General features: G+C 70.3%; 203 protein-coding genes, 2 tRNA genes, 2 pseudogenes and 1 riboswitch (2 of these 208 running past the window's edge). Of the genes and pseudogenes, 131 read left to right on the top strand and 76 right to left on the bottom strand.

Annotated features, from left to right (window positions below):
• The 8 genes from AB0G04_RS00285 to AB0G04_RS00320 all read left to right on the top strand — a co-directional run.
• Positions 1 to 2,593: the 3' portion of a DNA polymerase III subunit gamma and tau gene (locus AB0G04_RS00285; protein WP_360973881.1), read on the top strand. Its footprint begins 1,103 nt before the window's first position; the window shows 2,593 of its 3,696 coding nt (coding positions 1,104-3,696); the start codon falls outside the window, past its left edge; it ends in the stop codon at positions 2,591 to 2,593.
• Positions 2,594 to 2,765: 172 nt separating this feature from the next.
• The gene (locus AB0G04_RS00290) at positions 2,766 to 3,065 is read left to right on the top strand and encodes a YbaB/EbfC family nucleoid-associated protein (protein WP_360976153.1); all 300 of its coding nucleotides are present in this window, start codon (positions 2,766 to 2,768) and stop codon (positions 3,063 to 3,065) included.
• Between the two features lie 3 nt (positions 3,066 to 3,068).
• Complete coding sequence (recR, locus tag AB0G04_RS00295; RefSeq protein WP_360973884.1) at positions 3,069 to 3,662, top strand: recombination mediator RecR; 594 nt, start codon at positions 3,069 to 3,071, stop codon at positions 3,660 to 3,662.
• 155 nt (positions 3,663 to 3,817) lie between these two features.
• Positions 3,818 to 5,482 carry an ABC transporter substrate-binding protein gene (locus AB0G04_RS00300; protein WP_360973888.1) on the top strand — a complete coding sequence of 555 codons (1,665 nt, stop codon included), beginning with the start codon at positions 3,818 to 3,820 and terminating at the stop codon, positions 5,480 to 5,482.
• 94 nt (positions 5,483 to 5,576) lie between these two features.
• The gene (locus AB0G04_RS00305) at positions 5,577 to 6,581 is read left to right on the top strand and encodes an ABC transporter permease (RefSeq protein ID WP_360973891.1); all 1,005 of its coding nucleotides are present in this window, start codon (positions 5,577 to 5,579) and stop codon (positions 6,579 to 6,581) included.
• Positions 6,578 to 7,531, top strand: a complete 954-nt coding sequence (locus tag AB0G04_RS00310) for an ABC transporter permease (RefSeq protein ID WP_360973894.1) — start codon at positions 6,578 to 6,580, stop codon at positions 7,529 to 7,531. Before AB0G04_RS00305 ends, AB0G04_RS00310 begins: the two co-directional genes overlap by 4 nt.
• 8 nt (positions 7,532 to 7,539) lie before the next feature.
• Positions 7,540 to 8,535 (top strand): ABC transporter ATP-binding protein, encoded by a 996-nt coding sequence (locus AB0G04_RS00315; RefSeq protein ID WP_360973897.1) that lies wholly within the window; start codon positions 7,540 to 7,542, stop codon positions 8,533 to 8,535.
• Positions 8,493 to 9,644 (top strand): oligopeptide/dipeptide ABC transporter ATP-binding protein, encoded by a 1,152-nt coding sequence (locus AB0G04_RS00320; protein WP_360976156.1) that lies wholly within the window; start codon positions 8,493 to 8,495, stop codon positions 9,642 to 9,644. Before AB0G04_RS00315 ends, AB0G04_RS00320 begins: the two co-directional genes overlap by 43 nt.
• A gap of 70 nt (positions 9,645 to 9,714) precedes the next feature.
• Here the strand turns inward: AB0G04_RS00320 and AB0G04_RS00325 are convergent, their stop codons facing one another.
• From AB0G04_RS00325 to AB0G04_RS00350, 6 genes and pseudogenes are all read right to left on the bottom strand, one after another.
• Positions 9,715 to 11,265: a family 20 glycosylhydrolase gene (locus AB0G04_RS00325; RefSeq protein WP_360973900.1), complete on the bottom strand. Its 1,551-nt coding sequence runs from the start codon at positions 11,263 to 11,265 to the stop codon at positions 9,715 to 9,717.
• 24 nt (positions 11,266 to 11,289) lie between these two features.
• Positions 11,290 to 12,717, bottom strand: a complete 1,428-nt coding sequence (locus tag AB0G04_RS00330) for a calcium-binding protein (protein ID WP_360973903.1) — start codon at positions 12,715 to 12,717, stop codon at positions 11,290 to 11,292.
• Between the two features lie 86 nt (positions 12,718 to 12,803).
• Positions 12,804 to 13,043: pseudogene (locus AB0G04_RS00335) on the bottom strand (hypothetical protein); the annotation flags it as partial.
• Positions 13,044 to 13,048: 5 nt separating this feature from the next.
• Positions 13,049 to 13,642, bottom strand: coding sequence for an HNH endonuclease family protein (locus AB0G04_RS00340; RefSeq protein ID WP_360976159.1), 594 nt, complete (start codon positions 13,640 to 13,642; stop codon positions 13,049 to 13,051).
• Between the two features lie 79 nt (positions 13,643 to 13,721).
• Positions 13,722 to 15,443, bottom strand: coding sequence for a 2-isopropylmalate synthase (leuA, locus tag AB0G04_RS00345; RefSeq protein ID WP_360973906.1), 1,722 nt, complete (start codon positions 15,441 to 15,443; stop codon positions 13,722 to 13,724).
• Between the two features lie 189 nt (positions 15,444 to 15,632).
• A complete protein-coding gene (locus tag AB0G04_RS00350) occupies positions 15,633 to 16,409 on the bottom strand; it encodes a hypothetical protein (RefSeq protein WP_360973909.1) in 777 nt (258 codons plus the stop codon).
• 178 nt (positions 16,410 to 16,587) lie between these two features.
• Between AB0G04_RS00350 and AB0G04_RS00355 the strand changes: the two genes are divergently transcribed.
• Together AB0G04_RS00355 and AB0G04_RS00360 are read left to right on the top strand one after the other, a co-directional pair.
• Positions 16,588 to 17,853 carry an aspartate kinase gene (locus AB0G04_RS00355; RefSeq protein ID WP_360973912.1) on the top strand — a complete coding sequence of 422 codons (1,266 nt, stop codon included), beginning with the start codon at positions 16,588 to 16,590 and terminating at the stop codon, positions 17,851 to 17,853.
• Positions 17,854 to 17,861: 8 nt separating this feature from the next.
• Positions 17,862 to 18,926: an aspartate-semialdehyde dehydrogenase gene (locus AB0G04_RS00360; protein ID WP_360973915.1), complete on the top strand. Its 1,065-nt coding sequence runs from the start codon at positions 17,862 to 17,864 to the stop codon at positions 18,924 to 18,926.
• A gap of 124 nt (positions 18,927 to 19,050) precedes the next feature.
• Here the strand turns inward: AB0G04_RS00360 and pyrE are convergent, their stop codons facing one another.
• On the bottom strand, positions 19,051 to 19,578 hold the full coding sequence (pyrE, locus tag AB0G04_RS00365; RefSeq protein ID WP_360973918.1) for an orotate phosphoribosyltransferase: 528 nt from the start codon (positions 19,576 to 19,578) through the stop codon (positions 19,051 to 19,053).
• A 151-nt stretch (positions 19,579 to 19,729) separates the two neighbouring features.
• Between pyrE and AB0G04_RS00370 the strand changes: the two genes are divergently transcribed.
• Positions 19,730 to 19,999 (top strand): hypothetical protein, encoded by a 270-nt coding sequence (locus AB0G04_RS00370; RefSeq protein WP_360973921.1) that lies wholly within the window; start codon positions 19,730 to 19,732, stop codon positions 19,997 to 19,999.
• 79 nt (positions 20,000 to 20,078) lie between these two features.
• Here AB0G04_RS00370 and AB0G04_RS00375 read toward each other — a convergent pair whose 3' ends face one another.
• The 3 genes from AB0G04_RS00375 to AB0G04_RS00385 form a co-directional block, all read right to left on the bottom strand.
• Positions 20,079 to 20,606 carry a helix-turn-helix transcriptional regulator gene (locus AB0G04_RS00375; RefSeq protein ID WP_360973924.1) on the bottom strand — a complete coding sequence of 176 codons (528 nt, stop codon included), beginning with the start codon at positions 20,604 to 20,606 and terminating at the stop codon, positions 20,079 to 20,081.
• Between the two features lie 458 nt (positions 20,607 to 21,064).
• Positions 21,065 to 21,141: transfer RNA gene (locus AB0G04_RS00380), tRNA-Pro, on the bottom strand.
• Positions 21,142 to 21,215: 74 nt separating this feature from the next.
• The gene (locus tag AB0G04_RS00385; protein ID WP_360973927.1) at positions 21,216 to 22,109 is read right to left on the bottom strand and encodes a metallophosphoesterase; all 894 of its coding nucleotides are present in this window, start codon (positions 22,107 to 22,109) and stop codon (positions 21,216 to 21,218) included.
• A 25-nt stretch (positions 22,110 to 22,134) separates the two neighbouring features.
• On the opposite strand from AB0G04_RS00385, the gene AB0G04_RS00390 reads away from it, so the two are divergent.
• Positions 22,135 to 22,587, top strand: coding sequence for a GatB/YqeY domain-containing protein (locus tag AB0G04_RS00390; RefSeq protein WP_360973930.1), 453 nt, complete (start codon positions 22,135 to 22,137; stop codon positions 22,585 to 22,587).
• Between the two features lie 57 nt (positions 22,588 to 22,644).
• Here the strand turns inward: AB0G04_RS00390 and AB0G04_RS00395 are convergent, their stop codons facing one another.
• Positions 22,645 to 25,056, bottom strand: a complete 2,412-nt coding sequence (locus AB0G04_RS00395; protein ID WP_360973933.1) for a transglycosylase domain-containing protein — start codon at positions 25,054 to 25,056, stop codon at positions 22,645 to 22,647.
• A gap of 307 nt (positions 25,057 to 25,363) precedes the next feature.
• Between AB0G04_RS00395 and AB0G04_RS00400 the strand changes: the two genes are divergently transcribed.
• Complete coding sequence (locus AB0G04_RS00400) at positions 25,364 to 25,666, top strand: WhiB family transcriptional regulator (protein ID WP_041832981.1); 303 nt, start codon at positions 25,364 to 25,366, stop codon at positions 25,664 to 25,666.
• Between the two features lie 17 nt (positions 25,667 to 25,683).
• Here AB0G04_RS00400 and AB0G04_RS00405 read toward each other — a convergent pair whose 3' ends face one another.
• From AB0G04_RS00405 to AB0G04_RS00415, 3 genes are read right to left on the bottom strand one after another with little or no spacing between them, the layout of a single operon-like run.
• Entirely contained in the window at positions 25,684 to 26,811 is a 1,128-nt protein-coding gene (locus tag AB0G04_RS00405) for an ArsA family ATPase (RefSeq protein WP_360976162.1), read from the bottom strand.
• A gap of 49 nt (positions 26,812 to 26,860) precedes the next feature.
• Positions 26,861 to 27,814, bottom strand: coding sequence for an ArsA-related P-loop ATPase (locus AB0G04_RS00410; protein WP_360973936.1), 954 nt, complete (start codon positions 27,812 to 27,814; stop codon positions 26,861 to 26,863).
• Between the two features lie 23 nt (positions 27,815 to 27,837).
• Positions 27,838 to 28,620 carry a hypothetical protein gene (locus AB0G04_RS00415; RefSeq protein ID WP_360973939.1) on the bottom strand — a complete coding sequence of 261 codons (783 nt, stop codon included), beginning with the start codon at positions 28,618 to 28,620 and terminating at the stop codon, positions 27,838 to 27,840.
• Between the two features lie 184 nt (positions 28,621 to 28,804).
• Between AB0G04_RS00415 and AB0G04_RS00420 the strand changes: the two genes are divergently transcribed.
• From AB0G04_RS00420 to AB0G04_RS00440, 5 genes are all read left to right on the top strand, one after another.
• Positions 28,805 to 28,969: a DUF4177 domain-containing protein gene (locus tag AB0G04_RS00420; RefSeq protein WP_360973942.1), complete on the top strand. Its 165-nt coding sequence runs from the start codon at positions 28,805 to 28,807 to the stop codon at positions 28,967 to 28,969.
• Complete coding sequence (locus AB0G04_RS00425) at positions 28,966 to 29,457, top strand: RidA family protein (protein WP_360973945.1); 492 nt, start codon at positions 28,966 to 28,968, stop codon at positions 29,455 to 29,457. Before AB0G04_RS00420 ends, AB0G04_RS00425 begins: the two co-directional genes overlap by 4 nt.
• 95 nt (positions 29,458 to 29,552) lie before the next feature.
• Positions 29,553 to 30,350 (top strand): MBL fold metallo-hydrolase, encoded by a 798-nt coding sequence (locus AB0G04_RS00430; protein ID WP_360973948.1) that lies wholly within the window; start codon positions 29,553 to 29,555, stop codon positions 30,348 to 30,350.
• Positions 30,347 to 33,949, top strand: coding sequence for an adenylate/guanylate cyclase domain-containing protein (locus tag AB0G04_RS00435; RefSeq protein WP_360973951.1), 3,603 nt, complete (start codon positions 30,347 to 30,349; stop codon positions 33,947 to 33,949). Before AB0G04_RS00430 ends, AB0G04_RS00435 begins: the two co-directional genes overlap by 4 nt.
• 31 nt (positions 33,950 to 33,980) lie before the next feature.
• Positions 33,981 to 34,976: a serine/threonine-protein kinase gene (locus AB0G04_RS00440; RefSeq protein WP_360973954.1), complete on the top strand. Its 996-nt coding sequence runs from the start codon at positions 33,981 to 33,983 to the stop codon at positions 34,974 to 34,976.
• A 44-nt stretch (positions 34,977 to 35,020) separates the two neighbouring features.
• On the opposite strand, the gene AB0G04_RS00445 is transcribed toward AB0G04_RS00440, so the two are convergent.
• The 4 genes from AB0G04_RS00445 to AB0G04_RS00460 form a co-directional block, all read right to left on the bottom strand.
• Complete coding sequence (locus AB0G04_RS00445) at positions 35,021 to 38,101, bottom strand: M4 family metallopeptidase (RefSeq protein WP_360973957.1); 3,081 nt, start codon at positions 38,099 to 38,101, stop codon at positions 35,021 to 35,023.
• A gap of 74 nt (positions 38,102 to 38,175) precedes the next feature.
• Positions 38,176 to 40,182 carry a biotin carboxylase N-terminal domain-containing protein gene (locus tag AB0G04_RS00450; RefSeq protein WP_360973960.1) on the bottom strand — a complete coding sequence of 669 codons (2,007 nt, stop codon included), beginning with the start codon at positions 40,180 to 40,182 and terminating at the stop codon, positions 38,176 to 38,178.
• Between the two features lie 11 nt (positions 40,183 to 40,193).
• Positions 40,194 to 41,552 (bottom strand): carboxyl transferase domain-containing protein, encoded by a 1,359-nt coding sequence (locus AB0G04_RS00455; protein WP_360973963.1) that lies wholly within the window; start codon positions 41,550 to 41,552, stop codon positions 40,194 to 40,196.
• Between the two features lie 161 nt (positions 41,553 to 41,713).
• Complete coding sequence (locus tag AB0G04_RS00460) at positions 41,714 to 42,391, bottom strand: Crp/Fnr family transcriptional regulator (RefSeq protein WP_014447921.1); 678 nt, start codon at positions 42,389 to 42,391, stop codon at positions 41,714 to 41,716.
• Positions 42,392 to 42,597: 206 nt separating this feature from the next.
• On the opposite strand from AB0G04_RS00460, the gene AB0G04_RS00465 reads away from it, so the two are divergent.
• From AB0G04_RS00465 to AB0G04_RS00485, 5 genes are read left to right on the top strand one after another with little or no spacing between them, the layout of a single operon-like run.
• Complete coding sequence (locus tag AB0G04_RS00465) at positions 42,598 to 43,764, top strand: CapA family protein (protein ID WP_360973966.1); 1,167 nt, start codon at positions 42,598 to 42,600, stop codon at positions 43,762 to 43,764.
• 22 nt (positions 43,765 to 43,786) lie between these two features.
• A complete protein-coding gene (gene nth, locus AB0G04_RS00470; RefSeq protein WP_360973969.1) occupies positions 43,787 to 44,659 on the top strand; it encodes an endonuclease III in 873 nt (290 codons plus the stop codon).
• A complete protein-coding gene (locus AB0G04_RS00475) occupies positions 44,656 to 45,201 on the top strand; it encodes a TlpA disulfide reductase family protein (RefSeq protein ID WP_360973972.1) in 546 nt (181 codons plus the stop codon). The genes nth and AB0G04_RS00475 overlap by 4 nt, the downstream gene beginning before the upstream one ends.
• The gene (locus AB0G04_RS00480; RefSeq protein WP_360973975.1) at positions 45,198 to 45,911 is read left to right on the top strand and encodes a CoA pyrophosphatase; all 714 of its coding nucleotides are present in this window, start codon (positions 45,198 to 45,200) and stop codon (positions 45,909 to 45,911) included. Before AB0G04_RS00475 ends, AB0G04_RS00480 begins: the two co-directional genes overlap by 4 nt.
• 28 nt (positions 45,912 to 45,939) lie before the next feature.
• Entirely contained in the window at positions 45,940 to 47,118 is a 1,179-nt protein-coding gene (locus tag AB0G04_RS00485; protein ID WP_360973978.1) for a MarP family serine protease, read from the top strand.
• A gap of 457 nt (positions 47,119 to 47,575) precedes the next feature.
• Here AB0G04_RS00485 and mycP read toward each other — a convergent pair whose 3' ends face one another.
• Both mycP and eccCa read right to left on the bottom strand, forming a co-directional pair.
• Complete coding sequence (mycP, locus tag AB0G04_RS00490) at positions 47,576 to 48,889, bottom strand: type VII secretion-associated serine protease mycosin (RefSeq protein ID WP_360973981.1); 1,314 nt, start codon at positions 48,887 to 48,889, stop codon at positions 47,576 to 47,578.
• A gap of 106 nt (positions 48,890 to 48,995) precedes the next feature.
• Positions 48,996 to 52,997 (bottom strand): type VII secretion protein EccCa, encoded by a 4,002-nt coding sequence (gene eccCa, locus AB0G04_RS00495; RefSeq protein WP_360973984.1) that lies wholly within the window; start codon positions 52,995 to 52,997, stop codon positions 48,996 to 48,998.
• 155 nt (positions 52,998 to 53,152) lie between these two features.
• Here eccCa and eccD point away from each other — a divergent pair, with 155 nt between their 5' ends.
• Positions 53,153 to 54,568, top strand: coding sequence for a type VII secretion integral membrane protein EccD (eccD, locus tag AB0G04_RS00500; RefSeq protein ID WP_360973987.1), 1,416 nt, complete (start codon positions 53,153 to 53,155; stop codon positions 54,566 to 54,568).
• A gap of 217 nt (positions 54,569 to 54,785) precedes the next feature.
• On the opposite strand, the gene AB0G04_RS00505 is transcribed toward eccD, so the two are convergent.
• A complete protein-coding gene (locus AB0G04_RS00505; protein ID WP_360973990.1) occupies positions 54,786 to 55,292 on the bottom strand; it encodes an inorganic diphosphatase in 507 nt (168 codons plus the stop codon).
• Positions 55,293 to 58,565: 3,273 nt separating this feature from the next.
• On the opposite strand from AB0G04_RS00505, the gene dacB reads away from it, so the two are divergent.
• From dacB to folE, 6 genes are all read left to right on the top strand, one after another.
• Positions 58,566 to 59,993: a D-alanyl-D-alanine carboxypeptidase/D-alanyl-D-alanine-endopeptidase gene (gene dacB, locus AB0G04_RS00510; RefSeq protein ID WP_360973993.1), complete on the top strand. Its 1,428-nt coding sequence runs from the start codon at positions 58,566 to 58,568 to the stop codon at positions 59,991 to 59,993.
• Between the two features lie 62 nt (positions 59,994 to 60,055).
• Complete coding sequence (locus tag AB0G04_RS00515) at positions 60,056 to 61,096, top strand: zinc-dependent metalloprotease (protein ID WP_360973996.1); 1,041 nt, start codon at positions 60,056 to 60,058, stop codon at positions 61,094 to 61,096.
• A 2-nt stretch (positions 61,097 to 61,098) separates the two neighbouring features.
• The gene (gene tilS / locus AB0G04_RS00520; RefSeq protein ID WP_360973999.1) at positions 61,099 to 62,073 is read left to right on the top strand and encodes a tRNA lysidine(34) synthetase TilS; all 975 of its coding nucleotides are present in this window, start codon (positions 61,099 to 61,101) and stop codon (positions 62,071 to 62,073) included.
• Between the two features lie 65 nt (positions 62,074 to 62,138).
• On the top strand, positions 62,139 to 62,714 hold the full coding sequence (gene hpt / locus AB0G04_RS00525; protein ID WP_360974002.1) for a hypoxanthine phosphoribosyltransferase: 576 nt from the start codon (positions 62,139 to 62,141) through the stop codon (positions 62,712 to 62,714).
• A gap of 277 nt (positions 62,715 to 62,991) precedes the next feature.
• Positions 62,992 to 65,007: an ATP-dependent zinc metalloprotease FtsH gene (gene ftsH / locus AB0G04_RS00530; RefSeq protein WP_360974005.1), complete on the top strand. Its 2,016-nt coding sequence runs from the start codon at positions 62,992 to 62,994 to the stop codon at positions 65,005 to 65,007.
• Complete coding sequence (gene folE / locus AB0G04_RS00535) at positions 65,007 to 65,651, top strand: GTP cyclohydrolase I FolE (RefSeq protein WP_360976165.1); 645 nt, start codon at positions 65,007 to 65,009, stop codon at positions 65,649 to 65,651. The genes ftsH and folE overlap by 1 nt, the downstream gene beginning before the upstream one ends.
• Positions 65,652 to 65,725: 74 nt before the next feature.
• Here folE and AB0G04_RS00540 read toward each other — a convergent pair whose 3' ends face one another.
• Genes AB0G04_RS00540 through AB0G04_RS00550 form a run of 3 tightly spaced genes read right to left on the bottom strand, consistent with a single transcriptional unit; the run spans position 65,726 to position 69,271 of the window.
• Positions 65,726 to 65,986, bottom strand: coding sequence for a hypothetical protein (locus tag AB0G04_RS00540; RefSeq protein ID WP_360974008.1), 261 nt, complete (start codon positions 65,984 to 65,986; stop codon positions 65,726 to 65,728).
• A 13-nt stretch (positions 65,987 to 65,999) separates the two neighbouring features.
• Positions 66,000 to 66,677, bottom strand: coding sequence for a hypothetical protein (locus AB0G04_RS00545; protein WP_360974011.1), 678 nt, complete (start codon positions 66,675 to 66,677; stop codon positions 66,000 to 66,002).
• Entirely contained in the window at positions 66,674 to 69,271 is a 2,598-nt protein-coding gene (locus tag AB0G04_RS00550) for an FtsK/SpoIIIE domain-containing protein (protein ID WP_360974014.1), read from the bottom strand. Before AB0G04_RS00550 ends, AB0G04_RS00545 begins: the two co-directional genes overlap by 4 nt.
• 192 nt (positions 69,272 to 69,463) lie before the next feature.
• Here AB0G04_RS00550 and AB0G04_RS00555 point away from each other — a divergent pair, with 192 nt between their 5' ends.
• The 5 genes from AB0G04_RS00555 to AB0G04_RS00575 all read left to right on the top strand — a co-directional run bounded on the left by AB0G04_RS00555 (position 69,464) and on the right by AB0G04_RS00575 (position 72,134).
• Positions 69,464 to 69,811 carry a hypothetical protein gene (locus AB0G04_RS00555; RefSeq protein ID WP_360974017.1) on the top strand — a complete coding sequence of 116 codons (348 nt, stop codon included), beginning with the start codon at positions 69,464 to 69,466 and terminating at the stop codon, positions 69,809 to 69,811.
• On the top strand, positions 69,808 to 70,137 hold the full coding sequence (locus AB0G04_RS00560) for a hypothetical protein (RefSeq protein ID WP_360974020.1): 330 nt from the start codon (positions 69,808 to 69,810) through the stop codon (positions 70,135 to 70,137). Before AB0G04_RS00555 ends, AB0G04_RS00560 begins: the two co-directional genes overlap by 4 nt.
• A 61-nt stretch (positions 70,138 to 70,198) precedes the next feature.
• On the top strand, positions 70,199 to 71,194 hold the full coding sequence (locus tag AB0G04_RS00565; protein WP_360974023.1) for a hypothetical protein: 996 nt from the start codon (positions 70,199 to 70,201) through the stop codon (positions 71,192 to 71,194).
• A gap of 18 nt (positions 71,195 to 71,212) precedes the next feature.
• Positions 71,213 to 71,497 carry a hypothetical protein gene (locus AB0G04_RS00570; RefSeq protein WP_360974026.1) on the top strand — a complete coding sequence of 95 codons (285 nt, stop codon included), beginning with the start codon at positions 71,213 to 71,215 and terminating at the stop codon, positions 71,495 to 71,497.
• Between the two features lie 130 nt (positions 71,498 to 71,627).
• On the top strand, positions 71,628 to 72,134 hold the full coding sequence (locus tag AB0G04_RS00575; protein WP_360974029.1) for a hypothetical protein: 507 nt from the start codon (positions 71,628 to 71,630) through the stop codon (positions 72,132 to 72,134).
• 3 nt (positions 72,135 to 72,137) lie between these two features.
• On the opposite strand, the gene AB0G04_RS00580 is transcribed toward AB0G04_RS00575, so the two are convergent.
• From AB0G04_RS00580 to AB0G04_RS00610, 7 genes are read right to left on the bottom strand one after another with little or no spacing between them, the layout of a single operon-like run.
• Positions 72,138 to 72,740, bottom strand: coding sequence for a hypothetical protein (locus AB0G04_RS00580; RefSeq protein WP_360974032.1), 603 nt, complete (start codon positions 72,738 to 72,740; stop codon positions 72,138 to 72,140).
• Positions 72,737 to 73,855 (bottom strand): M23 family metallopeptidase, encoded by a 1,119-nt coding sequence (locus tag AB0G04_RS00585; protein WP_360974035.1) that lies wholly within the window; start codon positions 73,853 to 73,855, stop codon positions 72,737 to 72,739. Before AB0G04_RS00585 ends, AB0G04_RS00580 begins: the two co-directional genes overlap by 4 nt.
• Positions 73,852 to 74,394 carry a hypothetical protein gene (locus AB0G04_RS00590; RefSeq protein WP_360974038.1) on the bottom strand — a complete coding sequence of 181 codons (543 nt, stop codon included), beginning with the start codon at positions 74,392 to 74,394 and terminating at the stop codon, positions 73,852 to 73,854. The genes AB0G04_RS00585 and AB0G04_RS00590 overlap by 4 nt, the downstream gene beginning before the upstream one ends.
• A 5-nt stretch (positions 74,395 to 74,399) precedes the next feature.
• A complete protein-coding gene (locus AB0G04_RS00595) occupies positions 74,400 to 76,340 on the bottom strand; it encodes an MFS transporter (protein ID WP_360974041.1) in 1,941 nt (646 codons plus the stop codon).
• A gap of 1 nt (position 76,341) precedes the next feature.
• A complete protein-coding gene (locus AB0G04_RS00600; protein ID WP_360974044.1) occupies positions 76,342 to 79,815 on the bottom strand; it encodes an ATP-binding protein in 3,474 nt (1,157 codons plus the stop codon).
• 37 nt (positions 79,816 to 79,852) lie between these two features.
• A complete protein-coding gene (locus AB0G04_RS00605) occupies positions 79,853 to 80,215 on the bottom strand; it encodes a hypothetical protein (protein WP_360974047.1) in 363 nt (120 codons plus the stop codon).
• Position 80,216: 1 nt separating this feature from the next.
• Positions 80,217 to 80,480, bottom strand: coding sequence for a hypothetical protein (locus AB0G04_RS00610; protein ID WP_360974050.1), 264 nt, complete (start codon positions 80,478 to 80,480; stop codon positions 80,217 to 80,219).
• A gap of 362 nt (positions 80,481 to 80,842) precedes the next feature.
• On the opposite strand from AB0G04_RS00610, the gene folP reads away from it, so the two are divergent.
• The 8 genes from folP (at position 80,843) to AB0G04_RS00650 (ending at position 86,678) form a co-directional block, all read left to right on the top strand.
• Positions 80,843 to 81,658, top strand: a complete 816-nt coding sequence (folP, locus tag AB0G04_RS00615) for a dihydropteroate synthase (RefSeq protein ID WP_360976168.1) — start codon at positions 80,843 to 80,845, stop codon at positions 81,656 to 81,658.
• A complete protein-coding gene (gene folB / locus AB0G04_RS00620; protein WP_360974053.1) occupies positions 81,655 to 82,017 on the top strand; it encodes a dihydroneopterin aldolase in 363 nt (120 codons plus the stop codon). Before folP ends, folB begins: the two co-directional genes overlap by 4 nt.
• A complete protein-coding gene (gene folK, locus AB0G04_RS00625) occupies positions 82,014 to 82,538 on the top strand; it encodes a 2-amino-4-hydroxy-6-hydroxymethyldihydropteridine diphosphokinase (RefSeq protein ID WP_360974056.1) in 525 nt (174 codons plus the stop codon). Before folB ends, folK begins: the two co-directional genes overlap by 4 nt.
• Positions 82,535 to 83,065, top strand: coding sequence for a DUF3180 domain-containing protein (locus AB0G04_RS00630; RefSeq protein WP_360974059.1), 531 nt, complete (start codon positions 82,535 to 82,537; stop codon positions 83,063 to 83,065). Before folK ends, AB0G04_RS00630 begins: the two co-directional genes overlap by 4 nt.
• A gap of 160 nt (positions 83,066 to 83,225) precedes the next feature.
• Positions 83,226 to 84,461 (top strand): ABC transporter permease, encoded by a 1,236-nt coding sequence (locus AB0G04_RS00635; RefSeq protein ID WP_360974062.1) that lies wholly within the window; start codon positions 83,226 to 83,228, stop codon positions 84,459 to 84,461.
• A gap of 4 nt (positions 84,462 to 84,465) precedes the next feature.
• On the top strand, positions 84,466 to 84,759 hold the full coding sequence (locus AB0G04_RS00640) for a hypothetical protein (RefSeq protein ID WP_360974065.1): 294 nt from the start codon (positions 84,466 to 84,468) through the stop codon (positions 84,757 to 84,759).
• Between the two features lie 47 nt (positions 84,760 to 84,806).
• Positions 84,807 to 85,298 (top strand): hypothetical protein, encoded by a 492-nt coding sequence (locus tag AB0G04_RS00645; RefSeq protein ID WP_360974068.1) that lies wholly within the window; start codon positions 84,807 to 84,809, stop codon positions 85,296 to 85,298.
• 147 nt (positions 85,299 to 85,445) lie between these two features.
• Positions 85,446 to 86,678, top strand: a complete 1,233-nt coding sequence (locus tag AB0G04_RS00650; protein WP_360974071.1) for a hypothetical protein — start codon at positions 85,446 to 85,448, stop codon at positions 86,676 to 86,678.
• 4 nt (positions 86,679 to 86,682) lie between these two features.
• Here AB0G04_RS00650 and AB0G04_RS00655 read toward each other — a convergent pair whose 3' ends face one another.
• Complete coding sequence (locus tag AB0G04_RS00655) at positions 86,683 to 87,831, bottom strand: NADH-quinone oxidoreductase subunit D (protein ID WP_360976171.1); 1,149 nt, start codon at positions 87,829 to 87,831, stop codon at positions 86,683 to 86,685.
• The gene (locus tag AB0G04_RS00660; protein WP_360974074.1) at positions 87,825 to 88,805 is read right to left on the bottom strand and encodes an SAM-dependent methyltransferase; all 981 of its coding nucleotides are present in this window, start codon (positions 88,803 to 88,805) and stop codon (positions 87,825 to 87,827) included. The genes AB0G04_RS00655 and AB0G04_RS00660 overlap by 7 nt, the downstream gene beginning before the upstream one ends.
• 304 nt (positions 88,806 to 89,109) lie before the next feature.
• Here AB0G04_RS00660 and AB0G04_RS00665 point away from each other — a divergent pair, with 304 nt between their 5' ends.
• The 11 genes from AB0G04_RS00665 (at position 89,110) to AB0G04_RS00715 (ending at position 101,351) form a co-directional block, all read left to right on the top strand.
• Entirely contained in the window at positions 89,110 to 90,000 is an 891-nt protein-coding gene (locus tag AB0G04_RS00665; protein WP_360974077.1) for a Rossmann-like and DUF2520 domain-containing protein, read from the top strand.
• Positions 89,972 to 90,805 carry a pantoate--beta-alanine ligase gene (gene panC, locus AB0G04_RS00670; protein ID WP_360974080.1) on the top strand — a complete coding sequence of 278 codons (834 nt, stop codon included), beginning with the start codon at positions 89,972 to 89,974 and terminating at the stop codon, positions 90,803 to 90,805. Before AB0G04_RS00665 ends, panC begins: the two co-directional genes overlap by 29 nt.
• Positions 90,805 to 91,233, top strand: coding sequence for an aspartate 1-decarboxylase (gene panD / locus AB0G04_RS00675; RefSeq protein ID WP_360974083.1), 429 nt, complete (start codon positions 90,805 to 90,807; stop codon positions 91,231 to 91,233). Before panC ends, panD begins: the two co-directional genes overlap by 1 nt.
• Before the next feature lie 89 nt (positions 91,234 to 91,322).
• A complete protein-coding gene (locus AB0G04_RS00680) occupies positions 91,323 to 92,228 on the top strand; it encodes a septum formation family protein (protein ID WP_360974086.1) in 906 nt (301 codons plus the stop codon).
• Positions 92,229 to 92,290: 62 nt separating this feature from the next.
• Positions 92,291 to 93,937, top strand: a complete 1,647-nt coding sequence (locus AB0G04_RS00685) for an L-aspartate oxidase (RefSeq protein WP_360974089.1) — start codon at positions 92,291 to 92,293, stop codon at positions 93,935 to 93,937.
• A 175-nt stretch (positions 93,938 to 94,112) separates the two neighbouring features.
• Positions 94,113 to 94,970 carry a carboxylating nicotinate-nucleotide diphosphorylase gene (gene nadC, locus AB0G04_RS00690; RefSeq protein WP_360976174.1) on the top strand — a complete coding sequence of 286 codons (858 nt, stop codon included), beginning with the start codon at positions 94,113 to 94,115 and terminating at the stop codon, positions 94,968 to 94,970.
• 89 nt (positions 94,971 to 95,059) lie between these two features.
• Positions 95,060 to 95,818 (top strand): type III pantothenate kinase, encoded by a 759-nt coding sequence (locus tag AB0G04_RS00695; RefSeq protein ID WP_360974092.1) that lies wholly within the window; start codon positions 95,060 to 95,062, stop codon positions 95,816 to 95,818.
• Between the two features lie 51 nt (positions 95,819 to 95,869).
• Entirely contained in the window at positions 95,870 to 97,378 is a 1,509-nt protein-coding gene (gene lysS, locus AB0G04_RS00700; protein ID WP_360974095.1) for a lysine--tRNA ligase, read from the top strand.
• A 95-nt stretch (positions 97,379 to 97,473) separates the two neighbouring features.
• Positions 97,474 to 97,830: an Lsr2 family protein gene (locus AB0G04_RS00705; RefSeq protein ID WP_093619447.1), complete on the top strand. Its 357-nt coding sequence runs from the start codon at positions 97,474 to 97,476 to the stop codon at positions 97,828 to 97,830.
• A 347-nt stretch (positions 97,831 to 98,177) separates the two neighbouring features.
• On the top strand, positions 98,178 to 100,703 hold the full coding sequence (locus tag AB0G04_RS00710) for an ATP-dependent Clp protease ATP-binding subunit (RefSeq protein WP_360974098.1): 2,526 nt from the start codon (positions 98,178 to 98,180) through the stop codon (positions 100,701 to 100,703).
• A 60-nt stretch (positions 100,704 to 100,763) separates the two neighbouring features.
• Entirely contained in the window at positions 100,764 to 101,351 is a 588-nt protein-coding gene (locus tag AB0G04_RS00715) for a DUF4291 domain-containing protein (RefSeq protein ID WP_360974101.1), read from the top strand.
• Here AB0G04_RS00715 and AB0G04_RS00720 read toward each other — a convergent pair.
• Positions 101,348 to 102,247 (bottom strand): A/G-specific adenine glycosylase, encoded by a 900-nt coding sequence (locus AB0G04_RS00720; protein ID WP_360974104.1) that lies wholly within the window; start codon positions 102,245 to 102,247, stop codon positions 101,348 to 101,350. The two genes, AB0G04_RS00715 and AB0G04_RS00720, sit on opposite strands and share 4 nt — an antisense overlap.
• 115 nt (positions 102,248 to 102,362) lie before the next feature.
• On the opposite strand from AB0G04_RS00720, the gene AB0G04_RS00725 reads away from it, so the two are divergent.
• Both AB0G04_RS00725 and AB0G04_RS00730 read left to right on the top strand, forming a co-directional pair.
• Positions 102,363 to 103,097: an adhesin gene (locus tag AB0G04_RS00725; RefSeq protein WP_360974107.1), complete on the top strand. Its 735-nt coding sequence runs from the start codon at positions 102,363 to 102,365 to the stop codon at positions 103,095 to 103,097.
• Position 103,098: 1 nt separating this feature from the next.
• Complete coding sequence (locus AB0G04_RS00730; protein ID WP_360974110.1) at positions 103,099 to 103,608, top strand: 2'-5' RNA ligase family protein; 510 nt, start codon at positions 103,099 to 103,101, stop codon at positions 103,606 to 103,608.
• Between the two features lie 900 nt (positions 103,609 to 104,508).
• On the opposite strand, the gene disA is transcribed toward AB0G04_RS00730, so the two are convergent.
• The 4 genes from disA to AB0G04_RS00750 form a co-directional block, all read right to left on the bottom strand.
• The gene (gene disA / locus AB0G04_RS00735; protein WP_360974113.1) at positions 104,509 to 105,690 is read right to left on the bottom strand and encodes a DNA integrity scanning diadenylate cyclase DisA; all 1,182 of its coding nucleotides are present in this window, start codon (positions 105,688 to 105,690) and stop codon (positions 104,509 to 104,511) included.
• A gap of 102 nt (positions 105,691 to 105,792) precedes the next feature.
• Positions 105,793 to 107,214: a DNA repair protein RadA gene (gene radA, locus AB0G04_RS00740; RefSeq protein ID WP_360974116.1), complete on the bottom strand. Its 1,422-nt coding sequence runs from the start codon at positions 107,212 to 107,214 to the stop codon at positions 105,793 to 105,795.
• Positions 107,215 to 107,249: 35 nt separating this feature from the next.
• On the bottom strand, positions 107,250 to 107,930 hold the full coding sequence (locus tag AB0G04_RS00745; protein WP_360974119.1) for a hypothetical protein: 681 nt from the start codon (positions 107,928 to 107,930) through the stop codon (positions 107,250 to 107,252).
• A gap of 104 nt (positions 107,931 to 108,034) precedes the next feature.
• On the bottom strand, positions 108,035 to 108,862 hold the full coding sequence (locus tag AB0G04_RS00750) for a UbiA family prenyltransferase (RefSeq protein WP_360974122.1): 828 nt from the start codon (positions 108,860 to 108,862) through the stop codon (positions 108,035 to 108,037).
• Positions 108,863 to 108,910: 48 nt separating this feature from the next.
• Between AB0G04_RS00750 and AB0G04_RS00755 the strand changes: the two genes are divergently transcribed.
• The 4 genes from AB0G04_RS00755 to AB0G04_RS00770 are packed head-to-tail and all read left to right on the top strand — an operon-like array spanning position 108,911 to position 112,260.
• The gene (locus AB0G04_RS00755) at positions 108,911 to 109,618 is read left to right on the top strand and encodes a methyltransferase domain-containing protein (protein ID WP_360974125.1); all 708 of its coding nucleotides are present in this window, start codon (positions 108,911 to 108,913) and stop codon (positions 109,616 to 109,618) included.
• Positions 109,608 to 110,762, top strand: a complete 1,155-nt coding sequence (locus tag AB0G04_RS00760) for an acyl-CoA dehydrogenase family protein (protein ID WP_360974128.1) — start codon at positions 109,608 to 109,610, stop codon at positions 110,760 to 110,762. Before AB0G04_RS00755 ends, AB0G04_RS00760 begins: the two co-directional genes overlap by 11 nt.
• The gene (locus AB0G04_RS00765) at positions 110,756 to 111,814 is read left to right on the top strand and encodes a type III polyketide synthase (protein ID WP_360974131.1); all 1,059 of its coding nucleotides are present in this window, start codon (positions 110,756 to 110,758) and stop codon (positions 111,812 to 111,814) included. Before AB0G04_RS00760 ends, AB0G04_RS00765 begins: the two co-directional genes overlap by 7 nt.
• Positions 111,811 to 112,260 carry a DUF6023 family protein gene (locus AB0G04_RS00770; protein ID WP_360974134.1) on the top strand — a complete coding sequence of 150 codons (450 nt, stop codon included), beginning with the start codon at positions 111,811 to 111,813 and terminating at the stop codon, positions 112,258 to 112,260. Before AB0G04_RS00765 ends, AB0G04_RS00770 begins: the two co-directional genes overlap by 4 nt.
• Positions 112,261 to 112,461: 201 nt before the next feature.
• Here the strand turns inward: AB0G04_RS00770 and AB0G04_RS00775 are convergent, their stop codons facing one another.
• Positions 112,462 to 113,241, bottom strand: a complete 780-nt coding sequence (locus AB0G04_RS00775; protein ID WP_360974137.1) for a hypothetical protein — start codon at positions 113,239 to 113,241, stop codon at positions 112,462 to 112,464.
• Between the two features lie 349 nt (positions 113,242 to 113,590).
• Here AB0G04_RS00775 and AB0G04_RS00780 point away from each other — a divergent pair, with 349 nt between their 5' ends.
• From AB0G04_RS00780 to AB0G04_RS00805, 6 genes are all read left to right on the top strand, one after another.
• On the top strand, positions 113,591 to 114,076 hold the full coding sequence (locus tag AB0G04_RS00780; protein WP_014447856.1) for a CarD family transcriptional regulator: 486 nt from the start codon (positions 113,591 to 113,593) through the stop codon (positions 114,074 to 114,076).
• Positions 114,077 to 114,121: 45 nt separating this feature from the next.
• A complete protein-coding gene (gene ispD, locus AB0G04_RS00785; protein WP_360976177.1) occupies positions 114,122 to 114,817 on the top strand; it encodes a 2-C-methyl-D-erythritol 4-phosphate cytidylyltransferase in 696 nt (231 codons plus the stop codon).
• 10 nt (positions 114,818 to 114,827) lie between these two features.
• Positions 114,828 to 115,319 (top strand): 2-C-methyl-D-erythritol 2,4-cyclodiphosphate synthase, encoded by a 492-nt coding sequence (ispF, locus tag AB0G04_RS00790; RefSeq protein ID WP_360974140.1) that lies wholly within the window; start codon positions 114,828 to 114,830, stop codon positions 115,317 to 115,319.
• Between the two features lie 41 nt (positions 115,320 to 115,360).
• Complete coding sequence (locus AB0G04_RS00795; RefSeq protein ID WP_360976180.1) at positions 115,361 to 116,467, top strand: tetratricopeptide repeat protein; 1,107 nt, start codon at positions 115,361 to 115,363, stop codon at positions 116,465 to 116,467.
• A gap of 119 nt (positions 116,468 to 116,586) precedes the next feature.
• Positions 116,587 to 117,429: a hypothetical protein gene (locus tag AB0G04_RS00800; protein WP_360974143.1), complete on the top strand. Its 843-nt coding sequence runs from the start codon at positions 116,587 to 116,589 to the stop codon at positions 117,427 to 117,429.
• Between the two features lie 106 nt (positions 117,430 to 117,535).
• Positions 117,536 to 118,915 (top strand): PQQ-binding-like beta-propeller repeat protein, encoded by a 1,380-nt coding sequence (locus AB0G04_RS00805; RefSeq protein WP_360974146.1) that lies wholly within the window; start codon positions 117,536 to 117,538, stop codon positions 118,913 to 118,915.
• A gap of 108 nt (positions 118,916 to 119,023) precedes the next feature.
• Here AB0G04_RS00805 and AB0G04_RS00810 read toward each other — a convergent pair whose 3' ends face one another.
• Positions 119,024 to 120,352 carry an ROK family transcriptional regulator gene (locus tag AB0G04_RS00810; RefSeq protein WP_360974150.1) on the bottom strand — a complete coding sequence of 443 codons (1,329 nt, stop codon included), beginning with the start codon at positions 120,350 to 120,352 and terminating at the stop codon, positions 119,024 to 119,026.
• A gap of 47 nt (positions 120,353 to 120,399) precedes the next feature.
• Here AB0G04_RS00810 and AB0G04_RS00815 point away from each other — a divergent pair, with 47 nt between their 5' ends.
• Positions 120,400 to 121,629, top strand: coding sequence for an MFS transporter (locus tag AB0G04_RS00815; RefSeq protein ID WP_360974153.1), 1,230 nt, complete (start codon positions 120,400 to 120,402; stop codon positions 121,627 to 121,629).
• 361 nt (positions 121,630 to 121,990) lie between these two features.
• Here AB0G04_RS00815 and hisC read toward each other — a convergent pair whose 3' ends face one another.
• Both hisC and AB0G04_RS00825 read right to left on the bottom strand, forming a co-directional pair.
• Positions 121,991 to 123,070 carry a histidinol-phosphate transaminase gene (gene hisC, locus AB0G04_RS00820; protein ID WP_360974156.1) on the bottom strand — a complete coding sequence of 360 codons (1,080 nt, stop codon included), beginning with the start codon at positions 123,068 to 123,070 and terminating at the stop codon, positions 121,991 to 121,993.
• Positions 123,067 to 124,107: an RDD family protein gene (locus tag AB0G04_RS00825; protein WP_360974159.1), complete on the bottom strand. Its 1,041-nt coding sequence runs from the start codon at positions 124,105 to 124,107 to the stop codon at positions 123,067 to 123,069. The genes hisC and AB0G04_RS00825 overlap by 4 nt, the downstream gene beginning before the upstream one ends.
• Positions 124,108 to 124,276: 169 nt before the next feature.
• Between AB0G04_RS00825 and AB0G04_RS00830 the strand changes: the two genes are divergently transcribed.
• The 3 genes from AB0G04_RS00830 to AB0G04_RS00840 all read left to right on the top strand — a co-directional run bounded on the left by AB0G04_RS00830 (position 124,277) and on the right by AB0G04_RS00840 (position 127,856).
• Positions 124,277 to 124,762 (top strand): Lrp/AsnC family transcriptional regulator, encoded by a 486-nt coding sequence (locus AB0G04_RS00830; protein WP_360974162.1) that lies wholly within the window; start codon positions 124,277 to 124,279, stop codon positions 124,760 to 124,762.
• Positions 124,763 to 124,824: 62 nt separating this feature from the next.
• Positions 124,825 to 126,120, top strand: coding sequence for a hypothetical protein (locus tag AB0G04_RS00835; RefSeq protein WP_360974165.1), 1,296 nt, complete (start codon positions 124,825 to 124,827; stop codon positions 126,118 to 126,120).
• Positions 126,121 to 126,182: 62 nt separating this feature from the next.
• Positions 126,183 to 127,856 (top strand): fumarate hydratase, encoded by a 1,674-nt coding sequence (locus tag AB0G04_RS00840; protein ID WP_360974168.1) that lies wholly within the window; start codon positions 126,183 to 126,185, stop codon positions 127,854 to 127,856.
• Between the two features lie 21 nt (positions 127,857 to 127,877).
• On the opposite strand, the gene AB0G04_RS00845 is transcribed toward AB0G04_RS00840, so the two are convergent.
• Positions 127,878 to 128,483, bottom strand: coding sequence for a hypothetical protein (locus tag AB0G04_RS00845; protein ID WP_360974171.1), 606 nt, complete (start codon positions 128,481 to 128,483; stop codon positions 127,878 to 127,880).
• A 395-nt stretch (positions 128,484 to 128,878) separates the two neighbouring features.
• Between AB0G04_RS00845 and AB0G04_RS00850 the strand changes: the two genes are divergently transcribed.
• Genes AB0G04_RS00850 through rlmB form a run of 4 tightly spaced genes read left to right on the top strand, consistent with a single transcriptional unit; the run spans position 128,879 to position 135,762 of the window.
• A complete protein-coding gene (locus AB0G04_RS00850) occupies positions 128,879 to 131,812 on the top strand; it encodes a BTAD domain-containing putative transcriptional regulator (RefSeq protein WP_360974174.1) in 2,934 nt (977 codons plus the stop codon).
• Positions 131,802 to 133,199 (top strand): class II fumarate hydratase, encoded by a 1,398-nt coding sequence (locus AB0G04_RS00855; RefSeq protein WP_360974177.1) that lies wholly within the window; start codon positions 131,802 to 131,804, stop codon positions 133,197 to 133,199. The genes AB0G04_RS00850 and AB0G04_RS00855 overlap by 11 nt, the downstream gene beginning before the upstream one ends.
• A 23-nt stretch (positions 133,200 to 133,222) precedes the next feature.
• Positions 133,223 to 134,635 (top strand): cysteine--tRNA ligase, encoded by a 1,413-nt coding sequence (gene cysS / locus AB0G04_RS00860; RefSeq protein ID WP_360974180.1) that lies wholly within the window; start codon positions 133,223 to 133,225, stop codon positions 134,633 to 134,635.
• The gene (gene rlmB / locus AB0G04_RS00865; protein WP_360974183.1) at positions 134,635 to 135,762 is read left to right on the top strand and encodes a 23S rRNA (guanosine(2251)-2'-O)-methyltransferase RlmB; all 1,128 of its coding nucleotides are present in this window, start codon (positions 134,635 to 134,637) and stop codon (positions 135,760 to 135,762) included. The genes cysS and rlmB overlap by 1 nt, the downstream gene beginning before the upstream one ends.
• An 8-nt stretch (positions 135,763 to 135,770) precedes the next feature.
• Here rlmB and AB0G04_RS00870 read toward each other — a convergent pair whose 3' ends face one another.
• A complete protein-coding gene (locus AB0G04_RS00870; protein WP_360974186.1) occupies positions 135,771 to 136,889 on the bottom strand; it encodes a PQQ-binding-like beta-propeller repeat protein in 1,119 nt (372 codons plus the stop codon).
• A gap of 487 nt (positions 136,890 to 137,376) precedes the next feature.
• Between AB0G04_RS00870 and AB0G04_RS00875 the strand changes: the two genes are divergently transcribed.
• From AB0G04_RS00875 to AB0G04_RS00905, 7 genes are all read left to right on the top strand, one after another.
• Complete coding sequence (locus tag AB0G04_RS00875; protein WP_360974189.1) at positions 137,377 to 142,122, top strand: RHS repeat-associated core domain-containing protein; 4,746 nt, start codon at positions 137,377 to 137,379, stop codon at positions 142,120 to 142,122.
• 148 nt (positions 142,123 to 142,270) lie between these two features.
• Positions 142,271 to 142,489 (top strand): hypothetical protein, encoded by a 219-nt coding sequence (locus AB0G04_RS00880; RefSeq protein WP_360974192.1) that lies wholly within the window; start codon positions 142,271 to 142,273, stop codon positions 142,487 to 142,489.
• A 64-nt stretch (positions 142,490 to 142,553) separates the two neighbouring features.
• Positions 142,554 to 142,940, top strand: a complete 387-nt coding sequence (locus AB0G04_RS00885) for a hypothetical protein (RefSeq protein ID WP_360974195.1) — start codon at positions 142,554 to 142,556, stop codon at positions 142,938 to 142,940.
• A 133-nt stretch (positions 142,941 to 143,073) separates the two neighbouring features.
• Complete coding sequence (locus tag AB0G04_RS00890; RefSeq protein WP_360974198.1) at positions 143,074 to 143,337, top strand: hypothetical protein; 264 nt, start codon at positions 143,074 to 143,076, stop codon at positions 143,335 to 143,337.
• A gap of 256 nt (positions 143,338 to 143,593) precedes the next feature.
• The gene (locus tag AB0G04_RS00895; protein WP_360974201.1) at positions 143,594 to 143,797 is read left to right on the top strand and encodes a cold-shock protein; all 204 of its coding nucleotides are present in this window, start codon (positions 143,594 to 143,596) and stop codon (positions 143,795 to 143,797) included.
• A gap of 385 nt (positions 143,798 to 144,182) precedes the next feature.
• A complete protein-coding gene (locus AB0G04_RS00900; protein WP_360974204.1) occupies positions 144,183 to 144,464 on the top strand; it encodes a hypothetical protein in 282 nt (93 codons plus the stop codon).
• A gap of 867 nt (positions 144,465 to 145,331) precedes the next feature.
• Entirely contained in the window at positions 145,332 to 145,631 is a 300-nt protein-coding gene (locus tag AB0G04_RS00905; RefSeq protein ID WP_360974207.1) for a hypothetical protein, read from the top strand.
• 81 nt (positions 145,632 to 145,712) lie between these two features.
• Here the strand turns inward: AB0G04_RS00905 and AB0G04_RS00910 are convergent.
• Positions 145,713 to 145,789: transfer RNA gene (locus tag AB0G04_RS00910), tRNA-Thr, on the bottom strand.
• Positions 145,790 to 145,926: 137 nt separating this feature from the next.
• On the opposite strand from AB0G04_RS00910, the gene ugpC reads away from it, so the two are divergent.
• Complete coding sequence (ugpC, locus tag AB0G04_RS00915; protein ID WP_360974210.1) at positions 145,927 to 147,015, top strand: sn-glycerol-3-phosphate ABC transporter ATP-binding protein UgpC; 1,089 nt, start codon at positions 145,927 to 145,929, stop codon at positions 147,013 to 147,015.
• A gap of 68 nt (positions 147,016 to 147,083) precedes the next feature.
• Here ugpC and AB0G04_RS00920 read toward each other — a convergent pair whose 3' ends face one another.
• On the bottom strand, positions 147,084 to 148,820 hold the full coding sequence (locus tag AB0G04_RS00920; RefSeq protein WP_360974213.1) for a PQQ-binding-like beta-propeller repeat protein: 1,737 nt from the start codon (positions 148,818 to 148,820) through the stop codon (positions 147,084 to 147,086).
• Between the two features lie 133 nt (positions 148,821 to 148,953).
• Here AB0G04_RS00920 and AB0G04_RS00925 point away from each other — a divergent pair, with 133 nt between their 5' ends.
• Positions 148,954 to 149,370: a GNAT family N-acetyltransferase gene (locus AB0G04_RS00925; protein ID WP_360974216.1), complete on the top strand. Its 417-nt coding sequence runs from the start codon at positions 148,954 to 148,956 to the stop codon at positions 149,368 to 149,370.
• Here AB0G04_RS00925 and AB0G04_RS00930 read toward each other — a convergent pair.
• The 3 genes from AB0G04_RS00930 to AB0G04_RS00940 all read right to left on the bottom strand — a co-directional run bounded on the left by AB0G04_RS00930 (position 149,360) and on the right by AB0G04_RS00940 (position 151,471).
• Entirely contained in the window at positions 149,360 to 149,863 is a 504-nt protein-coding gene (locus AB0G04_RS00930; protein WP_360974219.1) for an MSMEG_6728 family protein, read from the bottom strand. The two genes, AB0G04_RS00925 and AB0G04_RS00930, sit on opposite strands and share 11 nt — an antisense overlap.
• Positions 149,864 to 149,899: 36 nt before the next feature.
• Entirely contained in the window at positions 149,900 to 150,391 is a 492-nt protein-coding gene (locus tag AB0G04_RS00935) for a hypothetical protein (RefSeq protein WP_360974222.1), read from the bottom strand.
• A gap of 81 nt (positions 150,392 to 150,472) precedes the next feature.
• The gene (locus AB0G04_RS00940; RefSeq protein WP_360974225.1) at positions 150,473 to 151,471 is read right to left on the bottom strand and encodes a hypothetical protein; all 999 of its coding nucleotides are present in this window, start codon (positions 151,469 to 151,471) and stop codon (positions 150,473 to 150,475) included.
• Positions 151,472 to 151,592: 121 nt separating this feature from the next.
• Here AB0G04_RS00940 and AB0G04_RS00945 point away from each other — a divergent pair, with 121 nt between their 5' ends.
• Complete coding sequence (locus AB0G04_RS00945) at positions 151,593 to 153,344, top strand: NAD-binding protein (protein ID WP_360974228.1); 1,752 nt, start codon at positions 151,593 to 151,595, stop codon at positions 153,342 to 153,344.
• Here the strand turns inward: AB0G04_RS00945 and AB0G04_RS00950 are convergent.
• On the bottom strand, positions 153,324 to 154,541 hold the full coding sequence (locus AB0G04_RS00950; RefSeq protein WP_360974231.1) for a DUF4032 domain-containing protein: 1,218 nt from the start codon (positions 154,539 to 154,541) through the stop codon (positions 153,324 to 153,326). The two genes, AB0G04_RS00945 and AB0G04_RS00950, sit on opposite strands and share 21 nt — an antisense overlap.
• An 89-nt stretch (positions 154,542 to 154,630) precedes the next feature.
• Here AB0G04_RS00950 and AB0G04_RS00955 point away from each other — a divergent pair, with 89 nt between their 5' ends.
• Together AB0G04_RS00955 and AB0G04_RS00960 are read left to right on the top strand one after the other, a co-directional pair.
• Positions 154,631 to 156,001, top strand: coding sequence for a serine protease (locus AB0G04_RS00955; protein ID WP_360974234.1), 1,371 nt, complete (start codon positions 154,631 to 154,633; stop codon positions 155,999 to 156,001).
• A gap of 9 nt (positions 156,002 to 156,010) precedes the next feature.
• The gene (locus AB0G04_RS00960; protein ID WP_360974237.1) at positions 156,011 to 156,721 is read left to right on the top strand and encodes a phosphatase PAP2 family protein; all 711 of its coding nucleotides are present in this window, start codon (positions 156,011 to 156,013) and stop codon (positions 156,719 to 156,721) included.
• Positions 156,722 to 156,753: 32 nt separating this feature from the next.
• Here AB0G04_RS00960 and nagA read toward each other — a convergent pair whose 3' ends face one another.
• Genes nagA through AB0G04_RS00975 form a run of 3 tightly spaced genes read right to left on the bottom strand, consistent with a single transcriptional unit; the run spans position 156,754 to position 159,700 of the window.
• Entirely contained in the window at positions 156,754 to 157,857 is a 1,104-nt protein-coding gene (nagA, locus tag AB0G04_RS00965; RefSeq protein WP_360974240.1) for an N-acetylglucosamine-6-phosphate deacetylase, read from the bottom strand.
• Positions 157,854 to 158,780 (bottom strand): ROK family protein, encoded by a 927-nt coding sequence (locus AB0G04_RS00970; protein WP_360974243.1) that lies wholly within the window; start codon positions 158,778 to 158,780, stop codon positions 157,854 to 157,856. Before AB0G04_RS00970 ends, nagA begins: the two co-directional genes overlap by 4 nt.
• A complete protein-coding gene (locus tag AB0G04_RS00975; RefSeq protein ID WP_360974246.1) occupies positions 158,777 to 159,700 on the bottom strand; it encodes a sugar isomerase in 924 nt (307 codons plus the stop codon). Before AB0G04_RS00975 ends, AB0G04_RS00970 begins: the two co-directional genes overlap by 4 nt.
• Positions 159,701 to 159,890: 190 nt before the next feature.
• Here AB0G04_RS00975 and AB0G04_RS00980 point away from each other — a divergent pair, with 190 nt between their 5' ends.
• Both AB0G04_RS00980 and AB0G04_RS00985 read left to right on the top strand, forming a co-directional pair.
• Positions 159,891 to 160,676, top strand: a complete 786-nt coding sequence (locus tag AB0G04_RS00980; protein ID WP_109595111.1) for a DeoR/GlpR family DNA-binding transcription regulator — start codon at positions 159,891 to 159,893, stop codon at positions 160,674 to 160,676.
• 129 nt (positions 160,677 to 160,805) lie between these two features.
• Positions 160,806 to 161,156, top strand: a complete 351-nt coding sequence (locus tag AB0G04_RS00985) for a DUF3263 domain-containing protein (protein ID WP_360974249.1) — start codon at positions 160,806 to 160,808, stop codon at positions 161,154 to 161,156.
• Positions 161,157 to 161,217: 61 nt separating this feature from the next.
• On the opposite strand, the gene AB0G04_RS00990 is transcribed toward AB0G04_RS00985, so the two are convergent.
• Positions 161,218 to 163,425 carry an AAA family ATPase gene (locus tag AB0G04_RS00990; protein ID WP_360976183.1) on the bottom strand — a complete coding sequence of 736 codons (2,208 nt, stop codon included), beginning with the start codon at positions 163,423 to 163,425 and terminating at the stop codon, positions 161,218 to 161,220.
• A 116-nt stretch (positions 163,426 to 163,541) separates the two neighbouring features.
• On the opposite strand from AB0G04_RS00990, the gene AB0G04_RS00995 reads away from it, so the two are divergent.
• The 4 genes from AB0G04_RS00995 (at position 163,542) to thrC (ending at position 169,818) form a co-directional block, all read left to right on the top strand.
• Positions 163,542 to 166,280, top strand: a complete 2,739-nt coding sequence (locus AB0G04_RS00995) for an alpha/beta fold hydrolase (protein ID WP_360974252.1) — start codon at positions 163,542 to 163,544, stop codon at positions 166,278 to 166,280.
• Positions 166,277 to 167,146 carry an ABC transporter permease subunit gene (locus AB0G04_RS01000; RefSeq protein ID WP_360974255.1) on the top strand — a complete coding sequence of 290 codons (870 nt, stop codon included), beginning with the start codon at positions 166,277 to 166,279 and terminating at the stop codon, positions 167,144 to 167,146. Before AB0G04_RS00995 ends, AB0G04_RS01000 begins: the two co-directional genes overlap by 4 nt.
• Before the next feature lie 153 nt (positions 167,147 to 167,299).
• Positions 167,300 to 168,208 (top strand): GNAT family N-acetyltransferase, encoded by a 909-nt coding sequence (locus tag AB0G04_RS01005; protein ID WP_360974258.1) that lies wholly within the window; start codon positions 167,300 to 167,302, stop codon positions 168,206 to 168,208.
• Positions 168,209 to 168,386: 178 nt separating this feature from the next.
• A riboswitch (SAM riboswitch) is annotated at positions 168,387 to 168,525 on the top strand.
• A gap of 9 nt (positions 168,526 to 168,534) precedes the next feature.
• A complete protein-coding gene (gene thrC, locus AB0G04_RS01010) occupies positions 168,535 to 169,818 on the top strand; it encodes a threonine synthase (protein ID WP_360974261.1) in 1,284 nt (427 codons plus the stop codon).
• Positions 169,819 to 170,021: 203 nt separating this feature from the next.
• On the opposite strand, the gene AB0G04_RS01015 is transcribed toward thrC, so the two are convergent.
• Both AB0G04_RS01015 and AB0G04_RS01020 read right to left on the bottom strand, forming a co-directional pair.
• Entirely contained in the window at positions 170,022 to 170,507 is a 486-nt protein-coding gene (locus tag AB0G04_RS01015; protein WP_360974264.1) for a hypothetical protein, read from the bottom strand.
• A 22-nt stretch (positions 170,508 to 170,529) separates the two neighbouring features.
• Entirely contained in the window at positions 170,530 to 171,033 is a 504-nt protein-coding gene (locus AB0G04_RS01020; protein ID WP_360974267.1) for a GNAT family N-acetyltransferase, read from the bottom strand.
• A gap of 81 nt (positions 171,034 to 171,114) precedes the next feature.
• On the opposite strand from AB0G04_RS01020, the gene AB0G04_RS01025 reads away from it, so the two are divergent.
• Positions 171,115 to 171,843, top strand: a complete 729-nt coding sequence (locus AB0G04_RS01025) for a hypothetical protein (RefSeq protein ID WP_360974270.1) — start codon at positions 171,115 to 171,117, stop codon at positions 171,841 to 171,843.
• A 300-nt stretch (positions 171,844 to 172,143) separates the two neighbouring features.
• On the top strand, positions 172,144 to 173,766 hold the full coding sequence (groL, locus tag AB0G04_RS01030) for a chaperonin GroEL (RefSeq protein ID WP_109595129.1): 1,623 nt from the start codon (positions 172,144 to 172,146) through the stop codon (positions 173,764 to 173,766).
• Between the two features lie 56 nt (positions 173,767 to 173,822).
• Here groL and AB0G04_RS01035 read toward each other — a convergent pair whose 3' ends face one another.
• Positions 173,823 to 179,033 carry an Ig-like domain-containing protein gene (locus tag AB0G04_RS01035; RefSeq protein ID WP_360974274.1) on the bottom strand — a complete coding sequence of 1,737 codons (5,211 nt, stop codon included), beginning with the start codon at positions 179,031 to 179,033 and terminating at the stop codon, positions 173,823 to 173,825.
• A 157-nt stretch (positions 179,034 to 179,190) separates the two neighbouring features.
• Between AB0G04_RS01035 and AB0G04_RS01040 the strand changes: the two genes are divergently transcribed.
• Together AB0G04_RS01040 and AB0G04_RS01045 are read left to right on the top strand one after the other, a co-directional pair.
• Complete coding sequence (locus AB0G04_RS01040) at positions 179,191 to 180,990, top strand: glycerol-3-phosphate dehydrogenase/oxidase (protein WP_360974277.1); 1,800 nt, start codon at positions 179,191 to 179,193, stop codon at positions 180,988 to 180,990.
• Between the two features lie 7 nt (positions 180,991 to 180,997).
• Complete coding sequence (locus tag AB0G04_RS01045) at positions 180,998 to 181,285, top strand: DUF4031 domain-containing protein (protein WP_360974280.1); 288 nt, start codon at positions 180,998 to 181,000, stop codon at positions 181,283 to 181,285.
• On the opposite strand, the gene AB0G04_RS01050 is transcribed toward AB0G04_RS01045, so the two are convergent.
• The gene (locus tag AB0G04_RS01050; protein WP_360974283.1) at positions 181,242 to 181,895 is read right to left on the bottom strand and encodes a metal-dependent phosphohydrolase; all 654 of its coding nucleotides are present in this window, start codon (positions 181,893 to 181,895) and stop codon (positions 181,242 to 181,244) included. The genes AB0G04_RS01045 and AB0G04_RS01050 overlap by 44 nt on opposite strands.
• Positions 181,896 to 181,924: 29 nt before the next feature.
• Between AB0G04_RS01050 and AB0G04_RS01055 the strand changes: the two genes are divergently transcribed.
• The gene (locus AB0G04_RS01055) at positions 181,925 to 183,052 is read left to right on the top strand and encodes an FUSC family protein (protein WP_360974286.1); all 1,128 of its coding nucleotides are present in this window, start codon (positions 181,925 to 181,927) and stop codon (positions 183,050 to 183,052) included.
• 324 nt (positions 183,053 to 183,376) lie between these two features.
• Positions 183,377 to 184,867 carry a PrsW family intramembrane metalloprotease gene (locus tag AB0G04_RS01060; protein WP_360974289.1) on the top strand — a complete coding sequence of 497 codons (1,491 nt, stop codon included), beginning with the start codon at positions 183,377 to 183,379 and terminating at the stop codon, positions 184,865 to 184,867.
• Here AB0G04_RS01060 and AB0G04_RS01065 read toward each other — a convergent pair.
• On the bottom strand, positions 184,858 to 185,154 hold the full coding sequence (locus AB0G04_RS01065) for a co-chaperone GroES (protein ID WP_360976186.1): 297 nt from the start codon (positions 185,152 to 185,154) through the stop codon (positions 184,858 to 184,860). The genes AB0G04_RS01060 and AB0G04_RS01065 overlap by 10 nt on opposite strands.
• Positions 185,155 to 185,301: 147 nt before the next feature.
• Here AB0G04_RS01065 and AB0G04_RS01070 point away from each other — a divergent pair, with 147 nt between their 5' ends.
• The gene (locus AB0G04_RS01070) at positions 185,302 to 186,564 is read left to right on the top strand and encodes an AI-2E family transporter (RefSeq protein WP_360974292.1); all 1,263 of its coding nucleotides are present in this window, start codon (positions 185,302 to 185,304) and stop codon (positions 186,562 to 186,564) included.
• A 92-nt stretch (positions 186,565 to 186,656) separates the two neighbouring features.
• On the opposite strand, the gene AB0G04_RS01075 is transcribed toward AB0G04_RS01070, so the two are convergent.
• The 5 genes from AB0G04_RS01075 to AB0G04_RS01095 all read right to left on the bottom strand — a co-directional run bounded on the left by AB0G04_RS01075 (position 186,657) and on the right by AB0G04_RS01095 (position 190,060).
• Positions 186,657 to 187,004, bottom strand: coding sequence for a DUF1416 domain-containing protein (locus AB0G04_RS01075; protein WP_360974295.1), 348 nt, complete (start codon positions 187,002 to 187,004; stop codon positions 186,657 to 186,659).
• A 5-nt stretch (positions 187,005 to 187,009) separates the two neighbouring features.
• A complete protein-coding gene (locus AB0G04_RS01080) occupies positions 187,010 to 187,858 on the bottom strand; it encodes a sulfurtransferase (protein WP_360974298.1) in 849 nt (282 codons plus the stop codon).
• A gap of 187 nt (positions 187,859 to 188,045) precedes the next feature.
• Positions 188,046 to 188,123, bottom strand: coding sequence for an Ms5788A family Cys-rich leader peptide (locus AB0G04_RS01085; protein WP_311772860.1), 78 nt, complete (start codon positions 188,121 to 188,123; stop codon positions 188,046 to 188,048).
• Positions 188,124 to 188,192: 69 nt separating this feature from the next.
• Positions 188,193 to 188,984 (bottom strand): DUF2993 domain-containing protein, encoded by a 792-nt coding sequence (locus AB0G04_RS01090; RefSeq protein WP_360974301.1) that lies wholly within the window; start codon positions 188,982 to 188,984, stop codon positions 188,193 to 188,195.
• Between the two features lie 71 nt (positions 188,985 to 189,055).
• Positions 189,056 to 190,060, bottom strand: a complete 1,005-nt coding sequence (locus AB0G04_RS01095) for a hypothetical protein (RefSeq protein WP_360974304.1) — start codon at positions 190,058 to 190,060, stop codon at positions 189,056 to 189,058.
• 281 nt (positions 190,061 to 190,341) lie between these two features.
• Here AB0G04_RS01095 and AB0G04_RS01100 point away from each other — a divergent pair, with 281 nt between their 5' ends.
• The 6 genes from AB0G04_RS01100 to pstB all read left to right on the top strand — a co-directional run bounded on the left by AB0G04_RS01100 (position 190,342) and on the right by pstB (position 196,272).
• Positions 190,342 to 191,058 (top strand): response regulator transcription factor, encoded by a 717-nt coding sequence (locus AB0G04_RS01100; RefSeq protein WP_106315799.1) that lies wholly within the window; start codon positions 190,342 to 190,344, stop codon positions 191,056 to 191,058.
• Positions 191,059 to 191,072: 14 nt separating this feature from the next.
• On the top strand, positions 191,073 to 191,954 hold the full coding sequence (mshD, locus tag AB0G04_RS01105; protein ID WP_360974309.1) for a mycothiol synthase: 882 nt from the start codon (positions 191,073 to 191,075) through the stop codon (positions 191,952 to 191,954).
• A 236-nt stretch (positions 191,955 to 192,190) separates the two neighbouring features.
• Positions 192,191 to 193,288, top strand: a complete 1,098-nt coding sequence (gene pstS, locus AB0G04_RS01110) for a phosphate ABC transporter substrate-binding protein PstS (RefSeq protein WP_360974312.1) — start codon at positions 192,191 to 192,193, stop codon at positions 193,286 to 193,288.
• Between the two features lie 40 nt (positions 193,289 to 193,328).
• A complete protein-coding gene (gene pstC, locus AB0G04_RS01115; protein WP_360974315.1) occupies positions 193,329 to 194,399 on the top strand; it encodes a phosphate ABC transporter permease subunit PstC in 1,071 nt (356 codons plus the stop codon).
• Positions 194,396 to 195,481 (top strand): phosphate ABC transporter permease PstA, encoded by a 1,086-nt coding sequence (gene pstA / locus AB0G04_RS01120; protein ID WP_360974318.1) that lies wholly within the window; start codon positions 194,396 to 194,398, stop codon positions 195,479 to 195,481. Before pstC ends, pstA begins: the two co-directional genes overlap by 4 nt.
• 14 nt (positions 195,482 to 195,495) lie before the next feature.
• Complete coding sequence (gene pstB / locus AB0G04_RS01125; protein WP_360974321.1) at positions 195,496 to 196,272, top strand: phosphate ABC transporter ATP-binding protein PstB; 777 nt, start codon at positions 195,496 to 195,498, stop codon at positions 196,270 to 196,272.
• A 281-nt stretch (positions 196,273 to 196,553) separates the two neighbouring features.
• On the opposite strand, the gene tnpA is transcribed toward pstB, so the two are convergent.
• The gene (gene tnpA / locus AB0G04_RS01130) at positions 196,554 to 196,985 is read right to left on the bottom strand and encodes an IS200/IS605 family transposase (protein ID WP_360974324.1); all 432 of its coding nucleotides are present in this window, start codon (positions 196,983 to 196,985) and stop codon (positions 196,554 to 196,556) included.
• Between the two features lie 23 nt (positions 196,986 to 197,008).
• Here tnpA and AB0G04_RS01135 point away from each other — a divergent pair, with 23 nt between their 5' ends.
• Positions 197,009 to 198,163, top strand: coding sequence for a transposase (locus AB0G04_RS01135; RefSeq protein ID WP_360974327.1), 1,155 nt, complete (start codon positions 197,009 to 197,011; stop codon positions 198,161 to 198,163).
• A 41-nt stretch (positions 198,164 to 198,204) separates the two neighbouring features.
• Here AB0G04_RS01135 and AB0G04_RS01140 read toward each other — a convergent pair whose 3' ends face one another.
• The gene (locus tag AB0G04_RS01140; protein WP_360976189.1) at positions 198,205 to 198,993 is read right to left on the bottom strand and encodes an NUDIX domain-containing protein; all 789 of its coding nucleotides are present in this window, start codon (positions 198,991 to 198,993) and stop codon (positions 198,205 to 198,207) included.
• A 93-nt stretch (positions 198,994 to 199,086) separates the two neighbouring features.
• Here AB0G04_RS01140 and AB0G04_RS01145 point away from each other — a divergent pair, with 93 nt between their 5' ends.
• Positions 199,087 to 200,067 carry a Gfo/Idh/MocA family oxidoreductase gene (locus AB0G04_RS01145; protein ID WP_360974330.1) on the top strand — a complete coding sequence of 327 codons (981 nt, stop codon included), beginning with the start codon at positions 199,087 to 199,089 and terminating at the stop codon, positions 200,065 to 200,067.
• Here the strand turns inward: AB0G04_RS01145 and AB0G04_RS01150 are convergent, their stop codons facing one another.
• The 3 genes from AB0G04_RS01150 to AB0G04_RS01160 all read right to left on the bottom strand — a co-directional run bounded on the left by AB0G04_RS01150 (position 200,068) and on the right by AB0G04_RS01160 (position 202,734).
• Positions 200,068 to 201,075, bottom strand: a complete 1,008-nt coding sequence (locus AB0G04_RS01150; RefSeq protein ID WP_360974334.1) for an inorganic phosphate transporter — start codon at positions 201,073 to 201,075, stop codon at positions 200,068 to 200,070.
• 3 nt (positions 201,076 to 201,078) lie between these two features.
• The gene (locus AB0G04_RS01155) at positions 201,079 to 201,705 is read right to left on the bottom strand and encodes a DUF47 family protein (RefSeq protein ID WP_360974337.1); all 627 of its coding nucleotides are present in this window, start codon (positions 201,703 to 201,705) and stop codon (positions 201,079 to 201,081) included.
• 84 nt (positions 201,706 to 201,789) lie between these two features.
• A complete protein-coding gene (locus AB0G04_RS01160) occupies positions 201,790 to 202,734 on the bottom strand; it encodes a hypothetical protein (RefSeq protein WP_360974340.1) in 945 nt (314 codons plus the stop codon).
• Positions 202,735 to 202,835: 101 nt separating this feature from the next.
• Here AB0G04_RS01160 and sigJ point away from each other — a divergent pair, with 101 nt between their 5' ends.
• The gene (gene sigJ, locus AB0G04_RS01165; RefSeq protein ID WP_360974343.1) at positions 202,836 to 203,726 is read left to right on the top strand and encodes an RNA polymerase sigma factor SigJ; all 891 of its coding nucleotides are present in this window, start codon (positions 202,836 to 202,838) and stop codon (positions 203,724 to 203,726) included.
• An 11-nt stretch (positions 203,727 to 203,737) separates the two neighbouring features.
• Here sigJ and AB0G04_RS01170 read toward each other — a convergent pair whose 3' ends face one another.
• The gene (locus AB0G04_RS01170; protein WP_360974346.1) at positions 203,738 to 204,271 is read right to left on the bottom strand and encodes a DUF402 domain-containing protein; all 534 of its coding nucleotides are present in this window, start codon (positions 204,269 to 204,271) and stop codon (positions 203,738 to 203,740) included.
• 155 nt (positions 204,272 to 204,426) lie between these two features.
• Between AB0G04_RS01170 and AB0G04_RS01175 the strand changes: the two genes are divergently transcribed.
• From AB0G04_RS01175 to AB0G04_RS01185, 3 genes are all read left to right on the top strand, one after another.
• Complete coding sequence (locus AB0G04_RS01175) at positions 204,427 to 206,334, top strand: ATP-dependent DNA helicase (protein WP_360976192.1); 1,908 nt, start codon at positions 204,427 to 204,429, stop codon at positions 206,332 to 206,334.
• Positions 206,335 to 206,345: 11 nt separating this feature from the next.
• Positions 206,346 to 206,756: an NUDIX domain-containing protein gene (locus AB0G04_RS01180; protein ID WP_360974349.1), complete on the top strand. Its 411-nt coding sequence runs from the start codon at positions 206,346 to 206,348 to the stop codon at positions 206,754 to 206,756.
• A gap of 256 nt (positions 206,757 to 207,012) precedes the next feature.
• On the top strand, positions 207,013 to 207,795 hold the full coding sequence (locus AB0G04_RS01185) for a hypothetical protein (protein ID WP_360974352.1): 783 nt from the start codon (positions 207,013 to 207,015) through the stop codon (positions 207,793 to 207,795).
• Positions 207,796 to 208,200: 405 nt separating this feature from the next.
• Here AB0G04_RS01185 and AB0G04_RS01190 read toward each other — a convergent pair whose 3' ends face one another.
• On the bottom strand, positions 208,201 to 208,575 hold the full coding sequence (locus tag AB0G04_RS01190; protein WP_360974355.1) for a DsrE family protein: 375 nt from the start codon (positions 208,573 to 208,575) through the stop codon (positions 208,201 to 208,203).
• 14 nt (positions 208,576 to 208,589) lie between these two features.
• Here AB0G04_RS01190 and mtfM point away from each other — a divergent pair, with 14 nt between their 5' ends.
• Together mtfM and AB0G04_RS01200 are read left to right on the top strand one after the other, a co-directional pair.
• On the top strand, positions 208,590 to 208,694 hold the full coding sequence (gene mtfM / locus AB0G04_RS01195) for a small membrane protein MtfM (RefSeq protein WP_043533180.1): 105 nt from the start codon (positions 208,590 to 208,592) through the stop codon (positions 208,692 to 208,694).
• Positions 208,691 to 209,290, top strand: a complete 600-nt coding sequence (locus AB0G04_RS01200; protein ID WP_360974358.1) for an FABP family protein — start codon at positions 208,691 to 208,693, stop codon at positions 209,288 to 209,290. The genes mtfM and AB0G04_RS01200 overlap by 4 nt, the downstream gene beginning before the upstream one ends.
• A gap of 73 nt (positions 209,291 to 209,363) precedes the next feature.
• Here AB0G04_RS01200 and AB0G04_RS01205 read toward each other — a convergent pair whose 3' ends face one another.
• Complete coding sequence (locus AB0G04_RS01205; protein WP_360974361.1) at positions 209,364 to 210,095, bottom strand: aminotransferase class IV; 732 nt, start codon at positions 210,093 to 210,095, stop codon at positions 209,364 to 209,366.
• Between the two features lie 18 nt (positions 210,096 to 210,113).
• Here AB0G04_RS01205 and AB0G04_RS01210 point away from each other — a divergent pair, with 18 nt between their 5' ends.
• From AB0G04_RS01210 to AB0G04_RS01260, 11 genes and pseudogenes are all read left to right on the top strand, one after another.
• The gene (locus AB0G04_RS01210) at positions 210,114 to 210,536 is read left to right on the top strand and encodes a Fur family transcriptional regulator (protein ID WP_360974364.1); all 423 of its coding nucleotides are present in this window, start codon (positions 210,114 to 210,116) and stop codon (positions 210,534 to 210,536) included.
• A gap of 8 nt (positions 210,537 to 210,544) precedes the next feature.
• Entirely contained in the window at positions 210,545 to 211,573 is a 1,029-nt protein-coding gene (locus AB0G04_RS01215) for a folate-binding protein (RefSeq protein WP_360976195.1), read from the top strand.
• A 20-nt stretch (positions 211,574 to 211,593) separates the two neighbouring features.
• Positions 211,594 to 212,427 (top strand): 3-keto-5-aminohexanoate cleavage protein, encoded by an 834-nt coding sequence (locus tag AB0G04_RS01220; RefSeq protein WP_360974367.1) that lies wholly within the window; start codon positions 211,594 to 211,596, stop codon positions 212,425 to 212,427.
• On the top strand, positions 212,424 to 213,338 hold the full coding sequence (locus AB0G04_RS01225) for an asparaginase (RefSeq protein ID WP_360974370.1): 915 nt from the start codon (positions 212,424 to 212,426) through the stop codon (positions 213,336 to 213,338). The genes AB0G04_RS01220 and AB0G04_RS01225 overlap by 4 nt, the downstream gene beginning before the upstream one ends.
• A gap of 80 nt (positions 213,339 to 213,418) precedes the next feature.
• Positions 213,419 to 213,763 (top strand): annotated as a pseudogene (locus AB0G04_RS01230) (helix-turn-helix transcriptional regulator); the annotation flags it as partial.
• Positions 213,764 to 213,798: 35 nt separating this feature from the next.
• The gene (locus tag AB0G04_RS01235) at positions 213,799 to 214,269 is read left to right on the top strand and encodes a hypothetical protein (RefSeq protein ID WP_360974373.1); all 471 of its coding nucleotides are present in this window, start codon (positions 213,799 to 213,801) and stop codon (positions 214,267 to 214,269) included.
• A gap of 68 nt (positions 214,270 to 214,337) precedes the next feature.
• Positions 214,338 to 214,649, top strand: coding sequence for a DUF2516 family protein (locus tag AB0G04_RS01240; protein WP_360974376.1), 312 nt, complete (start codon positions 214,338 to 214,340; stop codon positions 214,647 to 214,649).
• Between the two features lie 13 nt (positions 214,650 to 214,662).
• Positions 214,663 to 215,550, top strand: a complete 888-nt coding sequence (locus AB0G04_RS01245) for an alpha/beta hydrolase (RefSeq protein WP_360974379.1) — start codon at positions 214,663 to 214,665, stop codon at positions 215,548 to 215,550.
• Between the two features lie 193 nt (positions 215,551 to 215,743).
• Entirely contained in the window at positions 215,744 to 216,220 is a 477-nt protein-coding gene (locus AB0G04_RS01250) for a hypothetical protein (protein WP_360974382.1), read from the top strand.
• A 77-nt stretch (positions 216,221 to 216,297) separates the two neighbouring features.
• On the top strand, positions 216,298 to 217,104 hold the full coding sequence (locus AB0G04_RS01255) for an EI24 domain-containing protein (protein ID WP_360974385.1): 807 nt from the start codon (positions 216,298 to 216,300) through the stop codon (positions 217,102 to 217,104).
• 19 nt (positions 217,105 to 217,123) lie between these two features.
• The gene (locus AB0G04_RS01260) at positions 217,124 to 217,639 is read left to right on the top strand and encodes an O-acetyl-ADP-ribose deacetylase (RefSeq protein ID WP_360974388.1); all 516 of its coding nucleotides are present in this window, start codon (positions 217,124 to 217,126) and stop codon (positions 217,637 to 217,639) included.
• 25 nt (positions 217,640 to 217,664) lie between these two features.
• Here AB0G04_RS01260 and AB0G04_RS01265 read toward each other — a convergent pair whose 3' ends face one another.
• From AB0G04_RS01265 to AB0G04_RS01275, 3 genes are all read right to left on the bottom strand, one after another.
• Positions 217,665 to 218,678, bottom strand: coding sequence for a LacI family DNA-binding transcriptional regulator (locus AB0G04_RS01265; protein ID WP_360974391.1), 1,014 nt, complete (start codon positions 218,676 to 218,678; stop codon positions 217,665 to 217,667).
• Between the two features lie 95 nt (positions 218,679 to 218,773).
• Positions 218,774 to 220,159 carry a GH1 family beta-glucosidase gene (locus AB0G04_RS01270; RefSeq protein WP_360974394.1) on the bottom strand — a complete coding sequence of 462 codons (1,386 nt, stop codon included), beginning with the start codon at positions 220,157 to 220,159 and terminating at the stop codon, positions 218,774 to 218,776.
• 85 nt (positions 220,160 to 220,244) lie between these two features.
• On the bottom strand, positions 220,245 to 221,003 hold the full coding sequence (locus AB0G04_RS01275; RefSeq protein WP_360974397.1) for a maleylpyruvate isomerase family mycothiol-dependent enzyme: 759 nt from the start codon (positions 221,001 to 221,003) through the stop codon (positions 220,245 to 220,247).
• A gap of 70 nt (positions 221,004 to 221,073) precedes the next feature.
• Between AB0G04_RS01275 and AB0G04_RS01280 the strand changes: the two genes are divergently transcribed.
• Complete coding sequence (locus AB0G04_RS01280; RefSeq protein WP_360974400.1) at positions 221,074 to 222,114, top strand: UDP-N-acetylmuramate dehydrogenase; 1,041 nt, start codon at positions 221,074 to 221,076, stop codon at positions 222,112 to 222,114.
• 1 nt (position 222,115) lies between these two features.
• Here AB0G04_RS01280 and AB0G04_RS01285 read toward each other — a convergent pair whose 3' ends face one another.
• Entirely contained in the window at positions 222,116 to 222,856 is a 741-nt protein-coding gene (locus AB0G04_RS01285; RefSeq protein ID WP_360974403.1) for a CAP domain-containing protein, read from the bottom strand.
• Between the two features lie 404 nt (positions 222,857 to 223,260).
• Between AB0G04_RS01285 and AB0G04_RS01290 the strand changes: the two genes are divergently transcribed.
• The 6 genes from AB0G04_RS01290 to AB0G04_RS01315 all read left to right on the top strand — a co-directional run.
• On the top strand, positions 223,261 to 223,959 hold the full coding sequence (locus AB0G04_RS01290) for a response regulator transcription factor (protein WP_360974406.1): 699 nt from the start codon (positions 223,261 to 223,263) through the stop codon (positions 223,957 to 223,959).
• 86 nt (positions 223,960 to 224,045) lie between these two features.
• Positions 224,046 to 226,403, top strand: coding sequence for a chemotaxis protein CheA (locus tag AB0G04_RS01295; RefSeq protein WP_360974409.1), 2,358 nt, complete (start codon positions 224,046 to 224,048; stop codon positions 226,401 to 226,403).
• Position 226,404: 1 nt separating this feature from the next.
• The gene (locus AB0G04_RS01300) at positions 226,405 to 226,842 is read left to right on the top strand and encodes a chemotaxis protein CheW (RefSeq protein WP_360974411.1); all 438 of its coding nucleotides are present in this window, start codon (positions 226,405 to 226,407) and stop codon (positions 226,840 to 226,842) included.
• Complete coding sequence (locus AB0G04_RS01305) at positions 226,842 to 227,714, top strand: hypothetical protein (protein WP_360974414.1); 873 nt, start codon at positions 226,842 to 226,844, stop codon at positions 227,712 to 227,714. Before AB0G04_RS01300 ends, AB0G04_RS01305 begins: the two co-directional genes overlap by 1 nt.
• 13 nt (positions 227,715 to 227,727) lie before the next feature.
• Entirely contained in the window at positions 227,728 to 228,888 is a 1,161-nt protein-coding gene (locus AB0G04_RS01310) for a chemotaxis response regulator protein-glutamate methylesterase (RefSeq protein WP_360974417.1), read from the top strand.
• On the top strand, positions 228,885 to 229,054 hold the beginning of the coding sequence (locus tag AB0G04_RS01315; RefSeq protein ID WP_360974420.1) for a CheR family methyltransferase. The gene runs 676 nt beyond the window's last position; 170 of the gene's 846 nt are visible here — the first part of the coding sequence; the start codon lies at positions 228,885 to 228,887; the stop codon falls past the right edge of the window. Before AB0G04_RS01310 ends, AB0G04_RS01315 begins: the two co-directional genes overlap by 4 nt.

Here is a 229,054-nt window from a genome sequence, read left to right on the forward strand (position 1 = left end):
CGCTTCGACGTCTGCCCTGCTCCAGCGCCTGGAGAGACTCGAACGGGGGGTCACCCTTGCGCCGGTCGACGCCGGCCAGACCCATTCCCCCGATGTACGAGGTGAGCACCCACCCACCGATGCCAGCCCTCTGACCTCCCGCGGCGACGAAGGCGGCCTTGGCGCCGGTCCCGTGGGCGGCGGTCCCGTCAGTGGTGGTCCGGGCGGAGGTGGCAAGGCAGCCGCCATGGCAGCGGCCGCCGCAGCCAGGGCCGCAGCCGGCTCCGGACGTCCCGGCCCGGGTTCGTCCCGTCCCGTCTCGCCCGCAGCTCCGGCCGCCGTAGCCCCGGCTCCTGGCTCGTCGGCCCCGGTGTCGCCTGCTGCTCCGGCTGCCGTGGTTGAGGCTTCTGGCTCGTCGGCTCCGGTGTCGTCCGCTGGTCCGCCGGTCCCGGGTTCGCCGGGTGCTGCGTTCGCTCCGGTTCCGGGTGGCGTGCCGTCGGACGTGGTGACGATGGCGCCGACCTCGTCGGCCGGTGGCACCGCGAATTCGTCCGGATCGGTCGCCTCGGGAGGTCCGGACGCCGCGGCGACCGCGCCGTCGGGCTCAAGGGCCGACGGGGTCGTAGGCCCGCCGGTGAAGGCTTCCGGCTCTCCGGTTCGGCAGGGCGGAAGCGAAGAGCCCGACTGGAACCGGGTCGCCGACGGCGGTGGGTCCATGCCGGTGGATCCCGGCTACTACGACGAGGCACCGCCGTGGGATGAGGAGCCGCCGGAGGACGAGCCGCCCGCGCCGTCCCGTCCGCAGGCCGAGACCCGTCCCGAGATCCGCCTGGTGGAGCGCCGTCCCGATCCCCGTCCGGTGGCGGAGAACCGTCCTGAGGTCCGCCCGGTGGCGGAGAACCGTCCTGAGGTCCGCCCGGCGGAGGGCCATCCCACGCCCCGCCCGGCGGTGGAGAGCCTGGCCGAGGCCCGTCCGGTGGAGGTGGAGAGCCGTTCTGAGGCTCGTCCGGATGACCGGCTGGAACGGGTCCGGACCGCCTGGCAGGTCCTGGGTCAGCAGCAGCCGAGAGTCCGGGCGATGCAGGACTACGGCATCGGCGTCCGGGATCTGGAGGACGACACCATCGTCTTCGCCGCGCCTACGCCGGCACTGATGGAACGCTTCCTGAACTGGCGGGAGGCGATCACCACGGAATTCCGGAAGTCGCCGGGCGGTGATTGGCGGATCCGCTGCGAGGTGGGCACCGCCGGTCCAGCCGGACCTGGTGACAGCCGTGAGCAGCCGGCCGGGCGGGACCAGTCCACCGGACGGAGGCCGGCCGGCGGCGGGGCCGGGCGTCCAGCACCGCAGGCGGGAACAGCGGGCGGCTCGGCACGGAACACCGGTCGCACCGAGTCGCATCCACCGCGACCGCAGCGTGCCCCGGCCGCCGACGCCGACGAGGACTGGCCGGAACCGGCAAGACCCGCTGTCCCCGGTCCGGCTCCGGCCGCAGGGGCGGTCGATGGCGGCTCCGGCTGGTCCGGCACGGCTCGTTCCGCCGGTCCGGCTCCGGCCGCGGGGCCGATCGATGATGCCTCCGGCTGGCCGGAGGCGGCTCACTCCGCCGGTCCGGCTCAGGCGAACGGCGATCCTCGCGGTGCTGCTGGGCAGCCTGCGAGTTCCGCCGTGCGAGACGCCCGGGAGCCGGATCGGCCGAGTCGGGCCGAGAACGATTGGCCTGAGCCTGTTCGGCCCGCGACTGGAACGGGGGGCCCTCCGCGGGGTCGTGACGGGTCCTCGGCGGCCGGTAGCGACGATGGCTGGCCGGAACCTGTCAGGCCTGGCGGCGGCGCTGCGAATGCTGACGATGGCTGGCCCGAGCCGGTCCGCCCCGGTTCCGGTCATGGTGGCCGGGGCGTGGCCGGGCAATCGGGAGTTGGCGGGGCCGGCACGGAGGCTCAGACGGCGGAGAATTCCGTCTGGCCCGAGCCTGCGCGGCCGGGCGCCGGGGCATCCGCGACGACTCCTACGGCCGGGACTTCTGCTTCCGTCGGGACCTTTGCTTCCGCCGGGACGTCGGCTTCGCCCGGAGCTGTTGCTTCCGCCGGGGCGGAGGCTTCCGCCGGGCCAACTCCGGCTGCCGGGACCCCTGCTCCAGCGGCGCCCGGTATGCCCGCCGCGCTTGGTGGCGGTTCCGCGCTCGGCGGGGCGGCGGCTACCGCTCCGCGAGGGGCCGCACCCGCCGCGCCCGCGCGGTCGGCTGCCGCTGAGGCGGCGCGCGCCGCTGCGCGTACCGGAGTCGAGGGGTCCAGTGGGGCGGCGGCCGCGCGGGCCGCACTCGCCAACGCCCGCAGTGGGGTGGCCGCACGGCCTGCCGGAGGCCCGGCTGCCGGCCGGGGAGCCGCGGCGCCGGGCGGATCGGCGCGGTCCTTCTCGGATGCGCCGCCGGTGGAGGAGGCGCCCTACGACCCGGAGTACGACGGTCCGCCCACGGCCTACGAGGGGTTCGACCCCGGAGATGAACCGCTCGACGACGTGATCGACGAGAAGACCGCCCGGCAGAGCGGCGAGGAGCAGGCAATGCAGCTGCTCCGGGCGGCTTTCGGGGCCGAGAAGATAGGCGAGCTCTGATCGGGATCGGTCAGCCGGAGCGGGTGGTGTGTCCGGTGGCGTCCCGGTGGGAATGGAAGGGCCGGCGGCTACGCTGGCGGCGGTAACTTCGAGCGCCGCCTCGAGTTCGACGGTGGACAACGAAACCGATTAGTTGAGGAGCGGTGCCATGCGCCCCGGTGCACAGCCGAACATGCAGCAGATCATGAAGCAGGCGCAGAAGATGCAGCAGCAGGTCGCGCAGGCTCAGGCCGAGCTGGCCGAGGCCGAACTGACCGGCTCTGCCGGCAACGGCCTGGTGACCGTGGTGATCACCGGTCTGGGTGAGTTCAAGTCGGTCAAGATCGACCCGAAGGTGGTCGACGCGGACGACGTGGAGACTCTGGAGGACCTGGTGCTCGCCGCGATCCACAATGCGGCGGAGGCGCAGCGTGAGCTGGCCGAGGAGAAGATGGGTCCGGCAACCGGCGGCTTCTCCCTGCCGGGGTTCTGATCCGTGTACGAGGGTGCCATCCAGGACCTGATCGATGAGCTGGGCCGGCTGCCGGGCGTCGGCCCGAAGTCGGCCCAGCGCATCGCGTTCCACATCCTGTCCGCGGATCCGGCCGATGTGAACCGGCTGGCCGGCGCGTTGCGCAAGGTCAAGGACCTGGTCCGGTTCTGTACCACCTGCTTCAACGTCGCCGAGTCGGAGCAGTGCCGTGTCTGCCGGGACACCCGCCGCACCAACGAGGTGCTGTGTGTGGTGGAGGAACCGAAGGACGTGGTGGCGATCGAGCGCACCGGCGAGTTCCGGGGGCGCTATCACGTGCTCGGTGGAGCCATCAACCCCCTCGAGGGCATCGGACCGGACAATCTACGCATCCGTGAGCTTCTGCACCGGGTCGGGACGGGGGAGGTCAAGGAGCTGATTCTGGCCACCGATCCCAATACCGAGGGGGAGGCCACCGCGACCTATCTGGCTCTTCTGATCAAACCGATGGGTCTCGCGGTGACCCGTCTGGCCAGTGGCCTGCCTGTCGGCGGCGATCTAGAGTACGCCGACGAGATCACCCTGGGGCGTGCTTTCGAAGGACGTCGCGCGGTCTGACGACCCGCGCCGGGGTGGGTACGAAGCGAAGCAGCTTCGTAACAACACGATTGGATACCAACGGCTGCCCGGAAACTTACCGGGCCGTTAATGTCCGTCGCATCGGTGGCACACTCCACCGCGTTGACCACCCCACAAGGCAGAGGTGAAGCACGATGCGTTCATCGAGGCGGAAAGCCGCGATCGCGGTTACCGCAGTCGCTGTTCTGGCAGCCGCTGGCTGCGCCGAGAGTGAGCGTGCCCCCTCCGGCGGTAACACTGCCGTAAAGGACACGCTGGTCTTCGGTGTCGCCGGTGACCCGAAGGTGCTCGACCCGAGCCTCGCCAGCGATGGTGAGTCGCTGCGTGTCGCCCGGCAGATCTTCGAGACGCTGGTCCGCCCCGAGGAGGGTGGCACCAAGGCGTCGCCCGGCCTGGCCGAGAGCTGGACCCCGGACGCCGCCGGTACGACCTGGACGTTCAAGCTCCGGTCCGGCGTGAAGTTCCACGACGGCACCGACTTCAACGCCGAGGCTGTCTGCGCCAACTTCGACCGCTGGTACAACTCGACCGGTCTGATGCAGAGCCCGGACGTCACGCCGTACTGGCAGGACGTCATGGGTGGCTTCGCGAAGAACGAGAACGCGGAGCTGCCGCCGAGCCTCTTCAAGTCCTGCACCGCGAAGGACGCCACCACGGTCGACATGGCGTTCACCCGGGTGACCAGCAAGATCCCGTCGGCGCTGATGCTGCCGTCGTTCTCGATCCACAGCCCGGCGGCTCTCAAGCAGTACGAGGCCTCGAACATCGCCGGCACCGCCGACGACATCAAGTACCCGCCGTACGCGATGGAGCACCCGACCGGCACCGGCCCGTTCAAGTTCAAGAGCTGGGACAAGCCGAACAAGTCGCTGACGATCGAGCGCAACGACGCCTACTGGGGTGACAAGGCGAAGCTGAAGACGGTCGTCTTCCGTACGATCTCCGACGAGAACGCCCGTAAGCAGGCGCTGCGCTCCGGCGACATCCAGGGTTACGACCTGGTCGGCCCGGCCGACGTCGAGCCGCTGAAGACGGAGGGCTTCAACGTCCTCACCCGCCCGGCGTTCAACATCCTGTACATGGCGATCAACCAGAAGGGCAACCCGGCGCTGGCCAAGCCCGAGGTGCGCCAGGCGATCTCGCACGCGATCAACCGTCAGGCCCTGGTCGACTCGAAGCTGCCCCCGGGCGCGAAGGCCGCCAGCCAGTTCATGCCGGACACGGTCGAGGGCTGGAACGCCGACGTCAAGAAGTACGACTACAACGTCGAGGAAGCCAAGAAGCTGCTGACCGCGGCCGGCGTCAGCAACCTGAAGCTGAAGTTCCACTACCCGACCGAGGTCACCCGGCCGTACATGCCGAACCCGAAGGACCTGTACGAGCTGCTCGCCGCCGACCTGAAGGCCATCGGCATCGAGGTCGAGGGCATCCCGCTGAAGTGGAGCCCGGACTACCTCAACGCCACCACCTCCGGCAGCGCGCACGACCTGCACCTGCTCGGCTGGACCGGCGACTACGGCGACGCGTACAACTTCATCGGCACCATGTTCGACCGCCAGAAGGACGAGTGGGGCTTCAACAACCCGCAGCTGTTCGCGCAGTTCAAGGACGCCGACAGCACGGCGGACCAGGCTCAGCGGGTCGAGAAGTACAAGGCTCTGAACGCCGCCGTCGCGGAGTTCGCCCCCGGTGTGCCGATCTCGCACTCGCCGCCGGCGATCGTGTTCGGCAAGGGCCTGACCGGCATCACGCCGAGCCCGCTGACCGACGAGCGGTTCGTGGGAGCCACGTTCCAGTAAGTCACCTTGCGGTACCGCGTTTCTGATCTATCGGCGGGCGGGCGTCATACCCTGACGCCCGCCCGCTGTCGACCTCCCACCTCACGAGGCGGCCTTGATTCGGTTCATCGTGCGACGCCTGCTACAGCTGATTCCTACGCTGTTCGGCCTGTCGATTCTTTTGTTCATCTGGTTGCGCCGGCTGCCCGGCGGCCCGGAGACCGCGATCCTCGGTGAGCGCGGCACTCCGGAGCTGCGCGCGCAGATCCGGGCGAACCTCGGCCTGGACGAGCCGATCCTCGTTCAATACGGCCGTTTCATGCAGCGCATGCTCAAGCTCGACCTGGGTACGTCGATCTCGACGAAGCGCGAGGTCACGACGGAGTTCCTGGAGCGCTTCCCGGGCACTGTCGAGCTCACCATCACCGCGATGATCATCGCGATCGGTCTGGGTATCCCGCTGGGCTATCTCGCGGCTCGTCGCCGCGGCAGCTTCCTGGACAGCGCCTCGGTCGGTGGGTCGCTGATCGGCATCTGTGTGCCGGTCTTCTTCCTGGCGTACGTGCTGAAGGCGATCTTCTCGGAGCAGCTGGGGCTGTTCCCGTCGAGCGGGCGCCAGGATCCGACCCTCGGCGCGACCCGCATCACCAACTTCTTCGTCCTGGACGGGTTGATGACCCGTGAGTGGGACGCCGCCCTGGACGCGCTCTGGCATCTCGTCCTGCCCGGCATTGCGCTGGCCAGCATCCCGTTGGCGATCATCGTCCGGATCACCCGGGCGAGCGTGCTCGAGGTACTGAGCGAGGACTATGTCCGGACGGCCCGGTCGAAGGGCCTGACCGAGCAGACCGTCCGCGGCCGGCACATCCTGCGCAACGCGATGCTGCCGATCGTCACGGTGATCGGCCTGCTCACCGGTGGCCTGCTCTCCGGTGCGGTGCTGACCGAGACGGTGTTCGCGTTCAGCGGTATCGGCGCGTTCCTCTATGAGGGCATCAGCAACCGGGACTACCCGGTCCTGATGGGCTTCATCATGATCATCGCTGTTTTCTACGTCCTGGTGAATCTGCTGGTCGATGTCTCGTACAGCCTGATCGACCCGAGGGTGAGGGTTCGATGAGCACGAAGACTGACAAGATCGACCGGCTGGGCGAACTGTCCGTGGTCAAGCAGGACGAACGTGGCGTGAGCCTGTGGGCCGAAGCGTTCCGGCAGCTGCGCCGTAACCCGGCCGCCATCGTCGGGGCCTCCATCCTGGCCCTCTTCGTGCTCATCTCGATCATCGGGCCGTGGCTGGCGCCGTACTCGCCGACCGACACGATGGGCATCCGCGAGGGTGTGATCAAACCGGGTCTCATCCCGGGTCCGTCGGCCGAGCACTGGCTCGGCTACGACCACCAGGGACGCGACGAGTTCAGCCGGATGCTGGTCGGGGCGCGGCAGACGCTGCTGGTGGGCGTCATCTCCACGCTGATCGGCCTGACCATCGGCGCGCTGATCGGCGGCATCGCCGGCGCGTCGGCCGGCCTCGGCGGCCGGTTCGGGCGTGCGGTCGACGGCGTGCTGATGCGCATCGTCGACATGCTGCTGGCGCTGCCCAGCCTGCTGCTGGCCGTGAGCATCGCGGCGCTGCTCGGCGCCAGCCTGACCACCGTGATGATCGCGGTCGGCATGGTGTCGGTGCCGGTCTTCGCCCGGCTGCTGCGCGGCGCGATGATCGCGCAGTCCGGGAGCGACTACGTGCTCGCCTCGACGTCGCTCGGTGTGAAGAAGTCGAAAATCGCGCTCACCCACATCCTGCCGAACTCGCTGGCCCCGGTCATCGTGCAGGCCACGCTGACGCTGGCCACCGCGATCATCGAGGCCGCCGCCCTGTCCTTCCTCGGCCTGGGCAACCCGGACTCGTCGATCCCGGAGTGGGGCGTCATGCTCGCCGACGCGCAGCAGTACCTCGGCGCCCGTCCCGGCCTGGCGATCTATCCGGCGGTGGGCATCATCATCACCGCGCTCGGGTTCACCCTGCTCGGTGAGGCGATGCGTGAGGCCCTCGACCCGAAACTGCGGAAGTGAGGCCCGCCATGCCTTTGCTTGACGTCAAGGATCTGTCCGTCACGTTCGCCCGGCGCGGTCAGCGCACCGTACGGGCCGTCGACGGGGTGTCGTTCTCGGTGGAGGCCGGGCAGGTCGTCGGCCTCGTCGGCGAGTCCGGTTGTGGCAAGAGCGTCACCTCGCTGGCGCTGATGGGCCTGCTGCCGAAGCAGCGCGGTGTGACGATCGGCGGGTCGGCGATGTTCGCCGACGACACCGATCTGCTCAAGACCGACGAGCGCACCATGCGGGACATCCGCGGCCGGGACATCGCGATGATCTTCCAGGACCCGCTGTCCTCGCTGAATCCGGTGGTGCCGATCGGCGTACAGGTGACGGAGGTTCTGACCCGGCACCGGGGAATGAAGGGTGAAGAGGCCCGCAAGGAGGCCACCGACCTGCTGAACAAGGTCGGAATCCCGGACCCGTCGCGGCGGCTCAAGGAGTACCCGCACCAGCTCTCCGGCGGTATGCGGCAGCGGGCACTGATCGCCATGGCGGTGGCCTGCAAGCCGCGCCTGCTGATCGCGGACGAGCCGACCACCGCGCTGGACGTGACGATCCAGGCGCAGATCCTGGAGCTGCTGCGCAGCCTGGTCCGCGAGTCGGGTACCGCGCTCGTCATGATCACGCACGACCTCGGTGTGGTGGCCGGGATGTGCGACACGGTCAACGTGCTCTACGCCGGCCGGGTCGTCGAGTCGGCCCGCCGCAAGCCGCTGTTCGCCGAGCCCCGGCACCCGTACACGCACGGGCTGCTCGGTTCGGTGCCGCGCCTCGACTCCGGTCGTGGCGAGCGGCTGCACGCGATTCGCGGCTCGGTGCGTGACGTCCTGCCCTGGCCGGACGGCTGCGCCTTCGCCCCGCGGTGCGACCGTCAGGTCGACGCGTGTGTCGGTGAGCCCCCGGCGCTGGTCGAGGGCATTCACCGGCACGCCTACCGCTGTGTCAATCCGGAGCCCGCGACCGCGGAGGTGTCCTCGTGACCGAGGTGCTGGTCGAGGTCGACGACCTCAAAGTGCATTTCCCCATCAAGCGCGGTGCCTTCTTCGACCGGGTGGTCGGACACGTCAAGGCCGTCGACGGGGTGGATCTGCGGATCGAGAAGGGCAAGACGTACGGTCTGGTCGGCGAATCCGGCTGCGGGAAGTCGACGCTGGGCCGGGCCCTGCTGCAGCTGACCAAGCCGACCGGTGGCCAGGTCAGATTCGACGGCACCGAGCTGACGACGCTGCCCGCCAAGCAGCTGCGCTCGATGCGCCGCCGCATGCAGATGATCTTCCAGGACCCGATGTCCAGCCTGGACCCGCGGCAGAACGTCGAGTCGATCCTGACCGAGGGCCTGCAGGCGCACGGCATCGGCGGTGACCGGGCCGAACGACGGAAGATCATCGCGAAGACCCTGGACGCGGTCGGTCTGCCGCAGTGGGCGCTGTCGCGGTACCCGCACGAGTTCTCCGGCGGCCAGCGGCAGCGCATCGGCATCGCCCGCGCCGTGGTGTTCAACCCGGACCTGATCGTCGCCGACGAGCCGGTCTCCGCGCTCGACGTGTCGATCCAGGCGCAGGTGATCAACCTGCTCGGGGACCTGCAGGAGGAACTGGGCCTCACCTACCTGGTGATCGCCCACGACCTGGCGGTCGTCCGGCACATCTCCGACACGGTCGGCGTGATGTACCTGGGCGCCCTGGTCGAGGAGGCGTCCGGTGACGACCTCTATCAGCGGCCCCTGCACCCGTACACCCGGGCCCTGATGTCGGCCGTGCCGGTGCCGGACCCCGAGGTGGAGGACCGGCGGGAACGGATCCTGCTCGCCGGTGACCTGCCGTCGCCGGCGAACCCGCCGTCCGGCTGCCGGTTCCACACCCGGTGCCCGTGGGCGCAGCCGACCCGCTGCGGTGACGAGCGGCCGGCTCTGCGGATCATCGGCACCTCCACCCACCGGGTGGCCTGCCACTGGGTGGAGCAGATCGAGTCCGGTGAGATCCGCCCGCACGCGGTGAAGGCCGAGATCACCGCGGACGGCGCCGGGGCGATGGAGGCCCACGGCGCCCTGGAGACCGCGCTCGAGACGCCGGGCGGCCCGGTCGTCTGAGTTCGGCGCAAGCGCATACGGGCCGTCCCCTTCCGGGGGCGGCCCGTATTTCTGTCCGGCCGCTGAGGCTTCACGACCAGCGGATCTGCGGCGACCGGTGGAACCCGACGCCCTGCCGGGCCCAGCGCGGGCCGTACGACCCGAGCCGCGCCCTGAACGACTCCCAGTCGTGGCTCGCCTGCGGGGACCAGCCCAGCTCGGCGAGGGCGACCAGGCGGGGGAAGGCCAGGAACTCGATGTCGGCGCGGTCGCGAAGCGTCTCGGACCAGAGCGGCGCCTCGACACCCAGGACCGCGGTCGCCGGCACACCTGCGAGCAGCCGGTCCGGGTTCCAGTCATAGGCCGTCCGCACCTCGATCGCCCCGGCCCAGTCCAGGCCGCCGGGCGTGAGGCTGTCGTACTTCATGTCGAGGTAGGCACGGTTCGCCGGGGACATCACCACCTTCGCGCCGGCGGCGACGGCCGTGGTCACCGACGGGTTCGCACGCTCACGGCCCCAGAACTGCAGCACCGCGTCCCCGGCCGCCGGGGACTGACCGATCTCGTGCCAGCCGTACGGAATCTTGCCGTACTTGCGGACCAGCGGAAGGACCCGCCGCTGGAATGCCAGGTAGCTACCGTGCGGGGTCGCGAACGTCTCGTCCCCGCCGACGTGGAGGTACGGTCCCGGCGTCATCTCGGCCAGCTCGCGGATCACGTCCTCGACGAACCGGTACGTGTTCTCCTCCCGGACGCAGAGCGAGCTGTAGCCGACCCGCATGTCGGTACGCGGGCGCGGAGCCACCCCGTCACACGTCAGCTCCGGATAGGCGACCTGGGCGGCGTTCACGTGACCGGGCATGTCGATCTCGGGGATGATCGTGACGTACCGCTCGGCGGCGTACCGGACCAGCTCACGGTAGTCGTCCTTGGTCAGGAACCCGCCGCCGTCGCCGCCCACGCCGGTCCCGGGCGCGCCACCCACCTCGGTCAGTCCCGGCCAGCTGTCGATCTGAACGCGCCAGCCCTGGTCGTCGCTCAGATGCAGGTGCAGGTAGTTGATCTTGAATCGGCTGATCTGGTCGATGTAGGCGCGCACCTCGGCCGGGGTGTGGAAGTGCCGGGCCAGGTCGAGCATGGCCCCGCGGAAGGCGTACCGGGGCCGGTCGGTTATCCGGCCGCCGGGCAGCGACCACCGCTGCCGTTGCGGGTTCTTCGCCTCGATCGCCGGCGGCAGCAGCTGGCGCAGCGTCTGCACCCCGAAGAACAGCCCGGCCGGCTCACTGGCCCGCAGGTCGACCCCGTCAGGACGGATGTCGAGCCGGTAGCCCTCGTCCGGGTGCCCGGGCTCCAGGGCCAGAGCGATCGCCCGGCCACCGGTCTCGGCCACCGGCATGTCGAACCCGGTCGCCGGACGGAGAACCGCGGCGAGCGACCCGGCGGCGGCGGTCGCGGCGCCGGACGCGGTGATCACGGTGTCCTCGGTGAGGTGGAAGTCCGCCCCCCGCACCGGCACGGCCTCGGCCACCGCGGGCAGCACATCGGTCAGGCGGATCCCCGAGCGGCCGGGCTGTGCACCGGCCGAGGCGGTGACCAGTGGCAGGACCAGGAGCAGGGCGATGGCCGAGCGGAGCAGACGCACCCGCTCGACCATAGCGACGGTGGGCTAGCGCTCGCAGTTGACGACGACGTCGAGCGGGAACGCCCGGCACAGGTCGCCGGAGGTGTACTGGCTGCCACCGTCCAGGTGGTCGCCCTGGTCACCGGCCGGGTCCTGACCGCTCAGGTCGTCGTCGCCCTCGTCGCCGAACAGACGGTCCGCCCCGCCCAGCCCGGCGATCACGTCGTTGCCGCCGCCGCCGCGCAGCTCGTTCGCGGAGCCGCTGCCGGTCAGCGTGTCGCCGTAGATCGTGCCGCGCACGTTCTCCACGTCCGCGCCGACCGAGTCCCCCTCGCCGGCCCGGCCGTCGTCACCGCTCCGGCCGTCGAGGTCGACGGTCACCGGGTTGCGCTGCCGGTCGGAGTAGTCGACGGTGTCGATGCCGCTGCCACCGCGCACCACGTCCGCGGCGATCGGGTCGAACACGTACGGCCCGTCGTCGCCGCTCTCGGTCTCGGCGAAGTCCGGCTTCAGGGAGTCGTCGCCCGTACCGCCGTCGAGCTGGTCCTTGCCACCCGCACCGAGCAGCTGGTCGTTCCCCCCGCCGCCGGTGAGCCGGTCGCCGCCGGAGCCACCGATGATCCGGTTGGCGCCGCCGTTGCCGGTCAGGATGTCGTTGCCGAGCCCGCCCTCGACACCCTCCACGTCCGCGGCGATGGTGTCCCGCTCGCCCTTCGCGCCGTCGTCACCCGTGCGGCCGTCCAGGTCCGCGAAGATCGCCTCGCGCCGGTTCCAGTAGCTGGCGTAGTCGATGCCGGAACCACCCCGGATGGTGTCGGCGCCGGTCCCGCCGTTGAGGTAGTCGTTGCCGGCGCCGCTGTGCAGGGTGTCGTTACCACTGTTGCCGTCGAGCCGGTCGTTGTCGTCGCCGCCGTACAGCACGTCACCCGAGGTACCGCCGGAGATCCCGTCGATGCCGGCTCCACCGGCGAGCTTGTCCGCCCCGCTGCCGCCCTCGATGTTGTCCCGCCCGCCGTGGCCCCAGATGCGGTCCTTGCCGCTGTCGCCGTGGAGCAGGTCGTTCCGGCCGCCGCCCTGGATCGAGTCGTCGCCGCTGCCGCCGTGCGCCTTCAGCACCAGGTTCGACCGGTTGACCACCGAGTCGCCCCGGTCGCCGAGCGCCACGCTGACCGAGCCGTTCCCGTCGTACGGGCTCGGGAAGACACAGCGGACCTTGGTGGTGTCGCCCTTGACCGGCTTGCAACCCTTCCCGGCCTTGATCCGGACCGCGTCGTCGAGCGTCACCGTCCGGCCGGAGAAAGTGATGACCAGGCGGTTCGCGGCCTTCGCGCCGGCGGTGAAGCGCACCTCGCCGGTGTACGGCAGAGTCGCCACACCCGTGGTCGCGGCCTGCGCGGGCGACGCGACCGCCGCGACGCCCATGGTGGTGAGTAGTACGGCACCGATCCGTGCGGATACGGCAAAGCGTCCCATGTGAAGTCCTCCCCCGTGAACGGTCGATGAACGATCCGTCGACGGGGATACTAGACCGTTTCGACGTCCGAGGTGGACCCGCTCGATCAACCCTCCGGTCGATGGAGCAGGCCGACCGCGATGGCGTGCACCGCGTCGAGGTCGGCGGGATCGGCCAGCTTGGCACGGCCGCCGGTCACGGCGTACCACTCGTCGGCGTCCTTGTACTGCACGGAGAGGACGGCGTCGCCGTCGGCCAGTTCGGTGCGCAGGGTCAGGTCGCCGGTGACGACGCCGACCTCGTCGGTCATCACCCCGCCCGGCCCGGGCACGATGTCGGTGGTCTTGCTCATCAGCAGGTCCCCAGCATCTCGGTGAGAGCTTCCTTCTCCTTCTTCGTGACCGTCAGTTTCCAGTAGCTCTTCACCTCAATCCAGTTCTGTGCATATACGCACCAGCTCTCCTTGACCGGCGGCTTCCAGGTGGACGGGTCCTGGTCGCCCTTCGACCGGTTCGAGGTCGCGGAGACGGCGAACAGCTGAGGCCGGTCCAGGTCGTTGGCGAAGTCGCCACGCTCCTCGTCGGTCCACTTGTCGGCGCCCGAGCGCCAGGCGTTCGCGAGCGGGATCATGTGGTCGACGTCGACCTGCGTCGGTGTGTTCAGCACCTTGCCGTCGTACCAGCTGTCCCAGGTGCCGGCGACGACGTTGCAGCCGGAGAACTTGACCTTGTCACCGTCGCGTTTGAGCACGGTGTCCCGGACGTCGCAGTTCGCTCCGGCGTCGCGCCAGTGCGGGAACTTCTCCCGGCTGTAGCCCTTCATCGAACGGGCCTCGGCGATGGTCAGGGTGTCGAGAGCGGTGGCGGCACCCGTGTCGGTACCCGACGGTGCGCCGGGACCTCCGGTGCCGGTGGGGGACACCTCACAACCGGAGGCGGCGATCATGGTGACGACGAGGGCGGCGAGGGCTGAGCTACGTGGGGCCACGTAGCTCAGTCTCGTACCGGATCTTGAAGTGCGCCAATCAGCGGGCGCGGTTGATAGCGCTCGTCACCGCTTTGATGGACGCGCTGACGATGTTGGCGTCGATGCCGACGCCCCAGACCGCCACGTCGCCCACCTCGACCTCCACATAGGCCGCCGCCTGCGCGTCACCACCGGAGGTCAGGGCGTGCTCGTTGTAGTCCAGCACCCGTGCCCTGATGCCCAGCGGCTCGATGGCCTGCACGAACGCGTCGATCGGGCCGTTGCCGACGCCGACCAGCGGCCGCCGCACACCCCGGTGGAACACCTGGACGTCGATCTCGACCTTGCCGTCGACGGTGGCGGTGCTGTAACCCTCCAGCTGGAAGGCCGTCGCGGCCTGATGCTCGATCAGGTACTCGGAGGCGAAGTAGTCCCACATCCGCTGCGGGGAGACCTCGCCGCCGTCGGAGTCGGTGTGCTGCTGCACCACGCCGGAGAACTCGATCTGCAGCCGTCGCGGCAGCTCCAGCTTGTGCTCTTCCTTCATGATGTACGCCACGCCGCCCTTGCCGGACTGCGAGTTGACCCGGATGACGGCCTCGTAGGTGCGGCCCACGTCCTTGGGGTCGATCGGCAGGTACGGGACGCCCCAGGTGAAGTCGTCGATCGGGGTGCCGGCCTCGGCGGCGTCGGCCTCCAGAGCGGTGAAGCCCTTCTTGATCGCGTCCTGGTGGGAGCCGGAGAACGCGGTGTAGACCAGATCTCCCGCGTACGGGTGACGCTCGTGCACCGGCAGCTGGTTGCAGTACTCGACGGTGCGCTTGATCTCGTCGATGTTCGAGAAGTCGATCTGCGGGTCGATGCCCTGGGAGAACAGGTTCAGTCCCAGCGTGACCAGGTCGACGTTGCCGGTCCGCTCGCCGTTGCCGAACAGGCAGCCCTCGATCCGGTCGGCGCCGGCCAGCAGGCCCAGCTCGGCGGCGGCCACCCCGGTGCCCCGGTCGTTGTGCGGGTGCAGGCTCAGGATGACGCTGTCCCGGCGCGGCAGGTGCCGGTGCATCCACTCGATCGAGTCGGCGTAGACGTTCGGTGTCGCCATCTCGACGGTCGCCGGCAGGTTGATGATCAGCGGGCGGGCCGGGGTCGGGTCGATCACGTCGAGCACCGCGGAGCAGATCTCCAGGGCGTACTCCAGCTCGGTGCCGGTGTACGACTCGGGCGAGTACTCGTAGAAGATCTCGGTGTCCGGGGTGTGGATCTCCGCGTACTTCTGGCAGAGCCGCGCGCCGGTCGTCGCGATGTCGGTGATGCCGTCCTTGTCCAGCCCGAACACCACGCGCCGCTGCAGCGTCGAGGTCGAGTTGTAGAAGTGCACGATCGCGCGCTTGGCGCCACGGATCGACTCGAAGGTGCGGTCGATCAGGTGCTCCCGGCACTGCACCAGCACCTGGATCGTGACGTCGTCCGGGATCAGGTCCTGCTCGATCAGCTGGCGTACGAAATCGAAGTCGGTCTGGCTCGCCGCCGGGAAGCCGACCTCGATCTCCTTGTAACCCATCTTCACCAGCAGCATGAACATCCGCCGCTTGCGCTCGGGTGACATCGGATCGATCAGGGCCTGATTGCCGTCACGCAGGTCGACCGCGCACCAGCGGGGAGCCTTTTCGGTCACCCGGGCGGGCCACTGCCGGTCGGGCAGGGCGATCGAGAACTGCTTCTGGTACGCCTCGTAACGCTGGAACGGCATGGGGCTGGGCTGCTGAGGGCCGTAAACGGACATGTGGGACTGCTCCAGTCAGGAAGAAGACGAGCAGGCGGCGTGCGTCACCTCCGCGACGAGGTGCCGCCCTGGAAAGGGGCCTCGTCGCGGCAGCGAAGGAGAAGGGTCACCTGCCACATGTCGCCAGCCACGTTACGTCATCGAAATCGGTTCGGCTAACCGTTCGCCCGGATGGTGGGAACCGCTGGATCAGGCCGATGGAGACGGTCCGGCCGGGGCGGAGACGGTCGGTCCGGCGGCGGGTGGCGGGGCCGACATGCCCATCGGTTCGCCGGCCACCTCCGGGCCGGGCAGCTGCAGCGTCTTCGGCCCCGCCACCTGACGGACCAGCTTGAGCTGGCCGAAGTCGACCCGTGCCGCGGTCAGCAGGCCGTCCGGGGCATAGCAGTAGATGCCGACGTCCACCGGCTGGTCCAGGGCGGCGGTGACCGAGTCGACCGCGTAACAGGACCCCTGCACGCCGGCGAGCGGCTTCACCGCGGAGACCGCCAGTGGTGCCTTGCGATCGGTGAAGACGGGCAGCCACTGCCGGAACAGGCGCTGCACGCGCGGGTCGTACTTGCGCGGCACCTTGTCACCGCGTTCCGCGACCCGCACGCAGGTGGGGCTGATCGGTGCGCTCGGCGTCGACAGCGTGCACTGATAAAGACCGGTCGCGACCCGGATGATCGTGACCCCGGCGGTGCCGCCCAGCGCACCGGCCGGGATGTCCACCCGCCAGGCGCCGTCCTCGGCGACCGCGGCCACCACCTCGCGGGTCGCCCCACCCGACTCGAGGCTGTACAGGGCGGCGTACCGGCGGTCCAGGGCGAGCGCGGCCAGTCCCGCGAACTCGCTGCGGGACTCCGGGGCGGGGGCGGAGGCGGACGTCGGTACGGGGGTCGGTTCCGGTGTGCCGCCGTCACCGCCGCAGCCGGCCAGTCCGGCTGCCAGCAGCACGGTGATCAACGCGGAGGGAAGGCGCATCGCGCCATTCTCGCCTCATACCGACCACGGGGACGTCCCGTGCGTCACCGGCGTGTCGCGCGTGACCTTGGCCGGAATCTGGGATCGCCTGTCGAGGCTGTGCGCATGCGCGGCTAGTGTGGTGGCGACTGCCCTGACCGGCGTCGTTGTTCCGTATCGCCGAAGGAATGGTTTCGCCGTGGCTCTAGTGGTGCAGAAGTACGGTGGTTCGTCGGTAGCGAACGCTGAGCGCATCAAGCGGGTGGCCGAGCGCATCGTGGCCGCGCGCAAAGCCGGCGACGACGTGGTCGTCGTGGTCTCCGCGATGGGCGACACCACCGATGAGCTGCTCGACCTCGCCAACCAGGTCAGCCCGCTGCCACCCGGCCGCGAACTCGACATGCTGCTCACCGCCGGCGAGCGGATCTCGATGGCCCTGCTGGCCATGGCGATCCACAACCTGGGGTACGAGGCCCGGTCGTACACCGGCTCCCAAGCCGGCGTGCTGACCACCTCGGTGCACGGCAAGGCGCGGATCATCGACGTGACCCCCGGACGCCTGCGGACCGCGCTGGACGAGGGTGCCATCGCCATCGTCGCCGGGTTCCAGGGCGTGTCGCAGGACACCAAGGACATCACCACCCTCGGCCGCGGCGGCTCGGACACCACGGCGGTCGCCCTGGCCGCGGCCCTGCACGCCGACGTCTGCGAGATCTACACCGACGTGGACGGCGTCTTCACCGCCGACCCGCGGATCGTGCCGGACGCCAAGCACATCAAGAAGATCACGTACGAGGAGATGCTCGACCTCGCGGCCGGCGGGGCGAAGGTGCTGATGTTGCGATGCGTGGAGTACGCGCGGCGTTTCAACGTGCCGATCCACGTACGCTCTTCGTACTCGAACAAAGAAGGCACGCTCGTCACAGGCTCGATGGAGGACCCTGACGTGGAGAACGCACTGATCACCGGGGTCGCGCACGAGCGCAGCGATGCCAAGATCACGATCGTCGGCGTGCCCGACGAGCCCGGCGCGGCCGGCCGCATCTTCGAGACGGTCGCCAAGGCCGAGATCAACATCGACATGATCGTGCAGAACGTGTCCACCGAGGGCACCGGCCGCACCGACATCTCGTTCACCCTGCCGAAGGCCGACGGCCAGACCGCGATGAACGCGCTCGACAAGATCAAGGACCAGGTCAAGTTCAAGGGCCTGCTCTTCGACGACCACATCGGCAAGGTCTCGCTGGTCGGCGCCGGCATGCGCTCGCACCCCGGTGTGGCCGCCGAGTTCTTCGCCACCATCGGCGCCGCCGGCGTCAACATCGAGATGATCTCCACCTCGGAGATCCGGGTCTCGGTCGTCTGCCGCGACACCGACCTCGACACCGCGGTCCGCGCCGTGCACGCTCAGTTCGAGCTCGGTGGCAACGAGGAAGCCGTCGTCTACGGCGGTACCGGCCGGTAACCCGCGCGATGGCGCAGCCCACGCTCGCCGTCGTCGGAGCCACCGGCTCCGTCGGGACCGTGATGCTCGACCTGCTCTCGTCCCGGCGCAACGTCTGGGGCGAGATCCGGCTGCTCGCGTCGGCGCGGTCCGCGGGTAAGTCCCTCACCTGCCGCGGCGAACGTCTGGAGGTGCGGGAACTCACCGCCGACGCCTTCGACGGCGTCGACGTGGCGATGTTCGACGTGCCCGACGCGGTCTCCGAGCACTGGGCGCCGATCGCGGTCTCCCGCGGCGCGGTCGTCGTGGACAACTCGTCGGCGTTCCGCATGCGACCGGACGTGCCCCTCGTGGTGCCGGAGGTCAATCGCGAGGACGCCGCGTACCGGCCGGTGGGCATCGTGTCCAGCGCCAACTGCACGGTGGCCGCCATGATCATTGCGATGGCGCCGCTGCACCACGAGTACGGCCTTCGCGAACTCGTCCTGGCCTCGTACCAGTCCGCCTCCGGCGCCGGTCAGTACGGCGTCGACACGCTGCACGACCAGCTCACCAAGGTGGCCGGCGACCGGTTGCTGGGCTCCCGGCCGGGCAACGTGCGCCAGGCCGTCGGTGACGACCTCGGCCCCTTCCCGGCCCCGCTGGCCCTCAACGTGGTGCCCTGGTCCGGCGACCGGGAGGACGACGGATGGTCCTCCGAGGAGCTCAAGCTCCGCAACGAGTCCCGCAAGATCCTGGGCGTTCCGGCCCTCAAAGTCTCGGCCACCTGCGTACGGGTACCGGTCGTCACCGGCCACTCGGTGGCCGTGCACGCGGTCTTCGCGTCGGAGGTGACCGCCGACGGCGCACGTCAGGTGCTGCGCAACGCCCCCGGCGTGATCCTGGTCGACGACCCGGAGGCCGGGGAGTTCCCGATGCCGATCGACGCGGTCGGCACCGACCCGTCGTGGGTCGGCCGCATCCGCCGGGCGATGGACGACCCGCGCGCTCTGTCGCTCTTCATCACCGGCGACAACCGTCGTAAGGGTGCGGCGCTGAACACCGTCCAGATCGCCGAGCTGCTGGCCGCCGAGATCGCCAAACGCACCGCCTGACCCCCGCCGCCCCTCCCGCGTGGTGACCCGCGGCTCGCTGGTGGGCGCGGGTCACCACACGGTTGTGTGGCTGGGCGTCACCGCTGGCTCGGGCGTTCTGAGGCAGCGGTGTGCAACTGCCGGGTCAGGCGGCGGCGTCGAGGTCGGCCCGGGTGAGCAGCGCTCGCAGCGTGATGCCCTCGGCGGCGAGCGCCTGGGAACCGCCCTCCTGACGGTCGATGACGCAGAGCGCGTGGTCCACGTGGGCGCCCAGCTTGCGCAGGTCGCTGGTGGACAGGACGACCTGTCCACCGGAGGTGACGACGTCCTCGACGATCAGGACGCGGCGACCGGCGACTTCGGCGCCCTCGGCGAGGCGGGCGGTGCCGTACTTCTTCGCCTGCTTGCGGACGAACGCGGTGGGCAGGTTCGCGTGCCGGGCCAGGGCGGTGACGACGGCGATGCCGCCCATCTCCAGGCCGGCGAGCACCTCGGTGCCTTCCGGAATGAGTACGGCCAGACGCTCGGCGAGCTGGTCGAGCAGGACCGGGTCGGCCTCGAACTGGTATTTGTCGAAGTATTCGGTGGCGGTCCGGCCCGAGCGGAGCGTGAACTCACCGGTGAGGCGGCTCACGCTGCGGACCCGGCGGGCGAGGTCGATGGAGTCAGTCACAAGGTCCCAGCTTGTCAGGTTGCCCACGAGGCACGGACGGCGCCCCTGTGGGTCACCCGTTGGCGTACTTGATCTCATCGTTACCGCAACGTATGCCTTTTTAGGGTAATTTTCGCCTACTTAGTGGCTTGCGCCCCGGAAGGATAGTTCTGTGACACCCTTCGCGATGCTCTTCCTGCTCGCCCTCGCCGGATCGTCGTGCTTCGCCCTCGGCCGGGCCCTGGGACGTGGCGAACGCTACGAACGTGGTTACCGGGAGGGCTTCCGCGACGGCGAGACCGGCTCCCTGGCTCGCGCGACACGGCTCATGCAGCTCTCCGAGCGGCCGTCGATCGCCCCGGTCGTCGAGTCGATGATCGGCCCGTATGCGGTGCCTCAGCAGATGGCCCCACGTACGGTCGGACCCCAGCTGGCCATTTGAAGCCCCGTTGCGCGCCGAGTGACCGCGCCGACGGTACGGCCGTAACCGTTTCATCGGGCGGTCACCTGCCGCCCTGTTGTCAGGAGCCGGGCTCGGTGCCCGGCTGGTAGAGGCCGAATCCCGCTTCGGCAGCGATCTCGGCAATCCGGGCGAGAGCCCCGTACGGGTCCTCGTGCCGGCGGCTGGCCAGTTCTCCCACCTGCCGAAGCAGGTCGGGTAGGTGCCCGCCGCCATCCAGCTCACGAACCCGTTCCACGATCCGCAGCAGCGCGGTGAGGTCGGCGATCGTCTCCCGGAGGCCGTCCGGATCAAGGGTTCCGATCATGACGGCCTGGCGATCCGGGCTCGGACCGGCCTCGCCGGCGGCTCGCAGTACTCCGATCCGGAAGCCGATGGCCACGGCATGCGCCTGGTCACGGGCTCCGAGTTGCTGGTACAGCGTCTTCAGGCGGGACTTGACGGTGTTGGGCGAGATGTAAAGGCGAGCAGCCATCTCGCGGGCCGTCTGCCCGGCCGCGAGTGACTCGATGATCTCCTGCAGATGAGGTGCCAGGACAGGCCCTTGCGCAGCGGCCTTGATGTGGCTTCGATGCGTTTGCAGCGACATGCCCGAGAATGTAGATCTTACCGGTCGCGATGTGATCTATGCCTCCCCCCGGCATGATCGTCCGTTAAGTGTCGGTCCGAGCCGGGACTGCGCCCATGGTCTCATCGCGGTAGCGTTCTTGGCATGAACGCCGGTTGGGTGATCGTGCAGACCGCTGACGGCAATGTCGGCTCCGGCAAGCTGCACCGGGCCTGGGACGCTTGACTGCGGAGCTGGGGCATCGACTGGGACCCGTTCGGTCCGGATGAGGTTCTCGTCCACATGCCGCGCGTCCGTAAGCCGGACGGCACCGCCGGATGTTCCTTCACCCGCATGGTGATCTCGACCGCGCTGCACCGTCTGGGGATCGAGCCGCCGGAGAACACAGAGGTCGTCTGAACGCGGTCGCCTGAACGAAAGGTCGTCAAACGAAGCAGGGCCGGATCTCCGTTTCCGGATACCGGCCCTGCTTGCACATCTGGTCGGGGTGGCGGGATTTGAACCCACGGCCTCTACGTCCCGAACGTAGCGCGCTACCAAACTGCGCCACACCCCGGTGGTGCGAGATAAATACTAGCGGAGGCCCCCGCAGCCTCCGCAACCGGTATCCCTCAGAGGCGAATCCGCAGGTCAGCGAGGGATCAGAGTAAGCAGCGAGGCCTCCGGACGACAGGCGAAGCGGATCGGCGCGGTCGGGTGCGTGCCGAGCCCGGCGGAGACATGCAGCCAGGCGTCCGAGCCCGGCCAGCGGTGCAGGCCCTTCGCCATCGAGGTGGGCAGGTCGCAGTTCGTGGTGAGCGCGCCCAGGCCGGGCACGCACACCTGACCGCCGTGGGTGTGGCCGGCGAGCATCAGCGCGAAACCGTCGGCGGCCATCGCGTCGAGAACCCGGGAAGCGGGCGTGTGGGTGACGCCGAGGTGCAGGTCGGCGCCGGAGCTGATCGGACCGGCCACCGCGGGGTAGTCGTCCCGCTCGACGTGCGGGTCGTCCACGCCGGCCAGCTCGATCGAGCGGCCGCCGGCCTTGAGAACGGTGCGTGCGTTGTTCAGGTCCGCCCACCCCGCGTCGGTCAGTGCCGCGCGCAGCTCGTCGGCGGGCAGGTCGGCGCCCTGCACGTACTCCCGGTCGGGCATCAGGTATTGCAGGGGGTTCTTCCAGACCGGGCCGCGGTAGTCGTTGGAGCCGAAGACGAACGCGCCGGGCACCGACAGCAGCGGGTCGAGGGCGCGCAGTACGCCGGGCACCGACCCCGGGTCGGCCATGTTGTCGCCGGTGACGACGACCAGATCCGGGTCGGCACCGCCGAGCGCGGCCACCCACTCCTGCTTGCGCCGCTGGTCAGGCATCATGTGCATGTCACTCAGGTGCAGGATGCGCAGCGGTTCCGCGTCCGGCTCCAGCACCGGGACGTCGAAGCGCCGGAGAGTGAACATGTTGCGCTCGATCAGGGCGGCATAGGCGAGCGTCGCGGCGCCGAGCGCGGAGAGAGTGGCGGCGGCCGAAATAAGGGAGCGCTTACGCATGCCCGCAAGGGTAGTTTCTCCGTCCATGGGAACGCTGAAAGACCGCCTGAACGATGACCTGCACACCGCCATGAAGGCCCGCGACGAGCTGACCACCTCGACGTTGCGGATGGCCCTGGCCGCGGTGCGCACCGCCGAGGTCGCCGGCAAACAGGCCCGCGAGCTCTCCGACGACGAGGTGCTGGCGGTGCTGACCAAGGAGACGAAGAAGCGCCGGGAGGCGGCCACCGCCTTCGCCGACGCCGGCCGGACGGACCAGGCGGCCAAGGAGACGGCCGAGGGCGAGGTTCTCGAGCACTACCTGCCGAAGCAGCTCAGCGACGCGGAGATCGCCGACGTGGTCGCGCAGGCGCTGGCGGCCGGCGGGTTCACCGGCAAGGGGCAGATGGGTCCGGCCATGAAGGCGGCTCAGGCCGCTGTGGCGGGACGCGCTGAGGGCGGCCGTGTCGCCGCCGAGGTGCGCCGCCAGCTCGGTTGAGCCGCGAACGGAAAACGGGCGGGAGATCGGCTCTCCCGCCCGTTTCCGGTTCTGTTGCTAGTTGCCCGGCCTGCCGCCCGGCGGACCGCCGCTCGCGCCGGGGTCCGGGGCTCCGGTCTTCCCGCTGCTGATCCGCAGGACGACCGCTCCGTTCTTGATCGTCCGGCCGGACGGGTCGGTGTCGGCGACGGTGCCCTTCGGGCACTCGGAGTCCACCTCGCCCCCGGTGGAGACGTGGAAGCCCGCGTCCTCGAGCCGGTTGGTGGCCGAGGAGACCGAGTCGCACTTCACGTTCGGGATCGAGCGCTGCTCGCCGAACACCATCTTGCTGCTGCCCGGCTTCTTGAACTGGACTTTGGGCTTGCCCTCCATGTACTCCTTGACGGTGTACTGGACCGCGGGGTTGATGATGTCGTGCTTCATCTGGTCGCGGTGGTCCGGCCAGTCCGGGTTGGCCATGTAACCCGCGACGACGATCTTCGAGGTGCCGACGATCAGTGAGGCGGTCTTCTCCGCGTCGGTGGTGCCGGACTTGCCGAAGACCGGGTGGCCCACGATGCCGCGGGTCGGACCGGCGGTCGAGCCGTTGCAGGCCCCGAGCTGGGCGTTGTCGCCGACCGGGCAGCGGGCGGTGTCCAGGGCGGCCCGTGCCACGTCCTTGGTGGTGGCCTGGTTGCAGAACGGCCTGCCGATGTCGATCTTCTCGCCGTCCAGCGTGGTGATCTGCTCGATCGGGGTCGGAGCGCAGTACTTGCCGTCGGCGGCGAGGGTCGCGTACGCGTTCGCCATGTCGAGCGGGGTGGAGGCCGTGACGCCCAGCGAGAACGCGCCGAACTGGTTGGCGCCGCCCTCCTTGGTGGTCATCCGGGCATCGTTCGGCTCGCGGAACTGGACACCGAACCGCTTGGCGACGGCGATGACCTTCTCCGAGCCGACCCGTTCCTGGAGCGGGATGAAGTAGGTGTTGATCGACTTCGCGAAGGCAGACCACATCGTGTAGACCCCGGCGCTGCCGCCACCCGAGTTCTTCGGGCAGTAGAAGTGACCGCCACAGGTGGCCGGGCCGGGACCCACGATGTAACCCGACTTGTACTGCTTCTCAGCCTTGATGGTGTAGCTGAGCGGGTAGTTGTTCTCCAGCGCCGCGATGATCGGGAAGATCTTGAACACCGAGCCCGCCTGGTAACCGGTGATGTCGCCACCGCCGCTCATCAGCGGGTTCGTCGTGTTCGGGTGGGTACCCCGGATCTTCGCCTTGGCCTTCTTGGGGTCCGACGAGAACTTGTTCTCGGGCTTCGCCGGGTCGTCGAGCTTGAACTTACGGTTCGCGGCGAGCAGCCGGACCTTGCCGTTGCCCGGTTCGATACCGGCCAGGAGCAGCGCGTTCTGGCTGCTGTCGGACTGGCGTTCGGCGATCTCCCGGCGGGCGCCGGCCTGGCCCTTCAGGTCGAGGGTGGTGACGACCTTGTAACCGCCGCTCTTGAGGCGGCGCTCCCGGTCGTAGGTGGTGGCGCCGAACGCCTCCTGCTCGAGCCACCAGCGGTAGAAGAAGTCGCAGAAGAAGCCCCAGTTGTTCTTCGCCACCCAGGCGCAGCCGCGGCCGACCTGCCGGACCTTGGTCGGGATCGCTTCCTTCTTGGCCTTCTCGGCGTCGGCCGGGGTCACCACGCCCATGTCGACCATGGCCGGGATGATGTAGTTGTTACGGCGATCGGTGATCAGCTCGTGACCGCCCGGCGTCGTCGGGTTGTAGTCGCTCGGCGCCTTCACCATGCCGGCGAGCATCGCCGACTCGCCGACGGTGAGGTCCTTCGGCTTCTTGTTGAAGTAGACGTGGCTGGCCGCGTAGATGCCGTAGGTCTGGCTGCCGAACGGCGCGATGTTGAGATAGCGCTCCAGGATCTGGTCCTTGGTGAGCTGCTTCGAGATCTGCATCGCGTACTTCATTTCGGTGATCTTGCGTTTCGGGCTGTCCTCCGTCGCGTCGATCACCTCCTGCGGGTTGGTGGCCGAGTAGGCCAGCGACATCCGCACGTACTGCATGGTGAGGGTGGAGGCACCCTGCTGCGATCCGCCGTTCTGGTTGCTCACGAACGCACGCGCGATGCCCTTGATGTCGACACCGTTGTGTTCGTAGAACTTGCGGTCCTCAGCGGCCAGGATCGCGGCCTGCATGTTCTTCGAGATGTCCTTCAGCGGGACGTCGCTGCGGAACTCGTCGTAGAACACGGCGATCTGCGTCTTGCCGTCGGAGGCGTAGACCCGGGTGATCTGTGGGGAGCTGAACTCCTTGAGCTCACTGGGCAGCCCCGCGAACGTCTGGCCACCCGCCTTGGCGGCCAGCCCGGTCATCGCCGCGGCCGGGAACGCGGCGGCAGCCACCACGACTCCGGCGAGCAGGCCACAGACCAGCAGCGAGGTCGCGTTCGTGAAGATGTTGTGATCGCGTCTGCGAAACCAGGAGGACACGCGAGCAGGGTACGCGAACAACGCACGCGACCGCCCGCCGAGAATCCCCCTCCCGCCCGAATCGAGTGTGACCTGTCACCCGTAACGGCGGATCGATTTCCCACATCTGCACCAAAGATGCCCCCGTTCGGTCCCCGGCGTTCGGTCGCTATGCCCGGAAGTACCGGCCTATACGTATTTGAGGGACAACGTTGCGTAATCACCCAACTACAGAGCATGATGGTGCGGCGAGACACGGACGCCGGTCGGGCATGGGGGAACAGGGACCGCCGGCGTCAGGGGGTGACAGCAAGGGGGGACGTTTACCGTGGGGATGATCAGCGACTGGCCCAGCATGGCGGCGTGTCAGAGTGGCGACCCTGACGCGTTGTTCGTGCAGGGCGCCGAGCAGAACGTGGCGAAGAGGATCTGCCGCAGCTGCCCGGTTCGCTACGAGTGCCTCGCCGACGCCCTGGACAACCGGATCGAATTCGGCGTCTGGGGAGGCATGACGGAGCGGGAGCGGCGAGCCCTGCTCCGCCGGCACCCACATGTGGCGAGCTGGCGGAAGATGTTCGAGGCCGCACTGCGGGAGAAGGGCGCCGACAAGGTGCTCGTCTCCACCCGCTGATCAGGCGCTGCCCGCCGTCAGGCGAGCAGCGCTCCGATCGTTCGCAGCCCGTCGACGTCATGGACGTCGGCGGGCTGCGCCGCGATCCGCGTGGCCGGCACCGACGGAAACGCCTCGGTGAACCCGGCCGCGACCGTGGCCTCCCGGTCGGCCTGGCGCAACAGTGCGGCGTGGATGCGCAGCACATCGGCGGCGACCGGCTGGTCGCCCGCCTCGTCCAGCCGATCGGCCGCCGCCTCGCTCTCGGTCGCGCTCAGCCCGGCCAGCTCGGTGTGATGCATCCGGTTGAGCACCAGCCCGGCCAGCGGCATCCGCTCCGACACCAGGCGCTCGGCGAAGTACGCCGCCTCCCGGATGGCGTCCCGCTCCGGGGCCGCGACGAGCAAGAACGCGGTCTGCGGGTCCTGCAGGATCCGGTACGTCTGATCGGCGCGCTGCCGGAAACCGCCGAACATCGAGTCGAGTGCTGCCACAAAACCGGACAGGTCGGTCAGCAACTGCGCGCCCAGAACTTTCTGCACGGTCTTGGAGAACAAGCCGAACGACGCGGTGACCAGGCTGAAGACACTGCGTCCCCCGGTCCGGGCCGGAGCCAGCAGCAGCCGCAGCATCCGCCCGTCGAGGAACCGGGACAGCCGGGCCGGCGCGTCCAGGAAATCGAGCGCCGAGCGCGACGGCGGAGTGTCCACCACGATCAGGTCCCACTGGTCGCCGGCGCGCAGCTGGCCCAGCTTCTCCATCGCCATGTACTCCTGGGTGCCGGCGAAGGTGGAGCTCATGGCCTGGTAGAACGGGTTCGCGAAGATCTCGGCGGCACGCTTCGGGTTGGTGTGCTGCTCCACCACCTCGTCGAAGGTGCGCTTCATGTCCAGCATCATGGCGTGCAGCTCGCCGCCGCCGGCCTCCGCGATGCCCTTGACCTGGCGGGGCGTGTTGTCCAGCTCGGTGAGGCCCATGGACTGGGCCAGCCGCCGTGCCGGGTCGATGGTGAGTACCACCGTGCGCCGGCCGTGCACCTCGGCGGCCCGCAGCCCGAGAGCGGCGGCCGTGGTGGTCTTGCCCACTCCGCCGGCTCCGCAGCACACCACGATGCGGATGGCCGGGTCGGCCAGCAGAGCGTCGACGTCGAGCCGTGGAGCCGTCAATTCAGCCACCGTTTCAGGGTAGTGCGTCTCGATCGGACGTTCCGCTCGATCAAGCTCGCATGAGGAGCCCGGCCAGCTCGGTCAGGGCGTCGCGGTCGACGCCGTCCGGGACCAGCGGCAGCTCGACCATCGGGCGCCCCAGCTCAGCCAGTTCGATGCGCAGCGATTCCTCGAGCTCCCGCCGGGTCAGGTGCGCCTGTGCCTCGGTGGCCAGCTGGTTGACCGTGGCCGGGGCCGAGGCCAGCCCGGCCGCGGCGAGTCCGCGCTTGATCTCGGCCTTGGTGACCCGGCCGCCGGCCAGCAACGGAGGCCGGGCGCCGTTCACCACGATCCGCCCGACCGGGATGTGCAGCGCGGAGAGCTCGGCGATCGCGTCCAGGGTCTCCTGGACCGGCATCTCCTCCAGCAGCGTCACCACATGCACCGCGGTCATCGGCGAGCGCAGCAGGGACGCCACACCCTCGCTCTGCGTCTTGATCGGACCAACCTTGACCAGGCGAGCGGTCTCCTCGGTCACATTCAGGAAGCGGCCCACCCGCCCGGTCGGAGGCGCGTCGAGGACCACGGCGTCGTAGACCCGGCGGCCGTCCTGCGACCGGGTGGTCGACTCCTTGACCTTTCCGGTGAGCAATACGTCACGCAGGCCGGGGGCGATCGTGGTGGCGAAGTCGATGGCACCGACCTTGCGCAGCGCCCGCCCGGCCGCGCCGAGCTTGTAGAACATGTCCAGATACTCGAGGAGGGCCTCCTCGGGGTCCACGGCCAGCGCGCGGACCTCACCACCGCCGGCCGTGGTCGCCACCCGGCGCTCCGCGTACGGAAGCGGCTCCAGGCCGAACAGCTGGGCGATGCCCTGACGACCCTCCACCTCGACGAGCAGGGTGCGCCGGCCGCCGGCCGCGAGGCCCAGCGCAAGGGCCGCAGCCACGGTGCTCTTTCCAGTGCCGCCCTTGCCGGTCACCACGTGCAGCCGCTCCGGCCAGTTGCGGTGTTCGTCGCCCATGGGATCCACGTTACGGCGAACTGTCAGCCGGCGACCTCGCACACCAGCCAGCCGGTCTTCCGGACGACGGTGAAACGGAGATCCTGCGAGGCGGCTCGCTCGTCCTCGGTCGACATCACGACCCGTACGTCCACCCGCGCCCGGTCGTCGTCGCGGTCGGCAACGGCAGGTTCGTCCCAGCGGAAGACCGGACCCGGGTAGTCGTCCGCGTACGTGCTGATCTGCTCCACCCGGGCGGCCAGTTTCGCCTCGTCCCGCGATTTGCTGCAGACCAGATCGCGGGCCGCGGCGGCATCCTGTTGCGTGTAGACCGCGGTCAGGAACCGGTTGACCGCGCTGGTCGGATCCGGTGAACCGGGGTTGTCGGCATCCCTGAGCAGGTAATACGCCGAGACGGCGCCGCCACCGCAGAGTGCCAGGGTGGCCACCAGTGCCATCGACAGGAACACCGCCGAGCGCTGCCGCGGGTCGATTCCCGGCGGCAGGCGGCCGGTTTGCGGACCCACCCAGATCGGCTCCGGCTGTGGCTGGATCTCGGCCGGCGGCGAGTGCTCGTAGGCAAGGTGTTCCGGTGGTGGATGCCGCCACTCGCCGGGCTTCTCGTGCCGGGCGTGCCAGGGGCCGGTGGGCGGCGGCTGATGCCAGACGGGCGTGGGCGATGTCACCTCGGCCGGTACCGCCGGTATCTCCGTGGTGGCGTCGGAGGCGGCCGGTGGGGCGGTGCCCGCAGCGGCCATGTGCGGCGGCTCGGGCACCGGGATCGGCTCGTCCGGCGGGATCGGTGTCGGCGGCTCCGGCTCGGGCATCGGTGGCGGATCGGGGTGTCCACCAGGCTCATTCCGTGCGTGCTGCGTCATGTCATCCTCCGCTCATCGCATTCAGTGATGGCATGTGCGCCGTGCGTGCACAACTCCCGGTCAGCCTAGCCAACAGCGGTCAGTCCCGCGCCCTAAGCTGATCGCGATATCCGACGTGAGGAGAGCGCTAGCCATGCAGAAGTGGGAGTACGTGACCGTGCCCCTGCTGGTCCACGCGACCAAGCAGATCCTCGACAACTGGGGCGAGGACGGCTGGGAGCTCGTCCAGGTGGTCCCGGGGCCGAACCCGGAGCAGCTGGTGGCCTACCTGAAGCGGCCCAAGGGGGCGCAGTCATGACGATGCCGGCGCCCGTCGCGGGCGACGGTGCGGTCGACGCCTACGCGAAACTGACCGAGCTGGGCCTGACCCTGCCCACGGTCGTGCCGCCGGTCGGGTCGTACGTACCCGCCGTGCAGTCCGGCAACTACGTCTACACCTCCGGCCAGCTGCCGTTCGTCGACGGCAAGCTGCCGCAGACCGGCAAGGTCGGTGCCGAGGTGAGCCCGGAGGACGCCGCCGGTCTGGCCCGGCTGTGCGCGGTCAACGCGCTCGCCGCGATCGACGCCCTGGTCGGTCTGGGCCGGATCGTCAAGATCGTCAAGGTGGTCGGCTTCGTCGCGTCGGCGCCCGGGTTCACCGGACAGCCCGCCGTGATCAACGGGGCATCGGACCTCTTCGCGGCGGTCCTGGGTGAGCAGGGACGGCACGCCCGGAGTGCGGTCGGCGTCTCCGAGCTGCCCCTGGGGTCCCCGGTCGAGGTCGAGGTCATCGCCGAGGTGGCGTGATCTTGCGGTGATTCGGCAGTATTTGCTCACCGATGGTGACCGGGTCGGACATCGTGTCTCGGTTCTGGTCGCCGGACCGACGTACGATTCGGGTCATGCGGGGTGCTGAGCCCGAGTCGGCCGAGGTCGACCGGCTACCGGGTTGGGTGACGTTGCTGCGGGCGCCCAACCCGGGGCCGATGACTCTGGATGGCACCAACACGTGGATCCTGCGGGCGCCCGGTGCCGCCGACGCGACCGTGATCGACCCCGGCCCCCTCGACGAGGGCCACCTGCGGCGGATCGCCGGACACGGGCCGATCGGGTGCATTCTGATCACACACGGTCATCACGACCACGTCGAAGGCGCCGGCCGGCTCTCCGAGCTGCTCGGCGGCACCCCGGTGCGTGCCGGGTCACCGGTCCACTGCCTGGGTGGTGAGCCGTTCGACCCGAGCGAGTCCCTGGATGGGAACGGGCTCAAAATACGGGTGGTCGACACTCCGGGACACACCAGCGACTCGGTGTCGTTTCTCGTCGAGTGTGGGGACGACCGTGCGATGTTCACCGGAGACACCATCCTGGGGCGCGGGACCACCGTGGTCGCCCAGCCCGACGGTGACCTCGGGGCCTACCTGGGCAGTCTGGAACTGCTCAGCACGTACCCGAAGGTCCTGATGCTCCCCGGCCACGGACCGGTCCGGGCCGACACGGCTGACCGGGCCCGGTTCTACCTGGAGCACCGCCGTGAGCGGCTGGCGCAGGTGACGGCGGCCATGGCGGCCGGGGCGGACACGCCGGCGGCCGTCGTCGACGTGGTCTATCCGGACCTCGACCCGGCGCTGCGGTTCGCCGCCGAATGGTCCGCGGCCGCCCAGCTGGACTACCTGCGCCGCCGGCAGGACGCGCCGTGACCTGCCCGGTCTGCGGGACGGTCACGGTTCCCGGCGCACGCTTCTGCCACCACTGCGGCGCGGGGCTCCCGGCCGCTGCCCTGGTCCCGGCCGCCGAGCGGCGCATCGTCACGGTGCTCTTCGGCGACCTCTCCGACTTCACCTCGTTCTCCGAGGACCTCGACCCGGAACGCGTCGGTGCGGTGACCGACCGGGTGCTGGCCGCGCTCGCCGGCGCCGTGAAGACCTTCGGCGGGCACGTCGACAAACTGACCGGCGACGGGATCATGGCGGTCTTCGGCGCACCGGTGGCCCACGAGGACGACGCCGAGCGGGCCGTCCGGGCGGCACTCAGCATGCAGCGTGCCGTCCGCCGGGTGCTCGACGACGAGCGCGGCGGCGGCGCCCCGCTCGGGCTGCGGATCGGGCTCAACACCGGCGAGGTGGTCGCCGGCGTCCAGGCCGGCATCGAATACACCGTCATCGGCGACACGGTGAACACCGCGGCCCGGCTGGCCGACGCGGCCACGATCGGCGGGGTCTACGCCGGTGAGCGGACCAGCGCGGGCACCCGGCACGTCGCCTCCTGGCGACAGCTGCGGCCACTCAAGCTCAAGGGCAAACGGGAACCCGTCCCGACGTACGAGCTGCTCGGTCTGCACGACGCCCCCGGCATGCGGTCCGGCCTCGGCGACGAGGCGCCGTTCGTCGGCCGCGAGGCCGAGCTGGGCAGGTTCTCCGGGCGGCTGGCCGAGGCGATCGACACCGGCACCCCCCGGATCCTGGTGATGACCGCCGAGGCGGGGATCGGCAAGTCCCGATTCGCCGGCGAGGTCAAACGTCTCGCCGCCGGGTACTCCGGCCACGGCGCCCGGGTGCTGCGGGTGCGCTGCCGGGCCTTCGGTGAACGACGCCGGTACGCGCCCCTGGCCGACATCGTCCGCAAGGCGGCCGGCCTGCCCAAGGACGTGGCCACCTCGGTCGCCCGGACGGTGGTGGAGGAGCGGCTCCGCAAACTGGCCGGCCGGCTCGGCGTCACCCTCGACAGCGACCGCCTGCTGGTCCTGCTCGGCTACGGCGAGGCACCGGACCGCGCGGTCGGCCCGACCGCGCCCGCCGACCGTCCGGCCAGTGCGCGGCGCACCGACGCCGAGGCCATCTCGATCGCGGTGGCCGGCCTGCTCAACGCGCTCGCCGCCGAGGAGCCGCTGGTGGTGATCGTGGACGACCTGCACGACGCCACCGACACCACGGTCGACGCGATCGGGCGCACCCTCAACCAGCTGGACGGTCCGGTGGTGGCGTTGCTGCTGGCCCGCCCGGAACTGGTGCGGTCCGCGGGCGCGATGGCCCGGCTCGCCGACGCCGAGGTGCACGCCCTGCCCCCGCTGCGCGGTGCCGACGCGTCCCGGCTGCTGACGTCCTATCTGCACGGCGGCAAGCTGCCACCGGCCGACGGCGACCGGCTGCTCGCCACCGCGCAGGGCAACCCGTTCTACCTGGCCGAGATGGTCACGCTGCTGATGGAGCGGGGCGCGCTCACCCCGGCGGTCGGCGCCAACGCGGCCGGCCGGTGGCAGCTGGCGGCCGGATCGCTCGGCAGCCGGCTGCTCTCCCGTGACCTGGCCGCGGTCCTCGCCGCTCGTATAGACACGCTCTCGCCGGAACCGCGGTCGGTGCTGCGGGACGCCTCGGTGGCCGGGACGACCGTGCCCAACGGCGTGCTCGAGGCGCTGCAGGAACGCCGGGCGCTCGCTGACACCCGGCCCGGCGTGGTCGTCGCCGTCGAGCTCGAACGGGCCGTCGACGAGCTGTTGCAGCGCCGCATGCTGCACCGGTCACGTTCGGGTGGCTATCAGTTCTCCACCCCGCTGATGCGGGAGGCGGCGTACGCCGGGATCGGCAAGGCGGACCTGGCCGAGCGGCACGCCTACCTGGCCGCATGGGCGGCGCCGGAAAGTGTGCCGCGGCCCGGCCACGACGGCGCGGTCCGGCTCAACCTGGCCGGCGGCGAACGCGACGCGTTCATCGCCATGCACGCCGAGCAGGCGATCGAGCTGGCCGACGCGGTGCGGCTGCGTCCGGACGCGCCGGCCCGCGAGGTGGCCCCGCTCGGTGTCGCCGCGCTCGGCCGGCTGGCCCGGCAGGCCCTGGCCGACATCGAACCGGCCGCCGCCATCGAGTACGCCGACCGCGCCGCGGCCCTGGCCAAGGGCAGCCTGCCGCTGCCGGACCAGCTCGTGCAGGCCCGCGCGCTGCTGCGCCTGGGCCGTGCCGAGGAGGCGCTGGCGCTCGGCGAGAAGATCTCGGTGGCCGCTTCCGACGAACCGGTGTGCCGCGCCGAGGCGATGATCGTGGTGGGCCGGGCCTACGAGGCGCTCGGTGACACCGGCCGGGCGGTGACCTCCTGGCAGGAGGCGCTCGACGTGGCGACCGAGGCGCAGCTGCTGCCCGAGCGGGCGAACGCGATGCGCCGGCTCGGCATGGCGGACTTCCTGAACGGGCGGCTCAGCCAGGCGAGCAGCCGGTTCGCCGCGGCCTACCAGGTCACACTGGCCGCCGGGGACCGGCACGGGCAGGCGTGGGCGTTGCAGAGCCTCGCCTGGGTGACCACCACCCGCGGTGACTTCGCCGGCACCGACGCGGTGCTGGGCCGGGCCGCGCGGCTCTTCGCCGAGCTGGGTGACCCGGTCGGCCGCGCCTGGCTGCGGGGCACCACGGCGTTCGCCCGGCTGCTGGCCGGCCGGTTGCAGGAGGCTCGCCGGCTGGCCCGGCTGTTCCTGCCGTTCGGGGACCGGGTCGGTGAGGGCTGGGCGGTCGGCACGCTGCGGGTCGTCGAGGCGTACGCGGCCGCCGAGCTCGGCGACCTGGGCGCGGCCGACGGGCAGGCGCGCCGGGCGTACCGGGAGTTCCTGGACGTCCATGACGACTGGGGCTGCGGGCTCGCCCTGGTGGTACGCGGCGCGATCGCGCGCGGGCTGAACGAGCCGGACCATGCGTACGACCTGCTCACCGACGCCCTCGGGTACGCCGACAGGACCGGCCACCCGCTGCTGCTCGGGATGGCCGGGACACTGCGCGGGTTCGTGGCCCTTCAGCGCGGCGACCTGGAGGCGGCCGAGGCGGACGCGCGGCGGGTGATGACCGCGGTCGAACCGCACAACCCGCTGGCGCCCGCGCAGGTGGGACCGCGGGTGCTGCTGGCCGAGGCGCGGAACCGGGGCGGGGACGCGGCGACCGCGATCGGGCTGCTGGCACCGATCGCCAGTGACACGTCCACACCTTCGCTGCTCTTCTCGCGGCGGCACGCGCTGGCGTCGTACGCCTCCGCCCTGCTTGCCGACGGCCGCGTCGACACGGCTCTCACGTGGATCGAGCGGGCGGCCGGTGCCCCGGCCGAGGATGTCCGTAGCGGAGTGATCGCCGCGATGGTCCGGGCCCGGGTGCTGGCCGCCGCCGACCGGTGCGAGGAGGCCCGTGCCGCAGCCGAGGAGGCGGTGCGACTGGCACATGCGACCGAACAGGCCAGTGAGCGGGCGGTCGCCGCTGAGCTGCGGGAAACCCTGGCGATGACGGTCGTCGAGGAAACTGTCGCCTACGCGTCTGACGTGCCTGGATGATCTTCCGGGTGACTGGCGTATTTTCTATTCCGTGACGGAGACTCCGCCTGGCGCCCTGCCCGTACCCTACGTGCCAGGCATGTCCGGATTGTCGGTCATGGCACGTGGTGGCTATGCCACCGTGTACCGGGCCACTCAGGATTCGGTCGGGCGTGACGTCGCCATCAAGATGGAGAATCGCACCCTCGACAACCCCCGAGACCAAGCCCGCTTCCTGCGTGAGGCGCGCGCGGCCGGCCGCATGTCGTCCCACCCGCACGTGGTCGACCTGTTCGATGTCGGGGTCACGGTCGACCAGCACCCCTACCTGATCATGGAGTTGTGCGACGGGTCCTACCTCGATCGCATGCGCGTCGCCCCGCTGGACGCTGTCGAGGCCCGCGACGTCGGCATCAAGATCGCCGACGCGCTGGTGCACTCGCACGCCAACGGGGTGCTGCACCGCGACGTGAAACCGGCGAACATCCTCTACTCGGAGTTCAACACGGCCGTCCTCGCCGACTTCGGCCTGGCCGTTCTCGGCGAGATGCGTGACTCCTCGGTGACCCTCGAGGTGCTCACGCCGGCCTACGCGCCGCCGGAGATGTTCCGGCACGACACCCCGTCCGGTGCGGCCGACGTCTACGCGCTCTGCGCCACCCTCTACGCGGTGATGAGCGGCCGGCCGCCGCGCTGGGCCACCAACCGCAGCCCCAGCCTGCTCACCCTGATGGACCTCTTCCACCAGCCGATCCCGGAGCTGCCGAACGCGCCACGGGCACTCACCGACGTGCTGCGGTACGGCATGAACAACGACCCGGGGGCCCGGCCGACCGCCGAAGAGCTGCGGGACCTGCTCAACAACCTGCACCTGGACCCGAGCACGCCGCAGCCACCGCCGGCCGTTTACCGATCCGCGTCGACCAACCACGTGCCACCGCCACGACCACGGCCGATCCCGCCGTCCACGCCGACCCTCGACGAGACCCCGACGGTCCACCAGAGCCAGAAGAACAAGGGCTTCTTCCAGAAGTGGTTCGGCGGCTGATCAGCGCCGGGTGCGGGCCGGTGAGATCCGGCCCGCACCCGTGATCAGCTGACCTTGAGCTTGACGGTCGCGCTGGTCGCCGTCGCGTTGTAGCCGTTGCCGGCCACGAGCACCCGCAAGTTCCAGGTGCCACGCTTGAAGGCCCGCGAGAAGGTGTACGCACCACTGGCGTTCGTCGTCGTGGTGGTGACGTTCACCCAGCGTGATCCGACCTTGCGCTGCAGTGTGATCTTGACGCCGGAGCGGCCGGGTTTGGCCGTACCAGAAATCTTGATCTTCTTGTTGACCTTGGGCTTGGTCGTGCTCGCCTTAGCCGTGACCGCGTGACGCACCGAGGTCCAGGCGGTGCCGGAGGTGGCCGGCCACAGGCCGTTCGAGCCCGTGTGCACGACCCGGTAGGCGGTCGTGGTCGAGGGCTTGACCGTGGCCCGCCACACGCCCTTCGCGTCGGTCTTCACCGACGTGACCCGGCTCCAGGTCGTCCTGCCGGCCGGTTTCTGCTCCACCGTCACGGTGACCCCGGCGATCGCGGAACCGCCGGTGCGCGTCACGCGGCCGCTCAGGGCGGACGCCTGACCATAGGTGAAAGCGTTCGGGGACGCCGCGAACGGCAGGCCGACCGGGCCCAGCGTGACAGTCTTCTCCGGACCGTCACCGGCCGCGCTCGTCGCGCGGATACCGACCGTGTACGTCCGGCGGGTGTCGAGCCCGGTCAGCGAGAACGACCGGATGTCCGCACCGACCTTCGTTTCCGCGCCCGGCGAGACCCGCACGATGTAGCCGTCGGGCAGCAGCTTCCCGGGCTGCCGGGTCGGCGGCAGCCACTGCAGCAGTGCCGTGCCGTTGCCGCCGGTGGCCGTTGCCTCGACCGGCGCGTTGGGCGGCCCGGCCGCTCGGATCTCCCACGGGAATGAGGCCGTCGCCCGGTCGCCGTCGGCGTCCGTCCCGGTCAGCACCGCCGTGCCCGACGCCGGGCCCTGGACGACGACCCCGGAAACCTCGACGACGTACGTGCCGGCGCTCGACTTGTTCCTGTGGATGAACGCTTTGAAGCCTTCGGGCAAGCCGGTGGCCGTCACCGTGAACGAGCTGGAGGAATCCACCCAGTCGTCCGGCGAGTCGACGAACGTGACGTAGTGGATCCCCACCGTCGTGACGGGGCCCAGCTGCATGATCAGCGGTGCGGGCGCCGACAGCACGACCGGCGGACCCTTGACGATCCACCACATCTCTCTCTCGGCGAAGTTACCGTCCGGGTCGGTCACTCTGACGATGGAGTCGTACCGGCCCTTGGTCGTCGGTGCGCCGGTGATCAGCCCGGATGCGGCGTCGATGGTCACGCCCGCCGGAAGGTTGGTGGCGCTGAACGTCAGCCGCTGGCCCTGCGGATCCTTGGCGGCCAGCTGGTAACTGACGGCGTCCCCGATGCGCGGGCTGGGCGTGGCGTCCGGAACCGGAAGGAGCGTCGGCGTCCCGAACGCGGGCTGAGAGCCGTCCACACCGGCCGCGCGCCAGGCGGCGTCGACCGTGACGCGTTCCACGCTTTCCGGGCCGTACAGGTCGGCGGCGGCCAGCAGGGTGGCCTGCCGCGCACCGGCGTAGTCGCTGTTCGACACCAGGTAGACGTTCATCGCGCGGTACCAGATCTGCGCGGCCCGATCGTTGCCGATACCGGTGACCGGCGCCGCGTCGCCGCACGGCTTGCTGTCGCCCCACTGCGAGGCGCCGCTGCCGACCGCCAGGTTGTAGAAGAACTTGTTGCCGATCCCCGACGAGTAGTGCACGTCGAGGTTCTTGGCGGCCGGCGTCCAGCAGGAGACCGAATCGCCGTCCAGGCTCGGCTCGTCCATCCGGCGCAGGGCCGGGTCCCGGACGTTGAGCTTCTCGCCGATCAGGTAGTCCGGCGGGTCGGCCGGGCCGTTCGCGTAGAACTCGACGAGAGTGCCGATGATGTCGCTGTTGGCCTCGTTCAGCCCGCCGGACTCGCCGGTGTTGACCAGGCCCGCGGTGGCCTGGTTGAGGCCGTGGCCCATCTCGTGCGCCACGATGTCGAGCGCCGTGAACGGCTCCTCGCCGATGTCGCCGTCGCCGAACAACATGCACTCGCAGGCACGGCGCCACGTCGCGTTGCCGTAGTTCGTCCGGTGATGGACGTATGCGGTGACGCCCTTGCCGTTGTCGCGGAGGCCGTTGCGACCGAACGTGTCCCGCAGGTAGTCCCAGGTCTTCGCCATGCCGTGCAGCACGTCGACGGCGGTGCTGGCGCGGTCGGCACGGGTGCCGTCGCCCCAGACGTTGTCCGCGTCGCTGAACTCGGCGAACGCCTCGATCGTGGTGGAGTGCGTGCCGTTCAGGGCGTCGCGGACCGTGTTGCCGCCCCGCTTCGGGTCGATCAGCGCGTAGGTGCCGTCGTCGCGGCGGGTGGTGTCGAGCTCCACGTCGCCGACGTGCAGGCCCTGGCCGCTGCCCTTCTCCGCGGTGTGCACGATCTCGTACGCCAGGCGGATCCTGCCGGTCGTCGCGTCGACGATCACGACCTTGTCGGCGCCGGTGACCTCCCAGGCGAGCGCGGGCTTGCCGTTGAAGGCGTCGACGATCTTGCGGGCCTCGGAACCCTTGCCCAGGCCGGCCACGGCGAGCGCCTGTTTCCGGCTCACCTTCGCGGTGTCCGGGACGTCGATCACGTGCTCCTGCGCCACGGTGGCGCCGGCGAACCGCCCGGTCGCATCCGAGTGGATCACGAAGTCGCCACCCAGGACCGGAAGGCCGTCGTGGGTGCGGTGGAACCGGACGTGCCGATCCCCCCTCTGGTCCACCACCGCGTCGACGGCCTGGTACTTCTCACCCGGCGCGGACTTGACGGCGGCCGCGTTGCGGCGGACCGCGGTGCGGGCGTCGCCGACCGCCGCGGTGCGGGTCACGCGCGGATTCGGTGCCGTTGCCTGTGCCGCTGCCGTGGCCGGATCTGCCGTCGTACCAGGGGCGGCCGTCGGCTCCCCGGTGGCGGCGGCCGGCGGGCCCGGATTCTCCACCGTGTCGTCTTCCCTGGCGATCGCGAAACCGCCGCCGGCAAGAGCCAGCGTGGCGGTGATCGCGATCAGGGCACGGCGATGTCGTACTGCCATTCGGTATGTTCCCCCGTCGATCATCGAAGACGGTGGAACGATACCGGAGCGACGTGATCGACGGGTACCGCTCTCTACTCCGGGTCGAGAACGGCCAGTAGCTCGCCGGTGTCCACTTCGGCCCCCGGCTGGACCGGCAGCGAGGAGACCACGCCGGCGGACGGAGCGTGCACCGGATGTTCGAGCTTCATCGCCTCCAGGGTGAGCAGGAGCTCACCGGCCCGGACCCGTTGCCCCGGAACGACAAGCACCCGGCGCACCGCACCGGGAAGCGGGGCGATCAGCGAGCTCTCCGTCGCCTCCGGGGCGGGCAGCGGGAAGCGGGAGATCTCCCGCAGCGCCACCGACCCCTCCGGGCTGTCGACATAGGAGACGTCACCGACCCGGTGGACGTGCACCGCCATCCGGATGCCCTGCACGTTGAGGACCACACGGTCACTGCCGGCCTGCACCACGACCACCGCGGGGTGCTCGTCGGCGACCGGCGCCTGACCGAGGCCGGCCAGATCCAGCTCCTCGGGATCGACGGCCCGGACCCACCAGCCGGCCAGGTTGCCCTGCCGGTTCATCCGGTAGCCGACCTCGACCGGGCCGGTCGGGCCGTCGTACACCGCGGTCTGGGAACCCGACGGGACATTGCGCCAGCCGGACGGCAGGGAGCTCAGCACAGGCGCGGCGGCCCGCCTTGCCGCGGCACCGGCGAGAGCGGCGGCCAGGCAGGAGAGCCGGACCGCGTCGACCGAGGAGAGCAGCGGGGCGAACACCTCGGGATGCCGGTCCAGGAAACCGGTGTCCACCTCGCCGGCCCGGAAAGCGTGATGCCGCAGGACCCGGACCAGCAGATCCCGGTTCGAGACAACCCCATGCAGATGGGTACGGGCCAGCGCCGACGCGAGCATCCGCGCGGCCTCCTGACGGCTCGGCGCCCACGCCACCAGCTTCGCCAGCATCGGATCGTGGTGCATACCGATCACCGAGCCGTCCGAGACACCGGCGTCCAGGCGCAGGCCGGGCTGGGGCAGCGGACGGAACTGCCCGGCGATGTCCGGGACCGCGAACCGGTGCAGCGTCCCGGCCGCCGGCAGCCAGGCGTAGGCCGGGTCCTCGGCACAGATGCGCACCTCGATGGCGTGCCCGCGGATCGGCGGGGGACCCGGCATCGGCACGCTGCCGCCCTCGGCCACCAGCAGCTGGAGGCGGACCAGGTCATACCCGGAGACGCACTCGGTGACCGCGTGATCGGCCTGCAGCGTCGGGGTCAGCTCGAGGAACCAGAAGTCGCCCTGCGCGTCGAGCAGGAACTCGACCGCCCCCGCACCGACGTAGCCGAGCGCCCGGACCGCCACGATCGCGGCCCGGCACAGGTCCTCGCGCAGTGCCACGTCGACCGCGGGGGACGGGGTCTCCTCGACGATCTTCTGGTAGCGGCGCTGGACCGAGCACTCCCGCTCGCCGAACGGCACCACCGCGCCCTGCGCGTCGGCCAGGATCGGCACTTCGATGTGGCGGACGTTGCTGACGTACGGCTCGCAGAAGACGTCCCCGCCGACCTCGCGACGGGTGGAGGCCACCGCCTCGGCCAGGGTGCCGGCGTCCCGTACCACCCGGATGCCGTGCCCGCCGGATCCGGCCGCCGGCTTGATCAGCACCGGGAAGCCGGGTACCTGATCCGGGTCGGTGAAGGTCGGCAGGACCGGCACCTGAGCCTCGGCGACCAGCTTCTTCGTCTCGATCTTGGCGGCCAGCGTGCGCAGTGTCGCGGGCGGCGGACCGACCCAGATCATCCCGGCGTCGACGACCGCCTGCGCGAATCCGGGATCCTCGGCCAGCATGCCGATACCCGGGTGCACGGCGTTGGCACCGGCCCGCTGAGCGGCCGCGAGCAGCGCCTCGGTCCGGAGGTACGTCGCCGACGGGGTGCTGCCCGGCAGATGAACCGCGTAGTCGGCCTCGATGACGTGCGGCGCGTCGGAGTCGACGTCGGAGTAGACGGCTACCGTCTCGATACCGACCAGCCGGCAGGTGGCGAACACCCGGCGGGCGACCTCTCCGCGGTCGGCCACCAGAAGTCGTCGGATCACTGGTCTACCTTTCAAGATCGGAACACGCCGACGTGGCCGGCGCCCTCCACGGCCGCACTGTGCACGGCGGAGAGGCAGAGGCCGAGGACCGTACGGGTGTCTCGGGGATCGATGACGCCGTCATCGGCTCGACTCGTTTCGGCCGACGGCCAGCTGAACCGGAATCGCGGCTCATCGGTGCGCTCGCCGCTGACCTCGCCGACGGCGAGGATCAGGTGCGGCACGGTGGAGCGGGCTATCGCGTGTGCCATCGGTGCGTCGTGCCGGGGGTCCGGCTCGTCGGCGGGCTTCTGGTCCGGAGCCGGCGCGCCGGTGTGCAGCAGGAAGAGGACCGGGGTCGCGGTCGTGTTCGCCAGGTGCAGGAAGTGCACCACCTTCTGCGCCTCCGTCGCGGTGTACGAGCGGCACGGCGCGGCGACCACCGCGATCGGATAGCCGTGCAGCTCACCCCAGCCCGCCACCAGGGCGGTGGCCATACCCGGCTTGAACTCGTCGAAGTCGCTGTCGTCGAGGATCCGGGCCAGCACCTCGCGCGGCTCGAACGCGGCCGGATCGGCGGCGGCAAGCGTCAGCAGGCCCTCCGCGTCGTGCCGCGGCGGCCGCGGGCACCGGGTGCTCGCTGGGCGGCCGAGCTTGTGCCAGTTGAGCCGGCGGACGCACTGCCGCGCCAGGCGCAGGCCGTCCCGCTCGTCCTCGGCCAGCTGGTCCGCGGGGCCGTCCGGGCCGGCGGGCACGACCGGCGTGGCCCGCACGTCCACGGTCGTGTGACCGTTTATCGGCTGCGGGTGGATGGTCAGCACCTTGGCGTGCCCGCGTACCCGGATCGTGTAGTCGCAGAGTGCCGGCAGGTAGGCGGCATCCCCGGTGGCGGCACCGAAGACCACGCAGATCGACGGCACCCGGTCTGGCGGGAACAGGCCGCCAGAGGACGTGTCACCCGCCGATTCGATCAAGTTGATCATCGGCAGCCGGTTCGCGGAGGCGATCGTGGTGGCCCGGCGGATCTTCTCGGCGGTGTACGGGTTGACCGAACCCTCGTCCACGGTTGGGTCGTTCGCCATCACAACGCACTCGACGCCCTCGACCACGCCGATCCCGGTCACCACACTGGCACCGACCGGGAACTCCGATCCACGCGCCGCGACCGGGCACAGCTCGAGAAACGGGCTGTCCTGGTCGAGCAGCATCTCGATGCGCTCGCGAGGCAGCAGCTTGCCCCGGGCGTGATGCCGGGTCACGTACTTCTCGCCGCCGCCCGCGCGGGCCTCGTCGAGGGCCGATTCCAGCTCGGCCAGGCGTTGCAGGGTGGTGCCGCGCCCCTCGAGATAGGCGGGGTCACGCGTGTCCAGCGTGGTGTCGAGCACGGTCATCTCGCCACACCCCTGCCTGCCTTCAATGCCGCGCCCTTCCCTGTCCGTACCGATGCCTCTCGGCCACCTCCGTAACGAGTGGCCGAGGTGATGCGACACGGACAGGTGTAACGCGTACGTATAAGGGGCCGTCCTTTCGGACAGCCCCTTATAACTGAAGGTCAGACGCGTGCGCGGCGGGCCAGGCGCTCCGGGTCGAGGATGATCACGCTCTTGCCGTCGAGTCGCAGCCAGGCGCGCGAGGCGAAGTCGGCGAGAGCCTTGTTGACCGTCTCGCGGGAGGCGCCGACCAACTGGGCCAGCTCCTCCTGGGTGAGGTCGTGCGTCACCCGCAGGACGCCACCGTCACGGGTGCCGAAGCGGCCCGCCATTTGAAGCAGATTCTTCGCGACGCGGCCGGGCACGTCTGTGAAGATCAGATCAGCGAGCGCGTCGTTGGTGCGACGCAGTCGCCGGGCCAGGACGCGGAGCAGCTGCTCCGCGATCTCCGGCCGGTTGTTGAGCCAGGGACGCAGTGACGACTTCTTCAGCCGGGCAAGCCGGCTGTCGGTCACCGCGGTCGCGGTTGCCGTCCGCGGCCCAGGGTCGAACAGGGAGAGCTCACCAAGCATGTCCGACGGGCCCATGATGGAAACGAGATTCTGCCGGCCGTCCGCGGCGCGGCGTCCGAGCTTGATCTTCCCCGACAGAACGATATACAGGCTGTCGCCGGCCTCGCCCTCGTTGAAGACGACGTCGCCCTTACGGACTTCGATCGTGTCCATCTCCTTGGCGAGCGCCTCGGCGGCTTCCGGGTCAACGCCCTGGAAGATTCCGCTGCGAGCCAGTACCTCATCCATCGCCGCACCTCCGAAAACGCGCAACGTCTGCGCTCGATCAGTCTAGGCGCACGCGGGCGGGAAACGGGCGGCCACCCCTTGATCCAGATACTGGACGGTAACCAGAAATGCCGAGACCGGTGCTGACAATTCAGCGGTCCGGGCATATCAGGACAGGCCTTTCGTCTGTCGATCCCGCTTGCGGAACGACGGTATCGTCCGCGTCGATGAATCCGCACCCCCCGACCCACCGTAAGAAGCGACCCGTTTCGGTCGTCGCTATTGCCGCCGTACTCCTGCTTGGTACCGGTTTGGGGGGATGTGGCCTGAGTGGCAGTGACCCCGAGCCCGTCTGGAACCCTCCGGCCGGATCGTCGTCGCCGGGCGGATCCACCGCGAAACCGGTCGAGGAGTCCGCGCAGGTCGAGTCGATCACCCTCTCCGCCACCGGCGACATCATGATGAGCAACGCCCCGGGCAGCCTCCCTCCCAACAATGGCGACGGCTTCTTCGACTCGGTCACCGAGGCCCTGAAGTCCGACCTCGTCATGGGCAACCTGGAACAGCCGCTCACCGGCGACACCGGTACCTCCAAGTGCGGCAGCCCCAAGCGGCCCAACTGCTTCGCGTTCCGGTCACCCCCGGCCTACGCCGAGCACCTCAAGGAGGGCGGGTTCCAGCTGCTCAACACGGCCAACAACCACTCCAAGGACTTCGGGGTCCAGGGTTACGAGAACACCGTGGAAGCGCTGGAGAAGGCCGGACTCGAGCACACCGGTGCCGAGGACCAGATCACCGTGGTCGACGTCAAGGGCGTCAAGGTCGCGGTCCTCGGATTCTCGTCGTACGCCGGTGCCAACCCGCTGAACGACCTGGACGCCGCCGCGGCCGTGGTCGAGAAGGCGACCGGGCAGGCCGACCTGGTCGTCGTGCAGGTGCACATGGGCGCCGAGGGCACCGACAAGAACCACGTGAAGCCGGGCACCGAGACCTACTTCGGGGAGAACCGGGGCGACCCGATGAAGTTCAGCCGGACCGTGATCGACGCCGGCGCCGACCTGGTCGTCGGGCACGGCCCGCACGTGCTGCGGGGCATGGAGTTCTACAAGGGCAAGCTCATCGCGTACAGCCTGGGCAACTTCGCCGGCGGCGGGCGCACGCTCTCCCGCAACGGCATCCTCAAGTACGCCGGGGTGCTGCACGTGTCGCTCACCAAGGAGGGCAAGTACGTGGGCGGGAAGTTCGTCTCCACGTACATGAACGACAATGGTGTGCCGACCCGTGACAAGGCGAACGAGCGCGGCCGCAAGATGGTCGCCGAGCTGTCCGAGGCCGATTTCGGCGAGACCGGCGCCGTCGTCGGAACCGATGGAAGCATCAAGCCGGCGGCATGAGGCCCCGACGTACTCTTTACCGGTGACTCGACCCCGCGCCGCGACTCTCGCAACCAAGCGCTTCGCGGGCGAGACGGCGCTCGGCCGCAAGCGCCGCGCCCGCCGGATGGCCCGGGTGCTGGCCGACACCCATCCCGACGCGCACTGCGAGCTCGACTTCACCAACCCGCTCGAACTGGCCGTCGCGACGATCCTGTCGGCGCAGACCACTGACGTGCGGGTCAACCAGGTCACCCCGGAGCTCTTCCGCAAGTATCGGTCGGCCGCCGACTACGCGGCCGCCGACCGTGCCGAGATGGAGACACTGCTCCGGCCGACCGGGTTCTTCCGGGCCAAGACCAACTCGCTGATCGGGCTCGGTCAGGCGCTGCTCGAACGGCATGACGGGCAGATCCCGCGCAAGCTTGAGCAGCTGGTGAAACTGCCCGGCATCGGCCGCAAGACCGCCAACGTGGTCCTCGGCAACGCGTTCGGCGTACCCGGCATCACCGTCGACACCCACTTCCGGCGGCTGACCAACCGGTTCGGCTGGGTCGACGAACAGGACGAGGTGAAGATCGAGTTCCTGGTCGCCGACCTGATCGAGAAACGCGACTGGACCATGCTGTCGCACCGGGTGATCTTCCACGGCCGGCGGGTCTGCCACGCCCGGACGCCCGCGTGTGGAGCCTGCACGCTGGCCGCGATGTGCCCGTCGTACGGCACCGGTCCGACCGAGGCGGCCCCGGCGGCGAAACTGCTCAAGGGGCCGCGGGCGCGTGATCTCGCCGTGGCCGCCGGTGTCGACCCTGATCTGGTTCCGGCCTCCGCGGTGCTGGCCCCTGAGGAGTCGGAGTCGGAGCCGGTCGCCGCCGCCCCGGCCACCCCGCTTTCCGGTGCCCCGGAGGGGATGTGAGGCGGCTTCTCCCGGCTCTTGGGGCTGTTCTGGTCCTCTCGTCCTGCGCTGCCGAGGTCGACGCCCCTGAGGTGCCCTCACCGTTCGCGGGCTGCGACAATCTGAGCGGCGCCCCGGCGGCGGGTGAGCGACTGCCCGACCTGTCCCTGCCCTGTTTCACCGGCGGCACCGAGGTACGGCTTCGTGACCTGCGCGGCCCCGCGGTGATCAACATCTGGGCCTCCTGGTGTGCGCCGTGCCGCGAGGAGTTGCCGGTCGTGCAGGGACTGGCCGACCGCGCCGACGGCCGGTTCACCGTCATCGGCGTGGACAGCGGCGACCGCCGGTCCGCCGCGGCCGACTTCGCGACCGACCGGAGTGTCACTTTTCCGACTCTCTTCGACGAGGAAAAGAAGTTCGCCGACTCGCTCGGGGTGGCCACCCTGCCCGCCACCGTGTTCATCGATGCCGACGGGGGGATGAACGTGCATCGCACTGCCATGGACGTCGATCAGTTGATCGAACAGATGAGGAAACACACCGGCATTACGGTGACCCGATGAGCAGAGGCGAGGTGCTGGCGCGGCCGGACGGGCTCCCCGACTGGTTCGAGCCGCTGCTCACCAACGTCGACCAGTGCCGCACCGAAGACTTCACCACGCTGCGCAAACCGTCCGGGACGGGCGGCCGGTCCAGCGCGGTCCTGGTCCTGCTGGGCGAGGACGAACCCGGCCGGCCCGACCTGCTGATCCTGCAGCGGGCCGCGACCATGCGGAACCACGCCGGTCAGCCCGCCTTCCCCGGCGGCGCGACCGACCCGGATGACGCGCACGCCCCCGCCACCGCGCTGCGCGAGGCCGAGGAGGAGGTCGGTCTCGACCCGTCCTCGGCCGAGGTTCTCGCGCTCCTGCCGGACCTGTGGATCCCGGTCAGCGGCTTCGTGGTGAGCCCGGTTCTCGCATGGTGGCGAAAACCACATCCGGTGCATCCGTTGCAACCGGCCGAGGTGGCTCACGTCGCTCGCCTGCCGATCAGTGAACTCGCCGACCCCGCGAACCGTATCCGGGTGCGACATCCGAGTGGCTGGATCGGACCTGCGTTCCAGGTCCAAGGGCTGCTCGTCTGGGGATTCACGGCGGGGGTGATCGCTGCGTTGCTGAACATGGCCGGTTGGTCGCGCCCGTGGGAGCCGGGCCGGCTCGTCGAACTTCCGGACGCCGCCGCCCCCGTTCCGGCCGCCCGCGGTGGTGCGCCGGATGAGGTGGTGCCGTGAGCTGGCCCGCGACTTCTACGCTGAGTGAGTGCCTGTGGTCGATATCTTCCTGATCGTGGTCATGGTGCTGTTCGCGATCAGCGGATACCGCCAAGGCTTCGTCATCGGCGCGCTGTCGCTCGGTGGCTTCTTCAGCGGTGTTCTCATCGGTCTGCAGCTCGGTCCGCTGCTGGCCCGGCAGTTCGAGAACGGGACGGTGCGGCTCGTCGTCGCGCTCGGCATCATTCTCGTGCTCGCTGTCCTCGGCCAGACGCTGGCCGGCTGGCTCGGCACCAACCTGCGGCAGGTGATCGAGAACCGCTCCGTGCAGTACCTGGACGACGCCGGCGGCGCACTCGTCTCCGTCGTCGCGGTACTCTTCGCCGCCTGGCTGGTCGCCGTCCCGTTCGGGTCCACGCCGTTCCCCGCGATCAACGCCGCGGTGCGGGACAGCGCCATCCTCGGCGGCGTCACCGAGCTGGTTCCCGAGGAGGTGCGGTCGCTCTCCTCCGGCCTGCGCGACACCCTCGACACCAACGGCTTCCCCGACGTCTTCGGCGGTCTGGCCCGTACCCAGGCCCGTGAAGTCGCCGCCCCGGACCAGGCGCTCGCCAAGTCCAAGGTGGTGACCGCCTCGAAGAGTTCGGTCCTGAAGATCCTCGGCTCCGCGCCGAGCTGCTCCCGCCGTATCGAGGGCACCGGCTTCGTCTACGCCAAGGAGCGCGTGATGACGAACGCGCACGTGGTGGCCGGCACCCGCGAGGTCGTCGTGGAGAGCGGCGGGCGCGAGGTCGAGGGCAAAGTGGTCGTCTACGACCCCAAGCGCGACCTTGCTGTCCTCTATGTGCCCGGCCTCAAGGCACCGGTGATGTCGTTCGTCGGCAAGGAGGCCGCGACCGGCGCCAGCGCCATCGTTCTCGGCTACCCGCAGGACGGGCCGTACAACGCGCAGTCCGCCCGGATCCGCGACGTCGGCGACATCACCGGCCCGGACATCTACGAATCCGGCGACGTGACCCGGGAGATCTACACGATCAAGTCGCTCGTCCGCAGCGGCAACTCGGGCGGTCCGCTGATCGATCCCAACGGCGGCGTCCTCGGAGTGATCTTCGCGGCGGCTGCCGACGACAAGAACGTTGGCTTCGCCCTCACCGCCGACGAGGTCGCCGGGGTGGCCCAGGCCGGGCGGGCCAACACCCAGGAGGTCCGCACCGGCGAGTGCGCCTAGCGTCCCGGCTGATCGGGGCAGCCTCTCGGCCGGCCGCGGCTGCTCGCGGTGCTTGGCCTGGTTAGCTCCCGGTTGGCCTTGGTCCGTTCGCGCGGCGCCTGGTTTGCTCGCGGTGCTTGGCCTTGGTCCGCTCGCGCAGCGCCTGGTCCGCTCGCGGTGCTTGGCCTTGGTCCGCTCGCGCAGCGCCTGGTCCGCTCGCGGTGCCTTTCCTTTGGCCGCTCGCGCTTCGCCTTTGGCCGCTCGTGCTGCTTTCCGGCCGGTCCTGGTGCTTTCTTCGGCTGGTCCGGCGGCGCCGGTAGTGGCGGTGAAGCGGCCGTAAGCCGGCACTGTTGGCGGGGTGGTCAGCTCGCGCGGCGTCGGCTGGTCAGCCGGTGGCGGTGAAACCGCCATCAGCCGGCGCTGATGGCGGGGTGGCCAGCCCGCGCGGTGGGGGGTTGGTCAGTAGGTGGTGGGCTGGTCAGCCGGTGGTGGCGGCGAAGCGGCGGATGGTGATGGCTGCGGCGATCGCTGACAGCAGGAACAGTGCGATCGCTATCCATCGGGCCGCCGGTGTACCGGTCGGCTCGAGTTTGGCCGGAGCCGCCCACCCGCCGACGTTGCCACCGGGCACCGCCGCCGGGACGCCGGCCGGCTGGGTGCTCTCCTGCGGGGCCGACTGTGCCTGTCCGGAGACCGGCGCGCTACCGAACTTGGCCACACCGGGTGGCGGCGTGTTGTCGAGCGGGTTGCCGGTCACGGACGGCACGTCCGCCGTGAGTGCTGCGACCGGGTTGATAAGGCCGTACCCGAACTCGGTGTCCCGGCCGGGTGCGCCGCGATCGTCGGCGGTCCGGATGATCCGGTTGACCACCTCACCGGCCGGCATGTCCGGCCAGCGGGACCGGATCAGCGCGGCGGTGGCCGACACCATCGGCGCGGCGAAGCTGGTGCCCTGCACTCGCCAGTAACCGTCCGGGCGGGCACCGACCAGGTTGGTGGCGGGCGCCGTCACCACGGTCTCGGCGCCGCGGATGGAGCCGCTCCAGAGGCCCTCGCCGTCGCGTTCGGTGCCGCCGACCGCGATCACACCGGGCTCCCGGGCCGGATACCAGACTCCGACGTTCGAGTTCTTCTGCGTGCTCGTGCCGGTGGCGTTGCCGGTGCAGGCGATCACCACGACGTCCTTGGCGAACGCGTAGTCGATGGCGGCGGCGAGAGTGGGACTGGAGCCACTGCCGCCGAGCGACAGGTTCACCACCTTGGCGCCGTTGTCGACCGCCCAGCGCACGCCCTTGGCGACGATCAGCGAGTCGTCGTACTTGTTGTCCTCGTCGAGCACCCGTACCGGCAGAATCTTGGCTTTCGGAGCGATGCCCACGACTCCGGCCTGGTCGTCGGAGCGGCCCGCGATGATCGCCGACACCGAGGTGCCGTGGCCGACCGGGTCGCTCTCGCCGTCGGTCTTGCGGTCCACCAGGTCGACGCCGGCCAGCACCTGGCCCTCCAGGTCGACGTGGTTCGCATCGACCCCGGAGTCGATCACCGCGACGGTGACGCCGGAGCCGTCCGAGTAGTTCCACGCCTCGGCCAGGTTCAGCGCGCTCAGCTGCCACTGCTCGGCGCGGACCGTGTCGCCGCTCAGGACCGGCTCGTTGAGCGGGCGAACCGGTGCGGCGGAGGCTGCGGCCGGGGCGCCGAACGCGAACAGACCGGCCAGGGCGGCCGCCCCGGCCCGCCGGAGGGCGCCGGCGAGGGCGGCCTGTCCGGCCCGGCGTTGATGCTCACTGGTCACTGGTCGGCGTCGCCATTCTGAGACGGTCGGCAGCTGCGGTCAGTCACTTCAGGTTCGATCAGTCGCCTCGATCGGCGTGTCGTCAGTCGATGGACGGAGATTACTCCTACACATCGGCGTGTCGCTGCGGTCTGCCGCGACCAATCGCACCCGGTGTCTGTTCATTTCCCGAATCGCGGAACGGTGGCACGTGCGCGACCTGGATCAGACGCGTTCCCTCACGCCTCGTGATCAGGCGACCACGCCCTGGTGGCAGCGGGACGGGCTTGACGTTACCGATGAGCGCACCCTCCTCCGGCGAACCGGACATCACCATGCCGGGTGCGGACAGCTCCCGGAGACGCTGGATCACCGGCTCGTAGAGCGCCCGGCCGGCACCGCCGCTACGCCGGGTCAGCACCAGGTGCAAGCCGATGTCGCGGGCCTGAGGGAGGTACTCCACCAGGGGGGTCAGCGGGTTCGTCGGCCCGGACACGACCAGGTCGTAGTCGTCGACCAGGACGAACAACTCCGGACCGGTCCACCAGGAGCGCTCCCGCAGCTCACGGGCGGTCACATCGGGGCCCGGCAGGCGGCGCTGCATGTAGCCGGCCGCGGACAGGATCAGGTCCTGAGTCTGCTGGGCCTGCATGCCGTACCCGATGCGGTGTTCTGATTCCGGCAGGTCCATCAGGCTGCGCCGGTAGTCGACCAGGATGATCCGGCACTCCTCCGGCCGGAACCGGTTGGTGAGCGTGGTCGCGACGGACCGCAGGAACGACGTCTTGCCGCTCTCGCCCTCGCCGAAGAGCAGGAAGTGCGGGTCGGTCGCGAAGTCGATCTCCACGGGCCGCAGGTCGGCCTCCGCGATACCGATCGGGATCCGCAGGCCGCTGCCGCGCTCCGCGTCCAGAGCGGTGTACGGCACCGAGGCCGGCAGCAACCGCACCCGCGGGGCCGGCTGGCCGTCCCAGGCCGCCGCGATCGACTTGACCAGGGCCGGAGTCTCACCGATCGAGCTGACCTCGGGCCGAACCGTGAGCAGGTGCAGGCCCTTGGTCCGATCGGTCGGGTGCGCGACCATGCCACGCCCGGGTGCCGCGTCCGGCACCGACTCGGCGGCCCGCCGCGCGATGATCGAGTCGGACGGGTCACCGAGCCGCAGTTCCAGGCGGGAACCGAAGAGGTCCCGGACCACCGGGCGGAAGTCCATCCAGCGGGAGGCAGCCGCCACCAGGTGGATGCCGTAGGACAGGCCCCGGGTGGCCAGGTCGGTGAGGACCGGCTCCAGTTCCTCGTAGTCCTTGCGGACGCTGCTCCAGCCGTCGACCACCAGGAACACGTCACCGAACGGATCGTTGCCGCCCGCCCGCCGGCTCCGGTAGGCCGCCATCGACTCCACGCCGAGCTCGGTGAACCGGGCCTCCCGCTCGGCGAGCAGGGTGACCATCTCGCCGACGGTACGGCGTACGCCCTCCGCCTCGAGCCGTCCGAACACCCCGCCCACGTGCGGCAGGTCCCGTAGCGTCGCAAGGCCGCCACCACCGAAGTCGAGGCAGTAGATCTGCACCTCGGCCGGCGTGTGGGTGAGCGCCAGCCCGCACACCAGGGTCCGCAGCGCGGTCGACTTGCCGCTGAGCGTGCCGCCGACCACGGCGACGTGCCCGGCCGCCCCGGCCAGTTGCAGCCACATGACGTCGCGCAGCTGATCACGAGGCTTGTCGATGACCGCGATCGGCACCTGGAGCCGGTTGTGCAGCGCCGGGTTGGTGAAGGTGAGCCCGCGCCCCGGCGTGACACCGACCGGGCCGAGCAGGTCGTCGAGCACCGCCGACTCGTCGAGCGGCGGCAGCCACACCTGATGCGCCGGCGGGCCCTGGCCGACCATCTTCTCGATCAGAACGTCGGCGAGTTTCGGCCCGTCCGGGTCGGCCACCGGCTTGGGTGCGGGCGCACTGGCCGGCGCCGCCACGTGCTGGGTGGTCCACGGCAGCACCTGGACACTGCCGTGCTCGGTGCGCCCGCTCGGGCTGCCGGACCGGCGCACCGGCCCGCCCACATAGGCGGCCTTGAACCGGATCAGTGGCTCGGTGCCGAACTTCATGTAGCCGTTGCCGGGGGAGCGTGGCAGCTCGTACGCGTCCGGCACACCGAGAACGGCTCGCGACTCCAGCGCCGAGAACGTCCGCAGACCGATCCGGTACGACAGATGCGTGTCCAGACCACGCAGCCGGCCGTCCTCGAGCCGCTGGCTGGCCAGCAGCAGATGCACGCCGAGCGACCGGCCGAGCCGCCCGATCTGCAGGAAGATGTCGATGAAGTGCGGCCGCTTCTCGAGCATCTCGGTGAACTCGTCACAGACCACGAACAGCGTCGGCAGCGGTGCCAGCGGCGCCCCACCGGCCCGTGCCTTCTCGTAGTCGAACTGCCCCGCGTAGTTGCCGGCCTTGCGCAGGAGCTCCTGTCGGCGGCTCAGCTCGCCCTCCAGCGCGTCGGCCATCCGGTCCACCAGCGGTAGCGCGTCCTCCAGGTTGGTGACCAGCGCGGCCGTGTGCGGCAGGCGGTCACAGGCGGCGAACGCGGCACCGCCCTTGAAGTCGATCAGGACGAAGTTCAGGATCTCCGACGAGTGAGTGGCGGCGAGCGCCAGCACCAGGGTGCGCAGCAGCTCCGACTTACCCGACCCGGTGGCGCCGACGAGCAGCCCGTGCGGGCCCATGCCGTCCTGCGCCGACTCCTTCAGGTCCAGCTCGACCGGCATGCCGTCGTCGCTCACCCCGATCGGGACCCGCAGCCGGTCCCGGTGCGGGCGGGCCGGCCAGCCCCGCGACACGTTGAAGGTCTCCGGGTCACCGATGCCGAGCAGCTCCGGCAGGCCCGTCTCGGTGGCGGCCGGGGCTCCGCCGCCCGGGTCGGGTGCGGTGGCCAGCCGCAACGGTGCCAGCCGCCGCGCCACCGCCTCGGCCTCGTCGACGGTCAGCCCGTCGGCCCGGCCCGCTTCGCTCTCGTGATCCATCGTCCAGGTGCCGAGGATGCCGTCGGTGCGGACCTCCAGCACCAGCGACGAACGGTCGAGCAGCCGGGGTGGCATGGTGTCCAGGTCGAGGACGGTCAGCCCGTCCAGTGCGTCGTCGAGCCTGGTGTTGGCCGGCTCGGCACCGTCGACCACGACCAGGACGTGCGGGGTGCTCCCGGCGCTGTGTCCCGGCTGGAAACGCGGTCGTGAACCGATGACCTGCTCCAGCAGCTCGGCCAGCCGTGGTTCGTCTCCCGCGACGAGCCGCACGGCGCCCAGCGCGTCGACCAGCGACGGATGCTGGGCGTGCGGCAGCCACTTGACCCACTCCCAGTACTGGCGGGTCTCCCGGCCGGCGCAGACCGCGATCACCAGATCCTCCGGGGCGTGGAAGACGGCCAGCTGGGCGAGCACCGCCCGGACCAGCGCGCGCGGCCCTTCCGCGCCCGGCGCATCGCCGCGCACGAACACCCGGGCGAACCCGCGCAGCGACATCGCCACCGGCAGGTCCGGCACCACCGAATAGGCGTCCAGGAACCGGCGCAGCGCTCCCGCGGTCATCGGCTCCAGCTCGTCCAGCGGCCGGGTCACCGGCGGGACCAGCGGCGTCGCAAGCGTCTGCGGGCCGAGACCGACGCGCACCACCCCGAAATCCGGGTCGCCGGTCCGACGCTCCCACACCCGGTGGCTGTCGGCCGTCGACCACAACCGCTCCGGATCGGGATGCCGGTAGATCAGCCCGAGCCGCTGCAGGCGGGCGGTCTCCCGGACCCGCTTGCGCAGCGAGGCCAGATGGCGAAGGTACTCCCGGCGGGCGGCCATCATCTCCGCCTTGCGCGGCGCACCCGCCGAGCCGAACGAGGTCATCAGCATGGCCAGCGAGGAAATACCGAACAGACCACCGATCACGTACGAGTACGCGCCGCCCCGCCCCTGGCCCATCATCATCGCCATGGCCAGCGTGCCGCCCAGCATCGGCAGCGCCATCAGCCACTGCTGCCAGCGCGAACCCACCGCCTCCGGGATCTCCGGCGGCGGCTCGACGGTCAGCTGCCCCTCCGGGATCTCCGGAGCCGGTCGGCGGGCCGCCCGTTTGATCATCACGGTGCCCATCCCCGCCCCCTTGAAATCCGGCTCCGGCAGCCCCGCAGATCTCGGGACTTCACGACCGGCCCACTCTAGGTAAAGTTCCGTCGATCCCGCAGCCTCGTCCCGGTCGATGTGGATAACCTCCGTCACTGGCTGTGGACGAACGGAAGGAATGCCTGGTGAGCGTCGGTCTGGCCCGCGTGACCATCAGTGCGCCGCAACGGCGGGTCGACGTGGCCCTCCCCGAGCAGGTGCCGCTGGCCGAATTGCTGCCCGAAGTGCTGCGGCACGCCGGGGAAGGCCTCGCCGACCAGGGCGAACGGCACGGCGGCTGGGTGCTGCGGCGCGGTGACGGCGTCGCTCTGGCGACCGCTCAGGGCCTCCACCCCCAGGGTGTACGGGACGGCGAAGTGCTCCACCTGGTCTCGGCCGGCGAGGAGTGGCCGGAACTCGAGTACGACGACGTGGTCGAGGCCATCGCCGAGGGCGCACGCCGCCGCGGTGGCATCTGGACGCCGGCCGCCAGTCGCACGGCCACCCTCGCGGCCGCCGCCGTGCCGCTCGGACTCGGCCTTCCCGCCCTGCTCGCGAGCGGTTCCGGAGGCGGCGTACCGGGGATGATCGGGCTCGGCGTCGCGGTTCTGCTGACCCTCGTCGGGACGGTCGCCTCCCGGGCGTACGGTGACCTGCGCGCCGGTGTGGCGCTCGGCGGGTACGCGCTTCCGTACGCCTTCGCCGGTGGTGCCCTTCTGGTCACCTCCTACGACCGCGCCGGCGTGCTCCCACCCGCACCCTGGCTGGGCGGTCCGGAACTGCTCGCCGGATCGGTCGCGGTGCTCCTGGCGTCGGCGCTGGCCGGAGCAGGCGTGGCCGCCGGGGCGAGGTTCTTCACCGCGGGAGTCGTGGTCGGGCTGCTCGGCGCGCTCACCGCCGCCACCGGCCTGTTCACCACGGCCGCCGGTGGTGCGGCGATCCTGATCTCGCTGCTCGTCTGCGGGATCGGCATGCTGCCGCTTCTCGCTGTCCGGTTCGGGCGCACCCCGCTGCCGCCGGTCGCGCTGCCGCCCGGCACCGAGTCGCTCACCGACGAGCCCCGGCCCGGGTCCGACCAGGTGCGCAGGCTGCCGGAACGCGGCGCGGTGTTCGCCTCGGTGGCCCGTACCGATGAGCTTCTCTCCGGAATGCTCCTCGGCCACGCCGTCCTCGCCGTCGGCGCCTTCGCCGTGCTCGCCACCGCCGGGACGCTCGCGTCCCGTGCGTTGATCGCGGTGAGCGCGCTGGCGCTGCTCCTGCGCTCGCGCCTGTTCGTCACCCAGCGGCACCGGGTGCCGGTGCTCGCCGCCGGTCTCGCCGGCGGAGCCGCCCTTGGCGTCGACATGCTGGCCGGCGCCGGAGACGCCCTTCCCGCGGTCATCGCGGGCGCGGTGGTTGTGGCATTGATCACGGTTGCCGTCGGCGCCCGGTACGCGGACCGGCCGCCGTCGCCCTACCTCGGCCGTGCCGCCGACATCGTCGACGCCCTGATCGTCATCTCGGTCATCCCGGTCGCCTGCGCGGTGACCGGCCTCTACGGCGCCGTCTCCGGCCTGACCTGACCCCCGTCGCTGCGCTTGCGGTGCGTCCCGCTCGCTCGGCAGCTGCCGAACTTGTGAGTTTGCGGCGTAGGTCGCCACCGGGCCGGGGGTGGCAGCGGCGGGGTTGTGCCGTCCGCACCGCACAAGGTCGCGGTGGGGCGGAGGGCAATAACGACCGCACCTGCGGGGCCTGTGCCCCGCAGGTGCGGTCGTCAGCGGTTTTCGCGGGAGCGAGAGATCAGTGCTCGTGCTCTCCCTCGGCCTGAGCGGCCTCCTCGCGCTTGAACGAGGCGCGGATCTCCTGCTCGGCCTCGATGCGCCCGACCCAGGTCGCGCCCTCGACCGACTTGCCCGGCTCCAGGTCCTTGTAGACCTGGAAGAAGTGCTGGATCTCCAGCCGGTCGAACTCGCCCAGGTGGTGGATGTCGCGCAGGTGCTCCTGACGCGGGTCCTCGAACGGGACGCAGATGACCTTGTCATCGCGGCCCTTCTCGTCGGTCATCCGGTACATGCCGATCGCGCGGGCGCGGACCAGGCACCCGGGGAACGTCGGCTCCGGGATCAGCACCAGAGCGTCCAGAGGGTCCCCGTCCTGGCCGAGGGTGCCCTCGATGAAGCCGTAGTCCGCGGGATACTGTGTCGCGGTGAAGAGGGTCCGGTCCAGCCGGATACGTCCGGTCTTGTGGTCAACCTCGTACTTGTTGCGCTGCCCCTTGGGGATCTCAACCAAGACGTCGAAATCCATTATCCGCTCCCCTTTTGCTTGCCCGCTTGAATAGACCGGTCCGCCGGGCGGGGAAGCGGGGCATGGAAGCAGGGCCCGCAGGATCCGCGCGCAACGGTGTGCCGGATGTCGCTAGTCTCCCCTAAGTCTGACGCCACGGGCGAGGAGGGGCGTGTGACGAGGCAAGATTCACATGACAGTTCGGACGAACACGGCGTGTCGGGTTCGCAACCCGGCTCTGAAGAGGCTATGCGAGGCGCCGACTCGTCAACTGCATCTCCGTCATACCCGAATAATTCGGGCGCCGCCGATGCTGTGCGATCCCCCGCGCTGTCGTCCGGCCGGGCGACCGTACCGCCGCCATCGGGTGAGCCTCGGCGGCCTTTCCCCTGGCAGGAGGACGACCCCGCCGGGAATCCGTCGTCCGGGTCCCCGCCGGCCGGGCCTTCTTCGTTCGGGTCTCGGGAGACCGGGTTCCTGCCGCCACCCTCACCGACGGTTGGCCAGGGGTCACCTGCCCGGCCGTCCGCTCCCGGTTTGTCTGTTCCGGCGGCAACCGGTTCGTCGGCGGCGGGCCGGGCCTCCGTGCCATCGCCCGGTTCGTCTTCGTCCCCGGCGCCGGTGAGTGCGGGGCGTGCAAGCGTCCCGCCGCCCCCGAGTTCTCTCTCGCCGGCACCGACCTCATCCGGTTCGGCCTCGACGTCATCCGCGTCGGCACCAGCCTCGCCTTCGCCGGCTCCCGCCTCGCCAGCACCAGCCTCTCCAGCACCAGCACCAGCCTCGTCCCCGTCGGCTCCGGCCTCGCCGGCGCTGGCCCCGGCCTCGCCGGTATCAGCTTCGCCGGCACCGGCCTCTCCCGCGCCGGGCCGGGCAAGCGTCCCCGCCGCGGATTCGCATACACCAGCGAGTTCAGGCCCCGGGAATGCGGGCACCACTGGCGCGGGACCCGAGAGTTCAGGCACCTTGGATGCAAGTTCGGTGGACTCGGATTCCGCTGGTTTCGGACAGGCGGGTCGTTTCGGTCAGGTGCCTGGTTTCGGCCAGGCGGGAATGCCTGGCGCCGGAGCGCAGCAGTCGGCTCCGGCCTCCGCAGGTCACGGCGACGGCGGTTCCTCCGCGTCCGAGCGGTCGGAGGGAACGCCACTCACCAGCCGCCCTGCGGCGGCCTCCGCACCCGTGCGGACCACTGCGTCTTCGTCCGGGCAGTCCGATGCCACGCAGGTACCCACCGCGGGGAAGTCCACCGCGGCCACCGGCTCGTCGCAAGGACAGGGGCCGCTCTCGTTGGCCTTCCTCCCGGGGCAGACTCCCGCCTCCGGCGGAACGGCTCTGGAGGCTGTTGCGCAGCAGGCAGCCGGGGACCACGTGCCGGAATCGGGGGCCGATGCTGCCCCAGGTCCTGTCGCCGCTTCGGTGAAGCCGCCGAAATCGGCGGAAGCGGGGTCTCCCTCGTCGGCAGATCCCGGTAACGCCTTTGATCCGAATGTCGGCACGCCCGGACCAGCCGCCACTGGATCCGCTGCTATTGGAAATGCCGCGCCCAGACCCGACGCGACCGGACCCGACGCGACCGCACCCGGCGGAACCCGACCTGCCGCGACTGCACCCGGCGGAGCCGGACCTGCCGGGCCCGGAGCTGCCGCGTCCGGAGCTGCCGCGTCCACACCCGACGCGTCGGGAACAGCCGGGACCGGAGCGGGCGCGACCGGATCATCCGGTGCCGGAGCGGCTCCGGCGCCCGCCGCGCCAGCGCCACAGGCAGGTGCTGGGTCGCATGTCCCGGTGCCGCAAGCCGATGCCGGGTCGCGGGCCTCTCAGAGCGGTGCATCGCAGACAGCCTCGTCAGGCGGGGCCGCGCCGCTCGATCCCATTTCAGGGCAGCAGCCGGGAGTTCAGCCTCCGGCGCCACAGGGGGACCGGTCTTCCGGGCAGCAGCCGGGAGTTCAGCCTCCGGCGCCGCAGGCTGACGGGTCTCCCGGGCAGCCTCCCGTGCCACAGTCTGACGGTTTTTCCGGGCAGGCTTCCGTGCCGCGGGCCGGGGGGTCCGCGTCCGGTGAGGGCTTGCGGACATCGGACCCTGGGAGTGCATCGACGTCGGCCCGGCCGGCCACGTTGGGTGATTCCGTCGCCCGGCCAGCGCAGGGGCAGGCTCCGGGGCCACAGCCATCCGTCCCGCCGCCGGGTCGGCCGAGCTCGCCCGGTCAGGTGACCGACCCGTCTCCCTCCGGTCGGCCGAGCCCCACCGCCTCCGGCCACACGGCTGTATCCCCGGCGCCAGGCCGAGCGCCGGGCGCACAGCCCCAGCCAGCACCACAGACATCCGCGCCGGGTCATTACCCGCCGAGCGGACCTGGACCGGCCGGTAACTGGCCGGGCGGCCCGACCGGCCAGGCCGCCGCAGGTGGCGCCGTGGCACCTCGTGCGGCGGAGTCGGGCGGCCGACCTGGCGCCGACCAGACCGCTGCCCTCACCCGTCCTACCGCGCCGGATCGGAACGCCGGTCCCGGAACGCCCGCCGACCCGGACCACACCGCGCGTCTGGATCTACCGGGCGGCGCGGCTGCGGCCGACCGGGCAGGACTCGGAGCCGGTCCTGCCCCTGGTTCCGCCGCTGTCTCACAGTCGCCACCTACCGGTTCGAGCCCCGCCACGGGTTCGAAGCCGGTTGTCGGTTCGAGCCCCGCCACAGGTTCGAAGCCGGTTGCCGGTTCGGGATCGGGGCCGGTTGCCGGTTCCGGTCCGAAAGCCGGTACGGGTCCCGCTTCCGGGATGAACAGTGCCGACCTGGATCGCACGGTCAGCCTGGCCCGCCCCGCGGGTACCGGTCAGCCCGTCGATCCGGATCGCACCGCCAACCTCGGACAGCCCGGGAGCGGCCCGGCCGCCGGGGGAGCGACCGGTGCAAGCAGGCCGACCACCCCCGGTACCTCCGGCCAGGCGGCGAAGGCCTCCGCGACCGTCTCCGGCGCCCCGAGCCCGACACGGGCCGGCCCAGGCACCGGAACGTCGGGTTCCGCAACGGCGCGTTCCGGAACGGCGGGTGCCGGGTCCGCGGCTGCAGGGGCCGCGGGTACCGGAACGGGGACCCCCGGTGTCGGCACCGCCAAGGTGGGCACCGCAGGCGGAACCGGGTCGTCGAACGCCGGAATGTACGGGCGTGCCTCCACGACCCCCGGCACGGCCCGAGCGGCAGCCCCCCAGACGCTGCCGGCCGTGGCTCCCGGTTCGGACACCGGGGCAGGCCGGGGCCCCGCCGAGGCGGGCACACGGCGCGGGCGCCGTACCAAATCGTTCGTGGCCCTTGCGATCCTGCTCGTGATGGCGATGGCCGGTGCCGTCGGCATCGTGGTGCGGCCCGGACCGGTCGACGGGTGGCTGGATGCGCTGAGCGGCGAGCCAGCCAGCACGCCGACTCCGGCGGCGACCACCCCGGAACCGACGCCGACGCCGGTTCTGGTGGCCGCGGAGGAGGGCGGCTCGGCGCCGGACGCGGCGGCGGTCAAGGCGGCCCTGGACCCGCTGGTGAATGCGGCGGAACTGGGCCCGACCGTGCACGTCCAGGTACTGGATGTGGCAAGCGACACAGTCCTCTACGAACGCAATGCCACCAAGGCCACCACGCCGGCCTCGACCACCAAGGTTCTGACGGCGGCGACGGTGCTGGCCGCGCGGGGCCCGGCGTACCGGCTGGAGACCAGGGTGGTGGCCGGTGCGGCCCCGGGCGAGGTGGTGATCGTCGGTGGCGGTGACGCGACGCTCGCGGTCCGTGAGGCCGACAAGGACCTGTTCCCGGGAGCGGCCCGGCTCGACGACCTCGCCGCGCAGGTGAAGAAGGCGCTGGGCGGTACGAAGCCGACCCGGCTGCTGGTGGACACCTCGCTGTTCGAGGGGCCGGAGACGGCGACCGGATGGGATGCCGGTGACATTCCGGGTGGTCAGGTGGCCCGGATCCAGTCGCTGATGACGAACGCGGGCCGGCTCGTACCGGTGCACAACGAGTTCGGCGGTGACCCGCGGTTCTCGGATCCGGCTCTGTCGGCCGGCAAGATCTTCGCGAAGATGATCGGTGTCCCGCAGTCGGCGGTGAAGCGGGGGTCGGCCGCGACCGGCGATCCGGCGCCGTCAGCCTCGATCAGTTCGACGTGGACACCCGGGTCCGAGCTGGGCAAGGTCCAGTCGCCGCCGCTGGTGCAGGTCGTCGACTGGATGCTGCAGCAGAGCGACAACGTGCTGGCCGAGGTGCTCGCCCGGCAGGTGGCGCTGGCGGCCGGCAAGGAGGCGAGTTTCACGGGTGCGGCCGAGGCGATGGGCGACAAGCTCAGTGAGCTCGGCCTGCCGGCGGAACAGGCGAAGCTGTACGACGGGAGTGGCCTCTCGACCCGCAACGGCATCACCCCGACCCTGCTGGTGGAGACACTGGCGCTGGCCGCCGGGGGTTCACAGCCGGCGCTCGGCAACATGTTCAACGGGCTGCCGGTGGCCGGTTGGTCGGGGACGCTGGAGACCAGGTTCGCCACGCCCAGCGACAACGAGACCGCGCAGGGCGTCGTGCGGGCCAAGACCGGGTCGCTGAGTGGGGTGAACACTTTGGCCGGTGTGCTGATGACCCGGGAGCAGCGGGTGCTCGCCTTCGCGATCATGGCGAAGGGCGGTGCCGACGCGATCACGGCCCGTTCCGCGCTGGACGAGGTGGTGGCCCGTCTGGTGGCGTGCGGCTGCTGATCCGGGGTGGTCCGGGGTTTCACCTGAGTGCGGTATGGAACCGCGCGGGTACGGTGGGCTGCATGGCGCAGTTCGTTGACTGGGATCTGGCCGCCGCCACCGCGGGCGCGCTGTCGAAATCCGGACCCGCGGTCTCCTACGAGGAAGCCACTCAGGTGGTGCATGAGCTGCGAGCTCTGACCGATGAGGCGGCCGTGCACGTCGCGGCGTACACCGGTCTGACCTCGCAGACACCGGTTCCACCGGTCCGGGTGGTGGACCGTAAGGACTGGGCGAAGGTGAACATCGCCGGTCTGCAGCGGATCATCGGCCCGCTGGTGACCCGGCTGTCGGGTGACAAGGAGCCGGGGCCGCTTGCCGACGCGATCGGGTCCCGGGTGACCGGGGTCCAGGCCGGGACGGTGCTGGCCTATCTGTCCGGCCGCGTGCTCGGGCAGTACGAGGTGTTCTCCGGCGATCCGGGGCAGCTGCTGCTGAACGCGCCGAACATCGTCGAGGTCGAGCGCAAGATCGACGCCGACCCGCGTGACTTCCGGCTCTGGGTCTGCCTGCACGAGGTGACCCACCGGACCCAGTTCACCGCGGTGCCGTGGATGCGCGGTTACTTCCTCGGCGAGGTGCAGGCGTTCGTCGACGCCTCGCAGGGCGGCGAGCACATCCTGGAGCGGCTGCGCCGCGGCGTGGCCACCCTCTCCGAGGCGCTGCGTGACGAGGAGAGCCGGGTCTCGGTGCTGGACATCGTGCAGACCCCGGCCCAGCGTGCGGTGCTCGACCGGCTGACCGCCCTGATGACCCTGCTGGAGGGCCACGCCGAGTTCGTCATGGACGGTGTCGGCCCCGAGGTGATCCCGTCGGTCGATTCGATCCGGGCGAAGTTCAACCGGCGCCGCGAGGGCGGCAACCCCCTGGAGAAGGCGGTGCGCCGGGTCCTCGGGATCGAGGTCAAGATGCGGCAGTACGCGGAGGGCCGCAAGTTCGTCCACGGCGTGCACGAGCGGGTCGGGATGGACGGCTTCAACAAGATCTTCGAGTCGCCGCTGAGCCTGCCCCGCCTGGACGAGCTCGGCGACCCGGATGCCTGGGTGGCGAGGGTTCACCACTAGCCATGGCCAGGATCCCGCCGCCGGTGGCGGCAGTGCGCATGGCGGTGCGCCGGGGTCTGGCCGACCTTCCCGGCGACGCCCTGATCCTGGTGGCGTGTTCGGGGGGAGCCGATTCTCTGGCACTCGCCTCGGCGGCCCGGTTCGCCGGCCGCCGGGTCGGCCTGGTCACGGTCGACCACCGCCTGCAGGAGGGTTCCGACCGGCGGGCCCGGTCGGTGGCCGCCTGGGCCCGGGACTCCGGGTTCGATCCGGTGCGGATCGAGACGGTGTCGGTGGCCGGGCTCCCTGGCGGCCCGGAGGCGGCCGCCCGGACCGCGCGTTACACGGCTCTCAGTGATGCGGCCGCCGAGCTGGGCGCCGCCGCGATGCTGCTCGGGCACACCCGCGACGATCAGGCGGAGACGGTGTTGCTGGCGATGGCCCGTGGTGCCGGGCCGCGGGGGCTGTCCGGGATGCCCGGCCGGCGCGGGATCTTCCGGCGTCCGCTGCTGGAGGTGACCCGGGCGGACACCCGCAAGGCGTGCGCGGCCCTGGGTCTCGCGCCTTGGGAGGACCCGCACAACACCGATCCGGCGTACGCCCGGTCGCGCGTGCGTGCCTCGGCCCTGCCGTCACTGGTCGACGCCCTGGGCCCGGCCGTGCCGGCCAATCTGGCCCGGACCGCGTCGCTGATCGCGGCGGACAACGCGGCCCTGGACGAGCTGTCGGCGGAGGCTCTGGACGCGGCCCGGTCGGAGCGAGGGCTGTCGGTGCCGGTGCTGGCCGGGTTGCGTCCCGCGATCCGGGGCCGGGTGCTGCACCGCTGGGCGGGTGAGCTGGGCGCGCCGGGCGGGGCTCTGGCGTACGGGCATGTGGTCGCCCTGGATGCTCTGGTGACCGGCTGGCACGGTCAGGGGCCGGTGTTCCTGCCCGCCGGAATCTGTGTGGAGCGCCACTCGGGCGACCTCGTCCGGGTGGTTCCGGCCAATATCAACTGAGGGATCCGGTTCGGAAACCGGCCCCGTTGGCCGAACGGTAACTTCCATACGGCAGGCTAGGCCTCATGGCTGATGGCTCTTGGTACGACGCCGACATCGACCACGTGATCATCTCGGAGCAACAGATCCGGGACAAGATCGACGAACTTGCCAAGCAGGTGTCCGTGGACCACACCGACGCCGAGGAAGGCATCCTTCTCGTCTGCGTGCTGAAGGGCGCGGTCATGTTCATGGCCGATTTCGCCCGCGCGCTGGGCAAGCATGGTCCCTCGACCGAGATGGAGTTCATGGCCGTCTCGTCGTACGGGCAGGGAACGACCTCCTCGGGTGTGGTGCGGATCCTGAAGGACCTGGACCGGGACATCACCGGCCGGCACGTGCTCGTCGTCGAGGACATCGTGGACTCCGGACTGACCCTCTCCTGGCTGATGAAGTACCTGGAGTCGCGTCAGCCGGCGAGCGTCGAGGTGGTGGCCCTGTTCCGCAAGCCGGACGCGGTCAAGGTGCAGGTCCCGGTGCGGTATGTGGGCTTCGACATCCCGAGCGAGTTCGTGGTCGGGTACGGCCTGGACTTCTCGGAGCGTTACCGGGAGCTCCCCTATGTGGGCGTTCTCAAGCCCGAGGTGTACGCCCGTAGCTGAACCGCTTTCTCAGCGTGTTCTCAGTATTGGTTCATTATGGGCGTTTTTACACCTGAACCGCCCTGATTTAACCGTCCGTACGCGCGGTTCGCCCTGCGGGCTCACGGGTTCGTAATCGGCACGTACGGTGTACCGTCGAGTGACCGATGGCGTGGTGTCACAAGCGCTGGAGGGGCTGGGGCCGGCCAACGGCCTCGGCAGCCGCCGGTGGGCGGTGACGTTGAGGTGACCAGGACGCCGATCAGGAGGGTCCGGGCGCTTGGCGCCCGACAACAGTATGGAACGTACGCGTTTCTTCCGCCGCCCGGTGGTCTGGATCATTCTGGTGATCATCGGCGTAGTCGCGCTGAGCACTGTATTCACCAGTGGTCCCAGCTACCAGAGGGTCGAGACATCGGTTGCGCTGGACCGTCTGAACCAGCCAGGAATCAAGAAGATCGTCCAGAAGGACAAGGAGCAGACGCTCCAGATCGATCTGGAGCAGTCGGCCACGTTCGACGGCAAGAGCACCGACAAGATCGAGGCTCAGTACCCGTACGAGCTGACCGACGAGATCTTCACCCAGGTCGACCAGGCCAAGAAGCAGGGCCGGATCTCCGGGCCGGTCGACACCACGGTGTCCGGCGACAACATTCTTCTCAGCATTCTGATCAACCTGCTGCCGATCGCGATTCTCGTGGTCCTGCTGCTGCTGTTCATGTCGCAGATGCAGGGTGGCGGTTCGCGGGTGCTCAACTTCGGCAAGTCCAAGGCGAAGATGATCACCAAGGACACGCCGAAGACGACGTTCGCCGACGTGGCGGGTGCCGACGAGGCGGTCGAGGAACTCCACGAGATCAAGGACTTCCTGCAGAACCCCACGAAGTACCAGGCACTCGGCGCCAAGATCCCGAAGGGCGTGCTGCTCTTCGGCTCACCGGGTACCGGTAAGACGCTGCTGGCCCGTGCCGTCGCCGGCGAGGCCGGGGTGCCGTTCTACTCCATCTCCGGTTCGGACTTCGTCGAGATGTTCGTCGGTGTCGGCGCGAGCCGGGTCCGCGACCTCTTCGAGCAGGCCAAGTCGAACGCTCCGGCGATCGTCTTCGTCGACGAGATCGACGCGGTCGGCCGGCACCGTGGCGCCGGCATGGGTGGCGGTCACGACGAGCGCGAGCAGACGCTCAACCAGCTGCTCGTCGAGATGGACGGCTTCGACACCAAGGGCGGCGTCATTCTGATCGCGGCCACCAACCGGCCGGACATCCTCGACCCGGCGCTGCTGCGCCCGGGCCGTTTCGACCGGCAGATCCCGGTGGACAACCCCGACATGGAGGGCCGCAAGGCGATCCTGCGGGTGCACGCCAAGGGCAAGCCGTTCACGCCCGACGTCGACCTCGACTCGGTCGCCCGTCGCACCCCCGGTTTCTCCGGCGCCGACCTGGCCAACGTGATCAACGAGGCCGCGCTGCTGACCGCCCGTAACGAGAAGCGGGCGATCTCCAACGAGTTCCTCGAGGAGGCGATCGACCGGGTCATCGCCGGCCCCGAGCGGCGCACCCGGGCGATGAGCGACAAGGAAAAGAAGATCACCGCGTACCACGAGGGTGGACACGCGCTGGTCGCCTACGCTCTGCCGCACTCCGCCCCGGTGCACAAGGTGACGATCCTGCCGCGTGGCCGCTCGCTGGGTCACACGCTGGTGCTGCCGACCGAGGACAAGTACACCCAGACCCGGGCCGAGATGATCGACACCCTGGCGTACGCGCTGGGTGGCCGGGCCGCCGAGGAGCTCGTCTTCCACGAGCCCACCACCGGCGCCGGCAACGACATCGAGAAGGCGACCAGCCTCGCCAAGGCCATGGTCACCCAGTACGGCATGAGTTCGAAGCTGGGCGCCGTGAAGTACGGCAGCACCGGGGACGAGCCGTTCATGGGCCGCAGCATGGGGCACGAGAAGTCGTACTCGGACGCGGTCGCCGCCGACATCGACGGTGAGGTTCGCGCCCTGATCGAACTGGCGCACGACGAAGCCTGGGAGATCCTGGTCGAGTACCGCGACGTTCTCGACAACATGGTCCTCGAGCTGATGGAGAAGGAGACCATCACTCAGGACGACATGAACCGGATCTGCGCCCGGGTCGCCAAGCGTCCGCCCATGTCGCCGTTCAACGGCTTCGGCAAGCGGCTCCCGTCCGAGGCGCCGCCGGTGCTGACCCCCGCCGAGCGGGACAAGCTGAAGGCTCAGGCCGAGGCTGACGGTCAGATCGCGGTTGGGCACAACCCGAACGCGAACGGTTCGGAAGGCAGCAACTAATCAGTACGTCAGAGGAACTCGACTATCTCGCCGCCCGGCTGGTCGACGGCAAGCTCACCGGTACCCCGGTCGAGCAGGCCGTCGACCTCGGGCGGATCGAGAAGGCGGTCCGGGAGATCCTCATCGCCGTCGGTGAGGACCCGGACCGGGACGGGTTGCAGCGCACGCCGGCTCGGGTGGCCCGGGCCTACGCCGAGCTCTTCGCGGGCCTCCGGGTGGACCCGGCCACCGTGCTCACGACCAGCTTCGAGGCGGACCACGAGGAACTCGTCCTGGTCCGCGACATCGAGTTGCAGAGCATGTGCGAGCACCACCTGCTGCCGTTCAAGGGCGTGGCCCACATCGGCTACATCCCCGGCACCGACGGCCGCATCACGGGGCTGTCGAAACTGGCCCGGCTCGTCGAGGTCTACGCCCGCCGCCCGCAGGTCCAGGAACGTCTCACCTCGCAGATCGCGGACCTGCTGATGAAGCAGCTCGGGGCCCGCGGCGCGATCGTCGTCCTGGAGTGCGAGCACCTCTGCATGGAGATGCGCGGCATCCGCAAAGCCGGCGCGCGAACCGTCACCAGTGCGGTGCGCGGCGCCTTCCAGACCGACGGCAAGGTCCGCGCCGAAGCGATGGCGTTGATAAACGCGAGATAGCCGTTCAAGCCCCGGCTGTCTCTCACCGCTGTCTCGCGGCTCGCGAGACAGCGGTGAGAGACAGCCGGGTTTTTTCAGATCATGTTGCGGTACTGGTTGGCGGAGTCGACGGCCGCGTGGGTGAGCTGGATCGCCTCGTCCAGCCGGGTCCGCGCCTGCTCCAGATGCGCGATCGCGGCCGCAGCGGCCGGATGGAACGAACCGACCGCGGTCATCCGCATCCTGGTCAGTGCCTCGTCCAGCTGGTCCGACACGGCCTTGATGCCCGCGACGGCCCGCTGCGCGCCGTCGACCGTGGCCGCCACGCTGACCTTCACCTCTTCGACGTTCGCCACCACGTGCCCCCTTCTAGAGAAGCGCCTGCAAACCGGTTCCGGCGCAGGTCAGCAACACCGGCGTCAGGCAGGTGATGAGGCCCAGCACCGGCGTCCGGTCGACCTTCACACCCTCACCGCCATAGACGAACCCGATCGTCGCCCACCCCAGACCGAACGCCAGCAACGGCATGCTGAGGCCGCACAGCAGCGCATAGGTGGACGGCGAACCGGGCGGCGCGACCAGGAACAACAACACCTGCACCAGCAGCACCGCGCCGGCGAACGGCCCGTACACCAGCATGTTGCGCGCCCACGGTCGTTCCGGACCGACCGGCGCCGGGCCGATGAACGCGTTGTCGGCGGCATCCGCGGTGGCCCGCGCCTCCCGCAACGCCGCCAGGACGGCCGGAGGGCCTCCGGCCACCCGCTCCATCGCCACCGCCTGCTCCGCCGGCTGCGGGATCAGATCATTCTCCGGTACGCGGAAATCGCGGGCCAGCCTCGCGCGTTGCGGTGCGAGCCGGGCGCGTACCGAAGTCAGCTCCTGCCGTGCGGCCGCCACCGTCGCGGCATGCTCACCCGCCACCGAACTCGCCGCCCGGCGCACCGCGTCGAGTTCACGGGCGGCGGCCAGGTAGTCGTCCCACGGGCTCGGCGCCGGTGGTCCCGCCTGTGCCGGGATCAGGTGCTGCTCGGCCTGCTCGGTCACGGTTCGTCACTCTCCGGGTCTACGAACGGGACCACGGTCACCGTGCGATCGGCGTGCCTGTCGTGCAGCAGCGCCCGGTTCGCCCGGGGCTGCCAGTCCACCGGCCGCCCCAGCAGCAGTGACACATCGGACTGCGGCACGTTCAGGAAGAGCAGCCCGGCCACGTCCTCCCGGCCCATGCTGCCGCCGATCTCCTCACTGAACCGGCGCACGCCACGCCACCACGACAGCAGATGCGCCCCGGCGCTCGGGCCCTCCCGCAACAGTGCCCGCAGCCCGCTCAGCGTGCCCGGCGGGGCCGCGTCCATCCCGAACACCACTCGATACCCGGGACGGTCAGCGGACAGCTCAGCGGCCAGCCCGGCCGCGTCGACGACCTCGACGTCCTGCCGGTGCCCGATCTCGGCGGCAAGCGCCGCCGCCCGCGCGTCACCCTCGGCCACCAGCGACGCGACCACGAACCGGACCGTCCGTGGTGGGTGACAGGCGGCCAGGCTGCGGGCCGCCGCGTCCAGCACCTCGGCCCCGGCCGTGTGCGAGCCGAGAACGGCCAGATGCCGGCCGGGCGAGGAGTCCAGCGGGAAGGCAGCCGTCGACAGCGGCACATCGATCACCCGGCCCACCAGTGCGGCCGGACGGCCTACCCGGCCCGCCAGCGCCGCCCGATACGTCGGGTCGTCGGCCAGATGCTGCTCCGCATAGCCCGCGAAGACGAGCGGCTGCTGCGACTCCGGGTCGCGCGCTCCCCACAAGCGGTGCCGCAGGTCGCTGAGCTGCTTCTGATCGGCGTGCGGGTCGGGGAACCGGACCACCCGCTCGTGGCCGCGGGTCGCGCCGCGCGGACCACCCAGGCCGCCCGCGGTGTTCACCACGGCGCTGCCCATCGGCAGGCCCGCCGCCGAGTCGTTGGTGGGCTCCAGCACGTCGCCGCCACCGGGCAGTGCGATCCGCACCGGGAACTGGCCGAAGATCGAATCCCGTTTCGCGTACAGCGCCTCGACACCGAGGACGGTCTGGCTGGCCAGGACCATATGGATGCCGTACGACCGGCCCTTGCGGGCCAGCGACTCGAGCAGCGCCACCGCCTCGGCCGCCGTCGGGTCGTTGCCGGCCAGCAGCACCTGGAACTCGTCGATGACACAGAGGATCCGGGGCAGGGGACGGCCGCGACCCTCCTCGTCAGCGACCGCCCGCAGGTCCGCGAAACGCGACACCCCAGCCCTCTTGTACGCCAGCGAGCGCCGGCCCATCTCGGCGTCCAGCTCGCGCAGCACCGCCAGGCCGTACTCCCGGTCGGACTCGACACCGACCGCCCGCGCGTGCGGCAGCCAGGTCCGGTCACGCTGCGTCGGCACGAACTCGGAGAACGACACGCCCTCCTTGAAGTCCAGCAGGTAGAGCGCGAGCTGGTCGGGGCCGTACCGGGTGCCCAGTCCGTACAACACGTTGATCAGGAAGGCGGTCTTGCCGGCGCCGGACCGGCCGCCCACCATCCAGTGCGGGGTCAGATCGTTGAAGCGCAGCACCAGCGGCACCTCGCCGTGATGCCCGACCACCGTCTCGACACCGGCCGCCGCGTCCTGCGACCACAACTCCTCGGCCGGCTCCGGCAACAGGTCGGTCAGCGTCACCAGGGCCGCCGCCTCGGAATCGGCGGCCAGCTCCCGGCAGACCGCGTCGATCAGATGCGGAGGCGGATCCTCGTCGAGGAACACGGGGGCGTTCAGCCACGGGGTGTCCGCCGCCGAGCCGAACGTGCCGCCGGGTGGATCACCGACGATCGCATAGGGATTGCGCACCGAGATGGCCGTCGTCCGCGGCAGCGGCGCCTGCGTGGTCTCCGCGGTCAGCGGGGGCGGCGGCCAGCCCGCCACGATCAGGTGCAGACCCGAGTCCGGCCCCTGCTGTGCCAGGGCGGCGATGCGTCGTAGCTCCTCGCCCTCGGTCATCTCCGGCAGGCTGGCGATCACCACCAGCAGCATCCGGTCGCGCCGGTCCCGGCGGCCGGCCCCGGCCCGTGCCGGGCGCAGCCACTTCTCCGCCTCGGCCAGCACGTCGCGCAAGCCCTGCCGATCGGTGGCCGGCGGCGACAGCAGACCCGCGTCGGCCAGCTCCTCGAACGGCGCGAACACCGACCCGCCACCCACCCCGTCCACCGCGCGCACCAGCAGCGAACCCGCCGGAGCGGTTGCCAGCAGGCGCAGCAGCAGCGATCGGATCAGACCGAACACCCGTGGGTCGGTCGCCGTCGCGTCGACCGTCAGGTGGCCGGTGCCGAGCAGTGGAACCACCGCCGGGAATCGCACGTCGTCGAGCGGCTGCGCCAGGCCCACCCGCACGAACCGCGGCAACGCCGGTCCGCCGAGCGGGGCCACCGGCGACAACGCGTCGAGCGTCGAACCCAGCCAGCCCGGCGCCAGCGCCGACGCCGCCGCCCGCAATCGATCGGCGAGACGATGCTGCTCGCGAGGGTCGGCAGTGGCCGGCGCGAACGCCTCCAGCGCGACAGCGGCCGCATCCGCCGTCGCCACCGCCTGCCGGTGCAAAGCAGCGGCCTGCCGGACCCGCAGAGTCGAATCCGCCACTGCCGTCACCTCCTGTCCGCGGAATAAAACCTATCCCAGACCCGACCCGACTCCGCGTTGCGTCCCCGGTGCGACTTTCGTGCCGGACCCGGCCGCATCCGTCCAAACTCGACCTGTGGCGAAACTTTGCGTGCCTGTTTGAACTCGGAGCGTGCATCAGCGGTATTCGCACGCACAGGGAACCGCACGAAGGAGGCAGAGGTGGACGCCACCCAGGGCTACGACCAGCACGCCCGGTCCACGGACGAGGCGGCACCCTCCCCCGACTACATCGCCTCGGCCGGGGAGGGCGCCGACGGACTCGTCCGGATCGAGCTCGACGGTGCCGGCCGGCTGTGGGACGTCGTCCTCGACCCGCGGGTCACCGACCTGAACGCCGACGAACTCCGGACCGCCCTCTTCGACGCCATCACCGAGGCACAGGACGGCATGCCTGCTCCACCCTCGTACGAGGACACGGTGGCCGACGTCAGCACCGCGGCAGAACGGCGCTTCGCGGAGATCTCCGGCGTCCTCCACGACCTCGCCCGCCGGGCGGTGCGGCGATGAGCGTACGGCTGAGTCTCGACCCGGCGAACGTCTCCGCGGCCGGAAGCGCCCTGGCCGGGGTCGCCCAGCGGATGGCGGACGACATCGCCGTCCTGGAGTCCACCGTCACCGGCGCCGGGAACCCGTGGGGCGACGACGACAGCGGTAGCGCCTTCGCCCTCGCCTACCAGGCCGTCCTCGGCCACGCACTGCAGGCGCTCGGTTCGCACGTACAACAGATGGGCGAAGCCGCCCTTGATCTGCATCTGCAGGCCCGGGCCATCGCCTCGGCCGACCTGGCCGGTGCGGCCGACCTTGCCGGCGCCGACCCCCGGCGGCCGTCATGACCGGCCGCACCGGGCGGCAGCCACCGCGAACCCGGACGAGCATGACCGGGGAGACGCGGTCATGACCATCGAGCTGCCCGCCGAACTCACCGAGCCGCTGGAATGGCTCGGGCTCAGCTGGCCGCAGGCCGACGAGGACCGCCTGTACGCCGACGGCCTCGCCTGGATCGAACACGGCACCCGCCTGCGCCGGCACGCGGCCGAAGCCGACACGGCCGCCCGCCGGGTGTGGCTGGAGAACGAGGGCGCCTCCGTCGAAGCCTTCGAACAGTGGTGGAAGGGCGCGGACGGCCCCGGGCGGCACCTCGACGACGCTGCCACCGCCGTCGAGCTGATCGGCGCCGGCCTGATCGCCATGGCCGGCGTCACGGTGGCACTCAAGACCGCCTACCTCGCTCAGCTCACGCTGCTCGCCTTCCAGGTCGGGCAGGCGATCGCCACCTCGGTGGCCACCGCCGGAGCGACCCTCGCCGAGATCCCGATCTTCGTCGCCGCCAGCCGCCTCGCCTGCCGTCAGCTCGTACGCCAGGCCCTGCAGGTCGTCGAAGGCGAGATCGCGCAGATGTTCCGGCAGGCCGCCGACCTGCTGCGGACCGCCGGCACCAAGGCGGCCGCCCAGCACGCCGGACAGCTCGCCAAGCACTTCGGGCAGAACTCGGAGTTCCACCGGCTGATGCGCGAGGTCGAACTCGCCGACGTCCGCAGCCCGGTCAACGGCGCCAACTTCTACTCCGGGAAGCTCGACGACGGCACCCGCATGCGGGAGATCGCCGAGAAGCACACCGACGGCATCACCAGGGTGACGCTCGAACAGACACCGGGCGGAGCGAGGTTCGACGGGATGCTGCTCTTCGAGGACCCGTCACCGGTCCGGGCCGGACAGGCCGAGAACGTCTGGAAACGGCTCTCCGAGCGGTACGCCGAAGGCGCGCAGGGCGAGGTGACGGCCTGGTCGCACAACCCGCGGGTCAACAGCATCTGGAACTCGGTGGAGAAACCGGCCTTGGAACAGAATCCGGCAGTGACGAGGATTAGTGTCATCGATCCCGAGGCATGACGTCGGACGGAGACCGGGATGAGCGTTCACGAGATCCGTAGCCAGGCGGCGCGGACCGACACCGGAGTGGTCCTGCGCAGCGTCGACCGGGAGACGCTCCGGGCCGACTACCGGGGCCGCAGCATGGTTCTTCCGGTGGACCGGGGCATCGGCAGTCACGGCGTGTACCTCCCGCGGATCCCGGTCTGGGACGACGGTGAGCCGATCCCGGCCGAGGACCTCGCCGTCATCAAGGACGGGGTGGCCGAGGTCCTGCTGTACTGGGGGACCGACACCGAGTTCATCACTCTGAGCGGGGCCTGACGGTGGACGGACGGGCATGGCGATCATGGGGCGGGGTGGCGGACGAACTACTGTCGTACACATGGGACCGCGAGAGCCTGACACCGCCGGCTTCGAGCCTCCGGCGCCCCGGTCATCCGACGGTGAGCCCGTGACGGCGCCGGCGCCGCTGGGGGGCCGGCCGGGCGGTCGGGGCGGCCGATTCCAGAGCCGGCGGGCCCGTCTGATCCTGGCGCTCACCGGTGGTCTGCTGGCCCTGCTCTGCGTGGGTGGCGTGGGTGCCTTCATCGTCCTGTACGACGAAGCCACCGAGATCAAGCGTGACTCGCCGGGCGCGGTCGTGACGAGCTTTCTAGGTGCGTACCTGTCCAACCGTAACGACCAGGAAGCAGCGTTCTATCAGTGCCAGTCCGGGGTGGACCTGTCCGCCCTGCAAGCCTTTCGCGACGATACAGTCCAACGCGAGCAGCAGTTCTCCGTCGGCATCGCGATCAGGTGGCGGGTTCTGAGCATTGCCACCAATGGAACGACCAGCATCGCGAAGGTCGAGGTCAACCGGCGAATCTCCGACGGATCGGGCCGCGACGGCAGTTCCTGGGACGTCACGCTCGAGGACCAGAACGGCTGGCGTGTCTGCGGAGCGCAGCAGACGTCGTAGGCGTTACTCCACCCACACCAGGTGTGCGGGGACCTCGAGCGTGCGGGGAAGCTTGCCGCTCCACCCCCACCGGTACCAGTCGAGCTCCTGTGCCACCCGCACACTGACGGTCCCGTCGTCGCTCACGTGCGACTCGGTCACCGCCCGCAGGTCACGCCGTTCGGTCCCGTCGTCGAGAATCTGCGTGACCCGGCGCCCGGTCAGCGAGTCGGCGTCGATGGCCGACACCGGCGGGCGTCGCGGCGGCTCGTCGAGTGAGACGAGCTGATTGACCTTCGCACCCGGTGTGGTGGTCCCGGAGAAGCCGAGTTCCTCGACCCAGACGCGTTCCACCGGGACCAGCGCGGCGAACACCTCGGTGCGCTCGGACTCGGCGCGGTACCACTCGGCCTCGGGCATCACCGGGACGTAGGTGCGGCTGCCCTGTATCACCTTCTCGTCGGCCCGCAGATCACCCCGCCAGCCGTGGCCGGGCAAACCCACGAGGACACGACGCCCCCGCAGATCTCCGGCCATGGTCGCCGGAGTGGGCACTATCGGACGCGGTGACTCCAGCGCCCCCTCGCGCCGGCCGCTGAACGGGTCCGGCATCGATCCGCTGCTCATTCCTCGTTCCCCAACGGAGCGCCGTGCTCCTGCATGAACCTGACCGGGTCGACCGCGCCGGCGCTCGACCGGTCGTTGCCGAGATGCACCTCGAAGTGCAGGTGCGGACCGGAGGAGTTGCCGCTGCTGCCCACCCGGCCGATGAGCTGACCGGCCGTGACCTGCTGGTTCTCCCGCACGAAGGGCCGTTGCACCAGGTGACAGTAGCGTGTCATCACGTTGCCCGCATGGATGATCTCGACCATCCATCCGCACCCGCCCTTGCCGGGATAGCCGTCCACATTGCAGCTCTTCCGGCCGCGGAAGTCCTCGTCGCACTTGACCATCGACACCACTCCGCTGGCCACCGAGAAGATCGGCCGGTACTTGTCCACGCTGATGTCGACACCCTGGTGGTTGGGGCGGGAGCGGCTGCGGAAGGCGGAGCCGACCGGTCCCTTGAGCGGGATCGTCCAGCCGGACGCGGCGACCGCCCCGGACGCGGCGCACTCCATCGACAGCGAGTCGCCCGCCGCGTTGGCCGCGCCGTCCGCGAGGAGGTTGACGATCTGGGTGGCCAGCGGCTCGTGCTTCGCGTACGCGTCGGGGTACCCGCTGATCTGCACCGCCTGTGCGGCCACGGTCAGGGGCATCTTCTCCCAGCCCTTGATCGTCTTGAGCTTCCGGTAGAACTTCGTACTGGCGTAGACCGGGTCGCGCACCTGCGCCGGAGTTCCCCAGCCGGAGCTGGGCCGTTGCTGGAAGAGGCCCTGCGAGTCGTGGTCGTTCCTCTTGCCGAGATGCCCGAGATTGACCAGGGTGGACTCCTGCATCGCGGTGGCCACCGCGATCACCCAGGCGCGTGGTGGCATGCCCAGATCCGAGCCGACGTTGATGATGATCGCCGCGTTGCGGATCTGCCCGGCGTTGTAGCCGTCGATGTCGGGCATCTTGGAGTCCGGGTCGACGGCCCCGCCCTTGCCGCAGCCGAGAGAGGCGTTGAGGATGCCGCGTTCGCTGTCGTTGACGACACCGTTCAACAGCAGGACGGTGACGCTGCCGCCGCAGCACAGCAGGGCCAGCGTGACCACCAGAGCGATCATGAGGACCGCCTTACGCGGGCGCCGGAACCTCATGTCGGTGTCCAGTCGATGCCATCGACCAGCCAGTATCCTTCCGGCGCCACCAGGCGGAGACCGAGCTTTCCGCTGTCCATCGTGACGGTCGCGTTGACCATGGTCTCGTTGACCGCGACCAGGCTGGGCCGGCCGATCACCCGGTCGGCCGGTATCCCGGCCGGATCCGCACCGCGTAACTGCTCGGTGAGCCGAGGTGTGGCGTTCGGCTGGAGTTGGCTGAGCCACCTCTTCGCGGTCACGTCGTCGTGGTCGGCCCACGCGGAGGCGAACGCGTAGGCGACGGCCTCCGGTTGCGCCCTTCCGGGGCTGGTCCGCGGCGTGGGCGGCGGGTCGGAGGAGACGACGCTGTCGTCGTCGGCGGGGTTGATGCTGATCTCCGGTGCCGGACTGCCGTTGCCGAGCGGCGAGGTGGACCGCCCGTCGGAGAAGACCCGTCCGATCCCCACCACCGCGAGCACTATGACGGCGATGACGACGGCGATGCCCCATCGGGAGCGGAAGAGCCCGTTGAGGGTGCGCGCTACCAGTCCGGACATCACACTCACCGTGCCTCGGAACGCACCCGCGGGCTGGCCGGCTCCTCACTGGTCGCGCCGGTCTCCGGCCGGTAGATCGCGAACGACGCCGGCCGTTCGGAGACGTCCGGTTCGGTCCAGCCGGAGGCGCCGCGGGTCCGGGCCGGAGCGGCCCGGTCCTTTCCGGTACTGACGGGGGCCGGACTGTCGTCGCGCACGGTCTCGCTGCCGTCGGGCCGGGCCGGAGGGCCCGCGACCGGCACGAGTTCGGTGCTCTCCCGGCGCTGGTTCGTCGAGGCGTCCTCGAGCCGTGCCTCCGGCCGGAGATTGCGCTGCTCCAGCATCAGGCCGCCCTTGCCGAAGGTCGGCTCGCGGGTGCCGCCGGGCTCGGCGATGTCGAGCTTCGCGGCCTCACGCATGTCGCGGAAGAACCGCCGGTGCCAGGAGCCGCCCGAGGCGATCGCGGCGGCACCGTCCTTGCCGCCGAGCTGGGTGATCCGGCGGTACGGCCGGAGCAGCAGCCATCCGACCACGCCACAGAGCCAGACCAGCACTACCTGGAGCCAGCCCGCCAGGCCGGCGGTGTTCATGATCAGGTCGACGGCGAACAGGTAGATCGCCGCACCCGTACCGAAGATCGCGATGTTGAAAAGGGCCGCGACGACGGCGTTGCCCAGCCGCCGGACGCCGCCGCTGGCCGGTCGCAGGAGGCCGATGGTGCCGAGGATCGGCGCCGCGATGACGGCCCAGCGGAAGATCAGGAAGCCGAGTAGAACCAGCAGCGACGCGGTGATGTCGAACATCGCATACATGACCGCGGCGAGCATCGCGATGAAACCGGCGCCTACCCGCTCCATGCCCTTGGCGCCCTGCAGGTATTCGTACGCCTCGGGGTCCTCGGTGCGGATCTGCTCAGCGACCTTCGTCCACTGGTTCTTCTTGAGATCGAACATGGCGGGGCGAGAATCAGTGATTTCACGGATCTGCTGTACTTCGTCCCAGCTCAAAGCGCGTGCGTCATACAGCGCCGGGCCGTACTTCTTCGCGGTCTCGCTGTCCGCAGAACCGAGAACTCCACGCAGCCAGTTCCGGTAGAGCATGGTTTCGGTGGCCGTGTCACTTGCACGTACCGCGGGTAGCCGGTTGTCCGTGCAGGCCGCCGGGCCGAGTGCGCACTCGCCGACGCGTTCCTTGGGCTGCGGTCCCACGGCGTCGTGAACCACCCCGAGCGAGGTGATCAGGCTCTGGTCGGCGAGCTTGGCGGACTGCACGGGCCACGATGCGATCGCGGTGATCACGACCATGATGAAGATCGCCCAGCCCGCGGTCGTCGTGGCCGCGCCCATCTCGGCCTGCCGGGAGCGCCAGAGAAGGTAGAGACCGACCACCGCAAGGGTGATCACGCCGAAGACGGTGAAGACCTTCTGGTAGACGGCTTTGGTGGCCTGGTCCACCAGCGGGTCGGCCCAGCCCCAGAGCGTCTCCGGGTTCCAGGCACGTTCCCGGAGGGCGTTCGAGGCGCCGATCACCGCGGTGGCGATCATGAACTCGCCGTTCGCGATCGTCGTCTCGAATTTCTGGTCGGCGGCGACGACCGTGGAGGCGCAGCCGCCCTCCAGGTCGTAGGTGACGAAGTTGTACCCGGCGTAGCCGTAGTCGCTGTAGAGGCCGGGGAAGCTGTTCTTGGTCGACGAGGCGGGGCGTTCGGCGAACCAGCCGGCCAGGCCGGAGTCGGGCGTGCTCGGCGTCGGCGGGTCGAGGCACGTGGCCCGCGCACCGGTGACCTCGGCGAGGCGGTCGACGCACGCCCGGAAGTCCTGCTGCCATTCCTCGACGCTGCAGGCACCGCCGGGCGCCTGGGCCGGTGGGGCCGCCGCCGCGCCGCTCGGCGACGCGACCGCCCAGGCGATCGACGCCACCATCGCGACGACCAATGCCGTGAGAAACGCCAGCCCCCGCCGCACCATCTCAAACCTCCAGGTCGGACGGAAGTGGCACGACCTGAGTCGGCGCCACGCCCGGTGTCGTGTCCAGGTGTTCGAGCAGTCCGTCGACGTACGACACGTCGACGCGCACTTTCTGGACCCGGCCGTCCACGTCCCGCATCACGAACTCACGGAAGCCGAGTCGCTGCTGGGAGGACGTGTCGATCTGGGAGAGGGACGCGAGCGTCGCCTCGTACCCGTCGTGGACCGGGACGCGCAGGAGTCGCAGGGCTTCGGACGCGATCTCCTGGTCCTCGGCGATGCGCCCGACGAACACCGTGGAGACGAGGTTCTGCACGTCGAGACCGAGGATGTCGCGCGGGTTCTGGGAGGCCACGAGGGCGGCCAGGTTCCATTTACGGGAGTCGCGGGCGAGACGGACCAGGAACGACCGGCCGGAGCGCCAGCCTTCCATGAAGTGGGCCTCGTCCAGGCCGACCATCTTGCGGGAGGCCATCGAGCCGCCGTAACAGCGCCGGACCGCGAGCCGGTGTGCGGTGTGCAGCATCGGCAGCGCCAGGGACTCCTCGGCCGACCAGTACTCCCGCTCGATCTTGAGGTCGGGCAGCCGCAGGCCGGCCATGGTGATCACGGTGAGGGCCGCGTCGGCGCCGAGCAGGTGCGGCGGCGGGTGGCCGAAGAACAGCAGCGCCAGCGGCATCTCGGCGGTGTCGAGGAGCAGGTTGGCGAGTTCCTTGCCGTCGTCGTCGATGCCCTGCAGGGTACGGACGACGTCGTCGAGAGTGGACGTCTCCTCGGCCGGCACCTGCCGCACCGCGTGCCGGAGCAAGGTGGCGGTGGACGCCTCCTTGGCGACCTGCGGCGGCACCAGCATCGAGCAGATGTCCTGCACGAGCATCCGCCGCTCGGCGCGCGCGTTGGAGACGGCGATCTCGAACTCCCGGTCGCCGGACGGACCGGTCGAGAACTCGGAACGCACCGGCGTCGGGATGAGCGAGTACGGGGCGAGTGTCCCCTGCTCGGAGCCGGTCAGGTTGAGCACCCGTGAGTACGGCCGGAGCTCGGGCATCTGGCACAGCCGGGCGAGCGGCCCGGACGGGTCGAGCAGGGTCACCTGGACGCCGCGGCGGGCGTTTAGGTAACCGAGGGCACCCATCAGCGTCGACTTGCCACCACCCGGTTCCGCCACGAACACGCCGAGACCGGAGCGCTCGCGCACCTCCATCGGGAAGTGCAGGTCGAGGAAGACCGGACGACGGCACGTCCCGGACGTACGCCCGATGAGGTCGCCCCGGCGGTCGCCGACCGTCGAGGCCGCCTGCGGGAGTGCCGCGGCCAGCAGTTTGACCGGCATCCGCCGGACGTAGCCGGTGTTGGCGATCGGCTCACCCGGGATGAACTCGCGGGCCAGCTGGTCCTGGTTCTTCGGATGTTGCAGCGAGATCCGCAGTTCACGTGAGTAGAGCTGAATGAGCCGCCGGGCCCGTTCCAGGCACTCCTCGCGGTTGGCGCCGCTGACCGCGAGCCGGTGCCAGCCGTGTGCGCGGGCCGACTCGACGGGCAGTCCGGTGGTCATCTCGTCGCCGATCACCAGGGCCCGCTTGGCGAGGCGTTCCAGCTCAGGCGGCGCGTCGATGCCGTGCTCCGCGTAGTCGAGCTGCTGGGAGCGGATCATCCGGAGCCGGTGCTCGAGGTTCTTGAAGGAGCTGTTGGAGCCGAGGATGTCGATCCGCGAGGAGAGCTCCATGGGCCAGGGCAGCCGCTCGTGGAAGTGCATCCACGGTTCGTGCTTCTCCGGAATCTCCAGCGGTTCCATCCGGCCGACGGACAGCACTGCCACGTGCCGTTCCTCGCCGGACATCCGGTTGACGAGCTTCACGGTCGAGCCGTACGGCGTCCGGTAGCGCTCCACCGCCTCGGTGAGCGCGAGCAGGTCGCCGGTCTCCCAGTGCCCGTTGGTGACCGGGGAGAGCAGGCCCGGTGGGGCCATACCGAGGGCCACCGAGCGGTAGAGCAGCCACTCCAGCTCCTGCGGGGTGACCCGCCGGCCGCGCATGCCGAACGCGTTGAGCACCTCGTCGAACTGCTCGACGGTCCGGCCGAGCTTGCGCCGCTCGCCGTCGGAGGTGCCCTTGCCGAAGGCCCGCAGGATCCGCTCGGAGAAGGTGTCGCCGAGCGAGCGGCGGGCGAACGTGACGCCGAGGAAGGTCTGTCCCTCGGCGTGGTTCACCGACAGCAGGTGCCGCTGGGCCGCGACCAGGTGATCCGACCAGGAGGTGGAGCCGTGCACGTCGGGCAGCGGCTTGGGGGTGAACGAGTCGACCGTGCGGGCCCACTCGTCGGCAGGGAAGGGGCGGGTGGTGCGCCGCAGGTGCAGGCGGAAGCCGGCGAGACCCGCGTACTGCTCCGAGATGGCGCTGAGCAGCGCCTCCCGCTCGGCGTCCGGCCGGAACGCCCAGCGCACCTCGGGCAGGTAATACCACGCCGTCACGGTGCTCTGGGTGAACGTCAGGTGCCCGGCGATCTCGCTGATCGCCAGCTCGACGGAGGGGTCGCGGTCGTTGAACTTGAGCTTCTGCGGCCGCAGCGGGGCCGGTGTCGACTCCTTCTTCTCCTTGCGCTTGGCGGGTGCCTTTTCCTTGCGCCGGGCCGGGGCCTTTTCCGGGACCGGCACCGGCAGCGGAACCGGGTCGGCGACCGGAGCGGGCGCGGCCGCAACGGCCGGCTGCTGCCAGAGCGCGGGGCGGGTGACCGGCTGGGCGGGCGGCCAATCGTCGAAGTCGGTCCACTCGTCGTCCACCGGATCCGGCGCGACGGCGTGGCCGTTGTCCGGGAAGGCGTGGCCGTTGCCCTGGAAGGCGCGGCCGTTCTCGTGAACGGCGTGGCCGTTCTCTTGGAAGAAGTCGGGTTCCGGCCCGACCGGCGCCCGGGTGAAGGGCGCGCCGTTCCAGCCGCTGGGCGGCGCGGGGGCCGGAACCGGCGTGGGGGCAGCGGAGATGGCCGGCGGGGTGGAGACGGGAGGCGGAGAGATCAGGCCTGCCGGAGACACGGGGAATGCCGGAGACACGGGCCCTGCCGGAGACACTGGGCGTGCCGGAGACACCGGGCGTGCCGGAGACACCGGGCGTGCCGGAGACACCGGGCGTGCCGGAGACACCGGGCGTGCCGGGGTTGCCTGCGGAGCTGAAGGCGCGGAGACCGGACGCGGTGCCGGCGTCGTTTGAGGATCACCCGCACGGGTAACGGATGCTCCACCGAACAGGTCCAGGAACGGCGAGTCGATGTCCATACTGGTGTCGACGGCGGTGCCACGCGGCCGCACCGGCTGGGGTGCCTGGAAGACGCCCACTCCACCATGTCCGGGCGCGGCGACGAACTCGTCGGCGTCGTCCAGCGAATCAGGCGAGGAGTAGTTGTCCGGACGCACACCGTTACTCTGCCTGCCCGGGGACGAGGCGTCCGCCGGGGGATGCCCGTGCGGATACGTTCCGGTCATGCGTGGGCCTCGTATGCGCGGACGACCTGGCAACTGGTCATACCAACTCCTCCCGGACACGGATGCGAGTGGCGACAAGTCTCGGATCGCGTTGCTCGACGGCGGGCTCGCGAGTGCGGCGCCAGTCGGTGAGCGCGGTGCGGATGACGACGCGGGCGGGTCGGTCCGGGTCGACATGCCGGAACACGTACGACGTCGTCACCATGGCGAGGGCGATCTCCCAGGCCGGGAACGGGTCGAACTCGAGGGTGAATGCGTAGTGGATGGCCATGAAGAGTGGCACGAGAACGACGAACATCCCGTACTGCGCGTAGGGCAGGTGGACGGGCAGTGTGTAACCGGGCGGGCCGAGATAGACCAGGCGCGCCCGGTAGATGTCGTCGTCGGTCCGGAGCCGCATCTCAGTTGAAGATCAGGTCGATGATCGACTCGCCGACGAAGAACAGCGTCGCGGCACCGGCGATGAACGCCAGGCCCACGATCGCGATCGCCGAGCTGGTGAGGACCTTCGAGATCTCACCCCGGCTGGCCCGGCCGATGAAGATCACGCCGAGCACCGCGAGCAGGATCGGCGCGATGTTGCTCGCGAAGAAGGTGACGATGCCTTCGGTGTTGATGTTGCCTGATGGCTCTGCCGCCAGGATGGCGATCTCGGTGGCGATCATCGGTAAACCTCCCGGTGTCCGTGGGGGGTACGGACACGCTGCAGTTGTGAAGCCGTACGGCAACGCCCATATGGTGCTACCTCTGACTCACCGCGTCGAGTGAGTCGTTCGGGCACTGCCATGCTCGTCTCTGCTCTCTTCGGTCACTTCATGATGCCCAGATCCGAAGAGTACGGCCCGTACTTGCGAGCAACAAGCGCCCGTTTCGTTACCCAAGGTGAAGGAGTGCGTGATTCACAGTCACACCGCATCGTACGCCTGTTCGAATCACCCGTGCCCCGTACCCTTCACGTGTGTCCAATTCGCCGACAGACGCGCAGCTCACGGGGGCTGAACTGCTTCGCCGGGATCACCCGGTAGTGATGGGCGTCCTCAACGTCACGCCGGACTCCTTCTCTGACGGTGGTAGATACACCGGTGTCGACGCCGCGGTTCAGCACGGCGTCCGCCTTTTTCAAGAAGGTGCGCACGTCATCGACGTGGGCGGCGAGTCGACCCGGCCGGGCGCCGAGCGGGTGGACGCGAGGACCGAGATCAGCCGGGTCGTGCCGGTGATCGAGAGGTTGTTCGCCCAGGGCGTACCGGTCAGTATCGACACCACCCGTGCCGCGGTTGCCGAGGCCGCGCTGACGGCCGGCGCCGCGGTTGTCAACGACGTCTCCGGCGGTCTGGCCGACCCGGACATGGCGCGGGTCGCCGCCGCGGCCGGCTGCCCGTGGATCCTGATGCACTGGCGCGGCCACTCCCGCGACATGCAGAGGCTCGCGGTGTACGGCGACGTCGTCCGCGAGGTTCGCGACGAACTGCGGGCCCGCGCCGACGCGGCGATCGCGGCCGGCGTCGACCCCGGCATGATCGTGCTCGACCCGGGGCTCGGGTTCGCCAAACTGCCCGAGCACAACTGGGCGCTCAGCGCGAACCTCGGCAGTCTCATCGGGCTCGGCTTCCCGGTCCTCTTCGCGGCCAGCCGCAAGACCTACCTGGGACGGCTGCTGCCCGGACCGGACGGTACGCCGCGGCCGGTCGGCGAACGCGAGGCGGCCACCCTCGCCACCTCGGTGCTGGCGGTCGCCGCCGGCGCCTGGGGGGTCCGGGTCCACGACGTGCGGGCGACCGCCGACGCGCTCGCCGTCTGGCGGGCGACGGGTTCACCCCGACTGCATACGGAGAACAGATGAGTGGACGGATCACGCTGACCGGGCTCCGGGCCCGGGGCAACCACGGGGTGTACGACTTCGAGCGCGAGCAGGGCCAGGACTTCGTCGTGGACGTGACCCTCGGCCTCGACCTCGGTCCCGCCGCGCGCAGCGACGACGTCACCGACACCGTTCATTACGGCGAACTCGCCACCGCTCTGGTCGCGGTGCTCACCGGCGAGCCGGTCAACCTGCTGGAGCGGCTCGCCGACCGGCTCCTGGACGTCTGCCTGGCCGACCCGCGGGTGGAGTCGGCCGAGGTCACCGTGCACAAGCCGCAGGCCCCGATCCCGCACGAGTTCGCCGACGTGGCCGTGACCCTGCGCCGGAGCCGTCGGTGACCCGGGCCCTCCTCTCGATCGGCGGCAACCTCGGCGACCGCCTGACACACCTGCGCAACGCGGTCACCCGGCTGAACCCGGCTGTCGTACGGGTCTCCGGGGTCTACGAGACGCCGCCGTGGGGTGATGCCGCGCAGCCGTCGTACCTCAATGCGGTCCTGATCGTCGACGACGCAACGGTGACCGCCCGGGATTGGCTGACCCGTGCGCAGGCCTGCGAAACGGCCGAGGGCCGGGTCCGGGACCCGGAGCGCCGCTTCGGGCCGCGCACCCTGGACGTGGACGTCATCGCCGTCTGGGACGAGGGTGTGCCGGTCGTCGACGACGACGCCGAACTGACACTTCCGCACCCGCGCGCGCACCTGCGAGCCTTCGTGCTGCTGCCGTGGCACGCGATCGAGCCGGACGCCGTGCTGCCCGGCCACGGCCCGATCGCCGCCCTGCTGGACACCCCCGCGGTGGTGACCGATCTCGCCGGTGTGACGCCCCGCCCGGACCTGTCGTTAGAGTCGATGGAGTGAGCGTCAACCCAGACGGCGGTTCCCCGCGCCGGACCGACCCCTCGCTGCGACCGACGAGCGTGTCGACGCTGGTGGTGGCCGCCCTCGCGGCAGCCGCGGTGGCGTGGCTGCTGATCTCCACGAACGATCTGTTCTATCTCATCTCGCCGTTGCCGTGGACCGGCGCCGGGGTGCTGGCCGTACTGGCGATGGCGGAGGCCTATCTCGCGCAGAACACCAGTGCCCGGATCCAGCGCAAACCCGGCGCGCTGCCGGTTCACGCGCTGTCGGTGGCCCGGTTCGCCGCCCTGGCCAAGGCGTCCTCGCTGGTCGGCGCGCTCTCCGCGGGGTTCACCGCCGGGCTGCTCGTCTGGCTGTTGCTGGAGCCGACCCACGAGGCGGCCACCAGCGTCCCGGCCGCGGTGACGACCCTGGTCGCCGGGATCGCCCTGATCGGTGCCGCGCTTTGGCTGGAGCGGGCCTGCCGGGTCCCGGAGGACCCGGACCGCCAGGACGACCGGTCCGATCCGCCGGCCGGGCGCCGCTGAGGTTCGCCGGCACTCTCGTCGTCGAGCGTTCGACGATCTTCGAAGAGACTTGTGCTCTGAACTGACATGGTCTCGTATCCGTATGCTTTGCGGTGGGCGAGGATGAGCCGGAGTAGCGTGCGCCTCGAACCGCTCGTGGAGGCGTAAGGAGGCGCGGACCATGGCGTACGACGACACCACCTTCCGCCGGCCCGGTGACGAGACGACCCAGTCCGATCCCGCCGCCTACCGGCGCCGGGTGCAGTACGACGACGACACCGCCGGTAACACGCTCGACCAGTCCCTGCGCAACCCGGTGACCACCGGGGCGATCCCCGCGGCCGAGGAGGACGGGCGCGACCGGCTCGGCATCCACCTCAGCTGGGAGGTCATGCTGCTGGTCGTCGCCGCGGTCATCGGCTTCCTGCTCCAACGCGAGGACTCGGCCGCCCTGCAGCGTCCGGCACTGGACGCGCTCCTGGTCACCGGCGCCGCCATCGGTCTGCTCACGCTCGGCGCGGGCCTGACCCTGCGGGCCGGCGTGCCCAACCTGGCGCTCGGCCCGATCGCCCTGGCCGCCGCCATGCAGTACGCCGAGAACAGCGACAAGGGCCTGGCCCAGGCCATCGTCCCCGCGATGATCATCGCGGCGGCCGGCGGCCTCGCGGCCGGCGTGGTCGTGACCGTCCTGCACGTGCCCGCCTGGGCCGCCACCCTGGCCGCCTCCTTCGCCGTCATCGTCTACATCCAGCTGCGGCCCGGCCCGGTCGAGGTACAGGGCGACTGGGACCCGACAAGCCAGGCCTTCCTGCTCTTCGGCGGGGTCGCGCTGCTTGCCGTGCTCGGTGCCGGCCTCGGCGCGATCGGCCCGGTCCGCCGCTTCCTCGGACGGGGCCGGCCGACCGGCGACCCGGCCCGGCGCCGTGGCGTCGCCGCCGCCGTCCCGGCCATCCTGACGCTGCTGTTCTCGTCGCTTTTCGCGACCGGTGCCGGTGTGCTGATCGCCGCCGGCGCCGACGGGCCGATCGCCCCGGAGACTGGATTCGAGTGGACCGGCATCGCCTTCGGCCTGGCCCTGCTGGCCGGCACCAGTGCCTACGGGCGGCGCGGTGGCATCTTCGGCACCCTGTTCGCGGTCACCGCGCTGACCCTGTTCCTGCGTTACCAGACCCTCCGAGACCTCGACATCGCGCTGTTCGCGATCGCCGGCGCCCTGTGCCTCGCCGGTCTCGTGGTGACCCGCTTCGTCGAGTCGTACGGCAGCCCGTACTCGGCCCGGACCCCCGAGGAGTGGAACGCGGCTCCGTCCGGCGCCGCCAACTGGTCGCCGACCCTGCCGGAGACCTGGAACACCCCCGCCACCCCGGCGCCGCGCAGCGACCGTTGGGACGACGGGCCGTGGGGCGCCAACCGCTGAAAGTATGCTTTCGGACATGACCTCGCCCAGCTTCGCCGAACTGGACGCACTGCCCACCGAAACGCTGCGGGAACAGGCGTTCGCCAAGGCCCGTGCCAAGCACGACGTCGCCTTCTTCTGGTCCGTGCTGGGACACCTGCCGGACGCCGGTGACGCCGCCTCCCTCGACGGCGCCCCCAACTCGATCGGGCCGACCGTGGACGAGGCGGTCGCGCTGTGGCGCGAGTTCGAGGGCCGTGACCTCGGCGCTCAGGAGCCACTGCTGCGCGCCGCGTTCATCGACTACCTCAGCAGATAGCGACGTCCGTCGTTTGAAACTGAGTGTCCGCTGGGAATTTGGCGGGCATGGCTCTCGGTAACCGTTACAAGTCCGCACCCGGTGCGGGAACACTCGCCGCACTGATACTCGTCCTGGTGTTCGGCAGTCCGTGGTATGCGGACTGGGCCCAGGAGAACACGAACCCGGCCACCGCCGGCGGTTGGTGGCTTCGACTGCTGGCATGGCCGGCCTGGAGTTTCGACACCGACGACTCACTACGGGACGTGATCGTCGGGGACCTCAAGGCGATCCTGGTCGTCGTCCTGACCTTCGTCTTCCTGTACCTGCTGCCCGGCTCGCAGCTGGCCCGGGCGCGCGGCACGATCAGCCAGTTCCTGGCCGGCTGGGCCGCGTACATCTTCGCCGGGGCGTTCGCTGCCTTGCTCGCCACCCTGTTCCTCACCAACCCGTCGCTGCTCGGCGCGTTCAACGCGGCCGGCTCGGGCGCGGGGTACGGCTTCTTCGTCGGCTGGATCATCGGCCTCGCCTCCCTCGGCGGCTGGCGCGGTACCCGCTGACAAGCGAACCCGGCTGTTCCCACCGTTGTCTCGGCCGCCCGGAGGCAGCGGTGAGAAACAGCCGGGTTTCTGCTGGAAGGTGACCGAACGTGCCGTACCGGGTTCAACGGTTTTGCCGGAGACGTGCTCTCGGTAACATCTGCGGCCATGCCGGAACGGGACAACCAAGCGGGACACAGCGCGCGGATGCTCCGTGGCCTCGTCTGGGCGGGCGTCGTCCTCGCTCCGATCGCGGCCGCTGTGGTGCTGATCGGGGACAACTCCAACACGGCTCGCTTCGCGGTGCTGCTGATAGCGGTCAGCGTGGTGCTGATCGGCGCGTCGGTGCTGGTCCGCAGCGATCCGGTGCTGCTCCGGATGGACGTGGAGGACCGGGTCGCCCAGGAGGTCGACGCGATGCGCCGGGAGTTGCGGGCCGAGTTCTCGAGTGCCGCCGTACCGGCACCGGAGGTCGAATCCCGGCCGCCGCTGGTTCCGCGCAACCCGGGTGGCGGGCGTGCTCAGGTGTACGGCGGAGGCTCCGAGCCGGAGCCGTACGTTGCTCAGCCGGAGTTCCCGGATCGGACCACCTTCGTGCACCAGCCGGAGCCGGTCGCCTACGCGGGGCAGCCGGAGAACGGATACGACGACTACGACCAGCAGGGCTACGAGCAGGCCGGTTACGAACAGGGCTACGAGCAGTCCGGTTATGAGCAGTCCGGCTACGACGAGTCCGGTTACGACGAGGCCGGCTACGGATACGACGACGGCTATCAGGACGAGCAGTCCTACGAGCCGGAGGTCCCGGTGCGGGCGGCCGGCGGCCGGGCCTCGGTCCCCGGCATCGTGCGGCCCGTCTCGCCGGCCCAGATCAGTCAGAGCTTCCCGGCGCAGACCAGTCAGGGCTTCCCCGCACCGGCCGGCCGGGCGAGCGCGGCCGTACCGCCGGCGCCGGTCGCCCGCGCCTCCGCAGCCGCCTCCGTCCCGATGGCGCCTCCGGCCGTCCCGGTCGGGCAGGCGGTGCCCCGCCCGAGAGCCGCGGCCGCCGTGCCGCCGCCACCCGGCCCGAACGCGATGACGGCCGCACCCGGTCCGAACGGCATGATGGCCCGGCCCGGCCCCAACGGCATGATGACCCCGCCGGCCCGCGCGGCAGTCTCGGTGCGGCCCGCGGCGGCCTCCGTCCGGCCCGGCGTCCAGTACGGCCGGCCCGAGGCTCCCGACGACGATTTCGGGGCCGCCAACGGGTACGCCGGAACCAACGGCCACGACGACGCCGCCGAGACCAGCGCCGAGTACAAGGCCCGCCGGCACCGCCCGTCCGCGAACGACACCAATGTGGGCACTCTCGCCGACTTCGCCAACTACCCCGGGTACGACAGCAGCGCGCAGAACTGGTGACCCGTTACTTGTCGATGTCCCCGACCACGAAGAACATCGAGCCGAGGATCGCGATCAGGTCGGGCACCAGACAGCCGGGGATCAGCGTGGCCAGCGCCTGCACGTTCGCGTAGGACGCGGTCCGCAGTTTGAGCCGCCACGGCGTCTTCTCACCGCGGGACACCAGGTAGTAGCCGTTCACCCCGAGCGGGTTCTCGGTCCACGCGTAGGTGTGCCCCTCGGGCGCCTTCACCACCTTGGGCAGCCGCACGTTCACCGGGCCGCCGGTGCGGTCCACCCGGTCCAGGCACTCCTCGATCAGGTTCAGCGAGACGTGGACCTGCTCGAGCAGAACCTCGAAGCGGGCGTGACAGTCGCCGGACGTCCGGGTCACCACGGGCACGTCGATCTGGTCGTAGAAGAGGTACGGCTCGTCCCGGCGTACATCGAAATCCAGACCGCTCGCCCTGGCCACCGGACCGGATGCGCCGAATGCCGCGGCGTCGGCCGCGCTCAGCACGCCGACGCCGACCGTACGCGCCATGAAGATGTCGTTGCGCCGGATCACGTTGTCGAGGTCCGGCATCCGCCGGCGGACCGCGGCGACCGCCTGCCGCGCCCGTTTCGTCCAGCCGGCCGGGATCTCCTCCTTGAGGCCGCCGACCCGGTTGAACATGTAGTGGATCCGGCCGCCGGAGACCTCCTCCATCACGGCCTGCAACGTCTCGCGCTCACGGAAGGCGTAGAACATCGGCGTGATCGCGCCGATCTCGAGCGGGTACGAGCCGAGGAACATCAGGTGGTTGAGCACCCGGTTCAGCTCGGCCAGGGCCATCCGCAGCCAGGTGGCCCGTTCCGGCACCTCGATGCCCATCAGCCGTTCGACGGCGAGGACCACACCCAGCTCGTTGGAGAACGCCGACAGCCAGTCGTGCCGGTTCGCCAGCATGATGATCTGCCGGTAGTCGCGCACCTCGAACAGTTTCTCGGCGCCGCGGTGCATGTAACCGACGATCGGCTCACAGGCGACCACCCGCTCCCCGTCCAGGGTGAGCTTGAGACGCAGCACGCCATGGGTGGACGGGTGCTGAGGCCCGATGTTGAGCACCATGTCGGCTGTGTCCAGCCCGGCTCCCGTGCCGACCGTCATCTCCCGCAAGGCTTCGCTCACCAGAGCATCGTGCCACGGTCGTCGAGGCCGATGCTGTGCCACAGCCACCAGTGCCCGCCGAGCCCGTCCGGATCGGTCAGTTCCGCCGCCGCCCCGGCCGCCGACAGTGCCCGCAGATAGGACGCCGGATCGGTGCGCGCCAGATCGAGCGGCGGCCGGGAACCGTCCACACCGAGCACCCGCAGCGCCTCCCGCTGCCGGACCATCCGATGCGGAACCCCGGCTGCGCACGCCACCGCGTCCATCGCCACGTGCGCGGTCACGTCGCAACTGCCGTCCGGGACCGGTGCGACCTGCCGGCCCTCCCGGAACCCGGTCAGCGTCCCGAACACCGGCCGCTCCGCCTTGACGTGCCCGTAGTCCACGCACAGCGCCGCACCGCGGTGCACGGACTCGACCGCCTCCGCCCAGGCGGCGTCGCGTGGCCACCCGATCTCGATCCGGCCCGGTCCCGGCCACCACCGGTTGATCCAGAACAGATCGGCGGGATCGGCGGGCGGGCCCAGCGTCTCGGCCCCGGTCCGCCGGTCCACGAGCACCTTCCGCAGCCGTCCGCCGTCGTCCGGCTCGACGATGTCGAGCGGCACGTTGTCAAGCCATTCGGTGGCCACCAGCAGCCCGGTGATCCGCTCCGGGACGTCCCGCCGCCAGTGCACGGCCGGTTCCAGACCGGGCGGGCGGGGAACGACCTCGACACCGGTCACGTTCAGCCGTCCGGCCAGCTCCGCCGGCACGGTGGCGAGCAGGGCGGTGATGAGTTCGCCACGGCCCGCGCCGACGTCCACCAGGTCGAATCTCTCCGGATGCCCGAGAGCCGCGTCCAACCGCCCGATCAGCCGGGCCAGCGCGCCGGCGAACAGCGGCGAAGCGTGCACGCTGGTCCGGAAGTGATCAGCGGGGCCCTCATGCTCCCGCACGAAGAACCCGTCGCTGCCGTACAACGCCGCCTGCATGGCCAGCCGCCACCCGATAGCCATGCCGTCACCCTAGGCGTCTGCCTGCACACCTTCATCTCGTACGCCCGGAGCTGTCACCAACCGCACCAACCACCGTGGTCGTCCACGCGGCTCCGGCCCACTCCCGGCGGTCCGGCGGTTCGGCGGGTGTGGGGTACCGCCGGCGGGATGGGCTCAGGCGGGCGAGCCGGTGACCGATCGTGGGTGGGTGCGTCCCGGTCGTATCGATGCCGGTGCAGTTGTTCACAGGTGGTTGTCACGGACGTGTCAAAGCGGCGCATACTGGCGCTCGACCGGTACCCCTCCACGAGGACTGGATCCACGGATGAACGCTTTGACCATCGGCGTCGTCGGCGCCGGCCGGGTCGGTGCGGTGCTGGGCGCGGCTCTGAGCGCGGCCGGCCACCGTGTCGTCGCTGCCGCGGCCGTCTCCGCCGCCTCCCGTGAGCGGGCCGCCCGCCTGCTGCCGGGCGCGGCGATCCTCCCCGCTGACGAGGTGGCCCGCGCGGCCACCGATCTGCTGCTGCTCGCCGTCCCGGACGACACCCTGGCCGCGGTGGTGGCCGGACTCGACCGGACCGGTGCCCTGCGGGCCGGGCAGGTGGTGGCGCACACCTCAGGGGCTCATGGACTCGCCGTGCTGGGCGATGTGAACGGCATGGCCCTGCACCCCGCGATGACCTTCACCGGCGCGGACTCCGACCTGGACCGCCTGCCCGGGATCGCCTGGGGTGTGACCGCCCCGGACCGGGTGTTCGCCACCCGGCTCGTCGCCGACCTGGGCGGGGTGCCCGAGTGGGTGGCCGAGGAGTCCCGGCCGGTCTATCACGCGGCCCTGGCGCACGGCGCGAACCACATGGTCACCCTGGTCAACGAGGCGGCCGATCTGCTGCGTGCGGCGGGGGTCGGCGAACCCGGGCGGGTGCTGGCTCCGCTGCTGACCGCCGCGCTCGACAACGCGCTGCGGATGGGCGACGCCGCACTGACCGGCCCGGTGTCCCGCGGTGACGCGGGCACGGTCGCCAAGCACCTGGACCGGATGCCGGCCGACGCGGTGCCGGCATACCTGGCGATGGCGCGGCGCACCGCGGACCGGGCGATCGCCTCCGGCCGCCTGCGCCCGCACGACGCCACCGCGCTGCTGGACGTCCTGGCACGGGCGGCACACGAGGAGAAGGGGGGACAGCGTGACCGTTCTGGTGCACACCCGCGCTGACCTGGACGCCGCGCTGGACGCGGTGACCGGTGAGATCGCCGTCGTGATGACGATGGGCGCGCTGCACGAGGGGCACCGGCAGCTGATGCGGGTGGCCCGGGAACGATCCGCGTTCGTGCTCGTGACGATCTTCGTGAACCCGCTGCAGTTCGGGCCCGGCGAGGACTTCGAGAAGTATCCGCGGACCCTCGACGAGGACATGGCGGCGTGCCGGGCCGAGGGCGTCTCGGTGGTGTTCGCGCCGAGCCGGGCCGAGGTCTACCCGCACGGGGCGCCGTCGATCACCATGCAGCCGGGTGAGCTTGGCGAGACCCTCGAGGGCGCCAGCCGGCCCGGGCACTTCTCCGGGATGCTCACGGTCGTCGAGAAGCTGCTGATGCTGACCCGCGCCGACGTGGCGTACTTCGGCGAGAAGGACTATCAGCAGCTGGCGCTGATCCGCCAGATGGTGCGCGACCTGGAGCTGCCCGCGGAGATCGTGGGCGTTCCGACCGTACGGGAAAAGGATGGTCTGGCCCTGTCCAGCCGCAACCGGTACCTGTCGCCGGAGGAGCGCGGGGCCGCGCTGGCTCTTTCCCGCGCTCTGCGCGAGGGCGCGGCGCACGGCGATCCCGACGCGATTCTCGCGACGGCCCACAAGATCCTTTCCGAGGAGCCCGGCGTACGGGTCGACTACCTCGCCCTGACCGGCGCGGACCTCGGCCCGGCCCCCGGCGAGGGCCCGGCGCGTCTGCTGGTGGCCGCCCGGGTCGGCAGTACCCGCCTCATCGACAACGTTCCGCTGACACTGCAGAAGGGCGCCTGATGTTCCGGACCATGCTCAAGTCGAAGATTCACCGAGCCACCGTGACGCAGGCGGACCTGCACTACGTCGGCTCGGTCACGGTCGATCTCGATCTGCTCGAGGCGGCCGATCTGATCCCCGGCGAGCAGGTGGCGATCGTCGACGTGACGAACGGCGCCCGCCTGGAGACGTACGTGATCCCGGGCGAGCGGGGCAGCGGCGTGATCGGCATCAACGGTGCCGCGGCGCATCTGGTGCACCCGGGCGATCTGGTCATCCTGATCTCGTACGGGCAGATGGAGGACGCCGAGGCGCGTGCCTACGAGCCGCGGATCGTGCATGTGGACGCCGGCAACCGGATCATCGAGCTGGGTGCCGACCCGGCCGCCGCAGCCGAGGGGATGGCCGGTGACCTGGTGCGCGGCGACCTGACGCTGAGCGCTCTGTAGCTCTTCATCGATTCCACCTCCCGGGCCTGAGATGTAGCCATATAGTCGGCGAATCGGATATAGCTGCCGAGGCTCGGGAGGCACGGCCCATGCGATTCCGATGGGGGATGGTCGCAACCGCGGCTCTGCTCGCCGTCGCCGGATGTGGTGGCGGCGGAGATGTCGACGGCGATCTGACCAATGATTGGGGTGCCATGGCTCCGGCGACCGGCTTCGTGCCGGTCGCCGAGACCTGTCACCTCTCCAACTTCGCCGTCTCCGGGCCACGCGCCACCTACGAGGAGACCGACTGCGGAGTCCCGCACCGGAGCGAGACCGTCTTCGTCGGCGAGTTCACCGGGCCGGCCGCGGAAGCCGCCGAACCGCCGGCCGGCACCTCCGCCGGGGCCCGCGCGGCCTATCAGACCTGCGATCAGAAGACGACCGAGTACGTCGGCGGCCCGTGGCGTCACGCCCGCCTCTGGATCGGCGTCACCCAGCCCTCACCGGCCGCGTGGAGCGGCGGCAGCCGCTGGTTCCGGTGCGAGGTGGTGGAGCTCGATTCGATCGAGAACGACGGTGCCCTGATCCAGCGGACCGGCAGCCTGCGGGGCGCGCTCGCCGACAAGAAGTCCGACCTGCTGCTGACCTGCTACAACATCCAGCTCGACGACGCGGGGGCGATCACCTCGATGCCGCCGGTGGACTGCTCGAAGAAGCACAACGCCGAGTTCGCCGGGATCTGGAACGCGCCGGCCAAGGCCGCCTACCCGAAGGGCGACGCCGCCTGGGAGGAGTTCCACGAGGGCTGCCGTGGCCTGGCCGCGAAGTACGCCGGGATACCCGACGACGCCAACCTGCAGTACCGCACGGGCGTGGTGTCGCTGCCCGGGAACGCCGACGTGTGGGCACACGGTGACCACGGGGTGCGCTGTTACCTCTGGCTGGACGGGGCCGCACTGACCGGCTCGCTCAAGGGCAAGGGGACGAAGGCCCTTCCGGTCCAGTACAAGTAACGGTTACCACTGATGACGCCCCCGCCGTGACGCAGCCGTACGGGCGGAGTGTACTGAAACACATGTCACCTCTCGCGGATCTCCCGGCGCTGCCCCGCCGGCTTGCCGCCGCTGAGCCCGGCTGGACCGAGACCACCGACGTCGTGGTGGTCGGCTCCGGCATCGCGGGTCTCACCGCGGCCCTCTACCTGCGGGAACAGGGCCTGCACGTCACCGTCGTCACCAAGGTCAACATCGATGACGGCTCGACCCGGTGGGCGCAGGGCGGCATCGCGGCCGTGCTCGACCCGCTGGACACCCCGCAGGCCCACGCGTACGACACCGAGATCGCCGGGGTCGGACTCTGCGACCCGGCGGCGGTACGGGTGCTCGTCGAGGAGGGGCCGGCCCGGATCCGTGAGCTGATCCGCCGCGGTGCCGAGTTCGACCGCAACCCGGACGGCTCGCTTATGCTGACCCGTGAGGGCGGCCACCGCGCCGACCGGATCGTGCACGCCGGCGGCGACGCGACCGGCGCCGAGGTGCAGCGCGCCCTGCACGAGGCGGTCCGCCGCGACCCGTGGATCCGGCTCGTCGAGCACGCTCTCGTCCTCGACCTGCTGCGCTCCGCCGACGGCCGGGCGTGTGGCATCACTCTGCACGTGCTCGGCGAGGGCAGCGAGGACGGCGTCGGCGCGGTGCTGGCCCGGGCCGTGGTGCTGGCCACCGGCGGGATGGGCCAGATCTTCTCGTCCACCACCAACCCGTCGGTCTCCACCGGTGACGGCGTGGCGCTCGCGCTGCGGGCCGGCGCCGAGGTCACCGACGTCGAGTTCGTGCAGTTCCACCCGACGTCGTTCGTCAGCTCGGGCGTCAACTCGGTGCAGCGGCCGCTGATCTCCGAGGCGCTGCGCGGCGAGGGCGCCCACCTGGTCGACGAGTCCGGCAAACGGTTCATGCTCGGGCAGCACGAGCTGGCCGAGCTGGCGCCCCGCGACGTGGTCGCCAAGGGCATCTACCGGGTGCTGCGGGCCACCGGTGCCGACCACGTCTACCTGGACGCGCGGCACCTCGGCCGGGAGTTCCTGGAGGGCCGCTTCCCGACGATCATGGCGTCGACCCGTGCCGCCGGCGTCGACCCGGCCACCGACCTCATCCCGGTCGCCCCCGCCGCCCACTACGCCTCCGGCGGCGTCCGTACCGACCTGCACGGCCGCACCAGCATCGACGGGCTCTACGCGTGCGGTGAGGTGGCCTGCACCGGTGTGCACGGCGCGAACCGGCTCGCCAGCAACTCGCTGCTGGAAGGGCTGGTGTTCGCCCGCCGGATCGCCGACGACATCGCCCGCGAGCTGCCTCCACCGGCCGAGCCGGTCCGTACGGCCGCCGGTCCGGCCTGGGTCGTCGACCCGGCGATCCGTGCCGACCTGCAACGCGCCATGACCCGCGGTGCCGGGGTGCTGCGCTCCGCCGACTCGCTCGAGACCGCGGCCAAGGAGCTGGCCCGCCTCGCCGAGCAGCGGTCCCGGCCGAACAACGCGGCGTGGGAGGTCACCAATCTGCTCACCGTCGCCGCCACGCTGGTGGCCTCGGCCGGCAGCCGCCGGGAGACCCGTGGCTGCCACTGGCGCGAGGACCACCCGAACGCGGCCGACGAGTGGCGCGGCCACCTGCTCAACGCTCTGGCGTCCGACGGCGCGCTCACGCAGGATTTCCAGGAGATGGCGTGATCGACCGCACCGCAGCGGAGCAAGGGCCGGGAGAGCACGCCGAGCAGGCACAGCGTGATCGACCGCACCGCAGCGGAGCAAGGGCCGGGAGAGCACGTCCGAGGAGGAACGCGTGACTATTTCTGATGGTGGAACCCTTTCGCCGGGTGAGCCCCTGCCGGACGAGCGTCCCGGCGTGGCGGATCTGGGCCTGGACCTCGGTGAGGTGCAGCGGATCGTGCTGACCGCGCTCGCTGAGGATCTCGGCACCCCGCCGCGTGACGTGACGAGTGAGTCCACCATCCCGCCGGACCAGATCGACACCGCCGAGCTGGTGGCCCGCGCCGACGGCGTGGTGGCGGGCCTGCTGGTGGCCGCCGAGGTCTTCGCGGCGACGAGCGCCGGATCGGCGACGTTCCGGGCGGTCGTCGCCGATGGTGACCGGGTGCGGCGCGGCGACGTGCTGGCCGTGATCACCGGGCCGACGCGGGCGCTGCTGACGGCCGAGCGCACCGCGCTGAACCTGATCTGCCGGATGTCCGGCGTCGCCACGCACACCCGCAAGTGGGCCGACCTGCTGGCCGGAAGCGGTGCCACGGTGCTCGACACCCGCAAGACCACACCAGGGCTGCGGATGCTGGAGAAGTACGCGGTACGGGCCGGCGGTGGCACCAACAAGCGCATGGGCCTCTACGACGTCGCCATGATCAAGGACAACCACAAGCTCGCGGCGGGCAGCATCACGGCCGCGTACCAGCTGGTCCGGCAGACGTTCCCGGACGTGGCGGTGCAGGTCGAGGTGACCACGCTGGCCGAGGCGGTGGAGGCGGTCCAGGCCGGCGCGGGCTTCCTGCTCTGCGACAACATGACACCTGAGCTGCTGGCCGAGGTGGTCCAGGTGGTCGGTGACCGGGTGGAGCTGGAGGCGACCGGCAACCTCACCCTGGAGACGGCGACCGCCTACGCCGACACCGGTGTGGACTATCTGTCGGTGGGCGGGCTGACCCATTCGTCGCCGATCCTCGACATCGCGCTGGACCTCCAGCCACGCTGAGGCCGGGCAGGGCGGAACTGGTCCCGGTGCTTCCGGGAAGTCGTGGCCGTACAGAATAGGGGTCTTGGTTTTGATTCTTAGGGGCCTCCGTGCTGCTCTGTATTGACATCGGTAACACCAACACCGTGCTGGCGACCTTCGACGGCGACAAGCTGGTGCACAGCTGGCGGATCAAGACCGACGCGGCGTCGACCGCCGACGAGCTGGGGCTGAAGTTCCGGGGCCTGCTCGCCGGCGACGCCGTGGAGATCACCGGGGTGGCGGCGTGCTCGACCGTGCCCGCCGCGCTGCGCAACCTGCGGACCATGCTGAAGCGCTACTACGACGACGTGCCGAGCGTGGTCGTCGAGCCGGGTGTGAAGACCGGCGTGCAGCTCGCCATCGACAACCCGAAGGAGGTCGGCGCCGACCGGGTGGTCAACACCCTGGCCGCGCACAGCCTCTACGGCGGACCGTCGATCGTGGTCGACTTCGGCACCACCACGAACTTCGACCTGATCAGCGCGAAGGGCGAGTTCCTCGGTGGCGCCTTCGCTCCGGGCATCGAGATCTCGTTCGACGCGCTCGCCGCCCGGGCGGCCCAGTTGCGCAAGGTGGAGCCGACCAAACCGCGCTCGGTGATCGGCAAGAACACCGTGGAGTGTCTGCAGGCCGGTCTCTACTTCGGTTTCGCGGGCCAGGTGGACCGGATCGTCGAGCGGATGATCGAGGAGATCGGCCCGGTCCAGGCGGTGATCGCCACCGGTGGCCTGGCCTGGCTGGTGAAGGACGAGTGCCGCACGATCACCGCGCACGAGCCGATGATCACGCTGATCGGGCTGCGGATGGTATATGAGCGGAACGTCTGAGCCCGCCTGAGTAGGCTTTCGAGGTCCCAGCACCGAGAAGGAAGTCTTGCCGTGATCGAGCAGAACACGCCAGCGATCGACCCCGCCGAGGATCTTCCCGAGCAGATGCGGGTCCGCCGGTCGAAGCGGGACCGGTTGCTCGCCGAGGGCATGCAGCCCTACCCGGTACAGGTCCCGCGGACCGCCGAGATCGCCGACATCCGCGCCCGCTACGCGGATCTGGCCACCGACACCGCCTCCGGCGACCAGGTGTCGATCACCGGCCGGGTGATCTTCGTGCGCAACGGCGGCAAGCTCTGCTTCGCCACGCTGCGGGCCGGCGACGGCTCGGAGATCCAGGCGATGTTCTCGCTGGACAAGGTGGGCGAGAAGTCCCTCGCCGACTGGAAGAGCCTGGTCGACCTCGGCGACCTGGTCGCGGTTACCGGCGAGGTGATCACCAGCCGGCGTGGTGAGCTCTCGGTTCTCGCCGATTCCTGGGCGATGAGTGCCAAGGCTCTGCGACCCCTTCCGGTCGCGCACAAGCCGCTTTCCGAGGAGACCCGGGTCCGGCAGCGTTATGTCGACCTCATCGTGCGCCCGCAGGCGCGCGACGTGGTGCGGACCCGTGCCACGGTGGTGCGCAGCCTGCGCGAGTCGCTGTTCCGCCGGAATTACCTCGAGGTGGAAACGCCGATGTTGCAGTTGCTCCACGGCGGTGCTGCGGCGCGCCCGTTTGTGACGCACAGCAACGCACTCGACACCGATCTTTATCTGCGGATCGCCCCGGAACTGTTTTTGAAGCGCGCCGTGGTCGGCGGCATCGACCGGGTCTTCGAGATCAACCGGAACTTCAGGAATGAGGGCATGGACTCCACGCACTCGCCGGAGTTCGCCATGCTCGAGGCCTATCAGGCCTATGCCGACTACAACGTGATGCAGACGCAGGTGCGGGAGTGGATTCAGGAGGCCGCGTTCGCGGTGTCCGGATCGCATGTGGTCACCCACCAGGACGGCACCGAGGTCGACCTCGGCGGCGAGTGGGCGCAGATCACACTTTTCGGCGCGATCTCCGAGGCGCTCGGCGAGGAGGTCACCATCGGGACCGACCTGGCCCAGCTGCAGCGGTACGCCGACAAGGTGCAGCTCTCGGTCGACCCGAAGTGGGGCCCCGGGAAGCTGGCCGAGGAACTTTTCGAGCACCTCGTGACGGACAGCCTGCAGGCACCGACCTTCGTCCGGGACTTCCCGGAGGAGACCGCGCCGCTGACCGCGGGGCACCGCACCACTCCGGGGCTGACCGAGAAGTGGGACCTCTACGTCGGCGGATTCGAACTCGCGACCGCCTATTCCGAGTTGGTGGACCCGGTCGTCCAGCGCGAGCGGTTCCACGCGCAGTCCCTGCTCGCGGCCGGTGGAGACCCCGAGGCGATGCAGCTGGACGAGGATTTCCTGCGGGCCATGGAGTACGGAATGCCGCCGTCCGGTGGCATGGGAATGGGAATCGACCGGCTGTTGATGGCGCTCACCGGCCTGGGCATTCGGGAAACGATCCTCTTCCCCCTGGTTCGGCCGGAGTAACAATTGCCCACCCGCCATTGACGGGTCATGCGTCCCTGGCGTTATTGTCTTCCCATTGCTGGGGAGAGAACCTGTGTTCGGGAGGATAACGGCGCGTGGCCAAGCAGATCATTCACAAGCTGGTCGATGACATCGATGGTGTCGACGCCGACGAGACCGTGAAGTTCGCGCTCGACGGTATTCAGTACGAGATCGACCTCTCGGAGAAGAACGCCGCTAAATTGCGGGAGGTCTTCGAGCCCTACCTGAAGCACGGTACGAAGGTCGCCCGCGGCGGTGTCGTGGTCGGTGGTCGTGCGGCTCGTGGTCGTGGCGGAGCGACCGCGGACCGGGAGCAGAACAAGGCGATCCGGGAGTGGGCCAAGAAGTCGGGCAAGGAGATCTCCGACCGCGGCCGCATCCCGCAGGAGATCGTGGACGAGTTCCACGCCAAGGGTCCCGGCCGGGCCTGATTTCCCGGTCCAGCCTCGGAGAGGGCGCCCCGACGACGTCGGTGGCGCCCTCTCCGCGTTTACCCGTCGGCCGCTCCGCACACTCACTACGGTTATCCACAGGGGTGGACAGAGTTGTCCACAGCCTGTGGATCGGCAGGATTTCGCTGTACGCGTACACGTTCGGGTGGGGGAACAGCCGCTGAGCGTGCGAAGTTGGCTAAATCAACGTTGCGGATCGTTTCCAAGGGTCGCGAGGACCCGGCGGAGCCTCTCAGCGGCGATAGAGTTACAGCACGGGCATCACCGATGCCCGTGCGCTGGCCCCGCCAGTTCATTGGCGCACGGCACGTGAGGAGCACGAGGGCATGTTCGAGCGGTTCACCGACCGAGCGCGACGGGTTGTCGTCCTGGCCCAAGAAGAGGCCCGGATGCTCAACCACAACTACATCGGCACTGAACACATCCTGCTCGGCCTGATCCACGAGGGCGAGGGCGTCGCCGCCAAGGCTCTGGAGAGCCTCGGCATCTCCCTCGAAGGGGTCCGGCAGCAGGTCGAGGAAATCATCGGCCAGGGGCAGCAGGCACCGAGCGGGCACATCCCGTTCACGCCGCGCGCCAAGAAGGTGCTCGAGCTCTCGCTGCGTGAGGCGCTGCAGCTCGGCCACAACTACATCGGCACCGAGCACATCCTGCTCGGCCTGATCCGTGAGGGCGAGGGCGTCGCCGCCCAGGTGCTGGTCAAGCTCGGCGCCGACCTCAACCGGGTCCGCCAGCAGGTGATCCAGCTGCTCTCCGGTTACCAGGGCAAGGAGCCGGCCGCCGCGGGCACCGCGACCGGCGAGGCCGCGCCGTCCACGTCGCTCGTGCTGGACCAGTTCGGACGCAACCTCACGCAGGCCGCCCGCGAGGGCAAGCTCGACCCGGTCATCGGCCGGGAGAAGGAAATCGAGCGGGTCATGCAGGTGCTGTCGCGGCGCACCAAGAACAACCCGGTTCTCATCGGTGAGCCAGGTGTCGGCAAGACCGCCGTGGTCGAGGGCCTGTCGCAGTCCATCGTCAAGGGCGAGGTGCCCGAGACGCTGAAGGACAAGCAGCTCTACACGCTCGACCTGGGCGCCCTGGTGGCCGGTTCGCGTTACCGCGGTGACTTCGAGGAGCGCCTGAAGAAGGTGCTCAAGGAGATCCGCACCCGGGGTGACATCATCCTGTTCATCGACGAGATCCACACGCTCGTCGGTGCCGGTGCGGCCGAGGGCGCGATCGATGCGGCCAGCATCCTCAAGCCGATGCTCGCCCGTGGTGAGCTGCAGACCATCGGTGCGACCACGCTCGACGAGTACCGCAAGCACCTGGAGAAGGACGCGGCCCTCGAGCGCCGTTTCCAGCCGATCCAGGTCGGCGAGCCGTCGCTGGCGCACACCATCGAGATCCTCAAGGGTCTGCGCGACCGTTACGAGGCGCACCACCGGATCAGCATCACCGACGCCGCCCTGGTGGCGGCCGCGACGCTGGCCGACCGGTACATCTCCGACCGGTTCCTGCCCGACAAGGCGATCGACCTGATCGACGAGGCCGGCGCACGGATGCGCATCCGCCGGATGACCGCGCCGCCGGACCTCCGTGACTTCGACGAGCGCATCGCCCAGGTCCGCCGCGACAAGGAGTCCGCGATCGACGCGCAGGACTTCGAGCGCGCCGCCCAGCTGCGTGACAAGGAGAAGACCCTCCTCGGTCAGAAGGCGCAGCGGGAGAAGGAGTGGAAGGCCGGCGACCTCGACGTCGTGTCCGAGGTCGACGACGAGCAGATCGCCGAGGTGCTCGGCAACTGGACCGGTATTCCGGTCTACAAGCTCACCGAGGAGGAGACCTCCCGCCTGCTGCGCATGGAGGACGAGCTGCACAAGCGCGTCATCGGCCAGGAGGACGCGGTTCAGGCCGTCTCCAAGGCGATCCGCCGTACCCGGGCCGGTCTGAAGGACCCGAAGCGCCCCTCCGGCTCGTTCATCTTCGCCGGCCCGTCCGGTGTCGGTAAGACCGAGCTGTCCAAGGCGCTGGCCGAGTTCCTGTTCGGCTCCGAGGACGCACTCATCCAGCTCGACATGTCCGAGTTCCACGACCGGTACACGGTGTCCCGCCTCGTCGGTGCGCCTCCCGGCTACGTGGGTTACGACGAGGGCGGCCAGCTGACCGAGAAGGTGCGCCGCAAGCCGTTCAGCGTGGTCCTCTTCGACGAGATCGAGAAAGCCCACCCGGACGTCTTCAACACGCTCCTGCAGATCCTGGAGGACGGCCGCCTGACCGACGGTCAGGGCCGGATCGTCGACTTCAAGAACACGGTCATCATCCTGACCACCAACCTCGGTACACGTGACGTGGCCAAGGCGGTGTCGCTGGGCTTCCAGGCCTCCGAGGCCGAGGAGTCGTCCTACGAGCGGATGAAGATCAAGGTCAACGACGAGCTGAAGCAGCACTTCCGCCCCGAGTTCCTGAACCGTATCGACGACACGATCGTCTTCCACCAGCTGCGTGAGAAGGAGATCCTCCAGATCGTCGACATCTTCACCGCCCGCATCGAGGGGCAGCTGAAGAACAAGGACATGGGCCTGGAGCTGACCGACAGCGCCAAGCGTTACCTGGCGGCCAAGGGCTTCGACCCGGTCCTCGGCGCCCGGCCGCTGCGCCGGACCATCCAGCGCGAGCTGGAGGACACCCTGTCCGAGCAGATCCTCTTCAACGAGCTGCGCCCCGGCCAGATCGTCGTCGTGGACTGCGAGGGCGACCCGGCCAAGTTCGAGAAGGCGAAGCTGGTCTTCAAGGGCGCCGAGAAGGGTGTGACGGTGCCCGACGCGGTGCCGGCCGACCTCGGCGTGACGACCACCGAAGAGTCGTAAGACAGTGACGAACGGCCCGGCTGCGCATGCAGCCGGGCCGTTCGCGTTTAATCGACGACCATGCGACGTCAGATCCGGGCCGTGTACGACGACGACACCGTCACCGTCTATCAGACCTATTCACCCGCGATCGCCGTTCCGGCCGTACGCGCCGGCCGGTTCGTGCCGCCGTTCAAGCTCGACCGGATGACCTGGATCAAGCCGTCGTTCCTGTGGATGATGTACCGCTGCGGCTGGGCCGCCAAGCCCGGCCAGGAGCACGTCTTAGCCGTGTCGATCACCCGTGCCGGGTTCGAGTGGGCTCTCGCGAACGCGGCACTCAGCCACTACGAGCGCGGCCTGCACCCCGATCGGGTGACCTGGCAGCGTGAACTCAAACGCGCCCCGACCCGGGTCCAGTGGGACCCGGAACGTGATCTGCGGCTGCGTGAGCTGCCGTACCGGTCGCTGCAGCTCGGCCTGGGCGGGGCGGCCGTTCCGCTGTACGCCGACGAGTGGACCACCGCGATCACCGACGTCACCGGGCTGGTCCCGGAGATCCGCGGCTACCTCGACGACAACGACGAGACGCGGGCGGCGGCGTTGCTGCCACCCGAGCGCCCGTACCCGCTGCCCGAGCCGATCGCCGCCCGCATCAACGCCGGCTAGAGCAGCTGCTGGACGTCGCCGCGGGGCGCATCACCGGCCAGCACGAAATCGTCCGCCCCCAGGCGTTCCACCAGGCCGTCCTCGACCAGCCCGGCCAGCGCGCGGGCCCGCTGCACCTCGTCCTGCCAGACCATGTCGAGCCGTTGCCGGGGCACCGGCCCGGTGGAGTGCCGCAGCACCTCGAGGAGCAGGCCGCGTACCTGCCGGTCGGTGCCGGCGTACCGCTGCGGCTTCCGGCTGGGTCCCTCGGGCAGCGGCAGCCCGGTGAGCCGCCAGGCGCAGACGTCGTGGAAGGGGCAGTCGACGCACTTCGGGGCCCGGGCGGTGCAGACGATCGCGCCGAGCTCCATGAACGCGATGCTGGCCCGCGCGGCACGCGCCTCGTCGCCGGGCAGCAGCGCCTCCATGGCGGTCAGGTCGGCGGCCGTGGTGGCCGGCCCGGCGTCCGGTTTGCCCTCGACTGCCCGGCAGACGACCCGGCGCACGTTGGTGTCGACGACCGGATGCCGCTGGCCGTAGGCGAACGTGGCGACGGCCCGTCCGGTGTACGTCCCGACGCCCGGTAGCGCCAGAAGCTCCTCCAGCGAGGAGGGGACCCGGCCACCGTGGCGCTCGACGATCGCGACGGCGCAGGCGTGCAGGCGCATCGCCCGTCTGGGGTACCCGAGACGGCCCCACATGCGGATCGCCTCGGACGGCGGGTCGGCGGCCAGAGCGGCCGGGTCGGGCCAGCGGGTCATCCAGGAGCGCCAGGCGGGCTCGACCCGTACGACCGGGGTCTGCTGCAGCATCACCTCGCTGACCAGCACTCCCCACGGTGTGGTGTCCGGCTGCCGCCAGGGCAGATCACGGGCGTTCACGTCGAACCAGGCGATGGCGTCGTCTGCGAGAGTCATAGCCGGTCAACTGTAGGCGAGGTCCATCATTAACGAACCTTGCGTGAGTTGGTGTCGCATAACCGGCGCGTCGTGCACATAGCGACGGGTGTACGGGTTTACGGTGGGCGGCATCATGCGTGCGACGGTTGGTCCCCTCCCACCCGCGGTCTACTGGCGGCGGCGTCTGGTCGTGCTGGGCGCGGTGCTGCTCGGCGTCATCGTGCTGTTCATGTCCTGCTCCGGCGGGGACAAACCCGACCCGAAGAAGACCTCGGCGCAGAGCACGGGTCTGCCGACTCCGGCGCCGAAGGATCAAAGCGCGTCACCGGAACCGTCCATCGAGGACAGCGCACCTCCCGGTGTGGGCCCCGCCTACCCCGACCCGGCCGACCTGCTCTCGCAGCAGCCCGGCGACGGCGACCCGCTGCCCCCGCCCGCGACCACCGGGGCCGTCAACGCGCCCGCCGCCGGCCAGGGCTGCGCTGACACCGAGATGTCGCTCACCCCGGTCCCGGCCGACACGTCACCGCAGCGTGGTGCCACGATCGCGATCAAGCTGAAGATCAAGAACATCGGCAGCCGTACGTGCACCCGCGACCTCGGAGCCAGCGCGCAGGAGCTGTACATCGCCGAGGGCGCCCAGCGGCTCTGGTCGTCCGATCAGTGCGCGGCCCTCAAGGGCAACGACATCGTGAGTCTCGACCCCGGCGTCGAGAAGGTGTTCGAGGTCAACTGGAACGGCAAGCAGTCCAACCAGTGCACCGGCGCGGTAGCCTCCGGCCCCCTCCCGCCGACCGGCGCCTACCAGCTGTTCGGTCGCCTCGACACGATCGTCAGCGCCCCCGTCGTACTCACCGTCGTCGCCTGACTTGGTCGCGGCACTCGAGCTCTACCTGGACGTCGACACGACACGCAGGGTGCGTACCCTCTGGCGCGCCCTGGACGACGAGGGCATCCCCTCGCTGGGCTCCCTGCACCAGAAACACCGCCCGCACGTCTCGCTGGCCGCCGCTCACCGCATCGACCCGCAGGCGGTGGCCGAGGCCCTCGACGGCTTCCCGGTCGGCCGCGGCCTGAGTCTCGAATTCGACTTCGTCGGCCAGTTCGTCGGCCGTGTCCTCTGGCTCGGCGTCACCGTCACGGAGGAGCTGCTCGCCCACCACCGTGCCGTCCACGAACGGCTCACCGCGGGCGGCGTCGAGATCTGGGACCACTACCGGCCCGGACGTTGGGTGCCGCACTGCACCATCTCGCTGCGGGTCCCCAACCCGGTGATGGCGCCGGCGATCCGGCGCTGCCTGGAGTACCTGCCGCTGCGCGCCACGGTCGTCGGTGCGGCGCTGGCGGACCACTCCAACGACATCAGCCACCCCCTTTGATTTCGTACGGCTACGAGGACGCCTGTGGCTCCGCCGGCGACGTTCGCGGTGGTCCCGGGCCCCAGGGCCACTTTCGGGCTGAGGCGTCCGGTCACCGCCCCATCGCAAAATCCGAGCCAGTCCCAGCCTGAGTCGCACCGCCCACCGCTGTCCCAGCATGAGACACCCGCCCGGTTCCCCCAGGACGCGGAGTCCCCGTCCCAGCTGGCCGCCACCGTGGTCATAGGCGCGTTGAGGCAGCGTCTTGTGCAGCCGGCTTTTTCGGCTGGCCGTCACCGTGGTCATAGGCAGGTTGAGGCAGCGGTGATTGCACAGCTGGTGGGGATCGTCTGGGGGGTTGGCCCACCTGCTTCGCTGTGGCGGCTCTGTCATCGGGAGTGTTGTGACCACCTCGGCTAGGGTCAACAGTGCTGCATATCACTCGGGGATTCACCCGATGGCCGTGGCACCTATCCGACAGGACCTTCAGGTGTCGGGCCGGGGCGGAACCGGGCTCTGCTTCGGCGCCGACTATTGCATCTGCCGGTCCGGTGCTGGTTGCGGCCACGTAAGGGGCCAAGAACCGGAACAGGGAGCGCTGAGTCCCCTGAGTTGTTCGCAGTCCGCAGGGTCCATCACTTCCACCTGGGTCCGCCGCTTTCCCCCTCGGGTCGGCCGGTAAGTGGTGCAGGGCAGGGAGCGGGGGAGGCCACTCAGTGCCGGCGGCAGCGGTGTGGACGTTGGGCGACTACGGCGAGGGCGGGAGCGGTCCACCTCGGGCGTCCAGAGCGTTGTAGCAGAGCGAATCGCCGGCGGTGAGGGTGCGGCTGGGTGACCCGCTGGCGGTGAGTGCGCTGGTGACCCGCTGGCGGTGAGGGTGCGGCTGAGTGACCCGCCGGCGGCGACGGCGGGTGGCAGCGGTCAGACGTAGCGTTCCAGGATGGAGGCCTCGGCCAGGCGGGACAGGCCTTCCCGGACGCCCCGCGCCCGCGCATCGCCGACGCCCTCGACGGCCTGCAGGTCTTCGACAGTGGCGCCGAGCAGGCGCTGCAGGCTGCCGAAATGGTCGACGAGCCGGTCGACGATCTGTGCCGGGAGCCGTGGCACCTTGGCGAGCAGCCGAAAGCCGCGCGGTGAGACGGCCGCGTCCAGTGAGTCCGAGGCGCCCGGGTAGCCGATCGCCTTGGCGACCGCCACCAGGTCGATCATCTCGGTGGCGGTGAGAAGGTCGAGCTCGACGAGGGCCTCGTCCAGGGTGCGCGCTTTGCGGCCGGACGGCAGGTAGTCGCGGATGACCAGGGTGCGGTCGGCGTCGACGCCGGCCATCAGCTCGTCGAGTTGCAGGGCGAGCAGACGGCCGTCGGTGCCGAGCTCGACGACGTAACCGGAGATCTCGTCGGCGATCCGCCGGACCATCTCGAGGCGCTGCACCACGGCGACGGCGTCGCGAACCGTGACCAGGTCCTCGATCTCGAGGGCGGACAGGGTGCCGGAGACCTCGTCGAGGCGCAGCTTGTAGCGTTCGAGCGTGGCCAGCGCCTGGTTGGCGCGGGACAGGATGGCGGCCGAGTCGTCCAGGACGTGGCGCTGGCCGTTCACGTAGAGGCCGATGATCCGCATCGACTGGCTCACCGAGATCACCGGGTAGCCGGACTGCTTGGCGACCCGCTCGGCGGTGCGGTGCCGGGTGCCGGACTCCTCGGACGGAATCGACGGGTCGGGCATCAGGTGGACGGCGGCCCGGACGATCCGGGTGCCGTCGCTGGAGAGGACGACGGCGCCGTCCATCTTGCACAGCTCACGGAGCCTGGTCGCGGAGAACTCCACATCGAGCGGGAATCCGCCGGTGCAGATGGTCTCCACGACGGCGTCGTAACCGAGGACGATGAGCGCTCCGGTGCGGCCCCGCAGGATGCGCTCCAGCCCGTCGCGCAACGCGGTGCCGGGAGCCATCAGGGCCAGGTTGGCCCTCAGCGGATCACTGGCACCACCGGTCAGACCGGTTCCGGCGGCCGGCGTCATCGCGCGATGTCCCGCGCCGTTGACGCCGGGACGCGGCGTTGAACTGGCGGCGGGCTTTGAACCATCGCGGTCGAGCGGCACCCGGACATTCTACGGACTGTCATCCAGCCCACCGAGGCGTGGTTCGATGAATGTTCCGTAGCGTGATGAAACGTGACGCACAGTCACTGAAACGGGTGGTATTCATCGGGAACTGTGCTCGGCCGAGGCGCGCGCCGCGCTCTGCAACGCCGCCTGCAGGTTGCCGACCTCGATGACCTCCATGCCCTTGGGCATGCCGGTCGCGCCGTCGGGACCGCAGCCGGGTGGGACCAGCGCCACCTTGAAACCGAGCCGCGCCGCCTCCGCGAGCCGCCGGCCCACCGCGCCGACCCGGCGGATCTCGCCGGTCAGGCCGACCTCGCCGATCGCCACCAGGTGTGGCGCCATCGCGAGGTCGAGACCGCCGGACGCCACGGCCAGGGCCATGGCGAGGTCGGCGGACGGCTCGATCAGCCGGATGCCGCCCACAGTGGCCGCGAAGACCTCACGGTTGTAGAGCTTGAGCTGTTTGGTGCGGCGCTCGAGCACGGCCAGGACCATCGCCAGCCGCGCATGGTCGAGACCGGACACCGTGCGGCGGGGCGAACCCTGCACCTCGGCACCGATCAGCGCCTGCACCTCGGTGACGAGCGCCCGCCGGCCCTCCATGGCCACGGTGACGCAGGTGCCCGGCACCGGCTCCAGATAGCGGGTGAGGAACAACCCGGACGGATCGGGCAGGCTGGTGATGCCGCCCTCGTGCATCTCGAAGCAGCCGACCTCGTCGGCGGCGCCGAACCGGTTCTTCACGCCGCGGACCAGGCGCAGCGACGAATGCTTGTCGCCCTCGAAGTGGAGCACCACGTCGACCAGGTGCTCCAGAACGCGTGGACCGGCTACCTGACCGTCCTTGGTCACATGACCGACCAGGACGGTCGCGATGCCGCGCTCCTTGGCGATGGCGACGAGCGCGGCCGTGACGGCCCGCACCTGGGTGACACCGCCCGGGACGCCCTCGGTGCCGGGCGCAGAGATGGTCTGCACCGAGTCGAGGACGAGCAGTCCCGGCTTGACCGCGTCGAGGTGGCCGATCACCGTGCCGAGGTCGTTCTCCGAGGCCAGATAGAGGCGCTCGTGCAGCGCGCCGAGACGCTCGGCCCGCAGGCGGACCTGGCTGACCGACTCCTCGCCGCTGACCACCAGCGACGGCGTGCCGGCACCGGCCGCCCACTGCTGTGCGACGTCGAGGAGCAGGGTGGACTTGCCCACGCCCGGCTCACCGGCGAGCAACACCACCGCGCCGGGCACGAGACCGCCGCCGAGCACCCGGTCGAGTTCGCCGACACCGGTGGCCACGGCCCGGGCCGGGGCGGCGCTGATCTGAGCGATCGGCCGGGCCGGCTCGGCCGGCATGCGGGAGCTGACCACCCGGCCGGAGACCGGGACGGTGACCGTGGACTCGATGATCGAGCCCCATTCACCGCACTCCGGGCAGCGTCCCAGCCACTTCGGTGGCTGGTTGCCACAGGCGTCACAGACGTAGGCGGCCCTGGGAGCCTTGGCGGCGGAACGGGAGGTCGTCACCCCGACACGCTAGCTCGGGGGTACGACGGATCCGCTCAGTGGCCTTCGCCCTCGGCCTCGCCGTGCGTCTCGGCGGAACCGCGGGGCGCCGGGGTCAGCGGCGAGGCGATCGAGGCCTGCACCTCCAGCGGGGTGGGGTCGTCGCTGAACTCGAAGACGAGGTTGACGGCCATGCCCGGCTTGAGGTCGTCGGTGAGACCGATGACCTGCAGCTGGGCGCTGTCGGTCGGCCGGAACACCGCCGAACCCTGCGGGCCGATCTTGATCTGGGCGGGCCGGACCGAGGCGGTCGGCGCGGCACTCGCGGACGGTGCGGCGGACGCGCCGGTGCTGGCGCTGGCCGAGGCGGCGACCTGGCCCGGCGTCGTGACGGTGGCGGTGCTGACGAACCCGACCTGGGTGGCGCCGACGACCTGCGGACGATCCGGCGCCTTGGAGCTGATCGTGACGGTGATCGTCTCGTTGCTCTCGTTGAAGAGGCTGACCTCGAGAGGCGCGTTCTCCTTGGCGTGGTAACCCTCGACGCCGTTGTATTCCACCTGCAGGTTGCGGATGAGCACCTTACCGCTGGCGGACTTCGTGTTGACGCCTGCGATCGGTGCGTCCAGCATGGCGGTCTCGGCGACCTGGCCGGCCGAGCAGCCGCCCAGTGCCAGCACAGCGACCGTGGCGGCACCCGCGACCAGAGCGGCGCGACGGGTTCCCAGGGAGCGCATCACGATCCTCCAAATAGAGACACCAAGGTGTTAGATCAGCGTAGAGGGCGACGATCGCGCGCGTGCGGGGACCCATCCATCAGGCCGCCGGGCCGCTGAGAACCTCAGGTCACCCGGCCGCTGAGGACCAGTAGCAGGACGTCGATCAGGGCCACCACGACGACCGCCCGGAAGAGCGCGACCGGGCGTCCCTCGGTACGGCGTGCCGCGTACCAGCCCCATGGCAGGACCACGACGGCGGCCGCACCCGCGGCCAGGCCCGACCACGACGGCGGCCCGGGTGGCCCGAGGACCAGCGTGAGCGTCGCGCCGAGCAGGAGCAACGCGGCGGCCAGCTGTGATCCCGTCGCGCCGATGCGATGTGGCAGACCGCGGATGCCGGTGGCCGCGTCGTCGGCCAGGTCGGGCAGCACGTTGGCGAAGTGTGCGCCGCCGCCGAGCAGGGCGCCGGCCGCGATCAGCCAGACCGGTGGAGCCGGGGCGCCGGGCAGTGCCAGCACCACGAAGGCCGGCAGCAGACCGAAAGAGATCAGATAGGGGAGCACTGAGAACGCGGTGTTCTTCAGCGGCCAGTCGTAGAGCAGGGCGACCACCATGGCGACCGAGATCGCCAGCGTGGCCGGAAGACCCAGAGGCAGGGCGAGGATGGGTACGGCCAGCGCGGCGAGCAGTCCGGCGATTCCGGCGGTACGCGCGGAGACCGCCCCCGACGCGACCGGCTTGTCGAGCCGCCCGCTGGCCCGGTCGCGTTCCGCGTCCAGCCAGTCGTTGACCCAGCCCACCGCCAGCTGGGTGGCGGCCACCGTCGCGGCGACGGTGGCCAGCCGCCACCCGCGGTGCCCCGCCCCGGCGGCCAGCAGCGTCATGGCCACGGTGACCGCGCCGCCCGGTTCCGGATGTGCCGATCTGAGCAGTGCGAGCGCGCGGGACATGACTCGTAAGTGTGGCCGCTTCGGCCGTACCGTGCCAGGCTCGATCACATGCCGTCGATGCAGCGCAACGATCCGCGTCAGTACGACGACCTCGCCGCCGAGTGGTGGCGCCCCGATGGACCCTTCGCTCTGCTTCAATGGCTGGCCGCCGCCCGCGCGGCCCTGATCCCGCCCGCCGACGCGCCCGGCCGTGTCCTGATCGACGCCGGGTGCGGTGGCGGGCTGCTCGCCCCGTACGTACGCGACAAGGGCTACCAGCACATCGGCGTCGACCTGGGCCGGGCCGGCCTGGCGCAGGCCGCGCCGCACGGGATGACCCCGCTCAACGGGGACGTGACGGCACTGCCGCTGGCCTCGCGCAGCGCCGACGTGGTGGTCGCCGGCGAGATCCTGGAACACGTCACCGACCTGCCCGCGACGGTGGCCGAGCTGTGCCGGGTGCTGCGGCCGGGCGGCCTGATGGTGCTGGACACGGTCAACGACACCCGGCTGGCCCGGCTGATCACGGTGACGCTCGGCGAGCGTTTCGGCGTGGTGCCGGCGGGCCTGCACGACCCGGCGCTGTTCGTGTCGCCGGACCGGCTGGTGACCGAGTTCACGCGCCACGGCGTGAATCTGACGGTGCGAGGGGTACGTCCGGGGCTGGTGGGACTGTTCCGCTGGCTGGTGCTGCGGCAGGCGGTCACCGGACGGATCGTCCCCACCTTCTCCACAGCGGTTCTCTACCAGGCGACGGGACGGCGGCATGCTGGATGAGGCACGACGACTGGCGCCGCGTTTCGCGGCCCGGGCGGCCGATACCGACCGGGACGGCACGTTCCCCGTCGACGACTTCGCCGACCTGAGGAACGCCGGTTTCTTCGGGCTGATGGTCCCGGCGCGGCTCGGCGGGGCCGGTGCCGGATTCGCCGAGTACGCCGAGGTCGCCTACGAGCTGGCCCGGGGCAACGGCGCGACTGCTCTGGTCTTCAACATGCACGCCTCGGTCACCGGCGCCCTCAGCGGCGTCACCGACGAACTGGCCGAGGCGCTCGGCCTGCCGGCGGACGCCCTGGCCGCCCGCGACCAGCATCTGAAGGCGGCCGCCGGCGGCAGCTGGTACGCGGTCGCGATGAGCGAACGGGGTGCGGGTTCCCGGCTGTCCCGTCTCACCACCACGTATGAACCGGTGGACGGCGGATACCGGATCCGGGGCGCCAAGACGTTCTGTTCCGGCGCCGGGCATGCGGACGCGTACCTGATCGCCGCCCGCAGTGCCGGCGACCCGTCCCAGGTCTCGCAGTTCCTGGTCCCGGCCGGCGACGGTCTGCGCGTGGAACCGACGTGGGACGCCCTCGGCATGCGCGCCACCTCCTCCCACGATCTGCACGTCGATGTCACCGTCCCGGCCGCCGCCCTGCTCGGCGGGGTCGAGGGCCTCGCCCTGGCGGTGGCCCAGCTGGCGCCGCACTGGATGGTGGCCAGCTACGCCGCCGTCTACGTCGGCGTGGCGCGGGCCGCCGTGGACGCCGCCGTCGAACACGTCCTGGCCCGCAGCCTGACCGGGCTGCCGGCCGTGCGCGCCCGGATCGGCCGGGCCGACGCCGCGGTCGCCGCCGCCCATCTGGTGGTCCGGGAAGCGGCCCGCCGGGTCGACGAGGCACCCGGTGACGCCGAGACGAACCGTTGGGTGTGGCGCGCGAAACTGCTCGCCGGAAGCACTGCCTCCGAGGTGGCGTCGTCGATGCTGGAAGCCGCCGGGACGTCCGCGATGCGTCGCGGTCATCCGCTGGAGCGTCTCTACCGGGACGCGCGGGCCGGTTCACTGCAGCCGGCCACGAGCGACGTCTGCGCCGACTGGCTCGGGGTGGACGCGCTCGGCGGCGACCCCGACACCGACGGTGTGGCTCCGCGATGGTGACGGCGGTGATCAGCGGTCTGGGTGTGGCGTTGCCACCCGCGAACGCACAGGACGACCTTTGGGACGGTTACTTCGCCGGACATTACGCGGGGCCCCGCAACGGCCTGGCCCGGCGGATCTTCGCCAATTCCGGGGTACGCACGAGGCAGGCCGCCGTCAGTCCGCTGCTGGAGGACGTCTCGGAGTGGTCCACCGAACGCCGGATGCGCCGCTACCAGGCCGAGGTCATGCCGCTGGGCAAGGCGGCCGTCGGCCGGGCCCTCGCCGACGCCGGGATCGAGGCCGGTGATCTGGGACTGTTCGCGGTCTGCTCGTGCACCGGATACGCCACTCCCGGCGTGGACATCCTGCTCGCCCGGGACATGGGCATGTCACCGAACGTGCAACGGCTCTTCGTCGGGCACATGGGCTGCTACGCGGCGCTCCCGGGCCTCGGCACGGTCAGCGACTTCGTCACCGCCCGCGGCCGCCCGGCCCTGCTGCTGTGCGCCGAGCTGACCAGCCTGCACCTGCAGCCTCCCGGTTCCCGGACGGACATCCAGCAGATGGTCTCCCACGCGCTGTTCTCCGACGCCGCGGCCGCCGTCGTGGTCACGCCAGGCCGTCCGGGGTACGCCGTCCGCGAGGTCGCCGCGATCACCGACACCTCCACGGCCGACCACATGACCTGGGAGGTCACCGACCAGGGTTTTCGGATGGGGCTCTCGCCGAGGGTGCCGTCGGTGCTCGCCGCGCACGTCCGTGGTCTCGTCGAACGGGTCCTGACCGCTCACGGCCGGACCATCGCCGACGTCGACGGCTGGGCCGTGCACCCGGGCGGTCCCAAGATCCTCGACGTCGTTCAGGAGCAGCTCGGCCTCGACGACACCGCTCTGGCCGCATCCCGGGCGGTGCTCGCCGCTCACGGCAACTGCTCCTCGCCCACCGTGCTGCTGGTCCTCGACGAGCTGCGCCGCCGCCCGAACCCCCCGAAATCGATCATCATGCTCGCCTTCGGGCCGGGCCTCACGCTCTATGTCACCCTTCTGGAGGGCTCTACTCTCGCAGCGTGAGCGTCGAACGGGGACACGGCGCCGTGCTGCACGCACTCGCCACACTGATCCTGGCAGCCGGCGTCTTCTGGTGGTGGCGTGCCGCGCCGCACCCGGACGTCGACACCCGGCTGGTCGACTGGCGGCGTGCCGCCGAACAGCTGCTGCCCGACGTCGGTGACCACGAGCTGGCCAACACGCTGGCCCTGGAAGCCGAGGCCGGCCATGAGGAGGTCGTCGACGTCGAACAGGGCGGCTTCCTGCTGTCGGTCGTCTGCGCGGGCGGCGACGGCAGCCGGATACGGGTGAGCCTCGGCAACGGCTCGGGCCGCGGGATGCGCTGCTCCGGAGCCCGCACCCCAGAGGTCTTCTCGGTGAGTCTCATCGACCAGATGCGCCTGAAGGTCACCGTCGAATCCACCGGGCCGGTCGTCTTCCGCTACGCCCTGCAGCGTTCCAGCGGGTGATCTCGCCCGCCACGATCACGGGCTCCGGCGGGCGCAAGTGGCTGCCTGAAGTCAAGAGCCCGGCCTTGCTCAAGAACGCAGCCGCATGAGGCCGGCGGTCGCTGGAGACCTGAAGGGGCACCTGCGCCGCGTAGTAGGCCCGGGTGCTGCGTTGGTGCTGTCGGGTTCTGCGTGTTTCGTACCGAAGAAGGGGTTTGGTCGTTATAGGCGAGACAGATCGGGGCGGATCGTCTCCACCGACGCGGTTCGCTGGTGGACCCGGACGATCTTGCCGAGGGAGTCGACCAGAGCCACCGCGGCAGTGCCGTCAGGGGTGCCGACGCCCAGCTGACCACGAAGCGTGTCGGTCTGGTCGTGCAGGAAGACCAGCGTCTTGCCGTCGGCTGCCGGGGTGCGGGCGGTGGGTAGTACGTCGGAAGCCGACACGCCGGTCGACGGCTTGATCGAGGAGACCACCAGGATCGTGATGCCGGGACGCGACGCCGCGACCGTGTCGGTGATCAGCTTCGCGCAGTCGCAACCCTCGGTGAGCAGCACCACGGCGGGCAACCGGCCTCGGACCGAGACCGCCTCACCGTCGGCCGTGTCGATCAGATCCATCGCGGGCAGCTTCTCTATAGGGGTCTCGTTGGTGCTCGAGGTGCGCTGGGTGGCCGGCTGCCTGGGCGGGCCGGGCCAGGCCGATGCGAACAGGCTGGCCACCGTGACGAGCACGGCCATCGCGATGATCAGGGTGGGAGTGCGCACCAGGAAGGTGCCGAACCGGCGGAGCCGGCGGACCGGTGGCCTCCGGGCCAGGCGCTGCATGCGGGTGAGCGGGGGGCCGGTGCGCAACTCGGCTCGCACGGCCGCGACCTCGTCGGCGAGTTCGGCGAGATCGTCGGGGACGACGATCACTCCCCACTCGTCGGGGAAGTCGGGGAGATCGTCCGGGGTCCCGCCCCCGGGCGGCCTGCCGCCGTTGTCGCTCGCGCCAGCCATGACTCAACCTCCCCCCTGGCCGACCAGATCTTGCTTCGGTCGGGGACTCCCGTCCAGCCTCCCCCACGTGGGGCTGCATCGCCAGTGGTGCACTGATGCGGACCTTAGCGATAAGCTTGATCTCACAAAGCCATCAGGTCCGAAATTCCCGACTTGGCAAGCGCGGGCTCGTTGGTGGAAGCCGTGACGGTCGCGTCACGTTGCGTTACTTAGGCAGCTTCCGGCTTCGCTGTCAAGCGGTAGAAAGCCCCATCACAGGGCCTCTGAGCTGCACTAACAGTGACCGTCAGGGCGAGACACGGCCGCCTGGGCGTGTTACCCTAGACACAGCGAAAGGGGTTTCGAACCTATGGTTTTCAGTGTCGGCGAGACCGTTGTTTACCCCCACCACGGGGCCGCACTCATCGAGGCAATCGAGACTAGGGTCATCAAGGGCGTTGAAAGGCAGTATCTCGTTCTGCGTGTCGCCCAGGGCGATCTGACTGTTCGAGTGCCCGCTGAGAACGCCGAAGAAGTCGGCGTGCGCGAAGTGGTTGGCGAGGAAGGCCTCGGCAAGGTCTTCGACGTCCTCCGCGCACCGCACACCGAGGAGCCGACCAACTGGTCGCGGCGCTACAAGGCAAACCTGGAGAAGCTCGCTTCCGGTAACCCGCTCAAGGTCGCGGAAGTTGTTCGTGACCTTTGGCGTCGTGAGCGTGAGCGTGGCCTGTCGGCGGGTGAGAAGCGGATGCTCGCCAAGGCTCGTGACATTCTGGTCGGTGAGGTCGCCCTCGCTGAGAAGAGCACCAAGGATGAGGCCGAGGTCCTGCTCGACAAGGTCCTCACCGAGGCCTGATCCAGCGACGCCATCCCTCTTCATATCGTGTCCGACGACGGCGACGTGACCGCGCAGCTCAATGCTCGCGGTGACGTCGCCGTCGTCGTTCCGGCGGCCGGTGCCGGTGTGCGGCTCGGGCCCGGTGCTCCCAAGGCTTTACGCCTTCTCGAAGGCGAGCCGCTTCTCGTCCACGCCATCCGCCGGACGGCCGCCGCGCCGTCGGTCCGGATGATCGTGGTGGCCGCTCCACCCGCCGACGTCGAGGCCGTGCATGACCTGCTCGCGCCGATCGCGCCGGTCACCGTGGTGGCCGGCGGCGCAGAACGGCAGGACTCGGTCTCCGCCGCGCTCGCGGTCGTTCCCGGCGACATCGGGATCGTGCTGGTGCACGACGCCGCCCGTTGCCTGGCACCTCCCGACCTTTTCGAGCGTGTCGCGGCCGCGGTTCGCGACGGGGCCGACGCGGTCATCCCGTCACTCCCCGTGATCGACACGATCAAGGAGGTCGCCGCCGACGGCACGGTGCTCGGCACCGTCGACCGGTCGGTGCTGCGGGCCGTTCAGACGCCGCAGGGCTTCCGCGCCACGGTGCTGCGGGCCGCCCACGCTGCCGCCGCCGACCTGCACACCGACGACGCCGGGGCGGTCGAGAAACTGGGCCGTCCGGTGATCTGCGTCCCCGGGTCCGACTTCGCGTTGAAGATCACCCGGCCGATCGACCTGGCCCTCGCCACCCACGTGCTGAGCCTCGAGCCCTAGGCTTCACCGCGTGATCATTCCGCGGGTCGGCATCGGTACCGACGTTCACGCCTTCGACCCCGAGCGCCCCTGCTGGGTGGCCGGTCTGCACTGGCCCGGCGAACCCGGGCTGGCCGGGCACTCCGACGCGGACGTCGCCGCGCACGCCGCCTGCGACGCCCTGCTCTCCGCCGCCGGACTCGGTGATCTGGGCAGCAACTACGGCACCAGCCGGCCGGAGTGGGCCGGAGCGGCCGGGGTCACCCTGCTCGCCGAGTCGGCCCGCCGGGTCCGCGCCGCCGGCTTCGCGATCGGCAACGTCTCCATCCAGGTGATCGGCAACCACCCGAAGATCGGCAAGCGCCGGGCCGAAGCCGAGAAGGTGCTCTCCGACGCGGCCGGCGCTCCGGTGACCGTGGCCGGCACCACCACCGACGGCCTCGGGCTCACCGGCCGCGGTGAAGGACTCGCCGGAATCGCGGTGGCGATAGTCCTTCCGGACGCCGCACCCCGACTGACGTGATTTCCAGGTAGACGGCCTACGCTCGGCAGGTGCCCGCCCCCATGGAGCCCGACACCACGCCGGAGGAACACCGGCAGCGCGCCCTGTTGCTCGCCGACCTCGGCCGCTACGACGAGGCCGCGGACGAGATCGCGGCCGGACTGACCGCCGAGCCGCACGAGGTCAACCTCCTCGCCACCCTCGCCCGCATCCACCTCGCCGCCGAACAGCCCGCCGAAGCTCTCGCCGCGGCCGACCGCGCCGCCGCGGCCCACCCGGAGGCGCTGCCCGCCCTGGTGGCACGGGCCATGGCGCTCACCGACAGCCGGCGATACGCCGACGCCGCACAGATCGCCGCCGAGATCCTGAGCAGGTGGCCCGACGACCCGTACGCGCAACGCACCGGCGCCGCGCTCCTCAGCGAGTCACGCAACGGCCAGGAAGCGCTCAACGCCGCCTGGAACGGCGTCAAGGTCGCGCCGGCCGAAGCCGAAGCCCACCTGGTGCTGGCCCTGGTCGCGGCTCGGCTGCGCCTGTTCGACCTGGCACAGCGGGCCTACGGGGAGGCACTCGAACTCGACTCGGCGATCGCCGACGCGAGCCGGGAGGCCGGCATCGTCCGGTTCGAACGGCGCCGCTGGGCGCAGGCCCTCGAGGACCTCGCCGAGGAGGCATCGCTCAGCGCACCCCAGGAGCCGGTTCCCGCTAACACCACCGAAACTCCCGGCACCCCCCCGGCCGCCACACCCACTGCCCCGCCGGTGAGCCGGCCCACCCGCCCGGTGCTGGACATCTCCGGGGAATCCGCGGAGGCGGTCCGGGAAACCGTCCGGTACGGCGCCGGCGGCACCATCGTCGCCGCGGTTCTGTCCGCCGCGATGACCCTGACCAGCACCGGCATCTCGCGGGTCTGGGCCGGTCTGATCGGTGTCCTCGTCTTCGGTGCGGTGATCTTCTGGTTCCGGGGGCGCCTTCCCGAGCCGGCCAGGGTGGTGCTGCCGCGGCTGCGGAACAGCGATCGCAACCTCGCGGTCGCGGTCTACCTGACCTTTGCGGCGCCGCTCTTCCTTCTCGCGTACGCCGTGGTCGGCGGGCCGATTCCGCTGGTCGCCGGGATGCTCACGGCTGCCGTGGCGGAGCTGCTGACGCTTGTCGGGAAACGCCGCTGACTCCTCGCCCGGCCGGCTGATCCGTCACTGCGGAACGGGTCTTGTTGTCCGGTCGGGCTGGGAAGTGACATAACGGACTTGGTTGTCCGCATCTCACGGCGTCTATTAGGTTCGGAAACGTGTCAACGATGGTGCCTCCGCTGTACGCCGGGCTGGTCGATGACGCTTCCCTGCTCCCACCCAGCCCCGTCGGGCTCACCGACGCCGTCGCTAAACACCGCGAGCACGCCACCGCCTGGTACCGCGGGCTGGTCGGCTCGCTTCTCGTACCCGCTTCCATCGTCGGCACCGAACAGGTGCCCCGGCTCACCGCCGGTCTGATCGGCGACGTACCGGCCGCCGCCCTCCCCGCCACCGTCGAGAAACTGCGCGCCTCCGGAGTCGTCGTCGAGCACGTCGAAGCCGCCGTCGCCCGCCGCGGTGAGGACCCGCAACCCGGCGTCGCCACCCTCTGCGAATTCGCCGCCGCGCAGAACGGCCTGCCCCTGTACGCCGAGATCCCGCTCAGCTGGGGACTGCTCGCCGCACTCGACTCGGTCGCCGCGGCACGGTCCGGCGGACTGTCGATCGCGCCCAAGTTCCGGGTCGGTGGCCTGGCCGCGGAACTGTTCCCCACCCCCGTCGAGCTCGCCGCGGTCATCTGCGCCTGCCGGGACCGGGAACTGCCGTTCAAACTCGCGGCCGGGCTGCGGCACGCCACCCGGCACACCGACCCGGAGACCGGCTTCACCCACCACGGGTTCCTCAACGTCCTGGTCGCCACCGTGGTCGCCGCCGACGGAGGTGAGGTCGCCGAAGTCGCCGAGGCGCTCGCGGCCACCCACCCGGTCCCGTTGGTCGAGCCGGCCCGCGCCCACCGGCACGCGCCACGCCCCCTGTTCGTCGGATTCGGCGCCGCCAACGTGGTCGAACCACTCACCGAACTCGTCCGCCTGGGGCTGATCAACGGCGGGTACGAGTAGCGCCGCAGTCCCGCCGGGGACACGGTTCGCGCGATGTATCCCCGGAGCGTGCCCGTCATCTGCCCGGTGGTGAGGTCATCCGTACGGACCTGGAATACTCTCGGCCGTGAACCGGGTGCTGCTGCGAATCATGGCGGCCGCGCTTCTGCTGGTGGTTAGCGGCCTGATCGGCTGGCGTGTGCTGGCTCCCGCGGAGCTGTCGGCGAGCGCCAGGACGCCGAACCCTCCCACACCGTCGGCCGTGCTCCTCGGCGTGACGAGCCGTCTCAACATCGCGCCGCTGATCGTCGACGGCCGGGTGCGCGTGTACGCCGCGAAGCATCAGGTGAAAGCGGACGGGCCGGTCACCGCGCGAACCGTCTACACCGCCCGCTGGTCGTTCCGCCGCTGGCCCCAGCAGCTCAGTGCGGTGGTGGCGAGCGGCACCACGGTCGTCACCCGGTGGTCCGACGGGAAACTGGTGGCGATCGACGCGCGTACCGGAAAAGTGACCTGGCGGGCCGACGGTCCGGCGGCGCCCGGCTATGCCGGACACCGGACCGGCGCCGCGGCGGTCTGGAACCCTCCGGGCCTGCGTCTGGCCGGCGGCACCCTCGTGGTCACCGAGGGACAGAGCCTTTCCGGGTACGCCGTGAGCAACGGCCGGCCGATCTGGGCGGCCACCGTCCCGGCCGGGTGCTCCGGAGGCCTCACCACCAGCGGTGGGGCGTACCTCTGCGCGACCGGTGTCTATGAGGCGACGTCGGGTGTCCCGCTCACCGGGTGGCCGGCCGGTCCGTACACGCCGGTCGGATGTGTCACCTCCGGGTGCGATGCCGTCCGGGACGGGGCCGGGCAGGCCTGGCTCGTCACCGGTGCCGAACCGCGCCGCGTGCCGGCCCTCGACGACCCGGCCGCCACGCTCGCCGCCGGTGTCGTGCTCACCTCCACCACCTCGCACTCCGCGTCTCCCGTCGCTCCGTCGCCGGCTGCTTTGCCCACCCCGGCGTCGTCCGGCGTCTCCGCGACGCCGGCCCCGGGGTCTTCCAGCGCCACCGCGGCGTTGCCGGCCCTGTGGTCTTCCAGTGCCACCGCAGCGCTGCCGACATCGAAGGCCCCGCCGGTGGATGCCGGAACCTCCGGGTCCGGGAACCCACAGTCGTCCTATTCCGCAGAGATCGCCGCGCGGTCTGTGGACGGAGCGACATTGTGGATAACCTCCGGGCCGGTCCGGGTGCTGGGGGCAGACTTGCGGACGGTGCTGCTGCTGACGCCGGACAACATGCTGAAGGGAGTGGATGCCCAGACCGGAGCGCTGAAGTATTCGTTCCCGATGACGTTCCCACCCGACAAGGCGGACAGCACCGACTGGAAGCCGGGCCTTTATCACGTGACCGACGGGTTCCTGTCGATGGAGCGTCTGAACCGGGATGCGCCGGACGACCCGGAGTCGCCGGTCTACTACCTCACCCTCGACGCCGTCCTGGTCACCGCGCTTCCTGACTGACAACGGCCTGACGGGAAACGATCGGCTCAGAACGGCCCGGCCGAGAGAACGGCCCGGCCGAGAGAACGGCCCGGCTGAGGCGGCTTGAGGTGGCCTGGGGCCGCCGGGTCACGTCAGGCGGGGGAGCAGGGCCGACCATGCCTCCTCGGCCGCGCCAGCGATCGGGCCCTCGTCGTCGGGGAGAGCTGCCGGAAGGATCGGCGGCGGTGAGTCGCGGTGGATCAGCATGAGGCCGTCGCGGTACGCGGCATCGATCGACTCGGGAACTGTGGCCAGCAGGTCGACCCCAAGACCGCCCAGCGTGACCAGGTCCGGGTCGAGAGCGTTGACCAGGCCCGCGATGCCTCTGCCGAGGGCGATTCCGACGGTTCGGACCGCCTCTACGGCGGCGATCGGATCGGTGTCCGGGCCCGCCTCGCCGGAACTGTACGGACTGGCGATCGGGGGACCGGCCGTGGCGTCGGCTCCTGCAGGCCGGCTGCGATCGGCGAGGCGGCCGGCGGTCAGCGAGGAGGGATCCAGCGGCACGGGGTCCGGTGACGGGGCAGCGGCGGACGGCGGCAGGCCGGCCAGGTCCTGGCGGGCACGCTGTGCGGTCAGTGCGCGGGCCGCGGTGGCGATCACCCGGCGGGCGTAGGTGACCGGGTCGCGGGGGCGTGGAGCACCGAGGAGGCGGGCCAGAGCGGTGCCGTCGACGGTGGTGCCCCAGCAGCCGTTTGCTCCGCAACCGCAGCGTACGGCGGGGTCGCCGAAGGGCATGTGGCCGAATTCGCCGGCGGCTCCGTGTGCGCCGATCACCGGGCGGCCGTCCTCGATAACGGCACCGCCCAGGCCGGCCTCGATGCGCAGATGCAGGGCCACAGCCGCGCCGGCTGCTGCACCTCGGAGGTGTTCGGCGGTGGCGGCCAGCGTGGCGTCGTTGCCGGCTACCAGGAGGCCGGCTTCGGGCCACAGGTCGTTCAGGTCGATGCCGTGCCAGTCGGATTTGAACGCTTCCAGGCGCAGGCTTCGGGAGACCGGTCCGGGGACGGAGATGCCGATGGCGCGCAGCCTTCGGCCGTACCGCGTGGTCAGGTCTTTGATCGCGGCTGTGACCGCCGCGCGGACGTCTGCCCATCGGGGGTCGCCGTGCCGTTCGGCGATGGAGGCGGCGGTGGCCCCGCCCAGTTCGACGACGTCGAGCCGCCACGCCTCGTGGGTGATGGCGAGCGCCAGGACGAGAGGGCCGTCGGGGTGTGGCAGCAGAACGGTGGTGGGACGGCCCCGAGTACCGCTCGGTGCGGCCGGGGCCTGGGTGAGGAGGGCGGCACGGCTGAGTTTGGTGACGAGTTCGGTGGCGGCGCCGGTACCGATGCCGAGCATGCGGGCAGCGTCGGCCCGGGTCACGCCGGGGTGGCGGTGCACTATGCGGAGCAGTTCGGTGGAGCGCGTCGTCACAATCGTCATCCTTTTTAAGCTCTAGCTCAGAGTTTATTGTGTGAGGGGTGAGACTCAACCGCCCGGCGCTCCTCGTCCTCAGCACCTCCACCTTCTGCTACGTCGCCGCGGAAACCCTTCCCGTCGGCCTGCTGCCGGAGATCGCGGCCGACCTCGACGTCACCGAAGCGCAGGTTGGCCTGCTGCTGACCAGCTACGCCGTGGTCGCCGCGGTCAGCACGATCCCGCTGACCGCGCTCACCATGCGGCTGCCGCGGCACACACTGATCGCCGTGACGGTAGCGGTGTTCGCGGTTTCACAGGCGGCCGCGGCGGTCGCACCGACGTTCCTCATCCTGATGCTGTCCCGGCTGATCTGCGCCCTCGCGCACGGGGTGTTCTGGTCGGTGATCGCGCCGATCATCGTCCGGCTGGCGCCGCCGGGGCACGGCGGGCGCGCCACGGCAATGGTTTTCGTGGGGAATTCGCTGGCCATCGTGCTCGGGGTGCCGGCCGGTACGGCCCTCGGCCAGTGGCTGGGATGGCGGGTCGCGGTCGGTGTCTTCGCGGTGGCCGGCGCCGTCTGTGTGGCGTTGCTGCTGGCGGTGCTGCCCAAGCTGCCGGCGCTGCCGCGGGACCGCGAGACGCCGACCGGGCAGTTGATGCGCAATGCGATCGGGATTCTGCGCAACGGGCGGGTGGCGCGGCTCTGCCTGATCACGACGGTGCTGGTGGTGGGGCATTTCGCGGCGTACACCTACATCGCCCCGCTGGTCCGCCGGGACGCCGGGCTGGACGGGGCCGCGCTGAGCGCGCTCCTGCTCGGGTACGGCGCGGTGGGGCTGATCGCCAACTTCGTGGTGCGGCGGTTCGTGGACCTGCGGCCGGGACCGCTCGTGATCGGCCTGTCGGCGACCGTGGCCGTCTCCGTGGTGATGATGGCACCGGTGCTCGGCCCGGCGCCCACGATCGTGTTCACGCTGCTCTGGGGCGGCGCCTTCACGGCGATCCCGGTGTTCCTGTCGACGGCTCCGTTGCGGGTCGCGCCGACCGCCCGTGACGCCGCCTCGGCTGTCTACGTGGTGGCCTTCCAGGTCGGCATCGGCGGTGGCGCCTTCCTCGGCGAGCGCCTGGTCAGCACCGGCCATCTCGGCACACTGCCCCTGCTGGCCGGCGCACTGGCCCTGACCGCCACGGTACTGACGGCCCTTTCCCCCAGGGTCTTCCCGCACCGGATAACCACCGAGGACCACCAAAGAGCAGAACAGGAAGCCAAAGCCGAAACCGCCACCACCTGACAACAAAGCCAGCCCCCACAACCCAGCCCCGCAGTGCCCCCACAACTTCCCGATGCGCGCATGACAACAAAGCACCCCCGCACTCGCCCCACGTTCCCCGTGCACCCGCAGCCACAGAGCACCCCCGCCCTTGCCCCCACGTTCCCCGTGCACCCGCAGCCACAGAGCAGCCCGCCCTTTGCCCGCACGTTTCCCAGTGCACCCGGAGCCACAGAGCGACCCCGCAAAATGCCGCCGGTGATGAGGCAGCCGATTTACCGACGCCCAGCGGGTTTTGCTGGGTGGCGGTAAATCGCCTGACTCATCACCGGTTACAAGGCATTTTGCCGCGGAGCGAAGCGAAGCCAGCAAGCTCAGCCAGCTAGCTCAGCGCAGCCTCGGCGGCCGCAAGGAACTGGTCGTTCTCCTCCGGCGTGCCGATCGTGACCCGCGCCCCCTCGGGGTGGAAGCCGCGCACGATGACGCCCCGGTTCTCGCAGGCGGAGGCGAACGCGGCGGTACGGTCGCCGAGCGGCAGCCACACGAAGTTGGCCTGGCTGTCCGGCACGTCGAGGGAGAGCTTGCGCAGCGCCTCGGCGACCCGGGTCCGTTCGGAGACGACCAGGGCGCAGCGGCGGCGTACCTCGGCTTCCTGGTCGAGGGCGGCGAGCGCGGCGGCCTGCGCGACCAGGCTGGTGGAGAACGGGGTGACGACCTTGCGGACGGCGGCCGCGACGTCGGGCTGGGCGATCAGGTATCCCATCCGCAGACCGGCCAGGCCCCACGCCTTGCTCATGGTGCGCAGCACGACGACGTTGGCCCGGTCGCCGTAGACGTCGACGCCGTCGGGCACGTCCGGGTCGGTGACGAATTCCCGGTACGCCTCGTCGAGCACCACGAGCACGTCGGAGGGCACGTCGGCGAGGAACCGGTCGAGTTCGGCTTTGCGCAGGAAGGTGCCGGTCGGGTTGTTCGGGTTGCAGATGAAGACGATCCGGGTCTGGTCGGTGATCGCCTCGGCGATGGCGGCCAGGTCGTGCCCGTGCGCCGGGGTGTTCGGCACGCGCACGCTGGTGGCGCCGGCGCCGGCCGCGATGATCGGGTACGCCTCGAACGACCGCCACGAGTAGACGACCTCGTCGCCGGGCAGGCAGGTGGCCTTGACGAGGATCTCGGCGAGCGCCACCGACCCGCAGCCGGTGACCACCCGTGCCGGGTCGACGCCGAGCCAGGCGCCGATGCGGTCGCGCAGCTCGACGACGCCCATGTCGGGGTACCGGTGCACCGACCGGACCGCCTCGGTGACCGCTTCGACCACGCCGGGGAGCGGGCCGTACGGGACCTCGTTGCTGGCGAGTTTGACCGCCTCGGCGATGCCCAGCTCACGTGCCAGGTCGGCGACGTTGCGGCCGGGCACGTAGTTGGGCAGCGCGTCCAGGTCGGCGCGGGTGAGGCGGGTCATCGGGATCCTCCGGATGGGGTGCTCGGTGGGGCTCCGCCGGGCGGCACGTCGACGACGACGGTGGCCGCCGCCTTGTCATGCCAAGCCTGCCGCAGGCGGGGGTCGAAGGCGGGCGAGAGCGCGAAGACGAACTGGACGATCAGGCCGACGCCGCACCACCAGAAGAGGTTCCAGATGCCGAGCCGGCCCCAGCGGGCGAACGCGCGGGCGAAGCCGAGCGGCTCGTTCTTCTCCACCGGGACGACCTTGATGCCCATGATCCGTTTACCGAGGGTCTGGCCGCTGCTGGCGATCGCCGGCGCCTCGTAGGCCAGCCAGACCAGCGTGGCGATCATGACAATCGCCAGTGACAGCGTCTGCATCCGATCGGTGACGGGGAGGATCGGCGCGGTGTTGCCGGCCGCGACCTCGTCCATGTACTTGCGGAAGGCGGGCCGGAAGTCCTGCAGGTAGAGGTAACCGAAGTAGCCGTTGACCACGATGTTGATGAGCAGGACCGCGAAGATGTCGATCAGGCGCGCGGTGAGTCGTTTGCCGAGCCCGGCCAGCGCCATGCCGTGCGGACGGACCGCGGGCATCGGCATCGGGTACGGGAACGGATAGGGGTACGGCTGCGCCTTCATGGGCTGGGCGCCCGGGTGAGGCGGGGCGCCCGGGTATGGCTGGGCTCCGGGATGAGGCTGGGCCGCCGGATGAGGCTGGGCTCCGGGGTGAGGTTGCCATCCGGGCGGGGGCTGCATGCCGGGCGGTGGTTGCCAGCCGGGCGGTGGCGGGGGTTGCGGCATCCAGCCGGCCGGGGGCGGAGGCTGTGGCGTCCAGCCGGGCGGTGCCGGAGCGGGCGGGCCGGCGGCGGGCAGGCCGGTGACGGGAAGCGGCTGTGGTGCCGGGGCCGGTGGCTCCGGTTCGGCCGCGGGCGGGCCGTCCGGCGGGACGGCGTCGGCCGGGATGGCCTTGCCCAGCCAGCCCTCACCGTCCCAATAGCGCTGGGTACTGGTGTCGGCCGGGTCCTTGTACCAACCCGCGGGAACGGAACTCATGCGCAAACCTTTACCACGACAGCCTGACACTTCTCTGCGCACCGGTCGGCCGGCGCGAGGCCTGATCACAGTGTCACAGGTCGACTGACGGTGACGCAGCCCACGGTCATGGGCAACTGTCGCGATCTTCGATGCGCAACGTGTGCGATCGGTGCGGTACGTTCCCCGGGTGGGTGAGCAGAATGTCCAGCTGGACGTGCTCGACGCGCGGCTGATCTCGATGCTGGCGGCCGAGCCCCGGATCGGTGTGCTGGAACTCTCCCGGCGGCTCGCGGTCGCCCGGGGCACGGTGCAGGCGCGGCTCGACAAGCTGATCGCGCGCGGCGCGATCAAAGGCTTCGGGCCCGAGGTGATTCCCGCCGCGATCGGGTTCGGCGTGATGAGTTTCGTGACGCTGGAGATCAGCCAGCGGTACGGCCACGACGCCGTCGCCGAGCATCTGGCCGAGATTCCCGAGGTCCTGGAGGCGCACACGATCACCGGCAGCGGTGACATCCTGTGCCGGATCGTGGCGCGATCCAACGCCGACCTGCAGCGGGTGATCGATCAGATCGTGGGCTACGAGGGCATCGTCCGGGCGCACACGATCATCGCGCTGGCCGAGCTGATCCCGTACCGGACCGTGCCTCTGGTTCGGGCAGCAAGTCAGGCATAACGCAACGACACGGACTTTCCGCGCTCGGGGCTTCCGGGATCGAAGGTCATTACCCTGCCCGCATGGCCTCGGGAGGCGGTTCCTGGAAGGGACTCTGGGTGGTCACCGTCGCCGCGGTGGCCGTCACCGTGCTGGCCACCACCCGGGTGTGGAACCCGTGGCCGCAGGTCTGGTCCTGGATCACCACGAGCGGGCCGGTCGCGCCGGGCACCCAATGGCAGCAGGCGCTCGGCGGCACCCCGCAGAGCGTGGCCATCGCCGGTGAGGCGGTGATCGTCGAGTACCGGACGTCGGTGGAGGCCTACGGCCTGACCGCGGCCGTCAAGCTCTGGTCCTCCGACGCCGACTGGGCCGCGATCGCCGGCAAGGGCTCGAACGCCGTGGTGGTGACCGGCCGCCTGCTGACCAAGGGCTACCAGGTCCTCGATCCGGCCACCGGCGCGGTACGGCGGGCCGACACCGTCGCCTCAGCCGTCTGGACGTACCAGGACGCGATCGTCGACCTGAGCTGCGGCGGGGGCGACGACTGCAAACTGACCGCCTGGGACCCGCGGGCCGGCACCCAGTTGTGGAGCGTCGGTACCGGCAGCATCGGCTTCGTCCTGGACGCCGCGAACCCCGACCTGCCGGACACCCGGCGGCTGATCTCCGGAGCCGTGGACGACGACGTCGCCGGTCCGCCGGTGCTGCCCGGCTTGCTCGGGCTCCCGCACGACGGTGAGGTCCGGGTGATCGACACGGCCACCGGGCGCCTCGTGCAGACCCTGCGGCCGGAACGCAACCAGCGGGTCGCGGTGGTCGGCGGGCGGGTTCTCACGGTCACCGGCACGGCCCGGGACGGGACCTGCTACTACGGCGTGGTGGCCGGCAGCCCGCCCCGCGGGCAGACCGTGTGGCAGCGGGACGGCCTCAACCTGCGGACCGCTGAGAACGGCTCGGCCTGCGAGCAGTCGCGGGACCCGGCGGGCGGCTACAACGTGGTGCTCGGCGTCGACCCGTACGGCCGGGAGGTTCTGATCAACGGCTACGACGGGCGGAACCTCTGGTACGGCGACAAGGAGTCGACGGTGCTCGCCGTCAACGACACGTACGCGGTGATCGGCAAGGGCAGCTCGATCCGGGGCTTCTCGTTCACGAAGGACAAGACGGTCTGGAGGCAGGAGGGCCGCAAGGAGGCGGGTGCGGCGCTCACCCCGTACGCCGCGATCGTGGCCTCGGAAGGCCGGGTGACGGCGCTGGCACCCGCGACCGGTGCGGTTCGTGCCGATGTACGTACCGATGCGAAGGTCTTCGCCGTCGGCGCGAACGGCATGATCCTCGTCTCCGGCCGCGACATGGCGTATCTGCCGTTCGCCTGAAAGCGGAGCGCCCCGGGGATGGGTTCGCATACCGCCGCCCCGCTGGCCTAGGCTTTCCGCTCATGAGCTCCAGCGTCGATTTCAGGTACTCGCCGCTCCTTCCGACCGGAGACGACCTGACCGAGTACCGCCTGGTCACGGATGAGGGCGTGGACGTCGTCGAAGGCCCGGGCAAACGACGGTTCCTGACCGTCGAACCGGCCGCGCTCACCCAGCTGACGGCGGAGGCGATGCACGACATCGCCCACTACCTTCGACCGGCGCACCTCGCGCAGTTGCGCGGCATCATCGACGACCCGAAAGCGTCGCCGAACGACCGGTTCGTCGCGCTGGACCTGCTGCGCAACGCGAACATCGCGGCCGGTGGCGTGCTGCCGATGTGCCAGGACACCGGCACCGCGATCGTGATGGGCAAACGCGGGCGGCACGTGCTCACCGACGGTACCGACGAGGCGGCCATCGCGCTCGGCGTCTACCAGGCGTACACCCGGCTCAACCTGCGGTATTCGCAGCTCGCCCCGATCACCATGTGGGACGAGAAGAACACCGGCACCAACCTTCCGGCGCAGATCGAGCTGTACGCGGAGGACCCGGGCGGTCACCCGGACGCGTACAAGTTCCTCTTCATGGCCAAGGGCGGCGGGTCGGCCAACAAGTCGTACCTGTACCAGGAGACGAAGGCGCTGCTCAACCCGCAGCGGATGATGCAGTTCCTGGACGAGAAGCTGCGGCTGATCGGTACGTCGGCGTGTCCGCCGTACCACCTGGCCGTGGTCGTCGGCGGCACCAGCGCCGAGCACGCGCTGAAGACCGCGAAACTGGCCTCCGCCAAGTACCTCGACAATCTGCCGACCTCGGGCACCATGCTGGCGCACGGATTCCGCGACCTGGAGCTGGAGGCCGCGGTTCTGGAGCTGACCCGCGACTTCGGCATCGGCGCCCAGTTCGGCGGACGGTACTTCTGCCACGACGTGCGGGTGATCCGTCTGCCCCGGCACGGGGCGTCCTGCCCGGTCGCGATCGCGGTCTCCTGCTCGGCCGACCGGCAGGCGGTCGCCAAGATCACCCCTTCGGGTGTCTGGCTGGAGCGGCTGGAGACCGATCCGGCGCGTTTCCTGCCCGAGGTCACCGACGAGAACCTGGAGACCGAGCAGGTCGTCCGGATCGATCTGAACCGGCCGATGGCCGAGATCCGCGAGGAGCTCAGCAAGTACCCGGTGAAGACCCGGCTGTCGCTGACCGGCCCGCTCGTGGTGGCCCGCGACATCGCGCACGCGAAGATCGCCGAGCGGCTCGACGCCGGCCAGCCGATGCCGCAGTACATGCGGGATCACGCGGTCTACTACGCCGGCCCGGCCAAGACGCCGGAGGGGTACGCCTCCGGCTCGTTCGGCCCGACCACCGCCGGCCGGATGGACTCCTACGTGGAGAAGTTCCAGGCGGCCGGCGGCTCGATGGTGATGCTGGCCAAGGGCAACCGGTCGCAGCAGGTCACCGACGCGTGCAAGACGTACGGCGGCTTCTACCTCGGTTCGATCGGCGGCCCGGCGGCCCGGCTGGCCCAGGACTGCATCCGCCACGTCGAGGTGCTCGAGTTCCCCGAGCTCGGCATGGAGGCGGTCTGGAAGATCGAGGTCGAGGACTTCCCGGCCTTCATCGTCGTGGACGACAAGGGCAACGACTTCTTCGCCGAGGTCACCAAGCCGAAGCCGGTTCTTAACATCGGCCGCCGCTGACGTCTGTCCCGCCGCTGACGTCTATCCCGCCGACGCTGACGGGGCCGCCGAGGCGGGCGGCTCCGACGGCGACCCGGACGGCGCCTCGGCGGCCCTGGCGACGGCGCAGTGGCCGACGACCGGGCTGATCCAGTCGGAGAGCTGTTCCTGCAGCGTGCGGTCCAGGTCCTTGCTGGTCTTGATCCGCTCGATGAAGTCGAGATTCTTGGCGCTCGTGTCGATCCGTTGCGCCGAGGTGGTGGCCAGCGTCTTGAGTTCGGGGTCCAGCGCCTTCGTGGTCTCCTTGCGGAGCTGCGTGGCGACCGCCTTCAATTCGGTGGCGGCCTGCTTCTCCGCCTTGTCCGCGGCGGCGGTGTCCTTCGCCTCCTTGTAGGCGATCATCTTGCCCAGCGCGTCGCCGAAGCCCTTGAACTCGGTGCTGATCACCTTGTCCACGCGGTCGCAGATCCGCAGGTTGTCGGCCGTGTAGTCGGGGGCGGGGGACGAGGCGTCCGGCGCGGCGGCGGTGGACGCGGCCGGGGTGGTGACGGCCGGCGCGGCGGCATTCTCGGTCTTCGGATCGTCGCCGCAGGCGGCACTGGTCAGCAGTGCACCGCCCGCGAACACGGCCAGGATGGCGCGTCGCATCGGAGATTCCTCTTCGTCGGGGTCATCCAAACGCAGCCGACGGTACGTAACGAAGGCAGCGACGTCCAACTCTGCGTGATCGCTGAAGATACGAGCAGCCCGCTCGCGGCGAACCGCGAGCGGGCTGCATCTCCCCCGTTGAGGCTTGGGCCGCCCCGCCCCCGCTCTGGGGCGTTTCTGGGAAACATCGGTGACGAAGCGGCGCTGGGGAGAAGGTTTCCGTAGCGCGCTGTCGATTCGCTGTCGTTTCGCTCTCGATGTGGTCGGTAGGCTTCGCACGCGGCTCCACGGACGGGGTGACTACGTTGCGCTATCGGATCTTAGGAACACTCTCCGTAGTTATTGATGAGCGCCCGGTAGCAATCACGGCCGGTCGTGACCGGACCATGCTCGCGATGATGCTTCTCCGTCCGCGACGGATAGTCGGCCTGGGCGAACTCACCGAGGCGGTGTGGGGCACGGCGCCTCCGGCCACCGTGCGCGGCCAGGTGCAGACCTGCATCTCCCGGTTGCGCCGGCTGCTCCCGCCGGACGCCATCATCACCGACCCGGCCGGGTACGGCATCGACGTCGCGGACGGCGACCTCGACTCGGAACGCTTCCTCGCCCTCGTCGAGACGGCCCGGTCCGCACCGGACGGCGGGGACGCGCGGGCGGCGTACCGCCAGGCTCTGGAGCTCTGGCGTGGTCCGGCCTGCGCCGAGATCGAGGCGCCGGGGGTGCGCCAGGCCGCGGCGATGCTCGACGAGCGCCACGCGCTGGCGATCGAGGACGCGATCGACCTGGAGCTGGCGGCGGGCCGGGCCCGTGAGCTGCTGGGCGAGCTGACCGCTCAGGTGGAGCGGTTCCCGTTGCGGGAGCGACTGCGCGGCCAGCTGATGCTGGCGCTGTTCCGCTCGGGCCGGCAGGCCGACGCGCTTGCCGAGTTCCGGCGGGCCCGTGACGTCCTGAGCGAGGAACTGGGCATCGAACCCGGCCGGGAGCTGCAGGAACTGCACCGTGACATCCTGGTGGGCACGGTGCCCGAGGTCGCCCCCGTGGTGATCCCGGCTGATCCGGTACGCCAGGTACCGGTGCACTGCCTTCCGCGCTCGGTCCCGGACTTCACCGGACGGGCCGGTCTGGTCGATCGGCTGCTCGCCGGCGCGGTGGCGACCGAGCGGGGGCCGGCCATCGTCGTGATCGACGGGATGGCCGGCAGCGGCAAGACGACACTCGCCCTGCACCTGGCCGGCCTGCTCGGCGACCGTTTCCCTGACGCGCACCTCTTCGTCGACCTGCAGGGCCACAGCGAGCACGACCCGGTCGACCCGTCCGCCGCCCTCCTCGTGCTGCTGCGGCAGCTCGGCCTGCCCGCCGACGGCATCCCGCCTGCCCTGGTCGACCGGATCGGGCTGTGGCGTACCGAACTGGCCCGCCGCCGCGCCCTCGTGATTTTCGACAACGCCGGCTCCAGCGCGCAGGTCGCCGAGTTGCTCCCGACCTCCCCGGGCAGCGTCGCCCTGGTCACCAGCCGCCGTCGGCTGGCCGGCCTCGACGGGGTGAACCCGGAGTCGCTGCCGGTGCTAGCCCAGGAGGAGGCGATCGCGCTGCTGGAGCGGATCGTCGGCGAGCGGGTACGGGAAGATCCGGAAGCCTCGGCCGAGGTGGTACGCCGGTGTGGCGGGCTGCCACTGGCGGTGCGCCTGGCCGGTGCCCGGCTGGCGCACCGGCCGCGCTGGCGGGTCGCCGACCTGCTGCGCCGCCTCGGCGAGTCGGCGCTGCCCGAGCTGGCCGCCGAGGACCGGACCGTGGCCAGCACGTTCGCCCTCTCCTACGGTCAGTTGTCGGAGGGCACACAGCGGTTCTTCGGGCTGCTCGGTCTCTACCCGGGCATGTCGCTGGACGCTCCGGCGGCCGCCGCGCTGAGCGGATCGGACCTGGACTGCGCCCGGGAACTGCTTGACGAGCTCGTCGACGTGCACCTCATCGAGGAGCCCGAGCCCGGCGTCTACCGGCTGCACGACCTGCTCCGGGAGTTCGCCGCCGCGCTCGCCGGGCAGCTGTCCGAGCCGGAGCGGCAGCAGGCCCTGCTGGGACTCTTGGATCTGGAGACCCATGCGGCCGTCGCCTCGTGCTTCAGCGCGTCCCGCCCGTCGCTGGATGAGGAGTTCAAGCATGTGCCGCACCGGCGGCCGGAACTGGCGGCGGCGATCGCCGATCCGTTCGCCCGCCTGGAACGGCAGCGGGCCGACCTGTCCGCCTTCGTCGAGGCGGCGGCCCGTTCCGAGCATCCGCAGTACGCGTGGCTGCTTCCCCGGGCGGCCTGGTGCCTGCTCTTCTACCGCGGCTACACCGAGGACGTCGGCGTGCTGCACGAGCGTGGGCTGGCAGTCGCTCAGCGGTCCGGCGACGAGACCGCAGTGGCGATGATGGTCAACGGTCTGGCCTCCTACCACTACCGGTGCGGGGAGTACGACACCGCCCGCAAGTACGTGCTGATCGCGGTCCGGGCAGCGGAGAAGCGTGGAGACCTCCGGATCATGGCCAACAAACTCGGCAACCTGGCCACCCTGGACATCGCGACCAGCCGCTTCGCCGAGGCGGTCGAGACCTCCCAGAGGGCCGGCCGGATCGCCGCACTGGGCCGGTCCCGCATCATCGGCATGGCCGCGCTCTTCCAGCTCTCGAACGCCTACCAGCATCTCGGCAACTACGCCGAGGCGTTGCGCCTCGACCGGATCCGCCTGCTCTCCGGGGACATCCGCGACAACGCCCACCAGCAGGCCGGCTCGCTGTTGAACATCCAGCGGAGCAAACGGCGGCTCGGCCTCGCCACGGCGCCGGCCGCGCAACGGTACGTCGAGGTCGCCCTCCGGCTGATTCTCCGGCAGGGCATCGCGGTCCTGGAGGCCGACGCGCGTACCGAACTCGGCACGGTCCTGGCCGAGCAGGGCGACTTCGAGTCGGCAGTGGTCCAGCACCGGCTGGCCGTGGAGATCGCCGACCGGGTCGGGGAGGTCCGATACGCCGCCGAACACCTGCACGACTATGCGGTCACGCTGCTGCGGTCAGGGGACGACCAAGCGGCTCTGGCCAGCTTCGAGCGCTCCCTGCGCCTGGCCCGGCAGGCGCGTCAGCCGTACTCGATCGCCCGTGCCCTGGCCGGAATCGGTGACTGCGTCGCCGGCGGTGACCCGGATCGGGCCCGGCGGCTGTGGTCGGAGGCCCGCGGGATGTTCGAGGAGATGGGCACCCCGGAACGTCACGTCCTGGCCGGGCGGTTGCGCCGGATCGGTATCGACTGCGGTCCGGCGGACCTCGAGAGAGGATGGTCCGGTGACGACTGACGAGAGTGGTTTCCGGATCGAACGCGACACGATGGGCGAGGTACGCGTGCCGTCCGCCGCCCTGTGGCGCGCGCAGACGCAGCGGGCGGTGGAGAACTTCCCGATCTCCGGCCGTGGGCTGGAGCCGTCCCACATCCGGGCGCTGGCCCGGATCAAGGGCGCCGCGGCCCGGGTGAACGCGAACCTCGGAGTGCTGGAGAAGGACCTGGCCGAGGCGATCGCGACCGCGGCCGCGCACGTGGCCGAGGGCGGTTACGACGACCAGTTCCCGGTGGACGTCTTCCAGACCGGCTCCGGCACCTCGTCCAACATGAACGCCAACGAGGTCATCGCCACGCTGGCCGGCCGCGACCTGGGCCGCCCGGTGCACCCGAACGACCACGTCAACGCGTCGCAGTCGTCGAACGACGTCTTCCCGTCCTCGATCCACCTGGCCGCGGTCGAGACGGTGACCACCGACCTGATCCCGGCGCTCGCTCATCTGGCGACGGTCCTGAGCGCGAAGTCCGCCGACTTCTCGGAGATCGTCAAGAGCGGCCGCACGCACCTCATGGATGCCACGCCGGTCACCCTGGGGCAGGAATTCTCCGGGTACGCGCGGCAGGTCACCAACGGTGTCGAGCGGCTTCAGGCCACCCTGCCGCGGCTCGGCGAGCTGCCGCTCGGCGGCACCGCGGTGGGGACCGGCGTGAACACCCCGCCCGGTTTCGCGCCCGCGGTGATCCGCCTGCTGGCCGAGGAGACCGGTCTGCCGCTGACCGAGACACGGGACCACTTCGAGGCGCAGGGTGCCCGGGACGCGCTGGTCGAGGTGTCCGGGCAGCTCCGGGTGGTGGCTGCCGGCCTGTACAAGATCGCCAATGACATCCGCTGGATGGGTTCGGGTCCCCGGGCCGGCCTGCGGGAACTGCGCCTGCCCGATCTGCAGCCCGGCTCGTCGATCATGCCGGGCAAGGTGAACCCGGTTGTCCCGGAGGCGGTCCGTCAGGTCGCCGCCCAGGTCATCGGCAACGACGCGACGGTCGCCTTCGCCGGCACCCAGGGCGACTTCGAGCTCAACGTGATGCTGCCGGTGATGGCCCGTAACGTGCTCGAGTCGATCCGCCTGCTGGCCGCGGTGGCCCGGCTCCTCGCCGATCGCTGCGTCGCGGGCCTGGAGGCCGACGAGGAGATCACCCGGGGGTACGCGGAGGGCTCGCCGTCGATCGTCACCCCGCTCAACCGCTACCTGGGGTACGACGAGGCGGCCGCGATCGCGAAGCAGGCACTCGCCACCGGGCGCACCATCCGCGAGGTGGTGATCGAGCGCGGGCACGTGGCCGCCGGCACGGTGACCGAGGCTCAGCTGGACGAGGCACTCGACGTGCTCCGGATGACGCGTCCCTGAGGACCGGCCGGTACCCTTGTACGGTGACTCTGCGCTTGTACGACACCGCGACCCGATCGGTCCGGGACTTCGTCCCGATGACGCCCGGTCAGGTGGGGATCTACCTGTGTGGCGTCACCGTGCAGTCCTCGCCCCACATCGGTCATCTTCGCTCCGCCGTCAACTACGACGTGCTGCGCCGGTGGCTGCTGCACACCGGGCTCGAGGTTTCCTTCGTCCGCAACGTCACCGACGTGGACGACAAGATCCTCGAGAAAGCCGGTGAGCAGGGCCGGCCGTTCTGGGCCATCGCCTACGAGAACAGGCTGCTGCTGGAGCGTGACTACTCCGCCCTCAACGTGCTGCCGCCCACCTACGAGCCGCTGGCCACCGGCCACGTCATGGAGATGCACGAGCTGATCGAGACGCTGATCGAGCGTGGCCACGCGTACCCGGTGGGTGGCGACTGCGCCGATGTCTACTTCGACGTGCTCTCCTTCTCCGGGTACGGCGCCCTTTCCGGTCAGGATCCGGCGGACCTGCGCCGGCCGAAGGCGGACGACCCCGCCAAGCGTGACTATCGCGACTTCGCACTCTGGAAAGGCGTGAAGCCCGACGAGCCGCGGGACGCCTACTGGCCGTCGCCGTGGGGCAAGGGCCGGCCGGGATGGCACATCGAGTGCTCCGCGATGGCCCGGCGCTACCTCGGCGACGAGTTCGACATCCACGGCGGCGGACTGGACCTGACGTTCCCGCACCACGAGAACGAGGTGGCCCAGTCCAAGGCGGCCGGCCTCGGGTTCGCCCGTTACTGGGTGCACCACGCCCTGCTCAACCTCGGCGACTCCAAGATGAGCAAGTCGCTGGGTAACGTGATCGACCTGACCTCGCTCGTCGAGTCCGGGATCCGGCCGGTGGAGCTGCGCTACTACCTGGGCAGCCCGCACTACCGCTCACGGATCGACTACTCGGACGAGGCGCTTCGCGAGGCCGCGGCCGGCTACCGGCGGATCGAGGGCTTCGTGCACCGGGCCGCCGAGGTGGTCGGGCAGGGCCGGCCCAAGCAGGTGCCACCGGCCTTCGCCGAGGCGATGAACGACGACCTCAACACGTCGGCGGCGCTGGCGATCGTCCACGACACCGTGCGGGAGGGCAACACCGCCCTGGCCGCCGATGACGAGGCCGCCATCCGGGGCGCGCTCACCGCGGTCCGGGCCATGCTCGGCGTGCTCGGGCTCGACCCGTTCGACGAGAAATGGCGTGGCGGCGAGGGCGGCAACGACCTGAAGCCGGTGGTCGACTCGCTGGTCGCCCTGGCTCTGGAGCAGCGGGCGCAGGCCCGTGCACGTAAGGACTGGGCGGCCGCCGACTCGGTGCGCGACCAGCTCAAGAACGCGGGTATTCAGGTGGAGGACACTCCGGCCGGGCCGCGATGGACGGTAGGAGAACAGCACTGATGCCGGGCAATTCATTCAACGCGAGCAAGCGTACGGCCTCGAAGAAGGGTGCCGTCGCCGGTTCCGGTGGCAAGAACCGCGCCGGTCTCAAGGGCCGGGGCAAGACCCTGCCGGCCGACGAGCGGCCGTGGCACAAGGGTTACTCGGGCACCGAGAAGCTGCCCGAGAAGACCGCCCGTAAGCAGGACAAGGAGCGCCGGGCCGCGGCCGCCGAGGGCCGCGTGCCCAAGGTCGGCATGCCCGGCACCAAAGACACCACCTGGGGCCGCGGCGGTGGTCGTGCTCCCGGGATGACCCGCACCCAGGCGACCCGCGGTGGTGTCCGGGGCGGTGGCCCGCGTGGTCCGCGGATCGCTCCGGGCCGCCGGTCCAACCCCACCAAAGAGGGCCCCGAGCTGCTGCTCGGCCGTAACCCGGTGGTCGAGGCGCTGCGCGCGCTGGTGCCGGCCACCGCGCTCTACGTGGCGCAGGGCCTCGACATCGACGACCGGGTCACCGAGATCGTCCGGACCTCCGGCGACCGGGGCATCCCGATCCTGGAGATCAGCCGCACCGAGCTGGACCGGATGACCGGTGGGGTGCTGCACCAGGGCGTCGGGCTGCAGGTGCCGCCGTTCGCCTACGAGAACTTCGACGACCTGGTGACGGCTTCCCTCGAGCAGACCGCCCCGCTGCTGGTCGCGCTCGACGGCATCACCGACCCGCGCAACCTGGGTGCGGTGATCCGTTCGGTGGCCGCGTTCGGCGGGCACGGCGTCTTCATGACCGAGCGGCGGGCCGCCGGGATCACCGCGACCGCGTGGCGCACCAGCGCCGGCGCAGCCGCCCGGGTCCCGGTGTCGCAGGTGGTCAACCTGACCAGGGCGATCAAGTCGGCGCAGAAGGCCGGGTTCACCGCGATCGGCCTGGACGCCGACGGGGAGACCGATCTGTACCAGCTGGAGGCCGCGGTCGGGCCGCTGCTGGTGGTCGTCGGCTCCGAGGGCCGCGGTCTGTCCCGCCTCGTCGGCGAGACCTGTGACCTGCGGGTGAGCATCCCGATGGCCTCCGACGTGGAGTCGCTGAACGCCAGTGTGGCGGCAGCGGTCACCCTCGCCGAGGTGAGCCGCCGCCGCCTGTACGGCTGAGCGGCCCGTCAGTAGTAGGCGCGCAGGCGGTTGCCGTCCGTGAGGAAGAGGCGGCCGCCTGCCACCGCCGGCGGGTAGTTCTGCTCGCTCGGCATGCCGCCCTTCATCGCCTGACCGGTGACGGCGTCGACGATCGACAGCGGGTGTCCCATGCCGGACGGGCTGTAGAGCAGGCGTCCGGCCCGGACCGGCTGGCCCGCACCGTCCGGCAGGTGCACCGACCAGAGCTTCCGGCCGGTCTTCGCGTCGAGCGAGATGACGCTGCGGTACCGCGGGAAGTAGAGGCGCTCCTCGTCGGCGGTGACCGAGTGTGCCGGCCAGGCCGAGTTCCAGGCCACGTTGCCGTTGATCGAGTCGATGGCGCTGAGCCCGCCGTTGCGGCCCCCGATGTAGAAGCGCGAGCCGCTCGGGTTGCTGCCGACCGCGTACCAGTCCTCCGGCGTGTGCCAGATCGTCGCTCCGGTCTTGATGTCGACGGCCCGGGAACCCTGTCCCTCGGTACGCAGCAGGATCCGACCCTGCGCCGACAGCAGCCCGTCGCCCCGGGTGCCGAACAGCTTCCACATCCGGGCGCCGGTGGTCAGCCGGTGCGCGACCGTGGACGTCTCGAAGTCGGGCCGGGTGTCGACCACGACCACGCCCCGGTCGACGATCATGTCCTGGGTGGGCGCGCCGAGCGGGATCTCCCAGAGCCGCTGGCCGGTGGCTGCCCGGTACGCGGACAGGAAGCTGTGCTGGTTGTCGCAGGCGTAGGTGAGGGCGACCAGGATGCCCTCGGCGAAGGCCATCCGGGTGACGCCGCGGCGCTGCAGGCTCACGTGCCAGCGCCGGGCGCCGGTGGCCGGGTCGTACGCCCCGATGCCGCCGGGGTCGCTGGTGTAGATCCGACCGTCCCCGGCGAGCGGTTCCCGGCCTACCTCGCATTCCGGGGCGCCTTGGGTGGGAATCTCCCAGCGCTGCGAGATGGCGTTCACCGAGGCCGGGGTGAGCCTGTTCTCGTACGGGTTGTAGTAGGTCAGTCCAGGCCCGTATCCCGTCTGGGTCCACTCCGACGGTGGCGCGGCGGGGAGTGTCGGGCTGGGGAAACTCAATGCCGCGGCGAGGGCGGCGGTCAGTACGGAGCTCATACATGATCAACGAAGAACGCTCCCGGTCGGCATCGATCCGATTGCCCTCTGTTCGTCGTGCGGAGCGGGGTCGTGTTCGGGCGGGCGGTCCGGTGTGTGTTGGCATTGATCCGGGTAATTGGCCGCCGGGTGCGGATCCGCAAGTTGTTGTCGGGTAGCAAAGGTTTCTGGGCCTTTTTGTGGGTGTGACCGCGATTAGTAGGTAATCGAGGTGAACGATCAGAAATCGCTGCATCCGGTCCGGCCAGGTGTTATGCGGGCCGCAGCGGTCCAGCGGGGCCATTGATCACTCAGCGCTGTATCAATGTGCGATTCCTCCTTATTGAGGCTTCTTCGGCGACCCAAAGTATTGATTGACCCATAGACTTACGTCACTCTAGGGTTCTGATCATCGCTTATTCCTATGTGGACCGGAGGTCCGGCGATGAATCATGCCCATGCGAGGTTGGGTGCACCATGGAAGAGAAGATGGGGAGCCGCGGTCGCGTTGACCGTCGTCGCGGCGGGCGTTCCCGTGCAGGCACGGCCGGCGAGCGCGGCACCGCCGGCGGCGCCGGGTGCAGCCCCGGAAGCCGTGACGGCGCCGGACTGCACAGCCGCGCAGCCGGACGAGCCGAGCGCCATGACCGCGGCCCGGGCCTGCGGCAAGGCGGTGGAGAACGCCGGGGCGCGTTCGGAGACACAGGATGTCTTCGCGAATCCGGACGGCACCTGGACGGCGAAGATCTACGCCGGCCCGGTGCGGATGCGGGGTGCCGACGGGGCCTGGAAGCAGATCGACCTCACCATGCGTGCGGAGGCGGATGGTTCGGTCGCACCGGTGGCACACCCCGGGGACCTGCGGTTGTCCGGCAAGGCCGGCGCGGGCCGGCATGATCTGCTGAGCATCACCGTCGGCGGTAAACGGGTCAGCATCGGATGGGACGGCGTGCTCACCGACCCGGTGCTGGACGGCAACCGGGCAATCTATCGCGAGGTCCGTACTGGCGTCGATCTCGTCGTCGAGGCCTCGACCACCGGTGTCGAGCAGTTCTTCGTCGTGAAGAATCGGGACGCCGCGGACAGCGTGGCTGCCCTGCAGGTCCCGGTGCGTGCCGAAGGGCTGTCCACCAAGCCGGACGGCTCCGGTGGGCTGCTGTTCGTCGACGCCAAGGGCCGGACCGTGGGGACCTCGCCCACGCCTGAGATGTGGGACTCGTCGATCGATCCGGCCACCGGCGGGCCGAAGCGGATCTCCAAGGTCGCGGTGAAGCAGACGGCGCGCAAGGCCGGTGTGACGGACCTGGCGCTGACCCCGGATCAGAAGTTCTTCGACGATCCGGCGACGGTGTACCCGGTGACCGTGGACCCGCAGATCAACCCGCTGGGCGTCACCTTCGACACCTACGTGAAGGAGGGCGACTCGGCGGACCGGTCGGGCACCAATGACCTGCAGTTCGGTCTGACCTCCGGAAATGTTGCGCGGTCCTTCATCAGCTGGGACACCAGTGCCCTGGTGGGCCGCCAGGTGACATCCGCGACCTTCAACTTCTACAACTGGTTCTCCCAGTCCTGCACGGCGGCGCAGTGGGAGGTGTGGACCACCGACGCGGCCACTGCGGCGACCCGCTGGACCAACCAGCCGGCCTGGCGCACCCGCGAGGTGACCAGCACCGCCACCAAGGGCTTCAACTCCTCCTGCAACGACGGCTGGGTCTCGGTCAACGGCACGTCGTTCCTGCAGCGCGCGGTGAACGCGGGCCAGTCCAAGGCGCACATGGGGCTGCGGGCCACCGACGAGACGTCGATCGACAGCATCGGTTTCAAGCAGTTCCGCTCCAGCCAGCCGTCGGCACCGGAGCAGCAGGGCCAGCAGCCGTACGCGGTGGTCAACTACAACAGCTACCCGAACGCGCTCGACCCGCTGAAGCTGCAGCCGGGCGACGCCGCGGAGACGCAGACCCGTACGCCGGTCATGAGGGGTGTGTTCAGCGACCCGGACGGCGGCACCGGACGGGTCGAGTTCGAGGTCTACGACCGGACCGGCGCGACCCTGCTGACGTCCGGTTCCGGCGGAACGGTGGCCAACGGCAACGAGTCGTCGTGGACCGTGCCGAACGACAAGCTGAACGCGAACACCACCTACCGGTGGCGGGCCCGCGGCTACGACGGCAGTCTCGCCGGCCCGTGGTCGGGATGGCGGTTCATGACCACCTCGGACGGATCGCCGACCGGAGAACAGGGCCGGTTCTCGTTCCAGGAGCAGAAGCTGACCGACCGGCTCGAGCTCAAGGTGAACGTGGCGAACGGCAACCTGCTCGTCATGGGCGCTGACCTGAAGATCCGCGGCACCGGTACGGACTTCACGCTCGACCGGTACTACAACTCCCGGAACACGTCGACGACGACGCTGGGCAAGGGCTGGTCCCTCGGTACTGCCCAGGACGTCAAGCTCGTGTACTCCAAGAGCGACCACTCGACGGCGGACGTCACCTACCACGCGCCGAGCGGCTTCACCGCCAAGTTCATCAACTCCGGTACCAACGCCTGGCGTACCCCGCCGAGCATCGACGCCAAGCTCACCCGCAACACCAGCACCGGTGAGCTGCGCCTGAAGTTCGACAAGAGCGAGGCGAGCTTCTACTACGCCGACAGCACCGGCCGGCTCCTGCGCAGCGTCGACAAGAACGACAACAAGATCACTTTCGAGTACGACGGATCGGGCAACGTCACCACGATCACCGACACCCAGAACCGGGTCACCACGCTGGCGTACGCGTCGGGACGGCTGGCCTCGGCCACCGACTCCACCGGCCGGAGGGTGTCCTACACCTACAACGGTTCACAGAACCTGGAGACCGTCACCGACACCGCGAACGGCGTGACCCGCTACGAGTACACCGGTGACCGGCTCACCAGGATCACCACTCCCGAGGGCCGGATCACGAACCTGGGGTACGAGCCGGACACCTCCCGGATGCTCGACTACTACGAGCTGACCAACCCCGGTGGTACCCCGGACACCGCCCGCTACACGTTCACCTACTCCAGCGGCAAGACCGAGGTGACCGACCCGAACGGCACCGCCACCTCGTCGACCACCGACGGCATCACCACGCACGACTACGAGACGCGCGACCGGGTCACCAAGGTCAAGGACGCCCTCGGCCACGAACGGTCGAAGAAGTACAACGCCAACGACAACGTCGAGACGCTCACCGACTCGCTGACCAACACCTCGACCCTCGGTTGGGACCCGAACACCAATAACCTGACCTCGGTCGGCGTCGCCACCGGCGCGAAGTCCAACATGAGCTACAACGACACGTCGCATCCGAACTCGGTCACCGGGACGACCGACCCGCAGGGCAACACGACGAGCTACTCCTACGACGCCAAGGGCAACAAGACCGCCGAGGAGAGCAGCCAGTACCCGGGGCAGAAGATCTTCGAGGCCGAGCACAACGACAACGGCACGGTCAAATGGCGTGAGGATGCCAAGGACGTACGCACCAATTTCACCTACGACGCCAAGGGCAACCTCACCAAGGTCGACAACCCGGCCCCGCTCGGTGACATCGCCCTCGTCCCCGACTCCCTGTCGCGGATGAGCGAGCAGACCGACGGCAAGGGGCAGAAAACCCGATACACCTACGACCAGCTCGACCGGATCGACCGGATCACGTTCCACAACGGCTCGGTCGTCGACTACGACTACGACCGGGACGGCAATCTTCTCCGGCTGACCGACCCCAGCGGCCTCACGGTGTTCACGTACGACAAGTTCGGCCGGGTGACCGGCAAGCAGGTGCCGGGTGCCGCGGCGATCCGCTACGGCTACGACCGCAACGGCAACCTCACCGAGTACACCGACGGCGGCGGCACGGTCACCTACGCCTACAACGCCGTCAACCTGGTCACCTCCCTGCGGGAGCCGGGCGCGCCCGGTCCGGTGACTTTCACCTACGACGAGAACAACCGGCGCCGGTTCATGTACCTGCCGACCAGCCCCCGGGTCACCGTGGAGATGAAGTACGACAAGTCCGGCCGGCAGACCTCGATCGTCGCCACGAACGACGGCACCGGGGCGAAGCTGTCGTCGTTCACGTACGACTACACCAAGGGCGGCGCCGACAGCGGTCTGCGGCACTCGATGACCGATCTGTCCGGCACCACCACGTACACCTACGACAAGCTGAACCGGCTCACCGCGGCCTCCGGGCCGGGACTGTCGCGCGGCTACGGCTACGACGCCAACTTCAACCGGACGTCGAAGACCGAGAACGGTACGACCACCAACTACAACTACAACGACGCGCACCAGCTCACCAGCGGTGGATCGGTGACGTACAACTTCGACGCCAACGGCAACCTCGCCGGCTCGTCGAACGGCTTCGCGATCGACTACAACAGCATCAACAATCAGACGACCGGGATCACCGCGCCCGGCAAGTCGCTGCACGCCCCGCTGCAGTACGGCGGAGCAGCCCAGACCGAACGCCGCCGGGCCGGCAGCGTCAACTACACGACCAGCGCCCTCGGTGTCGCCTCGGCGAGCCGGCCGGCCGGCGGGGTCAGCACCACGACCACTGTCGGTCCGGACGACATGGAACCGCCGTGGGGCACCTCGGACTACTACACCAGGGACAACACCGGCAACCTGATCGGTCTGCGGGCCAACGGGGTCCGGTACTACTACCTCCTCGACGGGCTCGGGTCGGTGGTCGGCCTGGTGAACACCAGCGGAGCGAAGGTCAACTCGTACAGCTACGACCCGTACGGCAATCAGCTCTCCGCATCGCAGCAGATCCACAACCCGTGGCGGTACGCCAGCGGCTTCTACGACAGCTTCACCGGGCTCACCAAGTTCGGCGCCCGCTACTACGACCCCGGCCTCGGTCGCTTCACCCAGCGCGACCCGTCCGGCAAGGACCTGCCCTACACGTACGCGACCGCCAATCCGGTGAACTACACCGATCCCACCGGGCACGGCATCGCCGACCTGATCGGGGACGTCGGTTGGTACGGAGATCTGGGGGAGGCGGCCGTCAACTTCGCGAAGGGTGACACGGAGGCCCTGGAACGCCAGGCCGTGTCCATGTTCTTCGCCCTGGCGACCGAGGTCGCCTGCAACATCGTCCTCGGCTTCGCGGCACCGGCCACCGCCGGGGCGTCCATGGTGATCGGCCAGATCGGTTGCATCGCACTGTCCACCCAGGTGGGTGATGCAGTGTCGAACAAGCTCGAGGAATAGCGCCCGGCCCCGCGATCCGTGGCGTTTATCGCGTCGCGGATCGCGGGTAATGCGCTGACATCGATTGCTTCATCGTCCGCGCGGCGGCTCACGGGCCGCCGCGCGGCGCGGTGGGCAACGTGCCGTCCAGCCAGGTGAGGATCGTTACATGAGCGGTAATCTCCCGAGCAGTGGCCCCTACGGCAAGACCGGCATGCGCGTGCTGGTGATCGCGGCCGTGATCCTCGACGTGATCGTCGGTGCGATCGCGGTGAAATACGCGATCGACGGGCATTCCGCCGCACCGATGCTGCTGACCATCGCCGGATTACTGGTGCTGGTGCTGGTCGTGGTGGTGCCCCTGGCTCTCCGGCGAGGGCGTCTCTAGACCTGACGCACTTCGCCGGCAATGGCAATCCGAGTCGATCTCCTAGCGGGAACAGGTGATACACGTGTTTGAGGACTTGAGGGCCGACATCTCCCGGGCAGCGGATCGCATGGGATCGGCGATCGGGGCAAAGAAGGAACTGAACGACCTGGCGGACCACCTGGCGCCCGGCGAGAACGTGGCCGCACTGGTGGCCGGCAGCCACGGTCCGGGCAACGGCTTGCTCGTACTGACCGACTCGCGAGTGCTGTTCCTCTTCGAGGGCCTGATCCGTAAGGCCTTCGTGGACATCAAGATCCCGGACATCACCGCTGTCCGGTGGGAGACCGCCGTCAACCTCGGCACCATCACCCTGCTGGCCGGCGGAGAGGTGTCGATCTCCGGCGTCGACAAGGACGGAGGCGCGTTCTTCGTCGAGGCGCTGGAGGCGGCACGTTCGGCCCGCCGCTGAGGCGGTCCACCCGGAGACGGTCTTGCCCGGGGGTGGCTCCGAGGAGCGCGGGAACCCCCGGCCGGACCGTCGGCCGACGGGCTTCCTCTCCCGGTGATGTGTCCGCTCCTCCTGCCCGGGGTAGATCCGGAGAATGACTTCGCAAGAGGGAACGTTCAGCCGGGAACGGACCGCCGCGGCGATGCACGGCACCGCAGAGCAGCTCGAGGTGGCCGAGGACATCCTGCACCGCAGCGCCGAGGAGTCACCGGATCCGAGGACCACGACCCGGCTGCACGCTCTCGGAGACGAGGTGACAGCGCAGGCGCATGCCATCGACCAGCGCGCGGACCTCCTCACCGGGTCGGATGCCGAGCCCCGCAGCGACGCCTCGCGGAATGCGACGGTGGCTCGGTAACCGGGCATCCCGTCCCAGTGGCGGCCTACGGACAGTGACCTGTGCCACATGCGGTCGTGGGGCCCGACGGCAAATCACCTGCTATGTTTGTCGGGTTGCAGTTTTGATTTCCGTAGACGTTTTATGGCGCCTGATGGGTTATCTAAAACCCGTGCAGGCGCTTTTCGTTTTTCGTGTCGTTTCGACGCGGGTGATCAACGCGGCGGCGTATAGGGGTCCGCACAGGGCGGTCTCCGACAGCCTGCGAGGAGCAGACATGACTACAGGCACCGTGAAGTGGTTCAACGCCGACAAGGGCTTCGGCTTCATCGCCCCCGACGACGGCGGCGCCGACGTCTTCGCCCACTTCTCCGCCATCTCCACGAGCGGCTACCGCAGCCTCGAGGAGAACCAGAAGGTGGAGTTCGACATCACCCAGGGCCAGAAGGGCCCGCAGGCGGAGAACATCCGCCCGCTCTGATCCACGCTCCGCTGACGGCGGCCCGACTGATTCAGCGGGCCGCCGTTCGGCGTTCTCCGCACCGGCCGCGCCATCGCACGTCCACCACGGCGTCGTGCGGATCTCCCCGGGCAGAACCCCACGACAGACTGGTATGGCCCCCCGCCATCACTCCCGTCATCGCCATCGGGTGCTGCTCTCGTCACTGTCCGACTCCGGGCGTTGCTCTGCCCTCCATCGGTAACCGGCGGAAGTTCGCGTCGCCGCCGCACTGCAGTGACCATGTACGTACGGTCGCGTTCCAGGTCGAGCACAGCAGCACGAACCCCCAGCCTCGTGCTCCAGACGCATACCTGACAGTCGCGACCCCTGAAGTCATCGCGCGACACCCCCGGAGGACACGGCTATGGCAACAACCTATTCAGGCCCCGCGAGGCTGACCCTGGTCGACGGCGCATGCATCTCCGGCATGGTCTCGCTCAGCACCAACCAGCGTGGCGGGATCAACGGCTGGAGCGGCACGTTCCGTCCCGACGAGATCACGACGGATCTGCGCAACGCCGGCGAAGGGCTGCAGCTGGAACTCCCCTACGACCGGGTGGGGACCGTCGCGGTCACCGGCATGCGCAAGCTCCTCGCCACGCAGCTGCTGATGTCCTTGACGGGGCACGGACCCGCGCCGTTCTGACGCCCGTGAGGGGCCGCCGGGCATCACGGTGAGCCATGAGACCTCCGGCGTGGTGGAAGCGTCACGACTTCCGCCACGCCGGAGGTCTTTTCGTGTGCCCGCAACGGTCCGCTCTCACGGGCGTCGATGTCTACGGAAAGCCTCGTCGGCCGACCAAAAAATCTGGGTTCGAACGACTAGATTTTCTTCTCCGGTACGGGTAGTGTTCCTTTCGTTCGAAGCGGAGATTTGAAGACGCAGACGTGTGAAGACGCAGACGTGTTGAGCCGAGCGTGAAGCAGGGCCCGGAACGTTCGTGGCCCGCTCGGCGGACGTGGGCAGCAGATTCCCGCGTAGCAGGGCAAGACCTTGACGTAATTCCAGGTCAGGGCAAACGCGGGCAGGGTCGATGCAGTTTCGGGACCCGGCCTGATGCAGAAGGATCCGCCGCACGTGTGCGGGGCCATGAAGTTTGCGTGGGGCCTCCACACCGGCGGGGTGGTACGACAGCAACACAGGTCATGAAAGTAGAGGAAAGGGAGGGCAGAGCACCGTTGGATCGCCTGCCGTCAGAACATGCAAGCAGTTCTGAGGCGGACACCGTAGCGCCATCGAACGTGTGATGGTCTGCGGTCACGCTCATGCGGTCCTCGCACCGGAAGTCGCTCACCGCGGCGAGGTGTGGAAACGACAAGCCGGCGAACCTGCCGGTAGATGGTGTACCAAACCCGTAACCCTGGGCCCCGGCGCTTCCCGCGCCGGGGCCCTCGTCATGGGGTACACGCATGGCTCGAGCGCGGGCGGCCCCGGCCGCGACTACGATCGGTACATGCACAGCAATCCCGTATGCGGCAGCGCCCGTATGTTTCGCGCCGGCGGAGGAACGCGATGACCCCCAACCCGCAGACGATGCTTGTCGTCGAATATCCCTGTGATCGGTTCTGCCGCATCGAGCTCGACCTCAGCGGCGAGCGCGGTCAGATCACCCTGCAACAGCTTCGCGACAAGGCTGACAAGTCGCACCAGCGGGAACACGAACCGGAGGCTGCCGAAGCCGCCGAGGCCGAAGCGCCGGCCGCCCATCAGGAAACCGCCGGGCGTCCCGCGGCCACCGTGTTCCTGTCCGCACCGGGACGGGACCTGTCCGCACCGGGACGAGACACCGACCAGCGGCGCCGGGGCAGGTAGATCACCGCGACGCGCGGCCGGGGTGATGTGCACCGGCACGCACAGCCCACGCGGAGCGCCGACCCGCAGGTGAGGGGTATGTGGAGCCCCCGGTCGGAATCGAACCGACGACCTCGCGTTTACAAGACGCGTGCTCTAGCCAACTGAGCTACAGGGGCGATGGGCATCATCATAACGTCCTGTGATGCGGTCGCCATCTTGGCAGGTCGGAAGAAAACAAATACGGTGGCGGGGCTGTTCCTTCTACTCGGATCGTCCGGCACGTTCCTGCCGGTGGAAAGGAAGTCGCTTCACCATGGCTACCGTTACCTATGACAAGGCCTCCCGGGTCTACCCGGGCTCCGAGCGCCCCGCGGTCAACGAGCTGAACCTCGAGATCGGCGACGGAGAGTTCCTCGTCCTCGTCGGCCCCTCCGGTTGTGGTAAGTCCACCAGCCTGCGCATGCTCGCGGGTCTGGAGGACGTGGACCGTGGCCGCATCCTCATCAACGACAAGGACGTCACGCACCTCCCGCCGAAGTCCCGTGACATCGCGATGGTGTTCCAGAACTACGCTCTCTACCCGCACATGACGGTGTACGAGAACATGGCGTTCGCCCTGAAGCTGCGCAAGACCCCGAAGTCGGAGATCGACCGCGCCGTCAAGGAGGCCGCGGCCCTGCTCCAGCTCGAGGAGTACCTGTCGCGTAAGCCGAAGGCGCTCTCCGGTGGTCAGCGTCAGCGTGTCGCCATGGGCCGCGCGATCGTGCGTCAGCCGCAGGTGTTCCTCATGGACGAGCCGCTGTCGATCCTCGACGCCAAGCTCCGTGTCCAGACCCGTTCGCAGATCGCCTCGCTGCAGGCGAAGCTCGGCGTCACCACCGTCTACGTGACCCACGACCAGGTCGAGGCCATGACCATGGGTCACCGGGTGGCGGTCATGCTGGACGGCGTGCTGCAGCAGGTGGACACCCCGCGGGCGCTGTACGACACCCCCGGCAACGTCTTCGTGGCCGGCTTCATGGGCTCGCCTGCCATGAACATCAAGACCGTTCCGCTGAACGACAGCGGTGCCCACTTCGGCGCGCTGAACATCCCGCTCACCCGGGAGCAGGTGGCGGCGGCCCGCGAGGGTGGCAACAGCAACGTGACCATCGGTTTCCGCCCCGAGGCGGCCGAGGTCGTCGGCGAGGCGCCGGACGCGCTGCCGATCGTGGTCGACCTGGTCGAGGACCTCGGCTCGGACGCGAACGTGTACGGCCACGCCGACCTGGCGGGCGGCTCCGAGCGCTTCGTGGTCCGGACCGAGCGTCGCTACATGCCGCACATGGGCGAGACGGTCTACGTCCGGCCGCAGACCAGCGCGATGCACGTCTTCAACGCGGGTTCCGGCTTCCGCATCTGAAGCACCGCTGACTGAACACGAAGGCGGCCTCCCGGACCGGAGGCCGCCTTCGTGGTTTCGTACGACGATCAGCCGGCGAACGAGTAGACGACGTACTTCTCCTCGGCGGCGCACGCAAGCACCGAGGTGTTCCAGGAGCAACTGTCCGACCGCACGTCGAGGACCTGGCCCAGCTCGCTGATCTGGCCGGGCTCGTCGCCGACGTGGAAGCCGGACAGCGTACGGTCGCTCACCGACGTGGTCAGGTCCTCCGAGAAGCGCAGCACGTTTCCGGCGTCGAGCCGGACCGCGAGGGTCGTGTCGGACCAGACCTGCCTGCCGTCCACGATCAGCGTGGTGCCCTCGTCGCCGATGGCGAGCACCCCGGTGTCGCCCACCGGTACGAGCCGTTCCGCCTTCGGCACCTGCAGGCTCCAGGCGCCCTCACCGCCGACCGCGACGACCTTGGCCTCGGCCGCTTCGTAGCCGGGGTTCTGGATGAGGCACAGCAGCTTCCCGCACGGCCCGAGCCATTTGACGTCGTCCTTGGCGTCGGCGTTGTGCACGATCCGTGGCTCCTTGGCCAGGTCGGCCAGGTCGTACTCGAGGATCCGTTTCGGGGTGCCGGTCTCCAGGACGTACAGGCGCCCGTCGTACGCCACCGTCTTGTCGCTGCTGGAAGCCACATTGGCCCGCGTCTGAAGGCTGTCGCCGGAGTCCACGTCGCGAACCGTCACCATGCGGTCGGCGTCGAACTGGACGAACCGCCCGTCATCGGCGAGGTCGGGTGCGAACGGCCGCCCGGTGCTGCCGGCCGGCCCGGTCAAATTCTTCGGCGTCAGGACCGGTGCGATCGCCGTGGCGTCCGGGTCGGCCTGCGTCCACTTCGGCCCGCCGTCGCGCCATCCGAGGCCGAGCAGTCTCTTGCCCTCCCGATCGGAGACCACCAGCGCCTTGTCACCCGGGATGACGTCGTCGTTGTAGCCCAGTCGCCGCTCCCAGAGCAGCTTGCCGTCCTTCGGGTCGAGCACTGCCATCCGGCTGGTGCTGGTCGAGGAGTCGATCCCGGAGAAGAGCAGCAGCGCCGACGGTGTCGCGATCATCCGGTCCCAGGTGGTGGCCTGCCCGGCGGCGTCACTCTCCCAGAGCGGCTTGTCGCCGGACCCGGTGTCGGCGGCGACCACGTGCAGCCGGCCGTCGCTGCCGGCACTGGCGAAGTAGGCCCGGTCGCCGAGCACCTCGGAGTCGGTGAAGGACGAGGCGATCGGTACGGCCGGGGTGATCTGCTTGATCAGCTCGACCCGGTGGTAGTCGAGTGCCGGGTAGCCGGGCCAGAAGTAGACGGTGGCGGCGACGGCGACAGCGGCGACCGTGGTGGCCGCCCCGCCGATCAGCAGCCACTTACGAGCCGGCGCGGGCTTCGCGGCGGCCGGTTCCGAGGCGGGTCCGGAGGCCGGGCCGCCGGCGCCGGGGACGGTCCAGGTCGACTCCGGATGCGGGTGCGCGGTGTAGCCGCCGGGCTGCCCGCCCGCGGCGATCGCGGCGGCCTCGGCGGCGGCCCACGGGTCGACCGGATCCGCGTACTCGATCTCCGGCTTGGTGGGAGCGTCCCGCGGGTCGACCGGTGCCGGCGGGTTCTCGATCTTCGGCCGGGTGGGGGCGTCCCGAGGGTCGACCGGTGTCCGCGGGCTCTCCTCGACGGTGGCCGGGGTGGGTGTCGGTGTCGCGGCCTCGGACACCCCGGTCGCATAGCGGACGCCCGGCGGCGGGCTCACCGGCTGAGTCGCCTCCGGAGGCTGCGTCGCGTCATCTGCCGGACCCGCCATGTTCCCGCCCTTCTCCGCCACATCGGCAGGTCATGGTACCCAGCCCGGCATCGATGATCAGTCGGGCGAGCGGTCGGGCACCGGAGCCGAAACGACTGCCGAGTCGTGATTGACGCCTGGCTATCGTGGCGACATGCGCATCGAACGAGTAACCGCCGAGGCTGACGTCCATCGGGCGGCGGACCTCTTCGACACGGCCCCGATCGAGTCGGTCACCAGGCGATTCCTCAGCGACCCGACCCACCATCTGCTGCTCGCCTACGATGACGCGGACCGGCCGGTCGGCATGATCACCGGTGTCGAGACGACCCATCCCGACAAGGGCACCGAGATGCTGATCTACGAGCTGGGCGTCGCCCCGGTGGCCCGGCTGCAGGGCGTCGGCTCCGCGCTGGTCGACGCGATGGCCGAGCTGGCACGGAAGAACGGCTGCTACGGCATGTGGGTGGCGACCGAGAGCGACAACAAGGCTGCCCTGGCCACCTATCGGCGGGCGGGTGCCGACGAGGAGATGACGTTCACCCTGCTGAGCTGGGACCTCACGAAGTGACTCCGGGGCCGGCCGCGACCGGGGCCGGCGGACGGTCCGAGGCCGGCCAGACGTACGGCAGATCGTCCGGCACGTCCGGGCCGAAGAGCGGCCGGTAGAACGCCGGGTCCTTGCGGATCAGCGCGGAGCGGTGGCTCAGGTGCAGGTCCGCGTCGTCGAGCCAGGGTGGCAGGTCACCGGCCTCGGCGAGGGCGGGCTGTGACCGTACGTCCTCGATGCCGATCGCCCCGCGCAGATCGGTGACCAGCGTGGCGGCGCAGGTGTCCGCATTGCCGCCCTCGGTCCAGACCGCGCACATGTCGAGGCCGTACCGGACCAGGGCCTCCTCGTACCCGTGCCACATCTTGACCGCCGGGTGGTGCCGCCAGCCGTAGCCGGGCCGGACCAGGCCGCGCAGCACCTGGATCGCCTCGACCCGCTGCTTGCCGAGCCGTTTCGGGTCGAGGACACGGGCGGACGCCAGAAAACCGGGGAGCGGCAGGAACGTCTGCATTCTCCGATTCTCCGCCGCCGGCGGCCGGACCTCACGTCAACTCACGTAGATCGCGTCGGTCCCGTGGTTGGTGAGCCGGCCGTCGTAGGCACTGATCCGGCTGATCGCCCGGCCGTCCCGGAAGACGAGCTGCAGGCCGTGCTCGATCTCCCACGAGCACTCGCACTCGACCGAGAGATAGACCCGGCCGTCCTCGAACTCGATCCGCACGACCGGCCCGAAGGTGACGTGTTCCCAGATCCGGGTCCGGTCGGCGACCCGGGTGTACGGGTATCCCTCGGCCTCGAAGAAGTCGGTGACGTCCCGGTAGTACTCGTAGACGTCGGGCGCCGCCGCGGTCAGTGCCGCCGCGTCCAGATCGAGGAACGCGGCGACGGCACGGTGCACCTGTTCCGGGCCGGCCGCGTACCCGTCGGGGTCGGCCAGGGTGAAGACACAGGACCTGCCGAAGAGCGGGACCGGGACCGGTGCGCTGCTGTGCTCACCCTCCTCGTCGAGGGTGAGCGGGCCGAGGCGGGGAATGTCCATTCCGGAACCCTACGGCGCGGGGCGGACATGTGAGAGCGCGCGCCGCGTCGACGTCGCGGGCGCGCGCTCTTCTCGCGGGCCTTACTTCTCGGGGGCCACGAACCCGTCGACCGGCTCCTCGTGGAGCCGCGGGTCGTCGATGGCCGGGTCGCTCGCCGGCTTCGGCTGCTCGCCGGTGCTGAACCCGGCGGGCGCGGACGGCTGGGCCGGGGCGCTGGTGGCGTCGATACCGGCCGACGCGCTCGGCGATGCCGTGGCCGGTTCGGCGGCCGGCGTGCTGCCGTCGTCCGGCGTGCTGCCGTCGTCCGGCGTCGCCTGGGCGGACCGGGCCGTCCGGAGCGGTTCCCCGCCCATCGGCAGGCCGGAGACGCCGGACTGGAAGTCCACGATCTCCTCGGACAGGGTACGGACCGGGAATGCGCCACCGAGCCCGCCGAGCAGCGGGAACTCGGACCGGGCCCGCTCGAGCCGCTGGCCGGCGATCGGGCGCTCGTCCGGGGCAGGCGTCCGGGTGACCGGCACCGACGACACGCCGGACGGGGTCAGGCCGCCGAAGCCGCCGAGCGCCCGGCCGACGAGCCCGTCCACCGGCATGTTGGCGACCTGCAGCTTCTGACCGGCCAGCGGCATCGGGACACCCTGTACGGGCAGGCCACTTAGCGGTCCGGAGGGCGTCTGCCCGGTCTGCGGAAGGGTGCGGAGCACGTCGGCGGAGGGTACGAGCCGGCCGTTGGAGCGCTTGACGTTCCGGTTCGTCGCGGCCTTGGTGTCCTCCAGCCGCGGCGTTCCGTCACCGCCGGGCAGCTGCATCAGCTTGCGGCCGGGGCCGGGTTCGAGCTGGACCAGCGGCTGGCCGCTGAGCGGGTCCGACGCGATCGGGCTGCCGAGACGCCAGCCGTTGGTCGGTTCCAACGCGTATCCGAGGGCGGTGTTCAGGGGGCCCTGGGCGGAGCCGGGGGCGGCCGCCGGCGCGGGGGCTCCAGGGGCTCCGGGGGTGGGGGGCTCGTCGGCCCAGGCGGGCGCCGCTCCGAGAAACAGCATTCCGCTCGCGATCGCTCCGGCACACCACAACTTGCGCACTGATCTTCTCCTGGCCACATCGGACGGCGGTTCGGGTGATACCCACCAAGTCGGACATTAGGTGTCGGATGGGGAACGAGCGTCCCCACGAGCCGGTTCCGGCTGACTACGATTCGTGAACGTGAGTGCCGCGCCGACCGAAAAGATCCACACCCGTTCCGAGTCCGATGAGGACAGCCGGCCTCACCTGGTGCTGTGCGGCGCCGATGCGCTGGTGTACACGCTTGCCGAGGAGCTTGCCAACGCACGGCACCGGATCAGGATCACGGTGATCACTCCGCACCGGATCCGGCCGGATGTGCCCGACCTCGCCCAGCTCGCCGACCGCGGGGTGGAATGGCTCAAGGCCGACCGGCTGGACGAGCGGGCCTTCCGCGATGCCGGCCTGACCGGGGCCTCCGCGCTCGCCCTCGTCATGCCGGACGACATGGTCAACCTGCACGCCGCGCTCTGTGCCCGCGAGGTCGAGGCCCAGCTGCGCGTGGTGGTGCGGATGTACAACACCGGACTCGGGCAGAGCGTGGTCCGGCTCTTCCCGGACTGCGCGGTGCTGTCCGACGCCGAGATGGCCGCGCCCGCCTTCGTCGCGGCGTCGCTGGGGGAGGTGGCTCCGACCCACTTCCGGCGCGCCGGTCGTACGCTCTATGTCGCTCATCGCTCGGACGTACCGGAATCCTCGGTGGTCCTGACCCTGACCACCGCCGACGGCGGAGTGTTGCCGGCCGGCCCCGGCGCGGCCGCGAAGCCGGACGATCTGGTGCTGGCCGAGGCCACCGGCCGCCCGGCGGGGGAGGACGTCACCAGCAGGCTGCTGCGGCGGGCCGGACGCCGCCGGCGGCCGGGACGCGCCATCGGCCGTGCCCTGCGTGCCGCACTCAGCCGCAAACTCGGCATAGCCGTCCTGATCACGCTGGCCACCACCCTCGTCGCCGGGCTGGTGCTGACGAGGTTCGACGACGGGCAGGGGCACGGCCTCTGGGAGTCGATCTACATGACGCTGCTGACCGCGGTCGGCTCGTCCGATGTGGAGGTCGACCGCAATCCGGTGGCGCAGGCCGCCCAGCTCGTCCTCACCATCGCCGGCCTCGCCCTGATCCCGCTGATCACGGCCGCGGTGGTGGACGGCATGGTCAACGCCCGGCTGGCGCTCAGCCAGGGCCGGATCGCGGGTGAGATGAGCGACCACATCGTGCTCGTCGGCCTCGGCAACGTCGGCACCCAGGTACTGCGCCAGCTCACCGACCTCGGCCTGCGCGTGGTGGCGATCGACCGGACCGCCGACGCCCGCGGTGTGAAGAGTGCCCAGCGGCGCGGCGTACCCGTGATCGTCGGTGACGCCTCCGCCGAGGTCACCCTGCGGGCCGCCTCGATCGACACCTGCCGGGCGCTGGTCGTGCTCTCCACCGACGACACGGTCAACCTCCAGGCCGCCCTGCAGTCCCGGCTCGCCCGGCCGGACCTGCGGGTGGTGCTGCGGCTCTTCGACGACGACTTCGCGCAGCGCGTCGAGACCGCGTTCCAGATCAACACGTCCCGCAGCGTGTCCCGGATCTGTGCGCCGGTCTTCGCCGCCGCCCTGCTCGAACGCGACGTGCACGCCACCATCCCGGTCGACCGGCACTCGGTGCTGGTCGCCACGGTGACCGTGGCGGCGATGTCCCCCTTGGACGGAGCGCCGCTGGAACACGCCGACCACCCCGGCGAGGCCCGGGTGCTCGGCATGTCAGCGGCCGGCCAGCAGTGGGTCGACTGGGTGCCGGACCCCCGCCGGGTGCTGGCCGAGGGCGACCAGATCCTGGTGGTGGCCCGCCGCGGCGGCCTGCGGGCACTCGCCGAGCTGGCCAGCCCGCCGTTACAGCGTCCCGCTGAGTGACTCCGCCTCGACACCCAGCACGGCCTGCTCGTCCGGCTTGTTGACCAGCACGTCGGTGAGGTAACCGTGCACCGCGGGACCCATGCCGACGTCCCGTCCGGCCTTCTCGGAGAGCAGCCACTTGTGCTGGATGATCTGCGAGAACACCTCCTGCGGCTCCAGCTTGCGGCGCAGACTCACCGGCACGGCCCGGACCACCGGCTCGAACACCTCGGTGAGCCAGCGGTGCGCGGCCTGCTGCTCGTCGGTGAGGTGGCTCTCCGCGCGGTAGGCGTCCAGGTCGTTGAGCAGCTGGCGGGCCTGGTTCTCCTCGGCGTCCAGGCCGGTCAGGCGCATCAGGCGGCGGGCGTGATGGCCGGCGTCGACGACTTTGGGCCGGACCAGATAGCCGCCGTCGACGGTCGACATCGAGACCTCGGCGATGTCGAAGCCCATCTCGTTGAGCCGGCGGATGCGCCGCTCGATGTGGTGCCGGGCGTCCTTCGCCACCTCCTGCTCGTAGGTGACCTCGTGCCACAGGCGCTCGTAGCGCGCGACGATGTCGTCGACCACCGCCAGCGGATCGATCGACTCGTGCAGCAGCTCGGCGGCCTGCAGGTCCAGACACTCGCCGAAGATGTTCAGCCGGAGGATCTCGATGTCCTCGCTGCGCTGCCCCTCGGACAGCTTCGGGTACAGATTGCCGGTCTCCGCGTCGACCAGATAGGCGGCGAAGGCCCCCGCGTCCCGCCGGAACAGCGTGTTGCTCAGGGAACAGTCACCCCAGGAGAAACCGGTCAGGTGCATCCGCACCACCAGCGCGGCCAGGGCGTCGAGCAGCCGGTTCATCGTGTCCGGCCGCAGAACCCGGGAGAACAGGGCGCGGTACGGCAGCGAGAACTGCAGATGCCGGGTCACCAGCACGGTCTCCAGCGGCTCGCCGTCGCGGGTCTGCCGGTCGGTGGCGATGGCGACCGCCTGCACGGCCGGGAAGTCGATCCGCTCGAGGGCGCGGAGCAGGTCGTACTCCTTCTCGGCGATCCGCTCCCGGGTCTCCTTCATGGCGTAGACCACACCGTTGAGCTTCACGAACCGGACGATGTGCCGCGAGATGCCCTGAGGGAGCGCGACCAGATGATCGGCGGGCCAGTCCTCCAGCGGAATGTGCCACGGCAGATCCAGCAGCGCGGGGTCGATGAGGGCGGAGGTGATGCGCACGGCTCCAAGTGTGCCGGTTCGTGCGGCGCGTCGTGCCCGCACGTGGCTCGTTACACAGGTGCGAAACGGCCCACGAGTACGGGAGTGGCATGCGACGCAGGACAGGCATCGTCATCGGAACGTGCGCCGCCATGGCGCTGGCCGGGGTGGCCGGTGTGGTGGTCTCGGCGCCGAGCGGTGGTGATCCGGCCGGAATCCGGCACGAGACGGTGGCCGTGGCGCGTACCCCCGTGGCGGGGCAGCCGGCTCCGTCCACCGCCACCAGCGGCTCCGCCACCGCCGCCGCCCCGCCGGCCTCGATGTCACCGGTCCCGCGAACAACTTCCGCCACTGCCTCCACTTCGGGCAGAACCGTCGAACCGGACAAGAAGGTTCTGGAGAAGGCGCAGGACCGGCGTCTGGAGTCGGCGAGGACCCGATCCACCGGACGGGAACGGATCGGACGGCTTCTCGAGGTCGACCGGCTGCTCGGCTACCTGGCCGGCCCGCAGCGGCAGGAGTTCGCCTACCCCGGCGCCTCCTACGTGAAGGTGCACTTCGACCGGCTCACCATGCTGCCCGGCGACTACGTGACCGTCTCCAACCCGGCCGGCACCGAGTCGTACCGCTACGAGAGCGACAGCGACGGCCGCTGGGCCATGTCGATCACCGGGGACACCGCGATCGTCGAGGTGCATCGCCAGGTCAACCCGCTCGGTCTCGGCGACGTACTCGGCACCCTGGGCGTCGGCATCGACCGGGTGGCCCGCGGAGACGAGCGCAAGCCGGCGGCCGGACCGGGCCGGGAGGAGTCGGTCTGCGGCACCGACACCTCGACCGACGCGATCTGCTACCAGTCGAAGGACCCGGCCGCCTACACCAAGTCGAAGGCGATCGCCCGGCTCCTGATCAACGGCACCGAACTGTGCACCGGCTGGCGGGTCGGCGCCAAGAACCGCATGATCACCAACAACCACTGCCTGACCACTTCGGACGAGGCGTACGACACCGAGGTGTGGTTCAACTATCAGTGCGCCAGATGTGGTGGTTACGACGTGTTCAAGCCGACGAAGGTCTGGGGCGATCAGGTCTTGGCCACCGACAAGACGTACGACTACACGCTCTTCACCGTCGACGGTTTCGAGACCGTGCGCAAGTTCGGCTACCTCACCCTCGACACCACCCGGCCGAAGAAGGGCCAGGAGCTGTACGTACCGCAGCACCCGGCCGGGGAACCGGCCCGGATCGCCGGCAGCCAGGGTGAGGCGGCCGGCAACTGCGCGGTCGACAACCCCGACTACACCGGGTACGCCCCGCGCTCCGACGTCTCGTACTTCTGCGACACGGCCGGCGGTTCGTCCGGCTCGCCGGTCATCTCCCGCGCCACGAACAAGGTGGTGGCCCTGCACCACTTCGGCGGCTGCCCCAACTCGGGGGTGCGGGGCGATCTGCTGGCGGGACGGTTGCGCGCGTACCTCTAGGTTGGAAGGGTGACCGACAAGATCACCCGGAGCTGGTGGCCCGATCTGCTCGCGGTGGCCGCCTTCGCCGTCCTGACCGTCGCCCTGATCCGCGGCCACCTGCTGGACTTCGACCAGCGGGTGGCCGACTGGGCTTTCGCCCAGCACGGCCAGCGGCAGGTGTACTGGACCGCCCGGATCTTCAACTACCTGGGACAGGGCGCGCAGGTCCTGATGCCGGTGGCGGCCGTCCTGACGTTCCTGTGGTGGCGCCGGACCCGGTCGATCCGGGCGGCGCTGCCGTTCGTCGCGGCGTTCGTCCTGACGTACTTCACGATCGGCCCGGCGAAGATCTGGTTCGACCGGGCCGCGCCGAAGTTCCCGCTGGAGAACCGGACGGTCCTCTTCAACCCGGACGCCTCCGGAAACCTGTCGGTGAGCTATCCGTCCGGGCACGTGGCGAACGCGCTGGTCTGGTACGCCGTCATCGCGATCCTGCTGGCCGCGCTGCTGGGGCGCGCCCTCACCCGGCGGGAGACGTTCCTGGTCCGGGTTCTGCCCGTGGTGATCGTCTTCGCCACCACGGTCTACACCGGGTTCCACTGGATCACCGACTCGATCGCGGCCGTCTTCCTGGGGCTGGTGCTGGCCCGTCTGATCGAACGCATGCCCTGGGACCGGGTGCCGCTGGGCCCGCTGGAGCGCTTCGGGGGCCGGGGACAGACCGCCAGCCGTAGCTGAGCCACCCCGCGCGGCTGGGTTCCGTGGCTGGGCTACGGCTGACGGACTTGCTCGCCGGCGCGGAACACCGACTTCAGGGCCAGGTCGGCGGAGAGTACGACTACGTCGGCGCGCAGACCCGGCACCAGGGCGCCCAGCCGGTCCGACAGGCCCAGCAGCCGGGCCGGGGTGGTCGAGGCCATCGCGGCCGCATCCACCAGCGGCAGACCCGCCGCCACCGCGTTGCGCAGGGCCACGTCCATGGTCAGGGTGCTGCCGGCGATCGAGCCGTTGTGGGCCAGCCGGGCCACCCGGTCGGCCACCACCACCTCCTGGCCGCCCAGCTCGTACTGCCCGTCGGGCATGCCGGTGGCGTCCATCGCGTCGGTGACCAGCACGGATCGGCCCGGACCGGCGTCGCGGGCGGCGAAGGCGAGCATGCCGGGGTGCAGGTGGATGTTGTCGGCGATCAGCTCGACCACCGCGGTCGAGGAGAGCAGGCCGACGACCGGACCGGGTTCGCGGTGGTGCGGCGGGCGCATGCCGTTGAACAGGTGGGTGGCCACGGTCGCGCCGGCCGCCACTCCGGCGTGGGTCTGGTCGTACGTCGCGTCGGTGTGCCCGATTGCCGCGAGAACCCCGGAATCTGACAGATAGGTGATCGCCTCGAGAGCGCCGGGGAGTTCGGGGGCGACGGTCATCATCCGTACCGCGCCCTCACCGGTCTTGACGAGCTCGGTGATCTCCGCCATGGCGGGGTCACGCAGGTACTCGGGGTTCTGCGCCCCGCACCGGACCGCGGACAGGTACGGCCCCTCGAAGTGGATGCCGGCGAGCACGCCCTCGTCGATCAGCGGCCGGTACTCCTGAACCGCCGAGCGCATCAGCTCGAACGGTGAGCTGACCAGGCTGGCCAGGATCGTGGTCGTGCCGTGCCGCAGATGGAAGGCAGCAGCGCCCCGCGCCGCCTCCGCCGAGCCGGTGGTGAAGGTGTGCCCGCCGCCGCCGTGACAGTGCAGGTCCACGAAACCGGGCACGATGACGTCGTCGCCGGCCGAGTCGTCCGGCACGATCGCCGTGATCCGGCCGCCGCCGGAGTCGAGATGGCCGCGGACGACGGCGTCGGGGGTGACGATCCGGCCGGAGATACGGGTCACTGCGAGCCTTTCAGACTGTCCAGCGCGAGCAGGGCGGAACCCAGGCAGCCGGCGGTGTCGCCGAGCTCGGCCCGGACGATCGCGGGGGACCGATGGAAGGTGACCCGCTGCGCGACCGCGGCCCGGACCGGTTCGAGCAGATCGTCTCCGGCCTCGGCCAGCCCACCGCCGAGCACGACCACCCCGACGTCGTAGAGCGCCTGAGCGGTCAGCAGGCCGTCGGCGAGAGCCTCCACGGCGTCCTGCCAGACCCGGCGGGCCAGCTCCTCACCGCGGGCCGCCCGGGTGGCCACGTCGAACGCGGTCGCGCCGGCCTCACCGGAGACCTCGGCGTACTTGCGGCCGATCGACTTGGCCGACGCCTCCGCCTCCAGGCAGCCGCGCAGCCCGCAACCGCACGGACTGCCACCCGGCCGGACCACGACGTGTCCCAGCTCGCCGGCCGCGCCGTGCGCGCCCGGATAGCCGCGGCCGTCGATGACCAGGCCACCGGCGATGCCCGTACCGATCGCCACGAACAGCACGTGCCGCCGCCCGCGCCCGGCACCGAGACGGGCCTCGGCCAGCGCGCCGACCCGCACGTCGTGCCCGAGAGCGGCCGGTATCCCCAGCCGCCGCACGGCGAGATCGCGCAACGGTACGTCCCGGAAGCCCACGTTTGCCGACCAGACCGCGACGCCGGCCGGTTCGTCCACGACACCCGGCACCGCGATCCCGGTCGCGATCGGGACGAACCCGTCGGCGCGGGCCCGATCGGCCAGCGACCCGGCGACCGTCAGGATCCTCTCGGTGACCGCCGCGGGGCCCCGGTCGGCAAGCGTCGGGTGCCGTTCCTCGTGGTGAACCGTGCCGTCCGGGCGAACCAGGGCGCACTTCATCCCCGTGCCGCCCACGTCGAGGGCGACGACTATCCCGTCGCTCACGTCAGGACTACGGAACGGCTGAGGTTGCGTGGGTTGTCCGGGTCCAGGCCCTGCGTCGTGGCCAGGGACAGGGCCACCCGCTGGGCGAGGATCAGGTCGGCCATCGGGTCGAGCGGGGCGCGTCTGCCGACCCAGCGGCCGATCGAGCCGTAGCCGCCGTGGTGCTTGCTGTGCACGAACGCCGCACCGGTCCGCTCGACCTCCTCGGCCAGCCCGGACGGGACGTCACCGAATGCCCAGACGACGCGGCGCGGCCCGGCGATCGCGATGGGGCCGTGCCGGTAGTCCATGGCCGGGTACGACTCGGTCCAGAAACCGGCGGTCTCCCGGCACTTGAGTGCGGCCTCCTCGGCCAGGCCGACGGTCCAGCCCCGGCCCAGGAAGGTGATCTGGTCGACGAGCGAGGGGTGCACCGGGAGCGGCAGCCGGATGGCGACCTCGGCGTCGGCGGCCGCGCTCTCGATGTCGTGACCCAGGTGGGCGCGGAGGGTGGCCAGCACGCTGGTGGCGAAGCGGGTCTGCACGACCGACTTCTCGTCGGCGAAGTCGAGCACGACGGAGTGGTCGGCGATCTCGGCGGCCTGCTGGGCGGCGTCGGCGGTGAAGACGGTGACCGGGGTGTGCTCACCGACGGCACGCATCACGTCGAGGGTCTCGGTCGTGGTGCCCGATCGGGTGATCGCCACGAGCCGGTCGTAGCGGCGGGCGTACGGGAAGTCGGAGGCCTGAAAGGCGTCGGTCTCGCCGTGTTCCAGCTGCTCGCGGAGCACCGCGTAGGACTTGGCCATGAACCAGGAGGTGCCGCATCCGACGACTGCGACTCGCTCTCCACGGGCCGGAAGGCCGGGTGACGCGGCTAGCTTCGCCGCCTGCCGCCAGCACTCGGGTTGTGTGGCGATCTCCGCTTTGACATGGCTCATGTCGGTTCCTCACCGGTTGATGCTGCGCATTCGCGCTCGGTTCCCGGGTCTTTCGCGCGTTATTGTGCTCAGAGTGGTGCCGCGGGGGCAAGTTCCAAAGGTCCTTCGCGCATCAGATGGCTTTGCTTCCGGGCCTTTCGCGCACTAATGTGCACACACTTATCATGGAACGTGCATCGGGGAGTGGTGGGTGGACCGGTACGCGCGGTGGAATGCCCTGCTCGAGCTACTGACGGAGAGCGGGCGGGTAACCGTCGAGGAGGCTTCCGAGCGGCTCGACGTGTCCCAAGCGACCATCCGTCGTGACTTCGATCAGCTCGCCCAGCAGCAGATGATCACCCGGACCCGGGGTGGCGCGGTCGCCAACGGGGTCTCCTACGACCTGCCGCTGCGCTACAAGAGTGCCAAGCACTCCGCCGAGAAGCAGCGCATCGGCGAGGCCGCGGCCCGGCTCGTCACTCCCGGCACCGTGGTGGGCCTCAACGGCGGCACCACGATCACCGAGGTGGCCCGGGCTCTGGCGGTCCGTCCCGACCTCAATGCCGGCGGTGAGGGCTCCCAGCTGACCGTGGTCACCAACGCCCTCAACATCGCCAACGAGCTGCTGCTGCGCTCACGGATGAAGATCGTGGTGGCGGGCGGTGTGGTGCGGCCGCAGTCCTTCGAGGTGGTCGGTCCGCTCGGCGGCGCGCTCCTCAAGGAGGTCACCCTCGACATCGTGCTGCTCGGCGTCGACGCGCTCGACGTGGAGCTGGGTGCGGCCTCCCACCACGAGGGCGAGGCCTCGATGAACAGCCTGATGGTGGCCCGCGCCAAACGGGTCGTGGTGATCGCCGACTCGTCCAAACTCGGAGGCCACGCGTTCGCCCGGATCTGCCCGATCAGCAAGATCGAGACGCTGGTCACCGACTCCGGGGCGCCCGCCTCCACGATTGCCGCCTTCCAGGACGCCGGAGTCGACGTCATCACCGCCTGAATTCGTCAGATCGGCGTTCTGCCAGCCGATCGGGTGGCGGCCATTTGGACAGTCCGTAGCCAATCCGTCGCTTCGGGTAGCGTCTGCGGGGTTCTTCGGTGCGTCCTATGCTGAGGATCCCTCAAATCCGTGGTCGCCGATGCCGTCTGGAGTGCCATGCAGCCCGCCGCCGAACCGACCGGTGACCAGCCCGTCGAGGAGCAGCAGCACATCCCTGCCCCGCGTGCGGCGGAGCCGATATCGGCGGACTCCCCGCTGACCGATCGGGAGCTGGAGATCCTCGCGTTCGAGAGCAAGTGGTGGAAGCACGCCGGTGCCAAGGAGCAGGCCATCCGGGACACCTTCGGACTGTCCTCCACCCGCTATTACCAGCTCCTGAACGCTCTGCTCGACAACCCGGCGGCGCTGGAACGCGATCCGGTCCTGGTTGGCCGCCTCCGCCGCCTTCGTTCCGCCCGGGCCCGCACCCGCCGCCGCTGACCCCAACCACGCACCACCGCCGTCCCCCGCGGCCCAGGCCGGCGGTGCGGGCCGGCCCCTGTCAGGGCTGGTGGGAGTCGGCGTAGGCGGCCAGCCACGCCACCTGCGCGGGGTCCAGGGAGGCGCGGATCCGGGAGCGGGCCGTCGCCACGTTCGCCGCGGTCACCGTGGTGGCCTCCAGGGAGTCGCGCATCGCGGCCAGCGCCGACTCCCGGATCAGTGCGGCACAGTCAGCCGCCGAGAAGCCGTCGAGGTCGGCTCCGAGTGCGGCCAGATCGACGGAGCTGTCCAGGGGGACCGCCTTCGACGAGGCGCGCAGGATCGCCGTGCGGGCCTCGGCGTCCGGCGGCGGGACGAAGATCAGCCGCTCCAGCCGGCCGGGGCGCAGCAGCGCCGGGTCGATCAGGTCCGGCCGGTTCGTCGCACCGATGACCACGACGTTACGCAGGTCCTCGACACCGTCCAGCTCGGTCAGCAGCGCGGCCACCACCCGGTCGGTGACGCCACCGTCGGTGCCCTGGCCGCGGGCCGGGGCCAGGGCGTCCACCTCGTCCAGGAAGACCAGCGTCGGCGCCGCCTCCCGGGCCCGGCGGAACAGCTCCCGCACCGCACGCTCACTGTCACCGACCCACTTGCTGAGCAGTTCGGCGCCCTTGACGGAGAGAACGTTCGCCTTACCCGTACCCGCGATGGCCTTGACCAGATAGGTCTTGCCGCAGCCGGGCGGGCCGTAGAGCAGCACACCGCGCGGCGGGGAGACACCGAGCCGGGCGAACGTGTCCGGATAGGTCAGCGGCCACAGCACCGACTCGGTGAGTACCTGCTTGACCTCGGCCATGTCGCCGACATCGTCCAGGGTCACCGCCGCGACCTCCAGCGTGGACTCCGCCATCGAGGTCGGCCGGACGACCTCGAGCGCGGCGTCGAAGTCGGCCATGGTGACGATCGGTGAGTCCTCCAGTTTCTGCCGGAGCGCGGCGCGGACCCCGGCCTCCCGGGCCAGGGCGCCGAGATCGGCGGCCACGAACCCGGGGGTACGCCCGGCGACGTCATCCAGCCGCACATCCTCGGCCAGCGGCATCCCGCGGGTCAGCGCGCCGAGCTGCTCGCGCCGCATCGCCTGGTCCGGAAGCGGCACGGTCAGCTGGACGGCGAGCAGGTCCGGCCCGCGCAGGGCCGGATCGACCGACTCGGGCTTGCTGGTGGTGCAGACCACCGCGGTACCGGCGGCGAGCGTGTCCGCAAGCACCTGGCGGAACACCGTGGCGATCGGGCCGGGTTCCTCGCGGGGGATCAGCGCCTCGACGTCGGAGACGAGAAGCACGGCCGGGTGCTTCGCCCGTACATCGGAGGAGATCTCACGCAACCGGGCCGCCGCCGCATTGTTGGTGAGGGCGGCCAGCTCCGGTCCCCAGATCGTCCGGACCTCCGCGCCGACCTCCGCGCCCACCGCCCGGACCAGCGCGGACTTGCCCGACCCGGAGGGGCCGGAGAGCAGCACGCCGAGCGTCACCCGGGTGCCGAGTTTCGCCAGCACCTCCCGGTGGTGGAACCCCAGATCGAGCAGTTCCTCCAGCTCCTTGGCCTGGGCGCGGAGCCCGGGAAGGTCGTCGAGGCTGAGCGGCGGCACGTCCGGGTCGGTCGATGCGGGCGCAGTGCGGGAGACGGCCGGCCGGGTCGTGGCGGCGCCGGCGGACGCGCCGTCCTGCCAGGCCACGACGGTGTCCATGGTGACCAGGGAGGCGTCCGCGCCGGTGACCTCGATCACGGTGAGCAGGGTGCTCGTCCAGGCGTACCCCACCCGGTTGGCGAGACTGCGCCGGGCGGCCTCGACGAGTGGCCGGTGCCCGGCGTCCGGGAGTACGTCCTGCGGCAGCAGGGAGACATCGTCGCCGGCGCTGACCACCTTGCCGAGCAGGGCCAGCCGCAGCATCTCGGGGGAGACCACGGCGACCACCTCAGCCGGCCCGGCGAGCGTCACACGGGTGGCTGCGACCACCGGGACCGGCGTGACCGTGACCTGGCCGCCGTCGCGCATACCGAGGTTGCCCAGGGTGAGATCGTCGGCGTAGAGCAGCCCGCGTCCGGCCGTCTGCTCCGCCTTGGCCACGATCCCGGCCGTCGTCCGGGACCCGGACAGCCGGACGGGGTCGCCGGGGCGCAGCGCGAGCGCGGCCATCACCTCCGGATGCAACCGCACGATGCCGCGTCGCGCGTCCAGCGCTGCCGGCCGCAGGGTCACGGTCAGCGTGAGCTCATCAGCCACCAGGTGTGCCTTTCGCGAAAGTTCGGTCCGAGGCGTCCACGCTATCCGGACCGGGGTAGCGGGGGCGGCCGAGCGGATTCACAGCAGCCGCTCAGCCGGATCGGGCTAGCGTGTGCGCCATGCCTGACCTGACCGCCCGACTGCGCCGTGCGCTGTCCCGGCTTCCCCGGCGCCGGGTCCTGCCCGCGGCCGCCGCCCTCGTGGTGCTGGCCGGCGCCGCCGTCTGGGCGGTCCGGCCCGCGCCGGACGCCTGGACCACCGAGGACCTCCGGATCGCCGGTGCCGACGTCGAGCTGGACGCACGCTTCTACCTGCCGGCCGACCGCGACGGCAAGGTGCCCGCGGTGCTGCTCGCGCACGGGTTCGGCGGCAGCAAGGACTCGGTCCGCAGCGACGCCGAGTCGCTGGCCGAGCGAGGCTACGCCGTCCTCGCGTGGACGGCTCGCGGCTTCCGCCGCAGCACCGGACAGATCCACCTGGACAGCCCCGACCACGAGGTCGAGGACGCCCAGCGCCTGCTCGACTGGCTGGCCCAGCGCCCGGAGGTGACCACCGACGGTCCCGGCGACCCGAAGGTCGCGGCGGTCGGCGGTTCCTACGGTGGTGCCCTCGCCCTGATGCTGGCCGGCCAGGACCAGCGGGTCGACGCGATCGTCCCGCAGATCACCTGGAACGACCTGTCCGAGGCGCTGGTGCCGGGTGGCGTCTTCAAGAAGGCCTGGGCCGGCTACTTCTTCGGCAACGGCGGGGCCTCCGCCATCGGCCTGCTGGGCGGTGGTGGCGGCGGCGGTCGAGTCCCGGAGCAGGGAGATCCCGCCTGCGGCCGGTTCGCCGAGGACGTCTGCAAGGCGTACCTGCAGATGGCCACCACCGGCATCCCCGACGAGACCACCCTGGCCCTGCTGCGCAAGTCCAGCCCGGCCACGGTCCTCGACAAGATCAAGGCGCCGACCCTGCTGATCCAGGGCGCCGTCGACACGCTGTTCCCGCTCTCCGAGGCGGACGCCAACGCGCGTGGCATCGCCGCGACCGGCACCCCGGTCAAGGTCGCCTGGTTCACCGGCGGCCACGACGGCGGCGAGGGCCCTGCCTCCGACTCCGACCGGGTCAAGTTCCTGACGGTCCAGTGGCTCGACCACTACCTGAAGGGTGAGGGCGAGACGCCGAGCGACGACTTCACGTTCTCCCGCGTCGCCGGGTTCAGTGCGCTCGACCGCGGGCTCGTCACCAACGGCTACTCGACCGAGGCGTATGTGGGGCTGAACGGCTCCGGACGAACCGAGATCACCCTGGAGGGCGCGGCACAGCCGATCGCCAACCCGCCGAACGGCAACCCCGGCGCCATCTCCTCCATGCCGGGACTCACCGGCCGGCTCAGCTCGGTGCTCAGCGGCGGCGTCGCCCTCGACGTGCCCGGCCAGCACGCGAACTTCGAATCCGCTCCGCTGACCTCGGCGGTCGAGGTGGCCGGATCGCCGTCGGTGCGGCTGCGGGTGGCCTCACCGACCGGTGAGGCGATCGTCTTCGTCAAGCTCTTCGACGTCGACCAGAACGGTGCGGCGACCCTCAGCGCCGGCCTGGTCGCCCCGATCCGGCTCACCGGCCTGCCGGCCGACATCGCGCAGGCCCAGCCGGTCAGCGTGACGCTTCCGGCGATCGTCCGGCAGATCGACGCGGGACATTCGGTACGCATCACCGTCGCCACCTCCGACCAGGCGTTCCTGACCCCCGCGCAGCCCACCACGTACACCGTCGCCGTGGAACCGGCCCTGGTCCTGCCGACCCTGTTCGGTACGCCGATCGCCGACCCGGGCGCGCTCTGGTGGTATGCGCTCGCGGGTGTCGTCGGCCTCATCCTGCTCGGCCTGGCCGTGCTGCTGGCCGTCAGCCGGATCCGGCACCGCCGCCGGGACGTGGCCGTCGTCGAGGAGCATGCGAACACCCCGCTCGTGGTCAACGGGCTGCGCAAGGCGTACGGCGACGGTTTCGTGGCCGTCCAGGAGATCGGCTTCACGGTGGAACGCGGCCAGGTCGTCGGTCTGCTCGGCCCGAATGGCGCGGGCAAGACGACCACGCTGCGGGTGCTGATGGGCCTCACCCAGCCGACCGCCGGCGAGATCTACGTCTTCGGGCACCGGCTGGTCCCGGGCGCGCCGATCCTGTCCCGGGTCGGTTCGCTGGTCGAGGGGCCCGGCTTCCTGCCGCACCTGTCCGGCTACGAGAACCTGAAGGCGTACTGGCAGGCCACCGGCCGCCCGTGGGAGGACGCCCGTTTCGAGGAGGCACTCGAGATCGCCGGACTGGGTGACTCGGTGCACCGCAAGACCCGCAAGTACAGCCACGGCATGCGGCAGCGGCTCGCCATCGCGCAGGCCATGCTCGGCCTGCCCGAACTGCTGGTCCTCGATGAGCCGACGGACGGGCTCGACCCGCCGCAGATCGCCGAGATGCGCCGTGTGCTCCAGCGGTACGCCACCGACGGCCGGGCCGTGCTGGTCTCCAGCCACCTGCTCGCCGAGGTGGAGCAGACCTGCACGCACGCCGTGGTCGTCAACAAGGGCCGGATCGTCGCGTCCGGCCCGGTCAGCGACATCGTCGGGGAATCCCCGTCGGTGCAGCTCGACGTATCGGACGTGCCGGCCGCCACCCGGATCCTGGAGGAGCTGGGCGTGCGGTCGGTGAAGACGGAGGGTGCGAACGGCCTGATCGTCGACATGAACGGCACGGCCCGGTCCGAGGTGGTCGCCTCGCTGGTCGGGGCCGGCATCGGGGTGGATCGGCTGGTGCCGCGCCGGCGGCTCGAAGACGCCTTCCTGTCCCTGGTCGGCGACAACTCGCGAGGAAGTGGAGACCGATGAGCACGGTGGAGGCCGCGGTCGGATACAAGGCGTCGGGCACCCTGCCGATCTGGGCCGAGATGCGTCGCCAGGCCTCGCGGCGGCGCACCCAGATGGCACTCGGGTTCATGGTGCTGCTGCCGGTCATCGTGTGGGCAGCCTTCGAGTTCGGCAACGCCGAACCGGGCGACGACGACGGTGACGGCGGCGGCTCGTTCAGCAGCATCGCTGACCTCGCCACCTCCGGCGGGCTCAACTTCGCCCTCTTCAGCCTGGCGGTGTCGGCCGGATTCCTGCTGGTCGTGGTGGTGGCGCTGTTCTTCGGCGACACCGTGGCGAGCGAGGCCAGCTGGGGCAGCCTGCGCTATCTGCTTGCGGTCCCGGTGCCCCGGGCCCGGCTGCTCGGCATCAAACTGATCGTCGCCGGGGCGTACTCGCTGCTGGCCCTGTTCCTGCTCGTCGGCACCGCGCTGCTGATCGGCACGGTGCGGTACGGCTGGTCGCCGATGGGCAGCACCATCGCCGCCGAGATCCCACCGGCCGAAGGCCTGGCCCGGCTCCTCGGCATCGTGGCCTACCTCGCGGTGACGATGCTCGTGGTCGCCGGCCTGGCGTTCCTGCTCTCGGTGCTGACCGATGCGGCCCTGGGTGCGGTCGGCGGCGCTGTGATGCTCTGGATCCTCTCCAACATCCTGAACCAGATCGAGGCCCTCGGTAACCTGCGGAAAGTCCTTCCGACGTACTACACCGAAGCCTGGCGCGGCATGCTGTCCACTCCGATCCAGTCCGACGAGCTGGCCAAGGGCGCGATCTCGGCGGTCATCTACGCCACGCTCTTCTGGGGCCTCGCCTTCTACCGGTTCACCCGCAAGGACGTCACTTCTTGATTTCGTACGGGACTCGCAGGGTCCCGTGACTCCGCCGGACGGCGTGGGCGGCACTCCGGACCGTCCCACGCCGCCGGCTCATGCATGGGGAGACGGCTACGACCGGCCGATATCGGTTGACGGCTGAGGCATCCGGGCGGTGACATGGCGCCCGTGACGGCTGACTTCTCGATCCGCCCCGCCCGCCCCGGCGACGCTTCCGCCCTCGCGGCGCTCCGGCGGGAGGTCTACCCGTACATGGTCCGGGGCGAGGCGACGATCCGCCGGATGATCGTCTCGCCGCCGCCCGGCACGGACCGGATCTTCCTGGTGGCCGATCGGGCCGGCGAGCCGGCCGGCACGGTGTCCGCGTTCCGCCAGCCGCGTTCCGCCGATGCCGGATTCGGCCAGGTCGCCGTCCAGGTGCACCCGGACCACCGGGGCCGGGGCATCGGAACCGCCCTGCTGGCGGAGGCCACCGACTACCTGCGGGCCGTCGGCGTCACCCGGGCCGATACCTGGGCCGTCCCGGAGTCGCTCGGGTTCGCCCGCCGCAACGGTTTCGAGCCGTCCCGCGAGATGCGCTACTCGGCTCTGGACCTGACCGCGTTCACCGGCGTTCCCGATGCCGGGCCGGGCATCACGCTGGTACCGCTGAGCGAGGTGACCGAGCAGGCGCTCTACGAGGCCGACGTGGCGGCGGCCACCGACGAGCCGGGTGACGTCCCGTCCCAGCCGATGCCCTATCCGACATGGCGCTACGAGACCTGGGAGGAGCCGGGCCTGGATCGGGACGTGAGCACCGCGGCCGTGGCCGGCGGAGTGATCGTGTCGTTCTCGCTGCTGTTGCGAGACGGCGACCGGGCCTGGTCGGACATGACCGCCACGGTTCCGGAGCACCGTGGTCGCGGCCTGGCCCGCCTGGTGAAGACGGAGACGCTGCGCCGGGCCGCGGCCGGGGGCGTGCGCACCGCCTACACCAGCAACGACGAGACGAACACCCCGATGCTGGCCGTGAACTCCCGTCTCGGCTACCGCCCGATCGCCACCCAGTTGTCCTGCCTGGCCACCCTCACTTCGTAACCCAGCCGCAGCCCGTGGTGAGTGGCGGTGCGCTGGTGGGCGTAGGTGACCACGCGGGGGTGGGGCGGCGCCGGTGGGCGTACCGGCGAAAGGTTCTGGAGAAGGAGGTCGCTCACACCTCGGGAACTCAGGGTGGTGTTGACGGAATCTCGTCGTAAGGTGTGGGAAACAACTGAATACCTCATCCAGAGGGGCAGAGGGATACGGCCCGACGAAGCCCCGGCAACCACCGCGCAGCGATTCTCGATGACGAGCCGCGTGTGGCAGGTGCTAATTCCGTCCCCGTTCCGGCAGGTCGCCGCGGGGAAAGATGAGAGGAAACTCTAGTGACGTCTGTCGTCAGCGCACCCTCTGCCACCTCCACGTCGCCCGCGAAGGGCCTGATCTGCCGCGCCTGTGGTGCCGAGTACCCCCTCGCCGCGCAGCACGCCTGTTACGAGTGTTTCGGCCCGCTCGAGGTCGCCTACGACGAGGCGGCACTCGCGCGGGTGACGCGGGCCCAGATCGAGGCGGGGCCGCAGAACATCTGGCGTTACGCGGCTCTGCTGCCGGCCGGACAGGACCCGGCGACCCGGGTGACCCTCGACCCGGGCCTGACCCCGCTGGTCGCCGCACCGCAGCTGGCCGCCGCGATCGGCCTGCAGGCGCCGCTGTGGGTGAAGGACGACTCGCAGAACCCGACTCACTCGTTCAAGGACCGGGTCGTCTCGGTGGCCCTGACCGCGGCCAAGGAGCTGGGCTTCAAGCGGTTCTCCTGCGCCTCGACCGGCAACCTGGCCAACTCGGTGGCCGCCCACGCGGCCCGTGCCGGGGTGCCGAGCATCGTCTTCATCCCGTCCGATCTGGAGCAGGGCAAGATCATCACGACCGCGGTGTACGGCGGCGAGCTGGTGGCCATCGAGGGCTCCTACGACGACGTGAACCGGCTGTGCAGCGAACTGGTGGAGACCGACGAGTTCGAGGACACCGCGTTCGTGAACGTGAACGTGCGGCCGTTCTACGCCGAGGGCTCGAAGACCCTGGGGTACGAGGTGGCCGAGCAGCTGGGCTGGCGCATCCCGGCGCAGGTGGTCATCCCGATGGCGTCCGGTGAGCTGCTCACCAAGATCGACAAGGCGTTCACCGAACTGGTCGAGATCGGACTGGTCGAGGCCCCGGAGGGCGGCTGGACCGTCTTCGGTGCCCAGTCCGAGGGCTGCAACCCGATCGCGGTGGCCCTGCACGCCGACACCGACGTGATCACCCCGGTCAAGCCGACCGGTATCGCGAAGTCGCTGAACATCGGTGACCCGGCCGCCGGGCCGTACGCGATCGAGGCGGTCCGCCGCACCGGTGGCTGGATGGACTACGCGAACGACGACGAGATCCGTGAGGGCATCCGGCTGCTCGCCGAGACGACCGGTGTCTTCGCCGAGACCGCCGGCGGCACGACCGTGGCGGTGCTCAAGAAGCTGGTGGCGAGCGGCAAGCTCGACCCTGCGAAGGAGACCGTCCTCTACAACACCGGTGAGGGTCTGAAGACGCTCGACGCGGTGGCCGGCCAGGTTGGACCGACCCACACGATCAAGCCGTCGCTGAAGGGCGCGCGGGAGGCCGGTCTGCTGGGATAGGTCACCATTTCGTGACCTTCTCTCACTGTCGGTAATCGGCAATCAGCCGGTTGTCGAGAATTACCTCCTCCGAGGACTTGCACTCCGATCTCCGGATCGGCAGGATGCTCTCTGCGGGAGGATGCGACGCCGTACGAGGCCCCTCACCTGGACATTGGCGACAATCTCCGAGGGTCCCAACGATCCAGCGCTGACCCATCTGGCTACGTGCCCGGAGGTGCTGTGCGTCCGTCCTCCCGACCAAAAATCCTGCGAACCCCCGGCCGGTCAAGAGTCTTGCGAACCCACGGCCGCAGTGGGAGCTCTTCCGGGTAATGCCCGTCGGCGAGTCCCGCGTTCTTCTCGAACCAGTTGCGGACGCCGTACGACGTGGTCAGTGCGATCGACCAGCCACACGCGACCCAGTAGGCGGGCCAGAACAGCGGGCCGAACAACGCGTACTGGCCGGCATGGCGGCATTCGTGGGTGAAGAGCGGGGCCCGTTCCTCCGCCAGCAGCCACTCGGCGCTCCGGTTCGTGATGATCACCGAGCCGACCGTGAAGCAGCTTCCGGCCGGCATCCTGAAGCGGAAGTTCTCGGCTATCAGGACACCGTGGCGGCCGCGCCGGATCCGGGTGCCGGTGACCGCGGCCAGCAGCAGCCCGACGAGGGTCGTCCCGTTCACGGCGGTCAGCGCCGTCCGGGTCACGTGCCACCCGCGCCCGGCCATCTCAGACCGGCCGGCGCATCTGCAGCTCGGTCAGGACCCGGACGGTCGGATGCGGCATGCGGACCCCGGTGTCGACGAAACCGAGTTTCTCGTACGCCCGGACGGCCCGGTCGTTGCCGCAGACCACCTCGAGCATCAGCTCGTCACGCCCGGCCGCCGCGGACCAGTCGGCGACCGCCTCGACGAGCTGGGCGAGCAGCTTGCCGCCCCGGTGGGCCGGTGTCAGGTAGACCGCGAAGATCACCGTGCAGCCCGGTTCGCCGGGGACCGTGGTGCCGCCGGCATGCCCGATCAGCGGCCCGCCCGGGTCGGCGATGAACTGGGCCGTCTCGAACCCCTCGGCCGACTGCCGGATGCGCTGCCGGTAGCCCTCGTGAGACCGGGCCGCGGCCTGGGCCAGGGTCTCCAGGAAAGCGAGTGGACTGTCCGCGAGCATCTCCAGCCGCAGCGCCCGGACACGCGCGGTGTCCTCCGGCGTGACGCGGCGTACCTCCCAGTTCTCCATGGGTCATCCCTACCGCCGCCGGATCCGGTCGGCAACCGGGTTGTCGCGAAGCTGAGTGGTGGTCTGCGACATGATTCGACGATGAACGATGAATTGCCCCGGCCGTACGCGGAGGCGCCCCCTTCCGCCGAGCCGCTCTCCGGCTTCCAGCTCGTGCGGGCCCGGCCGTGGGCCGTCGCCGCGACGGCTGTGCTCGCCGTCGCGCTGACGGCCGCACAGGTGTGGGTGTGGCTGCACTGGGTTCCGGCCACCGGTCCGATCGCCGAGCTGGACGCGTCGTACGGCCTCGTGAACCGGCTGGCCGAGTGGGTCTTCCTCCCGTTCCTGGGGGCCCTCCCGTTGCTGGTGCCGCTGGTCGTGATCGCCGCGCTCGCCGGGCGCCGGGTGACCGTGGGCCGGGCGCTGGCGCTGTGGGCCTTCTCCGCTCTGCTGTCGATCGTGGAGAACCTGTTGATCATGGGTGCCTTCCTCGCGGTCTACGGCGGTGCGGGCAGCGACGGGACCACGGTCGTGCTCAAGGTGATCGAGATCGGCTGGCTGGTCCTCGCCGCGGTGGCGGCCCGCCGGCTGCTGCCGCTCCCGGGGTACCCACTGATGCGAGGGCCCGACCTGGTGGTGATCGTCGTGGCGTCGGTCGCCGTGATGCTGGTGACCATGCCGCTGGGGGAGCTGGGGCTGAACCGGTGGGCCGGGACGGCGCTGTGGGCGTTGCTCGTCATGGTGTGGTCGTTTGCGGTGCTCGTCACGTCGGCCCCGAAAGGTTCCGCGTGGTCCGGTACCCCCGCTGACCTGCGGCGGCAAGATCCTTAACCGAAACGGCGGCCTGTTCGGGGGTTTCGCGAGAAGATGGGGTTTCTTGCACTCGCCATCGGAGAGTGCTAAACAAGTGATTGGCACTCGCGCATGCTGAGTGCCAGCAGGTCGGGACGGTGGGGTTCCGGTCGCGGTGCTGCCATCGGCATCGGGGCACGGAGCCGGTCGTCGCGGGCTATCCGGCTCGGCCTGAGGACGTCACATCGCCAGGTGGTGACGTCCGCAGACGTTCCTCAACGTGCGGAGAGCGGGGCCGACGAGGCCCGGCACCGCGGATGTCCGGGAGGACAACGCCGTATGGCCAAGATCATCGCATTTGACGAGGAAGCCCGTCGCGGCCTCGAGAGCGGCATGAACCAGCTCGCCGACGCCGTGAAGGTGACGCTCGGCCCCAAGGGTCGCAACGTCGTCCTCGAGAAGAAGTGGGGCGCTCCCACGATCACCAACGATGGTGTATCCATCGCCAAGGAGATCGAGCTCGAGGGCACCTTCGAGAAGATCGGCGCCGAGCTGGTCAAGGAGGTCGCCAAGAAGACCGACGACGTCGCCGGTGACGGCACGACGACGGCGACCGTCCTCGCCCAGGCGCTGGTCCGTGAGGGTCTGCGCAACGTGGCCGCGGGCGCGAACCCGCTCGGCCTGAAGCGGGGCATCGAGGCCGCGGTCGCCAGCGTTTCCGAGGCGCTCTCGCAGCTCGCCAAGGACGTGGAGACCAAGGAGCAGATCGCCTCCACCGCCTCCATCTCGGCCGGTGACTCCACGGTCGGCGAGATCATCGCCGAGGCCATGGACAAGGTCGGCAAGGAAGGCGTCATCACCGTCGAGGAGAGCAACACCTTCGGTCTCGAGCTCGAGCTCACCGAGGGCATGCGCTTCGACAAGGGCTACATCTCGGCGTACTTCATGACCGACGCCGAGCGCATGGAGGCCGTCTTCGACGACCCCTACATCCTCATCGCGAACAGCAAGATCTCCGCGGTGAAGGACCTGCTCCCGATCCTGGAGAAGGTCATGCAGGGCGGCAAGCCCCTCGTGATCATCGCCGAGGACGTCGAGGGCGAGGCCCTGGCCACCCTGGTCGTGAACAAGGTCCGTGGCACCTTCAAGTCGGTTGCCGTCAAGGCCCCCGGCTTCGGTGACCGCCGCAAGGCCATGCTGGAGGACATCGCCACCCTCACCGGTGGCGCCGTCATCAGCGAAGAGGTCGGCCTCAAGCTGGACGCCGCTGACCTGTCCCTGCTGGGCCAGGCCCGCAAGGTCGTCATCACCAAGGACGAGACCACCATCGTCGACGGTGCGGGCAACGCCGAGCAGATCCAGGGCCGGGTCAACCAGATTCGCGCCGAGATCGAGCGCTCGGACTCCGACTACGACCGTGAGAAGCTGCAGGAGCGCCTGGCCAAGCTGGCCGGCGGTGTCGCGGTGATCAAGGTCGGCGCGGCCACCGAGGTCGAGCTCAAGGAGCGCAAGCACCGCATCGAGGACGCCGTTCGCAACGCGAAGGCGGCCGTCGAGGAGGGCATCGTCCCGGGTGGTGGCGTCGCGCTGGTGCAGGCCGGCAAGACCGCGTTCGACAAGCTGGACCTGTCGGGCGACGAGGCCACCGGTGCCAACATCGTCAAGGTCGCGCTCGACGCCCCGCTGCGTCAGATCGCCGTGAACGCCGGCCTCGAGGGCGGCGTCGTGGTCGAGAAGGTGCGCAACCTGGAAGCGGGTTGGGGCCTGAACGCCGCGACCGGCGAGTACGTCGACCTGCTGGCCGCGGGCATCATCGACCCGGCCAAGGTCACCCGTTCGGCGCTGCAGAACGCCGCGTCGATCGCCGCGCTGTTCCTCACCACCGAGGCCGTCGTGGCCGACAAGCCCGAGAAGAACCCGGCCCCGGCCGGCGCCCCGGGCGGCGGTGACATGGACTTCTGAGTCCATTCGTTCCCAACCGGAAGGCGGTCCGCTTCGGCGGGCCGCCTTCCGGCGTGTCAGGGGTGTTGCCGGCCCTGCTGGGGCCTGCCGAACGCGTACAACAGGGAGCCGACGAGGCCGGCCAGACCGCTGAGGACGACGATCGGGGCCAGGCCGGGTCCGGTCGCCGGAAGATCGGGCGGTATCGGTGCGGGCTCCGGAGCCGGGGTGACGGACGGCGGGACAAGTGGCGGACCCGCCGGCGACGGAGTCACCGGGACGCTGGTGGGAGCGCTCGTAGGCCTCGCCGGCGGTGTCGAGGGGGTCGGCGGTGTGGACGGGGCCGGCGGTGTCGACGGGGCCGGCGGTGTGGAAGGGACCGGTGGCGTGGAGGGGGTCGGCGGCGTTTCCGGAGCAGGAACGTTGACGATGATCGTGCCGTAGGCGATGTTCCCGTTCTCGTCGATGATCTCGTAGGTGAACCGGTCGGTTCCGGTGAAGCCGGGCTCCGGGGTGTAGGTGATAGTGCCGTCCGGGTTCGTCCGAACGCTCCCGTGCTGCGGCTGCCCGATCCGGCCGATCGTCGCCGGCCGGCCCAGTTCGTCGGAGGCGGGCAGCGAGATGTCCACCGGTTCGCCGGGCGGGGTGGTGGCCTCCCGGTCCGGAGCAGCCGGCGGTGACCCGACGGTGACGGTCACGGTCGCGGTGGTCTCGGCGCCGTCGGCGGTGACGGCGGTGTAGCCGAACGCCGCGACGCCGGAGAATCCGCCCGATGGGGTGTAGGTGACCGTGGTGGCGTCGTCGATCCGGGCCGTGCCGTGGTCCGGCTCGGTGACCTCGGTGACCCGGAGGGTGCCGCTAGGGTCCAGGTCGTTGTCGAGAACCGGCACGGTGACCGCCCTGCCGTACGGGGTCGCGTGCGAGTCGGCGACCGCGAACGGGATCTGATGGGTGACCGTGACCTCGACGACCGCCTCCGCGGTGCCGCCGTGACCGTCGCTCACCTCGTACCGGAAGAGATCCTGACCGGTCCATCCGGCCGGTGGCGCGTACCGGAGCCGATCGCCCGACCGGCTCGCGGACCCGTGGCGTGGCTCGCCCAGCACGCTGACCGTCAGCGTCTGACCGGGATTGTCGTCGCTGTCGTTGGCCAGCACATCCACCTCCACCGGGCGGCCGGCGAGAGTGGCGGCGTGGTCGGCACGGGCGACGGGTACGGCGTTGGCGACCCGCACCATGATCCGGGCGCGGGCGAGGTTGCCGGCCGGGTCGCGGATCGTGTAGTCGAAGACGTCCGTCCCGGCGAAGCCATGCCGTGGCACGTACCGGATCCGCCCCGAGGCCTGGATGGCCGTGAAGCCGTTCGCCGGTGTACCGACCTGGGTGACCACCAGGGGACTCAGCTCCGGGTCGGCGTCGTTGGCGAGGGCGGTGATCTCCACCGGGGTGTCCGCGGCAGCGTCGGCCCAGTCGTCCACCGCGACCGGGGCGGCGTCGATCGTGATCGTCACCGTGCCCGTGTCGCTTCCACCCAGATCGTCGCTGAGCAGATAGTCGAAACTGTCCTGACCGGTCGCGCCGGGGGCCGGGGTGTACTCGACGGTCCCGTCGCCGGCCGGAGTGGCCGTCCCCTGGCGGGCGGAGCCGAGCGCCGCGATGGTCAGCATCTGGCCGGTGTTCAGGTCGTGATCGTTACCGAGGACGGCGAGGATGGCGGCGCCCTGCTGACGGACGGTGTAGGCGTCGTCGACCGCTACCGGCGCCGCGTTGCGCACCGTGATCGTCACCAGGGCCGTGGCGCCGGCCCGATGCGGGTCCTCGACCGTGTAGCCGAAGCCGTCGAGGCCGGTGAATCCAGGATCGGGGGTGTAGAGAAGGGTTCCGGTCGTGCCGGCGGTCACTGTGCCGTGTGCCGCCGCGGACCAGCCGGTGACCCTGAGCGTCTCCGCGTTCGGATCGGTGTCATTGGCGATCACATCGACGGTGACCGGCCAGTTCGTGTCGGTGACGGCGGCGTCGGCCTCGGCCGCGGGAAAGGCGTTGAGCAGCTCTATCACCACGGTGGCGAGGGAGCTGCCGCCACGGCCGTCACTGATCGTGTAGCGGAACGAGTCGGTTCCGCTGTGACCGGGCGCCGGCTGATACTCGACCTTTCCGGCACGGACGTTGGCGGTGCCACTTCCGGCCGGGGTGCTGATCGTGATGGTGAGCGGGTCGCCGTTCGGGTCCTCGTCGTTCGCGAACACGTCGATCACGGAAAGCAGGCCGGTCGGGACGGTCACCGCCTCGTCCCGGGCGACCGGTGGCGCGTTCAGCACGGTGACGGTGAGGGTCACGGTGACGGTGTCTCCCGGGGTGAACGGGTCCGGCGGGGTGTCGGTGATCGTGACGCTGATCGTCTCGGTTCCGGACCAGCCGGGGTCCGGCGTGTAGGTGAGCGAGTCGTCGTCCGGGTCGTGCACGAGCAGACCGTGCACCGCGCCGCTCGTTCCGCTGACCCGCAGCGGGTGGCCGTTCTCGTCAGCAGCGCCGGTGAGCGGCTTCACCGTGGCGGGCGTGAGGTACGGCGTGGTCACCGTGATGTTCGGCGCGGTCGGGGGCGAGTTGCCGACCAGGACGGTGACCTGTGCGGTCGAGGGGTCCGTGCCGTCGTGGACGGTGTAGTCGAACGTCGCACGGCCGGAGAAGCCGGCCGCCGCCTGGTACTCGATCTCGCCGAGTGCGGTGACGGTGGCGGAGCCGGACGTGAGATTGCTGATGCCGATGACCGTGAGCGTGTCCTGGTTGATGTCGGTGTCGTTGGCGAGCACCGGGATCGTCACGCTGCCCCGGTAGCCGGCCCGGCCCAGGTCGTCGGCGGCCGTGGGCGCGGCGTTCGCCACTTCGACGGTGACCTGTGCCTGAGCGGTCAGGTCACCGTCGCTCACGGTGTAGTCGAGCACCGTTGTCCCGCTGAACCCGATGGACGGTGTGTAGACCAGCTCGTCACCGACGATGCCGGCATGTCCGGCGTTGCCGGGCTGCGGGGCGCTGACCGTGACAATGGTGAGTGCGTCACCGTTCGGGTCGGTGTCGTTGCCGAGCACGTCGATGCTCACCGGGGTCCCGGACGGGGTGGCCCCCGCATCGCTCCGCGCGATCGGGCCCGCGTTCGTGGTGCGGACGGTCACCGTCGCGGTGACGGTGCCGCCCTCCGCGTCGCCGAGCACGTAGGTGAAGGTGTCGGTACCCGCCCATCCGGCCGCGGGCGTGTAGGTGATCTCGCCGTCCGCGGTGACGATCGCGGTGCCGTGGCCGGGCGGGGCGCCGATCGACACGGTCAGGCCGGCGTCGGGGCCGTCCGGGTCGGTGTCGTTGTCGAGCACGGTCACGGTCACCGGGCCGGCGAGGGTGGTCGTGGCGTTGTCGTCCCCGCCGACCGGTGCCCGGTTCATCCGGAACGACGCCGAGGCGTTGTCGTTGGCGGCGTTCCCGTCGATTCCGCTGCCGGAGGCGTGCAGGCTCGCGGCGGGTGTCGCACCGGCCAGGGCACCGGCCGTCGCCGGGATCACCACGGTGGCCGTGGTGCCGGTCACGAGAGGCCCGAGCACGCATGTGACCACCTGGGCGAAGGCGGTGCACCCGGGTGGCAGGACGCCGGGAGTGACCCCGGCCGGCAGGGTCAGCTCGGCCGTGGCCATGGTCTCCGTGGCGGCCCCGCCGTTGGTGACAGTCGCGGTGTAGGAGATCGCTGCCGGGACGGCGGCACGCTGGACGACGGCGGGCTGCACGGTCAGGCCGGCCGCCAGGTCCGCCTGGGGGGCGGCCACCGTGCTCGTCAGCGTCGCGGCCGGCCCGGTGACCCTGACCTGGGCGGAGCGGCCGGTGTAGCCGACGTTGACCAGATTGGTGATCGTGAAGGCGGCCGGGACGGTGGTGTCCACGCGGACGCGCAGGGTCACGTAAACGTCTCCCTGGGACGGGATCGGGCCCACCCGGAGATCGGCGCGTCCCGCCGCGTAGGTGCCACCGTCGTCCCCGGCCGCGTCGGTCACTGCCACGTCCCGGATGCGTAGCGAGTTCGGCACATACGTGGTCCCGGCCGGGATGGCATTGGAGATCAGCACGTCGTCGGCGGTGTCGTTGCCGTCGTTGCTGACGGTGATCCGGTACTCGATCACGTCACCGGGTTGCAGAGTGCCCACATTCATGTCGGTGCCGGTGACGGTCGTCGTGATCCGTGGCGCGTACAGGTCGATGGCGAAGGTCACCACGCCCGGGTAGAAGGTGTCGTTCGTGGTGCTCAGGGTGAGTGTCGTGGAGGTGGCGCCGTTCCTGAGCCGGTTCGTGGCGTCGAACTGGTCTATGTCGACGCCGAACAGGTTGCTCCAGGCCGGGTCGCGGCCGCCGACAGCCGTACCGCCGTCGCTCAACGTGCTGTTGAAGAAGTTGGCCGGCGGGTTCTCGGCATCGCCCATCGCCGTCCCGTCCAGTGCCAGCCCGTCACCGCTGTTGTCCCGGTCGCCCTCGTAGACGACGGTGCCGATCTCGGCGCGTACCGGCCCGGTGTGCGGGGTCTCGAAGCCGCCCAGCGTGATGTCGTACCTGCTTCCGGAGCTGGCGCTCACCGACCCGAAGCCGTCGTAGACACGCAGCGCCCGCAGGCTTTCGGCGGGATTGCGGTACGCGATCGCGAGCGTCCAGCCGGCGAACCGGCCGAGCCCGGTGCCGGCCTGGATGTTCGCGACCCGGTACACGCCGTTGCCGGCTCCCGCCACCAGGCCGGTGACGTCGGCGAACGCCTGGTAGGCGTTGAACGAGGCGCCGCCGTACACGGTCGACGCCTGGACCGGTTGCCAGGAGGCCGTCACCGGGGTACGGAAGAGGACACGGTTGCGGTGCCCGGGCGTCGGAGCGCCCGAACCGTAGTTTCCGGCCGTCGGGTCCGCGGCCCAGTACAGCGCCGCGAAGAGCACCGTGCTGTCCGGCGGCAGGGTGATCGTGGCGGTGCTGTCGTTGAAGGTGGTGACCGGGTCGCCGTCGGCGTCCGCGTACCGCATCGCGTAGCTGTTGTTGTCCAGCGACTCACCGGACGGGTTCTGGCCCTGCCGGGCAAGCGGGCAGTCGTTGTTGCTGACCGGGCAGACCAGGCTGGCGTTGCCGCGCAGCAGGATCGAGCCGTTGACATTGGCTGAGTACCGCGGTGTGAACGGCGATGTGACGGCGGCGTCGGCCCGGTGCACCACGAGTACGGTCGCCGCCAGCATGAGGGCGTAGATCAGGAGTACCGCGGCTCCGGTTCGTCGCATGGTCGTCGTCCTCGCCAGTGCAAGCAGGACCCCGGCGGCCCGGCACAGGTGTGACGCTAAACCCGGCGGATGGGGTAATGTTCACTATCCCCGTCATATCGGAAGTCAGTGACATTCCCTCGCCGGGGTGACAGGTGCGGGCGCTAACGTGGGACGGGTGCGTGATCCCTCCGTCTCCCGCAACTCGGCCGGCCGGCTTTCTCCGATCCGTCGCACCGCCGACCTGCGGCGGTTGCGTGACGAGCAGTTCGACGTCCTGGTGATCGGTGGTGGCGTCACCGGCGCGGGTGCCGCTGTCGACGCCGCCTCCCGGGGGCTCAAGGTCGCCCTCGTCGAGGCCCGTGACTTCGCCGCCGGCACCTCCAGCCGGTCCAGCAAGCTGATCCATGGCGGCCTTCGCTACCTGGAACAGCTCGAACTGGGCCTGGTGCACGAGGCGCTGACCGAGCGTGGCCTGCTGGCCACCCGGCTCGCCCCCCATCTGGTGCGCCCGGTGCCGATCCTGGTCCCGCTACCGAGCGCCGGCCTTCCGAAACGGGCCTGGCAGCGCGGCTACTACGGGCTCGGCGTCGCCGCGTACGACGTGTTCGCCGGGATGTTCGGCTCCGGCCGGGGCATGCCGCTGCACCGGCACCTGACCCGGGACGGCGCCCGCCACCTCTTCCCGAGCCTGCGCGCCGACCGGATCGCCGGCGCGATCCGCTACTTCGACGGCCAGGTCGACGACGCCCGCTTGGTGGTCAACCTGGCCCGGACCGCGGCCAGCCTGGGCGCGGCCGTCGCCACCAGCGCCCGCGTGGTCGGTTTCCTCCGCGAGGCCCGGCAGGTGGTCGGCGTCCGCGTGCGCGACCTGGAGTCCCCCGACGCTGAACCCTTCGAGGTACGAGCCCGCACCGTGGTCGCCGCGACCGGGGTGTGGAGCGACGACATGTCGCAGATGCTCAGCGACGTCGGGGTGCGCCCGGGCTTCCGGGTCCGCGCCTCCAAGGGCGTGCACCTGGTGGTTCCGCGCTCGGCGATCACCGGCGAGGCCGGCCTGATCCTGCGGACCGCCACCAGCGTGCTCTTCGTCATCCCGTGGGGCGGACACTGGATCATCGGCACCACCGACACCGACTGGCAGCTCGACCGGGCCCACCCGGCGGCCTCGGCCCGCGACATCCGCTACCTGCTCGATCAGGTGAACACGGTGCTGGACCGGCCGCTCACCACCGACGACATCGAGGGCGTCTACGCCGGGCTGCGCCCGCTGCTCTCCGGCGAGGCCGACTCCACCTCCAAGCTGTCCCGCGAGCACGCGGTGGTCGAGCCGATGCTCGGGCTCATGCTGGTGGCCGGCGGTAAGTACACGACGTACCGGGTGATGGCGGCCGACGTCATCGACCGGGCGGTCCGCCGCCTCGGCGGCCCGGCCCGGCCGTCGCGCACCGACGAGCTGCCGCTGCTCGGCGCGGACGGCTTCGCCGCCGCGTGGCGTGACCGGCAGGACATCGCCCGGCGGCACGGCGTCACGGCGGGTGTCGTCGAACACCTTCTGGAGCGGTACGGCACGCTGACGATCCACCTGCTGGCGATGATGGCCGCCCAGCCCGGACTGGCCGTGCCACTCGCCGGGGCACCGGAATACCTGGCCGCCGAGGTGGCGTACGCGGCGCTCGCCGAGGGTGCGCTGCACCTCGACGACGTGCTCACCCGGCGTACCCGCATCTCGTTCGAGACCGCCCACCGGGGTGCCGAGTCGGCTGCGCACGCCGCCGAGATCATGGGTGAGGCGCTCGGCTGGGACGCGACCGTCCGGCAGAAGGAGATCGAGCACTACCTGGCCCGGGTCACCGCCGAGCGGCAGTCGCAGACCATGCCGGACGACGCCACCGCCGACGCCGCCCGGATGGGGGTGCCGGACGTGCGGGGCCTGGCCGCCGACCGGCGGCTGCCGCTGCTCGAGGTCGACCTGTGACGCCACGTTGATACTCGTCGACGAGCCTCGCTGGCCGGCGCGCGGCCATCTCTGGTCGCACCTGGTCAGCGACGTGTCATTTGCCGAGTTGCACGTGTTCGCCGAGATGCTCGGTACGCCGCGCCGGGCCTTCGACCGGGACCACTACGACATCCCGGAGTCCCGGTTCCGCAGCGCTCTGTGGCTGGGTGCCACCCTGCTGCCGTCCCGGGATCTCACCGCCCGGCTCCGCGCCGCGGGCCTGCGCCGGCCTAAGCATCTGGTGCCTCGGCAAGCCGTTCCAGTTCGGCCGTGAGGTTGGCCCGGGCGCGTTCCTCCCAGGCCTCGTGGATCGGCGCCAGGCGGTAGATCGACGGCAGTTTCAGCAGTTCGGTCAGGACCCGGGAGCGACCGGCCCGGAACGCGTCGTCCGGGACGTGGGCGTACTCGCGGCGGATCGCTTCGGTGTAGCCGGCGTAGCGCTCCTCGTCGGCGGCCAGGATCGACAGGTCCGCGTCGCAGAGCAGTTCGCCGTCCGGGTCGTCGTCCTCGGTGGCGTGCCCGGCGGTCAGGCTGACCAGGCGGGCCACCTCGGCGGACACCTCGTCGGGGGCGCCCAGGCTCTGCAGCAGTCCGGCCGCGAACTCGGCGCTGTCGCGTTCGTTCGCGTCGCCCAGGGCGCGGGGGTCGTAGACGGCGTCGTGCAGCCAGGCGGCGAGCCGTACCCGATCGGGATGAGGGCTGAGGTGAGCGAAGCGATCGATCACCTCGAGCACCGACGCGAGGTGGGACACGTCGTGGTAGTGGCGTTGCGGTTCGGTCCAGCGGCCGATCAGGTACTGCGCGGCGGCGTCCAGGTCCGCGTCGCTCGCGGTGGCGCCGGCGCCGCGGGCGGCGGACCGGAAAGCATCGGGCAGAGATGTCACCCCCGCATCCTGGCACGTACCTTGAGGTCATGATCCGGGTGACCGCCGCGCTGTCCCGGACCCGTGCGGGTCTGATGCTGGCGCTGCAGGCCGGTCTGGCCGCCGGGTTGGCCTGGTTCGTGGCGCACGACCTGTTCGCGCGGCCGATGCCGTTCTTCGCGCCGATCGCCGCGGTGATCGCGCTCGGCTCCTCGGTCGGGCAGCGGCTTCGGCGCACCACCGAACTCGTGGCCGGGGTGGCCGCCGGGATCGGCCTGGGTGACGGGATCATCCTGCTGATCGGTGCGGGTCCGGTCCAGATCGGCGTGATCGTGCTGCTCGCCGTGCTGCTGGCGACCGCGGCCGGTGGCGGGGCGGCGCTGATCGTGCAGTCCGCCTCGTCGGCGGTCCTGGTCGCCACCCTGACGTCGACGACCGGCCAGCCGTGGACCCGGTTCCTGGACGCGCTGGTCGGCGGCGGGATCGCGCTCGTGGTGATGACGGTCCTGCTGCCGCTCAACCCGCTCACCGTGGTCCGGCGGGCCGCCGATCCGGCGTTGCGGGCCTTCACCGGGGGGCTGCACGACGCGGCCCGCGGGCTGGCCGGCCGGGACGCCGGTGCGGTGCGGGGAGCGGTCGACCGGCTGCGGGCGGCGGAGGGCACCTTCGCGGCATTCAGCGCGGCCATCGAGGCGGCCCGGGAGAACGTGGCGTTCGCACCGGCCCGGTGGCGGGCCCGCGGCGCCCTGGCCCAGTACGTCGAGGGTTCCGCCCAGCTCACCTATGCGCTGCGCAATGTCCGGGTGCTGCTGCGCCGGGCCGAGACCGCGCTGAACGACGCCGAGCCGATCCCCGACGTGCTGCCGGTCTCGGTACGGCACCTCGGCGACGCCGTGGAGCTGCTGCGGCAGGAGTGGGACCGGGGCGTCGAGCCGATCGCGGCCCGGGAACGGGCACTGCGGGCGGTGGCCGAGTCGGGCCGGGCCTACCGGGAGGGTGTCGGCTATTCCGGCGGCGTGGTGGTGGCGCAGGCCCGGACCGCGGTGGCCGACCTGCTGCGGGCCACCGGGGTCGAGTACGCGGAGGCCACCCGGCAGGTGCGTGACGCGATCGGCTGGACGGCGCGGCCGCAGAAGGTCCGCCGGAGGCCGGGACGGCGCGGTTCGATGCCTTCTTGATCCGTTTCGGGCTCCTCGGGCCGGTCGGACGCGAATCCGATGACTACGCTGGCGGTCATGGCCGATGTCTCGCCGAGCGGACCGCCCGATTCCGCCGACCGTCCGCAGTCCGCTCCTCCGGCTGTCCCCGAGGCTCCGGCTCCTCTCGCGTTCGAAACGCCGGTCTTCGGGCAGCCGCCGGTGCCGCCCGGCCCGCCCCTGGTGCGGCCGGCTTCCCCAGCGCCTCAGCAGCCGGTTTCCCCGGCGCCCCAGCCGGTTTCCCCGGCACCCTCACAACAGGTCTCCCCGTTACCCGAGCAGGTCTCCGCGGCGCCTCAGCCGTTGATGACTCCGGCGCCGCCGCAGTTCGCGCCTCCGTCATCGGCACCGCCGCAGTACACCCCGGTGGTGCTGGCGGACGGGCCGGCACCCGTTCCGCCGTACCCGGGTATGACCGACGCGGCCCAGGCCGCGGTTCCCGGCCGCCGTACCGGCTGGCCCCGGTGGCTGCCGATCACCCTGGCGGTCCTGGGGATCGGGGGGGTGGCCATCGGCATGCTGTCCTACCTCGGCTACACCATCGGCATCACCGGCCTGGCGATCGGCCTGACCGCGGCCATCCTCCCGGTGCCCCTGCTGGCCAGCAGCTTCATCTGGCTGGACCGCTACGAACCGGAACCGACGAGATATCTGGTCTTCAGTTTCGCCTGGGGCGCCGCGATCGCCACCGCGGTGGCCCTCGGGGTGAACACCGGATCGGCCTGGCTGTTCGACCGGGCCGGCCTGCCGGACGCCCTGGTGGCGGTGCTGGTCGCGCCGTTCATCGAGGAGTCGATGAAGTTCCTCGGTCCGCTCCTGCTCTTCTGGCGGAGGCGCTCCGAGTGGTCCGGCATGACCGACGGCATCGTCTACTGCGGCCTGTCGGCGCTCGGCTTCGCCATGGTGGAGAACGTGCTCTACCTGGGCGGGCACGGCTACGCGGCAGGTGAGTCGGAGTACGGCCCGGCCACCGGCCTGCAGAACGTCTTCCTGATCTTCATCGTGCGGATCCTGTTCACCGGGTTCGCGCATCCGCTCTTCACCTCGATGGCCGGCCTCGGCCTGGGCATCGCGGCGCGCTCCGGGAACCGGACGGTCCGGGTGCTCGCCCCGATCGCCGGCCTGCTGCTGGCGATGATGCTGCACGGCATCTTCAACCTGCTGCCGACGCTGGCCGCCGCCACCGGCGAGACGCTGATCATGCTGTACGGCTACCTCGGCTTCATGGTGCCGTTCTTCTTCGCGGTCGTCGGGCTGGCCATCGCCCTGCGCAGCTGGGAGGGCCGCCTGGCCGAGCGGGTGCTGTACCCGTACGCGGAGGCCGGCTGGTTCGCCCCGTCCGAGGTGGCCGCGCTCGGCACGCTCGGCCGCCGGCATGCCGCCCGCGAGTGGGCGCGCCGGGTGGCGGGGCCGATCGGGCACCGGGCCATGCGCGAGTTCCAGTTCGCGGCGACCCGGCTCGCGCTGCTCCGCGACGGGCTGGAACGCGGGCTGCCGAAGACTCCGGGGGAACAGGACCGGACCCTGCGCGAGGAGCGGGAGCTGCTGGTCGCCATCACCAATTACCGGTCGGCGTTCGCGGGACGGGACCCGCAGACACCGCCGTCGTGGTGGGACGGGCGCAATTACCGGATCACGTTCCCGGACGGCGAGGTGCGTACCGTGGCGCCGCCGCCTGAGCCGGTCATGCCGGTGCCGGTCGTCCTGCCGTCGCTTCCGCCACCGCCGCCGTCCTACGGCAGCCCGTACGGGTACGGCGGCCCGCCGCCGTACGCGCCGATGCCGCCTCAGAGGTAGAGGCCGGTCCCGTCCGACTCGACCCGGGTGGCCGCGACCGCGTGCACGTCCCGTTCCCGCAGCAGGACGTAACCCTTGCCGTGCAGCTCCACCTCGGAGCGGTCGTCCGGGTCGAAGAGGACCCGATCACCCACCACGATCGAACGCACGTTGGGGCCCACGCCGACCGCGGTGGCCCAGGACAGGCGCCGTCCCATCGATGCGGTGGCGGGGATCACGATGCCGGCGCTGGACCGGCGTTCCCCCTCACCGCCGTCCTGGCGGACGAGGACGCGGTCGTGCAGCATCCGGATCGGCAGTCCGGTCTCGGTACGGGTGTCGGCACTCACGCTGCAGACGGTACGCCGCCACGCATTCGCCCGGTCGCCGGGGAAGGCGATCCAGGTATCTGGGTACTAGCGTGAACACGGCGCATCAAAGAGGTCGAGGGGGTTATGCGGTTGAACCGCATTCAGCGGGTCAGGGACAACCTGAGGAAGGCCTACGACGCGGGGCGGGACTCGGTGCGGCAGGCCCGGGCCGAGCGCCCGGCGCCGGAGCCTGATCAGTACGACGAGTTCTATCCATCCGCGGACGAGCCGGAGCTGGTGCACCACTCGACGGCCAGCCGGGACGACGCGGACGTGCCACAGACGCTGCGGATCGCCGCGGCCTGGAGCTGGCGGCTGATCGTGGTCGGTGTGATCGGCTGGGCGCTGCTGCGGCTGATCAGCATGGTCAGCATCGTGGTGGTCCCACTGGCCATCGCTCTGCTGTTGTCCGCCCTGTTCGGGCCGGCGGTGGGATGGCTGCTGCGGATGCGGGCGCCGCGCTCACTGGCGACCTTCCTGGTGCTGGTCACCGGGATCGGCGCGCTCGTTCTCACGCTGACCCTGGTGGTGAACGAGTTCATCGCGGGCGTGCCGAAACTGACCGAGAACGCGGCCGCCGGTGTCAGCCAGATCCAGAACTGGGCCCAGACCGGGCCGCTGCACCTCTCCAACGACCAGGTGAATCAGGGCGTCGCCGCGGCGCAGGAGTGGATCAACTCGAACACGGCGGCGCTGACCTCGACCGGTATCGCCACCGTCGCGACGATCGCCGAGCTGGTCACCGGCATGCTGCTGGTGATCTTCGCGACCTTCTTCTTCCTGCGCGACGGCCGGTCGATCTGGCGGTTCATCGTCCGGCTGTTCCCGGTGAACGCGCGCTGGTCGATGGCCGACGCCGGGGACGCCGCCTGGTCCACGCTCGGCTCCTACGTGCGGGCCACCGTGCTGGTCGCCTTCATCGACGCGGTCGGTATCGGCCTGGCGCTGGTGGTGCTCGAGGTGGAGTTCGCGTTCCCGCTTGCTGCGCTGGTGTTCCTGGGCGCCTTCGTGCCCATCGTCGGTGCCAGCGTGTCGGGCGCGGTCGCCGCACTGGTGGCGCTGGTGGACGAGGGCTGGGTGATCGCTCTGATCACGCTCGGCGCGGTCGTCCTGGTGCAGCAGATCGAGGGACACGTGCTCCAGCCGCTGATCATGGGCCGGGCGGTCGCGGTGCACCCGCTCGCGGTGATCATCGGCATTGCCTGCGGTGTGGTGCTGGCCGGGATCATCGGGGCGCTGGTGGCCGTACCGCTGATCGCGGTCCTGAACACGGCCGTGCGGCGGCTGTCCCGGCGCCGCCCGGAGGTCCCGCCGCACGCCGAGGTCGTCACCACCGGAGGGGCCTGAAACCCCGCCACAGCCGAGAAAAACGAGCTGGCTCTCACCGTTGTCTCAGCGAGCTTGAGACAGCGGTGAGAGCCAGCTGAACAGAGCGTGGGTCAGGCGGTGGCCACGGTCAGCGCGATCTCGTTGACGCCGCGGGCGGCGTCGACGGCGAGCTCGCCGTTGCCGTGCCGGCTCAGCGCCCGCACGGTCCACGAGCCGGGCGCGGCGAAGAACCGGAACACACCCTCGGGCGAGGAGACCACCTCGGCGGTGAACTCGCCCGAGCCGTCGAGCAGGCGCACGTAGGCGCCGCCGACGACCTCATCCTCCGCGTTGCGGACGATGCCGGTGATGACGGTTTCCTTGGCCAGGTCCACGCTGCTGGGGAGGGGCGCGGACTGGTCCGGGGCGGCGCAGCCGGCCGCGATGTCGGCGGCCACGTTGGTTGCGGGAGAAGTCATGTTGATCAGGCCTTTCCGGGCTCGTCGCCGAGGGCGATCGGCACACCGATGAGCGAGCCGTACTCGGTCCACGAACCGTCGTAGTTCTTCACGTTCTCCTTGCCGAGCAGCTCCTTGAGCACGAACCAGGTGTGCGAGGAGCGCTCGCCGATGCGGCAGTACGCGATGGTGTCCAGGCTGTCGTCGAACCCGGCGGCGCCGTAGATCTCGGCGAGCTCCTCGTTCGACTTGAAGGTGCCGTCCTCGTTCGCGGCCTTGCTCCACGGCACGTTGACCGCGGTCGGGATGTGGCCGGCCCGCTGCGACTGCTCCTGCGGCAGGTGCGCCGGGGCGAGCAGGCGGCCCGCGAACTCGTCGGGGCTGCGCACGTCGACCAGGTTCTGCACGCCGATGGCCTGGACGACCTCGTCGCGGAACGCGCGGATCGACAGGTCGGGAGCCTTGGCCGTGTACTCGGTGCGCGCGCGGACCGGGACGTCCTTGGTGTAGACCCGGGCGTCGAGCTCCCACTTCTTGCGGCCGCCGTCGAGCAGCTTGACGGCCTCGTGGCCGTACAGCTTGAAGTACCAGTACGCGTAGGCCGCGAACCAGTTGTTGTTGCCGCCGTACAGGATCACGGTGTCGTCGTTGGAGATACCGCGCTCGGACAGCAGGGCGGCGAACTGCTCCTGGTTGACGAAGTCACGCCGGACCGGGTCCTGCAGGTCCTTCTTCCAGTCCAGCTTGATGGCGCCGGGGATGTGGCCGCCGTCGTAGGCGGTGGTGTCCTCGTCGACCTCGACGAAGACGAGCCCCGGGGTCTCCAGGTTCTGCTCGGCCCACTCGGCCGAGACGAGTGCGGTGTCGCGACTCATCGGTTCACTCCCTGTGGAAGGTGGGTGGAGGGAGAGTCAGCGCACGGAGAGAGCTTGTTGTCGCACTCCGCGCGGACCCATCGGTGGGTGGGATCACGGGCTGCTGTGCGACGGCGCCACTGCCGGGCAAGTTGGTGCCCTTGGCTTAGCTAGAGCTTCAGAAGGTGCTCAGCACGAGGTGGCCCCGTCAGATGACGGGACGACACAGGCACGCGGCCACGCGGCACAGGTCGACCGCGCGCCTTTTCGTGAGCAACAGGCTCATGGGAAACGACCCTACCAGCGTGCCCAACTCTCGGAACAGGACCGACCACGATCCGGGATCGGACGGTCGTCACACCCCGGCCGCGGTGAGGGCGACATCATTGGCTGCGAAAGTGACCTTGAGGCCCTCCGGCAACGGTCGCAACTCCTGCACCACCAGGTTCATCGGCAACTTCGGCACGTCCAGCTCGAAGGCCATCTGCTCCACGAAGGAGTTGACCTGATTGCGTACCAGCGGGTTGTCCGGCAGGCCGGGGGCCGTCACATCGGAGAAACGTACCTGCACCTTGCCGTTGTCGACCTTCAGGTCCGCGGCGGCGGAAAGCGGGATCTCCTGGGTCTGGGAGATCTTGACGCTTCCCGAGCCGACCAGCTTGCCGTCCTTCTCGGCCAGTTTCAGGCCCTCCTGGCCGGTCGCGTCGGCGAGCACCCCGTAGTCCAGGGTGCCGGTGCCGGTCACCGTGCCGGCCCGGACCTCGCCCTGGCCGGAACGCAGTGTGCTCAGCGGGGCGGTCACCTGCCGGGCGCGGATGTCCAGCACGGCCATCCGGATGGTCTCGCCCGTGCCGGTCTGCGCGGCGAAGTCGGGCAGCTCGATCCGGATCTCCTCGTACTTCCCGGCGAGCACCTGGGTGAGGAACGGGACGCCGGCGATGGTCACCACGGGACGGCTGCTCTCCGCCTTCTGCTTCGCGACCTCCGCGGTCACCTTGTCGGCGAGGACGTTCTCGGCGTACGAGTTGCTGAACCGGTCCAGCACCACCAGCCCGACCAGCAGGATGATCAGCAGCGTCAGAACGACGAACAGCAGTTTTCGTCCCCGGCGACGGCGGGGACGATCCGTTCCGTACACCTCGGCCACTGTTCCTCCTGAATCGGCTGATGCCTGAGGAACGTACATGCCCCGGTCGAGGGTTCGACGAAACGGCAGTGTCAGGAGAGATACCAGTGAACGGAGGCGTAGGCGGCGACCGCGGTGAGGGCGAAGCCGCCGAGCGGGCCCTGCATGTGCCGGGCCAGCCAGAAGGTCGGCGCGTCACCGGCCAGCCGGCGTCCCGCCTCACCGAAGTTGACGGCCAGGTCGACCAGGTGCGCGGCCACCGCGGCGACCAGGCCCAGGACCGCGCCCTTGGTGGGATCGAACGGGAACACCAGGTAACTGCCGAGAACGGCCGACGTCAGCGTGCCGAGCATGGCGCCGAGCACGATGCCGGCCGCGCCGCGCGGCACCTGGGCGGCGATCCGCGGTTTCGGGAAGACCGCGTCGGTGAGGCGGGCGACCAGCAGGGCCACCCCGGCGCCGGTGCAGCAGACCAGGATCGCCGGCGCGCCGAGCGGCTCCCGGACCAGCGTGATCAGCACGGCGTACGCGGTCGCCCCGGACACGATGAGCAGCGTGGTGCGCCACGAGTCCTTGGCCCGTTGCCGGTCCTCGGCCCGGATCACCTGGGCGATCATGGCGGCCACGAAGCCGCCGAGCGCGACCCAGACCAGCGGCAGCAGTTCGCCCGGCTCGCCGGTCACGGCAAGGTAGTCGGCGGCGAGGGCGGTCACCGCGATGATCGCGGCGGTCGCGCCGGCCGCCGGTGGCTGCAGCGCCATGGTCCAGGCCAGCAGACCGAGCAACTGCACCCCGAAGAGCACGATCGCGTACGACACCCGCGCTCCGGGCCCGGTCGCGTGCCCCCCGATGATCAGTGCGACGGCGAGCAGAACCGCGAACCCGCCGATCGCGGCCGACAGTTTCGGCCGCACCGGAAGGATCTCGATCTCCTCGAACTCCTCCTCGCCCTCGGCGTCCGGGGAGGGTGTGCCCGCCTCGTCCTCGTCCGGGACAGCGCCGTAGAACCCGGCCTTGGGCCGGCCTGGGTTCAAGCGTGCGACCTGCTGAGAGGCTTCGGCGTCCCAGGGGTCGTCGTTCGGCATGGAGGGAAACACGACTGCGATCGTGCCAGACCCGCGACCGTGCACCCAATCGCTGCCGCGGGCACCTCACCGGTCGGGTAAAAGGCTGGTTACGAATCCGCCGTTCGGCCACCTCATGGGCGTTCTCTACATCACTTGCGTGCGCGACAGGGGTTTCCGCAGTGATGCATCGGTTAAGGTGAGCGCAACCCACCCGTCGGTGACGCCGGGACCTATTCTCCGGTGGCGAGGCCCCCTACCCCTCGCAGACCGGGTCACCCGAGCGGCCGCTGGCCGCGAGGACGGAGGTGAGTGTGGAGATCCTTCTGCTGGTCACAGCACGTGCCGGTGAGCCTTCTGCCGTACTGCCCGCTCTGGACCTTCTGCCCCACTCGGTTCGTACCGCCCCCCGCGACGTCCGCACCCTGGTCTCCGGGCCCAGCCCCGACGCTGTCCTGGTCGACGCGCGCTCCGAGCTCTCCGAGGCTCGTGCCACCTGCCGCATGCTGCACGCCACCGGGATCGGTGTCCCGCTGATCGCTGTCGTCACCGAGGCCGGCCTGATCGCGCTGAACGCCGACTGGGGCGTCGACGACGTGATCCTCGCGAGCGCGGGTCCGGCCGAGGTCGAGGCCCGGCTGCGCCTTTCGGTCGGCCGTCTCAACAACGCGACCGCCGGCGCCGGCGGCTCGATCCGCGCCGGTGAGCTCAACATCGACCCGGACACCTACGCCGCGAAGCTCAAGGGCCGCCCGCTCGACCTCACGTACAAGGAGTTCGAGCTGCTCAAGTTCCTCGCCCAGCACCCGGGCCGGGTTTTCACCCGCGACCAGCTGCTGCGCGAGGTCTGGGGCTACGACTACTTCGGCGGTACTAGGACGGTCGACGTCCACGTGCGCCGGCTGCGTGCCAAGCTCGGCTCGGAGTACGAGTCGATGATCGGCACCGTCCGCCAGGTGGGCTACAAGTTCGTGGTCCCGCCGTCCGGCCGTCAGCTGCCGGACAACGAGCCGGTCTCGCTTCCGGTCTGAGCCGGGTTCCTTTCATGACGAGTCGACAGCCGGTCCGTGTCACGGGCCGGCTGTCGTCGTCCGAGGCCGACGACGTGCTGGCCCTGGCCGCGGCCGCCGCGCACCTCGACGACGTCTACCCGCTCTCCGAGGACGTCGTGCTGCGGGTCCGTGGCGACGTTCCCTATCAGGGGCGGCACCTGCTGTCGTACGCCGGTGACCGGCTGGCCGGCTACGCCTTCCTGGAGGACTCCTCCGGCGAGTTGATCGTCCATCCCGGCTTCCGTCGCGCGGGTGTCGGCACCGAGTTGCTGACCGCCGCCGGTCCGGGTCCGATGCGCTTCTGGGCGCACGGCGACGATCCCGGTGCGGCTGCCTTCGCGGCACGGAACGGCTTCGAGCGGGCTCGCGTGCTGTGGCAGATGCGCCGCTCACTGCTCGAACCCCTGCCGGACATTCCGTTGCCCGAGGGTGTGACGGTTCGCGGTTTCCGTCCCGGTTCCGACGAGGAAGCCTGGGTCGGCGTCAACGCGCGGGCCTTCGCCCACCACCCGGAGCAGGGCCGCTGGACCCTCGACGACCTGCTGAGCCGGGAGGCCGAGCCGTGGTTCGACCCGGCCGGGTTCCTGCTGGCCGTCGACATCACGGACACCGTGCTCGGCTTCCACTGGACCAAGGTGCATCCGGCGTCGGGTGACGAACCGGCGGTCGGTGAAATTTATGTGCTCGGTGTGGACCCGTCGGGGCATCGTCGCGGTCTGGGTGCCGCGCTGAGCGTGCTCGGTCTGCGGTATCTGGCCGGGGCCGGCCTAACCGTCGCGAGCCTCTATGTCGACGAGTCGAACTCCGCCGCCGTGAAGCTGTACCGGGGGCTCGGGTTCGAGGTTTACAAGACGGACGTGAACTACCGCCGATAACGGCCCGGTCAAGCGAATGTCTCGCTACGGTCACGACTGTACGTAAATAACCGACATATCGGGTAGCTGGAGCGCAGTTCACTTAACGGACAACTGTATTCCGGTGGATGGCTACCTTCCGGCGCGGACCTGTTCACTCCCAGTTCATTTGCGACCGGGGATCCGGTCACTTGGCCTTCCTAGCTTTTCGGGTGTGAGCCGGTGAGAGACCGGCTGCAGAACCCGAAGGGACAACCGTGAAGCTCCAGCGGTCCGGTTTCGTGGCCGGCATTGCTTTGACTGCGACGATCGCGCTCACCGCGTGCGGCTCGGACAACGCACCGGCAGGCGGTGGCAGCGGATCGTCCGCCGCTCCCGGCGACTGCGTGAGCGGTAGCCTGACGGCACAGGGCTCCACCGCCCAGAAGAACGCCATGGACGAGTGGATCAAGGCTTACCAGACCAAGTGCGGCGCTGACGCGAAGGTCGACTACCAGGGCACCGGCTCGGGCGCGGGCATCGAGGCGTTCATCGCCGGCACCGCTGACTTCGCCGGCTCCGACTCGGCCCTGAAGGAGGACGAGCAGCCGCAGGCCGACGCCAAGTGCGCCGGTGGCAAGGCCCTCAACCTCCCGATGGTCATCGGCCCGATCGCCGTCGTCTACAACGTCGAGGGCGCCGACGGTCTGCAGTTCTCGTCCGCCACCCTGGCGAAGATCTTCGCTGGCAAGATCACCAAGTGGAACGACGCGGCCATCGCCGCCGAGAACAGCGGTGCGAAGCTCCCGGACGCCAACATTGAGACGGTGCACCGCGCCGACGAGTCCGGCACCACCGACAACTTCACCAAGTTCCTGAGCAAGACCGCCGAGGCGGACTGGACCTTCAGCAACGCCAAGGCCTGGAAGGCTCCGGGCGGCACCGCGGTCTCCAAGTCGGACGGTATCGCCACCAAGGTCAAGGGCACCGCGAACACCATCTCCTACGTCGAGATGTCGTTCGCCGAGAACCAGGCCCTGCAGACCGCGAAGATCAAGAACGGTGCCGGCGAGTTCGCGACGCTGTCCGCCGAGAGCGCCGGCAAGACCTTCGAGAACGCCGAGATCAAGGGCAAGGACGGCGACCTGGCCCTGTCCCTTGACTACGCCACCACCACCCCGGGCGCGTACCCGATCGTGCTGGTGACCTACGAGATCGCCTGCAGCAAGGGCAGCGCCAAGGCCAAGGCGGTCCAGTCCTTCCTGAAGTACACCTCGAGCACCGAGGGCCAGAAGGAGCTCTCCGAGCTGGGCTACGCCCCGCTGCCGGAGACCCTGCGCGCCAAGGTCGCCGAGTCCGTCGCCTCGATCGCCTGATCAGCCAGTCCATCCCTCCGAGACGACAGCGAGCGCGCAGATGGGTGACTACCCTTCCCGCTCGGTGAACGCCACCGCCGGCGACCTGGGCGTGACTCCGCGTCACGCCCAGGGCGCCGGCTACGGCTCTTCCCCGAGCAATTCGAACGAGCCCCCGCTCGGTGGCGGTGGCGCACTGCCGAAGAAATCCCGCTTCTCGATCGAGGCAGGCTTCCGCGGCCTGTCCACGGCCTCCGGTGCGATGGTGCTGGTCATCATCGTCGCCATCGCCGTCTTCCTGATCTCCAAGGCGGTTCCGGCCCTCCAGGCGAACGAGGCCAACTTCCTCACCGAGCTGACCTGGTTCCCGAACGAGAACCCGGCCCGGTTCGGCATCGCGGCGCTCGCCTTCGGCACCGTGCTCAGCTCGATCATCGCGCTGATCGTCGCGGTCCCGATCGCGCTCGGCATCGCGCTGTTCCTGTCGCACTACGCGCCCAAGCGGCTCGCCACGCCGCTGGGTTTCGTGATCGACCTGCTCGCTGCCGTCCCCAGTGTCGTCTTCGGTCTGTGGGGCCGGGACGTGTTCCAGGAGCCGGTTCGCGACTTCTCGATCTGGCTCAACACCTACTTCAGCTGGATCCCGCTCTTCGGCGGCGACGGCCCGTTCGGGCAGTCGATCATGCTCGGCGGCCTGGTTCTGGCGATCATGGTGCTGCCGATCGTCACCTCCCTCTCCCGTGAGGTCTTCCAGCAGACCCCCGGTATGAACGAGGAGGCGGCGCTCGCGCTCGGCGCCACCCGCTGGGAGATGCTCCGGACCGCGGTGCTGCCGTACGGCAAGCCCGGCGTGATCGCCGCCGTGATGCTCGGCCTCGGCCGCGCCCTCGGCGAGACGATCGCCCTCGCGCTGACCCTGAGCATCGCCTTCAACATCTCGTTCAACGTCATCGAGAACGGCGGCAACTCGATCGCCGCCAACATCGCGAACTCCTTCGCGGAGGCCAACGACACCGGTCGCGGCGCGCTGATCGCCTCCGGCCTGGTGCTCTTCGCGATCACCTTGGTGGTCAACATGACGGCGCGGGCGATCATCTACCGCCGCCGCGAGTTCCGGGACAGTGCGGCATGAGTCTTCTTGAGCAGCAGAGCCCCGGCGTCGTCATGACGCCGGACAACATCCGTACCCGGAAGCTTCCGCTGGCGACGAACCTTCTCGTCGCGGTGGCCGCGTTCGTGGTCGCCGCCGCGGTCGTGCTCGGGCTCGGCATCGGCAACTGGGTCCTGGTCGTCGTGCTCGGCGGCGCCTTCTACCTGATCGGCCTTTCCGTCGTGGCAGGCCGGATCGAGGGCAAGCGGGCCGCCCGCAACCGGACCATGAAGTCGCTGATCTACTCCGCCTGCATCCTGGCCATCCTGCCGCTCGCCTCGGTGGTCTGGACGCTGATCTCCAAGGGTGTCGCCCGCCTCGACGGCAACTTCTTCGGCACCTCGATGAACAACATCGGTGCCCGTGACCCCGAGGGCGGCGCTTACCACGCCATCATCGGCACGCTGGAGCAGGTCGGTATCGCCACGCTGATGGCCGTTCCGCTGGGCGTGCTCGGCGCGATCTACCTCGTCGAGTACGGCCGCGGCAAGTTCGCCGGCACGGTGCGCTTCTTCGTCGACGTCATGACCGGTATCCCGTCGATCGTGGCCGGTCTGTTCATCCTGTCGTTCTGGGTGCTCATCGTCAGCCCCTGGTTCAACAACGGGCAGCCGCGGTTCTCCGGCTTCGCGGCGGCGCTGGCGCTGGCGGTGCTGATGCTCCCGACGATCGTCCGATCGACCGAGGAAATGCTGCGGCTGGTGCCGGGGCCGCTGCGCGAAGGTGCGTACGCGCTCGGCGTACCCCAGTGGAAGACGATCCTCAGCGTGGTTCTGCCGACCGCCCTGCCCGGCATCGTCACCGGCGTCATGCTCGCCGTCGCCCGCGCGGCCGGCGAGACCGCACCGGTCCTGCTGGTCGCCGGCGGTGCCGCGGCGATCAACTACGACCCGTTCGGCGGCAACCAGCAGTCCCTCTCACTCTTCGTGTACCAGCAGGCCGGAGACGCCTCCCGTTACGCGCCGGACCGGGCCTGGACCGCCGCGCTCACCCTGGTGGCGCTGGTCCTGGTCCTGACCGTCGCCGCCAAGCTGCTCGCCCGTCGCAACAAACTGTCCCGGTAAAGAAGGTGTCCTCCATGGCCAAGCGCATCGAGGCGAGCAACGTCTCCTCCTACTACGGCTCCTTCAAGGCCATCGACAGTGTCTCGATGACCGTCGAGCCGAAGACGATCACCGCACTGATCGGCCCGTCCGGTTGCGGCAAGTCGACGTTCCTGCGGTCCATCAACCGCATGCACGAGGTGCTGCCGGGCGCCCGCATCGAGGGCAGCCTGACCATCGACGACCAGAACATCTACGACCCGGACGTCGACGTCACGGCCGTACGTCGCATGATCGGCATGGTCTTCCAGCGGCCCAACCCGTTCCCGACGATGTCGATCTACGAGAACGCGGTCGCCGGTCTCAAGCTCAACGGCGTCAAGAAGAAGTCGCTGCTCGACGAGGCGGCCGAGAAGTCGCTGCGCTCGGCGAACCTCTGGGACGAGGTCAAGGACCGCCTCGACCGTCCCGGCGCCGGCCTCTCCGGTGGTCAGCAGCAGCGCCTCTGCATCGCCCGTACCATTGCGGTCGAGCCGCAGGTCGTGCTGATGGACGAGCCGTGTTCCGCGCTCGACCCGATCTCCACGCTGGCGATCGAGGACCTGATGTTCAAGCTGAAGGACCGCTTCACGATCATCATCGTCACGCACAATATGCAGCAGGCCGCCCGGGTCAGCGACAAGACCGGCTTCTTCTCGATCGACAAGACCGGCGACCCCGGCCGGCTCATCGAGTACGACGACACCCAGAAGATCTTCAGCAACCCGTCGCAGAAGAAGACCGAGGACTACATCACCGGCCGTTTCGGCTGATCAAGCCCGCGTTCGAGCGCCGGTCCCGCACTGCGAGGGCCGGCGTTCGTCCTTTTCCGGTACGGGCCACGCCGCCCCCCGAATCGGAACAGTCCCGGACTGTTCCGATTCGGCGGGGCGGCGTAGCCCGTACCGGCAGATTTCAGCCGGATACTCCGTGGAACCCCGGCCGTTCACGGCCGGGAGGAAACGGATCGCCTGCGAAGCAGGGCAGGGAAAGCCTGTTCGCCGACAAGGCGAACAGGCGTCGAGCGCCGGGTGACAGCCGGGAGGAACCCCGTTCACCCGGCAGGACGTTTCTGGTTTTCGATGTACTCCTTGATGACCGCCAGTGGTGCGCCGCCGCAGGATCCGGCGAAGTACGACGGGGACCACAGGTGGTCATCCCACAGGTAGCGGCGCAGGTGTGTGACGTGTTCTTGCCGCAGGTAGCGCGACGAGACGCCTTTGAGGCTGTTGACCAGCTTCGACACCGCGACGCTCGGTGGGTAGTGCACGAGCAGGTGGACATGGTCGTCCTCGCCGTTGAACTCGCGTAACTCGGCACCGAAGTCGACGCACACGTTCCGCATGATCTCTTCGCAGCGGGTGAGGATCGCATCGGTGAGCGCTCCGCGCCTGTACTTCGTGGTGAAGACCAGATGGACGTGCATGTTGTAGACGACGCTGCGGCCTCTGCGTACGTCCGGGTCCGGGGTCCATCTTGGTGACATAGACCAAATGCTATCGTGGCGGTGTGAAGCTGGTGGTCCAGGTGAAGCTGCTGCCGACTCCTGAACAGGCGTCGGCTTTGGAAGCAACCCTGCGCGCCTGCAACACCGCCGCGACCGAGGTCGCTGCGACGGCCCGCACCGCGCGGGTGTACCGCAACTACGCGTTGCGCAAGCACGTCTACGCGGGCATTAAAACGGATCACGGGTTGGGTGCGCAGGCTGCTCAGCACGTGATCAAGAAGGTCTGTGACGCGTACAAGATTCTCGCGTCGAACCTGCGGGCCGGGAACTACGGAGCGCCGGAGTCGAAACGCTACCGGCGGGTGGCGTCCGAGCCGGTCAGGTTCCGGTGGCGGGCCGCCCAGCCGTACGACGCACGGATGCTGACGTGGCAGCACGACGCCGGCACCGTGTCGATCTGGACCGTGACCGGCCGGATGAAGAACGTGGCGTACACAGGCTCCCCGGACCAGCTCAAAGCCATCGCCGAGCTGCCCGTAGGCGAGTCCGACCTGGTCCACCGTGACGGCATGTGGTTTCTCTACGCGACCGTCGACGTCGCCGAGGCCAGGCTGGTCGAGCCGCAGGGATTTCTTGGTGTCGACATGGGCGTCGTACAGATCGCCACCGACTCCGACGGGCGAACGTATGCGGGTGAGCAGCTCAACCGGTACCGGCGCCGGCAGATCCGGCTGCGCGCGAAGTTGCAGGCCAAGAAGACCGAGTCCGCCCGCCGCCTGCTCACCAAACGATCCCGGCGGGAGTCGCGGCACGCCGCGAACGTCAACCATGTCATATCGAAAAGCATTGTGGCCGAGGCTGAACGCACCTCGCGCGGAATCGCGGTCGAAGAACTGACGGGTATCCGCACCAGGGTCCGGCTCCGTAACAAGCCCCAACGGGCCACACTGCACTCGTGGAGCTTCGCCCAATTGGGAGAGTTCCTGATCTACAAGGCCCGCCGGGCCGGTATCCCCCTGGTCCAAGTCGACCCCCGATACACGTCGCAGACGTGCTCGAAGTGTGGTCACCGGGACAAGAGGAACCGACCCGACCAGGCCACGTTTATCTGCCGTTCGTGTGGAGTCGTTGCCCACGCGGACGTCAACGCTGCCGTCAACATCGCCGTACGTGGTGCTGCCGGTTGGGGCGCAGTCAACCGTCCGTACGTGGCCTGACCTCGCAGCCAGCGGGAGCAGAGATCCACAAGCCCGCCCATTCATGGGCGGGTAGTTGACGGGAGATGGACGGTGACCTGGCCGTCCGCGCCGACCTCGATGCGGGGGTTGAGGGGGGTCGCGGCGTCGCGGTGCGCGGAGGCGGCGACCACGTCGGGGATGGTACGGAAGGCCGCGATCTCGTCGAGGGTCCGGCGGGTGGGCGGCAGCATCGTGAGGCCGCCGGTTCCGGGTTTGATCCAGGCGGTCTCGTCGGCCTCGCCGGAGACGTCGCGGGCGGTCTGCGCCCCGGGAAGCAGCGCGACGAAGAACCAGGTGTCGTAACGGCGTGGTTCGAAGTCCGGGGTGATCCAGCGGGCCCAGGGAAGCAGCAGGTCGTCGCGGAGGCGCAGGCCTCGGCGGGCCAGCAGGTCGGTCATGGTGAGCTCGCGGCGCTGGACGGCGGCCCGGTCGGCCTCCCAGTCGTCGGTGCCGGTGGAGGTGACGGTGCGGTCGGGTTCGCTGAGCGGGCCGGCCAGCAGGATGCCGGCCTCCTCGAACAGCTCGCGGGCGGCGGCACCGACGACGGCGCGGGCCTGCTCGTCGGGTACGCCGAGGCGTTCGGACCAGTCGTCGTGGATGGTCGACGGCTGGTCCGACGGGTCGACCACACCGCCGGGGAAGGCGTAGACGCCGCCGAAGACCATCGTGGAGGCGCGGCGCAGGACGTACACCTCGAAGCCGTTGTGGTCGTCGGGCCGCAGGAGGACCACGGTGGCCGCCGGGCGGGCCGGCGCGGGCGGCCCGGTGAACTCGCGAGCGCGCTGTGACATGGCGGGCGGAAGCTGCATCGAGTCGGTCACCGCTCGATCCTGGCACCCCATGCCGGTCAGGTCACGGACGATCGTTCCACCGGGCGCGGCCCGGACGATACGGTATCGATCATGACGGGAAAGAAGGTGCGCTGGGGGATTCTTGGCCCCGGCGGGATCGCCAGCACATTCGCCGCGGATCTGCCCCTGGTGGAGGGCGCTGAGCTCGCCGCGGTGGGCTCACGCAATCTCGCGAGCGCCGAGGCGTTCGCTCAGCGGCACGGGTTTGCGCGGGCCCATGGTTCGTACGCGGATCTGGCCGCCGACGACGGTGTCGACGTGATCTACGTCGCGACGCCGCACGCCTTCCACCTGGAGGCCGCCATGCTCTGCATCGCGGCCGGCAAGGCGGTCCTGGTGGAGAAGCCGATCTCCCTGGACCTGCCGTCGGCGGCCCGCGTCGTGGAAGCCGCCCGGGACCGCGGGGTGTTCCTGATGGAAGCCATGTGGATGCGCTGCAACCCGGCCATCCGCAAGATCGCCGAGCTGGTCGCCGGCGGTGCGATCGGGGACGTCAGTGCGATTCACGCCGACTTCGGGCTGCAGGGTCCGTTCGACGCGTCGCACCGGCTGCGTGACCCGAAGCTGGGTGGCGGCGCGCTGCTCGACCTGGGCGTGTACCCGATCCACCTGGTGCATCTGATCCTGGGCGTGCCGGCGTCGGCACAGGCGTGGGCGCATCTGACCCCGGAGCGGGTGGACGAGAACACCGGGGTGCTGCTCGGTTACGAGTCCGGCGCGGTGGCCGCGCTGACCTGCAGCATCAACGGGGCCAGCCGGAACGCGGCCTCGATCACCGGTACGGCCGGCCGGATCGACCTGCCGGTGGGCTTCTTCGTGCCGCGCTCGTTCACGCTGACCCGGCCGGATCGGGCGCCGGAGACGTTCGAGTTCCCCTCCGAGGGCAGCGGTTACCAGTTCGAGGCGGCCGAGGTGCAGCGTGCCCTGCTCGCCGGTGAGCTGGAGAGCCCGGTCGTCTCGCACACCACCACCCTGGAGGTGATGGCCCTGCTGGACGCCCTGCGCGAGCAGGTCGGGGTCGCCTACCCGTGATCAGACGAACAGCGGCCGGACGATGAAGTAGAAGACGCAGGCGAAGAACGCGGCGGCGGGGAACGTGGTGATCCAGGCGATCACGATGTTGCCCGCCACGTTCCAGCGGACCGCGCTGAGTCGTTTCGTCGCGCCAACGCCCATGATCGCCGAGGTGATGGTGTGGGTGGTCGAGATCGGCGCGTGCAGCACGAGGGCGTTGAAGTAGAGCACCGAGCTGGCCACGGTCTCGGCCGCGAACCCCTCGGACGGACCCAGGTCGATGATTTTGCGGCCCAGGGTTCGGATGATCCGCCAGCCACCGGCGTAGGTGCCCGCCGCGAGCACCGTGGCCGACGTCCAGTACACCCACTCGGGGATGTGCGTCGAGCTGCTCTGGAATCCGCCCGTGTACAGGGCCAGGACCACGATGCCCATGGTCTTGGCGGCGTCCTGCATGCCGTGCCCGACGGACATCGCGGCCGCTGAGACGGTCTGGGCGTACCGGAAGCCGCGGTTGAGCCGGCCGGGGTGCCCACGCCTGAAGATCCACATGATCGCGACCATCATCACGAAACCGAGTGCCAGGCCGACGAACGGCGACACCACCATCGGGATCAGCACCTTGTTGATGATGTTGTCCCACTGGACGGTGCCGGCGGTCGCGAAGAGGGTGGCGCCGACCAGGCCGCCGAATAGCGCGTGCGACGAGCTTGACGGCAGGCCGAAGTACCAGGTGATCAGGTTCCAGGTGATGGCGCCGAGCACACCGGCGAAGACGATGCCGAGGCTCGGGATGCCGAGCGGCAGGTCGACGAGGCCGTCACCGACCGTCTTGGCGACCTCGGTGCCCAGGTGCGCCCCGACGAAGTTGCCGACAGCGGCCATGGCCAGGGCGACCCGCGGGGTGAGCGCGCGGGTGCTGACGCTCGTGGCGATGGCGTTGGCGGCGTCGTGAAAGCCGTTGGTGTAGTCGAACGCCATCGCGGCGAGAATCACCGCCACAACGGCGACGAGTTCGGGATCCACGCTCTAGGACTCCTTGACCGCGATGGTCTCGATCGTGTTCGCCACGTGCTCGAACGCGTCGCAGGCCGCTTCCAGTTCGTCGACGACCTCTTTCATCTTGAGGACGGTGAGCGCGTCGTACTCGCCGGAGAAGAGACGGACCAGCAACATCCGGTACGCCCGGTCGCCGTCGTTCTCCAGGCGGTTGATCTCGATCCAGTACTCCTCCATGCCCTTCAGCGACCGCAGTCTCGGCATCGCCTCGGCGGTCACCTTCGCCTGCTGGTCCAGCACGGTGACCAGCTCGTGCATCTCGCGGGGGAGCGACGGCAGGTCGGTCAGGCCGTACAGGTAGAGCAGGTTGCCGGCCGCCTCGAGGTGGTCCATCACATCGTCCAGCTGGGAGCCGAGCGAGTAGATGTCCTCCCGGTCGAACGGGGTGATGAAGGTGGAGTTGATCTTCTTGTAGAGCTCGTGGGTGATCGAGTCGCTGTCGTGCTCCACATCGCTCAGCCGGTCGGCGACCGATTGGACGTCCACACCGGGCAACGCGAGCTCGTTCAGCAGTTCGGTTCCCTTGACCAGGTTGTACGCGGCCCTGGTGAACAGTTCGTAGAAGGCCCCCTCGACGGGGCGGAATGAGAACTTCACGGCGCGGACCTCGATCGACGGGCTTATGAATGGATCTCCGGAGGCATGCTATCGGTCCGTGGAGGTTCACCTATCGCGACGGCCCTAAACCGTTTCGTGACGTCCAACTGTCCTGGGTGCATTCGGGCGCGGCGCGGAACGGCGAACCGCCCTGGTCGGAAGGTGTGGCCGGGGCGTGCCGGTGATCGGGTTCCGGCGCAGGTGGCGGGCGAGACCGGCCAGATCGGTGTCGGCGATCACGTCCACACCGGCCGCACCGAGTTCGGTCCAGATCGCGGCGCGCGCCTTCCGGGTACCGTCCGGCAGACCGCAGATCCGGACCCTGCGCCCGTCGTCGTGCGCGGCCCGGACGAGTGCGTGCAGCTGGTGCCGTTCCTCGGCGGTGATCGGTTCCCGGCCGTCCCATCCGAAGCGGCGCGTCCAGGGTTCGCTGATCACCGGGACCAGGGACGGCGGGGCGAAGCGGGAACCCAGGTCGTCGAAGGTTCCGTCGGCGAACGCGCACCGTTCGGGCTGTGCCGCGAGCAGCTCCCGGACATCGACTATGCCGGTCACCGTCACGGTCACGGCGCCCGCGGTCAGTTGCTCACCCTGGCACCGGCTCAGCAGGCCGGCGTGGTCCTGGAGCTGCCGGTCCAGCATCCGGTAGGCGCGCAGCAGTGCCTCCGGGTCGCGGTTGGCGCCACCGAACTCGATCACGAGCCGGAACGGCACCCGCTGGTCGGGCCAGAGCCGTCCGCCGGCCGATCCGGCGCGGGCGAAGAGCGGGGCGAGTACGAGCCGGCGCAGGGTGCGGCCCGGCTGCGGAGCACCGGGACCGAGGTACAGCTCGCCGTGCGGGCCGGGCACCACCCGGACCGTCATCCCGGCCAGCCCCAGCTTGAGCACGGCGGGCAGCGGGTCGGTCGTGTCCGGGCCGGTCAGCGCGTGCCCGGCGGGCAGGCAGGGCCGTTTCCGGCGCAGCATGGCGACCGAGACCGCGCCGCCGGCTCCGGCGAGACCGGCCAGGCCTCCCGCGATAGTCGCCATGTCTTGCACCGCGTGCACCATCCGATTCGTACTTTATGGGTGTTTTATACTGTGGCACAGCCGATACCCGCAGACCGGCAATGTCGCGCAGAATTTGTTTCATGCCGTCACCGTCCGCGGTCGATTTCGAGGCCCAGCGTTCCTACCTCACTGCCGTCGCCTACCGGATGCTCGGCAGCCGTGCCGAAGCCGAGGACGCCGTCCAGGAGGCCTGGCTGCGCTACGCGCAACAGACCCAGGAGATCCACGATGCGCGGGGGTGGCTCACCACGGTCACCGCACGGATCTGCCTGGACCAGCTCAATTCCGCTCGGGTACGCAGAACCGCGTACCCCGGTGAGTGGCTGCCCGTCTACGTGGTGGAGCCGGACGCCGACCCGGCCGACCACGCCGAGCTCGCCGACCAGATCAGCATCGCCCTGCTCGTGGTGCTCGAGAAGCTCACCCCCGAACAGCGGGTGGCGTTCGTCCTGCACGATGCGTTCGGCGTGCCGTTCGACGAGGTGGCGGCGGTCCTCGACAGCACGCCGGCGGCCGCCCGGCAGCATGCCTCCCGGGCTCGGAAAGCGGTGGCCGACGGTCAGGTCCGGCACACCGCGGGGCTGGCCGAACAGCGGCGGGTGCTCAACGCCTTCCTGGCCGCGGCGCAGGACGGCGACATGCGTACCCTCGCCTCCGTGCTCGCTCCCGACGTGGTCGCCATCGGCGACGGCGGCGGAGTGGTCCGCACCGCGCTGCGCCCCGTTCTCGGCGCCGACAAGGTCGCCCGGTTCTTCATCGGCCTGCTCACGTACCGGCTGGCCGAGGTCACCGACATCAAGGTCGACCCGGTCGTGGTCAACGGCTCGGCCGGCACCATGCTTCGCGGTACCTTGGCGGACGGCAGCCCACTGATGGTGGTGAGCATCGTCACGGTCGCCGACGGCCGGATCACCGGCATCTACAACCAGCAGAACCCGGAGAAGCTGAGGCTCGCCCGCGACCTGGGTTGAGTGGTGGACCTTTACTGCTGGGGAGTGACTTCTTCACTGCCGGGAGTGACTTCCAGCAGGTGCTTGCGGTAGTGCGAGGCGAACGGCTCGGTGCCGTCGCCCAGCGCTGTCAGCAGCTGCCGGGACGCCGCGAAGGCGTGCTCCACGAGATCGTCCGGGTAACCGAACGCCACCCGGTGAACGGCGAACTCGTCCTCGTCGCGGAGCTCGACCAGACCGGTCTCACGGCGCCGGACCGCGTCCAGGTCGAGGTCGATGATGTGAACCGTGTCACCCTCCCAGCGGGCCGGGGTGGTGATGTCGCAATACACCTCGCTGGTCCGCGGCGGTGGGTTGAACATGCCCGTCCACCAGGCATAGTGCGGGATCAGCAGGACGAACGGGATCTGCTCCACGGACGGCCGGCCGTGATAGACCGACGCGGTACCCCGGGTCACGCCGACCCAGATGCCGAGGTCGTCCTCGGCCAGACGACGAGCCGGGTAGTCACGATGTGCCGAACCGTCGTACTTCGTGTAGATGACCCGGACCATCTCGCTCGGCATGGCTTGCACCCTAGCGGTGACCCGGATATGTCGGTGGTGGCGGGTACGGTTCCTCCGTGCCCGGAACCGGTAAGAAGAAAGCCACTGCCGAGCAGGTCCTCGCCGCCGCCGTCGGAGCGGTTCCCGGCGGATCCGCCCGCCCTGGTCAGCAGGCCATGGTCGAGGCCATCGACAAGGCCGTCAAGAACAAGGAACACCTGCTCGTCCAGGCCGGCACGGGCACTGGCAAGAGCCTCGGTTACCTCACGCCGGCCCTGCTCGTCGACGGTCCGGTGGTCATCTCCACAGCCACCCTGGCCCTGCAGAACCAGCTCGTCGAGCACGACCTGCCCCGGCTCGCCGAGGCCGTCCAGCCGGTGCTCGGGCGCAAGCCCACGTTCGCCGTGCTCAAGGGCCGGCACCACTACCTCTGCGCGGCGAAGATGGAGCACGCCGACGAGGAAGGCCCCACCGACACGCTCTTCGACGCGGAGGCCGCACCCAAGGCCGGGCAGTGGCTCGGTGAGGGCGCCCGGCTCGGCAAGCAGATCCTGCGGATCCGGAAATGGTCCGAGAAGACCCAGACCGGTGACCGCGACGAGCTCGACCCGGGCGTCGAGGACCTGGCCTGGCGTCAGGTCTCCATGCCGGCCCGGGACTGCGTCGGGGCGGGCCGATGCCCGTACGGTCAGGAGTGCTTCGCCGAGGCGTCGCGCGCCCGCGCCCGCGAGGCTGACATCGTCGTCACCAACCACAGCCTGCTCGCCGTCGACATGATCGCCGGACGGCAGATCGTGCCGCCGCACAAGCTCCTCGTCGTCGACGAGGCACACGAGCTCGCCGACCGGGTCTCCTCGGCGGCCCAGGCCGAGATCACCCCCGAAGCGGTCGAACGCGCCGGCCGCCGGTCCCGCACCATGATCACCCCAGCCGCCGCGGAAGCGCTCGCCGAAGCCGCCGACGCGCTCACCGTCGGCCTCGCCGACCTGCCCGCCGGTCGGCTCACCGACGGCCTGCCCGAACGGCTGCGGATGGCCGTCGCCACGCTCGAGTCCGCCACCCGGGCGGGGCTCAGCGCGATCGGCGAGGTCAAGTCCGACGATCCCGACCCGGTCGGCAAACAGCAGGCCAAAGCGGTCCTCGACGAACTGTCCACGACAGCGCAGCGGCTGCTCGAGGAGAACTCCTACGACGTCGCGTGGGTCGAGAAATCCGACCTCGGCAGCGGGCGGCGGGCACTCGTCGTGGCGCCGCTCTCGGTCGCCGGCACGCTGTCGGAACACCTGTACGCCGACCGCACCGTGGTGGTCACCTCCGCCACGCTCACCCTCGGCGGCCGGTTCGACACGGTCGCCCGCTCGCTCGGCCTGCCGGTGGCCGCACCCGGCGCCGACGGACGGCCCTCGTCCGGCGACGGCTGGTCGTCACTCGACGTCGGCTCGCCGTTCGACTATCCCAAGCAGGGCATCCTCTACGTGGCGGCGCACCTGCCACGGCCCGCGGCGTCCGGCCTTCCCGACGCGGCCGGGGCCGAACTGCTCCGGCTGGTGGAGGCACTCGGCGGGCGTACGCTCGGGCTCTTCTCCTCCCGCAAGGCCGCCACCCAGGCCGCCGAGCTTCTACGCGCCAAGACCGACCTGCCGATCCTGCTGCAGGGCGAGGAGACACTGCCGATCCTGGTCCGCAAGTTCAAGGAGGACCAGAACAGCTGCCTGTTCGGGGTGATGTCGCTCTGGCAGGGCGTCGACGTGCCCGGCGACGCCTGTCAGCTCGTCGTCATCGACCGGCTGCCGTTCCCCCGGCCCGACGAGCCGCTCGCCGCGGCCCGCGCCGCAGCCGTCGACGCGTCCGGTGGTTCCGGCTTCACCGCGGTCAGCGTGCCGATCGCGGCAGTCCGGCTGGCACAGGGCGTCGGCCGGTTGATCCGCTCGACCGGCGACAAGGGTGTGGTCGCGGTCCTCGACTCCCGCCTGGAGACGGCCCGCGGTTACGGCGCCTTCCTGCGCAAGTCACTGCCGCCGTTCTGGTACACCACCCGGCCCGACGTCGCCGAGGGCGCCCTCCGCCGTCTCGCCAACTCCTGAAGGGAACCTCGTTGATCCTCATCGCCTGCACGTTCCTGGTCGACCGGAACGGTGCGTTGCTGCTCCAGTTGCGTGACGACAAGGCGCCCTATTACCCGAACACGTGGGGGCTGCCGGGCGGGACGATCGAGGACGGGGAGACACCAGCCGAGGGCGCCGCCCGGGAGCTGTGGGAGGAGACCAGCCTGCGACCGTCCGGTGAGCTGCGGCTCTTCGCCCGGCAGGAACTGCCCGAACAGAGACGGATCAAGAGCTACTTCTACGCGGCGACCACCGCCCGGCAGGAGGACGTGGTGCTCGGCGAGGGCGCCGCAATGCTGTTCATCCCGGCTGCCGAGGCGTTGGACCGCCCGCTCACACCGGGCACCGCGGAGATGATCGAGCGTTTCCTGGCCTCGCCGGAGTATTCCGATCTCATCTGACGTCCACCCCCGGTTCTGACCGCGTCGGGCCTTTGTCAGGACCGCTCATCACTGGTTCTGACCGCGCCGGGGTCTTTGTCAGGACCGCGTCTTCACTGGTTCTGACCGTCGGCCGCGTCATCGGTGAGGTGGTCAGCGGCCTGATGCTGGTGGGGCTGGGGAGATGGCGCGTGTCACCATGGCTGCCGTGACGAGGCCGCAATCTGACGCACCACCGCCGGTGGCCGGGGCACGACGCCGGTGGTGGCTTCGAGTCGTGGCCGGAGTCTGGGCCGCAGTGTTGCTGGCCGCGGTGTTCTGGTCGGCGCGGACCGATCCGCCGACCGTGCCCGAGCAGCGTGACATCGCGCAGGCGCTGGCCACGCTGAGGGTGGCGTCGGGGGCCGTGGTCGCTGCTGCCGAGGACGAGCGGTGGGCGTTGAGCATCGGTGAGCTACGGGTCGAGGACTGTTCGGTCAACCCGGCGTGGGCAGGGCAGGCCGCCACCCGGGAGGTGCGGCTCTACGTGCCGGAAGGCGACGCACGGGCAGCGCTCGAGACGATCGCTCAGGAACTGCCCGCCGACTTCGCCGCCGAGATGCTGGCCACCCGTGGGGCTACCCGGCTGTCGCTGTACGCCGACGCCGGCGAACACGTCGGGATCGAGGCGGAGGCGCACTCGTCCGACCAGGTGCTCAGCGTGCTGATCCGGACCGGCTGCCGCCCGGCCGTGGACGGTCTGAACCCGGCCGATCCGCCAGCGGGCAGCGAACCGGCCCTGCTCGGCACCACAGCCGCCGCGATCACCGGCAGCAGCACCGCCGACCCGCCGGAAACTCGGGCGGTGGCCTGCCCGGACGACGGGGCCGCGGCCACCTTCGTGCTGGACGCCGGCCCGGCACAGCCGGAGAGCGCGCCGCGAGGGATCCCGGACGGGGCGGCCCCGATCTGGGCGGACGCGGACGGTTGGGCGTACCGGATCGGCTCCGACTCGGTGGTAGTCGCCAGAGACGGCGACCGTTTCCGGCTGAGCGTGACCACCGCCTGCCGCGCCACCTGAACCCGCCTCCCGTCCGTTCCGCGTCGTCCAGTCCGTTCCGGGCCGTCCTGTCCGGCCCGCCCGGCGCTGCGTCCTCCGTTCCGCGCCGTTCCGTTGGCCTCGCGCCGTTCCCTTCGTCCCGGCCCTCTGCGCTGGCCGTTTCTGTCTGCTCCGCCGGGCGTCATCCCGTCCGCCCCTGCGGTATTGGGTGGACGTAGGTGCCCCACGCGGTCTGGCGCGGTGGTTGTGTGGTGACGTGTGCCCGTGGGAGGACCGTAGGTTGCCGCGCGATGTGGTGCGGGTGGGTTGTGTGGTGACGTGCGCCCGCGGGTGGACCGTAGGTCGCCACGCGGCCTGACGCGGGTTCCTTGCGTGGTGATCTGCGCCCGTGGGCGGGCCGGTGGGCCGCCACGTGGTCGGGAGCGGTCAGTAGACGAGAGCCTGCGCGCCCTCGGACATGATCTCCTCGACGAAGACGGCGGCGCCGGCGATCCTGATACCGGGGATGACGTCGGCCGGGCCGATGTCGCGGCGGGCCGCGCATTGGGTGCAGGCAGTGATCCGGCCGGCCTCGAGCAGCACCTCGATCAGGTCGGGCAGCGGTGCGGCATGTGCCAGCTCGAACCCGGCCGCCCGGCCCGGCAAGGCGAACCAGGTGGACTCGCCGGTCAGCCACAGTGACACGTCGACGCCGGCGGTGGCGGCCGTGCCGGCCACGTTGAACGCCTGGTTGCAGCGTTCCGGGGCGTCCGCGCCGGCGGTGGCCTTGACGACCAGCAAACGTGCCATACCGGCCAGCATAAGATGGGCCGGTCATGGTTACGGAGATCGGGTTCGTGAGCCTGCTGGTGGCCGCCCTTGGTGGGCTGGCCGGCGGCTTCGGCTATCTGGCAATGCGCATTTCGAGGGGACGCTGGTGAGCAACGAGACGGAAAACCCACTGGGCCCGCCGCCGTGGCTCAACGCTCCGCCGGTCGGGAAGTATCCCTATGAGGACACTCACGACCTGCGGTCGGGTCCGGACCTGCACCCGTCGCTGCTCGGCCTGCTGCCGTTCGTCGGGTTGTGGCGTGGCCGGGGTCAGGGTGGCTTCCCCCACGAGGACGACTACAACTTCGCGCAGGAGATCAGGATCAGCCACGACGGCCGGTCGTTCCTGCGTTACGAGTCACGGGCGTGGCTGCTCGACGACGAGTCGAAGCCGCTCGGGCAGGCGCTCGTGGAGTCCGGATTCTGGCGGCCGGTGCTGGTCGACGGGCGTCCGGGTGACGAGATGGAGGCCACGATGATCCGCCCGGACGGGGTGGCCGAGCTCTACCTCGGCAAGGCGGCCACGACCCGGCTGGAGATGGCGGCCGACGCGGTGGCGTACACCCCGTCGGGTCTGCATGTGACCGGTGGGCACCGCTTGTTCGGCATCGTCGAGGGCGCCCTGCTGTACGCCCACGAGATCGCGGTCGACCACAGCGGCCTCAAACCGCACATGTCCGCCCGCCTCCTCCGTATCGGCGGCTGACCCCCACCCCGGCTGGACACCACCGCTGCCTCAGCACCTCCGAGACAGCGGTGTGTGGCAGCCACGTGAAGGGTCAGAAGCCGAGCAGGGCGAGCAGGCGCGGCGTCCACGGTGAGCGGGGCCGGGGTGCCCCGTCAAGCGAGACCACCTCGGCCAGCCCGCGCAGCGACGACGCCAGCCAGATCGCGTCGGCGGATGCCAGTTCGTCGAGTGTGACCATGCGCTCGACGGGACGCAGGCCGGCCCGCGCCGCCAGCGACAGCAGATGTGCCGCGGTGATTCCGGGCAGGATCCCGGCCTCGGACGGCGGGACCGTGCCGAGTTCGTCGCCGGTCAGCCAGACCACCGACGCGGTCGGTGCTTCGAGCACGTACCCCTCGGTGGAGAGCCAGATGAGGTCGTCGGCGCCCTGCCGTACCGCCCACCGCCGGGCCGCGAAGTTTTCCCCGTACGACAGTGATTTGGCCGCCGAGATGGACCACGGCGGACGCCGCCGTACCGAGACGCCCTGATCCGCACTGAGAACCCGGACCCCGTCGCGTCGCTCGCGCAGCACCTGCGGGGGGATCGGGCTGACCGAGACGTCCAGGATGTTCCGGGTGTAGACGATCCGTAGCGCGCCCGTCTCCGGGAGGTCCCGCAGCGGCGGCAGTGCGGGCGGCGGCAGATCGACGATCGCTGCCGACCGGGACAGCCGGGCCAGATGTTCGTCGAGCAGCCACGGTCCGGCCGGGCGCAGGTGCACGGTTTCGAAGACGCCGTCGCCGAGCAGCTCGGTGGGCGCGACAAGGATCCTGTCGGTCACCCGAACTATGCTCGTCATGTGTCCGCCACATCGCTAGCCGCCATGCTCCGCGAGCGGGGTCTGCGACTCACCCCACAGCGCCAGCTGATCCTCGAAGCGGTGCACGAACTCGGTCATGCGACACCCGAGTCGGTGCACAACACGGTCCGTGAGAGGGCCGCGGGGGTGAACATCACCACCGTCTACCGGACCCTGGAGCTGCTCGAGGAGCTGGGGCTGGTCAATCACACGCATCTGTCGCACGGCTCGCCGACGTACCATCCGGCCGGCGAGGACCAGCACGTCCATCTGGTGTGCCGGTCGTGCGGCTCGATCGCCGAGGTGGATCCGGCGGTGATGGACCCGGTCACCGACCAGCTGCTGCGGGAGCGCGACTTCCGGGTCGATGTGGGACACGTCTCCCTGTTCGGGGTGTGCGGCGACTGCAAGGAGGCCGAGTGACCGTCGTGATGGTCGAGGACCTGGAGCCGGGGTCGGCGGATGCCGGGGTGCCGGCCCATTTCGGTGACCCGATGCGCGAGCAGCGGCTGCTGGAGACCGGGGTGGGCCTGGTCGACCGGTCGAACCGTGAGGTGATCGCGGTTCCCGGTGCCGAGCGGGCCGGCTGGTTGCACACGCTCACCTCCCAGCACCTGTCGGCGCTGACGGCGAACGAGGCCAGTGAGCTGCTGGTCCTCTCGCCGAACGGGCACATCGAGCAGCACGCGTTCGTCACCGAGGACGGGACGGCGGCGTGGCTGGACACCGAGCCGGGCGCCGGTGCGGGGCTCCTGAAATACCTGGAGATGATGCGCTTCTTCACCCAGGTCGAGCCGCGTGAGGCGACCGCCGAGATCGCGGTGCTGTCGCTGGTCGGCCCCGATGCGGCGGCGCTTTTCCCGGACCTCGCGGCCCCTCGGGTGAGCCCGGTGCCGGCCACGCGGTTCGCCGCCGGGTCGGTGCCACCTCAGCCCACTTCCCTTTATTCGGTACGGCCGTTCGAAGGCGGCCTGGCCCGTCGCGTGCCGCTGGGCGTGGACCTGTTGGTGCCGCGTTCCGCGAAGGCGGCGGTCGTGGAGAAGCTGGGCGTGGCTCCGGCCGGACTCTGGGCGTACGAGGCTGTCCGGGTCGCCCACCGCATCCCCCGGCTGGGCTGGGAGACCGACCACCGCACCATCCCGGCCGAGATCGAGTTGATGGCGACCAGCGTGCACCTGGAGAAGGGCTGTTACCGCGGTCAGGAAACGGTGGCCCGGGTCCACAACCTGGGCCGTCCGCCCCGCCGTCAGGTTCTGCTGCACCTGGACGGCGTGGCCACCGATCATCCGCCTGCTCGCGGGACGGCGGTCGAGCTGGACGGCCGGGCGGTCGGTTTCGTCGGCACCGCGGTCCGTCATCACGAGCTCGGCATGGTGGCTCTGGCGGTGCTGAAGCGCAACGTTCCGGATGATGCCCGCCTGACTGTGGGGGAGTCGGCAGCCGCCATCGACGCCGACTGAGTCATGGCAGTATGCGAGGCATGACCGGGACCATGATCACCGTCGCCCCGACCGGCGCGGAGAGCAAGAAGGTGGATGTGCCGGCCCTGCCAGTGACCCTGGCCGAGCTGACCACCACCGCCAGGGAGTGCGAGGCGCTCGGCGCTTCGATCATCCATGTCCACATCCGTGACGACGACGCCCGCCCGACCCTCGATCAGGGCCGGCTGCGCGACACCGTCGCCGGGCTGCGCGAGGCCACCGAACTGATCGTGCAGCTGTCCTCGGGTGGTTCGGTGCACGACCCGGAGGCGGACCGGCTCGCCGTGCTGGACGCCGGTCCGGAGATGGCGTCCTGCACGATGGGCACCGTCAACTTCGGTGACGACGTGTTCCTGAACCGCTGGGAGTTCATCGTCGGCCTGCACACCCGCATGCAGGAGCGCGGCATCGTGCCGGAGTACGAGATCTTCGACCTGGGTCAGCTCACCAGCCTGCAGCGGCTGCTCGGCAAGTACGGCCTGCCGTTCGGCGGGCACGTGCACGTCGACCTGGTGATGGGCGTGCCGGGCGGGATGCCCGGGACGGCTGGCGCGCTGGTGGCGTGCGAGCAGGCGATCCGGGACCTGCCGGAGGGCACCACGTTCTCGGCGACCGGCATCGGCCGGGGCACCCTGCCGGTGATGCTGGCGTCCCTCGCCACCGGCGGCCACCTGCGGGTCGGCATGGAGGACACCCTGACGTACGCCAAGGGCCGCCCGGTCGAGTCGAACATGCAGCTCGTGGCACGTGCCGTCGGGTTCGCCCAGCTGGCCCAGCGCCCGCCGACGACCCCGGCCCAGGCGCGTGAGCTGCTCGGGGTCCCGGCCCGATGATCGTCGCTGAGGTAGTCCGCTCCGGTTTCGTGGAGAGCGTCCACCACGGGATCGTGGCCGTCCACGGCGGCTCCGGTGAGGGCGTCGGCGATGTCACGTCGCCGTTCTTCCCCCGTTCGTCGAACAAGCCGTTGCAGACTGTCGGGCTGCTGACCGCCGGGCTGGTCCCGCGCGAGGAGGCCGACCTCGCCCTGATCAGTGCCAGTCACGACGGCGAACCGTTCCACGTGGAACGTGTGCGCGCCATCCTGACCGCGGCCGGGCTCGGCCCGGAGGCTCTGCGCTGCCCGGCTGACCTGCCGTTGAGCGAGGCGGCGAAGCGGGACCGGCTCCGGGCCGGCGGCGGGCCCGAGCGGATCCTGATGAACTGTTCCGGCAAGCATGCCGGGTTCCTCGCCACCTGTGTGGTCAACGGCTGGCCGCTGGAGTCGTACCTCGAGGCCGGCCATCCGCTGCAGAAGACGCTCGCCGACACGGTGAGCCGGCTCTCCGGTGAGCCGATCGCGGCACTCGGGATCGACGGCTGCGGCGCGCCGATCTTCGCGATCTCCCCGCTCGGTCTGGCGCGGGCCTTCCTGCGGCTGGTCGAGGCGGAGCCGGGTACGCCGGAGCGCCGGGTGGCCGACGCGATGCGGGCTCATCCGGAACTTGTCGCGGGCCCCGGTTCGGAGGACACCGTGCTGATGAACGCGATGCCCGGCCTGATCGTGAAGCGGGGTGCCGACGGGGTGTCGGCGGCGGCGATGCCGGGCGCGGGTGCGGTGGCGCTGAAGATCTCGGACGGCGCCACGCGTGCCCGGGTGCCGGTCCTGCTTGCTGCCCTGCGCCGGTTGGGTCTGGAGGTCCCGGCCATCACCGAGCCCGTCCTGGGTGGCGGACGTCCGGTCGGTGAGGTCCGCGCGGTCTTCTAGATGCCGGGTGACCCGGTTCACGCTAGCTATTGCAAGCGTTTTGCTTGCAACAGCTAGCACCCCGGGCTACCTTCGTATGCATGGCCACGCCGAAGGACCTGCCTGAGGACATCGGAACTTTCATCCGGGACCTGCGGCAGACCGCGAAGATCTCGCTCCGGCAGCTCGCCGACAAGGCCGGGGTGAGCAACCCCTACCTGAGCCAGATCGAGCGGGGCCTGCGAAAGCCGAGCGCCGAGGTGCTGCAGCAGATCGCCAGCGCCTTGCGAGTGTCGACGCCCGCGATGTACCTGCGGGCCGGGCTGCTCGATGGCGAGGGTCAGCAGGGTGTGCTGGCCGCCATCGCGGTCGACCCGGAGCTCACGGTCGCGCAGAAGCAGTCCCTGACGCAGATCTACGAGACATTCCGCAACGAGAACGCGCGTAACGCGCCGCCCGCAGAAGACGCTGAGGAGCAGAAGTGACCGAGCAGACCAAGACCAAAATCCCCACCCCGCTGTACGCCGCCGCAGGCGCCGGTGACGTGGCGTACGAGCAGCTCCGCAAGCTGCCCGCCGTGCTGAACGAGCTCAGCGACCGGGCCGCCGCCTCCCTGCGCACCTACAACGAGCAGGCCGGCAGCAAGGCCGCCGAGCTGCGCGGCAAGGCTCAGGTGGCCGACATCGCCGCCCTGCGTGACAACGCCACCAGCGCCGCGGTCACCTTCGCCCAGGTCGCCCAGGAGCGCGCCATCGCCGTCTACAACGAGCTGGTCGCCCGTGGCGAGCGCGTGGTCGGCACCGGCGTGGTCGAGGCCGCCGACGTGGTCAACTCCGACATCGAGGCCACCGAGCAGCCGAAGGCCGTGGAGGCCGCGGTCGAGGACGCCAAGGCCGTCGAGGCTGCGCCGAAGCCGCGCAAGCGGGCCAAGCCGGCCGCGCCCGCCGAGTGAGCTGACGCTTACGCGACATGATCCCTGGGCCCCGGCAGCGCCGGGGCCCACGGCATAGACTCTCTCTCATGGCCACAGCAGCGCCGATCTTCTTCGACGACGTCCGCCTCTACCTGGACGTCACCATGCTCATCGTCTCGGTGGTGGTGCAGGCCGTCGCCCTGATCCACTGCCTGACGCAGCGCGGCGCGGGGTTCCAGGCTCTCGGCACCCTCCCCAAGGGTGCGTGGGCCGGCATCATCGGCATCTGCCTGGCGCTCACCATGGTGACCTACGGCTACATGCTGATCAGCATGATCGGGATCGCCGCCGCGCTCGTCTACATGCTCGACATCCGTCCGGGCCTGAAAGATCTGTCGGACGGCAAGGGCTTCTGGTGATCCGGGTGTGTGGGTGAGGGGTCGTTTCGGCCCGCCTCCGCCGGACGGCGGGCCCCGCACACAGCGCGTCGACCGGACCGGGCCGCGGACGGGTCGCCCGACGCTGCCGGGTCCGGCCACCGAGCTGGTCACCCTTCCTTCGGGAGTACGCCTCGAGCACCTCACCACCGGTGCGGGTGATCCGGTCACGGTCTTCGCGCATGGACTCGCCGGGGACATCTCCGGCACAAGGCCGCTGGGCAGCGCGGTCGCCGGTCGCCGGGTGTTCTTCCACTTCCGCGGGCACGGCCGTTCCGACGCCCCGCCCGGTCCGTGGTCCTTCGACGACCTCGCCAGTGAGCTGCGTGCCGTCGCCGACCTGACCGGGGCGACCGGGGCAGTGGGCGTCAGCATGGGCGCGGCCGCGCTCTGCCGCCTGCTCGCTGCCACCCCGGATCGGTTCGAACGGGTCGTCCTCTATCTGCCCGCCCCGCTCGACGGCTCCCGCGCCGACGGTTCGGTCCGGCGGCTGGACCGGTTGCTGGCCTCGGTGGAATCAGGCGAGGCCGCGATGATCGCCGACGCGGTCGAGCAGGAGATGCCGCCGTCGGTGCGAAACACCCCGGCCGGCTGGAGCTTCCTGCGGCAGCGGGTGGAGCAGCTGCAGCGCGACGGGCTGGCGCCGGAGATCGAGTCGGTCTGGTCGGCGCCCGCACTGGCCGACGAGTGGCTGCTCAAAGAGTTCCGGGGACGCGCGCTGGTGATCGGCTGTCTCGGCGACGAGACGCACCCGGCGAGCTGGGCGGAGCGGATCGCCGGCCTGCTGCCCGGTGCCGACCTCGAGGTGTACGACCGCCCGGCGGTTCTCTGGAGCAATCGTGCCGCGCTGCGGAACCGCATCTCGGAGTTCCTGAACCGCTGAGCCCGGACGCTTTTCCGGGTCTCGCCGCGCCTCGTGCGGCCCATTCGGTGAATACCGGCTGGTCGGGCCCGGTTCGGTGGGCTGCCGGCCGATTCGGGGGCTGTGTCAAATGTCCGAAAGCCGTAACTTTTCCGGGCTCGAACCCGGTGAGTGGTACGTGCGCTTGTCCCCCAAATCCGTCTTTTTCGCTTTGGTGGCTATCGGGCTGCCGTTCTCGGTGGTCACCGGCTGGGCGCTCGGAGCTCCCGACGACCGCCAGGCCACTCTCGGCGCCGCCGGCATGGGCGGTTTCGCCAGCGGCGACGGCGGTCTCGGCTCCGCCCCCGACGGAACGAGCCCGGTCCGGGACACCTCGGACGGCCATCCGGTACGCCGGCCCCGGACCACCGTGGACCCCGCCGCCACCCGGACGGTCCCGGTCGCCGGGCCCAGCACGGTCACCGCAGTCGTGACCGTCGTGCCGACCACGGTGCCGTCGTCGCCCGTACAGCCGGACTATCCGTCGTTGACCAACCCCCCGGTGCCCACACCGACGCAGGTCAGTACGCCGCCCGACCCGTCCGCGACGCCACCGGTGCCGACGCCCACCGAAAACCCGTCCGCCTCGGACCTGACCCTCGATCCCCGCCTGGACCGGCTGATCCGCTCCGGGTACCGCCCCTGGCACTGACCGCCGTCCCCGGCTGTCGCACACCATGCGGCAGCCGGGTTTTCCGATCTGCTGCCCGGGTCCTAAGCTCCCCGGACGTGAGCGGTGATCTGAGTGAAAACCGGCCGGTGTCGGCCTTCCGTGAGTTCGCGACCGGTGCCGGGCTGCTCGGGCGCGGGCTGGGCCTGGTTCTGCGCAGTCCCCGGCTGCTCCTGCTCGGACTGCTGCCCGCCGTACTCGCCGGCATCCTCTACACCGTCGCTCTGGTTCTGCTGATCCGCTACCTGCCCGACCTGGCCGCCGGCGCCACCTGGTTCGCCGACGACTGGTCCGGCTGGACGCGCGGGACCGTCCGGTTCTTCGGCGGCATCGCCGTGCTCGGACTGGGACTGCTCCTGTCGGTGCTCACGTTCACCGCGGTCACCCTGCTCATCGGCGACCCGTTCTACGAGAAGGTCTCCGAGCTGGTGGAGGACCGCTTCGGCGGCGTACCCGACGCGGTGGACACCGGCTTCTGGCGCGGACTGCGCCGGAGTCTGGCCGACTCGCTCAAACTCATCGGCGTCTCGATCCTGGTCGCCGTCCCGCTCTTCCTGCTCGGACTCGTACCCGTCGTCGGCCAGACGGTGATCCCGGTCGTGGCCGGCGCGGCCGGCGGCTGGCTGCTCGCCCTGGAACTGACCGGCGTCCCCTTTCAGCGGCGTGGCCAGCGTCTGCGGCACCGCCGGGTCGTGCTGGCCCGCAACAAGCCGCTGACCCTCGGTTTCGGCAGCGCCGTCTTCGCCACCTTCCTGATCCCGCTCGGAGCGGTCCTGCTGATGCCGGCCGCGATCGCCGGCGCCACCCTGCTCGCCCGCCGCTCCCTGGGCAAGCCCATCGCGATCATCGACACTGCTCCGTTGTGACCCGAACTAGGGTTGCGACGTGGATATCGAGCTGATCGAGGGCGACATCACCGCCCAGCACACCGACGCGATCGTCAACGCGGCCAACTCGTCCCTGCTCGGCGGCGGGGGTGTGGACGGAGCGATCCACCGCAAGGGCGGCCCTGAGATCTTGGCCGAGACGCGGATGCTGCGGGCCTCGAAGTACGGCCGCGGCCTCCCGGTCGGCCAGGCGGTCGCGACCACCGCGGGACGGCTGCCGGCCCGCTGGGTGGTGCACACCGTGGGCCCGGTGCACAGCACCGACGAGGACCGTTCGGAACTGCTGCGGGCCTGCTACGAGAACTCGCTGCGGGTGGCCGACGAGCTAGGTGCGAAGTCGGTGGCCTTCCCGCTGATCTCGGCGGGCGTCTACCGCTGGCCGGTGGAGGACGCGGTCCGGCAGGCGCTGACCGTGCTGCGAGCCGCGGAGCCGGTCAACCTGCGGAAAGCGGCCCTCGTCCTGTACGGCGCCGACACCGCCGCCGCGGCCCGCCGCGTCGCCGAGGCCCTCTAGCCGGTGCACAAAGGGTGCGGTCGGCTCAGGCCGAAGCCCGGACGATCAGCTCGGTGGGCAGGACGATGGCGGGCTCGACGTCCGGGTCGCCGGCGATCAGCCGCAGCATCTGGCGGGCCATCACGCGTCCTGCCTCGGCGATCGGCTGGCGGACCGTGGTGAGCGGCGGATCGCTGTAACGGCTGATGTCGAAGTCGTCGAAGCCGATGACGGCCACGTCGTCGGGCACCCGGCGGCCGGCCTCCCGCAGGGTCTGCAGGGCGCCGTGGGCCATCAGGTCGGAGGCGGCGAAGACGGCGTCGAGGCCGGGATCCTGCTCGAGCAGCGAACGCATGGCGGCGACGCCGGAATCGCGGGTGAAGTCGCCGGCCGCGACCAGCGGCGGCAGGCCGGCGTCGCGAAGTGTCTGGTGATACCCGGTGAGGCGTTCCAGCCCGGCGACCATGTCCTGCGGACCGGCTATCGTGGCGATCCTCCGGCGGCCGGAAGTGATCAGCAGCTGAAGGGCCGCGGCGACGCCACCGGCGTGGTCGACGTCGACGTAGGGCACCGGCGGGTCGGCGAGCATCGGCCGGCCGCTGCAGATGACCGGGATACCGCGCCGGGCGAGGAGACCGGGCAGCGGGTCGGCGCCGTGGATGGAGGCGAACATGACGCCGTCGACGTGGCCGGCGACGGCGTAGCGTTCGACCCGGTGATAGCCGGCCGCGGACCCGGCCATCATCAGGACCAGCTGTTTGTCGGCGGCCTCGAGTTCCGAGCCGACACCGCGGATGATCGCGGGAAAGAAAAGGTCGTCGGAGAAGACCCGGTTGGCGGTCTCCGGCAGGATCAGCGCGATCGAATCGGTCTGCCGGGTGACGAGGCTGCGGGCTGCCTGGTTCGGGACATATCCGAGTTCTTCGACGGCCCGGTTGACGGCTTCACGGATGGCGACGGCGACCGTGGTCGACCCGTTGACCACGCGGGACACGGTCGCGCGGGAGACCCCGGCACGACGGGCAACCGCTTCCAGGGTCGGCCGTTCGCGCGTCGTCACAAGCCGTCCCCCTGACGTGAGCCATATTCGCGACGATGGAGATCTCGCACCCTACCTTGAGCCGCGTACGGCCGTGGGCAGGGTGCGATCGCGACTCACTCCAGGCCGTTACGCCGGATCACCTCGCGGTACCACTTCGCGCTGTCCTTGAGCACACGCTGCTGCGTCGTGTAGTCGACGTGCACCATACCGAAGCGCTTGGCGTACCCCTCGGCCCATTCGAAGTTGTCCATCAGTGACCAGGCGAAGTACCCGCGGAGGTCGACCCCCGACGCGAGGGCGTCGTGGCAGGCGCGCAGGTGGGCGTCGACGTACTCGATGCGCAGCGGGTCGTGGACGCCCTCCGGGTAGGCCGCACCGTTCTCGGTGATCATGAGAGGGGTGCCCGGGTAGTCCCGGTGGATGCGGGTGAGCAGGCGGGTCAGCGACGCCGGCTCGATCTGCCAGCCCATGTCGGTGACCGGGCCGACCGGCTTGCGGAAGGCGATGCCCTCGCTGCCGGGGTAGTCGAGGGCGGCGGGGTGGCCGGGCTTCGCGGAGACGTACGACGGGGTGTAGAAGTTGATCCCCAGCACGTCGATCGGCGCGTTGATGATCGCCTCGTCGCCGTCCTTCAGGAACGACAGGTCGGTGATCCGCGAGATGTGCTCGAGCACGTCGGCGGGGTAGTGGCCGCGCAGCATCGGGTCGAGGAAGATCCGGTTGGCGACGCCGTCGATGATGCGGGCGGCCTCGATGTCGGCCGGGTTCGCCGGGTCGAGCGGGGACACCTCGCACGGGTTGAGGGTGATGCTGATGTTCTGCGCGCCGGCCGACCGCAGCGCCCGGGCGGCGAGGCCGTGGGCGAGGTTCAGGTGGTGCACCGCGGCCAGCGATCCGGCGGGGTCACGCCGGCCGGGGGCGTGGATGCCGTTGCCGTAACCGAGGTACGCCGAGCACCACGGCTCGTTCAGCGTGGTCCAGGTGCTGACCCGGTCGCCGAGGCGGCCGTAGACGATCTGCGCGTACTCGGCGAAGGCCTCGGCGGTCTCCCGCACGGTCCAGCCGCCGCGGTCCTCGAGTGTCTGGGGAAGGTCCCAGTGGTAGAGGGTGACGACCGGGTCGATGCCCTTGCCGAGCAGCTCGTCGGTGAGCCGGTCGTAGAAGTCGAGACCCCGGGTGTTGACCGGGCCGGTGCCGTCCGGGCGGACGCGCGGCCAGGCGACCGAGAATCGGTACGCCGCGAGGCCGAGGTCGCCCATCAGGGCGACGTCATCGACATATCGGTGGTAGTGGTCGCACGCGACGTCGCCGGTGTGGCCGGCGTGGACCTTCCCCGGCGTACGGCTGAACGTGTCCCAGATGGACGGGCCGCGGCCGTCCTCCCTCGCGGCGCCCTCGATCTGGTACGAGGCCGTGGCTGTCCCCCAGACGAAGCCTTCGGGGAAGGTGATCCCCGTGGGGGCCGGCTGCGCCGACGTGGACGTGACGGTTGCCGTCATGTCATCTGCTCCTGATGATCCGCCGAACTTAACCGGTTCATCTTACGGCTTGAGAGCGCTCTAACAAGGGTGTGAGGCCGGAAGTTCAGCCAGTACGCAGTGCCTGGAAGAGGCGCGGGTCCCCCGTGAGGGCAAGCTGGTCGGCCCGTTTGCGGCCCATCAGCGCCAACTGTAGGTCGCTCACGCTGCCGGTCGCCTTCGCACGGGGGTGATGATCGTCGGTGTCCAGGATCGTTCCGGTGTCGAGAAGCGCGATCCCCGCGCCCCGCAAGCGGACGAACCATTCCTGCCCGGCGTCCGTTCCGACCAGGTGCACCACGCCGTGCAGGTCGGTCGGGCCGCCGCGTCGCCCGGCCGGGAGCCAGGTGTCGAGGACCTCACTGACCCCGTCGGTGGCGAGTTTCGTCTCGATCGGGGTGGCCCGGCCGACGGCCGACTCGGCATCCCAGCGGTGCACCGAGATCTCGTGTGCCACCCGCCGGTGCCAGAAGCTGGCCCGTTTGGGCTGCGGTGCCCAGTTCCACGCCGGGAAGTCCGGGTCGAGCGCATCAAGCGTCTCGATCGTGCCGGTCAGCTCGCGCCGCAGGTGGTCGAGTGTCTCGTTCCAGTCGCCCTGGGGCAGCGCGGGCACATCGTCCGGACGGTCGGTCACACCGCGAGCGACAGCGATCCGGATCCGGTGCAGCACCTCGGTGACATGGTGGGTGAGGTCGGCGACGGTCCAATCCGGGCAGCCCGGCACGGCCGGGTCCGGCCCGCACTCACCGACGGCGTCCAAGAGTGCCGGGCCGTCGGCGCGCAGCGCCCCGAGCCAGAAATCCTTCGTCGCGTGCAACCTGTTCATCGCAGTCGTCTCCCCGCTCAGCCGGACCGCCGGTGAAAGCCTCCCTCGGACGGACCTTAGGGTTGGCGTCGTGACTGATACCCCTTCGGCACCGGAGAGATTCCTGTCGGCGTACACGACGCTACGCCTTGGCGGGCCCGCAGGCACAGTGACCACCGCGGTCCATACGGACGAGGCAGTCGAAACGGTGCGCGCGGCGGCCGCGGCCGGGCGGCGTCTGCTGGTGCTGGCCGGGGGCAGCAACGTGGTGATCGGCGACGACGGCTTCGACGGCGAGGTGCTGCTGCTGCGTACCCACGGCATCGAGGTGACCGGGGAGAACGCCTCCGGCGTGCTGGTGCGGGTCGCCGCGGGTGAGTCCTGGGACGATTTCGTGTCGTACGCGGTGACGAACGGCCTGTCCGGGGTGGAGTGCCTGTCCGGCATCCCGGGTGCCGCCGGTTCCACCCCCATCCAGAACGTCGGGGCGTACGGCCAGGAGGTGGCGCACACCATCGAGGCCGTGCACGCCTACGACCGGCGGGCCGGCGAGACCCGGGTGATGAGCCCGGCCGAGTGCCGGTTCGGCTACCGGACCAGCGTCTTCAAGCACGACGACCGATACCTGGTAACCGCGGTCGACTTCCGGCTGGCCCGCTCCGGCGAGTCGGCCCCGATCCGGTACGCGGAGCTGGCCCGTTCGCTCGGGGCCTCGGCCGGTGACCGGGTGCCGTTGCAGCAGGCCCGGGAGACCGTGCTCAAACTGCGTGCGGGCAAGGGCATGGTGCTCGATCCGGAGGACCGGGACACCTGGTCGGTGGGCTCGTTCTTCACCAATCCGGTGGTCAGCGCCGCGTTCTTCGCGACGCTCGGCGAGATGCCGCACTGGCCGGCAGCGGACGGCACGGTGAAGATCCCGGCCGCCTGGCTGATCGAGAACGCCGGTTTCCCGAAGGGGTTCGCCGGTGCCGGCGTGGCCATCTCGGGCAAGCACACGCTGGCGCTGACCAATCGCGGGACGGGCACCACCGCTGCTCTGCTCGACCTGGCCCGGACGATCCGGGACGGGGTCCGGTCGCGGTTCGGTGTCGAGCTGCATCCGGAGCCGGTACTCGTCGGCTGCGAGCTGTGAGCTACTCCCAGCCGAACACCTGGGTGTAGTAAGGAGTGCCGTCCGGGGCGAAGGCGACGCCGGTGCCGAACGACTTGGCCTTGCAGTTGAGTATGTTCCGGCGGTGTCCGGGGCTCCCCATCCAGGCGTCCATCACCTGGGGCGCGGTGCGGTAACCCCAGGCGATGTTCTCCCCGGCCGGTTGCCGGTAACCGGCCGCCTCGCTGCGGTCGACGAAGGTCGAGCCGTCCCGCCAGACGTGGCTGAACAGTCTGGTCCGCGCCATGTAGTGGGACTGCCGCAGGGAGGCCGTGACGAGCTGGCCGTCGACGGCCAGGGCGGGACAGCCGGCCTTTCGGCGTTCGTCGTTGGTCAGGCGGGCCACCTCCACCATCACTGCCCGGGCCCGGATCTGGGCCGGGCTCAGCGTGGGCGTGGCAGTGGGCACGGTCTTCGCGGCGGGCACGGTCTTCGCGGTGGGTACGGTTTTGACGGCGGGCACGGCCTTGGCGGCGGGTACAGCCTTGGCGGCGGGTACAGCCTTGGCGGCGGGGCGTGCCGGGGGTGCGGCCGGCTTGGGTGCGGCCGGGGCTGGGCTGGCCGGTGCGGGCGCTGCGGGCGGTGTGGTGACGGCCGGCGGTGCCGGGCTCTCCTGCGGGCGGGGCGGTGTGATCGGTCCGTGGGCCATCGCGGGTGCCGCGAGCGCGAACAGCGCGGGTGCCGCCACCAATGCGGCGACACGTCGTACCACCAGGTCGAACACGGGTGCCTCCCGGATCGCAGATACGGGCGCGGATCGCCCGTCACGGCTATCGCACCCCGTTGCACGCGGCGTGTCACATCTTTCGCGGAAAGGGCGATAAGCCGTACGAGAAATGTCAGGCTGTAGGGATGTCTCGATCAGGCCTCGGTCCACCCGGCTTGATAACGGTGCCGGTGGATCCTCGAGGACCGGCTCGGAGTCCGGCACCCGACGCTAGACTGTCACTGTCCGTAAATAGACGGTGACATCACGCTATTGGTGGTTTACGTCGGCGGACCCTCCCGCTCGCGGTCGCGCGGGCGGTGCCAGGCAAGAAGCTGATCCTCGGTACACGTCCGCGTGCCCGGAGTTCAGCCGTGCCCGAACAGGGCGCGAGCGCGGGTTGGGGGCAGGGTGAGCAAACGATGAGTCGCCTTCTCGTGGTCGAGGACGACCCGGACATCGCACTCGCTCTCCGGCTGCTGTTCAGTCGAGCCGGTTACGAGGTGGCGCACGCCGCCGACGGACGGTCCGGGCTGAAGGAGGCCTACGCCGAGCACCCCGACCTGGTGGTGCTGGACGTCGGTCTGCCGGAGATGGACGGCTGGCAGGTGCTGGAACGGCTGCGTGACGTCTCGGACGTCCCGGTGCTCGTTCTCACCGCACACGGCCAGGAGGCGGAGAAGGTACGCGGCCTGCGCGGCGGCGCCGACGACTACCTGACGAAACCGTTCGCCAACAACGAACTGCTGGCCCGGGTGGAGGCGCTGCTGCGGCGCTCGTCCTCGGGGCAGAACAACTGGGCCAGTCAGGTCTACGACGACGGCCTGGTGCATCTGGACCCGACCAAGCGGCGGGTGTACGTCAAGGGTGAGGAGAAACGGCTCACCCCGACCGAGTTCCGCCTGCTCAACGCGCTGGTGCGGCATGCCGGCGCGGTCCTCTCGCCGAACCAGCTGCTGACCCAGGCCTGGGACGACCCGACCGGCATCGGCCAGGAACGGGTCAAGTTCGCTGTGCTGCGTCTGCGGCGCAAGCTCGGCTGGTCCGATCCCGAAGAGTCGCCGATCGAATCGGTCCGCGGGTTCGGCTATCGCTACCGCCGCCCGGGCGGGGAGTCCTGATCCTTCCGGCGCACCGGGCGATCTTCTCAGTTGGTGCCCCGAGGGGTCGATGAGGGCTGTGAAGCCGAGCAGGAGGTAGCAAAGCCGTGGAAGACCTTGGCGAGATCGTCGGCGAATTCCTCATGGAGAGCCACGAGAACCTGGACCAGATCGACCGGGACCTCGTCAGCCTCGAGCAGGAGCCGGGCTCGCGTGACCTGATCTCCCGCATCTTCCGGGCGATCCACACCATCAAGGGCACCAGCGGATTCCTGGCGTTCTCGCGCCTGGAGAAGCTGGCGCACGCCGGTGAGTCCCTGTTGTCCCGGCTCCGTGACGGGGTCCAGCCGGTCACTCCGGAGACCATCACCGTCCTGCTGGTCTGCATCGACGGCGTCCGATCCATCCTCGCCTCGATCGAGGAGAACGGGTCCGAGGCCGAGGTCGACATCGAGAGCATGATCGTCCGGATCAAGGCGCAGATGGACGTGCCGGCGGACGCCTCGGCGGCGGCTCCGGCCGCCGACGCACCGGCCGCTCCGGCCGCCGAGAGCGAGGCTCCGGTCAGCGTCGAGCAGGAGGCGGAGGCGGCCCGGCCGGCTCCCGAACCGGTTGCCGATCAGCGTCAGCCGCTCGGTCAGATGCTTGTCGACGCGGGTGCGGCCCAGCCCTCCGACGTCGCCTCGGCACTGCAGCAGCAGATCGAGGGTGACGAGCGCAAACTCGGCACGATCCTGCTCGACGAGGGCAAGACCCAGCCGGCCGCGGTCAATGAGGCGCTGCAGTCCCAGGCGCCGAAGCGGAGCATCGCGGACAGCGCGATCCGCGTCGACGTCGACCTGCTGGACACCCTGATGAACATGGTCGGTGAGCTGGTGCTGGCCCGGAACCAGCTGGTCCGCGGCGTGATGGAGATCGGCGACACGACCCTGGTCCGAAGCGCCCAGCGGCTCGGCATGATCACCAGCGAGCTGCAAGAGGGCATCATGAAGACCCGGATGCAGCCCATCGAGCACATCTGGTCCAAGCTGCCCCGAGTCGTCCGGGACCTCAGCAACTCGCTCGGCAAGCAGGTCGCCCTGGTGATGGAGGGCAAGGAGACCGAGCTCGACCGCAGCCTCCTGGAAGCGGTCAAGGACCCGCTCACCCACCTCGTGCGCAACGCCGTCGACCACGGCATCGAGGAGCCGGACCGGCGGATCGCCAGCGGCAAGGAGCCGGAGGGCACGCTGACGCTGCGGGCCTACCACGAGGGCGGTCACGTCGCGGTCGAGGTCGCCGACAACGGCGCCGGGCTGAACGTCGAGCGGATCGCGCAGAAGGCCGTGGAGAACGGTCTGCTCCGCCCCGAGCAGATTCCGAACATGGACAAGCGCGACATCATGGCGATGGTCTTCCAGCCGGGCTTCTCCACCGCGGCGAAGGTCACCAACGTCTCCGGCCGTGGTGTCGGCATGGACGTCGTCAAGACCAACATCGAGAACATCGGTGGCGCGGTCAGCGTCGACTCGACACCCGGCGAGGGTACGGTCTGGCGGCTCACCATCCCGCTGACGCTCGCGATCATCCAGGCGCTCACCGTCGACTGCGCCGACCAGCGCTATGTCGTGCCGCAGGTCGCGGTGCTGGAGCTGGTCTTCATCGACGGCAACACCACCAAGGTCGAGTACGCCTCCGGCGCGCCGGTCTACCGGCTGCGCGGCAAGCTGCTCCCGCTGGTCCGCCTGGACCGGGCCCTCGGCCTCGAGGTCGGTGGCGACCAGGGGGTCTACATCATGGTGCTGCAGGCCGACGGCCGGCGGTTCGGCCTGGTCGTGGACCGGGTGCTGAACACCGAAGAGGTCGTGGTCAAGGCCCTCAACACCAGATTCAAGGACATCGGGTTGTACGCCGGAGCGACGATCCTGGGCGACGGCAAGGTCGGTCTGATCCTGGACGTGTCCTCGCTGGCCCGCCGTTCGCACCTGGCCGTCGACTCGGAACGCGAGACCGTCGCCGACAAGCGCGGACAGCAGGGCGGGGGCACCGAGCGCCTGCTGGTCACCGCGGTCGGCGAACGCCGGGTGGCGATCCCGCTGGACACGGTCACGCGACTGGAGGAGTTCCCGCGCGACCGGATCGAGCACGCCGGTTCCCGCGAGGTGGTCCAGTACCGCGGCCAGATCCTGCCCCTGGTGCGCCTGTCGCACCTGCTCGGGGCGTACGGCGAGGAGTCGGAGGGCGACACCGTGTCGGTGGTCGTCTACAGCGAGGGCGGAAAGAGCGTGGCACTGGTGGTGGACCGCATCGTGGACATCGCCGAGAACTCGACCACCGCACGCCGCGACGCGGAAGAGGACGGCCTGGTCGGCACCGCCGTGATCCAGCAGCGTGTCACCGAGCTGCTCGACGTGCGCCGCGCGATCCTGGCCGCCGACCCGAACTTCTACAGCGATTCGATGGACGACATGCTGGTGGAGGCCTGACATGGCGAGTCGTCAGTTCGCCACCTTCGAGGTGGACGGCCAGCTCTTCGGGGTCGAGGTGCATACGGTCCAGGAGGTGCTCTCGTACAACGAGTACACCCCGGTGCCGCTCGCCCCGCCCGCCGTCGGTGGCCTGTTCAACCTGCGCGGTCAGGTGATCGCCGCGGTGGACCTGCGGGTGCAGCTGGGCCTGGCCCGGCAGGCCCTGCGGGGGCCGGTCATGAACGTCATCCTGCGCGGTGACGGGGAACCGGTGTCGCTGCTGGTGGACAAGATCGGCGAGGTGGTCGATCTGGACGACGAGACGTTCGAACCGCCGCCGGACACGCTGAGCGGACCGACCCGGGAGCTGGTGGTGGGGACGTTCAAGCTGGACGGACGGTTGATGCTGGCCCTCGACGTCAATCAGGCCGTCGATACCTACCGCGCCACCAACTGATGTACAGCCTGGTCAGCGCCCCCGTTCTGGGCTTCGACCTGACCCGCCTGGAGGGCGGGCCGGCCGCGGCCGAGGTCATGCTGCGCGCGTTGCGCCTGCAGAGCGGGGACCTGCCGGTGCTCGCCGAGCGGCTGCCGGACGAGAACGTCCGCGGGCCGCTGTGGGTCGAGGTGGAGAGCGCCGCCCGGCGGATGCCCACCCTCAAGGGAATGTCGAAGGACGACCCGGCCGGAAACCTGGCACTCGTCGAACGCGCGCCGATCGGTTCGGTCGACGCGCTGCTGACCTGCCTGCGCTACGACGTGATGTCGTGGACCTGGGAGGGGACCGGCCGGGACGCGCGGCAGAGCGAGGACGCGGCCGCCGCGACCGCGCTGCTCTGTGACGCCGCGGTGGCCAGCTACCTGCGCGAGGTTCTGGACGAGGACATCCGGCGCCGCTTGGGCGCCGGATGGGTGTCGGCGATGCGGAAGCTGCCGGCCGGCGCCCCGATCGACCTGGGTCCGCATCACTACACGGTGTCCGCCCTCCTCGACCGGTTGCGGACACTGCGGCCGGAGGACCGGCAGCGTATCTCCACCTCGGCCGACGACGCCCGTCGCAACACCGCCGGCTGGTCGCCCGCGGTGCATTCGGCCTCGTGGGCGGCGTACCTCTCGGATCGGGTCCGCACCGCGGCGGCGGCACAGATGCTGCTCGTGCAGGCGGTCGACACGGCCGACATTCCGCTGGCAGATCGTGCCGGTGGGGTCTGGAACATGCTCAGCGGCGCTGTTCAGGCGCTGGTGGTGCGCGACCTGCTGGACACCGCCACGGCTCATCGGCTGCTCGCACCGGTGGTCGCGGCGCTCGGCCCGGCCTGGCTCGGTTGAAGGGAGTGGTCGAATGATCTCGGTTCTCGTCGTCGACGATTCCGTGGTGGTCCGTCGACTGATCGTCGATGCTCTCGGCGAGGCGCCGGGCATCCAGGTCGTCGGCACCGCGGCGAACGGTCTGCTCGCACAGGCGAAGATCGATCAGCTCAAACCTGACGTGATCACCATGGACATCGAGATGCCGCAGATGGACGGCATCGAGGCGGTCCGCGAGCTGCGCAAGCGGCACAGCACCCCGGTGATCATGTTCAGCACGCTGTCGGCGGCGGGCGCGACCGCCACGCTGGAGGCGCTGTCCGCCGGCGCCACCGACTACGTCACCAAGCCGAGCAACGTCGGTTCGGTGCAGGAGTCGATGATGGCGGTACGCGAACAGCTCGTACCGAAGATCCAGGCCCTCGGTGGCCGCCGCCGTCCGCCGGCCGGACCGCCGAGCCGGGGACCGGCGCCGGCCGGGCTGCGACCCTCCGGCCCCGCACCGCTGCGGCCCGGCGCCCCGCCCGGTGCTCCGGGACGTCCGGGCGCCACCGGTCCGGCTCCGGGCCGGCCGGCGGTCAAGCGCAGTCCCGGCGGGAAGGTCGAGATCCTGGCGATCGGCTCGTCCACCGGCGGCCCCGACGCGCTCACCAAGGTTCTGCTGGGGTTGCCGGCGGACCTGCCCGTCCCGATCGTGATCACCCAGCACATGCCACCGGTCTTCACCAAGATGTTCGCCGAGCGACTGGACCGCAGCACACCGCTGAAGGTCGTCGAGGCCGGCGAGGGCATGGAGCTGACGCCCGGCACCGTCTACATCGCCCCGGGTGACCGGCACCTGGTCTTCCAGCGCCGCGGGGTCGCGACGCTCACGCAACTGAGCAGCGCCCCGCAGGAGAACTCGTGCCGCCCGGCCGTGGATGTGATGTTCCGCTCGGTGGCGGCTCTGTACGGCGGGTCGTGCTTCGCGACGATCCTCACCGGTATGGGACAAGACGGACGGAGTGGTGCGAAAGTGCTGCGAGACACGGGCGCCGAGGTGCTGGCACAGGACGAAGCGACCTCCGTGGTCTGGGGCATGCCCGGAGCCGTGGTCGCCGCGGGCCTGGCCGACGAGGTGCTGCCGCTGGACCGGATCGCGGGAGCCCTGCTCAACCGTGTCCGGGTGGGCCGGTCGCCGGCGGTGGCGCGATGACTCTTTCCCAGGCGGAGTTCACCTTCATCTCCAACCTGGTGCGCAAGGAGGCGTCAATCGTCCTGGCTCCGGGAAAGGAGTACCTGGTCGAGGCCAGGCTGATTCCCGTCGCACGGACGGTCGGCGCGGCCAATGTCAACGACTTCATCGGCGACCTGCAGAAGCG

It is taken from the genome of Actinoplanes sp. NPDC023801, assembly GCF_040639655.1.
In the GTDB taxonomy this organism is placed as follows: Bacteria; Actinomycetota; Actinomycetes; order Mycobacteriales; family Micromonosporaceae; genus Actinoplanes.

What these genes read in the sequence shown, in the direction of transcription:
- AB0G04_RS00290 (WP_360976153.1), top strand. Translation starts at nt 2,766, where the DNA reads ATGCAGCAGATCATGAAGCAGGCGCAGAAGATGCAGCAGCAGGTCGCG.
- AB0G04_RS00300 (WP_360973888.1), top strand. Translation starts at nt 3,818, where the DNA reads ATGCGTTCATCGAGGCGGAAAGCCGCGATCGCGGTTACCGCAGTCGCT.
- AB0G04_RS00310 (WP_360973894.1), top strand. Translation starts at nt 6,578, where the DNA reads ATGAGCACGAAGACTGACAAGATCGACCGGCTGGGCGAACTGTCCGTG.
- AB0G04_RS00315 (WP_360973897.1), top strand. Translation starts at nt 7,540, where the DNA reads ATGCCTTTGCTTGACGTCAAGGATCTGTCCGTCACGTTCGCCCGGCGC.
- AB0G04_RS00330 (WP_360973903.1), bottom strand. Translation starts at nt 12,717, where the DNA reads ATGGGACGCTTTGCCGTATCCGCACGGATCGGTGCCGTACTACTCACC.
- AB0G04_RS00340 (WP_360976159.1), bottom strand. Translation starts at nt 13,642, where the DNA reads ATGATCGCCGCCTCCGGTTGTGAGGTGTCCCCCACCGGCACCGGAGGT.
- leuA (WP_360973906.1), bottom strand. Translation starts at nt 15,443, where the DNA reads ATGTCCGTTTACGGCCCTCAGCAGCCCAGCCCCATGCCGTTCCAGCGT.
- AB0G04_RS00350 (WP_360973909.1), bottom strand. Translation starts at nt 16,409, where the DNA reads ATGCGCCTTCCCTCCGCGTTGATCACCGTGCTGCTGGCAGCCGGACTG.
- AB0G04_RS00360 (WP_360973915.1), top strand. Translation starts at nt 17,862, where the DNA reads ATGGCGCAGCCCACGCTCGCCGTCGTCGGAGCCACCGGCTCCGTCGGG.
- AB0G04_RS00375 (WP_360973924.1), bottom strand. Translation starts at nt 20,606, where the DNA reads ATGTCGCTGCAAACGCATCGAAGCCACATCAAGGCCGCTGCGCAAGGG.
- AB0G04_RS00385 (WP_360973927.1), bottom strand. Translation starts at nt 22,109, where the DNA reads ATGCGTAAGCGCTCCCTTATTTCGGCCGCCGCCACTCTCTCCGCGCTC.
- AB0G04_RS00390 (WP_360973930.1), top strand. Translation starts at nt 22,135, where the DNA reads ATGGGAACGCTGAAAGACCGCCTGAACGATGACCTGCACACCGCCATG.
- AB0G04_RS00410 (WP_360973936.1), bottom strand. Translation starts at nt 27,814, where the DNA reads ATGGGCGACGAACACCGCAACTGGCCGGAGCGGCTGCACGTGGTGACC.
- AB0G04_RS00415 (WP_360973939.1), bottom strand. Translation starts at nt 28,620, where the DNA reads ATGCCCGAGCCGGAGCCGCCGACACCGATCCCGCCGGACGAGCCGATC.
- AB0G04_RS00420 (WP_360973942.1), top strand. Translation starts at nt 28,805, where the DNA reads ATGCAGAAGTGGGAGTACGTGACCGTGCCCCTGCTGGTCCACGCGACC.
- AB0G04_RS00425 (WP_360973945.1), top strand. Translation starts at nt 28,966, where the DNA reads ATGACGATGCCGGCGCCCGTCGCGGGCGACGGTGCGGTCGACGCCTAC.
- AB0G04_RS00430 (WP_360973948.1), top strand. Translation starts at nt 29,553, where the DNA reads ATGCGGGGTGCTGAGCCCGAGTCGGCCGAGGTCGACCGGCTACCGGGT.
- AB0G04_RS00445 (WP_360973957.1), bottom strand. Translation starts at nt 38,101, where the DNA reads ATGGCAGTACGACATCGCCGTGCCCTGATCGCGATCACCGCCACGCTG.
- AB0G04_RS00455 (WP_360973963.1), bottom strand. Translation starts at nt 41,552, where the DNA reads ATGACCGTGCTCGACACCACGCTGGACACGCGTGACCCCGCCTATCTC.
- AB0G04_RS00460 (WP_014447921.1), bottom strand. Translation starts at nt 42,391, where the DNA reads ATGGATGAGGTACTGGCTCGCAGCGGAATCTTCCAGGGCGTTGACCCG.
- AB0G04_RS00465 (WP_360973966.1), top strand. Translation starts at nt 42,598, where the DNA reads ATGAATCCGCACCCCCCGACCCACCGTAAGAAGCGACCCGTTTCGGTC.
- AB0G04_RS00480 (WP_360973975.1), top strand. Translation starts at nt 45,198, where the DNA reads ATGAGCAGAGGCGAGGTGCTGGCGCGGCCGGACGGGCTCCCCGACTGG.
- eccCa (WP_360973984.1), bottom strand. Translation starts at nt 52,997, where the DNA reads ATGGGCACCGTGATGATCAAACGGGCGGCCCGCCGACCGGCTCCGGAG.
- AB0G04_RS00505 (WP_360973990.1), bottom strand. Translation starts at nt 55,292, where the DNA reads ATGGATTTCGACGTCTTGGTTGAGATCCCCAAGGGGCAGCGCAACAAG.
- AB0G04_RS00515 (WP_360973996.1), top strand. Translation starts at nt 60,056, where the DNA reads ATGGCGCAGTTCGTTGACTGGGATCTGGCCGCCGCCACCGCGGGCGCG.
- tilS (WP_360973999.1), top strand. Translation starts at nt 61,099, where the DNA reads ATGGCCAGGATCCCGCCGCCGGTGGCGGCAGTGCGCATGGCGGTGCGC.
- hpt (WP_360974002.1), top strand. Translation starts at nt 62,139, where the DNA reads ATGGCTGATGGCTCTTGGTACGACGCCGACATCGACCACGTGATCATC.
- ftsH (WP_360974005.1), top strand. Translation starts at nt 62,992, where the DNA reads ATGGAACGTACGCGTTTCTTCCGCCGCCCGGTGGTCTGGATCATTCTG.
- AB0G04_RS00560 (WP_360974020.1), top strand. Translation starts at nt 69,808, where the DNA reads ATGAGCGTACGGCTGAGTCTCGACCCGGCGAACGTCTCCGCGGCCGGA.
- AB0G04_RS00565 (WP_360974023.1), top strand. Translation starts at nt 70,199, where the DNA reads ATGACCATCGAGCTGCCCGCCGAACTCACCGAGCCGCTGGAATGGCTC.
- AB0G04_RS00570 (WP_360974026.1), top strand. Translation starts at nt 71,213, where the DNA reads ATGAGCGTTCACGAGATCCGTAGCCAGGCGGCGCGGACCGACACCGGA.
- AB0G04_RS00580 (WP_360974032.1), bottom strand. Translation starts at nt 72,740, where the DNA reads ATGAGCAGCGGATCGATGCCGGACCCGTTCAGCGGCCGGCGCGAGGGG.
- AB0G04_RS00585 (WP_360974035.1), bottom strand. Translation starts at nt 73,855, where the DNA reads ATGAGGTTCCGGCGCCCGCGTAAGGCGGTCCTCATGATCGCTCTGGTG.
- AB0G04_RS00590 (WP_360974038.1), bottom strand. Translation starts at nt 74,394, where the DNA reads ATGTCCGGACTGGTAGCGCGCACCCTCAACGGGCTCTTCCGCTCCCGA.
- AB0G04_RS00595 (WP_360974041.1), bottom strand. Translation starts at nt 76,340, where the DNA reads ATGGTGCGGCGGGGGCTGGCGTTTCTCACGGCATTGGTCGTCGCGATG.
- AB0G04_RS00600 (WP_360974044.1), bottom strand. Translation starts at nt 79,815, where the DNA reads ATGACCGGAACGTATCCGCACGGGCATCCCCCGGCGGACGCCTCGTCC.
- AB0G04_RS00605 (WP_360974047.1), bottom strand. Translation starts at nt 80,215, where the DNA reads ATGCGGCTCCGGACCGACGACGACATCTACCGGGCGCGCCTGGTCTAT.
- AB0G04_RS00610 (WP_360974050.1), bottom strand. Translation starts at nt 80,480, where the DNA reads ATGATCGCCACCGAGATCGCCATCCTGGCGGCAGAGCCATCAGGCAAC.
- folP (WP_360976168.1), top strand. Translation starts at nt 80,843, where the DNA reads ATGGGCGTCCTCAACGTCACGCCGGACTCCTTCTCTGACGGTGGTAGA.
- folB (WP_360974053.1), top strand. Translation starts at nt 81,655, where the DNA reads ATGAGTGGACGGATCACGCTGACCGGGCTCCGGGCCCGGGGCAACCAC.
- AB0G04_RS00635 (WP_360974062.1), top strand. Translation starts at nt 83,226, where the DNA reads ATGGCGTACGACGACACCACCTTCCGCCGGCCCGGTGACGAGACGACC.
- AB0G04_RS00640 (WP_360974065.1), top strand. Translation starts at nt 84,466, where the DNA reads ATGCTTTCGGACATGACCTCGCCCAGCTTCGCCGAACTGGACGCACTG.
- AB0G04_RS00645 (WP_360974068.1), top strand. Translation starts at nt 84,807, where the DNA reads ATGGCTCTCGGTAACCGTTACAAGTCCGCACCCGGTGCGGGAACACTC.
- AB0G04_RS00650 (WP_360974071.1), top strand. Translation starts at nt 85,446, where the DNA reads ATGCCGGAACGGGACAACCAAGCGGGACACAGCGCGCGGATGCTCCGT.
- AB0G04_RS00660 (WP_360974074.1), bottom strand. Translation starts at nt 88,805, where the DNA reads ATGGCTATCGGGTGGCGGCTGGCCATGCAGGCGGCGTTGTACGGCAGC.
- AB0G04_RS00665 (WP_360974077.1), top strand. Translation starts at nt 89,110, where the DNA reads ATGAACGCTTTGACCATCGGCGTCGTCGGCGCCGGCCGGGTCGGTGCG.
- panD (WP_360974083.1), top strand. Translation starts at nt 90,805, where the DNA reads ATGTTCCGGACCATGCTCAAGTCGAAGATTCACCGAGCCACCGTGACG.
- AB0G04_RS00680 (WP_360974086.1), top strand. Translation starts at nt 91,323, where the DNA reads ATGCGATTCCGATGGGGGATGGTCGCAACCGCGGCTCTGCTCGCCGTC.
- AB0G04_RS00685 (WP_360974089.1), top strand. Translation starts at nt 92,291, where the DNA reads ATGTCACCTCTCGCGGATCTCCCGGCGCTGCCCCGCCGGCTTGCCGCC.
- AB0G04_RS00710 (WP_360974098.1), top strand. Translation starts at nt 98,178, where the DNA reads ATGTTCGAGCGGTTCACCGACCGAGCGCGACGGGTTGTCGTCCTGGCC.
- AB0G04_RS00715 (WP_360974101.1), top strand. Translation starts at nt 100,764, where the DNA reads ATGCGACGTCAGATCCGGGCCGTGTACGACGACGACACCGTCACCGTC.
- AB0G04_RS00720 (WP_360974104.1), bottom strand. Translation starts at nt 102,247, where the DNA reads ATGACTCTCGCAGACGACGCCATCGCCTGGTTCGACGTGAACGCCCGT.
- AB0G04_RS00725 (WP_360974107.1), top strand. Translation starts at nt 102,363, where the DNA reads ATGCGTGCGACGGTTGGTCCCCTCCCACCCGCGGTCTACTGGCGGCGG.
- AB0G04_RS00745 (WP_360974119.1), bottom strand. Translation starts at nt 107,930, where the DNA reads ATGCGCTCCCTGGGAACCCGTCGCGCCGCTCTGGTCGCGGGTGCCGCC.
- AB0G04_RS00750 (WP_360974122.1), bottom strand. Translation starts at nt 108,862, where the DNA reads ATGTCCCGCGCGCTCGCACTGCTCAGATCGGCACATCCGGAACCGGGC.
- AB0G04_RS00755 (WP_360974125.1), top strand. Translation starts at nt 108,911, where the DNA reads ATGCCGTCGATGCAGCGCAACGATCCGCGTCAGTACGACGACCTCGCC.
- AB0G04_RS00760 (WP_360974128.1), top strand. Translation starts at nt 109,608, where the DNA reads ATGCTGGATGAGGCACGACGACTGGCGCCGCGTTTCGCGGCCCGGGCG.
- AB0G04_RS00765 (WP_360974131.1), top strand. Translation starts at nt 110,756, where the DNA reads ATGGTGACGGCGGTGATCAGCGGTCTGGGTGTGGCGTTGCCACCCGCG.
- AB0G04_RS00775 (WP_360974137.1), bottom strand. Translation starts at nt 113,241, where the DNA reads ATGGCTGGCGCGAGCGACAACGGCGGCAGGCCGCCCGGGGGCGGGACC.
- AB0G04_RS00780 (WP_014447856.1), top strand. Translation starts at nt 113,591, where the DNA reads ATGGTTTTCAGTGTCGGCGAGACCGTTGTTTACCCCCACCACGGGGCC.
- AB0G04_RS00795 (WP_360976180.1), top strand. Translation starts at nt 115,361, where the DNA reads ATGGAGCCCGACACCACGCCGGAGGAACACCGGCAGCGCGCCCTGTTG.
- hisC (WP_360974156.1), bottom strand. Translation starts at nt 123,070, where the DNA reads ATGACCCGCCTCACCCGCGCCGACCTGGACGCGCTGCCCAACTACGTG.
- AB0G04_RS00825 (WP_360974159.1), bottom strand. Translation starts at nt 124,107, where the DNA reads ATGAGTTCCGTTCCCGCGGGTTGGTACAAGGACCCGGCCGACACCAGT.
- AB0G04_RS00835 (WP_360974165.1), top strand. Translation starts at nt 124,825, where the DNA reads ATGGCCTCGGGAGGCGGTTCCTGGAAGGGACTCTGGGTGGTCACCGTC.
- AB0G04_RS00840 (WP_360974168.1), top strand. Translation starts at nt 126,183, where the DNA reads ATGAGCTCCAGCGTCGATTTCAGGTACTCGCCGCTCCTTCCGACCGGA.
- AB0G04_RS00845 (WP_360974171.1), bottom strand. Translation starts at nt 128,483, where the DNA reads ATGCGACGCGCCATCCTGGCCGTGTTCGCGGGCGGTGCACTGCTGACC.
- AB0G04_RS00850 (WP_360974174.1), top strand. Translation starts at nt 128,879, where the DNA reads ATGATGCTTCTCCGTCCGCGACGGATAGTCGGCCTGGGCGAACTCACC.
- rlmB (WP_360974183.1), top strand. Translation starts at nt 134,635, where the DNA reads ATGCCGGGCAATTCATTCAACGCGAGCAAGCGTACGGCCTCGAAGAAG.
- AB0G04_RS00870 (WP_360974186.1), bottom strand. Translation starts at nt 136,889, where the DNA reads ATGAGCTCCGTACTGACCGCCGCCCTCGCCGCGGCATTGAGTTTCCCC.
- AB0G04_RS00880 (WP_360974192.1), top strand. Translation starts at nt 142,271, where the DNA reads ATGAGCGGTAATCTCCCGAGCAGTGGCCCCTACGGCAAGACCGGCATG.
- AB0G04_RS00890 (WP_360974198.1), top strand. Translation starts at nt 143,074, where the DNA reads ATGACTTCGCAAGAGGGAACGTTCAGCCGGGAACGGACCGCCGCGGCG.
- AB0G04_RS00895 (WP_360974201.1), top strand. Translation starts at nt 143,594, where the DNA reads ATGACTACAGGCACCGTGAAGTGGTTCAACGCCGACAAGGGCTTCGGC.
- AB0G04_RS00900 (WP_360974204.1), top strand. Translation starts at nt 144,183, where the DNA reads ATGGCAACAACCTATTCAGGCCCCGCGAGGCTGACCCTGGTCGACGGC.
- AB0G04_RS00905 (WP_360974207.1), top strand. Translation starts at nt 145,332, where the DNA reads ATGACCCCCAACCCGCAGACGATGCTTGTCGTCGAATATCCCTGTGAT.
- ugpC (WP_360974210.1), top strand. Translation starts at nt 145,927, where the DNA reads ATGGCTACCGTTACCTATGACAAGGCCTCCCGGGTCTACCCGGGCTCC.
- AB0G04_RS00920 (WP_360974213.1), bottom strand. Translation starts at nt 148,820, where the DNA reads ATGGCGGGTCCGGCAGATGACGCGACGCAGCCTCCGGAGGCGACTCAG.
- AB0G04_RS00925 (WP_360974216.1), top strand. Translation starts at nt 148,954, where the DNA reads ATGCGCATCGAACGAGTAACCGCCGAGGCTGACGTCCATCGGGCGGCG.
- AB0G04_RS00930 (WP_360974219.1), bottom strand. Translation starts at nt 149,863, where the DNA reads ATGCAGACGTTCCTGCCGCTCCCCGGTTTTCTGGCGTCCGCCCGTGTC.
- AB0G04_RS00935 (WP_360974222.1), bottom strand. Translation starts at nt 150,391, where the DNA reads ATGGACATTCCCCGCCTCGGCCCGCTCACCCTCGACGAGGAGGGTGAG.
- AB0G04_RS00955 (WP_360974234.1), top strand. Translation starts at nt 154,631, where the DNA reads ATGCGACGCAGGACAGGCATCGTCATCGGAACGTGCGCCGCCATGGCG.
- AB0G04_RS00975 (WP_360974246.1), bottom strand. Translation starts at nt 159,700, where the DNA reads ATGAGCCATGTCAAAGCGGAGATCGCCACACAACCCGAGTGCTGGCGG.
- AB0G04_RS00995 (WP_360974252.1), top strand. Translation starts at nt 163,542, where the DNA reads ATGCCTGACCTGACCGCCCGACTGCGCCGTGCGCTGTCCCGGCTTCCC.
- AB0G04_RS01000 (WP_360974255.1), top strand. Translation starts at nt 166,277, where the DNA reads ATGAGCACGGTGGAGGCCGCGGTCGGATACAAGGCGTCGGGCACCCTG.
- AB0G04_RS01020 (WP_360974267.1), bottom strand. Translation starts at nt 171,033, where the DNA reads ATGGAGAACTGGGAGGTACGCCGCGTCACGCCGGAGGACACCGCGCGT.
- AB0G04_RS01025 (WP_360974270.1), top strand. Translation starts at nt 171,115, where the DNA reads ATGAACGATGAATTGCCCCGGCCGTACGCGGAGGCGCCCCCTTCCGCC.
- groL (WP_109595129.1), top strand. Translation starts at nt 172,144, where the DNA reads ATGGCCAAGATCATCGCATTTGACGAGGAAGCCCGTCGCGGCCTCGAG.
- AB0G04_RS01035 (WP_360974274.1), bottom strand. Translation starts at nt 179,033, where the DNA reads ATGCGACGAACCGGAGCCGCGGTACTCCTGATCTACGCCCTCATGCTG.
- AB0G04_RS01055 (WP_360974286.1), top strand. Translation starts at nt 181,925, where the DNA reads ATGATCCGGGTGACCGCCGCGCTGTCCCGGACCCGTGCGGGTCTGATG.
- AB0G04_RS01060 (WP_360974289.1), top strand. Translation starts at nt 183,377, where the DNA reads ATGACTCCGGCGCCGCCGCAGTTCGCGCCTCCGTCATCGGCACCGCCG.
- AB0G04_RS01065 (WP_360976186.1), bottom strand. Translation starts at nt 185,154, where the DNA reads ATGCTGCACGACCGCGTCCTCGTCCGCCAGGACGGCGGTGAGGGGGAA.
- AB0G04_RS01070 (WP_360974292.1), top strand. Translation starts at nt 185,302, where the DNA reads ATGCGGTTGAACCGCATTCAGCGGGTCAGGGACAACCTGAGGAAGGCC.
- AB0G04_RS01075 (WP_360974295.1), bottom strand. Translation starts at nt 187,004, where the DNA reads ATGACTTCTCCCGCAACCAACGTGGCCGCCGACATCGCGGCCGGCTGC.
- AB0G04_RS01080 (WP_360974298.1), bottom strand. Translation starts at nt 187,858, where the DNA reads ATGAGTCGCGACACCGCACTCGTCTCGGCCGAGTGGGCCGAGCAGAAC.
- AB0G04_RS01085 (WP_311772860.1), bottom strand. Translation starts at nt 188,123, where the DNA reads ATGAGCCTGTTGCTCACGAAAAGGCGCGCGGTCGACCTGTGCCGCGTG.
- mshD (WP_360974309.1), top strand. Translation starts at nt 191,073, where the DNA reads ATGACGAGTCGACAGCCGGTCCGTGTCACGGGCCGGCTGTCGTCGTCC.
- pstC (WP_360974315.1), top strand. Translation starts at nt 193,329, where the DNA reads ATGGGTGACTACCCTTCCCGCTCGGTGAACGCCACCGCCGGCGACCTG.
- pstA (WP_360974318.1), top strand. Translation starts at nt 194,396, where the DNA reads ATGAGTCTTCTTGAGCAGCAGAGCCCCGGCGTCGTCATGACGCCGGAC.
- pstB (WP_360974321.1), top strand. Translation starts at nt 195,496, where the DNA reads ATGGCCAAGCGCATCGAGGCGAGCAACGTCTCCTCCTACTACGGCTCC.
- tnpA (WP_360974324.1), bottom strand. Translation starts at nt 196,985, where the DNA reads ATGTCACCAAGATGGACCCCGGACCCGGACGTACGCAGAGGCCGCAGC.
- AB0G04_RS01140 (WP_360976189.1), bottom strand. Translation starts at nt 198,993, where the DNA reads ATGCAGCTTCCGCCCGCCATGTCACAGCGCGCTCGCGAGTTCACCGGG.
- AB0G04_RS01145 (WP_360974330.1), top strand. Translation starts at nt 199,087, where the DNA reads ATGACGGGAAAGAAGGTGCGCTGGGGGATTCTTGGCCCCGGCGGGATC.
- AB0G04_RS01160 (WP_360974340.1), bottom strand. Translation starts at nt 202,734, where the DNA reads ATGGCGACTATCGCGGGAGGCCTGGCCGGTCTCGCCGGAGCCGGCGGC.
- sigJ (WP_360974343.1), top strand. Translation starts at nt 202,836, where the DNA reads ATGCCGTCACCGTCCGCGGTCGATTTCGAGGCCCAGCGTTCCTACCTC.
- AB0G04_RS01170 (WP_360974346.1), bottom strand. Translation starts at nt 204,271, where the DNA reads ATGCCGAGCGAGATGGTCCGGGTCATCTACACGAAGTACGACGGTTCG.
- AB0G04_RS01175 (WP_360976192.1), top strand. Translation starts at nt 204,427, where the DNA reads ATGGTCGAGGCCATCGACAAGGCCGTCAAGAACAAGGAACACCTGCTC.
- AB0G04_RS01190 (WP_360974355.1), bottom strand. Translation starts at nt 208,575, where the DNA reads ATGCTGGCCGGTATGGCACGTTTGCTGGTCGTCAAGGCCACCGCCGGC.
- mtfM (WP_043533180.1), top strand. Translation starts at nt 208,590, where the DNA reads ATGGTTACGGAGATCGGGTTCGTGAGCCTGCTGGTGGCCGCCCTTGGT.
- AB0G04_RS01215 (WP_360976195.1), top strand. Translation starts at nt 210,545, where the DNA reads ATGGTCGAGGACCTGGAGCCGGGGTCGGCGGATGCCGGGGTGCCGGCC.
- AB0G04_RS01220 (WP_360974367.1), top strand. Translation starts at nt 211,594, where the DNA reads ATGACCGGGACCATGATCACCGTCGCCCCGACCGGCGCGGAGAGCAAG.
- AB0G04_RS01225 (WP_360974370.1), top strand. Translation starts at nt 212,424, where the DNA reads ATGATCGTCGCTGAGGTAGTCCGCTCCGGTTTCGTGGAGAGCGTCCAC.
- AB0G04_RS01240 (WP_360974376.1), top strand. Translation starts at nt 214,338, where the DNA reads ATGGCCACAGCAGCGCCGATCTTCTTCGACGACGTCCGCCTCTACCTG.
- AB0G04_RS01270 (WP_360974394.1), bottom strand. Translation starts at nt 220,159, where the DNA reads ATGACGGCAACCGTCACGTCCACGTCGGCGCAGCCGGCCCCCACGGGG.
- AB0G04_RS01275 (WP_360974397.1), bottom strand. Translation starts at nt 221,003, where the DNA reads ATGAACAGGTTGCACGCGACGAAGGATTTCTGGCTCGGGGCGCTGCGC.
- AB0G04_RS01290 (WP_360974406.1), top strand. Translation starts at nt 223,261, where the DNA reads ATGAGTCGCCTTCTCGTGGTCGAGGACGACCCGGACATCGCACTCGCT.
- AB0G04_RS01300 (WP_360974411.1), top strand. Translation starts at nt 226,405, where the DNA reads ATGGCGAGTCGTCAGTTCGCCACCTTCGAGGTGGACGGCCAGCTCTTC.
- AB0G04_RS01305 (WP_360974414.1), top strand. Translation starts at nt 226,842, where the DNA reads ATGTACAGCCTGGTCAGCGCCCCCGTTCTGGGCTTCGACCTGACCCGC.
- AB0G04_RS01310 (WP_360974417.1), top strand. Translation starts at nt 227,728, where the DNA reads ATGATCTCGGTTCTCGTCGTCGACGATTCCGTGGTGGTCCGTCGACTG.